At 68.2% G+C, this 222,944-nt stretch carries 218 protein-coding genes, 2 rRNA genes, 1 pseudogene and 1 riboswitch (2 of these 222 running past the window's edge); of the genes and pseudogenes, 92 read left to right on the top strand and 129 right to left on the bottom strand.

Annotation, left to right across the window (positions count from 1 at the left end; all coding sequences use genetic code 11):
* Both BC358_RS16785 and BC358_RS16780 read left to right on the top strand, forming a co-directional pair.
* Nucleotides 1-1,162, top strand: partial view of an ABC transporter ATP-binding protein/permease gene (locus BC358_RS16785; protein WP_079366726.1) — the 3' portion only. The gene continues 599 nt to the left of window position 1, outside the view; the window shows 1,162 of its 1,761 coding nt (coding positions 600-1,761); the start codon falls outside the window, past its left edge; it ends in the stop codon at nt 1,160-1,162.
* 90 nt (nt 1,163-1,252) lie between these two features.
* Nucleotides 1,253-1,918, top strand: coding sequence for a class I SAM-dependent methyltransferase (locus tag BC358_RS16780; RefSeq protein ID WP_079366725.1), 666 nt, complete (start codon nt 1,253-1,255; stop codon nt 1,916-1,918).
* Nucleotides 1,919-1,945: 27 nt separating this feature from the next.
* On the opposite strand, the gene BC358_RS16775 is transcribed toward BC358_RS16780, so the two are convergent.
* The 17 genes from BC358_RS16775 to flgB form a co-directional block, all read right to left on the bottom strand.
* The gene (locus BC358_RS16775; protein WP_066152625.1) at nt 1,946-2,344 is read right to left on the bottom strand and encodes a VOC family protein; all 399 of its coding nucleotides are present in this window, start codon (nt 2,342-2,344) and stop codon (nt 1,946-1,948) included.
* A gap of 26 nt (nt 2,345-2,370) precedes the next feature.
* Nucleotides 2,371-3,003 (bottom strand): LysE family translocator, encoded by a 633-nt coding sequence (locus tag BC358_RS16770; RefSeq protein WP_079366724.1) that lies wholly within the window; start codon nt 3,001-3,003, stop codon nt 2,371-2,373.
* Nucleotides 3,004-3,025: 22 nt separating this feature from the next.
* A complete protein-coding gene (locus BC358_RS16765) occupies nt 3,026-3,583 on the bottom strand; it encodes an isochorismatase family protein (RefSeq protein ID WP_143434340.1) in 558 nt (185 codons plus the stop codon).
* A gap of 65 nt (nt 3,584-3,648) precedes the next feature.
* Nucleotides 3,649-5,169, bottom strand: coding sequence for a heme peroxidase family protein (locus BC358_RS16760; RefSeq protein ID WP_066152614.1), 1,521 nt, complete (start codon nt 5,167-5,169; stop codon nt 3,649-3,651).
* Between the two features lie 357 nt (nt 5,170-5,526).
* The gene (gene queC, locus BC358_RS16755) at nt 5,527-6,270 is read right to left on the bottom strand and encodes a 7-cyano-7-deazaguanine synthase QueC (protein WP_079366721.1); all 744 of its coding nucleotides are present in this window, start codon (nt 6,268-6,270) and stop codon (nt 5,527-5,529) included.
* A 24-nt stretch (nt 6,271-6,294) separates the two neighbouring features.
* Nucleotides 6,295-7,551: an HDOD domain-containing protein gene (locus tag BC358_RS16750; protein ID WP_143434339.1), complete on the bottom strand. Its 1,257-nt coding sequence runs from the start codon at nt 7,549-7,551 to the stop codon at nt 6,295-6,297.
* A gap of 19 nt (nt 7,552-7,570) precedes the next feature.
* Nucleotides 7,571-8,791: a flagellar hook-associated protein FlgL gene (gene flgL, locus BC358_RS16745; RefSeq protein ID WP_079366719.1), complete on the bottom strand. Its 1,221-nt coding sequence runs from the start codon at nt 8,789-8,791 to the stop codon at nt 7,571-7,573.
* Between the two features lie 17 nt (nt 8,792-8,808).
* Nucleotides 8,809-10,719, bottom strand: a complete 1,911-nt coding sequence (gene flgK / locus BC358_RS16740) for a flagellar hook-associated protein FlgK (protein WP_079366718.1) — start codon at nt 10,717-10,719, stop codon at nt 8,809-8,811.
* A 16-nt stretch (nt 10,720-10,735) separates the two neighbouring features.
* Complete coding sequence (gene flgJ / locus BC358_RS16735; RefSeq protein WP_079366717.1) at nt 10,736-11,776, bottom strand: flagellar assembly peptidoglycan hydrolase FlgJ; 1,041 nt, start codon at nt 11,774-11,776, stop codon at nt 10,736-10,738.
* 4 nt (nt 11,777-11,780) lie between these two features.
* Nucleotides 11,781-12,935 (bottom strand): flagellar basal body P-ring protein FlgI, encoded by a 1,155-nt coding sequence (locus BC358_RS16730; RefSeq protein ID WP_079366716.1) that lies wholly within the window; start codon nt 12,933-12,935, stop codon nt 11,781-11,783.
* Between the two features lie 20 nt (nt 12,936-12,955).
* A complete protein-coding gene (locus BC358_RS16725) occupies nt 12,956-13,618 on the bottom strand; it encodes a flagellar basal body L-ring protein FlgH (RefSeq protein ID WP_256861555.1) in 663 nt (220 codons plus the stop codon).
* A gap of 8 nt (nt 13,619-13,626) precedes the next feature.
* Complete coding sequence (flgG, locus tag BC358_RS16720; protein ID WP_079366714.1) at nt 13,627-14,409, bottom strand: flagellar basal-body rod protein FlgG; 783 nt, start codon at nt 14,407-14,409, stop codon at nt 13,627-13,629.
* A gap of 12 nt (nt 14,410-14,421) precedes the next feature.
* Nucleotides 14,422-15,162, bottom strand: coding sequence for a flagellar basal-body rod protein FlgF (gene flgF / locus BC358_RS16715; RefSeq protein WP_079366713.1), 741 nt, complete (start codon nt 15,160-15,162; stop codon nt 14,422-14,424).
* Between the two features lie 31 nt (nt 15,163-15,193).
* Nucleotides 15,194-16,408 (bottom strand): flagellar hook protein FlgE, encoded by a 1,215-nt coding sequence (gene flgE / locus BC358_RS16710; RefSeq protein WP_066154796.1) that lies wholly within the window; start codon nt 16,406-16,408, stop codon nt 15,194-15,196.
* Nucleotides 16,409-16,451: 43 nt separating this feature from the next.
* Nucleotides 16,452-17,108 carry a flagellar hook assembly protein FlgD gene (locus BC358_RS16705; protein WP_133157662.1) on the bottom strand — a complete coding sequence of 219 codons (657 nt, stop codon included), beginning with the start codon at nt 17,106-17,108 and terminating at the stop codon, nt 16,452-16,454.
* 25 nt (nt 17,109-17,133) lie between these two features.
* Nucleotides 17,134-17,538 carry a flagellar basal body rod protein FlgC gene (gene flgC / locus BC358_RS16700; RefSeq protein ID WP_066154802.1) on the bottom strand — a complete coding sequence of 135 codons (405 nt, stop codon included), beginning with the start codon at nt 17,536-17,538 and terminating at the stop codon, nt 17,134-17,136.
* Nucleotides 17,539-17,548: 10 nt separating this feature from the next.
* A complete protein-coding gene (gene flgB / locus BC358_RS16695; RefSeq protein WP_079366712.1) occupies nt 17,549-17,950 on the bottom strand; it encodes a flagellar basal body rod protein FlgB in 402 nt (133 codons plus the stop codon).
* Between the two features lie 162 nt (nt 17,951-18,112).
* On the opposite strand from flgB, the gene flgA reads away from it, so the two are divergent.
* From flgA to BC358_RS16680, 3 genes are all read left to right on the top strand, one after another.
* Nucleotides 18,113-18,856 carry a flagellar basal body P-ring formation chaperone FlgA gene (gene flgA, locus BC358_RS16690; protein WP_066154809.1) on the top strand — a complete coding sequence of 248 codons (744 nt, stop codon included), beginning with the start codon at nt 18,113-18,115 and terminating at the stop codon, nt 18,854-18,856.
* 124 nt (nt 18,857-18,980) lie between these two features.
* Entirely contained in the window at nt 18,981-19,328 is a 348-nt protein-coding gene (gene flgM, locus BC358_RS16685; RefSeq protein WP_143434338.1) for a flagellar biosynthesis anti-sigma factor FlgM, read from the top strand.
* A gap of 23 nt (nt 19,329-19,351) precedes the next feature.
* Nucleotides 19,352-19,717 (top strand): hypothetical protein, encoded by a 366-nt coding sequence (locus tag BC358_RS16680; RefSeq protein ID WP_079366710.1) that lies wholly within the window; start codon nt 19,352-19,354, stop codon nt 19,715-19,717.
* Between the two features lie 91 nt (nt 19,718-19,808).
* Here the strand turns inward: BC358_RS16680 and BC358_RS16675 are convergent, their stop codons facing one another.
* From BC358_RS16675 to flhD, 14 genes are all read right to left on the bottom strand, one after another.
* Nucleotides 19,809-20,591, bottom strand: a complete 783-nt coding sequence (locus BC358_RS16675) for a bifunctional 2-polyprenyl-6-hydroxyphenol methylase/3-demethylubiquinol 3-O-methyltransferase UbiG (protein WP_079366709.1) — start codon at nt 20,589-20,591, stop codon at nt 19,809-19,811.
* A 36-nt stretch (nt 20,592-20,627) separates the two neighbouring features.
* The gene (locus BC358_RS16670; protein ID WP_079366708.1) at nt 20,628-21,965 is read right to left on the bottom strand and encodes a bifunctional cytidylyltransferase/SDR family oxidoreductase; all 1,338 of its coding nucleotides are present in this window, start codon (nt 21,963-21,965) and stop codon (nt 20,628-20,630) included.
* Entirely contained in the window at nt 21,965-23,578 is a 1,614-nt protein-coding gene (locus tag BC358_RS16665; protein WP_079366707.1) for a hypothetical protein, read from the bottom strand. Before BC358_RS16665 ends, BC358_RS16670 begins: the two co-directional genes overlap by 1 nt.
* Nucleotides 23,579-23,609: 31 nt before the next feature.
* Complete coding sequence (locus BC358_RS16660; RefSeq protein ID WP_079366706.1) at nt 23,610-24,326, bottom strand: RNA polymerase sigma factor FliA; 717 nt, start codon at nt 24,324-24,326, stop codon at nt 23,610-23,612.
* Between the two features lie 5 nt (nt 24,327-24,331).
* Nucleotides 24,332-25,132, bottom strand: coding sequence for a hypothetical protein (locus BC358_RS16655; RefSeq protein WP_079366705.1), 801 nt, complete (start codon nt 25,130-25,132; stop codon nt 24,332-24,334).
* Nucleotides 25,125-26,639, bottom strand: coding sequence for a flagellar biosynthesis protein FlhF (gene flhF / locus BC358_RS16650; RefSeq protein WP_066154832.1), 1,515 nt, complete (start codon nt 26,637-26,639; stop codon nt 25,125-25,127). The genes BC358_RS16655 and flhF overlap by 8 nt, the downstream gene beginning before the upstream one ends.
* The gene (flhA, locus tag BC358_RS16645; RefSeq protein ID WP_373270145.1) at nt 26,636-28,708 is read right to left on the bottom strand and encodes a flagellar biosynthesis protein FlhA; all 2,073 of its coding nucleotides are present in this window, start codon (nt 28,706-28,708) and stop codon (nt 26,636-26,638) included. The genes flhF and flhA overlap by 4 nt, the downstream gene beginning before the upstream one ends.
* 8 nt (nt 28,709-28,716) lie before the next feature.
* On the bottom strand, nt 28,717-29,874 hold the full coding sequence (locus tag BC358_RS16640; RefSeq protein ID WP_079366703.1) for a flagellar biosynthesis protein FlhB: 1,158 nt from the start codon (nt 29,872-29,874) through the stop codon (nt 28,717-28,719).
* Nucleotides 29,875-29,984: 110 nt separating this feature from the next.
* Nucleotides 29,985-30,599 (bottom strand): protein phosphatase CheZ, encoded by a 615-nt coding sequence (locus BC358_RS16635; RefSeq protein WP_079366702.1) that lies wholly within the window; start codon nt 30,597-30,599, stop codon nt 29,985-29,987.
* Nucleotides 30,600-30,616: 17 nt separating this feature from the next.
* Nucleotides 30,617-31,003: a chemotaxis response regulator CheY gene (gene cheY / locus BC358_RS16630; protein ID WP_066154845.1), complete on the bottom strand. Its 387-nt coding sequence runs from the start codon at nt 31,001-31,003 to the stop codon at nt 30,617-30,619.
* A 31-nt stretch (nt 31,004-31,034) separates the two neighbouring features.
* Nucleotides 31,035-32,117: a flagellar motor protein MotB gene (motB, locus tag BC358_RS16625; RefSeq protein ID WP_079366701.1), complete on the bottom strand. Its 1,083-nt coding sequence runs from the start codon at nt 32,115-32,117 to the stop codon at nt 31,035-31,037.
* The gene (gene motA, locus BC358_RS16620) at nt 32,117-32,977 is read right to left on the bottom strand and encodes a flagellar motor stator protein MotA (RefSeq protein ID WP_066154848.1); all 861 of its coding nucleotides are present in this window, start codon (nt 32,975-32,977) and stop codon (nt 32,117-32,119) included. Before motA ends, motB begins: the two co-directional genes overlap by 1 nt.
* A 152-nt stretch (nt 32,978-33,129) precedes the next feature.
* The gene (gene flhC, locus BC358_RS16615) at nt 33,130-33,669 is read right to left on the bottom strand and encodes a flagellar transcriptional regulator FlhC (RefSeq protein ID WP_066154851.1); all 540 of its coding nucleotides are present in this window, start codon (nt 33,667-33,669) and stop codon (nt 33,130-33,132) included.
* Nucleotides 33,670-33,692: 23 nt separating this feature from the next.
* Nucleotides 33,693-34,034: a flagellar transcriptional regulator FlhD gene (gene flhD, locus BC358_RS16610; RefSeq protein WP_079366700.1), complete on the bottom strand. Its 342-nt coding sequence runs from the start codon at nt 34,032-34,034 to the stop codon at nt 33,693-33,695.
* A 492-nt stretch (nt 34,035-34,526) separates the two neighbouring features.
* On the opposite strand from flhD, the gene BC358_RS16605 reads away from it, so the two are divergent.
* From BC358_RS16605 to BC358_RS16590, 4 genes are all read left to right on the top strand, one after another.
* Nucleotides 34,527-35,351 (top strand): flagellin, encoded by an 825-nt coding sequence (locus BC358_RS16605; RefSeq protein ID WP_066154859.1) that lies wholly within the window; start codon nt 34,527-34,529, stop codon nt 35,349-35,351.
* Nucleotides 35,352-35,502: 151 nt separating this feature from the next.
* Nucleotides 35,503-36,918, top strand: a complete 1,416-nt coding sequence (gene fliD, locus BC358_RS16600; RefSeq protein WP_079366699.1) for a flagellar filament capping protein FliD — start codon at nt 35,503-35,505, stop codon at nt 36,916-36,918.
* Nucleotides 36,919-36,998: 80 nt separating this feature from the next.
* The gene (fliS, locus tag BC358_RS16595; RefSeq protein WP_066154864.1) at nt 36,999-37,433 is read left to right on the top strand and encodes a flagellar export chaperone FliS; all 435 of its coding nucleotides are present in this window, start codon (nt 36,999-37,001) and stop codon (nt 37,431-37,433) included.
* 2 nt (nt 37,434-37,435) lie between these two features.
* Nucleotides 37,436-37,729, top strand: a complete 294-nt coding sequence (locus BC358_RS16590) for a flagellar protein FliT (RefSeq protein WP_066154869.1) — start codon at nt 37,436-37,438, stop codon at nt 37,727-37,729.
* A 25-nt stretch (nt 37,730-37,754) separates the two neighbouring features.
* Here the strand turns inward: BC358_RS16590 and fliE are convergent, their stop codons facing one another.
* Complete coding sequence (gene fliE / locus BC358_RS16585; protein ID WP_066154872.1) at nt 37,755-38,078, bottom strand: flagellar hook-basal body complex protein FliE; 324 nt, start codon at nt 38,076-38,078, stop codon at nt 37,755-37,757.
* Between the two features lie 183 nt (nt 38,079-38,261).
* Here fliE and fliF point away from each other — a divergent pair, with 183 nt between their 5' ends.
* From fliF to fliR, 13 genes are all read left to right on the top strand, one after another.
* Nucleotides 38,262-39,932: a flagellar basal-body MS-ring/collar protein FliF gene (fliF, locus tag BC358_RS16580; RefSeq protein WP_079366833.1), complete on the top strand. Its 1,671-nt coding sequence runs from the start codon at nt 38,262-38,264 to the stop codon at nt 39,930-39,932.
* Nucleotides 39,933-40,063: 131 nt separating this feature from the next.
* The gene (gene fliG / locus BC358_RS16575) at nt 40,064-41,059 is read left to right on the top strand and encodes a flagellar motor switch protein FliG (RefSeq protein WP_079366698.1); all 996 of its coding nucleotides are present in this window, start codon (nt 40,064-40,066) and stop codon (nt 41,057-41,059) included.
* The gene (locus BC358_RS16570; RefSeq protein WP_066154878.1) at nt 41,043-41,753 is read left to right on the top strand and encodes a FliH/SctL family protein; all 711 of its coding nucleotides are present in this window, start codon (nt 41,043-41,045) and stop codon (nt 41,751-41,753) included. Before fliG ends, BC358_RS16570 begins: the two co-directional genes overlap by 17 nt.
* On the top strand, nt 41,746-43,215 hold the full coding sequence (gene fliI / locus BC358_RS16565) for a flagellar protein export ATPase FliI (RefSeq protein ID WP_079366697.1): 1,470 nt from the start codon (nt 41,746-41,748) through the stop codon (nt 43,213-43,215). The genes BC358_RS16570 and fliI overlap by 8 nt, the downstream gene beginning before the upstream one ends.
* Nucleotides 43,212-43,682, top strand: a complete 471-nt coding sequence (gene fliJ / locus BC358_RS16560; RefSeq protein ID WP_079366696.1) for a flagellar export protein FliJ — start codon at nt 43,212-43,214, stop codon at nt 43,680-43,682. Before fliI ends, fliJ begins: the two co-directional genes overlap by 4 nt.
* The gene (locus BC358_RS16555; RefSeq protein ID WP_079366695.1) at nt 43,679-44,980 is read left to right on the top strand and encodes a flagellar hook-length control protein FliK; all 1,302 of its coding nucleotides are present in this window, start codon (nt 43,679-43,681) and stop codon (nt 44,978-44,980) included. The genes fliJ and BC358_RS16555 overlap by 4 nt, the downstream gene beginning before the upstream one ends.
* A 157-nt stretch (nt 44,981-45,137) precedes the next feature.
* Nucleotides 45,138-45,728: a flagellar basal body-associated protein FliL gene (gene fliL / locus BC358_RS16550; RefSeq protein WP_143434337.1), complete on the top strand. Its 591-nt coding sequence runs from the start codon at nt 45,138-45,140 to the stop codon at nt 45,726-45,728.
* An 18-nt stretch (nt 45,729-45,746) separates the two neighbouring features.
* Complete coding sequence (fliM, locus tag BC358_RS16545; RefSeq protein ID WP_066154888.1) at nt 45,747-46,754, top strand: flagellar motor switch protein FliM; 1,008 nt, start codon at nt 45,747-45,749, stop codon at nt 46,752-46,754.
* Nucleotides 46,744-47,172, top strand: a complete 429-nt coding sequence (fliN, locus tag BC358_RS16540; protein ID WP_079366693.1) for a flagellar motor switch protein FliN — start codon at nt 46,744-46,746, stop codon at nt 47,170-47,172. Before fliM ends, fliN begins: the two co-directional genes overlap by 11 nt.
* A 9-nt stretch (nt 47,173-47,181) precedes the next feature.
* Nucleotides 47,182-47,544, top strand: a complete 363-nt coding sequence (locus BC358_RS16535; RefSeq protein WP_079366692.1) for a flagellar biosynthetic protein FliO — start codon at nt 47,182-47,184, stop codon at nt 47,542-47,544.
* On the top strand, nt 47,531-48,298 hold the full coding sequence (gene fliP / locus BC358_RS16530; RefSeq protein WP_079366691.1) for a flagellar type III secretion system pore protein FliP: 768 nt from the start codon (nt 47,531-47,533) through the stop codon (nt 48,296-48,298). The genes BC358_RS16535 and fliP overlap by 14 nt, the downstream gene beginning before the upstream one ends.
* 13 nt (nt 48,299-48,311) lie before the next feature.
* Nucleotides 48,312-48,581, top strand: coding sequence for a flagellar biosynthesis protein FliQ (gene fliQ / locus BC358_RS16525; protein WP_066154898.1), 270 nt, complete (start codon nt 48,312-48,314; stop codon nt 48,579-48,581).
* Nucleotides 48,582-48,601: 20 nt separating this feature from the next.
* Nucleotides 48,602-49,369, top strand: coding sequence for a flagellar biosynthetic protein FliR (fliR, locus tag BC358_RS16520; RefSeq protein ID WP_079366690.1), 768 nt, complete (start codon nt 48,602-48,604; stop codon nt 49,367-49,369).
* Between the two features lie 9 nt (nt 49,370-49,378).
* On the opposite strand, the gene BC358_RS16515 is transcribed toward fliR, so the two are convergent.
* From BC358_RS16515 to BC358_RS16505, 4 genes are read right to left on the bottom strand one after another with little or no spacing between them, the layout of a single operon-like run.
* A complete protein-coding gene (locus tag BC358_RS16515) occupies nt 49,379-49,813 on the bottom strand; it encodes a hypothetical protein (RefSeq protein WP_079366832.1) in 435 nt (144 codons plus the stop codon).
* A gap of 28 nt (nt 49,814-49,841) precedes the next feature.
* On the bottom strand, nt 49,842-50,561 hold the full coding sequence (locus tag BC358_RS21950; RefSeq protein ID WP_143434336.1) for a hypothetical protein: 720 nt from the start codon (nt 50,559-50,561) through the stop codon (nt 49,842-49,844).
* Between the two features lie 49 nt (nt 50,562-50,610).
* On the bottom strand, nt 50,611-51,240 hold the full coding sequence (locus BC358_RS16510) for a response regulator transcription factor (RefSeq protein WP_066154911.1): 630 nt from the start codon (nt 51,238-51,240) through the stop codon (nt 50,611-50,613).
* Nucleotides 51,237-52,352 carry a response regulator gene (locus BC358_RS16505; RefSeq protein WP_079366689.1) on the bottom strand — a complete coding sequence of 372 codons (1,116 nt, stop codon included), beginning with the start codon at nt 52,350-52,352 and terminating at the stop codon, nt 51,237-51,239. Before BC358_RS16505 ends, BC358_RS16510 begins: the two co-directional genes overlap by 4 nt.
* A gap of 143 nt (nt 52,353-52,495) precedes the next feature.
* Between BC358_RS16505 and BC358_RS16500 the strand changes: the two genes are divergently transcribed.
* The 8 genes from BC358_RS16500 to BC358_RS16465 are packed head-to-tail and all read left to right on the top strand — an operon-like array spanning nt 52,496 to nt 61,017.
* On the top strand, nt 52,496-52,927 hold the full coding sequence (locus BC358_RS16500) for a hypothetical protein (RefSeq protein WP_079366688.1): 432 nt from the start codon (nt 52,496-52,498) through the stop codon (nt 52,925-52,927).
* Nucleotides 52,928-52,975: 48 nt separating this feature from the next.
* The gene (locus tag BC358_RS16495; RefSeq protein WP_066154921.1) at nt 52,976-53,338 is read left to right on the top strand and encodes a response regulator; all 363 of its coding nucleotides are present in this window, start codon (nt 52,976-52,978) and stop codon (nt 53,336-53,338) included.
* A 10-nt stretch (nt 53,339-53,348) separates the two neighbouring features.
* Nucleotides 53,349-55,418, top strand: a complete 2,070-nt coding sequence (locus BC358_RS16490; RefSeq protein WP_079366687.1) for a chemotaxis protein CheA — start codon at nt 53,349-53,351, stop codon at nt 55,416-55,418.
* Complete coding sequence (locus BC358_RS16485; RefSeq protein WP_079366686.1) at nt 55,418-56,350, top strand: CheR family methyltransferase; 933 nt, start codon at nt 55,418-55,420, stop codon at nt 56,348-56,350. The genes BC358_RS16490 and BC358_RS16485 overlap by 1 nt, the downstream gene beginning before the upstream one ends.
* Complete coding sequence (gene cheD, locus BC358_RS16480; protein ID WP_079366685.1) at nt 56,337-57,065, top strand: chemoreceptor glutamine deamidase CheD; 729 nt, start codon at nt 56,337-56,339, stop codon at nt 57,063-57,065. Before BC358_RS16485 ends, cheD begins: the two co-directional genes overlap by 14 nt.
* Nucleotides 57,066-57,083: 18 nt before the next feature.
* Entirely contained in the window at nt 57,084-58,184 is a 1,101-nt protein-coding gene (locus BC358_RS16475; protein ID WP_066154926.1) for a chemotaxis response regulator protein-glutamate methylesterase, read from the top strand.
* Between the two features lie 41 nt (nt 58,185-58,225).
* Nucleotides 58,226-58,732, top strand: a complete 507-nt coding sequence (locus BC358_RS22390; RefSeq protein ID WP_079366684.1) for a hypothetical protein — start codon at nt 58,226-58,228, stop codon at nt 58,730-58,732.
* Nucleotides 58,729-61,017, top strand: a complete 2,289-nt coding sequence (locus BC358_RS16465) for an ATP-binding protein (RefSeq protein ID WP_143434335.1) — start codon at nt 58,729-58,731, stop codon at nt 61,015-61,017. The genes BC358_RS22390 and BC358_RS16465 overlap by 4 nt, the downstream gene beginning before the upstream one ends.
* 15 nt (nt 61,018-61,032) lie before the next feature.
* On the opposite strand, the gene BC358_RS16460 is transcribed toward BC358_RS16465, so the two are convergent.
* From BC358_RS16460 to BC358_RS16440, 5 genes are all read right to left on the bottom strand, one after another.
* Nucleotides 61,033-61,680: a hypothetical protein gene (locus BC358_RS16460; RefSeq protein WP_079366682.1), complete on the bottom strand. Its 648-nt coding sequence runs from the start codon at nt 61,678-61,680 to the stop codon at nt 61,033-61,035.
* Nucleotides 61,681-61,783: 103 nt separating this feature from the next.
* Nucleotides 61,784-62,323: a VOC family protein gene (locus tag BC358_RS16455; protein ID WP_079366681.1), complete on the bottom strand. Its 540-nt coding sequence runs from the start codon at nt 62,321-62,323 to the stop codon at nt 61,784-61,786.
* A gap of 38 nt (nt 62,324-62,361) precedes the next feature.
* Nucleotides 62,362-62,586 carry a DUF2783 domain-containing protein gene (locus BC358_RS16450; RefSeq protein ID WP_066154945.1) on the bottom strand — a complete coding sequence of 75 codons (225 nt, stop codon included), beginning with the start codon at nt 62,584-62,586 and terminating at the stop codon, nt 62,362-62,364.
* Between the two features lie 17 nt (nt 62,587-62,603).
* Complete coding sequence (locus BC358_RS16445; RefSeq protein ID WP_079366680.1) at nt 62,604-64,316, bottom strand: FAD-dependent oxidoreductase; 1,713 nt, start codon at nt 64,314-64,316, stop codon at nt 62,604-62,606.
* A 388-nt stretch (nt 64,317-64,704) separates the two neighbouring features.
* Nucleotides 64,705-65,160, bottom strand: a complete 456-nt coding sequence (locus BC358_RS16440) for a universal stress protein (RefSeq protein ID WP_079366679.1) — start codon at nt 65,158-65,160, stop codon at nt 64,705-64,707.
* 244 nt (nt 65,161-65,404) lie between these two features.
* Here BC358_RS16440 and BC358_RS22385 point away from each other — a divergent pair, with 244 nt between their 5' ends.
* From BC358_RS22385 to BC358_RS16425, 4 genes are all read left to right on the top strand, one after another.
* Complete coding sequence (locus tag BC358_RS22385) at nt 65,405-65,752, top strand: hypothetical protein (RefSeq protein WP_143434334.1); 348 nt, start codon at nt 65,405-65,407, stop codon at nt 65,750-65,752.
* Between the two features lie 64 nt (nt 65,753-65,816).
* Complete coding sequence (locus tag BC358_RS22380) at nt 65,817-66,278, top strand: MarR family winged helix-turn-helix transcriptional regulator (RefSeq protein WP_143434333.1); 462 nt, start codon at nt 65,817-65,819, stop codon at nt 66,276-66,278.
* Between the two features lie 97 nt (nt 66,279-66,375).
* Complete coding sequence (locus BC358_RS16430; protein WP_143434332.1) at nt 66,376-67,410, top strand: aromatic ring-hydroxylating dioxygenase subunit alpha; 1,035 nt, start codon at nt 66,376-66,378, stop codon at nt 67,408-67,410.
* Nucleotides 67,407-68,369, top strand: coding sequence for a PDR/VanB family oxidoreductase (locus BC358_RS16425; RefSeq protein WP_079366677.1), 963 nt, complete (start codon nt 67,407-67,409; stop codon nt 68,367-68,369). The genes BC358_RS16430 and BC358_RS16425 overlap by 4 nt, the downstream gene beginning before the upstream one ends.
* Here BC358_RS16425 and BC358_RS16420 read toward each other — a convergent pair whose 3' ends face one another.
* The 4 genes from BC358_RS16420 to glmS all read right to left on the bottom strand — a co-directional run bounded on the left by BC358_RS16420 (nt 68,370) and on the right by glmS (nt 75,581).
* Nucleotides 68,370-68,807, bottom strand: a complete 438-nt coding sequence (locus BC358_RS16420) for a response regulator (RefSeq protein WP_079366676.1) — start codon at nt 68,805-68,807, stop codon at nt 68,370-68,372.
* The gene (locus BC358_RS16415; RefSeq protein ID WP_079366675.1) at nt 68,804-72,589 is read right to left on the bottom strand and encodes a PAS domain-containing protein; all 3,786 of its coding nucleotides are present in this window, start codon (nt 72,587-72,589) and stop codon (nt 68,804-68,806) included. The genes BC358_RS16420 and BC358_RS16415 overlap by 4 nt, the downstream gene beginning before the upstream one ends.
* Nucleotides 72,589-73,617 carry an ABC transporter substrate-binding protein gene (locus tag BC358_RS16410; protein WP_079366674.1) on the bottom strand — a complete coding sequence of 343 codons (1,029 nt, stop codon included), beginning with the start codon at nt 73,615-73,617 and terminating at the stop codon, nt 72,589-72,591. The genes BC358_RS16415 and BC358_RS16410 overlap by 1 nt, the downstream gene beginning before the upstream one ends.
* A gap of 101 nt (nt 73,618-73,718) precedes the next feature.
* Entirely contained in the window at nt 73,719-75,581 is a 1,863-nt protein-coding gene (gene glmS, locus BC358_RS16405) for a glutamine--fructose-6-phosphate transaminase (isomerizing) (protein ID WP_079366673.1), read from the bottom strand.
* A 138-nt stretch (nt 75,582-75,719) separates the two neighbouring features.
* Here glmS and BC358_RS16400 point away from each other — a divergent pair, with 138 nt between their 5' ends.
* Together BC358_RS16400 and BC358_RS16395 are read left to right on the top strand one after the other, a co-directional pair.
* Nucleotides 75,720-76,229, top strand: a complete 510-nt coding sequence (locus BC358_RS16400; protein WP_079366672.1) for an Lrp/AsnC family transcriptional regulator — start codon at nt 75,720-75,722, stop codon at nt 76,227-76,229.
* Between the two features lie 92 nt (nt 76,230-76,321).
* Nucleotides 76,322-77,032 carry a DUF2726 domain-containing protein gene (locus BC358_RS16395; protein ID WP_066154980.1) on the top strand — a complete coding sequence of 237 codons (711 nt, stop codon included), beginning with the start codon at nt 76,322-76,324 and terminating at the stop codon, nt 77,030-77,032.
* A gap of 14 nt (nt 77,033-77,046) precedes the next feature.
* Here BC358_RS16395 and glmU read toward each other — a convergent pair whose 3' ends face one another.
* A complete protein-coding gene (gene glmU, locus BC358_RS16390; protein WP_079366671.1) occupies nt 77,047-78,456 on the bottom strand; it encodes a bifunctional UDP-N-acetylglucosamine diphosphorylase/glucosamine-1-phosphate N-acetyltransferase GlmU in 1,410 nt (469 codons plus the stop codon).
* On the opposite strand from glmU, the gene BC358_RS16385 reads away from it, so the two are divergent.
* Nucleotides 78,455-79,363 carry a DUF6279 family lipoprotein gene (locus BC358_RS16385; protein ID WP_079366670.1) on the top strand — a complete coding sequence of 303 codons (909 nt, stop codon included), beginning with the start codon at nt 78,455-78,457 and terminating at the stop codon, nt 79,361-79,363. The two genes, glmU and BC358_RS16385, sit on opposite strands and share 2 nt — an antisense overlap.
* 3 nt (nt 79,364-79,366) lie before the next feature.
* On the opposite strand, the gene BC358_RS16380 is transcribed toward BC358_RS16385, so the two are convergent.
* On the bottom strand, nt 79,367-80,629 hold the full coding sequence (locus BC358_RS16380) for an SLC13 family permease (protein ID WP_079366669.1): 1,263 nt from the start codon (nt 80,627-80,629) through the stop codon (nt 79,367-79,369).
* 100 nt (nt 80,630-80,729) lie between these two features.
* Between BC358_RS16380 and BC358_RS16375 the strand changes: the two genes are divergently transcribed.
* Nucleotides 80,730-81,152: a PKD domain-containing protein gene (locus BC358_RS16375; protein WP_079366668.1), complete on the top strand. Its 423-nt coding sequence runs from the start codon at nt 80,730-80,732 to the stop codon at nt 81,150-81,152.
* A gap of 66 nt (nt 81,153-81,218) precedes the next feature.
* Here BC358_RS16375 and BC358_RS16370 read toward each other — a convergent pair whose 3' ends face one another.
* Nucleotides 81,219-82,208 carry an MBL fold metallo-hydrolase gene (locus BC358_RS16370; RefSeq protein WP_066154996.1) on the bottom strand — a complete coding sequence of 330 codons (990 nt, stop codon included), beginning with the start codon at nt 82,206-82,208 and terminating at the stop codon, nt 81,219-81,221.
* A 116-nt stretch (nt 82,209-82,324) separates the two neighbouring features.
* On the bottom strand, nt 82,325-82,924 hold the full coding sequence (locus tag BC358_RS16365) for a TetR/AcrR family transcriptional regulator (protein ID WP_079366667.1): 600 nt from the start codon (nt 82,922-82,924) through the stop codon (nt 82,325-82,327).
* Nucleotides 82,925-82,966: 42 nt separating this feature from the next.
* On the opposite strand from BC358_RS16365, the gene BC358_RS16360 reads away from it, so the two are divergent.
* The gene (locus BC358_RS16360) at nt 82,967-83,335 is read left to right on the top strand and encodes a TfoX/Sxy family protein (protein ID WP_079366830.1); all 369 of its coding nucleotides are present in this window, start codon (nt 82,967-82,969) and stop codon (nt 83,333-83,335) included.
* 22 nt (nt 83,336-83,357) lie between these two features.
* Here the strand turns inward: BC358_RS16360 and BC358_RS16355 are convergent, their stop codons facing one another.
* The gene (locus BC358_RS16355; RefSeq protein ID WP_179130093.1) at nt 83,358-83,831 is read right to left on the bottom strand and encodes a DUF2917 domain-containing protein; all 474 of its coding nucleotides are present in this window, start codon (nt 83,829-83,831) and stop codon (nt 83,358-83,360) included.
* Nucleotides 83,832-83,952: 121 nt separating this feature from the next.
* On the opposite strand from BC358_RS16355, the gene BC358_RS16350 reads away from it, so the two are divergent.
* Nucleotides 83,953-84,975 carry a LysR substrate-binding domain-containing protein gene (locus BC358_RS16350; protein WP_079366665.1) on the top strand — a complete coding sequence of 341 codons (1,023 nt, stop codon included), beginning with the start codon at nt 83,953-83,955 and terminating at the stop codon, nt 84,973-84,975.
* 63 nt (nt 84,976-85,038) lie between these two features.
* Complete coding sequence (locus tag BC358_RS16345; RefSeq protein WP_079366829.1) at nt 85,039-85,956, top strand: DMT family transporter; 918 nt, start codon at nt 85,039-85,041, stop codon at nt 85,954-85,956.
* A gap of 22 nt (nt 85,957-85,978) precedes the next feature.
* On the opposite strand, the gene BC358_RS16340 is transcribed toward BC358_RS16345, so the two are convergent.
* Together BC358_RS16340 and BC358_RS16335 are read right to left on the bottom strand one after the other, a co-directional pair.
* Nucleotides 85,979-87,163: an alpha/beta hydrolase gene (locus tag BC358_RS16340; RefSeq protein WP_256861546.1), complete on the bottom strand. Its 1,185-nt coding sequence runs from the start codon at nt 87,161-87,163 to the stop codon at nt 85,979-85,981.
* Nucleotides 87,145-87,777, bottom strand: coding sequence for a 5-formyltetrahydrofolate cyclo-ligase (locus BC358_RS16335; protein ID WP_079366664.1), 633 nt, complete (start codon nt 87,775-87,777; stop codon nt 87,145-87,147). Before BC358_RS16335 ends, BC358_RS16340 begins: the two co-directional genes overlap by 19 nt.
* Nucleotides 87,778-87,786: 9 nt before the next feature.
* Between BC358_RS16335 and BC358_RS16330 the strand changes: the two genes are divergently transcribed.
* Together BC358_RS16330 and BC358_RS16325 are read left to right on the top strand one after the other, a co-directional pair.
* The gene (locus BC358_RS16330) at nt 87,787-89,775 is read left to right on the top strand and encodes a lytic transglycosylase domain-containing protein (protein ID WP_079366663.1); all 1,989 of its coding nucleotides are present in this window, start codon (nt 87,787-87,789) and stop codon (nt 89,773-89,775) included.
* The gene (locus tag BC358_RS16325) at nt 89,772-90,719 is read left to right on the top strand and encodes a complex I NDUFA9 subunit family protein (protein WP_079366662.1); all 948 of its coding nucleotides are present in this window, start codon (nt 89,772-89,774) and stop codon (nt 90,717-90,719) included. Before BC358_RS16330 ends, BC358_RS16325 begins: the two co-directional genes overlap by 4 nt.
* 14 nt (nt 90,720-90,733) lie before the next feature.
* On the opposite strand, the gene BC358_RS16320 is transcribed toward BC358_RS16325, so the two are convergent.
* Together BC358_RS16320 and BC358_RS16315 are read right to left on the bottom strand one after the other, a co-directional pair.
* Nucleotides 90,734-91,963, bottom strand: a complete 1,230-nt coding sequence (locus BC358_RS16320) for an OmpP1/FadL family transporter (RefSeq protein ID WP_206610772.1) — start codon at nt 91,961-91,963, stop codon at nt 90,734-90,736.
* 52 nt (nt 91,964-92,015) lie between these two features.
* On the bottom strand, nt 92,016-92,594 hold the full coding sequence (locus tag BC358_RS16315) for a DUF302 domain-containing protein (protein WP_079366661.1): 579 nt from the start codon (nt 92,592-92,594) through the stop codon (nt 92,016-92,018).
* A 231-nt stretch (nt 92,595-92,825) separates the two neighbouring features.
* Here BC358_RS16315 and BC358_RS16310 point away from each other — a divergent pair, with 231 nt between their 5' ends.
* The 7 genes from BC358_RS16310 (at nt 92,826) to BC358_RS16280 (ending at nt 98,723) form a co-directional block, all read left to right on the top strand.
* A complete protein-coding gene (locus BC358_RS16310) occupies nt 92,826-93,149 on the top strand; it encodes a metal-sensitive transcriptional regulator (protein ID WP_066155024.1) in 324 nt (107 codons plus the stop codon).
* A 98-nt stretch (nt 93,150-93,247) separates the two neighbouring features.
* Nucleotides 93,248-93,934 (top strand): glutathione S-transferase family protein, encoded by a 687-nt coding sequence (locus BC358_RS16305; protein WP_079366660.1) that lies wholly within the window; start codon nt 93,248-93,250, stop codon nt 93,932-93,934.
* A 31-nt stretch (nt 93,935-93,965) separates the two neighbouring features.
* Nucleotides 93,966-94,844: a PhzF family phenazine biosynthesis protein gene (locus tag BC358_RS16300; protein ID WP_079366659.1), complete on the top strand. Its 879-nt coding sequence runs from the start codon at nt 93,966-93,968 to the stop codon at nt 94,842-94,844.
* Nucleotides 94,845-94,887: 43 nt separating this feature from the next.
* Nucleotides 94,888-96,201 carry a multifunctional CCA addition/repair protein gene (locus BC358_RS16295; RefSeq protein WP_079366658.1) on the top strand — a complete coding sequence of 438 codons (1,314 nt, stop codon included), beginning with the start codon at nt 94,888-94,890 and terminating at the stop codon, nt 96,199-96,201.
* A gap of 9 nt (nt 96,202-96,210) precedes the next feature.
* The gene (locus BC358_RS16290) at nt 96,211-96,621 is read left to right on the top strand and encodes a hypothetical protein (protein WP_066155037.1); all 411 of its coding nucleotides are present in this window, start codon (nt 96,211-96,213) and stop codon (nt 96,619-96,621) included.
* 24 nt (nt 96,622-96,645) lie between these two features.
* On the top strand, nt 96,646-97,353 hold the full coding sequence (locus tag BC358_RS16285; RefSeq protein WP_066155040.1) for a response regulator transcription factor: 708 nt from the start codon (nt 96,646-96,648) through the stop codon (nt 97,351-97,353).
* Complete coding sequence (locus tag BC358_RS16280; RefSeq protein ID WP_079366657.1) at nt 97,350-98,723, top strand: sensor histidine kinase; 1,374 nt, start codon at nt 97,350-97,352, stop codon at nt 98,721-98,723. Before BC358_RS16285 ends, BC358_RS16280 begins: the two co-directional genes overlap by 4 nt.
* A gap of 117 nt (nt 98,724-98,840) precedes the next feature.
* Here the strand turns inward: BC358_RS16280 and BC358_RS16275 are convergent, their stop codons facing one another.
* The 9 genes from BC358_RS16275 to BC358_RS16235 all read right to left on the bottom strand — a co-directional run bounded on the left by BC358_RS16275 (nt 98,841) and on the right by BC358_RS16235 (nt 107,424).
* Nucleotides 98,841-99,941 (bottom strand): ABC transporter ATP-binding protein, encoded by a 1,101-nt coding sequence (locus BC358_RS16275; protein WP_079366656.1) that lies wholly within the window; start codon nt 99,939-99,941, stop codon nt 98,841-98,843.
* 5 nt (nt 99,942-99,946) lie between these two features.
* On the bottom strand, nt 99,947-100,807 hold the full coding sequence (locus BC358_RS16270; RefSeq protein WP_066155049.1) for a carbohydrate ABC transporter permease: 861 nt from the start codon (nt 100,805-100,807) through the stop codon (nt 99,947-99,949).
* On the bottom strand, nt 100,797-101,675 hold the full coding sequence (locus tag BC358_RS16265; protein WP_079366655.1) for a carbohydrate ABC transporter permease: 879 nt from the start codon (nt 101,673-101,675) through the stop codon (nt 100,797-100,799). Before BC358_RS16265 ends, BC358_RS16270 begins: the two co-directional genes overlap by 11 nt.
* On the bottom strand, nt 101,672-102,955 hold the full coding sequence (locus BC358_RS16260; RefSeq protein ID WP_079366654.1) for an ABC transporter substrate-binding protein: 1,284 nt from the start codon (nt 102,953-102,955) through the stop codon (nt 101,672-101,674). Before BC358_RS16260 ends, BC358_RS16265 begins: the two co-directional genes overlap by 4 nt.
* Before the next feature lie 108 nt (nt 102,956-103,063).
* Entirely contained in the window at nt 103,064-104,314 is a 1,251-nt protein-coding gene (locus BC358_RS16255) for an ABC transporter substrate-binding protein (protein WP_079366826.1), read from the bottom strand.
* A gap of 166 nt (nt 104,315-104,480) precedes the next feature.
* Nucleotides 104,481-105,461: a glucokinase gene (gene glk, locus BC358_RS16250; protein WP_079366653.1), complete on the bottom strand. Its 981-nt coding sequence runs from the start codon at nt 105,459-105,461 to the stop codon at nt 104,481-104,483.
* 79 nt (nt 105,462-105,540) lie between these two features.
* Nucleotides 105,541-105,987, bottom strand: coding sequence for a thioredoxin TrxC (gene trxC, locus BC358_RS16245; RefSeq protein ID WP_079366652.1), 447 nt, complete (start codon nt 105,985-105,987; stop codon nt 105,541-105,543).
* An 82-nt stretch (nt 105,988-106,069) separates the two neighbouring features.
* Nucleotides 106,070-106,264: a DUF2905 domain-containing protein gene (locus BC358_RS16240; RefSeq protein ID WP_066155069.1), complete on the bottom strand. Its 195-nt coding sequence runs from the start codon at nt 106,262-106,264 to the stop codon at nt 106,070-106,072.
* An 8-nt stretch (nt 106,265-106,272) separates the two neighbouring features.
* Nucleotides 106,273-107,424, bottom strand: a complete 1,152-nt coding sequence (locus BC358_RS16235; protein WP_256861544.1) for a class I SAM-dependent methyltransferase — start codon at nt 107,422-107,424, stop codon at nt 106,273-106,275.
* A gap of 30 nt (nt 107,425-107,454) precedes the next feature.
* Between BC358_RS16235 and BC358_RS16230 the strand changes: the two genes are divergently transcribed.
* Together BC358_RS16230 and BC358_RS16225 are read left to right on the top strand one after the other, a co-directional pair.
* Nucleotides 107,455-108,246, top strand: a complete 792-nt coding sequence (locus tag BC358_RS16230) for an SDR family oxidoreductase (protein ID WP_079366651.1) — start codon at nt 107,455-107,457, stop codon at nt 108,244-108,246.
* Between the two features lie 11 nt (nt 108,247-108,257).
* The gene (locus tag BC358_RS16225; protein WP_066155421.1) at nt 108,258-108,635 is read left to right on the top strand and encodes a dihydroneopterin aldolase; all 378 of its coding nucleotides are present in this window, start codon (nt 108,258-108,260) and stop codon (nt 108,633-108,635) included.
* 92 nt (nt 108,636-108,727) lie between these two features.
* Here BC358_RS16225 and BC358_RS16220 read toward each other — a convergent pair whose 3' ends face one another.
* Nucleotides 108,728-109,783: an outer membrane protein gene (locus BC358_RS16220; RefSeq protein WP_079366650.1), complete on the bottom strand. Its 1,056-nt coding sequence runs from the start codon at nt 109,781-109,783 to the stop codon at nt 108,728-108,730.
* Nucleotides 109,784-110,018: 235 nt separating this feature from the next.
* Between BC358_RS16220 and ttcA the strand changes: the two genes are divergently transcribed.
* Both ttcA and BC358_RS16210 read left to right on the top strand, forming a co-directional pair.
* Nucleotides 110,019-110,945 (top strand): tRNA 2-thiocytidine(32) synthetase TtcA, encoded by a 927-nt coding sequence (ttcA, locus tag BC358_RS16215; RefSeq protein ID WP_066155092.1) that lies wholly within the window; start codon nt 110,019-110,021, stop codon nt 110,943-110,945.
* Nucleotides 110,946-110,985: 40 nt separating this feature from the next.
* Nucleotides 110,986-111,621 (top strand): DUF4136 domain-containing protein, encoded by a 636-nt coding sequence (locus BC358_RS16210; RefSeq protein ID WP_179130092.1) that lies wholly within the window; start codon nt 110,986-110,988, stop codon nt 111,619-111,621.
* Between the two features lie 16 nt (nt 111,622-111,637).
* Here BC358_RS16210 and BC358_RS16205 read toward each other — a convergent pair whose 3' ends face one another.
* Entirely contained in the window at nt 111,638-113,605 is a 1,968-nt protein-coding gene (locus tag BC358_RS16205) for a PAS domain S-box protein (RefSeq protein ID WP_179130091.1), read from the bottom strand.
* A 106-nt stretch (nt 113,606-113,711) separates the two neighbouring features.
* On the opposite strand from BC358_RS16205, the gene BC358_RS16200 reads away from it, so the two are divergent.
* Together BC358_RS16200 and BC358_RS16195 are read left to right on the top strand one after the other, a co-directional pair.
* Complete coding sequence (locus BC358_RS16200; protein WP_079366824.1) at nt 113,712-114,353, top strand: histidine phosphatase family protein; 642 nt, start codon at nt 113,712-113,714, stop codon at nt 114,351-114,353.
* Nucleotides 114,354-114,369: 16 nt separating this feature from the next.
* On the top strand, nt 114,370-116,097 hold the full coding sequence (locus BC358_RS16195) for a lysoplasmalogenase family protein (protein ID WP_079366647.1): 1,728 nt from the start codon (nt 114,370-114,372) through the stop codon (nt 116,095-116,097).
* Here BC358_RS16195 and BC358_RS16190 read toward each other — a convergent pair.
* Both BC358_RS16190 and ruvB read right to left on the bottom strand, forming a co-directional pair.
* A complete protein-coding gene (locus tag BC358_RS16190) occupies nt 116,085-117,053 on the bottom strand; it encodes an SPOR domain-containing protein (RefSeq protein ID WP_079366646.1) in 969 nt (322 codons plus the stop codon). The genes BC358_RS16195 and BC358_RS16190 overlap by 13 nt on opposite strands.
* A gap of 1 nt (nt 117,054) precedes the next feature.
* Nucleotides 117,055-118,113 carry a Holliday junction branch migration DNA helicase RuvB gene (gene ruvB / locus BC358_RS16185; protein WP_079366645.1) on the bottom strand — a complete coding sequence of 353 codons (1,059 nt, stop codon included), beginning with the start codon at nt 118,111-118,113 and terminating at the stop codon, nt 117,055-117,057.
* Nucleotides 118,114-118,211: 98 nt separating this feature from the next.
* Between ruvB and BC358_RS16180 the strand changes: the two genes are divergently transcribed.
* The gene (locus BC358_RS16180; RefSeq protein WP_079366644.1) at nt 118,212-119,309 is read left to right on the top strand and encodes a carbonic anhydrase; all 1,098 of its coding nucleotides are present in this window, start codon (nt 118,212-118,214) and stop codon (nt 119,307-119,309) included.
* Between the two features lie 112 nt (nt 119,310-119,421).
* Here the strand turns inward: BC358_RS16180 and ruvA are convergent, their stop codons facing one another.
* A complete protein-coding gene (gene ruvA / locus BC358_RS16175) occupies nt 119,422-120,000 on the bottom strand; it encodes a Holliday junction branch migration protein RuvA (RefSeq protein WP_066155117.1) in 579 nt (192 codons plus the stop codon).
* 37 nt (nt 120,001-120,037) lie between these two features.
* Here ruvA and BC358_RS16170 point away from each other — a divergent pair, with 37 nt between their 5' ends.
* Complete coding sequence (locus BC358_RS16170; protein WP_079366643.1) at nt 120,038-121,012, top strand: PhoH family protein; 975 nt, start codon at nt 120,038-120,040, stop codon at nt 121,010-121,012.
* 22 nt (nt 121,013-121,034) lie between these two features.
* Nucleotides 121,035-121,487, top strand: a complete 453-nt coding sequence (gene ybeY / locus BC358_RS16165; RefSeq protein WP_079366642.1) for an rRNA maturation RNase YbeY — start codon at nt 121,035-121,037, stop codon at nt 121,485-121,487.
* Here the strand turns inward: ybeY and BC358_RS16160 are convergent, their stop codons facing one another.
* From BC358_RS16160 to BC358_RS16150, 3 genes are read right to left on the bottom strand one after another with little or no spacing between them, the layout of a single operon-like run.
* On the bottom strand, nt 121,488-122,477 hold the full coding sequence (locus BC358_RS16160; protein WP_079366641.1) for a hypothetical protein: 990 nt from the start codon (nt 122,475-122,477) through the stop codon (nt 121,488-121,490). It abuts the gene before it with no gap.
* A 34-nt stretch (nt 122,478-122,511) separates the two neighbouring features.
* Complete coding sequence (dtd, locus tag BC358_RS16155; RefSeq protein WP_079366640.1) at nt 122,512-122,952, bottom strand: D-aminoacyl-tRNA deacylase; 441 nt, start codon at nt 122,950-122,952, stop codon at nt 122,512-122,514.
* On the bottom strand, nt 122,949-123,878 hold the full coding sequence (locus tag BC358_RS16150; RefSeq protein WP_066155135.1) for a cation diffusion facilitator family transporter: 930 nt from the start codon (nt 123,876-123,878) through the stop codon (nt 122,949-122,951). The genes dtd and BC358_RS16150 overlap by 4 nt, the downstream gene beginning before the upstream one ends.
* A 109-nt stretch (nt 123,879-123,987) precedes the next feature.
* On the opposite strand from BC358_RS16150, the gene glgB reads away from it, so the two are divergent.
* The 10 genes from glgB to BC358_RS16100 all read left to right on the top strand — a co-directional run bounded on the left by glgB (nt 123,988) and on the right by BC358_RS16100 (nt 138,369).
* Nucleotides 123,988-125,883, top strand: a complete 1,896-nt coding sequence (gene glgB / locus BC358_RS16145; protein ID WP_079366639.1) for a 1,4-alpha-glucan branching protein GlgB — start codon at nt 123,988-123,990, stop codon at nt 125,881-125,883.
* Entirely contained in the window at nt 125,880-128,066 is a 2,187-nt protein-coding gene (glgX, locus tag BC358_RS16140; protein ID WP_079366638.1) for a glycogen debranching protein GlgX, read from the top strand. The genes glgB and glgX overlap by 4 nt, the downstream gene beginning before the upstream one ends.
* A complete protein-coding gene (gene malQ, locus BC358_RS16135; RefSeq protein WP_079366637.1) occupies nt 128,063-129,574 on the top strand; it encodes a 4-alpha-glucanotransferase in 1,512 nt (503 codons plus the stop codon). Before glgX ends, malQ begins: the two co-directional genes overlap by 4 nt.
* 36 nt (nt 129,575-129,610) lie before the next feature.
* Entirely contained in the window at nt 129,611-130,870 is a 1,260-nt protein-coding gene (glgC, locus tag BC358_RS16130) for a glucose-1-phosphate adenylyltransferase (RefSeq protein WP_079366636.1), read from the top strand.
* A 2-nt stretch (nt 130,871-130,872) separates the two neighbouring features.
* On the top strand, nt 130,873-132,396 hold the full coding sequence (gene glgA, locus BC358_RS16125; RefSeq protein ID WP_143434350.1) for a glycogen synthase GlgA: 1,524 nt from the start codon (nt 130,873-130,875) through the stop codon (nt 132,394-132,396).
* Between the two features lie 32 nt (nt 132,397-132,428).
* Nucleotides 132,429-134,909 (top strand): glycogen/starch/alpha-glucan phosphorylase, encoded by a 2,481-nt coding sequence (locus BC358_RS16120; RefSeq protein WP_079366634.1) that lies wholly within the window; start codon nt 132,429-132,431, stop codon nt 134,907-134,909.
* Between the two features lie 33 nt (nt 134,910-134,942).
* Nucleotides 134,943-136,436 carry a sensor histidine kinase gene (locus tag BC358_RS16115; RefSeq protein ID WP_079366633.1) on the top strand — a complete coding sequence of 498 codons (1,494 nt, stop codon included), beginning with the start codon at nt 134,943-134,945 and terminating at the stop codon, nt 136,434-136,436.
* Nucleotides 136,433-137,059: a response regulator transcription factor gene (locus tag BC358_RS16110; RefSeq protein ID WP_079366632.1), complete on the top strand. Its 627-nt coding sequence runs from the start codon at nt 136,433-136,435 to the stop codon at nt 137,057-137,059. The genes BC358_RS16115 and BC358_RS16110 overlap by 4 nt, the downstream gene beginning before the upstream one ends.
* A gap of 132 nt (nt 137,060-137,191) precedes the next feature.
* Nucleotides 137,192-137,683 (top strand): heme-binding protein, encoded by a 492-nt coding sequence (locus BC358_RS16105; protein ID WP_079366631.1) that lies wholly within the window; start codon nt 137,192-137,194, stop codon nt 137,681-137,683.
* Nucleotides 137,680-138,369 carry an ankyrin repeat domain-containing protein gene (locus BC358_RS16100; RefSeq protein WP_079366630.1) on the top strand — a complete coding sequence of 230 codons (690 nt, stop codon included), beginning with the start codon at nt 137,680-137,682 and terminating at the stop codon, nt 138,367-138,369. Before BC358_RS16105 ends, BC358_RS16100 begins: the two co-directional genes overlap by 4 nt.
* Nucleotides 138,370-138,664: 295 nt before the next feature.
* On the opposite strand, the gene tyrS is transcribed toward BC358_RS16100, so the two are convergent.
* Nucleotides 138,665-139,897 carry a tyrosine--tRNA ligase gene (tyrS, locus tag BC358_RS16095; protein WP_066155427.1) on the bottom strand — a complete coding sequence of 411 codons (1,233 nt, stop codon included), beginning with the start codon at nt 139,895-139,897 and terminating at the stop codon, nt 138,665-138,667.
* Nucleotides 139,898-140,094: 197 nt separating this feature from the next.
* On the opposite strand from tyrS, the gene BC358_RS16090 reads away from it, so the two are divergent.
* Nucleotides 140,095-141,459 (top strand): peptidoglycan DD-metalloendopeptidase family protein, encoded by a 1,365-nt coding sequence (locus BC358_RS16090; protein ID WP_373270144.1) that lies wholly within the window; start codon nt 140,095-140,097, stop codon nt 141,457-141,459.
* Nucleotides 141,460-141,534: 75 nt separating this feature from the next.
* On the opposite strand, the gene erpA is transcribed toward BC358_RS16090, so the two are convergent.
* The 5 genes from erpA to rplM form a co-directional block, all read right to left on the bottom strand.
* Nucleotides 141,535-141,900, bottom strand: coding sequence for an iron-sulfur cluster insertion protein ErpA (gene erpA, locus BC358_RS16085; RefSeq protein WP_066155176.1), 366 nt, complete (start codon nt 141,898-141,900; stop codon nt 141,535-141,537).
* An 89-nt stretch (nt 141,901-141,989) separates the two neighbouring features.
* A complete protein-coding gene (locus BC358_RS16080; protein WP_066155179.1) occupies nt 141,990-142,388 on the bottom strand; it encodes a polymer-forming cytoskeletal protein in 399 nt (132 codons plus the stop codon).
* A gap of 22 nt (nt 142,389-142,410) precedes the next feature.
* The gene (locus BC358_RS16075; RefSeq protein WP_066155182.1) at nt 142,411-143,118 is read right to left on the bottom strand and encodes a DUF6776 family protein; all 708 of its coding nucleotides are present in this window, start codon (nt 143,116-143,118) and stop codon (nt 142,411-142,413) included.
* Between the two features lie 93 nt (nt 143,119-143,211).
* The gene (gene rpsI, locus BC358_RS16070; protein WP_066155186.1) at nt 143,212-143,604 is read right to left on the bottom strand and encodes a 30S ribosomal protein S9; all 393 of its coding nucleotides are present in this window, start codon (nt 143,602-143,604) and stop codon (nt 143,212-143,214) included.
* Between the two features lie 10 nt (nt 143,605-143,614).
* Complete coding sequence (gene rplM, locus BC358_RS16065; protein WP_066155189.1) at nt 143,615-144,046, bottom strand: 50S ribosomal protein L13; 432 nt, start codon at nt 144,044-144,046, stop codon at nt 143,615-143,617.
* 193 nt (nt 144,047-144,239) lie between these two features.
* Between rplM and BC358_RS16060 the strand changes: the two genes are divergently transcribed.
* The 6 genes from BC358_RS16060 to BC358_RS16035 all read left to right on the top strand — a co-directional run bounded on the left by BC358_RS16060 (nt 144,240) and on the right by BC358_RS16035 (nt 149,073).
* Nucleotides 144,240-145,154: a 23S rRNA (adenine(2030)-N(6))-methyltransferase RlmJ gene (locus tag BC358_RS16060; RefSeq protein WP_066155192.1), complete on the top strand. Its 915-nt coding sequence runs from the start codon at nt 144,240-144,242 to the stop codon at nt 145,152-145,154.
* Nucleotides 145,155-145,272: 118 nt separating this feature from the next.
* Complete coding sequence (paaA, locus tag BC358_RS16055) at nt 145,273-146,295, top strand: 1,2-phenylacetyl-CoA epoxidase subunit PaaA (protein ID WP_079366627.1); 1,023 nt, start codon at nt 145,273-145,275, stop codon at nt 146,293-146,295.
* Nucleotides 146,292-146,588, top strand: coding sequence for a 1,2-phenylacetyl-CoA epoxidase subunit PaaB (gene paaB / locus BC358_RS16050; protein WP_079366626.1), 297 nt, complete (start codon nt 146,292-146,294; stop codon nt 146,586-146,588). Before paaA ends, paaB begins: the two co-directional genes overlap by 4 nt.
* Nucleotides 146,588-147,430, top strand: coding sequence for a 1,2-phenylacetyl-CoA epoxidase subunit PaaC (paaC, locus tag BC358_RS16045; RefSeq protein WP_079366625.1), 843 nt, complete (start codon nt 146,588-146,590; stop codon nt 147,428-147,430). The genes paaB and paaC overlap by 1 nt, the downstream gene beginning before the upstream one ends.
* A gap of 5 nt (nt 147,431-147,435) precedes the next feature.
* Nucleotides 147,436-147,960 (top strand): 1,2-phenylacetyl-CoA epoxidase subunit PaaD, encoded by a 525-nt coding sequence (gene paaD / locus BC358_RS16040; protein WP_079366823.1) that lies wholly within the window; start codon nt 147,436-147,438, stop codon nt 147,958-147,960.
* Between the two features lie 3 nt (nt 147,961-147,963).
* Nucleotides 147,964-149,073 (top strand): 2Fe-2S iron-sulfur cluster-binding protein, encoded by a 1,110-nt coding sequence (locus BC358_RS16035; RefSeq protein ID WP_079366624.1) that lies wholly within the window; start codon nt 147,964-147,966, stop codon nt 149,071-149,073.
* A 45-nt stretch (nt 149,074-149,118) separates the two neighbouring features.
* Here BC358_RS16035 and BC358_RS16030 read toward each other — a convergent pair whose 3' ends face one another.
* The 7 genes from BC358_RS16030 to ahcY all read right to left on the bottom strand — a co-directional run bounded on the left by BC358_RS16030 (nt 149,119) and on the right by ahcY (nt 157,730).
* On the bottom strand, nt 149,119-150,819 hold the full coding sequence (locus tag BC358_RS16030; protein WP_079366623.1) for an AMP-binding protein: 1,701 nt from the start codon (nt 150,817-150,819) through the stop codon (nt 149,119-149,121).
* 162 nt (nt 150,820-150,981) lie between these two features.
* Nucleotides 150,982-152,259 carry an O-acetylhomoserine aminocarboxypropyltransferase/cysteine synthase family protein gene (locus BC358_RS16025; protein ID WP_066155212.1) on the bottom strand — a complete coding sequence of 426 codons (1,278 nt, stop codon included), beginning with the start codon at nt 152,257-152,259 and terminating at the stop codon, nt 150,982-150,984.
* A 34-nt stretch (nt 152,260-152,293) separates the two neighbouring features.
* Nucleotides 152,294-152,827, bottom strand: coding sequence for a septal ring lytic transglycosylase RlpA family protein (locus BC358_RS22455; RefSeq protein WP_306292803.1), 534 nt, complete (start codon nt 152,825-152,827; stop codon nt 152,294-152,296).
* Nucleotides 152,824-154,398, bottom strand: a complete 1,575-nt coding sequence (locus BC358_RS16015; RefSeq protein ID WP_179130090.1) for an autotransporter domain-containing protein — start codon at nt 154,396-154,398, stop codon at nt 152,824-152,826. The genes BC358_RS22455 and BC358_RS16015 overlap by 4 nt, the downstream gene beginning before the upstream one ends.
* A gap of 303 nt (nt 154,399-154,701) precedes the next feature.
* Nucleotides 154,702-155,544 (bottom strand): methylenetetrahydrofolate reductase [NAD(P)H], encoded by an 843-nt coding sequence (gene metF / locus BC358_RS16005; protein ID WP_079366619.1) that lies wholly within the window; start codon nt 155,542-155,544, stop codon nt 154,702-154,704.
* Nucleotides 155,529-156,290: a TlyA family RNA methyltransferase gene (locus tag BC358_RS16000; RefSeq protein ID WP_079366618.1), complete on the bottom strand. Its 762-nt coding sequence runs from the start codon at nt 156,288-156,290 to the stop codon at nt 155,529-155,531. The genes metF and BC358_RS16000 overlap by 16 nt, the downstream gene beginning before the upstream one ends.
* Before the next feature lie 6 nt (nt 156,291-156,296).
* A complete protein-coding gene (gene ahcY, locus BC358_RS15995) occupies nt 156,297-157,730 on the bottom strand; it encodes an adenosylhomocysteinase (RefSeq protein WP_079366617.1) in 1,434 nt (477 codons plus the stop codon).
* A gap of 74 nt (nt 157,731-157,804) precedes the next feature.
* A riboswitch (S-adenosyl-L-homocysteine riboswitch) is annotated at nt 157,805-157,893 on the bottom strand.
* A 55-nt stretch (nt 157,894-157,948) separates the two neighbouring features.
* On the opposite strand from ahcY, the gene BC358_RS15990 reads away from it, so the two are divergent.
* Nucleotides 157,949-158,761: an HAD-IIB family hydrolase gene (locus BC358_RS15990; RefSeq protein ID WP_079366616.1), complete on the top strand. Its 813-nt coding sequence runs from the start codon at nt 157,949-157,951 to the stop codon at nt 158,759-158,761.
* The gene (locus tag BC358_RS15985) at nt 158,758-160,011 is read left to right on the top strand and encodes an MFS transporter (protein ID WP_079366615.1); all 1,254 of its coding nucleotides are present in this window, start codon (nt 158,758-158,760) and stop codon (nt 160,009-160,011) included. The genes BC358_RS15990 and BC358_RS15985 overlap by 4 nt, the downstream gene beginning before the upstream one ends.
* On the opposite strand, the gene BC358_RS15980 is transcribed toward BC358_RS15985, so the two are convergent.
* Nucleotides 159,988-161,082, bottom strand: a complete 1,095-nt coding sequence (locus BC358_RS15980; protein WP_079366614.1) for a YeeE/YedE family protein — start codon at nt 161,080-161,082, stop codon at nt 159,988-159,990. The genes BC358_RS15985 and BC358_RS15980 overlap by 24 nt on opposite strands.
* Nucleotides 161,083-161,217: 135 nt before the next feature.
* Here BC358_RS15980 and BC358_RS15975 point away from each other — a divergent pair, with 135 nt between their 5' ends.
* Nucleotides 161,218-161,625, top strand: a complete 408-nt coding sequence (locus tag BC358_RS15975; protein ID WP_079366613.1) for a hypothetical protein — start codon at nt 161,218-161,220, stop codon at nt 161,623-161,625.
* Here the strand turns inward: BC358_RS15975 and BC358_RS15970 are convergent.
* Nucleotides 161,612-162,343, bottom strand: a complete 732-nt coding sequence (locus BC358_RS15970) for a trans-aconitate 2-methyltransferase (RefSeq protein WP_079366612.1) — start codon at nt 162,341-162,343, stop codon at nt 161,612-161,614. The two genes, BC358_RS15975 and BC358_RS15970, sit on opposite strands and share 14 nt — an antisense overlap.
* 122 nt (nt 162,344-162,465) lie before the next feature.
* Between BC358_RS15970 and BC358_RS15965 the strand changes: the two genes are divergently transcribed.
* Nucleotides 162,466-163,368, top strand: a complete 903-nt coding sequence (locus BC358_RS15965) for an SMP-30/gluconolactonase/LRE family protein (protein ID WP_079366611.1) — start codon at nt 162,466-162,468, stop codon at nt 163,366-163,368.
* A gap of 26 nt (nt 163,369-163,394) precedes the next feature.
* On the opposite strand, the pseudogene uvrA reads toward BC358_RS15965, so the two are convergent.
* Nucleotides 163,395-169,396: pseudogene (gene uvrA / locus BC358_RS15960) on the bottom strand (excinuclease ABC subunit UvrA).
* Nucleotides 169,397-169,525: 129 nt separating this feature from the next.
* Between uvrA and BC358_RS15955 the strand changes: the two are divergent.
* Nucleotides 169,526-170,656 (top strand): ABC transporter substrate-binding protein, encoded by a 1,131-nt coding sequence (locus BC358_RS15955; protein WP_079366610.1) that lies wholly within the window; start codon nt 169,526-169,528, stop codon nt 170,654-170,656.
* A gap of 7 nt (nt 170,657-170,663) precedes the next feature.
* Here the strand turns inward: BC358_RS15955 and BC358_RS15950 are convergent, their stop codons facing one another.
* The 13 genes from BC358_RS15950 to BC358_RS15890 form a co-directional block, all read right to left on the bottom strand.
* On the bottom strand, nt 170,664-171,101 hold the full coding sequence (locus BC358_RS15950) for a universal stress protein (RefSeq protein ID WP_066155259.1): 438 nt from the start codon (nt 171,099-171,101) through the stop codon (nt 170,664-170,666).
* A 122-nt stretch (nt 171,102-171,223) separates the two neighbouring features.
* Nucleotides 171,224-171,925 carry a 2-hydroxychromene-2-carboxylate isomerase gene (locus tag BC358_RS15945; RefSeq protein ID WP_256861543.1) on the bottom strand — a complete coding sequence of 234 codons (702 nt, stop codon included), beginning with the start codon at nt 171,923-171,925 and terminating at the stop codon, nt 171,224-171,226.
* A complete protein-coding gene (locus tag BC358_RS15940) occupies nt 171,925-172,197 on the bottom strand; it encodes a DUF1289 domain-containing protein (RefSeq protein WP_079366608.1) in 273 nt (90 codons plus the stop codon). Before BC358_RS15940 ends, BC358_RS15945 begins: the two co-directional genes overlap by 1 nt.
* Before the next feature lie 10 nt (nt 172,198-172,207).
* The gene (locus tag BC358_RS15935) at nt 172,208-172,723 is read right to left on the bottom strand and encodes a YbaK/EbsC family protein (protein ID WP_079366607.1); all 516 of its coding nucleotides are present in this window, start codon (nt 172,721-172,723) and stop codon (nt 172,208-172,210) included.
* 20 nt (nt 172,724-172,743) lie between these two features.
* Nucleotides 172,744-173,388 carry a LysE family transporter gene (locus tag BC358_RS15930; RefSeq protein WP_079366821.1) on the bottom strand — a complete coding sequence of 215 codons (645 nt, stop codon included), beginning with the start codon at nt 173,386-173,388 and terminating at the stop codon, nt 172,744-172,746.
* A 5-nt stretch (nt 173,389-173,393) separates the two neighbouring features.
* A complete protein-coding gene (locus BC358_RS15925; protein WP_079366606.1) occupies nt 173,394-174,302 on the bottom strand; it encodes a hydroxymethylglutaryl-CoA lyase in 909 nt (302 codons plus the stop codon).
* Nucleotides 174,303-174,316: 14 nt separating this feature from the next.
* The gene (locus BC358_RS15920; RefSeq protein ID WP_079366605.1) at nt 174,317-175,237 is read right to left on the bottom strand and encodes a glyoxylate/hydroxypyruvate reductase A; all 921 of its coding nucleotides are present in this window, start codon (nt 175,235-175,237) and stop codon (nt 174,317-174,319) included.
* 119 nt (nt 175,238-175,356) lie between these two features.
* On the bottom strand, nt 175,357-177,381 hold the full coding sequence (locus tag BC358_RS15915) for an acetyl/propionyl/methylcrotonyl-CoA carboxylase subunit alpha (RefSeq protein WP_079366604.1): 2,025 nt from the start codon (nt 177,379-177,381) through the stop codon (nt 175,357-175,359).
* Between the two features lie 10 nt (nt 177,382-177,391).
* Nucleotides 177,392-178,132, bottom strand: coding sequence for a DUF4126 domain-containing protein (locus tag BC358_RS15910; RefSeq protein ID WP_079366603.1), 741 nt, complete (start codon nt 178,130-178,132; stop codon nt 177,392-177,394).
* A gap of 30 nt (nt 178,133-178,162) precedes the next feature.
* A complete protein-coding gene (locus BC358_RS15905) occupies nt 178,163-178,960 on the bottom strand; it encodes an enoyl-CoA hydratase/isomerase family protein (protein ID WP_241559612.1) in 798 nt (265 codons plus the stop codon).
* Nucleotides 178,957-179,466, bottom strand: coding sequence for a DinB family protein (locus BC358_RS15900; RefSeq protein ID WP_079366602.1), 510 nt, complete (start codon nt 179,464-179,466; stop codon nt 178,957-178,959). The genes BC358_RS15905 and BC358_RS15900 overlap by 4 nt, the downstream gene beginning before the upstream one ends.
* 7 nt (nt 179,467-179,473) lie before the next feature.
* Nucleotides 179,474-181,096, bottom strand: coding sequence for a carboxyl transferase domain-containing protein (locus BC358_RS15895; RefSeq protein WP_079366601.1), 1,623 nt, complete (start codon nt 181,094-181,096; stop codon nt 179,474-179,476).
* 13 nt (nt 181,097-181,109) lie between these two features.
* Nucleotides 181,110-182,813: an AMP-binding protein gene (locus tag BC358_RS15890; protein WP_079366600.1), complete on the bottom strand. Its 1,704-nt coding sequence runs from the start codon at nt 182,811-182,813 to the stop codon at nt 181,110-181,112.
* Nucleotides 182,814-182,928: 115 nt separating this feature from the next.
* Here BC358_RS15890 and BC358_RS15885 point away from each other — a divergent pair, with 115 nt between their 5' ends.
* On the top strand, nt 182,929-183,972 hold the full coding sequence (locus BC358_RS15885) for an AraC family transcriptional regulator (RefSeq protein WP_256861542.1): 1,044 nt from the start codon (nt 182,929-182,931) through the stop codon (nt 183,970-183,972).
* Between the two features lie 66 nt (nt 183,973-184,038).
* On the opposite strand, the gene BC358_RS15880 is transcribed toward BC358_RS15885, so the two are convergent.
* On the bottom strand, nt 184,039-184,950 hold the full coding sequence (locus BC358_RS15880; RefSeq protein WP_066155443.1) for a bifunctional GNAT family N-acetyltransferase/nucleoside diphosphate kinase regulator: 912 nt from the start codon (nt 184,948-184,950) through the stop codon (nt 184,039-184,041).
* 715 nt (nt 184,951-185,665) lie between these two features.
* Between BC358_RS15880 and BC358_RS15875 the strand changes: the two genes are divergently transcribed.
* The gene (locus BC358_RS15875; RefSeq protein WP_079366598.1) at nt 185,666-186,160 is read left to right on the top strand and encodes a DUF1499 domain-containing protein; all 495 of its coding nucleotides are present in this window, start codon (nt 185,666-185,668) and stop codon (nt 186,158-186,160) included.
* A 191-nt stretch (nt 186,161-186,351) separates the two neighbouring features.
* Nucleotides 186,352-186,816, top strand: a complete 465-nt coding sequence (locus BC358_RS15870; protein ID WP_066155301.1) for a DUF2846 domain-containing protein — start codon at nt 186,352-186,354, stop codon at nt 186,814-186,816.
* 46 nt (nt 186,817-186,862) lie between these two features.
* On the opposite strand, the gene BC358_RS22145 is transcribed toward BC358_RS15870, so the two are convergent.
* From BC358_RS22145 to BC358_RS15850, 4 genes are read right to left on the bottom strand one after another with little or no spacing between them, the layout of a single operon-like run.
* Nucleotides 186,863-187,753, bottom strand: a complete 891-nt coding sequence (locus BC358_RS22145; RefSeq protein ID WP_079366597.1) for a hypothetical protein — start codon at nt 187,751-187,753, stop codon at nt 186,863-186,865.
* A gap of 9 nt (nt 187,754-187,762) precedes the next feature.
* Nucleotides 187,763-188,425, bottom strand: a complete 663-nt coding sequence (locus BC358_RS15860) for an HAD family phosphatase (protein ID WP_066155306.1) — start codon at nt 188,423-188,425, stop codon at nt 187,763-187,765.
* Nucleotides 188,425-188,823 carry a YchJ family protein gene (locus tag BC358_RS15855; RefSeq protein WP_066155308.1) on the bottom strand — a complete coding sequence of 133 codons (399 nt, stop codon included), beginning with the start codon at nt 188,821-188,823 and terminating at the stop codon, nt 188,425-188,427. Before BC358_RS15855 ends, BC358_RS15860 begins: the two co-directional genes overlap by 1 nt.
* On the bottom strand, nt 188,820-189,251 hold the full coding sequence (locus BC358_RS15850; protein WP_066155311.1) for a rhodanese-like domain-containing protein: 432 nt from the start codon (nt 189,249-189,251) through the stop codon (nt 188,820-188,822). The genes BC358_RS15855 and BC358_RS15850 overlap by 4 nt, the downstream gene beginning before the upstream one ends.
* A 101-nt stretch (nt 189,252-189,352) precedes the next feature.
* Here BC358_RS15850 and BC358_RS15845 point away from each other — a divergent pair, with 101 nt between their 5' ends.
* The gene (locus BC358_RS15845) at nt 189,353-190,060 is read left to right on the top strand and encodes a glutathione S-transferase N-terminal domain-containing protein (protein WP_079366596.1); all 708 of its coding nucleotides are present in this window, start codon (nt 189,353-189,355) and stop codon (nt 190,058-190,060) included.
* A gap of 31 nt (nt 190,061-190,091) precedes the next feature.
* Here BC358_RS15845 and BC358_RS15840 read toward each other — a convergent pair whose 3' ends face one another.
* The 10 genes from BC358_RS15840 to BC358_RS15795 form a co-directional block, all read right to left on the bottom strand.
* A complete protein-coding gene (locus BC358_RS15840; RefSeq protein WP_079366595.1) occupies nt 190,092-191,552 on the bottom strand; it encodes a TrkH family potassium uptake protein in 1,461 nt (486 codons plus the stop codon).
* 4 nt (nt 191,553-191,556) lie between these two features.
* Entirely contained in the window at nt 191,557-192,948 is a 1,392-nt protein-coding gene (gene trkA / locus BC358_RS15835) for a Trk system potassium transporter TrkA (protein ID WP_079366594.1), read from the bottom strand.
* 39 nt (nt 192,949-192,987) lie between these two features.
* Complete coding sequence (locus BC358_RS15830; protein ID WP_079366593.1) at nt 192,988-194,115, bottom strand: acyl-CoA dehydrogenase family protein; 1,128 nt, start codon at nt 194,113-194,115, stop codon at nt 192,988-192,990.
* Nucleotides 194,116-194,140: 25 nt separating this feature from the next.
* Nucleotides 194,141-194,809 carry an SDR family oxidoreductase gene (locus BC358_RS15825; protein ID WP_079366592.1) on the bottom strand — a complete coding sequence of 223 codons (669 nt, stop codon included), beginning with the start codon at nt 194,807-194,809 and terminating at the stop codon, nt 194,141-194,143.
* On the bottom strand, nt 194,809-195,999 hold the full coding sequence (locus tag BC358_RS15820; RefSeq protein WP_079366591.1) for an acetyl-CoA C-acyltransferase: 1,191 nt from the start codon (nt 195,997-195,999) through the stop codon (nt 194,809-194,811). Before BC358_RS15820 ends, BC358_RS15825 begins: the two co-directional genes overlap by 1 nt.
* Before the next feature lie 21 nt (nt 196,000-196,020).
* On the bottom strand, nt 196,021-197,856 hold the full coding sequence (gene aceK, locus BC358_RS15815) for a bifunctional isocitrate dehydrogenase kinase/phosphatase (RefSeq protein WP_079366590.1): 1,836 nt from the start codon (nt 197,854-197,856) through the stop codon (nt 196,021-196,023).
* A gap of 14 nt (nt 197,857-197,870) precedes the next feature.
* A complete protein-coding gene (gene can / locus BC358_RS15810; RefSeq protein WP_066155334.1) occupies nt 197,871-198,527 on the bottom strand; it encodes a carbonate dehydratase in 657 nt (218 codons plus the stop codon).
* A 51-nt stretch (nt 198,528-198,578) separates the two neighbouring features.
* Nucleotides 198,579-199,760, bottom strand: coding sequence for an isovaleryl-CoA dehydrogenase (locus BC358_RS15805; protein ID WP_066155337.1), 1,182 nt, complete (start codon nt 199,758-199,760; stop codon nt 198,579-198,581).
* Between the two features lie 35 nt (nt 199,761-199,795).
* Nucleotides 199,796-200,242, bottom strand: coding sequence for a PaaI family thioesterase (locus tag BC358_RS15800; RefSeq protein ID WP_066155340.1), 447 nt, complete (start codon nt 200,240-200,242; stop codon nt 199,796-199,798).
* 106 nt (nt 200,243-200,348) lie between these two features.
* Nucleotides 200,349-200,945: a TetR/AcrR family transcriptional regulator gene (locus BC358_RS15795; protein ID WP_079366589.1), complete on the bottom strand. Its 597-nt coding sequence runs from the start codon at nt 200,943-200,945 to the stop codon at nt 200,349-200,351.
* A gap of 65 nt (nt 200,946-201,010) precedes the next feature.
* Between BC358_RS15795 and BC358_RS15790 the strand changes: the two genes are divergently transcribed.
* A complete protein-coding gene (locus BC358_RS15790; protein WP_079366588.1) occupies nt 201,011-201,463 on the top strand; it encodes a VOC family protein in 453 nt (150 codons plus the stop codon).
* Here the strand turns inward: BC358_RS15790 and BC358_RS15785 are convergent.
* Both BC358_RS15785 and BC358_RS15780 read right to left on the bottom strand, forming a co-directional pair.
* Nucleotides 201,453-201,812, bottom strand: a complete 360-nt coding sequence (locus BC358_RS15785) for a DUF1304 domain-containing protein (protein WP_079366587.1) — start codon at nt 201,810-201,812, stop codon at nt 201,453-201,455. The two genes, BC358_RS15790 and BC358_RS15785, sit on opposite strands and share 11 nt — an antisense overlap.
* 34 nt (nt 201,813-201,846) lie before the next feature.
* Nucleotides 201,847-202,254, bottom strand: a complete 408-nt coding sequence (locus BC358_RS15780) for a MerR family DNA-binding transcriptional regulator (RefSeq protein ID WP_079366586.1) — start codon at nt 202,252-202,254, stop codon at nt 201,847-201,849.
* Between the two features lie 118 nt (nt 202,255-202,372).
* On the opposite strand from BC358_RS15780, the gene BC358_RS15775 reads away from it, so the two are divergent.
* Together BC358_RS15775 and BC358_RS15770 are read left to right on the top strand one after the other, a co-directional pair.
* Nucleotides 202,373-203,461 (top strand): MBL fold metallo-hydrolase, encoded by a 1,089-nt coding sequence (locus BC358_RS15775; RefSeq protein ID WP_079366585.1) that lies wholly within the window; start codon nt 202,373-202,375, stop codon nt 203,459-203,461.
* Nucleotides 203,462-203,527: 66 nt separating this feature from the next.
* Nucleotides 203,528-204,643, top strand: a complete 1,116-nt coding sequence (locus tag BC358_RS15770; protein WP_373270143.1) for an HPP family protein — start codon at nt 203,528-203,530, stop codon at nt 204,641-204,643.
* Between the two features lie 9 nt (nt 204,644-204,652).
* On the opposite strand, the gene BC358_RS15765 is transcribed toward BC358_RS15770, so the two are convergent.
* The 9 genes from BC358_RS15765 to BC358_RS15725 all read right to left on the bottom strand — a co-directional run bounded on the left by BC358_RS15765 (nt 204,653) and on the right by BC358_RS15725 (nt 214,106).
* Nucleotides 204,653-205,546, bottom strand: a complete 894-nt coding sequence (locus BC358_RS15765) for a M48 family metallopeptidase (RefSeq protein ID WP_066155359.1) — start codon at nt 205,544-205,546, stop codon at nt 204,653-204,655.
* Nucleotides 205,547-205,554: 8 nt separating this feature from the next.
* Entirely contained in the window at nt 205,555-206,295 is a 741-nt protein-coding gene (locus BC358_RS15760) for a 1-acyl-sn-glycerol-3-phosphate acyltransferase (RefSeq protein WP_079366819.1), read from the bottom strand.
* A gap of 22 nt (nt 206,296-206,317) precedes the next feature.
* Nucleotides 206,318-206,896, bottom strand: a complete 579-nt coding sequence (gene gmhB / locus BC358_RS15755; protein ID WP_066155362.1) for a D-glycero-beta-D-manno-heptose 1,7-bisphosphate 7-phosphatase — start codon at nt 206,894-206,896, stop codon at nt 206,318-206,320.
* Between the two features lie 42 nt (nt 206,897-206,938).
* Nucleotides 206,939-209,059 (bottom strand): glycine--tRNA ligase subunit beta, encoded by a 2,121-nt coding sequence (gene glyS / locus BC358_RS15750; RefSeq protein WP_079366583.1) that lies wholly within the window; start codon nt 209,057-209,059, stop codon nt 206,939-206,941.
* Nucleotides 209,060-209,074: 15 nt separating this feature from the next.
* Entirely contained in the window at nt 209,075-209,980 is a 906-nt protein-coding gene (glyQ, locus tag BC358_RS15745; RefSeq protein WP_079366582.1) for a glycine--tRNA ligase subunit alpha, read from the bottom strand.
* Nucleotides 209,981-210,071: 91 nt separating this feature from the next.
* The gene (gene lnt / locus BC358_RS15740) at nt 210,072-211,910 is read right to left on the bottom strand and encodes an apolipoprotein N-acyltransferase (protein WP_079366581.1); all 1,839 of its coding nucleotides are present in this window, start codon (nt 211,908-211,910) and stop codon (nt 210,072-210,074) included.
* A 16-nt stretch (nt 211,911-211,926) separates the two neighbouring features.
* Entirely contained in the window at nt 211,927-212,793 is an 867-nt protein-coding gene (locus tag BC358_RS15735; protein WP_079366580.1) for an HlyC/CorC family transporter, read from the bottom strand.
* A gap of 86 nt (nt 212,794-212,879) precedes the next feature.
* On the bottom strand, nt 212,880-213,557 hold the full coding sequence (locus BC358_RS15730) for a GNAT family N-acetyltransferase (protein WP_079366579.1): 678 nt from the start codon (nt 213,555-213,557) through the stop codon (nt 212,880-212,882).
* A gap of 75 nt (nt 213,558-213,632) precedes the next feature.
* Nucleotides 213,633-214,106 (bottom strand): Lrp/AsnC family transcriptional regulator, encoded by a 474-nt coding sequence (locus BC358_RS15725; RefSeq protein ID WP_066155377.1) that lies wholly within the window; start codon nt 214,104-214,106, stop codon nt 213,633-213,635.
* Between the two features lie 118 nt (nt 214,107-214,224).
* On the opposite strand from BC358_RS15725, the gene hppD reads away from it, so the two are divergent.
* Nucleotides 214,225-215,346 (top strand): 4-hydroxyphenylpyruvate dioxygenase, encoded by a 1,122-nt coding sequence (hppD, locus tag BC358_RS15720; protein WP_079366578.1) that lies wholly within the window; start codon nt 214,225-214,227, stop codon nt 215,344-215,346.
* Here hppD and BC358_RS15715 read toward each other — a convergent pair.
* Complete coding sequence (locus BC358_RS15715) at nt 215,336-216,310, bottom strand: triacylglycerol lipase (protein WP_256861541.1); 975 nt, start codon at nt 216,308-216,310, stop codon at nt 215,336-215,338. The genes hppD and BC358_RS15715 overlap by 11 nt on opposite strands.
* A 98-nt stretch (nt 216,311-216,408) precedes the next feature.
* Between BC358_RS15715 and BC358_RS15710 the strand changes: the two genes are divergently transcribed.
* Genes BC358_RS15710 through BC358_RS15700 form a run of 3 tightly spaced genes read left to right on the top strand, consistent with a single transcriptional unit; the run spans nt 216,409 to nt 219,855 of the window.
* Nucleotides 216,409-217,146, top strand: coding sequence for a hypothetical protein (locus BC358_RS15710; RefSeq protein ID WP_079366577.1), 738 nt, complete (start codon nt 216,409-216,411; stop codon nt 217,144-217,146).
* A gap of 46 nt (nt 217,147-217,192) precedes the next feature.
* On the top strand, nt 217,193-218,905 hold the full coding sequence (locus tag BC358_RS15705; protein WP_079366576.1) for an AMP-binding protein: 1,713 nt from the start codon (nt 217,193-217,195) through the stop codon (nt 218,903-218,905).
* A 17-nt stretch (nt 218,906-218,922) separates the two neighbouring features.
* On the top strand, nt 218,923-219,855 hold the full coding sequence (locus BC358_RS15700) for an MBL fold metallo-hydrolase (RefSeq protein WP_079366575.1): 933 nt from the start codon (nt 218,923-218,925) through the stop codon (nt 219,853-219,855).
* A gap of 76 nt (nt 219,856-219,931) precedes the next feature.
* Here the strand turns inward: BC358_RS15700 and rrf are convergent.
* Nucleotides 219,932-220,044 (bottom strand): 5S ribosomal RNA (gene rrf, locus BC358_RS15695).
* A gap of 160 nt (nt 220,045-220,204) precedes the next feature.
* Nucleotides 220,205-222,944 (bottom strand): 23S ribosomal RNA (locus BC358_RS15690); it runs 137 nt beyond the window's last position.

Genomic DNA, 222,944 nt, shown 5'->3' with positions numbered 1-222,944 from the left:
GGCGGTGCTGTACTGCGCGGTCGGCAGCGTGCTGGCGCACTACATCGGCCGGCCGCAGATCAAGCTCAACTTCCAGCAGCAGCGGGTGGAGGCCGACTTCCGGGTGCACCTGGTGCGCGTGCGCGAATACAGCGAATCGATCGCGCTGGACCGCGGCGAACCGGTGGAGCGCCAGCACCTGGGCGAGCGCTTCGGCGCGGTGCTGGACAACTACTGGAAGCTCATCAAGGCGCAGAAGCGCCTGATCTGGTTCACCAACGGCTTCGGTCAGGCCGCCGTGGTGTTTCCCTTCATCGTGGCCGCGCCGCGCTTCTTCAGCGGCGCAATCCAGCTGGGCGAGCTGATGCAGATTTCCTCAGCCTTCGGCCGGGTGCAGGACTCGCTGTCCTGGTTCGTCGACAACTACGACGCGCTGGCCGCCTGGCGCGCCACCACCGACCGGATCACCAGCTTCGAGGAAAGCTTCCAGGCCCTGCAGGCGGCGCCGCTGCAATCAGCACCGGCCACCGAGGCCGACACGCTACAGATCGACTCACTGGATCTGGCGCTGCCGGGCGGCGTCGCGCTGGTGTCGGCCGGCGGGCTGAGCCTGAAGGCGGGCGACAGCCTGCTGGTCAAGGGGCCCTCGGGCAGCGGCAAGTCGACCCTGTTCCGGGCCCTGGCTGGCATCTGGCCCTGGGCGAAAGGCCAGCTGCAAAAGCCGGCCGACTTCGAACAGCGCGTGATGTTCCTGCCGCAGCGGCCCTACTTCCCCGTGGGCAGCCTGCGCAAGGCGCTGGCCTACCCCGAACCGGCCGACCGCTACGGCGATGAACAGCTGCGGCAGGCGCTGGTCGACGCCCTGCTGCCGCATCTGGCCGACCGGCTGGACGAAGAAGACAGCTGGGGCCAGAAGCTCTCGGGCGGCGAACAGCAGCGGCTGGCGGTGGCGCGCGCCCTGCTCAAGCAGCCGCGCTGGCTGTTTATCGACGAAGCGACCAGCGCGCTGGACGAGGCGGCCGAACACGCGGTCTACGAAAAGCTGCAGGCGCTGGTCCGGTCGCAGAACGGTGCCCTGGTGTCCATCGCCCACCGGCCCACGGTGGCTGCCTTCCATGCCCGGCGCTGGGAGCTGGAACCCGGCGCCGCGGATGGGGCCCGTTTCGCCCTGGCGGCGCGCTGAGCGACGCCTCGTAACACACTGGGCCCACAAGGCCTTGCGCAGCAGGTCGCGCCGCCGTAGGCTGGGTGTTTTCCGTGTTGGAGACAAGCCGTGGGCACACGTCCGCCGTCTGCGGCCAGGCGCGCGTCGCCGGCCCGTCACCAGGCCCTGGAACAGTACAAGGCCCGGGCCGACCGGTACGACAGCGAACTGGAACCGTTCGAACCCCTGCGCCGGGAGGCGATACAGCACCTGGCGCTGCGGCCCGGTGAAACCGTGCTCGACGTGGGCTGTGGCACCGGCCTGAGCTTCGGGCCGCTGCTCGACCAACTCGGCCCCCGCGGCCACATCGTCGGCATTGAACAATGCCCTGAGATGATGGCCCAGGCTCGCCTGCGCTTTTCCGACCTGCGCGCACAACAGCTGCGGCTGGTGCAGGCACCTGTGGAAGAGGCGCAGTGGCCGGGCCTGGCCCACGCCGCCCTGTTCCACTTCACGCACGACATCCTGCGCAGCCCGCGCGCACTCGACAACGTGCTGGCGCACCTCGCGCCCGGCGCGCGCGTGGTCGCCACCGGACTTCAGTGGGCCGCGCCCTGGGTCTGGCCGGTCAACCTCTTCGTGCTCGGCGCGGCGCTGTATTCGGTGAGTTCGCTGGACGGCCTGGCGCAGCCCTGGAGCGAACTGGCACCAAGGCTCGAAGGCTTTGAGGTGCACCCCACCTGGATGGGCGGCATCTTCATGGCCACCGGTGTCTGGCCGGGCCGGGCGCCCTGAACCCGGGGCGCTGGGCCAGAGGCGGGCTCAGGGCACCTCCGCTGCGTGGCAGGCCACGCAGAGCTTGTTGCCCTCGGTGTCGCGGAAGTAGGCCCCGTAGTAGTTCGAGTGGTATTCGGGCCGCAGGCCCGGCGGCCCTTCGCAGCGACCGCCATGGGCCAGTGCGGCCGCGTGGGCGAGGTCGACCATGGCGCGGCTACTGGCCATGAAGGCCGTCATCGCCCCGTTGCCCGGCGTGTGCGGCTGGCCATCGAAGGGGGTGCCGATCAGCAGCAGCGGGCGCGGGTCGGGCGACGACTGCCAGCCGGCCCAAGGGCGCCCGGGTTCGCAGAAGCGCTCCTGCACACCGAGCACCGGCATCAAGGCGCGGTAGAACGCCAGTGCCCGCGGGAAGTCCGACACGCCGATGAAGATGTGGGAAAACATGCGATGCGCCCTCCTTGGAACAGGCTTCAGACCCGTGTCCGCAGTTCCTGCATCGTCGTCACGAGCAGGCGCAGCCCGAAGGCGCCGACCAGGCCGGCCGCCCCGCGGTTGAACACCGTGCGCCCGCGCTGGTAGGCGGACTGGACGCGGCCGTGCGAGAACGCGAGCGCGAGAAACACGTGCCAGACCACCGCGTTGAACCAGCACAGCAGCACCGCGCCGGCCAGCACCGCAGGCCCCGGCGAGGGCGGCAGCGCGGTGGCGAACACGCTGCCGAAGAACAGCGCCGTCTTGGGGTTGAAGACGTTGGTGACGAAGCCCATGCGGAACGCCGCCGCGCGGCTCGTCGTCACGGCCTTCACCTCGGTGGCGACCGCCGCTGGCGACTGCCACAGTTTCCACGCGACGTAGCACAGGTAGGCGCCCCCGGCGATCTGGAACGCCTGGCGCAGCGCCGGGTGGGCGGAAAACGCCGCCCCCATGCCCAGGATCGCGAGCAGGGCCCAGAGAAAGGTCACGGTGGTGATGCCCGCCGCCGCCGACAGCGACACGCTGCGCGGACTGCCCGCCGCCAGTTGCAGGATCAGCACGAAGTTCACGCCCGGCGTGACCAGGGCGACCCAGTGCAGCACGGCGATGGTGAGGAAGGTGGTGAGCATGGCAGGTCGGTTCTTGAATGCCTCAATGGAAGCTGATTTCCCGGGCACAGACCACCCGGTTCCTGCGCCCCGGGTACGACAGCCAGGGCAGCACCGCGTTGAACTCGCGCACGATGGCATCGGCTTCGACCACGGTGCCCTCGCCGGTGTCGAGGCGTTTGGCGATATGGCCGTCGCCGATCAGCGTGAGGTCATAGCCGCGTTCCAGTGCGGCGTAGGCGGTGGCGCGGATGCACCAGCCGGTGACGGCCCCGCACAGCACGATGTGAGCGACCCCGCGCGCCGCCAGTTCGGCCTCCAGCGTGGTCTGTTCGAACGAGGAGTTGTGCTGCTTGTAGACGCGGATGTCGTCCACCTGCGGCGCCAGCGCCGGCACCCACTGCCATTCGGCGCTGCCCCGGGGCAACTCCTCGTCGTCGTGCTGCACCCAGATGATGGGCACACCCGCATCGCGGGCCTTGCGCACCGCGAGCTTGATGTGGTCGAGCTGTCGGGATATGTCGCCCGCGGCGGCGACGACGCCAACCTGCACGTCGACGATGAGCAATGCGGACCGGTTGCCCGTTCGAATGGTGGCCATGCGCTGGATCTCCCAAAAGTGGGCCACAGTCTAAAGGCGGCACCGGCCCGCGGACCGTCCGCGCCTCACCCCAGCGGGTTGATCACCCCGGCGGCCGGTATGTTGCCCTGCCCCTTCATGCTCTCGACGAACTTGAACAGGTCGGTCATGGTGAAGTGGGTTCCCGCCTTCGGCAGGTCGCGTGGTGTGCCGGCGTTGAGCACGCTTTCCGGATCGTCCTTGATCAGGCCCACGATCACTTCGGCCACGATGGCACCGCCGATCGGCCCCAGGTGCTGACCGCCTTCCAGCACCTCGGCCTCCTTGAGGATGTAGAACCACAGCGGCGTCTGGTGGGTCAGGTGGTGCTTCTTGACCACGGCCCCGGCGGTGCCGGATTGCAGCTGCGCCGCCGTCAGCGGCGCGATGCCCATGCGCGCGGCCACCGCCTGGCCTGGCGGCAGCTTGTAGTGTTTCGCGCCGCGCAGCAGGTTCAGCTGCGCCAGGAACGGCGAGTCGGGGGCGTTGCCGATGCGCAGCCGGTCGGTGAGCGCGGCGTCGATGGCGAAGGCCCGCTGCGCCGTGGCGCCCAGGCCGTCGAACATCTGCCGCCAGTCGAGCAGCCAGTTGGTGGGGTAGCGCGTGCCGCCGAGAAACCCCCCGTCGCCGGTGAAGGTGAAGGCCAGCCGGAAGTCCGCGAGCTGGGGCCCCGCGGCGAAGTTGAACACCTTGTTGAAGTGGTAGGCCGGGCGGACCATGCTGTGGCCGAAACGGTAGGCCGCGCCTGAGAACTCCAGCGGCATGTAGGGCGAGCTGGCGAGATAGCCCGGGCCGATCAGGTAGTACTTGAGCTCCTTGAGCGCGTTCTTCACCGCCTTGGCGCCCGCCACCGCCGGCAGGTACTCGTGCAGCACGATCTGCTGGTAGTGGTGGGTCACCACCTTGCGCACATCGGCGAACGAGAGTTCGGGAAAGCGCAGGCTGACCGCGTTGTGGAAGTGCAGCATGGTGCGGTGCAGCTGCGCCACGATGAGGTTCTCGTCGTTGCGCTTGTCGCCCAGAACCGCCGTGCGCTCGGGCAGGCCGTCGGCCACCCGCGGCAGGTCGTAGAGCGCACCGTCCAGCGCCTGCACCTGCGCGTCGCCCCCTCCTGGCGCGGCCGCGGGCACCCTCTGCGCCGGCCCCACCAGCATCTGTGCCGAGGCGGTGGTGGTGTTGCGCTGGTACAGATAGGGCTGGTCGCGCGGGCCGGAGCCGTACACGCTGTCCAGGTCGAGCGCGGGGGTGCGGAAGTTGACCAGGTCGTCCACGTCCACCGCGTTCTCGCCCAGACTGGTGGGGTCGAAGGTCATGTCGTGGTCGACGAACTGGCCGAAGTAGGTGAAGCCGGCGGGAATGACGCCGTCCTTGCGTTCGGCCACGTGCATGGCCTCGCCCAGTTCGCGCAGGATGACCTCGTCCCGGGCGGGATCGCCGGTGGTCCAGGGCACGGCGGCGAGTTCGGGGAAGAGCAGGCCGAAGCGGCCCGGCTTCTGGAGGTTGCTGCGGGTGGGGTTGGCGTTGTCGGTGCTGTACCCGTGGCTGCGGGCGTGGGGTTTCTGATCCATCGTGACACTCCTGAAAGGCGCGGACATGGTCCGCTCAGACATGGATGACAGATTCACGTGGGCGAAGGCTGCTCCCCAGAGCTTGTACTTCTGCAGCGCTGCTCTCGATGATCCGCCGCGGTGCCGGACGGGCGCCATCGTGCGGCGCGGTTCCAGCGGCGGCGATGCTATGCCCGCCCCCCCGCGGACGAATCCACCACCCGAGGGATCACCAGGAACGGGTTGTTTCAGGCGCGTAACAGCGTGACATGGCCTTGTGCCGCGACGCCCGCGCATCGGCGGTCAGCACCGTTTGGGTGCCGATACAAACACACACAAAAAAGCCGGCTCGCGGGGCTGCGGAACCGACCGTGGCCATCACACCGCGCGGTACCTCGCCCATCCCCGCGCCCGCAGCTCGCAGGCCGGGCATTGGCCGCAGCCGTAGCCCCAGTCGTGCCGGTGTTCGCGGTCGCCGAGGTAGCAGGTGTGGGTGTGCTCGACGATCAGGTCGACCAGCGCGTTGCCGCCGTCGGCCACGCCCGTGCCATCGCCCAGATCGTGCGCGAGCTGCCAGGTCTGGGCCTTGTCGATCCACATCAGCGGCGTGTCGATGAGGAAGCGGTGGTCCATGCCCAGGGACAGCGCCACCTGCAGCGCCTTCATGGTGTCGTCGCGGCAGTCGGGGTAGCCGCTGTAGTCGGTCTCGCACACGCCGGTCACGATGACCTGGATGTCGCGCCGGTAGGCCAGCGCCGCGGCCAGGGTGAGGAAGAGCAGGTTGCGGCCGGGCACGAAGGTGTTGGGCAGGCCGCTGGCCTCCATCTTGAAGGCCATGTCGCGGGTGAGCGAGGTCTCGCTGACCTTGCCCAGCACGGCCAGGTCCAGCAGGTGGTCTTCGCCCAGGCGCCCGGCCCAGGCCGGGAACTGTTCACGGATTTTCTGCAGCACCACGGTGCGCGCCTGCAGCTCGACGCTGTGGCGCTGGCCGTAGTCGAAGCCGAGGGTTTCGACGCGCGGATAGCGCGCCAGGGCATGGGCCAGGCAGGTGGTGGAGTCCTGTCCGCCGGAGAACAGGACGAGGGCGCTGGTGTGGTGGGCGGTGCGGGTCTGCGCGTTCATCCGCGCATGGTAGCGGTCACGGGTTCAGACGCCCCTCAGGGGTGCCTTGGGTTCGGGCGCCAGCCCGTGGTCCCGGCTGGTGGCCAGCATGCGCAGCAGCCCGCGGTTGGCGTGTTCGAGCGAGACCTCGTGTTGCCCGCAGATGCCCGGCAGCCGGTCGATGCGGTCGGCGTCGCCCTGCGCGCGCGCGATGTCCAGCAGCGGGTAGTACGGCCCGGTACGGCTGAGCAGGGCGTCGGACACGCGCGGCGACAGCGGCAGATGCCCGATCAGCTGGGCCAGCGGCTCGCGCAGCAGCCGGTCGAGCTGGCCGAAGATGGCGGTGGTGTAGACCTCGGCGCGCAGCGCCTCGTCGGACCCGGGGTCGAGCAGGTGCTGGGCCAGCCGCGCCTGCATCACATGGCCGTAGCGCACCGGGTGCAGGGCCATGTCCTCGTCGGCACCGGCCTGCTGCTCGACCAGCCAGCGGTCCAGCGCCGAGAAGCCCAGCATCATGATGGCGTGGCGCAGCGCGCCGATCTCGTGCCGGCCGCCGTACAGCGCCGAGTTGACGCGCAGCAGCAGGCGGTAGGCCAGCACCGGGTCCTGGCGGATGTAGCGCTCCACCCGTTCGATGGAGGCGTCCTTTTCCAGCGCCTGGCGGATCAGGGCGATGGCCACCGGGTCGCAGCCGGGGGCGCGGTGGCGGGTGGTGTGCAGCACGTCGTCGTCGGGCCAGCCCAGCACGCCCCAGGCGCCCGCCTCGTCGAGGCAGTGTTCCGCCAGCGCGCGGTTGCAGACGTTGCGGTAGATCTGTCCTGGCCGGATCGGGCTGGGCCGGGGGGGCACGGGCACGGCCTCGGTGGGCCGGCTCTGCAGGGCCTCCAGGGCGTCGGTCGCGTCCAGGTGCAGCAGGCTGCGCACGTCCAGCGGCACACCGTATTCGTGGCGCACCTCGGCGAAGTCCGCGCGCCGGATGAGCTGGTGGCCATGGTGCACGGCCTGCGACAGCTGGGCCAGGCTTTCCGGACGGCCGAACAGCGCCGCCGGCACTTCGAGGCAGGTGTTGGGCACCGGCGCGCAGCGCAGGGCCTGGTGCATCAGCGAGGGCGATTCCAGCGCGAGGATGAGCATGGGCGCTGCCACCGGCCAGTCGTCGCCCAGCACCTGCATCAGGTGGGCGGCGTCGACCGAGGCGGGATCGGTCGGCAGCACCGTCAGGCGCACCGCCGCAAGCAGCCGGTGCCGGTTCCAGACCGGCTGGTAGGCCATCGCGACGCTGTCAAGGACGGTGTGGCTCATGCGGCGGGTCCGGTGTCGGCTACAGGTACTGGAACAGCGAGAGCTTCTGGATCGAGGCGTAGGACTGGAGCGCCGCCTGGGCGCCCACTTCCATGGTCTTGAATTCCGAATAGGCCTTGACCAGGTCGATGTCAACCAGCCGGGAGTTCTCGATGGTGTGGTCGGCTTCCCGGTCGCCCAGCAGGTTGTCCATCGATTCGGCGCGGTTGAGCCACTCACCGGCCTGCGCGCGGGCCATCAGCATGCGCTCGTGTCCGGCGTCGAGTTCGCCCAGGGCGCGGCCAAGGTTGTGGGTGCGCAGGGCGGCGTCGCCGCTGCCGCCGTTGTCCAGGCGCAGGGTGTCGATGGCGTCCTGCATCACGCGGAACATGTCGGTCGGCGCGTTGGACGGCGTGATGTCCAGCTGGTCGCCGGCCCGCGGCTCGCCGTTGAGCCGGAAGGACATGCCGTCGAATTCGATCTGCGATCCGCTGCTGTAGGGCAGACCGGTCTGGCCGGGCACGGGTGTGCCGGTGGTCACGTCGACCACGCTGTACTGCATGGCGCCGGCGGTGCCGCTGAAGTCGATGCGGTAGTCGTGGCCGGTGAGCGCCGAGGGATCGCTCACCTGGCCGGTGTCGGCGCGCAGGCTGCCGGTGTTGCCGGCGGCCAGGTCGATGGAGAAGGTGCCGTTGCCGGCCGGAATGCGCATCCAGATGGCCTCGCCGTCCATGGCGTTGGGCAACTGGTTGTCGCCGGCGGCCTTCTGGCCGCGCTGGCCGTCGAAGCGCACCTCGTTGCTGCCGCTGCCGAACTCCTGCACGAAGGGCGTGGGCGAGCCACCCAGCCCGCCGAAAAGGCTCTGCCCGCTGCTGTTCTGGCGGTTCACCACCGCGAACAGCTGATCGCGCAGTCCCTCGATTTCCTTGGCCAGCGCCTGGCGTTCGGTGGGGCCGTAGCCGGCGTTGCCGCCGGCAATGACCAGCTCGCGCACGCGCTGCACCAGGTCGCCGGCTTCGCCCAGCGCGCTCTCGGCCTGCTGGATGCTGGTGCGCGAGGACTCCAGCGCGCGCTGGTCGGTCTGCACGCGCGAGAGCCGGGTCTGCACCGCTTCGGACAGGGCGGCGGCCACCGGGTCGTCGCTGGCGCGCAGGACCTGCTTGCCGCTGGCGATGCGCTCCTGCTGTGCGGCCATCTCCGCCTGACGCTTGGTGAGCTGGGCGATGGTGGTGTCGTAGGTGTGGGCGGTGGCGACTCTCATGTCGGGGCTCCGGTGGATCAGCGCATGGTCTGCAGCAGCGTGTCGAACGTGCCCTGGGCGATCTGCATGAACTTGGCGGCGGCCTGGTAGGCCTGCTGGTACTGCAGCAGGCGCGCGGCCTCCTCGTCCAGGTTCACGCCCGAGACCGCGGCGCGCGCGGCTTCGTTGCTGGCGGCCACCTGGCCGGAGTAGCTGGCGGCGAACTGCGCACCCTTCACCCGCGTGCCGATGTCGGAGAGCACCGCGCTGTAGCCGTTGGAGAGCGAGACGCCGTCGAAGGTGGCGAGGTCGCGCAGCGCGAGCATGCCGCCGGCGTTGCCGCCGTTCTGCCCGTAGTTGGTGGTGGGCGCGGCGGTGATGGCGAAGCTGTCGCCGGCGGACGGGTTGCCGCGCAGCGTGAGGCTCCAGCCGTTGAACTGCAGCGGCTGCCCGGGCGTGTAGTTGTAGCTCGGCGGCGGGCCCGCGTTGTCCGGCGGCGGGTTGCCCGGGCCCAGGCCGGTGGCGGTGAAGCTGCCGTCGGCCAGGAAGGTCAGGGTCACCGGGTCGGTGAGGTTGGCCGAGGGCTCCACGGGATACAGGCTGACGATGCCCATGCCGCTGGTGTTGCCGCTGCCCGGCGTGACCATCACCGGGCTGGCCGCGGCCAGGCGGTCGGCAGCGCTGACGGCCATCTGCATGTTGCGGGCAACCGCCGCGAACGGCCGCACGAGGAAGCCGTCGCCTGTGGCGGCGGCGCCGCTGTCGATCTGGAAGCTCAGGCCGTCGAGCTCGGCGGGCAGACCGGCGAAGGAACTGATCTGGCCGTCGGAGAGGCGCACGATGTCGACGCCGGTGGCCGTGAAGTTGACCTGGTAGTCCGAGGGCTTGAGGGCCGTGGGGTCGCTGACCTCGGCGTGCATCGCCGCGTTGCCCGTGTTGGTGGGCACGGGCAGGCCGGCCACATCGGCCGGGGGCACGAAGAAGGGCTCACCGGTACCGCCTTGCAGGTTCACGCCGAGCGCGTGCTGGGTGTTCACCGTCGTGGCCAGCGCCAGCGCCATGCGCCCGATCTGGTTGGTGACGTCCTTCAGGTCTTCGTCGATGAACTGCACGACGCCGCCCAGCTTGCCGCCCAGTGCGCTGCCGCTGAGCTCCATCGTGGAGCTGCCCTGCTGGAACTGGATGCGCTGCTGCGAACCGTCGATGCTGTCGGGCACCACGGCCAGGCGGGCAGCGCCGCTGCCCAGCACCAGCGGCTGGCTGCCGGCGACGAACACGTTGATGCGGCCGTCGTCGGCGTTCACGGTGCTCACCTGCACCAGCTTGCTGAGCTCGCCGATGAGCTGGTCGCGCTGGTCCAGCAGGTCGTTGGGTTCGCCGGCGTTGCCCTGGTTCTCCAGGATCGTCTGGTTGATCTTGGCAATGTCCGCGGCCAGCCGGTTGATGTTGTTCACCGTGTCGCCCACCTGCTGGCGGGCGCTGGTGGTGAGGATGTCCAGCTGGCCGGCGGTGTCGCGCAGGCGCGAAGCGATCTCCTCGCCACGCCCGATCACCACCGAGCGCGCGGCCATGTTGGTGGGCGACGAGGCCACGTCGGACCAGGCGTTGAGCAGGTCGTTCATCGCCGCGCCCAGGCCGCTCTCCCCGGTCGGGAAGATGTTTTCCAGCTGCGCCAGCCGCGCCATGCGTTCGCTGTCGGCAGAGGCCATCGAGCTGGAGAGCTGGGCCTCGCGCGTGAGGTAGGCGTCGTGCATGCGGGCCACGGTCCCCAGCTCGACCCCTCGGCCGAGGTAGAAGCCGCCCATCGACTGGTAGCCTGCGCTGCGCATCTCCACCGTCTGGCGCGAATAGCCGGCGGTGTTGACGTTGGCGATGTTGTGCCCGATGACCTGCAGGGCCGACAGGTTGGCATTGAGGGCCAGGCTGCCGATGTTGAGTGCGGATGACATGGTGGTGTTCCTGCGCTCAGTTCTGCGCCGAGATCTGGGCGCGTTGCAGGCTGAGCGTCATGTTGATCGCCCGGCTGAGCTTGGCCGCGTACTGCGGGTCGGTGGCGTAGCCGGCGCGCTGCAGGCTGCTGGCGAAGCCGTTCACCGAGCCGATCTGGTCCATGGCCTTGTCGTAGCGCGGGCTGCGCGTGATCAGGCGTGCGTAGTCGCGGAAGGAGTCGGCGTAGGAGTCGTAGGCTCGGAAGCGCGCGGTGGTCTTGCGCGGCACGCCGTTGATGTATTCGGTGGTCGTCACCTCGGCCACCTTCCCCTTCCACGAGGACGTGGCCTTGATGCCGAACAGGTTGTGGGACGGCGTGCCGTCGCGCATGCGGATCTCGCTCTTGCCCCAGCCGGTTTCGTGGCCGGCCTGGCCGATCATGTAGCCGGCCGGAATGCCCGATTCGCGCGCCACGGTGGCGGCGGACTGGTGGTGCTGCTGCACGAAGGCGGCGTGGCGCTGGCTGGGCGAGAGAGCGCGCCGCGCGGCGGCCGAGGTCTGGTCGGTGGCGGCGGATGCCTGGGCGCCGGTCGCGGGGGCGGCCGGTGCGTACTTGAGCAGGTTGCGCAGGTCCGAGCGCTTGAGCGGTTTGAACTCCGGCGCACTGCCTGCGCTGGCCGTGCTGGCCGTGTTGGCGGACGAGGCGTCGGCCGCGGCATTGCCCGAGCCGTCGGCGGCCGTGCCGGCCTTGGCCTGCGCCGCGTTCATCTGGCGGCTGAGCTGGCGCTCGATGGATTCGCTCAAGCCCCCGGGCAGGCCCGAGAGCTGCACCGCCAGCTGCTGGTCGAGCAGGTCGGTGCCCAGGTCGCTGCCCTGGCCTTCGAGCAGGCCGGACTTCTGGGTCGCGTCGCGCATGCTCTTGATGAGCTCGCGCATGAACAGGGACTCGAACTGCTTGGCCGCTTCCTTGAGCGCGCCCTTGCCACCGTCGCCCTCGCGCGCCGCACCATATTTCAGTGCGTTGAGCGCGCCCGGGTCGGCGGCCAGGCCTTGGGTGGTGGGCTGCAGCGAAGACATGGCGTCAGATCACTTCGAGTTCGGCGTTCATGGCGCCGGCGGCCTTGATCGCCTGCAGGATCGCTAGCAGGTCCTGCGGCGTGGCGCCCAGGCCGTTGAGCATGCGCACCAGGTCGGCCAGCTGCGGCGCGGCGTCCATCTTGATGAGCGCGCCGCTGTCCTGGCTGATGCGGATGTCGGTCTTCTCGGCCACCACGGTCTGTCCCGGCGACAGCGGGTTGGGCTGGCTCACCACCGGCGTCGCGCTGATGCTGACCGAGAGGTTGCCGTGCGCCACCGCAACGGGGCCGAGCGTGACGGCCTGGTTCATGACGATGGAGCCGGTGCGGGTGTTGATGATCACCTTGGCCACCGGCACCGTGGCCTCCAGCGGGATCTCCTCGATCTCGGCCATGAAGCTCACGCGCGCGTCGGGGTTGGCCGGCGCGCGCAGGCGCACCAGGCGGCCGTCCAGCGCGCTGGCCACACCGGCGCCCAGGCGCTCGTTGATCGCCTGCGCCACGCGGCGCGCGGTCTGGAAGTCGGCCGAGTTCAGGCCCAGGTCGATGGTGTCGCCAAAGGCGAAGGACGTGGGCACGGCGCGTTCGACCTGCGCCCCGGCCGGGATGCGGCCGGCGCTCAGGTGGTTGATCTGCACCTTGCTGCCACCGCCCGAGGCGCCGGCGCCACCGACCAGCAGGTTGCCCTGGGCCAGCGCATAGATCTCGCCGTCCGCACCCTTGAGCGGCGTGGTGATGAGGGTGCCGCCGCGCAGCGACTTGGCGTTGCCCATGGACGAGACGGTCACGTCGATCATCTGCCCCGGCTGGGCAAACGGCGGCAGCTGCGCGGTCACCATCACGGCCGCCACGTTCTTCATCTGCACCTTGGCGTCGGCCGGCAGGGTCAGGCCCAGCTGCTGCAGGTAGTTGTTCATGCCCTGCGAGGTGTAGGGCATCTGGGTGGTCTGGTCGCCCGTGCCGTCCAGGCCCACCACCAGGCCGAAGCCGGTGAGCTGGTTGGTGCGCACCCCCTGCACCGCAGCGATCTCCTTGATGCGTATGGCGTTGGCCGGCAGCGGCCAGCCCGTGCCGACCAGCAGGCCGATGGCCAGCGCGGTCCAGGCCAGCAGGCGGCGCAGGCCGGCGTCGAGGGAAAGGGTGCGGTGCTGCGGGTTCATGAGGGCAATGCTAGGCAGGCTCAGAACGGGAAAACATTCAAAAAGAACCGTCCCAACCAGCCTATTGAGAGCGCTTCGTCCACGGCGCCTCGTCCTCGCGACTCGATGCGCGCATTGGCGACCTGGGTCGAGGCGATGGTGTTGCCCGGGCGGATGTGGCGCGGATCGATGGTGCCGGAGAACTTGAGCACGTCGACGTTGCTGTTGATGCCGATCTGCTTCTCGCCGGCCACCAGCAGGTGGCCGTTGGGCAGCACCTCCTGCACGGTGACGGTGATGACGCCCGAGAAGTCGTTCTTGTTCGCGTTGTCGCCCTGGCCGGCGAACTCGTTGCCCGACTCGCCGCCGAGGTTGAAGTTGCGGTCGCGCGTGAGCTCCTTTGCGACGATGCCGGGGATGGCGGAGATCGAGCCCGAGGCGCTGCCGGTGCGGTTGATGTTGGCCGAGGACGACTGGCTGGCGTTGACCTTCTCGGTGATCTGGATGGTCAGCGTGTCGCCGGGCATGCGGGCGCGCGGGTCCTCGAACGCGGGCCGGTAGCGCGCCGCCGAGAACAGGCTGCCGCCGGTCTGAGCCGGCGCAGTGGTCTGCACATAGTTGATGGGCCGCACCGGCACCACGTCGACCGGCTTGGTCATGCAGCCGCTGAGCGCGACCGCGGCGAGCAGCAGGAGGTGTTTCATGGTCATGCTCACAGCTGACCCAGGCGCTGCAACATCTGGTCGGACGTCTGGATCGCCTTGGAATTCATCTCGTAGGCGCGCTGGGTCTGGATCATGGTCACCAGCTCCTGCACCACGTTGACGTTGGAAGTCTCGACATAGCCCTGCATCAGCGTGCCCATGCCGGCGGTACCGGGCGCGCCGGTCACCGGGTTGCCCGAGGCCACGGTCTCGGTGTAGAGGTTCTGGCCCCGGGGCTCCAGGCCGGCCGGGTTGATGAAGGTGGCCAGCTCGATGTTGCCCAGCTGCTGGGGCTGGGCGTTGCCCGGCACCTTGGCGGTGACCACGCCGTCGCTGCCGATGGTCACGCTCTGCGCTTCGGCCGGCACCGTGATGTCGCCCGCGATCGCCAGGCCGCTGGAGGTCACCAGCCGGCCCTGCGAATCGACCTGCAGGCTGCCGTCGCGGGTGTAGCCGGTGGTGCCGTCGGGCAGCGCCACCTGCAGGAAGCCCTGGCCGTTGACGGCGATGTCCAGCTGGTTGCCCGACTGCTGCAGGCTGCCCTGGCTGAACTGGCGCGAGGTGGCCACGGTGCGCACGCCCAGGCCGACCTGCAGGCCGGTGGGCAGGTTGTTCTGCTCGGTGTCGGCCGCGCCGACCTGGCGCAGGTTCTGGTACATCAGGTCCTCGAACACGGCGCTGGCGCGCTTGAAGCCGTTCGTGGACACGTTGGCCATGTTGTTCGAGATCACGTCCAGCTGCGTCTGCTGGGCCTGCATGCCGGTCTTGGAAATCCAGAGGGAATTGATCATGGTGTGCTCCTATCAGCCGTTCATGTTGAGCAGCCGCGACGCGGTCTGGTCGTTCTTTTCACCGTTCTGCAGCATGCGCATCTGCGTCTCGAACTGGCGCGAGACCGCGATCATTCCGACCATGGCCTCGATGGGGTTGACGTTGCTGCCTTCCAGCGCCCCACCCTGCACGCGGGCGTTGGCGTCGGCGTCCAGCGCCTCGCCCACCGCGGGGCGGAACAGGCCGTCCTCGCTGCGGCGCAGGCGGTTGTCGTCGTTCGGCGTGACCAGCTTGAGCTTGGCCACGCGCTGCGGCGCCTGGTCGCCGACGCGCGCGGTCAGCGTGCCGTCGGCACCGAAGGTGAGCTGGGCGTTGGCCGGCACGCTGATGGGCGAGCCGCCGTCGTCGAGCACGGGCAGGCCGTGGGCGTTGACCAGGGCGCCGTCGGCACTGACTTCAAACGCACCACCGCGGGTGTAGGCCTCGGTGCCGTCCAGGCCCTGCACCGCGAACCAGGCGTTGCCGCGCGCGGCCACGTCCAGGCTGCGGCCGGTCGGGTTGATCGGGCCGGACACTTCGGAGTGGCCGGCGCTGGCTTCGAGCGCGAACACGCGCGAACTGGTGCCGTCGCCACGCACCGGCACCGCGCGGAAGGTCGCCAGCTCGGCGCGGAAGCCCGGCGTGGACGCATTGGCCAGGTTGTTCGCCAGCAGCTGCTGCCGGTGGGCGGCGGCGTTGGCGCCGGTCATGGCGGTGTAGATCATGCGGTCCATGCAGGGCTCCTAGAGAGGTCGTGGCCGACGATCAGCGCATGTTCAGCAGGGTCGACAGGACCTGGTCCTGCGTCTTGATGGTCTGCGCGTTGGCCTGGTAGGCGCGCTGCGCGGTCATCATGTTCACCAGCTCGGCCGTGAGGTCGACGTTGGAGTCTTCCACCGCGCCGGAGCGCAGCAGACCCATGTTGCCTTCGCCCGGTGCGCCGCGCACCGGCTCGCCCGAGGCGAAGGTCTGCGTCCAGTTGCCGCCGCCGTTGGGTTGCAGGCCCTGCACATTGCGGAAGTTGACCAGCGCGATCTGGCCGGCCGCCTGCGACTGGCCGTTGGAGTACTTGGCCATGATCACGCCGTCGTCGCTGATGTTCAGGCTGGTGAGTTCACCGGGGCGGTAGCCGTCCTGCGTGAGGTTGTTGACCGCGAAGTCGACACCGAACTGGGTGGTGTCGCCGAAGTCGAGGTCGACCATGAAGGTCTGCGCCGGGTCGTTGGGCGAAGCCAGCTGCAGCTGCGGAATCACCGTGGCCGGGTCCAGGCTGCCGTCGGGCAGGAAGTTCAGCGCAAACGGCACCGAGGCCGCCGGGTCGGCGCCGTTGACGCCGGTGTAGACGTTCCACTGGTTGTTGGCCGTCTTTTCAAACACCAGGCTGACCGGAATCTCCAGGCCCTGCTGGTCGTAGGCAATGATGGAGGTGCCATAGGTGCCGAACGGCGTGGGGGGCACGGCGGCCGCGGCGATGGGCGCGCGCGCATCCAGGTTCACCTCGGCCCCCATCGCCGTGGTCGCTCTCGCCGGGATCGGGCCACCCGTGGGCAGCGTCAGCGGCACCGACTCGAAACCCTGGCGCACGCCGGCGGCATCGGTGGGATACCCCATGAGCTGGCCACCGAGGTTGTTCACGATCTCGCCGTCGCGGTTGAGCTTGAACATGCCGGCGCGCGAGTAGGCCAGCGAGCCGTCGGGCATGGTGAGCTCGAAGAAGCCGTTGCCGTTGATGGCCACGTCCAGCGAGTTGCCGGTGACGGAGATGTTGCCCTGCGTGAACTGCTGCGCCACGGCGGACACCTGCACGCCGATGCCGGCGTTGGTGCTGCCGGCGGCGTTGATGGAGCTGGCATAGATCTCGCCGAATTCGGCGCGGGAGGCCTTCATGCCGACGGTGTTGGCGTTGGCGATGTTGTGGCCGATCACGTCCAGGTTGCGGCTGGCGGAATTCAGGCCGGAGAGTCCTTGCTGGAATGCCATGGTGGTGTCCTTCGGGGGGGTGGGAATCGGATGCGGGTGTGGCTTACATGAAGCCGCGCACCTGGTCGTACGCCAGGGTGCGGCCGTTGCTCAGCTGGATGCTCATGGCGCCGTTGGACAGGCCCACGGAGGCGATGCGCACGCGCTGCAGTTCGGTGTCGGTGACGGGGGTGCCGCCGTTGCTGGCGCGCACGGTGAACTTGGCCACCTGGTTCGGGTCGATCGCGCCGGCGGGCCACTCGAAGCCGTGCTGGCCGGCTTCGCGCGCGCCCAGGTCGAGGGTCTGCAGGGTCTCGCCGTTCTTGCCGATGATGTCGACCTTGACGCTGGTGGCGGCGCCGTCGAGCGTGAAGGCGCCTTTGCCGGTGCTGCCGTCGAAGGCCAGGGCGTCGCCCTCGACCAGCGCGTCCTTGCCGATCAGCGTGGTGCCCTGCATCGCCTGCGACGAGGCCATCTGGTCGGCCATGCCCTTAAGCGTCTGGTTGAGCTGCTGGATGCCGCTGACCGTGTTGATCTGCGCCATCTGCGTGGTCATCTGGGCGTTGTCCATCGGGTTGAGCGGGTCCTGGTTGTTGATCTGCGCGACCAGCAACTTCAGGAAACGGTCCTGCATGGCCTGCGGATCGTTGGTTGTGTTGCCACCGGCACCCGTGGTGCTGCCCACGGTGGTGCCGAGGTTGGAGAGGTCCAGGGGAGACATCAGGCTCATGGTGGGTGCTCTCTGTTTACTGGCCCATCTGCAGCGTCTTGAGCAGCAGCGACTTGGCCGTGTTCATGACCTCGACGTTGTTCTGGTAGGCGCGCGAGGCCGAGATCATGTTGACCATCTCCTCCACCGGGTTCACGTTGGAGTGGGTCACGTAGCCCTCGGCGTCGGCGCTGGGGTGGTGCGGGTTGTGCACGCGGCGGCCCGGGGCCTCGCTTTCGGTGATGTTCTGCACCTTGACGCCGGCCGTGGCCTGGTCGCCCATGGGCACGGTCTGGAACACCACCTGGCGCGCCTTGTAGCTCTGGCCGTCGGGACCGGCCACGGCGTCGGCGTTGGCCAGGTTGCTGGCCACCACGTTGAGGCGCTGGGCCTGCGAGCTGATCGCACTGCCGGAGACGCCGAAGATCGAGAACATGGACATGAGGCTCTCCTTACTGGCCGGTGATGGCGGACAGCATGGTCTTCACGTTGGAGTTGATGAAGCGCAGCGTCGACTCGTAGCGGATGGTGTTGTCGACGAAGTTGGCGCGCTCGCGGTCGAGGTCGACCGAGTTGCCGTCCTGGCTGGGCTGGGTCTGCACGGCGTAGCCCATCTTGGGGTCGCCCGGCTGCGGACCCGACAGGCGCATGTGGCCGGCCGCGGTCTGGGCCAGGCCCTGGCGGTTCGTGCCCCCGCTGGCGTCCTTGAGCGCGGCGGCGAAATCGAAGTCGCGCGCAACGTAGCCCGGGGTGTCGGCGTTGGCGATGTTGCTGGCGATCACCTGCTGGCGGTGCGAACGCAGCACCAGCGACTGGCCATAGGCGTCGAGCCGGGCGGTCATCTGTTCGAGCATGTCGTTCTCCTGCAGGGTGGACGGAAGGCGGCGCCACGGGGAAAGGCACCGGGTTGCGGACAAGTGTGCGAAAACTTGAGGGGCGGCAGCGCCGAAAGAAAGCGCAGGTTTGACCCGCATTTCGATCCTTTGCGAGCCCTGCCCCCGACCTACAGTGGCCCTATGCGAAATTGCCTTCACTCCCTTTCACGCGCCCTGGGCTGGCTGCTGGCCGGTCTGATGGTCACCGGCCTGGCGCGCGCGCAGGTGGTGGCCTCGCAGAGCGAATTTGCGCAGTTCGAACAGATGGCACGCGACTGGGTGCAGCCCGCGCTGGCCTCGGTCACCGGGCCGGACGGCGGCGGCGCGCTGCGCCCCGAGATCCTGTTCGGCTCGCTGGACTCGCGCCTGAAGCTCACGCCCTGCACCCACATCGAGCCCTACCTGCCGCCCGGCACCCGCCTGTGGGGCCGCAGCCGGATCGGCCTGCGCTGCCTGGACGGCCCGGTGCGCTGGAACGTCTTCTTGCCGGTCACCGTCAAGGCCTGGGGCCCGGGCTGGGTGCTCAAGCGCCCGGTGCCGGCCGGCACGGTGCTGGTTCAGGACGACGCGGAGATGGCCGATATGGACTGGGCGGAGCAGCCCTACGCGGTGCTGGCCAACCCGGAGCGCTGGGTCGGCCAGCAGGCGGCCTACGCGTTGCAGCCTGGCCAGGCCATCCGCCAGAATATGGTGCGGCCGGTGCCCGCCTTCGGGCCGGGCGCCCAGGTGCGGGTCAGCAGCGTCGGTCCCGGCTTCCAGGTCGTCGTCAGTGGCGAGGCCCTGACCGCAGGCATTCCGGGTCAGAGCGTGCGGGTGCGGCTGAACGGTGGCCGCATCGTGACGGGTACCGTGCGCGACGGCCAGACGGTCGACGTGCGTTTGTGAAACCTTTTTTATCCAGATTCGGCGGGACTTTTGTGATGCATTCCACAAAAAAGGGCTCAAGTCCCCCCGCTTTTGAGCCGATAGTCATTCCACAACGCCCCAAATGCGGGGCCTGGAGAGTGAAATGAAAGTCGAATCTTCTGCACCGGACTCCTATATCGGCTCCGTGGCAGGCGGCCCCCAGAAGGCCGCCGAGAAGCCGAACGCAGGCGCCGAAGCCGCTGCGGCCGGCGGCCTGGCAGCCGCGACCGCCCAGCCCCAGGCCGGCGTGACCGTGACCCTGTCGTCGTCCGCCTCGCAGGCCCTGTCCAGCGGCGGCGGCAACGATGTGTTCAACGCCGAGAAGGTGGAGGCCATGAAACAGGCCATCGCCGACGGCAGCTTCAAGGTCAACGCCGAGGCCATCGCCGACAAGATGTTGTCCAACGCCGCCGAAATGCTCAGCGCCAACACCGGCGCACAGCGCGGCTGATCTTTCTCCCCCAGGAGCACGCCATGACCCAGCGCACCTCGCCCCACCCCTGGATCGCCGCCCTGCAGGTCGGCCTGGACGGGCTGGAGCAGGCGCTGCTGCAAGGCGATGCCCCGGCCGTCGAACGCGCCAGCCAGCACGTGCAGGCGGTGCTGAAAAAGGCCCCGCGCACCGCCGATTTCGGCGTGCCCGGCAGCCGCCTGCGCGACGACATGCAGCAGGCCGCCCACAGCTTCGGTCTGCTGCGCCAGGCCGTGCTGCGCGCCCAGGCCCAGAGCCAGCGCGCGGTGCAGAGCCTGCTGCCCCAGCAGGCCACCGGCACCTACGGCCGCCTCGCCGGCCAGAACTCCTCCACCGGCGGCGCAGGCCACGGCTACCTGTCGGCCTGAGCGCAGACCCCGTTTCCTTTCACGCTCCCCAACAAAAAACCGGCCGAGGCCGGTTTTTTGTTGGGCACCCCGCGCCGGCGGGCGGCAGGGCTCACGCCTTCTCGGACGGCGCGTGCATGTGCGTGCCGAAGTAGTTGCTCATGCGGAACAAGGTCTCGGTGCGCTTGTAGAAGATGATGTACTTCTTGCGCGGGCCGCCGCGCGTGAGGCCGATTTCGGGCGTGCGGAAATCGACGAAACAGCCGTGGTCGGCCGCCACCTTGATCAGCGACAGCGGCGTCCAGTAGGCCACGTGACCGGGCACGAAGGGGTACTGGTGCAGGGCGATGTTGCTGCCGTCGTAGATGTTGGAGCTGCAGATCAGGACGCCGTCGTCCTTGAGCAGGCGCAGCAACGACTCGAAGTGCGCCACCGGCTCGGTGAAGTGCTCGATCACCTCGGAGGCGATGACCACGTCCGACGGCGTGGCCTCGGCGATGGTCTCGAAGTTCTCGGCCTCCTGCATGTTCTCCAGGTCGACCAGCTTGGTCTGCACCTCGGGGTAGGCGCGCTTGAGCCAGAGGTGGTCGGTGTTCAGGCCCGAGCCGAAGAAGCTGACGCTGGCGTTGTGCTTGCTCACGATCTCCATGCCCATCTCGGCCATGTAGAACTCACGGCCCGGGCGCTCGTCGTTGGCGTTGCGCAGTTCGCGCAGCTCAGCCTCGGACGACTGACGGGCAATGATCTTGACGTAGTTGCCCAGGTTCTCGGGGTAGCGGATCAGGCCGCAGGAGCGGCACTGGTGGCCGCGCATGGTCTTGCCCTGGTACGGCTTGACGCGGCAGGTGTGGGCGACGATGTCTTCTTCACCGCCACAGACGGGGCATTGGCTCATGGGGTTCTCCACGGTACGGAATGAATGGTTGCGGTGTCAGACGCGGGCGATCACGCCCGTGTCGCTGGAGCTGAGCAGCTTGGCCGAGGCCAGCGCCACTTCGTAGGGGCTGAGCAGGGTGCGCTGGTCTTCGCCGGCGAAGTTGCTGCGGCGCATGCCGGTGTCGGTGCGGCCGGGCACGATGCAGTTGACGCGGATGCCGTCGTCCTTCCATTCGTCCGACAGCGCCTGCGTCAGGTTGACGATGGCCGCCTTGCAGGCCGAGTAGGCCGAGTAGTCGGCGCGGCCGCGGGTGAACGAGGACGAGGAGAACTGCAGCAGCATGCCCTGCGACTCCTTCAGCGGCGCGTGCGCGCACTGCGCGACGTTGAGCGAGCCGAGCAGGTTCACCGACACCTGCTGCGCCACGTCGGCGGGCGACTGCTGCTCCAGCGGGCTCTTGATCAGCAGGCCCGCGGCGTTGACCACGTGGTCGATGCGGCCCCACTCCTTCATCAGGCGCTCGAAGGTGTCCTCGACCTGGTCGTGGTCGGCGATGTCGCAGCCGGTGCGGCGCGAGACGCTGTGCACCGTGCTGCCGGCTTCTTCGAGGATCTGCACGATGGCCTTGCCGATGCCGGCGCTGCCGCCGAACACCACCGAATGTTTGCCCTTGAGGTCCAGGCCGTTGAGGTTGGGCGCGAGCTGCTGCTGGCGGATGCGAAACAGCTCGTCGGCCAGCACCAGGTCCACCGAGTCGGTGATCTTGATGTTCTCGGAACTGCCCTTGACGATGCGCACCTGGCCCATGGGGTGGCAGGCCATGTAGATGCCGCAGTCGTCGGTGAACTCGCCCATCTTCTCGGGGCCGATCTCTTCGTAGCTCTTCACCAGGGCGCCGTAGCGGAAGCCCTGCGGCGTCTGGCCACGGTAGATGTGGTCGCGCTTGGGAATGTTCTGGATGAAGCCGTCGCGCTCGACAATGATGGTGTCGCTGGTCTTGATGGCCACATCCACCGCCTCGTGCGATTCGAGCGCGTCGACCACGTCGTGGATGATCTGGTGGCTCAGGAAGGGCCGCGCCGAGTCGTGCAGGATGACGTTCTTCGGCGGATCGGCGCGCAGGTACTTCAGCGCCGCCCAGGCCGAGGCCTGGCGCGATGAACCACCGACGATGACCTCGGCCCTGGTGCCGCTGAACAGCTTGCGCGCCATCTCCAGCGCGTCGGCCGGCACTGTGATCACGATGCGCGCCTCGGGCGCGTAGCTGTGCAGGGCCTCGAAGCTGTGCTCCACGATGGTCTTGCCGGCCACGCGGATGAACTGCTTGGGAATCGGGGAATCGAGCCGGGTGCCGCTGCCACCGGCGAGCAGGACAAAAGCGAAATCGTTCATCACGCCACCTCTGCAACGGTTCGTTGGTCGTAGGCCGTCTGGAGCAGTTCCAGGGTGTGCGCCGACATGCCGCCGGGGCGGTCCTGGTGCTCGGTCATGATCTGGATCACGCGCGAGAGCTTCTCGAGCTTGCCCTCGTTGATCGCCTCCAGCGCGCGGATGCGGCCGACGATCTGGAACACCTTGCCACCGACATCGACGGTCGAGGGCGACTGCAGGTGCGAGATGTAGTCGGGGTCCGACTGGCGCCAGTTGCCGAAGTTCTCGGCCAGGTTGCGCTCGATGTCGTCGGGCACGTAGAACTCGATGCCCAGGAAGCCGGTCTTGTGCAGACCGAAGGGCGTGAAGGCGAATTTCTGCAGGTAGCCGAAGTCGGACTGGACACCCGTCACCAGCTTCCCGCCCTCCTCGTGGTAGACGAAGATGTCGATGCACACCCCGGTCCCGATGTGGCGCACCGGAATGTGGTAGGTCTTGCGGCCGTGCAGGCGCCGCAGGTCCATGCCGAACTGGCCGCTCTGCAGCAGCGCGTTGACCACCTCGTACTGGTCTTCCCAGCCGATGATGCCGACGTCGATGTCCTTGTCGTGCGCCAGCAGACCGCCTTCGCGGTGAAACCCCAACAGCGTGCCCGACACCAGAAAGGCCTTCTTGCCGACGGGTTCCAGCGCATTCTGCAAGGCCACCAGTGCCCTGGAGGCCTGCTGCGGATCGAAGGTTCGCGTCCTTTTGGCCGATGGGGATGCTTTACCGGTGCGGATCGGGTGTTCCGGCTGGGAGGTCTGGGCCGGACCCTGCGGTGCACAGATCAGCTCAACCACCCGGTCCAGCCAGACCAGTGCCTGGTCCAGGTCACCCAGGAAGCAGTGCGAGCGCGAGATGTCGAAGGCGGCGTGGATGCGCTGTTTCTCCGCCGTCACGAGTTGGGCCGCCTCGATGGCAGCGGAGTAGTTGCCCGCCTTGAAGTGGCACTGGCTGACGTACAGCGCCAGACGGCTGCGCACCTTGTCGACCGCGGGCTGGCGAGCGATCAGGTGGTCGCGGATGCAGCTGTAGGCGCGGCCCAGGGCGCCGGTGTCGGCGGTCTGGGGAATGTGGTTGTGCCTTGCGATGAGCACCTGGGTGAAGCGCAGCCAGTCCTGCACGCCGGGCTTGCGGCGCACCAGTTCGCGCACGATCTGCTCCACCAGGTCCAGGCGCAGCTGGTCGATGGCCAGTTCGGCGGCGTGGCACCAGTCGTCCAGGGGCCCGTGGCCTTTTTTCAGCGCGGCGGCATCGAGCGCGGTCTTGCGGACCACCGCCTCGGTGATCAGGCGCAGCGGATGGCGACCGGGCAGCGTGCCGAGTTCGGCGGTGGGCTCACCCCGCACGATGGACTGGTACACCGCCAGCCAGGCCTGGAAGCGGAAGGGTTTGGGCAGGTTCTCGACCGCCAGCGAGGCCAGGAAGACGACGGTGGCGTTCTGGCGCAGCACGCGGGCGGCGTCCAGCGTCGGCTCGCTCAGCAGGCCTTTGGGCATCTCTTCGATGACCAGAGTCTCCAGGGCGGCGTGGTCGCCGCTCTGGAGCAGCTGCTCGATGCGGTTCAGGCGGGGGAATTCGGCGTCGAACATGGGGGGTCCTTGGCGGTGGCGACCGGTCGGCTCAGTGCTCGCGCAGCTTGGTGCGCAGGCGGGCGATGGACTGGCTGTGCAGCTGGCAGATGCGCGACTCGGTGACCCCCAGCACGGCCGCGATCTCCTTGAGGTTCATGTCGTGCTCGTAGTACATGGACATGATGTGCTGCTCGCGTTCGGGCAGGTTCTTGATCGCCTCCACCAGGGCCATGCGCATGCGCTGGTCCTGCAGCAGGCTCGACGGGTCGGCCTCATCGTCGCCCATGTGGCGGTCCAGGAAGCCTTCTTCGTCGTCGTCCCGGCCGCTGATGTCTTCCAGGTAGACCAGCTGGGTGCCGCGCACCTTGGCCAGCATGTGCTGGTAGTCGGCCAGGCTCATGCCCAGCTCCGCGGCGATCTCGCTCTCCATCGGCGCGCGGTGCAGCTTCTGCTGCAGGCGGTGCACGGCGTGCTCGATGTCCTTCTGGCTCTTGCGCGAGCCGCGGCTCATCCAGTCGCCCTCGCGCAGCTCGTCGAGCATGGCGCCGCGGATGCGCTGGCTGGCAAAGGTCTCGAACTGCACGCCCTGCGAGGGCTCGAAGCGCGCGATGGCTTCGGTCAGACCGATCATGCCGACCTGGATCAGGTCGTCGACCTCCACGCTCGGCGGCAGCTTGGCGATCATGTGATGGGCCAGGCGGCGCACCAGCGGGCTGTACTTGCGCAACTGGTCGTCCCGGTTGAGGGTGCCTTTGGCGGTGTACATGTCGTTCAACTCCAGAGTGAGGGCATCGCGCCCACAGGGGACGGCCCGGTGGCGGCAAACCGGTTGTCGCGCAGACCGTGGAAGGTGTCCAGCCGCTGGGGCCGGGTCAGGGCGTGTTCCTGCGCGCAGGCGGCCCACACGGGCTCGCTCCAGCGCTCCAGGTCCAGGCCGAGGTGCCGGTCCGCGCAGTCGCAGACCGTGGCCAGCAAGGTGTCCGGCGCCTGACCGGGGTCGGCGCTGGCCATGGGCGCGAGCACCGGGCGGGCACCGGCCATGTGCAGCAGCTTGACCGCGCCGTAGGCGTCGATGGCCGCCTGGGGATGGGGCAGCACCGGCACCACCACACGCGCCTGCAGGTCGCTGCACAGCGGCGAGAGCTCGTGGGCGGGGGCGAAGAACAGCAGCAGGGTGCCGCTGGTGAAGGGGGCCAGCAGGCGCGAGAGCGCCACGGTGCCGCCGGCGGTCAGCGCGGTGCGCTGCAGCGCCCGCAGGCCCTGGGCGGCGGGCATCACCAGCCACTCATGGCCGTCGGCCGGATGACCCAGCCCGGAGATCGCGGGGTCGTTCAGCGCGTGCAGCAGGCCCAGGTGGCTGCCGTCGCCGCTGCGGCGTTCGGCGGTTTCGGTGGCGGTGCCGTCCAGGATCACCGGCAGGCGGCCCTGTGCCCTGAGCTGCGCCGAGAGGTGGCACAGCAGTTCGTAGGCGAGGGCGGGCTGGGCCGGGCTGGCCACCGCCAGCAGGGCCGGGCCCTGGCGCAGCGTGTGGGCGCGCAGGCCGGCCGCCTGGTCGAGGCCGGCTTCAAACATGGCCAGCCCCCAGCTGGATGCCGCGCGAGGAGGCCTGGGAGAAGTAGAAGCCCATGTCGGTGGCGACCGGGTCGTAGGCCGATTTGCCCTCGGTGCCCATGGCCACCCGCACCAGGGTGGCGGCGTCGGGGTTCTGCCAGTCCTCGGGCACGCGCTGACCGTTGGCCACGCCGCGCAGCACCACCTGGTGGCGGACCAGGGCGTCGATGGCCGGGCCGAGCTTGACAGCCTCGTCGACCTTGGAGAGCACCACGCCGTGCAGACCGCTGGACTTGAACGAGGTCAGCACATCGTCCAGCGTGTCGCCGTGGGAGCCGGCGTTGAGCACCAGCACCTTCTTGACCGAGGGCATGTCCAGCACGTCCAGCATTTCCTGGATGCGCTGGTCGCGCTGGCCCAGGCCGGCGGTGTCGATGATGACCATGCGCTTGTTCGACAGCAGGTCCAGCAGGTCCTTGAGCGCGGCGCGGTCGTGCGCCAGGTGGGCGACGACGCCCAGCATGCGGCCGTAGGCGCGCAGTTGCTCGTAGCCCGAGACGCGGTAGGTGTCCAGGGTGATCAGGCCGACGCTGGCGGCGCCGTGCTGGCGCACGCACTGGGCGGCGAGCTTGGCGGCGGTGGTGGTCTTGCCGACGCCGGTGGCGCCGATCAGGGCGACCACGCCGCCCTCGTCGCACAGGCCGCTGCCCGGGGTGGCGGTGCGCAGGTTGCGGGTCAGGGTGTCCATCACCCAGCGCACGGCCTGGCTGGCACCGGTGTCGGCCGGCATGCGTTCGAGCACGGCGCGGGCGATCGCGGGCGAGTAGCCGGCGCGGATGAGCTTGAGCATCATCGTGGACTGGATCGGGTTCTGCTTGGACGAACCGAGCCAGGCCAGGGTGTTGAAGCGCTCCTCGATCATGTCCTTGAGCGCCGAAAGTTCCACCGCCATGCGGCCTTCGCTGGCCGACGCGGCGCGCTGCTGCAGGTCCTCGCTGTCGGACCAGGCCGGGGCCGGTGCGGCGGGACGGGTGCGGATCGGGGCCGGCTCGGGCGTGGCCATCGGGGCCTGCGGCATGGCCAGGCGGACCGGCGCGGGGCGCTCGGCCGGGGCCTGCACACGGGCGGCGGGGGCGCGGGGCGCGGCGCTCTCGCGGGCGGCCGGTGCGCTGTCCCCGGCACCCTCGCCGTCCATGGCGGCGCGGCGCTTGCGCAGCATGCGCTCGCGCACGTACTCCTGGAACGAGAGCGTGCTCATGGCCATCTGCTCGGTGTCTTCCTGCACCGAGTCGCGGAAGGCGGGCGGATCGGCGCGGCGGGTGCGGATGGCCGGCATGCGCTCCTCGGCGCGGCTGGCCAACGAACCGGGCTGGGCCACGGGCGCCAGGCTTTCCTCGGCGGCGGCCATCACTTCAAACCCCCCGTCGGTGGCGCGGCTGGAGAGGATGACGGCGCTGTCGCCAAAGGCCTGGCGGGCCTTGGCCATGGCTTCGCGCGAGGTCGGGGCGGTGAATCGCTGGATGTTCATGCTGCAAGCTCCCCAAGAATCGGGCCGATACGGATAAGGTGGGTTTCAGGAATCTCGCTGTGGGCGAGCACCTGCAGGCGCGGCGCGGCGCGGCGCAGCAGGCGGGCCATCGCGGTGCGGATGGCGTCGGGCACCAGCAGGCAGGCGGGCACGCCCCGCTCTTCCTGCCGGTTGGCGATTTCGGCGGCGGACTTGCTCAGCGTCTCGGCCACACCGGGGTCCAGCGCGCCGGCGCCGTTGCCGGTCAGGGCCTGCATCAGCAGGCGCTCCAGGCCGGGTTCGATCGCGATGACCTCAAGTTCCTTGACCGAACCGCCGTAAATCTGCTGGACGATGGCCGGCGACAGCGCGGTGCGCACACGGCGGGCCAGCTCGACGGGGTCGGAGGTGCTGCCGGCGTGTTCGGCCAGGGATTCGATGATGGTGCGGATGTCGCGCACGTGCACCGACTCTTCCAGCAGCAGCTGCAGCACTTTCTGGAAGGTGGCGACGGGGACCATTTTCGGCACGACCTCTTCGATCAGTTTCGGGGCCAGGCGGGTCACGTGTTCGACCAGGTCCTGGGTCTCCGTCCGGCTCAGCAACTTGGCGGCCTGGACTTGCATCAAGTGTGAAAGATGGGTCGCCAGCACGGTCTCGGAATCAACCACCGTAAAACCGGCCATTTGCGCGTTCTCTTTCTGCTTCTCGTCGATCCAGTGCGCGGGCAGGCCAAAAGCGGGGTCCTTGGTGGGGGTGCCGATCAGCGGCGTGCCCACGCCGCCCGGGTCGATGGCCAGGAACATGCCGGGGAAGACCTCGCCCTCGCCCACCACCACGCCGCGCAGGGTGATGCGGTAGCCGCTGGGGCGCAGTTCGAGGTTGTCGCGCACGTGCACGGCCGGCGGCAGGAAGCCCACCTCCTGCGCGAACTTCTTGCGCACGCCCTTGATGCGGGTGAGCAGGTCGCCCTGGCGGTTCTTGTCGACCATGGCGATCAGGCGGTAGCCCAGCTCCAGGCCCAGCAGGTCGACCGGCTGCAGGTCGTCCCAGGTGGCCTCGCCGTCGCTCGGCGGGGCGGCCGGCTGCTCGGTGGGCTTGGGCCGGCGCTCTTCCTGCAGCCGCCACCAGGCCAGGGCGCCGATGGCCGCGGCGAAGGCCAGGAACACGAGGTGCGGCATGCCGGGAACGACGCCCAGCAGGAACAGCACGCCCGCGGTGATGCCCATCACGCGCGAGGACATGAACATCTGCTCGACCATCTGCACGCCCAGGTCCTGTTCCTTGCCCACGCGCGAGACCACCATGGCGGCGGCCACCGAGATCAGCAGGCCAGGAATTTGCGCCACCAGCGCGTCACCGACGGCCAGCAGGATGTAGCTGTCGGCCGCCTCGCCGGCCGACAGGCCGTGCTGGACCATGCCGATGATCAGGCCGCCGATGATGTTGATGAACAGGATCAGGATGCCGGCGATGGCGTCGCCGCGCACGAACTTGGAGGCACCGTCCATGGAGCCGAAGAACTCGGCCTCCTCGCCCACCTCGGCGCGGCGGCGCTTGGCCTCCTGCTCGTTGATCAGGCCCGCTCCCAGGTCGGCGTCGATGGCCATCTGCTTGCCGGGCATGGCGTCCAGGGTGAAGCGGGCCGAGACCTCGGCGATGCGCTCGGAGCCCTTGGTGATCACCACGAAGTTGATCACCACCAGGATGGCGAACACGATGAAACCGACGGCGAAGTTGCCGCCGATCAGGAAGTGGCCGAAGGCCTCGATCACCGCGCCGGCGGCGCCGGGGCCGGTGTGGCCCTCCATCAGCACCACGCGGGTGGAGGCGACGTTCAGCGACAGGCGCAGCAGCGTGGTCAGCAGCAGCACGGTGGGGAAGACCGAGAAGTCCAGCGGCGCGCGCATGTAGGCCGCCACCATCATCACCACCAGCGCGATCGCGATGTTCAGCGTGAAGAAGGTGTCCAGCACCCAGGGTGCCAGGGGCAGCACCATCATGGCCAGCACCAGCACCACCAGCATCGGGGCGGCCAGGCCCTGGGCCAGCGCGGCGTGGCGGCCGAACCACTGTTGCAGGAATTTCATTTGGGCGTTCATTCAGCGGCTCCCCGGGTCGGCGGTTGCTTCCAGTGCGGATCGAGTTCGGGTGGCACCTGCGGATCGGGCGCGGCGCCGGGCATGGCGCCACGGCCGGCGAGCGCGGCCTTGAGCTGGTACACGTAGGCCAGCACCTGGGCCACCGCGGTGTAGAGGGCGGAAGGGATTTCCTGGTCGAGTTCGGCGTGGGCGTAGAGCGCGCGCGCCAGCATGGGCGACTGCAGCACCGGCACCTTGTGGTCCTTGGCCACATCGCGGATGCGCAGGGCCAGCAGGTCGGCGCCCTTGGCGATCACGCGCGGCGCGCTCATGGTGGCGTCGTCGTACTGGATCGCCACCGCGTAGTGGGTCGGGTTCATCACCACCAGGTCGGCCTTGGGCACGGCGCCGATGCTCATGCGGTGCGCCAGCTCGCGCTGGCGGCGGCGGCGCTGGCCCTTGACGTGCGGGTCGCCTTCGTTCTGCTTGTGTTCCTGCTTGACCTCTTCGCGCGACATGCGCAGGCGCTGGGCGTGCAGGAACTTCTGCATCGGGAAGTCGATGAGCGCGAACAGCGTCACCACCCCCAGCAGGATGCCCACGCCGGTGCGCATCCACTGCGCCAGCTGGCCCAGACCGCCCTCCAGCGGCTGCAGCAGCAGGCTGGCGAAACCGGCGATGTGCGAAGAGAGGAACTTCCAGCCCACAAAGCCGACGATGACGGTCATCACCGCCAGCTTGACGGTCTCGAACAGCTGCTGCTTGGAGAACAGGCGCCCCAGCCCGGCGAGGGGGCTGAGCCGGGTCAGGTCCGGGGCCATGGTGTGGGTGGTCAGCGTCCAGCTGCCTGAGGCGAAAGCGGCGAACACCGCCAGCGCCAGGGTGGCCACGCCCAGCGGCAGGAACACCACCAGGCCCAGGCCCAGGCTGTCGTGCAGGCGCTCGACCAGCAGCTGGGGCTGCAGCAGGGCACCGTGGTCAAAGCGCAGCTGCGAGGCCAGTGCCACCTGCAGACGGGAAAAGCCCATCGGCAGCAGCAGCATCAGCAGCACCGCGCCCCCGCCCAGCACCGCGAGGTTGGACAGCTCCTTCGAACGCGGCAGCTGGCCCTCCTCGCGCGCCTTCTTCAGGCGGTGCGCGGTGGCCGGCAGGTTCTTGTCTTGGGAGGAGGACATCGGTCTGACTCAGGAAAACTTGAGTCAGATTGTGGAAGTCGGCCCCCGAAATGAATGCGTGAAAAGGCGGTGAAGCACCGCCCTATTCCCCCAGCGCGAAAACTGAAAACTCAGAATCCGAGGGAAGCCAGCAGATCGTCGACGTCCTTCTGGTCGGCCACCACGTCGGTGCGGCCTTCGGCGTCGACCACCGGCCCTTCCAGGGCGTTCATGTCGTAGGCCTTGTCCTGGCCCGGGGCGCCGGCGGGCGCCGACTGCAGCAGCAGGGCCAGCAGCTGTTCCTCGATGGTGGCGGCCAGCTGCACCACCCGGTTGATCACCTGGCCGGTGAGGTCGTGGAAGTCCTGCGCCATCATGATCTCGGTCAGGCGCGCGTCGCTCTTCTCGCTGAGCTCGACCACGTCCCTGGACCAGCTCAGCAGCTCGGGCATGGCCCTGGCCAGACCCGGCACTGCGGAAATGGTGGAGGTCAGCTGGCGCCCGCGTTCGGCGATGGCCTCCTGCTCGGACTTGGCGCCGTCCACATGGTTGAGCACCTTCTCGGCCGCCTCGCCGGTGAGGCGGGCGATGTAGGAGAGCCGGCTCTGGGCGTCGGGCAGCTGATCGACGGTGCCCTTGAGCTTGTCGGCATACCCCAGTTCCTTCAGGGCGTCGTGCAACTGGCGCGTGATGGAGCCCAGTTGCTGGAACATTTCCGGATTGCCCGGGCTGTTGCTGGTGGACATGGGAACTCCCGCTGGGCTCAGAGGCCGAGTTTCTTGAAGATGTTGGCGAGCTTGTCTTCCAGCGTGGCCTTGGTGAACGGCTTGACGATGTAGCCCGCCGCGCCGCCCTGTGCGGCCATCACGATGTCTTCCTTGCGCGCCTCGGCCGTCACCATCAGGACCGGCAGGTGCTTGAGCGCCTCGTCCTTCTTGATCTCGGCCAGCAGCTGGAAGCCGTTCATGTTGGGCATGTTGATGTCGCTGACGACAAAGTTGAAGGACCCGTTCCTCAGCTTGTTGAGCGCGATCACCCCGTCTTCCGCCTCGTCGGCGTCGGCGTGACCGATCTCCTTGAGCAGGTTGCGCACGATGCGGCGCATGGTGGAGAAGTCGTCAACGATCAGGAATTTCATCGGGGTGGACATGGTGGGGTCTCCTGTCAGGAAACAGTGGCGGTTAGCGGGGCTTGACTGGCCCAGCCTCTTCCCGGGGTTTCGGCACTTCTGCCAGTTTCTGAAGATCGGGCAGCCCCAGCGGCAGTTGGCGCACCGGCGCGACGAGCGGTTCGGCCTGGGGAACGACCGTTTCTGCACCGGCCGGTGGCGCCGGCACGGCCCCTGCGGCAGGCCCGGCGGGCGCCTCGGTGGCGGGCGGGCGCAGCGCGGTGCCGTCGCCGATGGGCGCCATGCGCTCCTCGGCCTCGCGGGTCATGACCAGGATGCTGATGCGCCGGTTCATCGGTGCGTCGGGCTGATTGACGTCCAGCAGCCGGCTGGAGGCCAGGCCCTCGACACGGGCGAGCTTGTTGTCGGGCAGGCCGCCGGCCACCAGCTCGCGGCGCGAGGCGTTGGCGCGGTCGGCCGACAGCTCCCAGTTGCTGTAGCCGCGGTCGCCGCTGCCGTAGGGCGTGGCGTCGGTGTGGCCCGAGAGGGCGAGCCGGTTGTCGATGTCGCCGATGGCCCCGCCGATCTCGCGCAGGATCTGGCGCATATAGGGTTTGACCATGGCGCTGCCGACGTCGAACATGGGGCGGTTCTGGTCGTCGACGATCTGGATCTGCAGCCCGTCGGCGGTCTTCTCCATGCGGATCTGCGACTTGAACTCGGACAGCGCGGGGTTGTTCTCGACCAACTCGTTGAGCTTGGTCTGCAGGGCGTCGAGGCGCAGGGCGTCCCTGCGGGCGAGTTCGGCCCGAGCCATCTGCGCGCCCATGAGCTTGGCCGCGCGTTCGGCGTCGCCGGTGTCGACCTGGCCTTGCCGGCGCGAGAGGTCCTGGCCACCGCCGGGCAGCACGGAGTCGCTGTTGCCGGTGCCGCTGCCGCCCAGCAGCGTGACCTTGACCGGGTTGGAGAAATAGTCGGCGATGCCCTTGAGGTCGCCGGAGGAGGTGGACCCCAGCAGCCACATCAGCAGGAAGAAGGCCATCATGGCTGTCACGAAGTCGGCGTAGGCGATCTTCCACGCACCGCCGTGCGCAGCGTGCGCGCCTTTCTTGACGCGCTTGACGATGATGGGCTGAAGCTTCTTGCCGTCGGCCATCACTTCTTCCCTTTGACGTGGTTCTCGAGCTCAGAGAACGAAGGGCGCACATCGGAGAACAGCACCTTGCGGCCGAACTCGATCGCCGTCGAGGGCGCATAGCCCTGCATCGAGGCCAGCAGCGTGGTCTTGACGCAGGCGAATTCCTTGGAGGCCTCTTCGGTCTTCTGCTCCAGCAGGCCGCCCAGCGGTTCGAACACACCGTAGGCCAGCAGGATGCCCAGGAAGGTGCCGACCAGGGCCGAGCCGATCATGCCGCCCAGCACCGCCGGCGGCTGGCCCACCGAACCCATGGTGTTCACCACACCCAGCACCGCGGCCACGATGCCGAAGGCCGGCAGCGCACCGGCCAGGCGGGCGATGGCCGCCACCGGGGCGTGCGCCTCCTGGTGGTGGGTCTCGATCTCGGCGTCCATCAGCGACTCGATCTCGTGGGCGTTCAGGTTGCCCGAGACCATCATGCGCAGGTAGTCGGTGATGAACTCGACCAGGTGGTGGTCGGCCGAGATCACGGGGTACTTCTTGAACAGCGGCGACTGCTCGGGGTTGTCCACGTCCTGCTCGATGGCCATCAGGCCTTCCTTGCGCGCCTTCTGCAGGATGTCGAACTGCAGCGCCAGCAGCTCCATGTAGCGCGCCTTGGTGAAACGGCTGCCCTTGAAGCACTGGCCGAAGCCCTTGAACGTGGCCTTGACCACCTTCATCTGGTTGTTGATGAGGAAGGCGCCGGTGGCGGCGCCGAAGATGGTGATCAGCTCGAACGGCAGCGCCGTGAGCACGACGCCGATGTTGCCCCCGTGCATGATGAACACGCCGAAGATGCAGACCATCGAGATCACGAAGCCGATGATGACGAACATGGACCGAACCCTGAGTTGAAGCGGAACCTGGAGCAGACGGCCCCAACGACTGTCTTTCCTATCGGTCCAACTCTATGGGCGATTGAGGTCCGCCAGAAACGCAAAAAGGACCCGCAGACGGGTCCTTTTCAGGGTTTGAACGGAGCGCCCGTTCAGTGCAGGCGCAAACCGCCCGAGGCACTGCCCTTGCCGGCGCGGGCCGGCGGCTCGCACAGGCCGCAGACGAAGCTCTTGGCGTTCTCGTAGGGCTCGGTCACGAAGTGGCCGCCGCAGCAGGAGCACTTGGTCAGGGTCAGCATGCCACTGTCGACGAACTTCACCAGGCGCCAGGCGCGGGTGACGGACAGCAGGGGCTCGATGGCGCTGGCCTGCATCTGCTCGCTGTAGAGGCGGAAGGCCTTGATCACGGTGTCGATCTCCTCCAGCTCGCTGGTCTTGGAGAGGTACTCGTGGATGTTCAGGAACAGCGAGGCGTGGATGTTGGGCTGCCAGGTCAGGAACCAGTCGGTCGAGAAGGGCAGCTGGCCCTTGGACGGGCTCTTGCCGGCCACTTCCTTGTACAGGCGCAGCAGGCGCTCGTACGACAGGCTGGTTTCGTACTCCAGCACCTGCAGGCGGGCACCGAGCTGGATCAGGGCCACGGCACGGGCGATGTCGCGCGACTCGTTGAGGATGCTTTTTGCGGTGGCCATGGTGCGTGCTCCGTCCGGTGGGATCAGTGGGCCGACGTGGCCATCGACTCGGCGAACTTGCCGGCCATCAGGATCGAGGCGTGCAGCTGGGTCGTGGTGGCGTTGTCGACCTTCTTCACGTTGTGGCTGGTCAGCAGGTTCCACACCAGGTCGTCGTCCACGCGGAAGCGGCACAGCAGCATGTTGGTGGAGGCGATCTTGAGCAACTGGGCGGTCGAGAGCATGCCCAGCAGGTCGGCGGCCTCTTCGGTCAGACCCAGGCGGTACAGCGCTTCGGCGCGGTCCTTGCGGATCAGGTTCTGGGCCAGCATCAGGTAGGTCAGATTGGCTTCGCGGATTTCGGCCAAGAGTTGTTCGCTGTCCATGTGTTTCTCCTAGAGATCGGTCGGCGGTGCTGGCGGGCTGCTACATCTGCTGACTTGATGTGAGTAATTGTGTCCATCGGTAAAAAAACTTGAATCAGGAAACGGCTGTTCGCACTGTCGGCGCACACCCGACACCGTGTCGGATTTCTTCCTACATCCCAAGTACTCATTTTGGTGTCGGGCGAGCACCCGCCAGCGCGCACCTCTGCGGCCGGGGCAGCGGCACTAAGGCCGGAACAGGGACGTGCATCCCATGCTTATTTCACCGATCCGGTATAGGGCGGGGCTAAAGAATATGTCAGGGCCACCGAAAAGCATCTCAACGAACTTCTAAAAGGTTCGTCGTCCGGCAAGCAACGCGGCGAGACGGTCAGCGGCCCGAGGGCCAACCGGCTGGCAGCGACGAGCACCGGTCATGGCGGCCCGTCGAAAGACGGGCGTTGAGATTGGCAGCGATGCCGGATTACCTTAGTCCAACTTTAGGAGTTAACGATGAGCACCATCAACACCAACGTGCAGTCCCTGAACGCACAACGCAACCTGGCCCAGTCCACCGGTTCGCTGTCCACCTCGATGCAACGCCTGTCTTCCGGCCTGCGTGTGAACACCGCCAAGGACGATGCCGCTGGTCTGGCCATTGCCGAGCGCATGAACGCGCAGGTCAAGGGCATGAACGTGGCGATCCGCAACGCCAACGACGGCATCTCCCTGGCGCAGACCGCTGAAGGCGCGCTGGGCAAGATCGGCGACGCGCTGCAGCGCATGCGCGAACTGGCCGTGCAGTCGGCCAACGGTTCGAACTCCGACGACGACCGCGCCAACCTCGACGAGGAATACCAGGAACTGGCCGCGGAAGTGACCCGAGTGCTCACAGGCACCAAGTTCAACGGCACCAACCTGCTGAACACCTCGGCCTCCCTGACCTTCCAGGTCGGCGCCGACAACGTGACCACCGACCAGATCGACATCGACACGACCGACCTGACCGCCGGTTCGGGCGTGACGGCCGTCGTGGGCGGCGCCATCGCCACCAGCTCCGGCGCGCTGGCCGCCATGGACGACCTGGACAACGCCATCGACGAAATCACGACCGCCCGCGCCACCTTCGGTGCCAAGCAGAACCGCTTCGACTCGGTGATCGCCAGCCTGCAGATCTCGTCCGAGAACCTCGCGGCCTCCCGCGGCCGCATCATGGACGCGAACTTCGCGGTGGAAACCTCGAACCTCTCGCGTGGCCAGATCCTGCAACAGGCCGGCACCGCCATGGTCGCCCAGGCCAACCAGCTGCCCCAGGGCGTGCTGTCCCTGCTGCGCTGATTCACGACACCGTTTCGCCACACCTGCGGGTGTGGCGACCGGCGACGGCGGCACCCCGGTGCCCCCGTCGCGTCGTCTTTCGGGGCATGCACCGATCGCATGCAGACCGCGTGCGATGGGTACATCCCGTCGGGGATGACAAGGAGCGTCCATGGCCACCATCTCGTCACCAGGCATCGGCAGCGGCCTGGACATCCAGAGCATCGTCTCGCAACTCGTCGCCCTGGAGAAGGCGCCCCTGACCCAGCTGAAGACGCAGGCCACGTCCCTGCAGACCAAGCTCTCGACCATGGGCACCATCAAGTCCCAGGTGTCGGCGCTGGGCGATGCCGCGGCCAAGCTGTCCAAGGCCTCGGGCTGGGACCCGGTCAAGGCCACCTCGTCCAACTCGTCCGCCATCGGCGTGACGGTCAAGGCCGGCGCGCCCGCCACCTCGATCACCATGGAGGTGCAGAACCTGGCCAAGGCCCAGTCCACCGCTTCGGCCGCCGTGACCGCGGGCACCGCCATGGGCACCGGCAGCATGACCATCGAACTCGGCCAGTGGAGTGGCAGCAGCTTCACCGCCGGCAGCGGCACGCCGGTCACCATCGACATCGACGCCGGCAAGGACTCGCTGTCCAGCATCGCGTCCAAGATCAACGACTCCGACGCCGGCGTGAGCGCCACCGTGCTGCGCGACGCCTCGGGCGAACGCCTGCTGGTGCGCTCCAAGGCCACCGGTGAGGAGAACGCCTTCCGCATCACGGTCGCCGACGACGACGGCGACGACACGGACGCCGCCGGCCTCTCGCGCCTGGCCTTCAGCGTCGGCAATGCCAACGGCATGTCGCGCTCGCAGAACGCCGAGAACGCGCAGGCCACGATCAACGGCGTGCCCGTCACCTCGGCCAGCAACACGCTCAGCGGCACCCTCACCGGGATGACGATCCAGCTCAGCCAGGAGACCACCGCGCCGGTGACCATCGATGTCACCAACGACACCGAGGCCATCCGCAGCAACGTCAAGGCCTTCGTCGATGCGTACAACACGCTCAACTCCACGCTGACCAGCGCCCTGCGCTACGACGAGGCCACCAAGACCGCCGGCCCGCTGCAGGGCGACGCCACCACGGTGGGCCTGCAGAACGCCCTGCGCGGCATGATGCGATCGGTGTCGGCCAGCACGCCCTACAGCCGACTCTCGGACGTCGGCATCGAGCTCAAATCCGGCGGCAAGCTGGAGATCAACGCGACCAAGATGGACGCCGCGCTGGACAACCTGGACGACCTCAAGGCCCTGTTCACGTCCACCAGCAGCGACCCCACGGCGACCGGCTTCGGCTGGAAGATCAAGAACTTCGCAGAGGGCCTGATCGACGCCGACGGCACGGTCTCCAACAAGACCGATGCCCTGAAGGCCTCGATCAAGCGCAACTCCCTGGACCAGGACCGCGTCAACGACAAGGCTGCGCGCACCGAGAAGCGCCTGCTGGCCCAGTACAACGCCATGGACGCCGCCGTGGGCTCGCTCAATGGCCTGAGCGCCTTCGTCAGCCAGCAGATCATTTTGTGGAACAAGAGCTGACGCAAATGAACACTTCCGTGACTACAGTCCCGGTTGCCGATGCCGATAAAAAAAGGCATCAGCAACAAGGAACCGACACCATGTTCACTTCTGCCACCCACCGCGCCGCCTCTGCCTACAAACGCGTTGCCGTCGAAACCAGCGTACAGGGCGCCGACCCCCACACCCTGGTGGGTCTGCTGTTCGACGCGCTGCTGCAGTCGATCGCCGAAGCCCGCGGCGCCATGGTGCGCGGCGACGCCGCCGTCAAGGGGGCCGCGCTCGGCAAGGCGGTGCGCATTCTGGAAGAGGGCCTCAAGGCCGGCCTGAACCTGCGCGAAGGGGGCGAGATCGCCGCCAACCTGCGCGATCTCTACGGCTACAGCACGCTGCGGCTGACCCAGGCCAACCTGCGCAACGACCCCGCGGCGCTGGAAGAAGTGAGCAAGCTCATCGAGCCCGTGGCGCAGTCGTGGAAACTCATCGGGGGCCCCGGCCCCGCCTACCTGCAGCCCGTTGCGGGCCGTGGAGCCTGATCATGGAGCACAGCTTGCTGGACTACTACAAAGCCATCGAATCCGCCAGCCAGCGCATGCTGGAGGCCGCCCGGGTGGAAGACTGGGACCAGATCGTGCATCTGGAGGGCACCTGCGCGGTGCTGATCGCCCAGCTGCGCCACAAGTCGCGCAACCTGCGGCTGGCACCCGACGAGCGCAAGGAAAAGGCCCGGATCATGCAGCGCATCCTGCGCGCCGACGCCGAGATCCGCTGCCTGGCCGAACCCTGGCTGGGCGACCTCGAACAGCTGATGGATGCAAAACAGGTGCACTGAACAAAGCCCGCCACGCGGGCTTTGTTCAAACCGACATGTTCATGATGTCGGTGTAGGCCTGGACCATGCGGTTTCTGACGTGCATGGTGGCCTGAAAGCCGATCTGGGCCTTCTGCATCGCGAGCATGGTTTCTTCCAGGCTCACGTTGGGATTTCCCTTCTGCACTTCGTTCTGCAGCTGGGAGGCCTCGTTCTGGGCCTTGCTCACCGATTGAAGGGCGGTCTTGAAGTTGTCGGCAAAGCCGCTGCCGACACCGCCCACGCCGGCCGGCGCGCCGCCGCGCGCAGCCGCAGGGCGGCCGATGCCGTTGACGGCCTGGCTGTTCAGGGCATTGATTCGCAGGTCCATGGCGGTGTCCTTTCACTCTGACGGGTGCAGGACTGGATGCTAGTGAGCGGGCCCCTTCCGCGCGCCGGGAATAGGGGGTCAAAGGCAGCCTTTTTCATGGCTATGCCGGGGTGAGCGGGACCGGATACTCGGTCGCAACAGGGGAGATTCCCCCATTTGCCGACCCACTTCGAAGCCCCCGCCATGAGCACTGCCGTCGCCGAAATGGACCTTGCGCCAGAGAACCGCAACGCGCTGAGCGCCGGACTCTCACGTCTGGACCGCGCGCAGAAGATCAAGATGGGCCTGGGCGCCTTCGGCCTGCTGGCGATCGCCCTCGCCCTGTTCTTCATGGGCCGCCAGCCCGACTGGAAGGTGCTCTACAACAACCTGGGCGACAAGGACGGCGGAGCCATCATCGCGCAGCTGACGACGATGAACGTGCCCTACAAGTACACCGAGGGTGGCGGCGCCATCATGGTGCCGGCCGACAAGGTGCACGACACCCGCCTGCGCCTGGCCTCGCAGGGCCTGCCCAAGGGCACGGTCAGCGGTTTCGAGCTGATGGAGGCCAACCGCTTCGGCATGACGCAGTTCCAGGAGCGCCTGACCTTCCAGCGCGGACTCGAGGGCGAGCTCACCCGCTCGATCCAGTCGCTTTCCTCGGTGCAGGCCGCGCGCGTGCACCTGGCCCTGCCGAACCAGAACGGCTTTTTCCGCGAGCAGCAGAAGCCCAGCGCCTCGGTGCTGCTGACCCTGCACCCCGGCCGCACCCTGGACAAGGCGCAGATCGCCGGGATCGTGCATCTGGTCGCCTCCAGCGTGCCCGAGATGAACCCCAAGGCCGTCAGCGTCGTGGACGACGCCGGGACCCTGCTCTCGGCCACGCCCGACGGCATGGCCCAGGGCGCCGACACCCAGAAGCTGCAGTACACCCAGCAGGTTGAACAGCTCTACACCCGCCGCATCCTGGACATGATCGAGCCCCTGGTGGGCGCCGGCAACGTCAGGGCCCAGGTCAGCGCCGACATCGATTTCTCGCTGGCCGAGTCCACCTCCGAGCAGCACCGGCCCAACCAGGGCGGCGAGCCCGGCGCGGTGCGCAGCCAGCAGATCGTCGAGGACGGCACCCCCGCCCAGGCCCAGCCCGCGGGCGTGCCCGGCGCCACCACCAACCAGCCGCCGGCCACCGGCACCGCCCCCATCAACGGCGCCGCCGCGCCGCTGGGTGTGGCCAGCAACGCCGACAAGGCCGGCACACAGCGCCGCGAATCGGTCATCAACTACGAGATCGACAAGACCGTGCGCACCGTGCGCGAGGCCAGCGGCACCGTCAAGCGCCTGACCGCCGCCGTGGTGGTGAACCACCGCAGCGTCACCGACAAGACGGGCAAGCTCATCACCACCGCCATCCCGCCCGAGCAGCTGGAGCAGATGGCCGCCCTGGTGCGCGAGACCATCGGCTTCAAACAGGAACGGGGCGACTCGGTCAACGTGGTCAACGCCGTGTTCAACGTTCCCCAGCCGGTCGAGGACGTGGCGGTGGCCTGGTGGAAGCAGCCCGAGAACATGGAACTGGCCCGCAGCCTGGCCTGGCCCGTTGGCGCCCTGGGCGTGGCGCTGCTGATCCTCATGGGCATGGTGCGCCCGGGCATGAAGATGATGCGCGCCCCGGCGGCACCACGCATCGAGGACAAGGCCAAGGCCAAGGCGCCCCAGCTCGACGCGGTGCTCGACGAGACGCCCGAGCGCCCGGGCCTGCCCATGCCGGTCGAGAACCAGCGCCTGGTCGACGCGAAGCGGCTGGCGCTGGAGAACCCGATGGCGGTGGCGAACATCGTCAAGAGCTGGGTCAACGGCGAAGCGCCGGCGTGAACATGGAACACCCCCGCCTCGCTTCGCTCGACCCCCTCCAGGGGGCGGCACTGGCGGCCCGGCAGAGCCGGTTCCGCGGTGCCCCGGGATTGGGTCCCGTCGCCCCGACGCATCGCTAAGGAAACAAGATCATGGAAGAACAGGGAATCCAGGACGCCGCGATCTTCCTCATGACACTGGGCGAGGAAGAAGCCGCAGAGGTGTTCAAGCACCTGAGCCCCAAGGAAGTGCAGAAGCTGGGCGAGGCCATCGCCAAGACCCGCGCCGTGTCCCACGAGCGGGTCGACCAGGTGATGCAGAAGTTCACTTCCGTGGCCTCCTCGCAGAGCCTGCTGGTGTCCGACACCGACAACTACGTGCGCGCGGTGCTGCGGCGTGCCCTGGGCGATGACAAGGCCTCGCTGCTGATCGACCGCATCCTGCAGGGCGGCGATGTCTCCGGCATCGAGAGCCTGAAGTGGATGGACCCGCTGTCCATCGCCGAGCTGCTGCGCAACGAGCACCCTCAGATCGTCGCGGCCATCCTGGTGCACCTCGAAGCGGACCAGACCGCCGACGTGCTGAAGAACTTCACCGAGCGCACGCGCAACGAGGTGATGCTGCGCATCGCCACGCTCGAAGGCATCCAGCCCACCGCGCTCAAGGACCTCAACGAGGTGCTCTACAAGGTGCTGGCCGGCGGCGACAAGATCCGCAAGACCTCGATGGGCGGCATCAAGACCGCGGCCGAGATCATCAACATGATGGGCAACCAGATCGAGACCTCGGTCATCGAGGCGATCCGCAACTTCGACGCCGACCTGGCGCAGAAGATCATGGACAAGATGTTCACCTTCGAGGACCTGATCAAGCTCGACGGCAAGTCGATCCAGCTGGTGCTCAAGGAGGTGGCCTCCGAGTCGCTGGTGATCGCGCTCAAGGGCGCGTCTTCGGAACTGCGCGAACTGGTCTTCGCCAACATGTCCTCGCGCGCCGCCGAGGGCCTGCGCGACGACCTCGAATCGCGCGGACCGGTCCGGCTGTCCGAGGTGGAGAACCAGCAGAAAGACATCCTGAAGATAGTCCGGCGCCTGTCCGAAGAGGGCCAGATCGCGATCGGCGGAGGCGACGATGAAGGCTTCGTCTAAGCCCAGCACGCACACCCGCTTCATCCCGCGGGAAGAAATCGACGGCGTGTCGGCCTGGCACTTTTCGTCGATGGACGGCAGCGACACGCTCCCGGTCGCGGCGGCGGTGGAGGCCGAGCCCGAACCCGACAAGGCCCTGGAGGAAGCGCTGCAAGAGGCCCGCCAGCAGGCCTACGCCGACGGCTTCGCCCACGGGCACGACACCGGCAGCAAGGAGGTTCGCGACGCGCTCGAAGCCGCCATGCGCCGCACCATCGAGGAAACCGGGGTGCGCATGGGCCAGATGCTGCACGGCATGGCCGAACAGCTGATCGCGGCCGAGCAGAAGATCGGCCGCCAGATCCTGGACCTGGCCTGCGACATCGCGCGCCAGGTGGTGCGGCAGGAGCTGCAGAGCAACACCGTCCACCTGCGCGCCGTGATCGGCGAGGCGCTGGAGCAGATCGTCGAGGACGGCCTGCCCGCCACCGTGCGCATGCACCCCGACGACCTCGCACTGATGCGCGGTGCGCTGATGGAGACCCTGGGCGAGAACGCCCCCGACTTCGTGGCGGACGTCACCATCACCCCGGGAGGCTGCCTGCTGCAGACCCCCGGCGCCACGGTCGACGCCACCATCGAAAAGCGCTGGACACGGGCCTTGGGCAACCTCGGCATGGACGCACCCTGGAACCCGGAGGCGGGCGATGTCTGAACCCGACGGCCGCTGGGCCCAGTACATGGACGACCTGCGCATCGGCGCCAACGTGCACACGCCGCTGGAGACGCGCGGCACGCTGACCCGCCTGGCCGGCCTGGTGCTCGAAGCCGTGGGCCTGCGCGTGCCGGTCGGTTCGCAGTGCCTGATCGCCAACGGCAAGCGCGAGCCGGTGCTGGCCGAGGTGGTGGGCTTTGCCGGCAACCGCGCCTTCCTGATGCCCGCGGGCGACACCCGCGGCCTGGCCAGCGGCGCCAGCGTGACGCCGCTGGCGCCCTACCGCCCGGTGCCGCGCATGGGCCAGGTCAACAAGCCGCCATCGGCCGGCGACCGCGGTCTGCTGCGCCTGCCGCTGGGCCGGGGTCTGCTGGGCCGCGTGGTCGACTCGCACGGCCACCCCATGGACCACATGGGGCCGATCACCGAGGTCGACATCGAGCCCATGAACCAGGCGCCGCTGAACGCGATGGACCGCGACCCGGTGCGCGAACCGCTGGACACCGGCGTGCGCGCCATCAACGCCCTGCTCACGGTCGGCCGCGGCCAGCGCCTGGGCCTGTTCGCCGGCTCCGGCGTCGGCAAGTCGGTGCTGCTGGGCATGATGGCCCGCTACACCAAGGCCGACGTGATCGTGGTCGGCCTGATCGGCGAACGCGGCCGCGAAGTCAAGGAGTTCATCGAGGACATCCTGGGCGAGGACGGCCGCAAGCGCTCCGTCGTGGTGGCCGCGCCGGCCGACGCGCCGCCGCTGGTGCGCATGCAGGGAGCCGCCTACGCCACCGCCATTGCCGAACGCTTCCGCGACGATGGCCTGCACGTGCTGCTGCTGATGGACTCGCTCACGCGCTACGCCATGGCGCAGCGCGAGATCGCCCTGGCCATCGGCGAGCCGCCGGCCACCAAGGGCTACCCGCCGTCGTGTTTTGCCAAGCTGCCGCAGCTGGTGGAGCGCAGCGGCAACGGCCTCAACGGCCGCGGCTCGATCACCGCCTTCTACACCGTGCTCTCCGAAGGCGACGACCAGCAGGACCCGATCGCCGACGCGGCGCGTGCCATCCTGGACGGTCACATCGTGCTCTCGCGCGCGCTGGCCGAATCGGGCCACTACCCCGCCATCGACGTCGAGGCCTCGGCCTCGCGCGTGATGCACAACGTGGCCACGCCGCAGCACCTGGAGCTGGCGCGCAAGTTCCGCAACTACTACTCGCGCTACATGAAGAGCCGCGACCTGATCCAGCTGGGCGCCTACGCCGCCGGCAGCGACCCGGAGACCGACCGCGCGATCGTGCTCTACCCCGGCCTGCAGCGTTTCCTGATGCAGGACATGCGCGAGGCCGCGACCATGGAACACAGCCTGCAGCAGCTGGCCGTGGCGCTGCAGGAAGACAAGCCCGCACGCGACGGCCGCGGTGCGCGCGGGCACGCCAACCACAACCTGTATGAAGGAACCCACGCATGAGCAACCTGCAGACCCTGCACAAGGTGGTGGACCTGGCCACCCGGCGCCGCGACGACGCGCTCACCGCGCTCGGCCAGGCCCAGCGTGAACTGCAGGCGGCGCAGGCCCAGATGAACCAGCTGCGCAACTACGCCGACGAGGCGCTGCAGCGCTGGGCGCAGCGCAGCACCACGGGCGGCGTGGACGCCAACCTGCTGCACCACCACCGCCTGTTCATGGAGAAGATCACCCACGCCATCGAGTTCCAGCAGGCGGTGCAGCGCGGCCGGGAAGAGGTGGTCGAACGCGCCCAGGCCCAGGTCTACGCCGCCGAGCGCGACGTCGCCGGCCTGCGCAAGTACGCCGAGCGCAAGCAGCAGGCGATCGAACACCGCGCCATGCGCCAGGAACAGAAAGCCACCGACGAGATGGCGCTGACCATCCACCTGCGACAGACCCTGTCGGCCGCCCACGGAGCCCGTTCATGAGCAGCACCGCCCCCTCTGCCTCGCACCACTCGTCCAACGGCCCGACCCAGGCGGCACAGGCCGCCGGTCGCCACGGCGCCCAGGGCACCCGCAAACCCGGCGGCCAGGAAACCGGCGCCGACCCGTTCGCCAACCTGCTGTTGCTGCTGAGCGCCAGCGACCAGCTGCCCGCAGACGGAGGCGTGGCCGCCGAGCTGGTGCAGGACACGGCCGAGACCCCTGCGGAGGAGTCCGGCGAAGCCCAGCTGGAAGCCATGATGGCCTGGGCCACCCTGCCCTCCGCTGGCGCACCCGCCGCCCCCGGCGCCCGCGGTCTGGCAGGCACCACCCCGGACGCCGGAGCCCCCGCGCAGGCAGCGACAGCCGACGGCGCGCCCGCAGACACGCTGCAGGGCATGCAGGTGCTGGACCAGCCCGAGGCGCTGGACGAACAGACCCAGGCCCAGCTCTCGGCGGCCAACGCCGGCCCACCGGCCGCGGGCAACAGCGCCCCGGCGTCGAACGCCCGGCCCGGCGCCTGGCGCAGCACCGCCCAGATGGCGGGCACCAGCGCGCTCCAGCAGTGGCACCACACCCAGGCCCAGGCGGCCCCCGCCGCCGAGCGCGCCGCGGTGCGGATCGATGTCGGGCCGGCGCTGCCGCTGCACAGCACGGTCGCGCTCGACCAGCGCTTTGCGCAGGCCGTCAGCGATGACGCCTCGCTCGACACCCCGCTGGCGGCCGCAAGCCTGCAGGGCGCGGTGCCCATGGCCGGCGGCGCCGACCACACCGGCCAGCCCGGCACCGGCGGCGAGGCGGGCACCGAGGGCGGCGACCGCTCCGACACCCGCGACGAGCTGCGCAGCGACGCACGGGACGAGACCTACGACGAGGCGCTGGCGCAAGCCGATGCCGAGGCCGAAGAGCGGCTCGACAGCTTCGCCTCGCCGCACCTGCGCCAGGCCAGCCTGCGCATCGGCGAAGACGGCGAGAACGCCATCGACGTGCGGCTCTCGCTCACCGGCCAGGAACTGGACCTGAGCTTCCGGACCGACAGCGCCGAGGCGCGCGCCGAGCTGCGCCAGAGCGCCGAGGGCACGCTGGCCGACCTGCTGCAGCGCGGTGGCATCCAGCTGGGCGACGTGAGCGTCAGCGACCAGCGCGGCCAGCAAGGGCAGGACGGCCCGACCGCGCCACCCGGCCGCCCAGGCACGCCATCGGCCCGCGCCGACACTGCGGCGGCACCGGCCGGCAACGCCGTGCCGGCCACGCCACGGCCCCGCAGCGACGGCAGCCGCCCGCTGGACCTGTTCGTCTGAGAACGCCAAGCCGGCCGTGCGGAGCCGGCGAATAGCGGGGTTTTCCGGCGCTATTCAGGGCTACGCCCGGGGGGGGTGGCTCCAATAATTCCTCCACAGCCCGCCGGTCTTTTCGGCGGGCACCGCCCCCCACGGGGCGCTCTTCCGGAGGATGTCCATGTCTGCTGTCGCCGCTGCTGCCGCCCCCGCCAATGGCGAGGCCCCAGCCAAACCCAAGAGCAGGAAGCTGCTGTTCATCATCATCGGCGTGGTGATGCTGGCGCTGATCGGCGCGGGCACGGCGCTCTTCCTGCTGAAGAAGGCGCAGAGCGAAGACGAGGAAGACGGCACCGAACTCACGGCCGAGGAGGAGCACGCCGCACCGCTGCGCGACCCCAAGACCCCGCCGACCTTCCTGCCGCTGGACAGCATGGTGGTCAACCTGGCCGACCCGGGCGGCAACCGCTTCGCCCAGCTGGGCATCACGCTGCAGCTGGCCGACGCCAAGACCGGCGAGGAGATGAAGACCTACATGCCCAGCATCCGCAACGGCATCCTGATCCTGGTCTCGCAGCGCACCGCCGAACAGATGCTGCGGACCGACGGCAAGCAGGCCCTGATCCAGGACATCATGGCCGAGATCTCCAACGTCATGGGCTACGACTACGAGCGCCCGGGCGCCGAACCCGTCGCCCAGGGCAAGAAGAAGAAAAAGGCCGCTCCCAACCCGCTTGAGGGCGTGCTCTTCTCCAGTTTCATCGTGCAGTGACCGGGGGGACCTGACGCCATGGCCGATTCGTTTCTTTCCCAGGAAGAAGTCGACGCCCTTCTGGAAGGGGTCACCGGCGAGAGCCAGAAGCTCGAGAAAGAGGACACGCCCACCGACGGCGTCCGCACCTACAACCTCTCCAGCCAGGAACGCATCGTCCGTGGGCGCATGCCCACGATGGAGATCGTCAACGAACGCTTCTCGCGCAACCTGCGCCTGGGGCTCTTCAACTTCATCCGGCGCAGCCCGGAGATCTCGGTCGGCGGTGTGCAGGTGCAGAAGTACAGCGCCTTCCTGCGCGAGCTGGCGGTGCCCACCAACTTCAACATCATGGCCGTGCGTCCGCTGCGCGGTAACGGCCTGGTGGTGTGCGAACCCAACCTGCTGTTCGGCGTGATCGACAGCCTCTACGGCGGCAACGGCAAGTTCCACACCCGCATCGAGGGGCGCGACTTCTCGCCCACCGAGCAGCGCGTCATCGACCGCCTGGTCGAGGTGGTGGCCGAGGAATACAAGAAGGCCTGGCGCGGCGTGTACCCGATCGAGCTGGCCTACCAGCGCTCGGAAATGCAGCCCCAGTTCGCCACCATCGCCACCCCCAGCGAGATCGTGGTGTCCACCAGCTTCACGCTGGAAATCGGCGACATCACCGGCTCGCTGCACATCTGCATTCCCTACGCCACGCTAGAGCCCATCCGCGACGTGCTGTATTCCAGCGTGCAGGGCGACGCCATCGAGGTCGACCGCCGCTGGGTCAAGCTGCTGGGCCAGGAGATCCAGGCCGCCGAGGTCACGATGGTGGCCGAGCTGGCCCAGACCGACGCCACCGTCGAGCAGCTGCTGGCGATGCAGGTCGGCGACTTCATCGAGCTGGACCGCAACCCGGCCATCAAGGCCCACGTCGACGGTGTGCCGCTGTTCGAGTGCCAGTACGGCACGCACAAAGGCAAGTACGCGCTGCGCATCGACCGCAAGCTGAGCAGCAGCACCGACAAGACCTGGCAAGGAGATCCCTATGTCCACTGAGAGCCCCGACACCATGAACGATTCCGTCGCCGACGACTGGGCCCAGGCCCTCGAAGAACAGGCCGTGGCCAGCGCCGGCGGCGGCGCCCACGACGGCGCACCCGCCTTCGACGACCACCCCTCGACGCCTGCCACCGCCGCGGGCAACGTCATGCAGGACATCCAGATGGTGCTGGACATCCCGGTGCAGCTGACGGTGGAGCTGGGCCGGGTGAAGGTGCCGATCAAGTACATCCTGCAGCTGGCCCAGGGCTCCATCGTCGAGCTCGACGCGCTGGCCGGCGAGCCCATGGACGTGCTGGTCAACGGCTACCTCATCGCCCAGGGCGAGGTGGTGGTGGTGAACGACAAGTTCGGCATCCGCCTGACCGACATCGTCACGCCGTCCGAGCGCATGCGCCGCCTCTCCAAAGGCTGAAGGGTTCCCATGCTCCAGAACGCCGCCCCGGCCATCGTGCTGCTCATCGTCATGGTGGGCATCGCCTGGCTGCTGCAACGCTACCGCCGCCACCTGCCGGGCGCGGCGCACCGCGCCGGCCCGCATCTGCAGGTGCTGGGCGGCGTCGCGCTCGGCCCGCAGCAGCGCGTGGTCACGCTGCAGGTCGGCCAGGGCGAACAGGCGGTCTGCCTGGTGCTCGGCGTCTCGCCGGGCAGCGTCACCGCGCTGCACCAGATGCCGCTGCCGCCCGAGGCCAGCGAAGCGCCCGCCGCCCCGGGCCACACCCCCGCCCCCGCCGGTTTCGCCGCGCGGCTGGCCCTGTTCCGCAAGGACGGTGATGCGAACCGCTGAACACCCGCGCCGCGCCCGCCTGCTGGGCCTGGCCTTCCTGCTGCTGGCCGCCGCGCCCGCCTGGGCGCAGCAGACCGGCAACGCCGCGCTGCCCATCGTGGTCGGCCAGGGCGCGGGCGGCACCAGCTACTCGGTGCCGATCCAGACCCTGCTGTTCTTCACCGCGCTGAGCTTCCTGCCCGCGGTGCTGCTGCTGATGACGGGCTTCACCCGCATCGTCATCGTGCTCTCGCTGCTGCGCCAGGCCCTGGGCACGCAGTCCGCACCGCCCAACCAGGTGATCATCGGCCTCTCGCTGTTCCTCACCCTGTTCGTCATGGGGCCGACGCTGGACAAGGTCTACAACGAGGCCTACCAGCCCTACACCAGCAACCAGATCCCGTTCGACCAGGCGCTGGACCGCGCGCAGGGACCGATGCGCGAGTTCATGCTCAAGCAGACCCGCCAGAGCGACTTCGAACTCTTCGCCCGCCTGGCCAAGCTGCCCGAAGACGTGAAGGCCGAGACCGCGCCCTTCCGCGTCATCGTGCCGGCCTTCGTCACCAGCGAGCTCAAGACCGCGTTCCAGATCGGCTTCATGATCTTCATCCCCTTCCTGGTGATCGACATGGTGGTCGCCAGCGTGCTGATGTCGCTGGGGATGATGATGCTCTCGCCGGTGCTGGTCGCCCTGCCCTTCAAGCTGATGCTGTTCGTGCTGGCCGACGGCTGGAACCTGCTGCTCGGCTCGCTCGCCGCATCCTTTGCCACCTAGACAGGACCCAACCATGGACCCCCAAGCCGCCCTCACGATGGGCCAGAACGCCCTCTTCATGGTGCTCATGGTGGCCGCGCCCGTGCTGGCCGTGGTGCTCGGCGTGGGCCTGCTGGTCAGCCTGTTCCAGGCCATCACGCAGATCCACGAAGCCACCCTCTCCTTCGTGCCCAAGCTGATCGCCGCCATCGCCGTGTTCGCGATCGCCGGGCCGTGGATGATGACCACCCTGGTCGAGTTCATCCGCAACACCATCCTCGCGATTCCCAACCACGCGATCTGAACGCTCGCGCGGCCGGCGCCATGTTCTCGTTCACTGAAGCCGACATCATGTCGCTGGTGGCGCCGGTGTTCTGGCCCTTCCTGCGCATCCTCGCGGTGTTCTCCAGCGCGCCCATCTTCTCGGCGCGCTCGGTGCCCATGCGCGCCCGCGTCGCGCTGGCCATGCTGGTGGCCATCTGCGCCCAGGCCGCGCTGGCCGACCAGCCCGTGGTCGGCCTGACCGACCCGCAGGCCATGGGCGTGGTGCTGCAGCAGGTGGTGATCGGCCTGGCGATCGGCCTGGCGGTGCGCATCGTGTTCGCCGCGGTGGAGCTGGCGGGCGAAATCATCGGCCTGCAGATGGGCCTGAACTTCGCTGGCTTCTTCGACCCCACCACCAACCAGCAGACCAGCGCCGTCGGCCGCTTCTACGGCAACAGCACCATGCTGCTGTTCGTGGTGCTCAACGGCCACCTCATGGTGCTGCAGGCCGTGGTGGCCAGCTTCGAGACCTTTCCGATCGGCACCGGCGCGTTCGAGGCCATCGAACGCATGCGCCTGCACGAACTCGGCTCGGTCGTGTTCCGCTACGGCCTGTGGATCGCACTGCCCATGATCGGCATGCTGCTGTTCGTCAACATCGTGCTGGGCTTCATCTCGCGCGTGGCGCCACAGATGAACGCCTTCGCCATCGGCTTCCCGCTCACCCTCACCACCGGCCTGCTGGGCATCGCCGTGACGCTGCCGATGCTGGAAGGCCCGGTGGTGGCGCTGATGAAACTCGCCACCGGCATGTTCACCGGAAGCTGAGCCCGCGGCTCACTCCCAGCGCAGGTCGCGCAGCTTCCAGTCCGAACCGTCCAGCGCCCACTGCAGCTGCACCGAATAGGGCGAGGCGCGTTCGGGAATCAGGCCCTGCGCGCCGGTCACCAGCACCTGCGCCTCGGTGATGCCGATGCTGGAACCCGGCGGGTCGATGCGGCTGCTGCGCGTGACCGCAATCACCTTCACATTGGCATAGCGCAGGAACATCAGCGCCATGGTCTTGCGCGCCCACTCGGCGTCGTACTCGTCCTGCGCGCGAAAGCGCGTGTCCAGCATCGCCAGCACGGCCTTGCCGTCCCGGGCTTCGAGGTGGTCCTGCAGCTGCTGGACTGCGGCTTCCAGCGCGGTCTGCGGGTCGGGTTTGCTGCAGGCGGTGAGCAGCGCAAAGATCACGAGCAACAGAACGCCCAGAATGAAACGAAACCTCATGTTCAAAGCAATCACATGAAGCCCCTGCTTAGTCTTGCGGACAGATCTTCGCCCCTTCTATCAGTAGTTCAGCGAGCATTCCCGTGAGCCAAGCGCAGAGCGCGTCGAAATCATCTAAATCGCCTTCGATTTTTTGCGTGCTCGACGTCGGGGCAAAGTGCAGCGCCCTAGCTGGTGGTGGCAGGCGCCCCATTGCCCCCACAGTAACCATAGGCAGGTTTGATCGGTGGCTCATACGATTTCGAAGATCGACCCATCTTTGCCATTCGACAGACTCACAAAGAACTGCCAGCCGTTGAGTCAATGCCTTCGCTCCCAGACGACCATTGAGCCAATTTAGCAACGTTTTTGGACTGCAACACCGCTGCTGCTCGGGCCCAAAGGAGAGCCCAAATACGGTGGGATGGCTCGACAAGGCCGCCAACGCATAGACGGTACTTTCGACACATGAAACACCCGAAGAGAACATACCGAAGAGCGCGCGGTCTCGACGAAACTGCTCTTCGTGACTGGCCGCCGCACCGACCGAGAGCCACGAATCTCGGTACCAGTGCCAGTCTTCCACCATGGCTCGATACCGCCACGCGATGAGGTTGGACGCGCCGCCAAATTCAAGCCACTCTTTACCCGCAAATGGTTGCGTCAAAAGCCGGCGAGCGGTGACCCTAAACGCTGCTGCCTCCCGGATTGGAAAACTGCTTGGAACTTCAATGCAGTACTCGTCGCTGTAAAGAAGCTTAATGGCCACACACATCCCCGACACAAATCACAGAAGCAACCGAAGCAAACACTGAGTACTACACCAGACTGTTCCGAATCGCATACACCGTCAGCTCCGCGTTGTTCGACAGGTGCAGCTTCTCCAGCACCCGCGCGCGGTAGACGCTCACGGTCTTGGGGCTGAGCATCAGCTCTTCGGCGATCTCCGAGAGCTTCTTGCCCGAGGCGATCTTCTGCAGGGTCTGCAGCTCGCGCTCGGACAGGCTGGCGTGCAGCTCTTCGGTCTCGGGGGCGTTCAGGTTGTCCACCAGCATCTGCGCCACCTCGGGCGTGACGTACTTGCGGCCCTGGTTCACCGTGCGGATGGCGGCGATCATCTCGGCCGGTTCGCCCGCCTTGTTGAGGTAGCCGCGCGCGCCGGCGCGCAGGCAGCGGATGGCGTACTGGTCTTCGGGGTACATCGAGACCACCAGGGTCTTGACGGGTGAACCTTCCTCGCGCAGCGCGGCCAGCACCTCCAGCCCGCCGCGGCCGGGCATGTTGAGGTCCAGCACCAGCACGTCGCACTCGGTCTTGCGCATCTGCTCGCGCAGCTCGGGGTAGCTGCCGGCTTCGCCGACGACCTGGATGTCGACCGCTTCCGAGATGGTGTCGCGGATGCCGCGCCGGACGACCGCATGGTCGTCGCACAAGATGACCTTGATCATTGTTCTTCGTCCCTGTGGTGATGGTTCCCGTCATCGTCATCGAGCGGCACCGAGAGGATCACGGAGGTGCCCCGCGGTGAGCTGCTGATGTCCAGCCAGCCGCCGACCTTGGCGGCGCGTTCCTTGAGCCCGAGCAGTCCGAAGGACTTGGCCTTGCGCAGCGCCTCGGCGCTCAGGCCCTGCCCGTTGTCGCTGACTTCGAGGGTGAGCACGCCCTCGCGGTCGCTCAGGTCGATGTCCACCGCGCTGGCCCGGGCGTGTTTGGCCACGTTGGTCAGCGCCTCCTGCGCGGTGCGGTAGGCCACGAGCTGCACCGCGTGCGGCACATCGATGTGATCGGACGAACGGCGCACGGTGACACGGGTGCCGTTGCGTTTCTCGAAGCCGGTGGCCATCCACTGCACCGCCGCCACCAGCCCCTGGTCGAGGATGGGCGGGCGCAGGTTCATCATGATGCGCTGGCTGGCGCCCAGGGCGTGCTGCAGCATCTCCAGCGCGGTGTCCATGTGCTGGCGCACCTCGGGGTCGAGCACCGGGCGGCGGGCGATCCAGGCCAGGTCGAGTTTGACGGCGGCCAGCGAACCGCCGATGTCGTCGTGGATTTCGCGCGCGATGTCGGCGCGCTCCTGCTCGATGCTGGTCTGCAGGTGTTCGGCCAGTTCGGCCAGACGGCGCTGGGAGTCGGCCAGTTCGGCGTCGGCCCGTGCCTTGGCACGGCGGGTTTCGGACACCTCGATGGCGCGCTGGATGACGTGGGCCACCCGGTTCATGCTGTCCTTGAGCAGGTAGTCGCTCACGCCGCGGTGCATGGCCTCGACCGCCGCGGCCTCGCCGATGGCGCCCGAGAGGATGACGAACGGCAGGTCCAGCCCGATCTCCCGCAGCCGGTCCCAGGCGTCCAGCCCGGAGAAGCCGGGCAGGTGGTAGTCGGCCAGCACGATGTCGTAGCGGTTCTCGCGCAGCTCGCGCTCGAAGTCGTCGAGGGTGTCGACCAGCAGGATGTCGTGGTTCAGGCCGCTTTTCTGCAGCGCGAACTTGACCAGGGCGTGGTCGACGCGGGAGTCCTCCAGGTGGAGGATGCGGACCGGACGGGATGCGGTGGTATCGGGCATGCGGCTCGCAGTGGTCGAAATGGCGCTGAATTCGGGCCGTTTTCTGCCGATACAGCCTGTCACAGTTCCCGAAAATTGTACTGCCCCAACTCCCTGGAGCGGCCTCGAGAACAACCCTCAAGCCCGACCACAAGGACCCGCCGATGACGCCCCAGACCTTGCCATCCGTCACTCTGCCAGTGAACCTGGTCGCCGATCTCCAGGACTCCCTGCTCATGGCGATGACCGACCTCAAGCGTCTGGAGGGTCTGCTGGACCACGCCACCGACAACCTGATGGAGCGGTTTTCCACCGCCAACCACGCCCTGGCCCACCTGGACGGCAACGAGAACGACGACCTGCTGAGCATCCGCCGCAGCCTGCACCAGGCCGTGACCGAACTCCAGTTCCACGACATGGCCACGCAGCTGATCGTGCACACCGGCAAGGTGCTGCAGGGCTGCGCCTGGAAGCTGGCCGAGGAGGCCATGGAGCCGGAAGAGGACGAACTGCCGATCTGCGTGGACCCGACCCCCGATCGCCCCAGTCCGGTCACCCAGAACGAGATGGACGCCGGTTCCATCGACCTGTTCTAAAGACACGCACCTGTTTGCCGATATCCGAACGAACCACGGAGAACCCCCATGCAATCCATTCTTGCCGTCGACGACTCGGCCTCCATGCGAAAGATGGTGTCTTTCACCCTCACTGGCGCAGGCTTTCATGTCGTGGAGGCAGTCGATGGACAGGATGCGCTTGAAAAGGCGCAGTCCCACCACATCGATCTGGTGCTGACCGACCAGAACATGCCCCGTCTGGACGGTCTGGGCCTGACCAAGAAGCTGCGCGAGAGCGCCAAGTTCAAGGCCACACCGATCCTGATCCTGACCACCGAGTCCAGCGACCAGATGAAGCAGGCCGGCCGCGCCGCGGGCGCGACGGGCTGGCTGGTCAAACCCTTCGATCCGGGCCGCCTGATCGAGGTCATCCAGAAAGTGATCCGCTGAGGAGCGCCCCATGGCAGAAGCAACCCACGAAAACTCCTCCGCCGGTGGCAACATCGACCTGAGCCAGTTCTATCAGATCTTCTTCGAGGAAGCCGGCGAAAACCTGGACCAGATGGAGCAGATGCTGCTCGCGCTGGACCTGGAACACGCCGACGACGAGGAGCTCAACGCCATCTTCCGCTGCGCGCACTCGATCAAGGGCGGCGCCGCCACCTTCGGTTTTGCCGACGTGGCCGAGCTGACCCACCAGATGGAGTCGCTGCTGGACAAGCTGCGCCGCCACGAGCTGCAGCCCACGCCGCCCATGGTGGACGTGCTGCTGGAATCGTCCGACGCGCTCAAGCTGCTGCTGGCCCGCCACCAGGGCCAGGGCGTGGAGCCGCCGCCCACGGGCGAGCTGGTGGCGCGCATCAGTGCGCTGGCCCATGGCACCGCGGTGGCCGTCCCGGCGCCGGCGCCGGTCGCCGCCGCTGCAGCCCCGGTGCAGGCACCGACCCCTGCGCCCGCCGCGGCACTGGCCGAAGGCGAGCGCAAGCTGACCATCCGCATCGGCCCGCTGGACCAGCTGGCCCAGGCCGACGGCATCGGTGAGCTGTTCCGCGACATCGCCGGTCTGGGACGCATCGAATCGACGCGCGACGACGGCCAGTTCCGTTCGCTCGAGGTGTTCACCCGCTCCAGCGACAGCGACCTGCTGGACCTGTTCACCTTCCACGTGAGCAAGGAGCAGATCCAGATTTCCGAAGCCGGCGCGCCAACGACCGGTGAAGGCAGGGACTTCGGCTTTTTCGACGACGCGCCGGGCACGCCTGCGGCCCCCGCAGCGGTCGCGCCGGCCGTGCCGGTGGCACAAGCCGCTCCGGCGGCCAAGCCTGCGCCGCGCGCCGAGGCCCGTCCGGCCGCCGCCGGTGGTCTGGAGTCGAGCACGCTGCGCGTGTCCGTGAGCAAGGTCGACCAGCTGATCAATCTGGTGGGCGAGCTCGTCATCACCCAGGCCATGCTGGCGCAGAAGAGCCGCGAGCTCGACAGCACCGCCAACCAGCAGTTGCTGGCCGGCCTGGTCGACCTGGACCGCAACACCCGCGACCTGCAGGAAGCGGTGATGTCGATCCGCATGATCCCGATGTCGGTGGTGTTCAACCGCTTCCCGCGCATGCTGCGCGACCTGGCCAGCAAGCTGGGCAAGAAGGTCGAGCTGATCACCCACGGTGAAGCCACCGAGCTGGACAAGGGCCTGATCGAGAAGATCACCGACCCGCTGACCCACCTGATCCGCAACAGCTGCGACCACGGCATCGAGATGCCGGAGGAGCGCCTGGCCCGGGGCAAGCCCGATCACGGCACCATCACGCTCTCGGCCTCGCACCAGGGCGGCAGCATCCTGATCGAGGTGCGCGACGACGGCAAGGGCCTCTCGCGCGAGAAGCTGCTCAGGAAGGCCCGCGAAAAGGGCATGGATGCGCCCGATACGATGACCGACACCGAGGTGTGGAACCTGATCATGGCGCCGGGCTTCTCCACCGCCGAGGTGGTGACCGACGTGTCCGGCCGCGGGGTCGGCATGGACGTGGTCAAGAAGAACATCCTCTCGCTGGGTGGCACGGTGGAGATCGACTCCGCCGAGGGCTACGGCATGAGCGTCAAGGTGCGCCTGCCGCTGACGCTGGCCATCATGGACGGCATGAGCGTGCGCGTCAGCGACGAGGTCTACATCCTGCCGCTGTCCTCGGTGATCGAGTCCTTCCAGATCAACCCCGGCGACATCAACACCGTGGCGCAGGGTGCGCAGCTGGTGAAGGTGCGCGAGGAGTACATGCCGGTGATCGAGCTGGAGAAGATCTTCAGCGTGCCGCGCTTCGAGTTCCACGGCGGCAGCCCGATCATGGTGGTGGTGGAGGCCGAGGGATCGCGCGTGGCCCTGATGGTGGACGAGCTGCTGGGGCAGCAGCAGGTGGTGATCAAGAACCTGGAGTCCAACTACCGCAAGGTTCCCAACGTCTCGGGCGCCACCATCCTGGGCGACGGCAAGGTCGCCCTGATCCTGGACACCTCGGGCCTGGTGCGCCGCTCGAGGCACTGATGAGTACCCCCGCCGCGCTCCGCACGCCCCCCTCCAGGGGGCAGCACCTGCAGCCCGGCAGAGCCGGTTCTGCGGTGCTTCCCGTCACGGCCCCACCCTTTGCATTGGACGAAGACGGTCCGCTGGCCCAGGGGCGCGAGTTCGTCTGGTCCGATGCCGACTTCTCGCGCATCAAGGCGCTGATCTACAAGAAGGCCGGCATCAGCCTGCACGACGGCAAGCACGCGATGGTGTACAGCCGCGTCTCGCGCCGCCTGCGCGAGACCGGCCACACCAGCTTCAAGACCTACCTGGACGCGCTGGAACAGCACGACGGGCCGGAGTGGCAGGAGTTCATCAACGCCCTGACCACCAACCTGACCGCCTTTTTCCGTGAGCAGCACCACTTCGGCGTGCTGCAGGAATTGCTGGTGGCCAATCGCTCGCACAACTGGAAGATCTGGTGCTCGGCCGCGTCCACCGGCGAGGAGCCCTATTCGATCGCAATGACCGCGGCGGAGACGCTGGGCGCCTCGGGCAGCTTCCACATCGTCAACAGCGACATCGACACCAAGGTGCTGGCCACCGCGGCGCGCGGCGTCTACAAGGCCGATGGCGTCAAGGGTCTGAGCCACGAGCGCCTGCAGCGCCACTTCATGCGCGGCAAGGGTGCGAACGCCGGTCTGATGCGCGTCAAGCCCGAACTCCAGAAGCACATGGAGTTCATGACCGTCAACCTGATCCACGATCTGCCGTTCCGCGAGCCCTTCGACATCGTGTTCTGCCGCAACGTGATGATCTACTTCGATGCAGCGACCCAGCGCCAGGTGCTCGAACGCATCCACCGGGTGATGAAGCCCGGCGGCATGCTGTTCGTCGGTCACGCCGAAAACTTCAGCGACGCGCGCAGCCTCTTCACGCTGCGGGGAAAGACCGTCTATGAAAGGCTTTGAAAGCCCCACTGCGGCGCTTCGCGCCTTCCCCCTAGGGGGATTTCAGGCCGCAGGCAGTTCGGGCCAGCGGCCAGTCCTTCCGCCAGCCGCCACACCGCCCAGGTCCACACTGGATGCGCTGAAGACCCGGGCGCCCAGGCCGGGCGAGGCCTCCTTCTTCTACCGCGACCACCACTTCAACATCGACACCGTCAAGGTGCTGCCGGGTGAGTACTACGTGACCACCGACGACATGATGGTCATGACGGTGCTGGGCTCGTGCATCGCCGCCTGCATCTGGGACCCCAAGGTCCGCGTCGGGGGCATGAACCACTTCATGCTGCCCGAAGGCGCGGGCGACACCTCGGGCCGCTACGGCTCGTTTGCGATGGAACTGCTGATCAACGAGATGATCAAGCTCGGCGCCCGGCGCGAGAGCATGCAGGCCAAGGTGTTCGGCGGCGGCCAGGTGATGCACAGCTTCACCACCATGAACGTGGGCGAGCGCAACACCGCCTTCGTGCTCGATTACCTGCAGACCGAACGCATCGCCGTGATCTCCAAGGACGTCCTGGACATCCATCCGCGCAAGGTCTGCTACTTCCCGGCGACGGGCAAGGCCATGGTCAAGCGCCTGGCCCACTCGCATCCGGAGACGCTGGAAACACAGGAACGCAAGGGCAATGCTGCGGTGGTCGCCAAGACCAACGCCGGCGGCTCGGTGGACCTGTTCTGAACCGCAGAAAGAACAGCCATGGCCAAGATCAGAGTGGTGGTGGTCGACGACTCGGCGCTGGTGCGCAGCCTGCTCACCGAAATCATCAACCGGCAGCCCGACATGCAGTGCGTGGGTGCCGCGAGCGACCCGCTGGTGGCGCGCGAGATGATCCGCGAGCTCAACCCGGACGTCATCACGCTGGACGTCGAGATGCCGCGCATGGACGGTCTGGAATTCCTCTCGCGCCTGATGCGGCTGCGTCCGATGCCGGTGGTGATGGTGTCCACGCTGACCGAACAGGGTGCCGACATCACGCTGCGTGCGCTGGAGATGGGCGCGGTCGACTATGTGGCCAAGCCCCGCATCGGCATCACCAGCGGACTCAACGAGCTGGCCGGTGACATCGTCGACAAGATTCGCATCGCCGCGGCCGCGCATGTCCGGCGCCTGGCCCCGGCGCCTTCCGCGACCGGCACCATCACCCAGGCCACCCCTGCCACGGCCGAGGCGCCGCGGGCGCCGCTGCCGCGCCTGTCGACCACCGAAAAGATCATCTGCATCGGCGCCTCCACCGGCGGCACCGAAGCCATCCGCGAGGTGCTGACGCCACTGCCGGCCGACTCGCCCGCGATCGTGATCACCCAGCACATGCCCCCTGGCTTCACCACCAGCTTCGCTGCCCGGCTGGACTCGCTGTGCAAGATCCGTGTCGCCGAAGCCCGCGACGGCCAACGCATCCTGCCCGGCCACGCCTACATCGCACCCGGCGGGCGTCACCTGCGCATCGACCGCAGCGGCTCGAACTACGTGGCCGTGGTCGAGGACACCGAACCGGTCAACCGCCACCGCCCCTCGGTGGAGGTGCTGTTCAAGTCGGCCGCGCGCGTGCTCGGCCCCAACGCGCTGGGCATCATGCTCACCGGCATGGGGGCCGACGGCGCCCTGGCCATGCGCGAGATGAAGGACGCCGGCAGCTACAACTACGTGCAGGACGAAGCCAGCTGCGTGGTCTTCGGCATGCCCCGCATGGCCATCCAGGCCGGCGCCGCCCACGAGGTCCTGCCCCTCAAGCAGATCGCCCCGGCCCTGCTCAACCGCCTGGCCAGCAACCCCGCCCTGGTGCGGCACCGCATCTGAGCCCCTACCCACACACCCGCGCCGATCCGCGGAGTCCTTCCATGAAAAACCGCCGCCTCTTCACGGTCAGCGCCCTGCTCGGCGCGCTGACCCTCTCCAGCGCCGCCCTGGCACTGGACGCCCCCAAGGAACGCCCCATCCTCGTCATCAGCGGCAAGATCACCACGAAGAACGCCGGCGAGGTGGCGCGCTTCGACATGAAGATGATCGAGGCCCTGCCCCAGCACAGCTTCACCACCAGCACCCCCTGGTTCGACAGGCCGGTGAAGTTCACCGGCCCGCTGCTGGCCGACGTGCTGGCCGCCGTCAAGGCCAGCGGCAGCAACGTGAGCGCGGTGGCCATCAACGACTACAGGATCACCATTCCCGCGGCCGACGCCGCGAAGTTCCAGGTGATCGTCGCCCGCCTGATCGACGACAAGCCGATCCCGGTGCGCGAGAAGGGCCCGCTGTTTGTGGTGTATCCGTTCGACAGCAGCGCCGAGCTGCGCACCTCGACCTACTACGAGCGCTCCATCTGGCAACTCAAGGCCCTGGACATCCAATGACATTCGCGTTGCCGAATCTGGCCCGCTGGCAAGGTCGGCAATGGGCCATGGCCATCTCGCTGATGCTGGCCGTCACCCTGACGCCGCTGGGCTGGATCCAGTGGCGCCAGTACCGCATGCTCGATGACGTGTCGACCAACCAGGTCGACTCGATCATGTGGCAGGCCTACCAGCTCGAACGCGAGCTGGGCCGGCTCGAACACTCGATCATGGACGCCCTCCAGGCGCCCGGCACGATCGACGGCAACCAGCTCCTTGAGCGCTACGAGGTCTACCTCAGCCGCATCGACCTGCTGACCAGGATACCGCGCCGCGACCTGCTCGAAGCCTCCTTCGAATACACCGCAACCATGGCCAGGGTCAAGGACTTCAACAAGATCGCCGACCCGCTGTTCGCCGATCCGCAGGCGCTGGCGGCCAGCCCCAGGAAGCTGGCCCTGCTGGACCGCGCCATCGAGGACCTCAAGCCGCTGATGGGCGAACTCACGCGCGAGGCCAACCGCGCCGTGGCCCGTTTCGTCGACGAACGCAACGCCCAGCTGCGCCACCAGGGCCTGCTGGTGATCGGCCTGGCGGCGGCGCAGATCGCGGTGATGCTGATCTTCGTCGGCCTGCTGGTGCAGCACATCCGCAAGCAACAGCGCCAGTACGCCAGGCTGCAGAAGCTCAGTGACGAACTGGCCGAGGCCCGCGACCAGGCCGAGGCCGCCAACCACGGCAAGAGCATCTTCCTGGCCAACATGAGCCACGAGATCCGCACCCCGTTCCAGGGCCTGCTGGGCATGCTCAACCTGCTGGACGACGCCTCGCTGACCAACCAGCAGCGCGACTACCTGGGCACCGCGCGCGATTCCGCGATGCACCTGCTGGGCGTGCTCAACGACATCCTGGACGTCTCGACCATGGAGTCGGGCACGCTCAAGCTCTCGGTGGTGCCGATCCACCTGCCCAGCGTGGTGCACGAGGTCGACGGCCTGATGCAGGTGGCCGCCCGCGACAAGGGGCTGGAGCTGAACATCTACGCTGCGGCCGACCTGCCCGGCTGGGTGGAGGCCGACGCCACGCGCCTGCGCCAGATCATGTTCAACCTGATCAACAACGCCATCAAGTTCACCAGCGAAGGCAGCGTGATCGCCGAGCTGACCCGTGCGCCCGCGGGCAAGACCGGTGTGGTGTTCACCGTGCGCGACACTGGCATGGGCATGGACGAGGAAACGGTCTCCCGGCTGTTCACCCGGTTCTACCAGGCCGACAACTCGCTGCGCCGCCGCATCGGCGGCACCGGGCTGGGACTGGAGATCTCGCGCAACCTGGCCCGCATGATGGGCGGTGACATCGAGGTCAGCAGCCAGCTGGGTGTGGGCTCGGTGTTCACCGTCCACCTGGACCTGCCCGAGACCAAGGCCCCGGTCGAGGAAGAGCCGATCTCGGTGATCGGTAGCATCCAGCGCAAGCTCAGGGTGCTGGTGGCCGAGGACCACCCGATCAACCTCAAGTACATGAGCATCCTGCTGGAGAAGATGGGCCACGAGGCCACCTTCTGCGAGAACGGGCAGGAGGCGCTGCAGCTGCTGGCGCACGACCTCTTCGACGTGGTGCTGCTGGACTACCACATGCCGGTGCTGGACGGCCTGGCCACCACCGAGGCGATCCGCCGGCTCGACGGCCCGGTGTCGGAGATCAAGGTGATCCTGGTGACCGCCGATGTCGTCAACGACACGCGCAAACGGGCGCTGGAAGTCGGCGTGAACGAATTCACCAGCAAGCCGCTGCAGGCCGAAGACCTCAAGCGGGCGCTGCGCCGCTGCGGCCTGCTGGACGACCCCGGCATGACGGTGGAAGAACTGGGCCCGACCGAGCTGCGAGCCTCCAGCCCCTTCCCGCTGTCGTCCTACGAAATGCCTGTGCGCCTGCCCGACCGGAGCCACGCAGCGGTGCGTCTGGTCGACACCGACTCCTACCGGGAGATCCAGGACATGATGCCGCAGGAGTCGCTGGAGGAACTGCTCAAGACCCTGTTCGAATCACCCGAGGGCACGGTGCATGTGCTGGGGCAGGCCCTGCGCGCCGGCGACCGCCAGGCCATCGGCTACAACGCCCACAAGCTCAAAGGCTCGGCCATGCTGATGGGCTTCCGCGCCCTGGTGAGGACATCGGCCCAGATCGAGCACATCACCACCCAGACCGACGACCCGGTACCGGCCGAACTGGGTCGGCAGCTGTTGCGCGAAGCCAACCTCACCCGTCAGGCCCTGCGCGACTTCGAGCCGGTGCAGGCGGCCTGAGCCCTGTTGCCGGGCTCAGACCCGGCGGCTGAGCAGGCTGCCGGTTTCCAGGGACTGCCAGGTGCTGGCGCCCTGCTCGGTGTAGGCCACCGGCGCCTGTTCCCGGCGCAGCGCGGCAGGAACGGCCTCGATGCCCGGCAGATCCACCTGGGCATCGTTGGCGACGGGTCGCTGGTTCGCGGCCCCGCTGTCCCGCGCCCCGCTGGCTGCGGCGGCATCGACCGCGTCCGCCGCCTGCTCTCGGCCCAGCACCACCTCGACCACGGCGGCGCTGGCCTTCCACACGGAGGCCAGCACCTCTTGCAACTGGGGCTTCTGCTCCGCCTGCTCACGGGCCTTTTGTTCTTCTTCCTGGCGCTGCTCGGCACGCAGCCTGGCATCGGCCAGGTTGTCGGCGGGCGAGGTTCGTTCGCTGCCCTTGGGACCGTTGGGCAGGATGGGCGCCGGCTGGGCCGTGGACACACCAGCACCCGGCTCCTGGTCGCCGCGGACCGGTGACGGAACACCGCCGCGCGCACCTTGGCCACCGCGGCCCGAATCGGCCTGCGGATCGCGGGCGGACGGCTGCGCAGCCCCGACCGAGGCCACGGCAGGCACCGGCGCCACGGTCACGGGCGCCGCGGTCGGCCAGCTCACGGGCTGGCTGGTACTGATGTTCAGCATGGAAAACCCCCTTTTCAACGGGTCAGCGGCCATGACAATTCCGCTGGTCTTCCGGGTTTTCGACCACCTAAACCGGAACTTGAGGGGTTTTCACCCCCCAATTTCAGCTGGCGGCCAGTTCTTTTTCGTGCATCCAGGCGGCGTGCTTGGGCGCGCGCTTGGTCTGGGACCATTCATTGAGCATGTCCCACTTCACGTCGTCGAGCTTCTTCATCATCTCGGGCGTGGCGGTGTTGGCGGCCAGCTCCAGGCGGTGGCCGTTGGGGTCGAAGAAGTAGATCGACTTGAAGATGGTGTGGTCGGTCAGGCCCACCACCGGGATGCCGGCAGCTTCCAGCTTCGCCTTGGTGGCTTCGAGTTCGGCCACGGTGTCGACCTCCAGCGCGATGTGCTGGACCCAGTCGGGCGTGTTGGGGTCCTTGCCCATCTCGGGCGAGTTCGGCAGTTCGAAGAAGGCCAGGATGTTGCCGCCACCCGCGTCCATGAACAGGTGCATGTAGGGGTCTGGCGCGTGGGTGGACGGCACCTGGTCTTCGGCGATGGCCAGCACGAAGTTCATGCCCAGGTGCTTCTGGTACCACTCGACGGTTTCCTTGGCGTCCTTGCAGCGGTAGGCGACGTGGTGGATCTTGCGGATGTTCATGGGGTTCTCCTGTGGGTGTTCCGTTGTCGGGTGCGGGTTCAGACGCCTTCACGGGCGATGGCCAGGGCTTGTTTCAGGGCCGAGATGTCGCCGACCTGGTTCGCCAGCAACAGGATCAGCTTGGCATTCAACATCTGGCTCTGTTCGTCGCTGAGGTCTCGGTGGGTCTCGATCAGGGCTTCGTAGAAATCGTCGCCGGGCGTGAAGTCGCGGAAGTAGCGCTGGCCGGGTTCGGCGAGGTTGGGTTGCAGTTGCAGGCTCATGAATGTCTCCTCGGGGTTCAGGCGGCGACGGCTTCGGGCTGGGCGGCCGCGGCGGTCAGGCCCTGTCCGGTGGCGCGGGCCAGGGCGGCGCGCACGGCGGCCAGGTCGGAGCGGCGCCAGCGGGCGGTCACGTGCTGGTCGGGGCGGACCAGGTAGGTCGTGCCCGGGCGGGCGTCGTAGCGCTGGGCGAACAGGCCGTCGCGGTCCTGCAGCACGGTGAAACCGACGGCGTTACCGCCATGCGGCGTCACCAGCACCGTCTCCACCGGCACCGGGCCGGCGGCCAGCGCCGTGGCCTGGGCGCGCAGCGACGGCTCCAGCTGGCCCGGGTCGTCCACGAAGGCCAGCAGCACGAAGCGGTTGCCCAGCTGGTCGAGCAGCCAGGCGTCGTAGCCGGCCACGCGCACCGGCGCGTCGTCCATCGGCGCGCCAGGGACCATGTTGCCCTCGAAGGTGTCGGCGTCGGGCGTGTTCAGCGCCGACTGCACCAGGAAGGCAGGCACCGACAGGCGGCCCGAGTTGACCAGCTTGCGGGCGAAGGGCTGCGTGCGCGCCAGTTCCAGTGCGGCGTTGCGGAACAGCTTGCTGACCGCGCTCTTGGGCGTGATGAAGTCGGTGGAGCGGGTGGAGTTGCGGATGTTCTCGTCGGCCGCGTAGGTGCGGTCGGCGTCGTAGCTGTCCAGCAGTGCCTCGGGCGCCTGCCCCTTCATCACCAGCGCCAGCTTCCACAACAGGTCGTCGGTGTCCTGGAAACCGGAGTTGGCGCCGCGCGCACCGAAGGGCGAGACCTGGTGCGCCGCGTCGCCCACAAACAGCAGGCGGCCGTGGCGGAAGTTCTTCATGCGCCGGCACTGGAAGGTGTAGATGCTGGCCCACTCCAGTTCGAACTCGCGGTCGTCGCCCAGCATGGCCTTGACGCGCGGGATGATCTTCTCGGGCTTCTTCTCTTCCTCGGGGTCGGCGTCCCAGCCGAGCTGGAAGTCGATGCGCCAGACGTTGTCGCTCTGCTTGTGCAGCAGCACGCTCTGGTTGGGATGGAAGGGCGGGTCGAACCAGAACCAGCGCTCGGCCGGGAAGTCGGCCTTCATCACCACGTCGGCGATCAGGAAGCGGTCCTTGAAGACATGGCCCTCGATGTCCAGGCCCAGCTGGCGCCGCACGTTGGAGCGCGCGCCGTCGGCCACGATCAGCCAGTCGGTGTCGATCTCGAAGGCGCCGTCGGGCGTCTCGACGCTGACGCGGGCGCCGTCGCTTCCGTTGTCACCCAGGGGCTGCACGCCCACCACCTTGTATTTCCAGCGCAGGTCGGCGCCCAGTTCGGTGGCGCGGTGCACCAGCGCCTCTTCGAGGTGGTACTGCTGCAGGTTGATCATGCCGGGGCGCTTGTGGCCGGCGTCGGGCACGAGGTTGAAGCGGTAGACCTCTTCCTCGCGCAGGAAGGTGCGACCGACGTTCCAGCTCACGCCCTTGTCGACGATGGCGTCACCCACGCCCAGGCGGTCGAGGATTTCGAGCGCGCGCTTGGCGTAGCAGACGGCGCGCGAGCCGAAGGAGACGCTGTCTTCTTCGTCGAACAGCAGCACGTCCAGGCCGTGCAGCCGGGCGTCGATGGCGGCGGCGAGGCCGACCGGGCCGGCGCCGATGACGATCAGGGGTTTGCGCTGGGGGGCGCCGGCCATGAGGTCGGCGGGGGCGCGGTACGGGAAGGTGGGGTAGGTGTAGGTGCCCATCGAGGTCTGTCTCCTGCGGGGTGTGCACCGGCGTGTTCTGGTCTGCCGGCCGGGTGGTTTGGTCCGGGGCGTACTGTAGCTCAGAATTTCATATTGGTAAATACGTTTCTCTAAACGTAATTTCTTTCCAGCCACAGGAATGGTTCTCGCAGTGTTTCTCGGAAGCACCTTCACAGGCCCGAAAGCGGTGCTGGCGCACCCACGGTGGTTCGGCAGCATTTGTTCGAGCGCCAACGGCGCGGGGTGATCACGCAGCGAAGTAAAGGAGGAGGACCGGCGCAGCCGGTCCGGAGGACATGAGCGGAGTGGTCACCCCGCGCCGTTGGCGCAAAGAGGGGGAGTCCTCAACAACGCAACGTACGAAGGCAGGCCGCCGGAGAACAACAGCTCACTCGTCTTCTTCGGAAGGCGCGACCGGCTCCCGCACCACCGTCACCGGCACCGGCGAGTGGTCCACCAGGTGCTGCGTCACCGAACCCAGCAGGGCTGCCCGCAAGCCCCCGCCGGTGCCAGCGGTCATGATCACCGCCTGACAGCCATACCGCTCGATGATGTCGATCAAGGTGTTCGCCGGATCACCGCTGGCCACTTCCTTCTCGACCTTCTGCCCCGCCGCCTCCAGCAGCGCCACCGCCGGCCGCATCAGGTCCAGCCCCGCGCCCTCGCTCACCTTTTCCAGCACCTCGGGATCGTGCGCCACCACCATCTCGTACAGCGTCGCGCTCTCCTGCACGTTCGCCACCACGAAGCGCGCCCGCAGCCCCGAATGCACCAGCCGCACCGCGTGGTGCACCGCCAGCAGCGCGTGGGAGGAACCGTCGACCGGGATCAGGATGTTCAGCATGGCGCTCGCCTCCAGCGAATGGCCCCGCCCCTTGCAGGACCTCCGGACCATGATGCCACGCGCGTGACGCGATGACCATGCCGAGTCCCGTGGCAGCCACAGGGTTGCACCGTGTGCGGAAAGTCTCGCGCTTCCGCCGGCATCCGCAACAACCTGTCAGTGCTGACAGTGATTCATGCTGGCACACCGGGCAAGATGGCGACAGCAACCGCTCCCGAACCGTCAGACCACCGTCCACCACGCCATGCGCCCCCAGACCCGAGAGCTGTTCACCGAGTCCGCCTACGGCGCCCTGCCCCAGCCGGACCCGAGGCTGGCCGCCGCACAGGCCGCCCAGCCCACCGTCGAACCGCCGACCTTCGTCGAAACCCTGGGCTTTCCCAAGGGCACGCCAGCGCTGCCCCTGGCCCTGGTGCTCGAAGACATCCGCGCCACCGCCCCCGGCACCCGCGTCAACCGCCTGCTGGCGCCCGGCACCCTCAGCCGCCTGTTCAGCCAGGAGGCCGCCGCGGCCTCCTACGCGCTTGCCATCCTGTCCATCGTCGAATCCCCCGACTTCGAGTCGACGCTGGCGCGCCTGCGCGCGTGCTGAGTTTCTGCACCTCGCTGCGGGTGCGCGCTTAAGATCTCGGCATCCAACAGCCGCCGAGCCTCACGTGAACACGGACCCGCCGACCAACCTGACGCTGCAGGCCGAACCCGGCCACCTGATCCGCCGCGCGCACCAGCTCGCGGTGTGGACCTTTCATGAAACCCACGGCCGGCAGGTCACGCCGGTGCAGTACGCCGTGCTGCGCGCGCTCAAGGCCGAGCCCGGCATCGACCAGGTGACGCTGGCCGACCGGGTGGCGCTGGACACATCCACCACCGCCGACATCGCCACCCGGCTCGATGCCAAGGGCTGGATCGTGCGCGAACTGCTGCCAAGGCGCCAGCGCGCCCTGCGCCTGACCGCCGACGGCGAGTCGGTGCTGGCCGACATGCTGCCGCGCGTGCACCCGATGTACTCGCGCCTGCTGGAGCCGCTGGAGCCCCACGAACGGGACGAGTTCCTGCGCCTGCTGCGCAAGTTCGTGCACCTCAACGAACAGTCTGCCGCCCCTTCCGATCAGGGTTAACCCGGACTTGCGGGGTCTTTTTTTCCTCGCGCCCTGTTCGTACAATGCACTTCATTCAGCATACTGAATGAAGAAACCACCCACGAAGGAGACCTGCATGTTCCCCGTCAACACCTGGTACGTGGCCTGCTCGGCCGACGAGATCGACGAAAAACCCCTGGGCCGCACCATCTGCAACCAGGCCATCGTGTTCTACCGGGCCCACGAGGGCAAGGTGGCGGCGGTGGAGGACTTCTGCCCGCACCGCGGCGCACCGCTGTCGCTGGGTTATGTGTGCGAAGGAAAACTGGTCTGCGGCTACCACGGGCTGGAGATGGGCTGCGACGGCAAGACGATCGCCATGCCGGGCCAGCGCGTCGGCGGCTTTCCGGCCATCCGCAGCTTCCCGGTGGAAGAGCGCTACGGCTTCGTCTGGGTCTGGCCGGGCGAGAAGGACAAGGCCGACCCGGCGCTGATCCCGCACATGGAATGGCACGACAACCCCGAGTGGGCCTACGGCGGCGGGCTCTACCACGTCAAGGCCGACTACCGGCTGATGATCGACAACCTGATGGACCTGACGCACGAGACCTACGTGCACGCCACCAGCATCGGCCAGCCGGAGATCGACGAGACGCCCTGCAAGACCACCGTCAACGGCGACGAGGTGGTGACCAGCCGCTTCATGAGCGACATCCCCGCGCCGCCGTTCTGGAAGGCCGCACTGCGCGCCAAGGGACTGGCCGACGACGTGCCGGTGGACCGCTGGCAGATCTGCCGCTTCACGCCGCCCAGCCACGTGATCATCGAGGTGGGTGTGGCCCACGCCGGCCACGGCGGCTACGACGCGCCGGCCGAACACAAGGTCTACAGCCAGGTGATCGACTTCATCACGCCCGAGACCAACACCTCGATGCACTACTTCTGGGGCATGGCGCGCAAGTTCAACCCGGGTGACAAGGCGCTGACCGCGCAAATCCGCGAGGGCCAGGGCAAGATTTTCTCGGAGGACCTGGAGATGCTGGAGCGCCAGCAGCGCAACCTCAGCGCTTTCCCGGACCGCGCCCTGCTCAAGCTCAACATCGACACCGGCGGCGTGCAGTCGCGCAAGGTGATCGAGCGCGTGATCGCCGCAGAACGGGGTGCGGCATGACCGCCCTGCTGCGCGTGCGCGTGGCGGTCCGCCGGGACGAGGCGCTGGACATCTGCAGCCTCGACCTGGTGCCGGTGGACGGCAGCGCCCTGCCCGGCTTCAGCGCCGGTGCCCACATCGACGTGCACCTGCCCGGCGGCCTGGTGCGCCAGTACTCCCTGTGCAATCCGCCCGGCGAAACGCAACGCTACCGCATCGCCGTGCTGCGCGACGCTGCCTCGCGCGGCGGCTCGGCCACGGTGCACGACCAGCTGCAGGTGGGCACGGTGCTGGACATCGGCACGCCGCGCAACCTGTTCGAACTTGCCCCTTCGGCGCCGCACCACCTGCTGCTGGCCGGCGGCATCGGCATCACGCCGCTGCTGGCCATGGCCGAGCAGCTGGCAGCACAAGGCGGCGGCTTCACGCTGCACCACGCCACGCGCTCGCGCGAGCGCACACCCTTCGTGGCGCAGCTGGCGAGCGCCCCCTACGCGGACCGAGTGCACCACCACTTCGACGACGGTCCGGCGATGCAGAAGCTGGACCTCGCCGCCACGCTGCGCAGCGCGCCGGCCGGCAGCCATCTCTACGTCTGCGGCCCCACCGGCTTCATGGAGGCGGTGCTGGCCGAAGGCCGCGCCCAGGGCTGGGACGAGGCCCGCCTGCACCGCGAGTACTTCGCGGCCGCGCCCACCGGCACGGCGGGCGACGGCGGCTTCGAGCTGGAGCTGGCGAGCAGCGGCCGCGTGATCCCGGTGGCGGCCGACCAGACCGCGCTGGCCGCGCTGCTGGCGGCCGGCCTGGACATTCCGATGTCCTGCGAGCAGGGCGTCTGCGGCACCTGCCTGACGGGGGTGAAAAGCGGCGTGCCGGACCACCGCGACCAGTACCTCACGCCCGAGGAGCGCGCGGCGAACAACCAGTTCCTGCCGTGCTGCTCGCGCGCCAGCAGCGCGCGTCTGGTGCTGGACCTCTGATCAGGCCCGGCCGGGCCGCTCGTTGAGCACGCACCAGTAGAGCTCGATCTGCTCGGCCACTTCCATGAACTTGCTGAAGCTCACCGGCTTCTCGATGTACGAGTTCACGCCCAGGTCGTAGGCGGCGGTGAGGTCGCGGTCTTCGCGCGAGGAGGTGAGGATCACCACCGGGATGCGGCGGAAACGCTCGTGCGCCTTGAGCTGGCGCAGCACTTCCAGCCCGTTGACCTTGGGCAGGTTGATGTCCAGCAGGATCACCGCCGGCAGCTGTTCTCCCGCGTCCCAGCGCGCCATGAAAGCCAGCGCCTCCTCGCCATCGCGCGCCACCTGAACATGGTTGGTGAGCCGCTTCTTCGTGAACGCCCGGAGCGTCAGGTCCAGGTCCATCGGGTTGTCCTCGACCAGCAGGATCGGGGGCGGCTGCAGGGCAGTGTTCATAGCGGGAACTCCAGATAGAAGGTGGCGCCGGCGCCCGGGGCACTTTCGGCCCACACACGTCCGCCCATGCGCTGCACAGCCTTGGCCACCAGCGCCAGACCGACGCCCGTGCCCGGAAACTCTTCCGCCCGGTTCAGGCGCTGGAAGATGCCGAACATGCGATCGTGGTATTTCATGTCAAAACCCACCCCGTTGTCACGCACCCAGAGGACACGGCACCCGTTTTTCAGGCAGCTGCCGATCTCGACCACGGGCGGGCTGCTGTCCCGGCTGAACTTCAGCGCGTTGCCGATCAGGTTGCGCAGCACCACCGAAATGCCCTCGCGGTCCAGTGCCAGCGTGAAATCCTCCAGCCCGGTCCGCACCTGTGCGCCCTGGCGCTCGATGTCGGCATGGAAACTCTCCAGGATCGATTCGACCAGCGGCCGGATCGCCACCGGCCCGGCGGCCATGTCGCGCCGTTCCATGCGCGAGTACTCCAGCAGGTCGGAAATCAGTGCGCCCATCTGCTGCACCCCGTGGCGGATGCGGCGCACGAAGTGCCGGCCCTCTTCGTCGAGCTTGTCCCCGTACTCTTCCACCAGCAGCTGGCTGTAGCCGTCGATGCCGCGCAGCGGCGCCTTGAGGTCGTGCGACACGGTGTAGGAAAACGCCTCCAGCTCCTGGTTCGCCTGGCTCAGCTGCGCGGTGCGCTCGGCCACCCGCTGCTCCAGCGCCTGGTTGATGTGCCGCAGCTGCTCCTCGGCATGCACCGACTCGGTGATGTCCAGCAAGGTGCCGATGTACCGCGGTTGCAGCTTCTCGGCGCTCCGGTCGATGCGGCGCGCGGTCCGGCGCATCCAGCGCACAGGGCCGTGGGCGGGGTTGGTGCGGAACACAAAGTCCTTGGGCGGGCCACCGGCGCGGATGGTCCGCATGTCGTCCATCACCATGGGACGGTCGTCGGGGTGGATGCGGTCCAGGTACTGCGCATCCGTCGGCGGCCGGGCCGCCGGCTCCAGCCCCAGGTTGCGGAACAGCTGGGCCGAGACATTGAGCCGCTGCGTTCCCGCATCGCCGGCCCAGCTGCCCAGCAGCGACACCGTTTCGGCCTGCTCCAGCATGTCCTTGAGGTCGGTCACCACTTGCGAAGCCAGCACCCGCTCGGTGACGTCCATCGTGGTGCCGAACAGGCGCATCGGCTTCCCCTGACCGTCGCAGGACAGGCGCGCCCGTGTCTCCAGGTACCGGACCCCTGCCGGCGTCACCACGCGGTGGTCGACCACACGGGTGTCGCCGTCCTTGCCAGCGAGGTGCTCCCGCATGGTCTGCTGCATTCGCGGACGGTCGTCCGGGTGCATGCTGGCCATGAAGTTCTCCATCGAGGCCTGGTCGGCGTCCGGGTCAAAGCCCAGCAGCGGAAACAGGCCTCTCGACCAGGACACCTGACGCGACGGCAGGTCGATGCGCCAGTTGCCCATGCGCGAGAGTTCCTGCGCCTCGGCCAGCACCCGGCCCTGCTCGCGCAGCGCGGCCTCGGCCACCTTGCGCTCGGAGATGTCGCGCAGGATGGTCGACAGGTACATCAGCTGCCCGTCGGCTCCGTGGTGCGAGAGAATCATCTGCGACATCGGGATCTCGCGGCCATCCGCGCCGTACACCGCCGTCTCTCCCAGCCAGCGGCCCTGTGCGATCGCCACCGGTATGCCCTGCTCCTTCACGATCCGCACCGCCCATTCGGGGTGCACGCGACCGATCGCGTCTGCCAGCGGTGCGTCCTCAGGCAACCCGAGCACCTCGTAACCGGCGCGGTTGTAATAGAACACCTCCCCCCGAGGATTGGCCATGCTCACGATGTCCGGGGTCGCCTCCAGCACCGAGACCAGGCGGTCCCGGTCACGCTGCGCCTCGACCAGGTCGGTCTCGTCGACCACCATGCCGACGCAGCGCACGAACTGCCCGTCCTCGGGTTCGAACTCGGCCCGCACATGCAGGTGGCGCACACCGCGCACCGGGTTCAGGACGCGGCAGCGCAGGTCGCTGGGCTCACCGGTGCTGGCACCGCGCTGGACGGCCTCCCGCACCAGCGCCCGGTCTTCCGGCACCACCAGGGCATCGGCTTCCTCCAGCGTCATTTCCGGACGTCCGGGGTCGGTGCCATAGATCACCAGCGCCTGCGGCGACGCCACGAAGGTGCGCCTGCGCAGGTCCATGGTCCAGCTTCCCATGTTGCCGATGCGCTGCGCCTTGAGCATCTGGTCCTGCATCTGCTGCAGCGTCTGTTCGTACCGATGGCGTTCGGTCACGTCCTGGATGGTGGCGAACAGCTGCCGGACCTGTCCGCGCTCGTCACGGACCGCGCGCACGTCGATTTCGGCGTGCACCATGCGCCCGTCCTTGCGCACGAAGCGCTTGGACATGCGGTAGCCGCTGCGCTGCCCGGCGATCAGCTCGTCGAACAGCGCCACGTTGCGCTCCAGGTCGCCCGGCGGCGTCATCTCGGCCCAGTTCTTGCGCAGGAGCTCCTCGCGCGGGTAACCGAGGATCTCGCACAGCTGGTCGTTGACCTGCATCCAGCGCTTGTCGGTCGGCGACGAGATCGCCATGCCCAGGAAGGGCAGTTCGTAGAACATGCGCAGCAACTCGGCCTGCTCCCGCTGGGCCTGCTGGGCCTCCTTCTGTGCGCTGATGTCCAGCAGGATGCCGCTGATCCGCACCACCTGGCCGAGTTCGTTGCGCTCGTGGCGGGTGTGGTCGTGCACCCAGGCGGTGGCACCGTCGGCCCGGAGGATCCGGTATTCCTGGTGGTACTCGTCCGGCCCGTGCTCCAGGAAGCGGTCCACCTCGGCCCCGACCCACCCCGCATCGTCCGGGTGCAGCAGCGAGACAAACGGCACGCCCCCCGCCACCAGCGCGTGCGGGTCGTAGCCCCACTGGCGGATGTTGTCGTTGACATAGTGCACGGGCCAGCCAGGCGCCAGACGCCACTCGATCACCACCAGCGGCGAACGGTTGACCAGCTCGCTCAGGTGCAAGGCCACGGCCCGGTCGGTCTCCAGCTGGCCGGCCATGTGGTCGGTGGCGCGTCCGATCAGCGCAAGTTCATCCTCCCCGGTCAGCCCCGCGCGCGCCGAGAGGTCGCCTGCGCCCATGTGTTCCAGGGCCGTGACCAGCTTCTGGGCCCGCCGGAACCAGATCAGGTGCAGCAGCAGCGCCAGCAGGGTCGCCACACCCAGCGCGGCCAGCGCCTCGACGGCCAGTTCCCGCTGCGCCTGCTGCCGGCGCTGCGCCAGAGGGACGGAGATGTCCACGAGCACTCCCAGACGGTGTCCGTCCAGCAAAGTCACCCAGCCGGTCAGCAACGAGGCCTCCCGAACCACCGAGATGTCGATCCCGGTGCGCACCGGCCCGTTGAAAAGCGCCCGCAGGCGCTCGCGCTCGTCGACCTGCGCGAGCGCCTCGTCCAGCGTCCGCCCGATGTCGGCCCGCGACAGCGAGGCCAGCACCACGTTCTGGGGACTGACGAGATAGGCGTGCTCCATGCCATCGTGCAGGCCCAGTGCGCCCACGATCCGGCGCAGCATCAGCGGGTCGGACATGCCCATGCGCACGTCGAGACGGTTCTGGTCAATGCCCAGGCGGTCCCGCAGCCGCTGGGCTTCGATCGCTTCCACTTCGGCCGTCATGCGCCCCATCTGGTGCTGGTACCGGATGCCGATCGCCAGCAGGGCCACCAGAAAGATCAGCAGGGGCACCAGCCGGCGGCCGGACATGCCCAGCAGACCATGGCGCAGCGCCGACATCACGGCTGTGCGCTTTCCAGGGCCTGCAGGCGGTCGGCCCAGCCCTCGTCCAGCAGCCGCGCCCAGTCTGGCGGTGTCCTGATCAGGCCCATCAGGCCCAGGGTGGTGGCCAGACTTTCCGACTGCCGCCCCAGTGCGCGCGGCCGGCCCGACATGAGCGCCTGGCCCTCCTGATCGGTATAGAACTTCAGCCCCTTCAGCGTGGTGAGGTAGTCGGCGGGCGTGAGGTCGACACCCACCGCCAGCAGCTCGGCACTCGCCTGCGGATCGCTCTCCAGGGCACTGAGCCCGCGGCGCCAGCCGAGCACGGCCGCCTCGACCTGCGGCTGGCGCCGCGACAGCGTCTCTGCCCGGACCACCAGCACGTCCACGATGTCGCCCGGCATCTGGCGGCTGTCGAACACCGGCCGCAGTCCTTCGGCCTGCAAGGTCCCGGCCAGGGGCTCGTACGTCACAGCCGCATCGACCAGCCCGTTGCGCAGCGCGGCCAGGTGCTGCGAGGCCTCCAGGTTGCGAACCTGCACCTCGTGCGGCTGCAGGCCACCGACCTGCAGCAGGCGCTGCAGCATCAGGGCGCCCACCGTGGTCCGCTCGACGGCAATCGAGCGGCCACGCAGCCCGGCCGGGCTGCGGATGTCCGGACGCGCCATCACCACATCGGCACCGGCCGAGGTCGACAGCAGGAGCACGATGCGCAGGTCGACGCCCTCGTCGGCCAGACGCAGGGTCTCGTCCAGGGTCAGTGCGGCGCCGTCGAGCAAGCCGTTGCGCAGGTAGCGCATGGTTTCAGAGCTGGAAGCGAGCTCCACCACCTTGACCTGCGTCGCGTCCATCAGGCCCCTGTCGCGCGCCAGCACCATCGGGTCGTAGCCGACCCAGGGGTTCAAGCCCAGTTTCAGTGGCGCCTGGGGCGGCGGCTGGCAGGCGGTCAGCGCCGCCGCACCCAAAGCCAGACAGGTCAGCAGGGCCCTGCGGCTCAGGGTCCTCCCGGTTTCGCTGTCTGCGCCTGTCTGTGGTTCCTGTGGCATGCAATGGGCCGCTGGCTTCTGGTGTGGAACATTCTGTCACCGAAGCTGACAGGCCGGAACCAAGCGTGGTCAACGAAACCCGCCGGTTCCCCAAGAAAGCCTCACTCCACCGTCACGCTCTTGGCGAGGTTGCGTGGCTTGTCGACGTCGGTGCCCCGGGCCAGCGCCGTGTGGTAGGCCAGCAGTTGCAGCGGCACCACATGCAGGATGGGTGAGAGCGCGCCGTAGTGTTCGGGCATGCGGATGACGTGGATGCCTTCCCCGCTGCCGATGCGGGTGTCGGCATCGGCCAGCACGTAGAGCACGCCGCCGCGGGCCCGCACCTCCTGCATGTTGCTCTTGAGTTTCTCCAGCAGCGCGTCGTTCGGCGCCACGGTGACCACCGGCATGGCGCTGGTCACCAGGGCCAGCGGGCCGTGCTTGAGCTCGCCGGCCGGGTAGGCCTCGGCGTGGATGTAGCTGATTTCCTTGAGCTTGAGCGCGCCTTCGAGCGCGATCGGGTAGTGCAGGCCCCGGCCCAGGAACAGCGCGTTGTCCATGCGCGCGAAGTCCTCGGCCCAGCTGATGACCTGGGGCTCGAGCGCCAGCACCGCCTGCAGGGCCACCGGCAGGTGGCGCATGGCCTTGAGGTGCGCCGCCTCCTGCTCGTCCGACAGGCGCCCGCGCACCTGGGCCAGCGCCAGCGTCAACAGGAACAGGCCCGCCAGCTGGGTGGTGAAGGCCTTGGTGGAGGCCACGCCGATCTCCACGCCGGCCCGCGTGATGTAGGCCAGGCGGCACTCACGCACCATGGCGCTGGTGGCGACGTTGCAGATGGTCAGCGTGTGCGCCATGCCCAGGCCCTGCGCATGGCGCAGCGCGGCCAGGGTGTCGGCGGTCTCGCCGCTCTGGCTGATGGTGACCACCAGCGTCTTCGGGTCGGGCACGCTGGTGCGGTAGCGGTACTCGCTGGCCACCTCCACCTGGGTCGGGATCTGCGCGATCTCCTCCAGCCAGTACTTGGCGGCACAACCGCTGTAGTAGCTGGTGCCGCAGGCCAGGATCAGCACGCGGTCGATCTGCTTGAAGATGCCGTAGGCGCCGTCGCCGAACAGCTCGGGGGTGACACCGTTCACGCCTTCGAGCGTGTCGCCAATCGCACGCGGCTGCTCGAAGATCTCCTTCTGCATGTAGTGCCGATAGGGGCCAAGTTCGGCGGCGCCGCTGTGCGCCTGCACCGTCTTCACCGGGCGCTGAGCGGCGTCGAAGCTGCGCCCCTGGCCGTCGGTCACCCAGTAGCGGCCCAGCTGCAGGTCCACCAGGTCGCCCTCTTCCAGGTAGACGATCTGGTCGGTCACGCCGGCCAGGGCCATGGCGTCGCTGGCCAGGAAGTGCTCCTTGCCCCCGTCGCCCACCCCCAGGATCAGCGGCGAACCGGCGCGCGCGCCCACCACGCGGTGCGGCTCGTCCTTGTGGAACACCGCCAGCGCGTAGGCGCCGTGCAGTTGCGCCACCGCCGCCTGCAGCGCCGCGAACACGTCGCCTTCGTAGAGCGAATCGATCAAGTGCGCGATGACCTCGGTGTCGGTCTGGCTCTCGAACACATAACCCTTGGCCTGCAGGACTGCGCGCAGTTCGTCGTGGTTTTCGATGATGCCGTTGTGCACCAGGGCGACCCGGCCGGCCGCACCGCTGGCACTGGTGTGCGCCGGGCCATGGCTGAAATGGGGGTGGGCGTTGTGCACCGCCGGCGCGCCGTGCGTGGCCCAGCGCGTGTGGGCAATGCCGGTGCCGCTGGCGATGTGCTCGGCCTTCACCTGCTCGACCAGTTCGGCCACCCGGGCCGTGCTGCGCGCCCGGCGCAGCCCCTCGCTGTGCACCGCCACGCCACAGGAGTCGTAGCCGCGGTACTCCAGCCGCTGCAAGCCCTGGACCAGAACGGGCACCACATCACGCCCCGAAACCCCTGCCACGATGCCGCACATATTGGTTCACTCCATTGGTTGGTATGGGGGCATGGTAGGCACGACAAAAAGAAATAGGCATTCACATATATGCCATCCAGTGCTTGATAATTTCTTCATTTGCTGTGCTTTTGTTTATATTTCACACACTACACATTTATGGAATCGGAATTCCTTGACGCCACCGATCTGAGGCTGCTGGAGCTGCTGCAGACCGACGCCAGCCGACACAACCAGGCCCTGGCCGCCCTGGCCCACGTGTCCCCGCCCACCAGCCTGCGGCGCATCAAGCGCCTGCGGGAAAGCGGGGTCATTGAGCGCGAGGTGGCGCTGCTGCACCCCGACCGCCTGGCACCGCTGATCGGCCATGGCCTGACCACGCTGGTGGAGGTGACACTGGAACGCCAGGGCGCCGAACACCTGAACGCCTTCGAGGCCCATGTGCTGCCCGACCCCGCCGTGCAGCAGTGCTACCGGGTCAGCCCGGGCCCCGATTTCATGCTGGTGGTGCACACCCGTGACATGCCCGCCTACCTCGCGCTGGCACAGCGGCTGTTCACCTCCAGCGCCAACGTGCGCAACGTCAAGGCCTTTTTCAGTGTGAAGCGCGCCAAGTTCGATCCCAGGATCCCGCTGTCCGGCGGCCTCCAGCCCGGCCTGGCCGATTAGTAACAAGGGGTTATTTGCGCCCAGACCACGTAACACCCCACCTAGAATCCCTGCACCAAAAAGTTGCCATTTGCCAACAGTCAGGAGGTTGCATGTTTCCGTTGTGGACCGCGTTCTTGGTCGCCATCGCCCTGGTGGCGGGGGGTGTCTGGGTCTATCGCCGCTACTTCCGCAAGGTCTCCGGGCGCGAGGACCGCTACACCCCCGAGCGCATCCTGACGCCCGAACAGGTGGCCATGCTGGACTATCTGCGCGACACCTTCCCCGACCAGGTGGTGCTGCCCAATGTCCCGCTCCAGAACATGCTGTCTGTGCGGCGCTCGGCCGACATCCAGCGCGCCAAGGAACGGCTGAAGACCCAGAAGGTCGACTTTGTGGTCTGTGACGCCGACGGGCGTGCGGTGTTCGCGTTCGATGTCGAGCAATACCATCTCAGCGACGCCAAGGCCAAGGCCCACCAGGTCAAGATCAAGAACCGCATCCTCAAGACCGCCGGCGTGCGCTTCCTGTTCCTCAAGAACAGCATCCACCGCATGCCCACGCCCAACGACTTCCGCCGCCAGCTCGATCTGGCCGCCCTGCCCCGGCCCAAGGCCCAGGACGGCGAAAGCAACAACGGCGAAAGCGTCCGCCAGCAATTGGAGTCGAAGTTCTCGGAGTTCGACACCCTGGTCTATCCCAGCACCGGCTTCAAGGAGTCCGAGGTGATGGGCCTGAGCGGCCTGATGGAGCTCGGGGAGGCCCGGACAGACCGCAAGTCCCAACACGAGCGGCAGATCGAGGCGGTACGCCGCCGCGCCTGATCCGCCGCGAACGGTCAGCTCTTTTTCTTCGCGGGCCGCTGCCAGTTCGGAATCACCGCCTGGCGCCCGCGCGCCACGCTCAGCGCGCCCGGCGGCGTGTCGCGGGTGATGGTCGAGCCGCCCCCCACCGTCCCTCCAGCGCCGATCGTGACCGGTGCCACCAGCACGCAGTTGCTGCCCACATGCACGTCGGCTTCGATCACCGTGCGGTGCTTGTTGGCGCCGTCGTAGTTGGCAGTGATGCTGCCGGCGCCGTAGTTCACCCGTTCGCCCACGCTCGCATCGCCCAGGTAGGCCAGGTGGTTGGCCTTGGCGCCGTCGGCCAGCGTGGAGTTCTTGACCTCGACAAAGTTGCCGATGTGCACCTCGCGCCCCAGCCGGGCGCCCGGCCGCAGGCGGGCAAACGGGCCGATCAGTGCGCCTTCGCCGACCGACACGCCGGCTTTCTCGCCTTCAATGTGGGTGAACGGATGGATCACCGCACCGGCACCGATCACCGCGTTGGCGATCACGCAATTCGCACCGATGCGCACCCCGGCGCCCAGTTCCACGCGGCCTTCAAACACGCAGTTGACGTCGATTTCCACGTCCTGTCCGCAGACCAGTGCGCCGCGCACGTCCAGCCGCGCCGGGTCGGCCAGGCGCACGCCCTGCTCCATCAGCGCCTCGGCCACGCGCCGCTGGTGCGCGCGCTCCAGCTCGGCCAGCTGCGCCGGGCTGTTGACGCCCGCCACCTGCAGTGCGTCGGTGATGCGGTGCGCCTGCACGGCCACACCGTCGGCCACCGCGAACTTCACCACGTCGGTCAGGTAGTACTCGCCCTGGGCGTTCCGGTTGTCCAGGCGCGCCAGCCAGCCGCGCAGCAGCTGCGTGGGCACGGCCATGATGCCGCTGTAGATCTCGGTGATCGCGCGCTGCGCCTCGCTGGCGTCCTTGTGCTCGACGATCGCGGTCACCGAACCGTCGGTTGCGCGCTCGATGCGTCCGTAACCCGTGGGGTCGGGCATGTCGAGCGTCAGCAGCGCCAGCCGCTGCCCGCCGCTGAGGTTCAGCAGCGCCTGCAGGGTTTCGGGCCGGGTCAGCGGCACGTCGCCCGAGAGCACCAGGGTCACACCGTCGTCGGGCAGCACCGGCACCGCCTGCTGCACCGCATGACCGGTGCCCAGCTGCGGCTCCTGCCGCACAAACTGCAACTTCAGCGCTTCACCCGACTCCAATGCCGGAGCGACCAGGCCGGCTTCCACCTGTGCGGCGCCGTGACCGGTGATCACCACCACCGAACGCGCCGATACCCGGGCGGCCGTGTCGATCACATGCTGGGCCAGTGCACGACCGCCCAGACGATGCAACACTTTGGGCCTGCTGCTCTTCATGCGCGTGCCTTTGCCGGCCGCCATCACCACCACATCCACAGGGAACGACATGAACACCTTTCCTGAGGCCGACAAGGGCACCTCTTCGATGGCGCGGATTATCGCGCGCGCCCTGGTGCTGGGCCTGCTCTCGCTCGTGCTCGTGGGCTGCAGCGCGCTGCGCCTGGCCTACAACCAGGCGCCCAGCCTGGGCTACTGGTGGATCGACGGCTATGCCGACCTGAACGAGGCACAGACGGGCCAGCTGCGGCGCGACATCGATGCCTTCTTTGCCTGGCACCGCACCACGGAACTGCCGGGCTACATCCAGCGCCTGCAGCAGTGGCAGCAGATGGCCCAGACCGACAGCAGCGCCGACCTCGCCTGCACCCAGTTCGATGCCCTGCGCGGCGCCTACCTGCGCATGGTCGACCGCAGCCTGGAGCCCATGGCCCGGCTGGCCCTCACCCTGACCCCTGCCCAGCTGCAGCATCTGCAGAAGAAGTACGACAAGAACAACCGGGAGTTCGAGCAGAAGTACATCCGCGTCAGCGACGAGGAGCGGCTGGACAACCTGATGGACCGTGCCCTGGACCGCTACGAACCCCTGTACGGCGACCTGAGCAATGCCCAGCTGGCCCTGCTGCGCGAGCGCATCCGCAGTTCGCCGTTCGACGCCCAGCGGGTGAACACCGAGCGCCTGCGCCGCCAGACCGATCTGATCCGCACCCTGCGCGAACTGCAAACCGAGCGCGGCGCCACCGTGGCCACCGCCACCACTGCGCTGCGCCGCTGGCACGACCGCGTGATGCACTCGCCCCTGCCCGGCTTCGCCGCCTACAGCGACAACCTGGTGCGCAATGCCTGCGAGCAGTTCGCCGCCGTGCACAACACCACCACGGCGGAACAGCGGCAGCACGCCGTGCGCGTGCTCAAGGACTACGAGCTTGATCTGCGTTCGCTCACCGCGCAGCACTGAAACTCAGGCCAGCAGCCAGACCACCGCCAGCGACATCAGGGTCACGGGCAGGCCGGTGACCACGTGCCGCTTCCAGTCCAGCACGATGCCCTCCCGGGCCGCGAGGTCGGCCACGATCAGATTGGCGATCGAACCCACCAGCAGCAGGTTGCCCGCAAAGGTGCTCACCAGCGCCAGCTGGGCGCCGGCCTGCTGGGGGTCGGCCCCCAGGTGCGGCAGCAGCAGCATCACCGCCGGCACGTTGGACACCAGGTTGGACAGCACCGTGCCCAGCACCAGCAGGGTGCCCGGGTCGGTCAGGTGCACACCCTGGGTGGCCAGCCAGGCGACCGCCTCGGCCGCCAGCCCGGTCTGCTCGAACGCTTGGTTGACGATGAACAGCCCGATGAAGAGCAGCAGCAGCTGCCAGTCGACCGAGCCCATCACATCCGCGGAATGGAAACGGCGGCTGAGCAGCAGCACGGCCGCCCCCACCAGCGCGGCCACGTCGCGGTGCCAGCCGGTGGCCAGGAACACCACCATCAGCACCAGCGCCACGGTCAGCCCCTTGGCCGTCTGCCAGCGGTCGAACGGCGGTTCGTCTTCGGCCCGCCCCGTGCCGCTGGCCGGCCGAACCGCCGCCGCAGCCCCCACACGCGCCCCGGGACCGTAGGCCAGCCAGAGCCAGAGCAGCGCCAGGCTGATGCCCACGGGCAGCAGGGCCTGCCGCATGTAGCCGTCGAACGGCAGGCGCAGCACGGAACCGATCAGCATGTTCTGCGGGTTGCCGATCAGCGTGGCGGCCGACCCGATGTTGGCGGCGCAGGCCAGACCGATCAGGAACGGCACCGGGTTGAGGCCGCGCTGCAGGCACAGGCGCGCGACCACCGGCGTCATGGCCAGGCAGACGATGTCGTTGGAAAACACCGCCGACAGCCCGCCAGCGACCACGATCAGCGCGGCCAGCAGGCCGGCCCGCGACAGCGGCAGCGCCCCCACCCGACGCGTGACCTCGGTGTAGAAGCCGCCCAGCCGCATCTGGGCCGACACCACCATGAAGGCGAACAGCAGCACGATGGTCGGTAGGTCCACCGACCGGGCCGCGTCCTCCACCGCCATGCCGGAAATCGCGATCACGGCGATGGCGCCCAGCAGCGCCACGCCGGACCGGTCCAGTTTCAGGCGCGGCAGACCGCCGAGAAACATGCCCAGATAGACGGTGGCGAAGACCAGAACCACCCCCCATTCCGAGGGCGACGAGACAAAGGAAGACAGCGCAGGCGACATGAGGAGGCTACAGATCGATACACGATTGTCGGCCCTTGTGCGGTAGCTCCCGGACCCCGAATGGGATTACCATCGTTGGCCACCGATCCGGGAGCCACACATGACAACGTTCAGAAACCTGACCTTCTCGAAATTCCTGCTGGCGAGCTTCACGGCGCTGGCACTCACCGGCTGTCTGCCGGTGCCGATTTACGACGTCACCCCCAGCACCGCGCGGGCCGGTACCGAGCTGACCTTCGACGCGTCCGGATCGGTGGTGTCCAACATGCCCGAGGGCAATGTGGCCGTGGGCTGGTCGTGGAGCTTTGGCGACGGCAGCACCGCCAAGGGCGAAACCGTGACCCACACCTACGACAAGGCCGGCATCTACACCATCAAGCTCACCGTGACCGACAGCGCGGGCCGCGAGGCCTCCGTCGAGGACCAGCTGGAGGTGAAGGAGGCGCTGGTGATCGTGGATACGACCAGCGACGACGAGGACACCAGCTCGCCCCCCCCCATCACCAGCACAACGACGCAGTAGCCCTCTTGCGCCAGCCAACAAAAAAGCCGCTGTATTCACAGCGGCTTTTTTGTTGCCGGAGCGACCTCAGGCCTGCAGCGACTTCCACATCTCCATGTCGCGCTCGGCCGTCCAGATGCGCGGGTTCTTGATGCCGCTGGCCTCGTCGTAGGCGCGGCTGACGTCGAACGGCAGGCAGTGCTCGTAGATGAACACGTGGCCGAACACCGGGTCCATGCTCTGGCGGGTGTGGGCCATGGCGGCCTTGAGGTCCATCCTGGCGGCCACGGCTTCCTTGCCGGCCTGGAATAGGGTCGTGACCCAGCGCTTGGTGTAGTCCAGCGCCTTGTTCACGTTGGCGTTGCCCTTCATGGCCTCGCCGCGGCCGGGCACGATGAACTCGGCGTTCAGCGCGCGCAGCGCTTCGAGCGTGGCAGGCCACTCTTCCAGCTGGGCGTCGCCGGTGTAGACGCCGGCTTCGTACTCGACCAGGTCGCCGCTGAACAGCACCTTCTCGTCTTCCACCCAGGCGATGGTGTCGCCGCGCGTGTGGCCGTGGCCCGGACTCCAGATCTGCACCACCACGCCACCCAGGTTGATCGACAGCTTGCCAGGCTTTTCGCCCTGGGTCGGGTCGCCGCCGCCGATCACCATGGTCGGCCAGGTCAGGCCCGGCACCGAGTCGGCACCGCGGAACAGGCGCGGGAAGCGCTCCATCTCGCTCTTCATGTCCTGTTCGCCACGCTCCTGGATCAGCTCCAGCGTGCCCTGACTGGCGATGATCTCGGTCGCACCTTCGGCGAAGTAGGCGCTGGCACCCAGCACGCGCACCGCGTGGTAGTGGGTCAACAGCACGTACTTGATCGGCTTGTCGGAGACGGTGCGGATCTGCCGAATCAGGTCCTTGGCCATGGCCGGGGTGGCGGTGGCGTCGCTGACCATGATGAATTCGTCGCCAATGATGACGCCCGAGTTCGGATCGCCCTCGGCGGTGTAGGCCCAGCAGTGCGGGCTCAGCTGTTCGAACGTGGTCTTTTTGTCCTGCAGATCGGCCTGGGAGGCGAAGGCTTTGCTCATGGGGAGGTCTCCTGTGGGAATGGTCGACATCGGGCGCCGGAGCGCGAACCGAAGAATTTTACCTAATCGAAATTAATTACGGATGGGTAAATCACTAACCCCATGCATCCACAGGGTCAGCCACCCAGGCCCTGCTCCAGCACCGCCACCACCTCGTCGGCGAAGGCGGCGTAGCTCATGGGCCCGCCGGGGCGCAGCCAGGTAAAGGTCCAGTTGATCATGCCGAACAGCATCATGGTCAGCGCGGTCTGGTTGGCCGGCGTCACGCGACCGGGGTAGGCGCGCTTGATGAAGCGGGTGAAGGCCGCCACCACGTCGCGCTGGCGGTTGAGGATCAGCTCGCGCTGGGTGTCGCCCAGGAACTTGGTGTCGGACACCAGGGCCACATGGCGCGTGGCCGAGCTTTCGTATTCCGCCAGAAAGGCCCGCACCAGCGCGTGCAGGGCCTCACGCTCGCTGAGGTTCTGGCGCTGGGCATGGGCCTCGGCCTCGCCGATCAGCGCCAGCAGGCGCTGGGTGTAGCGGTCCAGCAGGTCGAACAGGATCGCTTCCTTGCTCTCGTAGTAGTGGTAGAGCCGCGCCTTGCTGGTGCCGCAGGCGGTGGCGATGTCGTTCATGCTCGCGGCCGGGAAGCTCTGGCGCGCAAAGCACTGGGCAGCGACATCGAGGATTTCCTCGCGTTTGAGATCGTGGGTAGCGGACTTGGGGCGGGCCATGTGGAGATTGTCCACCCCCTCGGGCTTGTCTACGATGCGCCCATGGCGACGAAACCCATCACCGACCCGTTTGTCCTCCACGCCTGCGAGCTGCTCTTGTGTCTGGGCCCTGTGAAGGCGACGCGCATGTTCGGGGGCTACGGCCTGGCGGTGGACGGCATGAACGTGGCCATCATTGCCTGGGACACGCTGTTCCTCAAGACCAACGCCGAGACCGCGCCGCGTTTCCTGGCCGAGGGCGCCCGGGCGTTCGAGTACGAGGCCCGGGGCAAGACCATGAGCCTGCACTACCACACGCCGCCCGAGGAAGCCCTCGAATCGCCGGCGCTGATGGCGCCCTGGGCGCGGCTGGCGCTGCAGGCGGCGGTGGCGGCGCGCCAGCCGGCGCCCCGCCGGGCCAGGCGCCCGTGAGCGCCGTCCGAACGGTGTGCCGTCAGCGCATGCACTCCAGCGGCGACAGCACCCGCCCGCGACCGGCCACCAGGAACTCGCTGTAGCCCAGCAGGCCACGCGCCACCCGGACGAGGGCCCAGACCGCCTGGCCGAAGGCCGCGACCGCCTCGTGCAGCGGCGCCCGCACCTCGCGACCGAAGCGGCTGTCCTGCGCCTGCGCGGCGCCCGACCAGTCGAAGCAGACCGGCCCGTCCGACTCGCGCCGCGACAGCGGCTCCATCACCAGCCGGGCGCCGGCGGGCACCACCATCGATTCGCCGTCCATCAGGAAGCGGTCGCCCGAGTCCTGCGGCGACGGGGCGCCCGGCTCGCCCAGGGTCACCCACACCGGGCCGCGGTGGATGCGCAGCACGGAGGTTTCCTGCGGGCGCAGGCTCATGGCGTGGCCGGGGTGCAGGCGCCAGCCGCCGGCCGGACGGAACGAGGACACAGTGGAAGCAGCAGATGAGGACATGATGGACTCCGGTGACGACAGCATGGGTGCCATCTTCTGTGTTGCAGCGCCGCAAGTCCAATGAAATGGGGCTAAGCTATTGATTCGACAACCGCATCAATCCAGTCCGACCCGTCCGCCCATGTCCCAGGCCCTCACCCCCAGCCATCCGCGCACCCGGCCGATCTCGGCCGGCCACCTGCGCGCCTTCGAGGCGGTGGCCCGCCACCTCAACTTCCGCGCCGCGGCCGAGGAGCTTTCCCTCACGCAGAGCGCGGTCAGCCGGCAGATCCAGTCGCTGGAGGACGAGGTCGGCAGCGCCCTGTTCCTGCGCCACACACGCTCGGTCGAACTCACCGGCGCCGGCACCATCCTGCTGCGCGCGGCGGGTTCGGCGCTGGAGCGGATTGATGCGGCGGTGCGACAGATCCGGCAGAGCGCCGGGCGCCGCAGCGTGGCCATCACCACCTGGGCCTCGTTCGCCTCGATGTGGCTGATTCCGCGCCTGGAGGCCTTCCAGCGCGAGCACCCGGACATCGACATCCGCATCGACGCCACCGACGCCGCGGTCGACCTGGCCACCGCCGACGTCGACCTGGCGCTGCGCTACGCCGTGCCCGACACCATCGCCGCCGGCGCGATCCGGCTGTTCGGCGAACAGCTCACGCCGGTGGCCAGTCCCTGGCTGCTGCGCGAACACCGCATCGCCACGCTGGACGACCTGGCCAAGGTCACGCTGATCGAGGCCGGCGACGCTCACCGCACGCGCCACCTCGAATACCTCACCTGGCAGCGCTGGCTGGACCACTACGCCCCGACGCCCACCGGCAACGCGCGTGCGCGCAGCAAGGCGCGCCTGAGCCCGCAGCGCTGGCTGTACTTCAACTACGCCAGCCAGATCGTGCAGGCCGCCCTCACCGGCCAGGGCGTGGCCCTGGCGCGCATGCCCCTGGTGGCCGAGAGCCTGGCCAGCGGCGACCTGGTCGAGCCGCTGCCGGCCATGCGGCTGGATTCGCCCCTGGTCTACTGGCTGGTGCTGGCACCGCGCAGCAAGACGCGGCCGGAGGTCAAGGCCTTCTGCGACTGGCTGTTGCGCGAGGCCGAGCGGACCAGGGCCGCGATTGGCGACATCCCCGACCCCGACACGGTGGACCACATCGACTGACCCCCAGTGGCGCCCGCGGCCGTCCGCGGCTGGTGCACACTGCGCCGCTTTGCCTCTTCGTTCATGAACTCCGCCGCCCAGCACGCCCAAGGCAATCTCCGCAGCATCGTCAACATGATGCTGGCGGTGATGTTCTTTTCGCTCATGGACGCGGTGCTCAAGACCCTGTCGGCCCACTACCCGCCGCTGCAGATGGCCTGTCTGCGCGGGCTGACCGCGCTGCCGCTGGTGCTGGCCTGGATTCAGTGGCGCCGAGGCTGGGGCCGGCTGCGCAAGCTGCGCTGGTCGCTGCACATCCTGCGCGGCTGCCTGGGCATCACCATGCTCGCGCTGTTCACGCGCGGTGTGAGCGAACTGCCGCTGTCGGCCACCTACACCATCTTCTTCATCGCGCCGCTGCTGATCACCGCGCTGTCGGTGCCGGTGCTCAAGGAGCGTGTGCCCAAGGCGCACTGGTGGGCCATCGGCGTCGGCTTCATCGGCGTGCTGCTGGCGATCCGGCCCAGCGGCGGCGACCTGCAGGCCGGCTTTGCCACGCCCGGCGGTCTGGCCGTGATGACGGCGGCCCTGTGCTACGCCGTGGCCGCTGTCGCGGGTCGTCTGCTCAGCCGCACCGACAGCACCGAGTCGCTGATCCTGACCATGATGATCTTCATGAGCGTCGGCGGCGGCCTGCTGGCCTGGTCCCAGTGGAAGCCGGTGCAGATGGACCACGCCGCGCTGCTGCTGGCGCTGGCGGTCACCGGCTTTCTGGGCCAGCTCACCATCAACGAGGCCTTCCGCAGCGGGCAGGCCAGCGCCGTGGCGCCGTTCGAATACACCGCCCTGGCCTGGGGCGTGGCGCTGGACTGGCTGATCTGGCAGACCCTGCCCGAGGCCCACACCTGGTTCGGCGCCGCCATCATCATCGGCAGCGGGCTCTACCTCGTGCGGCGCGAGAAGCGCATCAGCGAGGTGCACGCCAACGCAGAACACCCCTGAGCCGGGAGCCTGGCGCGGGGCCTCAGCCGAAACGTTCGCGGGTCCAGCCGCTGACCAGCGCCACACCCTGCTGCAGCTGCTCCGGCTGGCCCTGGAAGTAGTGGTTGGCGCCTGCGATCACCCGCATCTGCTTGTCGGCGCTGCCGGCGGCCGCGAACATGATCCCTATGTCGGGCTGGGGCACGGCGTCGTCGGCGCCGTGTTCGATGGCCAGCAAGGGCACCGTGACCCGCCGCGCACAGGCCTCACCATCGGCACGCGAGTCGTCGATGGACCACTGCGACAGCCAGGCGCGCAGCGTCGAGAAACGCGCCATGCCCACCGGCCCGGTGTTCACCGTCTCGGGCACCCCGAGGTAACAACGCCCCACCGGGCGCCCGTTGGGGTCGATGGCCCCGTCCAGAAAGCGCGGATCGGCCAGCGTGCGGTGGGTGACGAAGCCACGCTCCAGTTCGGCGCCGCCGCGGCGCTTCAATTCCGCCAGCGTCTCTTTCACGCGCTGGGTGATGCGCCTCATGCGCGCCAGCTGCGCCGCGCGGTACGCCGCCAGCCAGTCGGCCGGGTACGGCGGCTTCACCGGCAGGTCGGGCGAATAGAGGTCCAGCGCCGGATCGCGCCGGTCCGGGTCGGCCTCATCCAACACGGACGGGTCGATCCAGTCGCGCAGGCACTGGGCGCGCGAGCGGTGAGCCGCCTCCAGCACCACCGCGTCGGCCGGGATCAGCCCGGCGCCCACCAGGTCGACCGGGTCGCCCGCGGGCGTGTGCGTGATCGTCGGCTGCTCGGCCTGCGACTGGTAGAACAGCGCCAGAGAGCCGCCGCCCGACCAGCCCATCAGCACCACGCGACGGAAGCCCAGCACCTCTTTCGCATGGCGCACGCAGGCGCCCATGTCCAGCAGCACCTTCTCCATGATCAGCGCGGTGTCGTTCTTCGCGTAGCGGCTGCCCATGCACAGCACCGGGTGGCCGGCCGCGGCCAGCGCGGGCGGCAGCGGCAGCAGCTGCAGCGTCGAGCTGGGGTGCATCATCAGGAACACCACCTCGCGCGAAGCGCCGGGTCCGCTGATCAGCAGCCCTTCAAGGTTGACCGCCCCCTGGCTGCCCGAAAAACCGTAGGTCTCGGTGAAGGCGCTGGTCTCGCGGTAGGCGATGTGCACCCACTGGTGCTGCAGGTCGCCCACGGCCCTCAGCCCTTGAGCGGCCACATCACGCCAGTGTCCGCCAGGATCGCGTCCAGCGGCACGTCGTGGGTCTCGGGCTCCAGGTCCGGCAGATAGGCGAAGTCGTAGCCCAGGCCGACGGTGAAGGGCTTGGGCCGCAGCGAGGCCAGGGTGCGGTCGTAGAAGCCGCCGCCATAGCCCAGCCGGTAGCCGCCCGGCCCGAACCCCACGCAGGGCACGAAAATCAGCGTCGGTTCGATGATCTCGGTGTCCTTGGGCTTGGGAATGCCGAAGGCGTCTTCCTCCATCGGGCAGCCGGGGTACCAGCTGTAGAAGGTGAGGGTCTTGTCGACCTTGTTGACCACCGGCAGGCCGATGCGGCGGTGCCGCGCGGCGCTCTGCGCGTCCTCCTCCAGCCCGGCCTCCTGCCAGCGGAACAGCGCCGGCAGCGGGTCGAATTCACCCTTGATCGGCCAGTAGGCGCCGATCACGGTGTCGGGGCGGTGGATCAGCCAGACCCGCATCACGCGCTGCAGCAGGTCGTTGCGCCAGGCGCGATCCGCGAGACTCTGCCGCTTGTCGATCAGCTGCTTGCGCCAGGCGGTTTTGGGGCCTTGCGAGGCCGGGTCTTTCGCGGAGCTGGAGGGCTTGTTGTCCATAATCGACGCATGAGATTGATGCGCGTGAAACAGGGGCTGTTGCCCATTATGGCCGCGCTGCTGATGCAGGGACCGGTCCTGGCCCAGACCAGCGCGGACGCTGCCCTGCTGGAGATGCGCGACGCCTTCCGGCGCAATGCCACCCCCACCCTGACCGCCCTGCTGTGGCGGGTGCAAGGCCACGTGCTCGAACCGGTGGCGGTGTATTGGGAGGCCAGGGCCCGCCTGGAATCGGCACCGGCCGCGGAGATCCGCGCCGCCATGGACCGCATGGCCGGCAGCTACTGGGAAGACCGGCTGCGCAACGACTGGCTGCTTCAACTGGGCAAACAACGCGACTGGGCCACCTTCGAGGCCGAGCTGCCGCGTTACCGCATGAACGACGACCGCCAGGTGCAGTGCTACGCGCTGATGCTGGACGCCGCGGCCCGCCGCAAGCCGTCGGAAGAGGCCGCGCAGGAGGTGGCCCGCCTCTGGCATGCGCAGCGCGAGGCCGACGACGCCTGCGCCACCGCGGCCAAGGCCTTCCTGGACAGCGGCCACCTGCGGCCCGAGGCCGCCTGGCAGCGGGCACGCCTGGCCATGGAAGCCGGCCGCACGGCGGCCGCGGTGCAGGCGGTGAACCTGCTCAACCCCGACTGGGTGCCGATGGTGCATGCCATCGCCAACGACCCCGCGCGTTACCTCGACGAAAAATTCACCGCCATCCGGCCGCGCACCAAGGAACTGGTGACGCTGGCCCTCATCCGGCTGGCCAGCCAGGACGTGGCTGCCGCCGCGCGCGAGATGGACCTCACCCGCTGGAAGGCGCAGCTCACCACCGAGGAGCGCAGCTGGGTCTGGGGCGTGATCGGCAAGCGCATGGCCCAGTCGCTGCAGGGCGATGCGCTGGCGGCGTTTGCCAACGGGAACGACCGCCATATGGCGCCCGACCACCTGGCCTGGAAAGCCCGCGCCGGGCTGCGCGCGGGCACCTGGGGCCATGTGCGGGACGCCATCGCCGCCATGGACGAGGCGCAGCGCCAGGAGCCGGTCTGGGTCTACTGGCGCGCCCGCGCGATGCAGGCCCTGCGCGAGCCCGATGCGCTGACGGCCCAGATCGTCGCCAGCGGCCTCTACCGCTCGATCGCCTCGCACCAGGGCTTCTACGAGCTGCTCGCACTGGAAGAACTGGGCCACAGCGTGACCACGCCGCCACCGCCTGCACCGCCCACCCCGCAGGAGATGGCGTCCATCCAGACCCACCCGGGGCTGCAGCGTGCGCTGGCCGCCATCCGGCTGGGCCTGCGCAGCGAAGGCGTGCGCGAGTGGAACTACACCACCAACCTGCACACGCGCGGCGGCATGGGCGACCGCGAGCTGCTGGCCGCCGCCGCACTGGCCTGCCAGCACGAGCTCTGGGACCGCTGCATCAACACCAGCGAGCGCACCCGCAGCCTGCAGGACCAGGCCCAGCGCTTCCCGATGCCGTTCCGCACGCAGGTGCTGCGGCGCACGGCCGAGATCGGGCTGGACCCGGCCTATGTCTACGGCCTGATCCGCCAGGAGAGCCGCTTCGTCACGGACGCACGCTCGGGCGTGGGCGCCTCGGGCCTGATGCAGGTGATGCCGGCCACGGCCCGCTGGACCGCCCGCAAGATCGGCCTGACCGACTTCCAGTCGCACCAGATCACCGACCGCGACACCAACATCCTGATCGGCACCGCCTACCTCAAGCTGGCGCTGGACGACCTGGACGGCTCGATGCCGCTGGCCGCAGCCGCCTACAACGCAGGGCCGGCCCGCGCCCGCGCCTGGCGCCAGGGTCCGGTGCTGGCCGGAGAGGTCTGGGCCGAGAACATCCCGTTTGAAGAAACCCGCGACTACGTGAAGAAGGTGCTGGCCAACACCACGCACTACGCGAGCCTGATCACCGGGCAGCCGCAGTCGCTGCGCGCCCGGCTCGGGGTCGTCGGCCCCCCCGCCCGCCCGGACGGCTACAACCGGGAGCTGCCATGAAGCGGGTGCTGGTTCTGGGCGGCACCGGGTTCGTCGGGCGCCACTTGTGCGAGAAGCTGCAGCGCGCGGGCTGGCAGACCACCGTGCCGACCCGCCGCGCGGCCAACGCATCGGCCGTGCAGCACCTGCCGCGGCTGACAGTGGTCGAGGCGTCGGTGCATGACGAGGCCACGCTGACCCGGCTGCTGGCGGGCCACGACGCGGTGGTCAACCTCGTGGCCATCCTGCACGGCAACGAGGCCGCCTTCGAGCGGGCGCATGTGCAGCTGCCCGCCACCCTGGCCCGCGCCTGCGAGGCCAGCGGTGTGCGCCGGCTGGTGCATGTGAGCGCGCTGGGCGCCCAGCTGGACGGGCCCTCGATGTACCAGCGCAGCAAGGCCCGCGGCGAAGAGGTGCTGCGGTCCGCCGGACTGGCGCTGAGCATCCTGCGGCCCAGCGTGATCTTTGGTGATGGCGACCGTTTTCTGAACCTGTTCGCGCGGCTGCAGTCGGTGTTCCCGGTGATGCCGCTGGCCGGCGCCGGCACGCGCTTCCAGCCGGTCTGGGTGGAGGACGTGGCCGACGCGGTGCTCGCCTGCCTGCGCGACACCGGCCTGCCCCGCAGCAGCATCGGCCAGACCTTCGAATGCGCCGGACCCGAGGTGCTCACGCTCGGCGAACTGGTGCGGCTGGCGGGACGGCTGGGCAGCCGCGAGCGCCCGGTGCTGCCGCTGCCCACCGCCATCGGGCGCCTGCAGGCCCTGGCGATGGAGTGTCTGCCGGGCGAGCCGCTGATGAGCCGCGACAACCTCGATGCGATGGCGGTCGACAACGTCGCCACCAGCCAGTGGCCCGGCCTGTCCTCGCTGGGCATCGTGCCGCAGTCGGTGCACACGGTGGCGCCGCTGTACCTCGGCCCGCAGGCTGGTCGCGGCCACCTGACCAGCTACCGGAAGCCCCGGTAGCCCGTCGCGGCGCCTCAGTAACGTCGGCTGTACTGCAGGCCGAAGCCGTTCTGGCTCATGCCGATGGAGGTCGGGGCCGGCGCTGAACCGCTCACGGTGTTCTTGCGGCCGTGCCAGGCGGCGAAGGTCAGCTCGTCCTTGTCCGACAGGCTGTAGGTCGCCCCCAGAGTGATGTGCGACTTGATGACGCCCGGCGCCAGCGTGTTGAGGAACACATCGGGCGAAGTCACGGGGTTGGTGCCCTGGTTGTAGCCGGCGCGCAGCGTCCACTGCGGGTTCAGCTGCCACTGCACACCCAGCTTCACCACCTCCACATCCCTCCAGCCGAAGCCCGGGCCATTGCTGGCGCCGAAGCCGTTGCCGAAGTTCGCCAGACTGGCGTTGCCGATGGCCTTCACGCCGCTGTAGTTGATGCGCGAGTAGTCCAGCGCCACCTGCACCGCGGGACTGACCTGGAACGCCACACCCAGCGCGTAGTTCTCGGGAATGTCGAAGTCGCCGCGCTCGGCGAACAGGCGCTCGTACTTCTTGAACCGGCCCATGGCGATCTTGGGTGAGTAGGACGCGCCGATGGTGACCGCGTCGCCGAGTTTGCCCATGTAGCCCAGGCGCAGGCCGACGCCGGTGCTGTCGTCGGTGCCGGGGTTGTTGATGCCGAAGGCCTGCAGGCCCTGGGCCTTGAAGCGCTGGTACACCAGCAGCGGCGACACACCCAGTGCGTGACCGGGGGCCACTTCGTACGACACCGTGGGCGCCACGATCAGCTGCATCAGGTCCACGCCCAGCTTGCCGGTGCCGCAGGTGGTCGGGCTGCTGCACATGAAGTTGCTGTTGCCCGGGAACACCGCCGGGTATTCGGTGTTCATGCCGCCGTTGCCATAGACCGTCAGACCCGCCGACAACTTGCCCGAGAGCCGGGTGGTGAACCCCAGTTCCGGGATCAGGAAGCTGTCCTTGCCACTCTTGACCTCCATCGCCCCCATCGGGGTGCTCACGGTGGCGCTGCGCCTGGGCATGAACACCTCGGCCCCGAGGTCCCAGCGGTTGCCCGCATAGGACACCGAGGCCGGGTTGTTCACGCCGCCGAAGGCGTCGTGCGACTGGGCCACGGCGGTGCCGCCCATGCCCTTGGCCTTGAGGCCGAAACCATGGGGGAAGTAGCCGTTGGTGGCCTGGGCGGGTGGCAGGGCGGTGCCCAGCGCGAGCAGGGTGGCGCCTCGCAAGACGTGCATGCGAACGTTCATGGGTTGTCTCCGTTGTGGTCGTGGGGGGATGGGAACGCGGCGGGGCAGGCGCTCAGAACTCGCCCTTGGAGGCGCGTTCCATCATCTGCCAGATGGTCTCGCGCACCGCCCAGGCTTCTTCCTTGAGCGGCGAGGGCAGCTTGCGGCCCATCTTGACCATCATGTCCATGTTGAGCGTGTACAGCCACAGGCTGCCGTCGTCGTGCTCCACCACGCTGATGCGGCAGGGCAGGTAGGCCGCCATGTGCGGGCTGAAGTCCACCATCTTGCGGGCGGTGGCCGGGCTGCAGTAGGAGTACACGGTCAGCAGCTTCTCTTTCTTGCCCGAGCGGGCTTCGAGTTCCTTGGACAGCGGCAGCACGCCGACGTCGCGCATGTTGCGCTCCACCGCCACCAGCTTGAGGATTTCTTCGACGTCCTTGGCCGTCACCCCCGGTTTGACTTTGCGCTCCCAGGTGGTGGCGACGGCAATGTCCCCGTTGCCCTCGATCCAGCGGTCCCACATGCGAGAGGCCTCGCCACCGGCGCCGTCCTCGAGCTTGCCGATGGTCGAGACCGTGCCGCAGCCGGTGGTCAGAAGCGCGGTGGCCAGCAAGGCCGATGCAACAGAGATTCGTGTCCAGATGCGCATGGAAATGTCCTCGAAGGGCGAATGGATGAGAGGTGTGGACGGGGCGCCGACCTGACATTTGTCAAAGCCACCGACGAACCACACCGTATCCGTGCATTCGAATATCGCCATCGGCGATTACCCTAGGGGGTAGGGTAATCATGACGCCCTCCTCATGGCATCGCGCCGGTCAGCTCCCGTGCCCGGGGTTTTTTGGCACACTCCCCCGGTCCCATCCAACAGAGACACACCATGGCCAGCACCCCCGTCAAAACCAAGCCGATGCCGTCCACCGACGCCGCAGCCGCCGCCTTCCGTTCGGAACACCAGCGCGACGTGGTCAACCGTCTCAAGCGCATTGAAGGCCAGGTGCGCGGGCTGATCGACATGGTCGAAAGCGGCCGCTCCTGCGAAGACGTGGCCCAGCAGATGTCGGCCGCACGCAAGGCCATGGACAAGGCCTTCTACCGCATGATGGCCTGCTCGGTGATGGAGGCCGTCGCGGTGTCGGACTCGGAAGAGCAGACGATCCGCGAGGTCGAGCGCTCAACCCGCATCCTCGAAAAATACGCCTGAACCGCACACCTGCAGGCGGCGAATCAATCGGCCGCCTCTTTGTCATCAATGGCCCGCGGCCAGAGCCCTACCATGCGGGCTCTCAACCGGAGGAACCCATGGCATTGCAGCTCTACATCGGCAACAAGAACTACTCGTCCTGGTCCATGCGCCCCTGGGTGCTGCTGACCGGAGCCGGCATTCCCTTTGAGGAAAAGATGGTGCGCTTCGACTCGTTCGATGCGCAATCGGCCTTCAAGTCGGTGGTCGCGGCCATCAACCCGGTGGGCAAGGTGCCGGTGCTGGTGGACGATGGTTTCGCGGTCTGGGACACGCTGGCCATCGCCGAGTACCTGGCCGAGCGTTTCCCCGACAAGCAGCTCTGGCCAGCCGATGCCAGGGCGCGCGCCCGGGCCCGCAGTGTCTGCGCCGAGATGCACAGCGGCTTCACCGCCCTGCGCAGCCACTGCTCGATGAACATCGAGGCCTCGCTGCCCGAGGTGGGGCGCATCCTCTGGCGCGACCAGGCCGGCGTGCGCGCCGACATCGCGCGGCTCGAAGCCATGTGGACCGGATTGCTGGCCGAACACGGCGGGCCGATGCTGTTCGGCGCCTTCGGCATCGCCGACGCCTACTTCGCCCCGGTGTGCTCGCGCATTCGCACCTACGCCCTGCCCGTCAGCCCGACGGTGGCGGCGTATGTGGACCGCGTGCACCAGCTGCCGGCGGTGCAGGCCTGGGTCCAGCAGGCCCTGGCCGAACACGACTTCATCGATTTCGACGAGCCCTACCGCAGCCGGCCCTGATGCCGGCCGCCGCGACCACAGGACGGACCCCATGCAGGTCGCCGTTCACATCGTCAACGCCTTCCCCGACGCCCCCGGCGGCGGCAACCCCGCCGGCGTGGTGCTGGATGCCGACGCGCTGACCCCGGCCCAGAAGCTGTCGATTGCCCGGCAGGTGGGCCTGTCCGAGACCGCGTTCGTCTCGGCGTCGCAGAAGGCCACCCTCCGGCTGGAGTTCTTCACGCCGGCGCGCCAGATCGCCCACTGCGGGCACGCGACCATCGCCACCTTCTCCCTCCTGAGGCAACAGGGTGTGCTCGGGAACGGCCGCTTCTCGAAGGAGACCGTGGACGGCCCCCGCGACATCCTGCTGGACGGCGACATGGCCTTCATGGAGCAGACCGCACCAGCCTACAGACGCATCGACCCCGCATCGGACCTCGGCGCCCGGATTGCGTCGTCCATGGGCCTTCCGCCAGGACGTCTGGCCGCCGAGGTGGACCCGCATGTGGTCAGCACGGGCAACGCCTTTCTGCTGATCGCCCTGCCGGACGCGCAGGCCCTGGCCGAGCTCCGCCCCCGACAGGACCTGGTGCACGCGATCAGCGAGGAGCTGGACGTGATCGGGGTCTACGCGTTCACCACGAAGACGCAGCGCCCCGGCCGCCATGCCGGCGCCCGCATGTTTGCGCCCCGGTTCGGCATTCCCGAGGAGTCGGGCACGGGCATGGCGGCGGGTCCGCTGGCCTGCCTGCTGCACGACGTGCTGGGTGTGCAGGACCGGGAGCTGCTCATTGAGCAGGGCTGGCTGATGCAGTCCCCGTCGCCAAGCCTGATCCGGGTGGTCCTGGAACTGGAAGACGGGCGCATCACCCGCCTGATGGCCGGTGGCACCGGCCACATCAGCCGGTCGATGGTGCTGGAGGCCTGACCGCACACGTGGCAGGGTGCAGGCCCCGGCCTACACTCGCCGGATGGACATCTACCTGGTGGGCGGCGCGGTGCGCGACGCCCTGCTCGCCCGTGACACCACCGCCGCCGCCCACGTGGACCGCGACTGGGTGGTCGTCGGGGCCACACCCGAGGCCATGGCCGACAGCGGCTTCCTGCCGGTGGGCAAGGACTTCCCGGTCTTCCTGCACCCGCAGACGCGCGAGGAGTACGCGCTGGCCCGCACCGAGCGCAAGACCGCGCCGGGCTACCACGGCTTCGCCTTCCACACCGACCCCGGCGTGACGCTGGAAGAGGACCTGGCGCGGCGCGACCTGACGATCAACGCCATGGCGGTGGCCCAGGCCGAGGCCGACGACCCGGCCCGCGCCGCGCTGATCGACCCCTACGGCGGCCGGAGCGACCTGGAGAACCGGGTGCTGAGGCATGTCACCAGCGCCTTCGCCGAAGACCCGGTGCGCATCCTGCGGCTGGCGCGTTTCGCCGCCCGCTTCCCCGACTTCACGGTCGCGCCCGACACCCAGGCGCTGATGGCGCACATGGTCGGGCACGGCGAGGTCGACCACCTGGTGCCCGAGCGCGTCTGGCAGGAGCTCTCGCGCGGCCTGATGGAGCAGCGGCCCAGCCGCATGTTCGAGGTGCTGCGCAGCTGCGGTGCGCTGGCCCGGCTGCTGCCCGAGGTGGACCGGCTCTGGGGCGTGCCGCAGCGCGCGGAATACCACCCCGAGGTGGACACCGGTGTGCACCTGATGATGGTGCTGGACATGAGCGCGCGCCTGGGCGCCAGCCTGCCGGTGCGCTTCGCCTGCCTGTGCCACGACCTGGGCAAGGGCACCACGCCGGCCGATGTGCTGCCGCGGCACATCGGCCATGAAGAGCGCAGCGCACGCCTGCTCAAGAGGGTGTGCGAGCGCTGGCGCGTACCGCGCGAATGCCGCGAGCTGGCCGACGTGGTGGCCCGGGAGCACGGCAACATCCACCGCAGCGAGGGCCTGGGCGCGGCGGCGCTGCTGCGGCTGCTGGAGCGCTGCGACGCGATCCGCCGCCCGGAGCGCTTCGACGAGGTGCTGCTGGCCTGCGAGTGCGACGCCCGGGGGCGCCTGGGCTTCGGGGAACAGGCCTATCCCCAGCGCGAACGGCTGCTCGGCGCGCTGCGCGCGGCGCAGACAGTCGACAGCGGGGTCATTGCGCGCCAGGTGATGCAGCAGATCGGGCGATCGCGCGAGAATGCCTCCGAACCGCCCGCGGCCGATGCCGGCCCGCGCATCGCCCAGGCCCTGCATGCCGCCCGCGCGGCCGCCGTGGCCCTGGCGCTGAAAGCGGAGAGCCCGACCTAGGAGACGGCCATGGCCCAGCACAACCCGTTCAACCCCACCCTGGCCGACGGCATCCGCCGCCACGGGTTCCGCAAGTGGTATGAACGGGAGCTGCTCTCCAGCCACGCCCACATGGCGCTGGCGCTGCTGGCCTCGGTGGCCCTGATCGCCAGTTTCGAGGCCTTCCAGGGCGGCAGCTGGAACGAGAAGCTGCTCAACACGGGCTTCGTGCTGGCCTGTGCGGTGATCGCGCTGTGGGCGCTGCGCCGCTACCTCTACCTGCTGATGCACGCCGAAGAAATGGCCAACCAGGCCAACTGCGGTCAGTGCAAGGCCTACGGCCTGCTGCTGGTGCCCGACGACGCCCGCAACGATGCGCGGCGGCTGGTGCCGGTGTGCTGCAAACGCTGCGGCTTCCGCTGGGACATGCAGGACGGCTGAGCCGCTCGCCGGATAATCGGATGCATGGCCCATTTGCTGATTGTTGAAGACGACGAACTGCTGCGCGACGGCCTGAGCGCCCAGCTCATGCAGGCCGGCCACCGCATCGACACCGCGGTCGATGGCGAACAGGCGCTCAGCCGCCTGGACACCGAGGCCTACGAAGGCGTGGTGCTCGACCTGGGCCTGCCCAGGGTCGACGGCCTGACCGTGCTGCGCCGCCTGCGCCAGCGCCTGCCCGCGCTGCCGGTGCTGATCCTGACGGCGCGCGACGGCATCGAGGACCGGGTCGAGGGCCTGAACGCCGGCGCCGACGACTACCTCACCAAGCCCTTCAACCGCGACGAGCTGCTGGCGCGCCTGCAGTCCATGCTGCGCCGCGCCAGCCTGCCGGCCTTCGGCCCCAGCCCGCAGGTGCCGGCCCCGCCGCCCGCGCCGGGCACACTGCGGCTGGACCCCGTGCTGCCGCGCGCCTGGCTGGGCAACGAGGTGATCGACCTGACCCAGCGCGAGTGGTCGCTGCTGGACCTGCTGGTGCGCCACAGTGGCCAGGTGGTGAGCCGCGAGGACGTGCTGGCCGCCTGGCAGTCCGACCCGGGCGAAGGCGGCGTCGCCTCCAACGCGCTGGAGGTCTACGTGCACCGCCTGCGCCGCAAGCTCGCCGGCTCGACGCTGAACATCCGCAACATCCGCGGCCTCGGGTACCTGCTGGAAAACACCGGCGCGCCATGACGGGCGCGACCACCACCCGGCTCTCGCTGCGGCGCCAGCTGCTGCTGTGGCTGCTGTTGCCGCAGCTGGTGCTCTGGGCCGGCGGTGGTCTGCTGGCCTACCGCATCGCACTGTCCTACGCCGAAAAGGCCATCGACCAGTCGCTGACCCAGTCGGTGCGGGCACTGGCGCGCCAGGTCAAGCCCATCGGCTCGGGCCTGCTGATCGACTTTCCGCGCGCGGCGCAGGACGTGCTGGAACAGGACCCCAAGGACCGCATCAGCTACATGGTGTCCTCGCCACCGGGCCAGTTCCTGCTGGGCAACCAGACCCTGCCGCAGCCGGAAGAGGGCATGGTGGGCACCGAAGGTCCCCTGCTCTACGCCGCCGAAATCGACGGCAAGCCGCTGCGCATCGTGGCGCTGGACGTGAACTACGGCGAGGTCAATGCGCCGCAGACCCTGCGCGTGCAGGTGGGCAAAAGCCTGGCGGTGCAGCAGCGCATCGCGCGCGAGCTGATCGCCGACATGCTGGCGCCCCTGCTGGCGGCTGGCGTGCTGCTGAGCCTGGCGGTGTACGGCGGCATCCAGCGCGGCCTGGCGCCGCTGACGCGGCTGACGGCCCAGCTGGAGAACCGCTCGGTCAACGCGCTCTCGCCCATCGGCATGACGCAGGCGCCCAACGAGGTGCATGCGCTGGTGCAAGCCATCAACGGCCTGCTGGACGAGGTGGCGCGCAACGTGAACCAGGAGAAGCGCTTCATCAACGACGCCGCGCACCAGCTGCGCACACCGCTGGCCGGGCTGATCAGCCAGGTCGAGCTGGCGCAGCGCGAGAACAGCGACCCGGTGCTGGGTGCGCGCCTGACCAAGGTGCGCACCGGCGCCGAGCGCAGTGCCCACCTGGTGCACCAGCTGCTGACCCTGGCGCGCACCGAGACCACCGCGCGGCGCGAGCCGCTGGACCTGGCGGCCCTGGCGCGCGACGTGGCGCGCGAATGGACGCCGCGCGCGGTGGCCGCCGGCGTCGACCTGGGCTTCGAAGGCGAGGAGCACCGCATGGTGCAGGGCGACGCGCTGCAGCTGCGCGAGGCCATGGCCAACCTGATCGACAACGCCCTGCGCTACACGCCGCGCGGCAGCGCGGTGACGCTCAAGGTCGAGGCCGATGGCGAGCGCACACGCCTGCTGGTGGAAGACAACGGGCCCGGCCTGTCCGAGGCCGACATGGCCCATGTGTTCCAGCGCTTCTGGCGCGCCAGCGAGCTGCCGGGCGGCTGCGGCCTGGGCCTGGCCATCGTCAGCGAGATCGCGCGCCGCCATGGTGGCGAGGCGACGGCGGAAAACATGCAGCCCCATGGGCTGCGGATCACGTTGAACTTGACGGCCTGACGATCCGGCGCCGGGCCGTCCCAAGCCGGATCAGCCCCACGACCCGGTAATGACCTGGTCCCTTCCCGGTCATGGGGCAGCGACCCGCGCAGCGGCGAAGCGTGGGGGTCTGTGCGTTCAGCCGACGAACAGCGAGGTCGAATCCATCGCCGTGATGCGCGCGCCGCTGGCCTTGTCGAACCAGTTGTTGTGGCGCCCGCTCACCGTCATGCCCACGTTGTCGCCCACCGCCACCTTGGTGTTGGCCGCCTCGCGCACGGTGATCAGCCCCACGGCCGTCTTCACCACGATGTAGGTGTCGGCACCGGTCGGCTCCACCAGCACCACCTCGCCGCGCCAGGCCGCATCGGCGCCCAGGTGGATGTGCTCGGGCCGCTGGCCCAGCGTCGCCTCCGGGCCGTCCGGGCAGGGGATGTCCAGCGCACCGCCCTCGAACACGAAGCGGCCACCTTCGCCGGCCTTCTCGACGCGGCCGTTGATGAAGTTCATGGTCGGCGAGCCGATGAAGCCGCCCACATAGGTGTTGGCCGGGCGGCGGTAGATCTCGTCGGGCGTGCCGATCTGCTGCAGGATGCCGTCCTTCATCACCGCGATGCGGCTGCCCAGGGTCATGGCCTCGATCTGGTCGTGCGTCACGTAGACCGTGGTGATGCCGCTGTGCTGGTGCAGGCGTTTGATCTCGGCGCGCATTTCCACGCGCAGCTTGGCGTCCAGGTTGGACAGCGGCTCGTCGAACAGGAACAGCTGCGGGTCGCGCGCCAGGGCACGGCCCATGGCCACGCGCTGGCGCTGGCCACCCGAGAGCTGGGCCGGCCGGCGGTCCAGCAGGTGCTGGATCTGCAGGATGGCCGCCACTTCCTGGATGCGCTTTTCGCGCTCGGCCTTGGGCACCTTGCGCATTTCCAGCGCGAAGCCGATGTTGTCGGCCACGCTCATGGTCGGGTAGAGCGCGTAGCTCTGGAACACCATGGCGATGTCGCGCTGCGCCGGCGGCATGCCGATCACGTTCTTGCCGCCGATGTGCAGCTCGCCTTCGGTGGGCTCTTCGAGGCCGGCAATGATGTTGAGCAGCGTGGACTTGCCGCAGCCCGAGGGGCCGACCAGGATGAGGAACTCGCCCGGTGCGACGTCGATGTCGATGCGCTTGAGCACCTCGACCGCCTTGTCGCCCTTGCCGAAAGCCTTGCGAATGCCCTTGATGTGGAGTGGAGAAGCCATGTGATTCAACCTTTGACGGCGCCGGCCGTCAGACCCTTGACGAAGTACTGGCCCGCGAGGACGTAGACCAGCATGGTGGGCAGGCCGGCGATGATCGCCGCGGCCATGTCCACGTTGTAGTTCTTGACGCTGCTGGTGGTGTTGGCCATGTTGTTCAGGCCCACGGTCACCGGCTTGCTGTCGGCGCCGCTGAAGGCCACGCCGAACAGGAAGTCGTTCCAGATGTTGGTGAACTGCCAGATCAGCGTCACCATCATGATGGGCGTGGACATCGGCAGCACGATGCGCCAGAAGATGCGCCAGAAGCCCGCGCCGTCGATGCGCGCGGCGTTCACCAGTTCGCGCGGCACCGCCGTGTAGTAGTTGCGGAAGAACAGCGTGGTGCCGGCCATGCCGGCCAGGCAGTGCACCAGCACCAGCCCGCCGATCGAGCTGGACAGGCCCAGCCAGCCCAGCACCTGGCTCATGGGCAACAGCACCACCTGGAAGGGCATGAACACGCCGAACAGCAGGAAGCCGAACAGCACTTCCGAGCCGCGGAACTTCCACATGGAGAGCACGTAGCCGTTGAGTGCGCCCCAGGCGGTGGAAATCAGCACCGCGGGCACCGCCATGAACACCGAGTTCATGAAATAGGGCTTGAGACCACGGCAGTCGACACCCGTGCAGGCGGTGTTCCAGGCCAGGTGCCAGGCGTCCAGGTTGAGCGAGGTCGGCAGGCTCAGCAGGTTGCCGGCGCGCAGCTGGTCGGCGTCCTTGAACGAGGTGACGATCATCACGTACAGCGGCGCCAGGAAGAACAGCGCCGCCACCAGCAGCAGGCCGTAGGTGAACACCCGGCCGAAGGTCAGGGATTTAGCGGTCATGGGGCTTGCTCCGCAGTTCGCTGTAGAGGTAGGGCACCACGATGGCCGCCACAGTGGCCAGCATCATGGTGGCGCTGGCCGCGCCCAGGCCGATCTGGCCGCGCGTGAAGCTCATGGTGTACATGAAGGTGGCGGGCACGTCGGTCGCGTAACCGGGGCCGCCGGCCGTCAGGGCCATCACCAGGTCGAAGCTCTTGATCGACAGGTGCGACAGCACCAGGATGGTGGAGAACACCACCGGGCGCAGGATGGGGAGAATGATGCGCCAGTAGATCAGCGGCAGCGAGGCGCCGTCGATCTGCGCGGCCTTGATGATGCTATCGTCGATGCCGCGCAGACCCGCCAGGAACAGCGCCATCGCAAAGCCCGCCGACTGCCAGACGCCTGCGATCACCACGCAGTAGATGGCGTAGTCGGACTGCACCAGCCAGTCGAAGTTGAAGCTGGTCCAGCCCAGGTCGTGCATCAGCTTCTGCAGGCCGTCGCTGGGGTTGAGAATCCACTTCCAGGCCGTGCCGGTCACGATGAAGGACAGCGCCATGGGGTAGAGGTAGATGGTGCGCAGCCAGCCTTCGGCGCGGATCTTCTGGTCCAGGAAGATCGCCAGCACCATGCCGACCAGCATCGAGCCGCCGACGTAGAGCACGCTGAAGATGCCGAGGTTCTTGAGCGCGACGTACCAGCGGTCCATGGTCCAGAGTTGCGCGTACTGCTCCAGGCCCACGAAGTTCTCGTAGTTGGGCAGCATGCGCGAGCCGGTCATGGACAGCACGCCGTTCCAGATCATCAGCCCGTAGATGAAGGCAAAGCCGAGCACGAAGCCCGGTGCGATCACCAGCTTGGGCAGCAGGTTTTCAAAGGATTTCATTGCGGGGACTTCTGTGGGCCGGCCGCCAGGGCCAGCAGTTGCTTCTGTGCGTCATTCACCGACATCTGCGGGTTGTTCCAGAAATCCGAGACCAGCCGGCGCATCTGCGCCTGCTGCCCCGGGGCGAGTGCCATGCCGTGGGCCACCGAGGGCACCAGGGTGCCGGCCTTGGCGGTCTTGCCAAAGTCCTGGGCGGAGACTTTGGCGCATTCGTCGAATTTGTCCATGGCCACGTTCTGCCGCACCGGGATCGAGCCCTTGCGCAGGTTGAAGCGCTCCTGGAAGTCCTTCCCCATCAGCAGATAGGCGAGGTAGCCTTGGGCCTTCTGCGCCTCCCAGGCCTTGAGCTGGAACATGGCGAAGGAATCGACGTTGTAGGTGAAGGCGTCGGCCGTGCCCGGCGCCGGGAAGCAGCGGAAGTCCTTGCCCGGCTGCTGGCCCGCGGCGAGGAACTCGCCCTTGGCCCAGTCGCCCATGAACTGGAAGCCGGCCTTGCCCTTGATGACCAAGTCGGTGCTGGCGTTCCAGTCGCGCCCCGGCGAAGCCGCATCGACATAGCCGCGCAGGCGGCGGAAGGTCTCCAGAGAACGGCGCATGGTGTCGCCGCCCAGGGCCTGTGCATCCAGCTTCACCAGGGCCGCGTCGTAGAACTTCGCACCACCCACGCCCAGCACCACCGACTCGAAAGTGGTGAAGTCCTGCCAGTCCTGGCCGCCGTGGGCCAGGGCGATCAGGCCCGCCGCGCGCACCTTGTCGGCGGCCTTGAAGAATTCGTCGAAATTGCGCGGCGCCTCGTTCACGCCGGCCTGGCGCAGCACCTCGGCATTGGCCCACAGCCAGTTCACCCGGTGCACGTTGACAGGGACCGCCACGAAGCGGCCCTTGTGCTTCATCTGGTCGGCCACCACCTTGGGCAGCACCTCGTCCCAGCGGTCGAAGGAGGCCATGGCGTCGAGGTTGGTCAGCGCGCCCAGCGCCGCCCACTCCTGGATCGCCGGGCCCTTGATGTTGGCCGCCGCCGGCGGGTTGCCCGCCAGCACACGCGCCTTGAGCACGTCCATGGCGTTCTGCCCGCCGCCGCCCACCACCGCGAAGTCCTTCCAGCTGTGGCCGCGCTGGGCCATCATGCCCTTGAGCTCGGCCAGCGACTTGGCCTCGCCACCCGAGGTCCAGTAGTGCAGCACCTCGACCTCACCCGCCCGGGCACCGGGGCCGGTGGCCAGCAGCAGCGACGCCAGCAGCGGCGCGCACACGCGACGAAAACCTGGGTGGTGGAGCATGGTGGAGCGGGAGAAAGGAACGGCGGGCGGGCGTCCGGTCGGCAACACCCGTCCCCACCCACCCCGGTGGCGGGGCGGGTGAAGGCCGGGCGAGGCCCCGGACAGGACTTACTTGGTGGTCGCGGCCTTGGCGATGTTCTTCACACCGTCGGCGACCGAGATCTTGTCGTCGTTCCAGAACTGGCTGACGGCGTCCTTGATGGCGCCTTCGGCCGCAGGGCTGACGGCCATGCCGTGGGCGATCGAGGGCACCAGGCCACCGCTCTTGGCGGTGTCGACGAAGTCCTTGCTGGAGAGCTTGGCGCAGTCGTCGAACTTGTCCATCTTCATGCCCAGGCGGACCGGGATGGAGCCCTTGTTCAGGTTGAAGACTTCCTGGAACTCGGTGCCCATGATGGACGCGGCCAGGTCACCCTGGGCCTTCTGGGCGGCGGCGTCCTTGAGCTTGAACATCGCGAACGAGTCGACGTTGAAGGTGTAGGCGTTGCCCGTGCCCGGGGCGGCGGCGCAGATGTAGTCCTTGCCCGGCACCTTGCCGGCGGCGGTGAACTCGCCCTTGGCCCAGTCACCCATGAACTGGAAGGCGGCCTTCTCCTGGATCACCATGGCGGTGGCCAGGTTCCAGTCGCGGCCCGGGGCGGCGGGGTCGGTGTAGGACTTGATCTTGCGGAAGGTTTCCAGCGACTTGGTCATGGTCGGGCTGGTCAGGGCCTTCTGGTCCAGCTTGACCAGGGCGTCCTGGTAGAACTTGGCGCCACCGACGCCCAGCACCACCGATTCAAACGTGGTGAAGTCCTGCCAGTTCTGGCCACCGTGGGCCACGGCGATCAGACCGGCCTTCTTGACCTTGTCGGCGGCGGCGAAGAACTCGTCCCAGGTCTTGGGCGCGCTGGCCACACCGGCCTTCTTCAGCACATTGGCGTTGGCCCACATCCAGTTGACGCGGTGCACGTTCACCGGTGCGGCGACGTAGTTGCCCTTGTACTTCATGACGTCGGCGACCACGCCGGGCAGCAGGCTGTCCCACTTCTCGGCCTTGGCGACGGCGTCCAGGTTGGCCAGCACGCCTTCGTTCGCCCATTCCTGGATGCCCGGGCCCTTGATCTGGGCGGCGGCGGGCGGGTTGCCGGCCACGACGCGGCTCTTCAGGACGGTCATGGCGGCATCGCCACCGCCGCCGGCCACGGCGAAGTCCTTCCAGGTGTGGCCCTTACCCTGCATGATCTTCTTGAGTTCGCCGACCGACTTGGCCTCGCCGCCCGAGGTCCACCAGTGCAGGACTTCCACCTCGCCGGCAATGGCGGCGGAGCCGGCCATCACGAAGGCGGCGGCGGCGGCGAGTTTCGACAGTTTCATCATCATGTCTCCAGTAAAGAAGGGACGCCGCACGCGAGGGCGTGCACGGCGCGGAACCATCCAGAGCGGCACCATGCCGCCGGATGTCTGTAATTTATCTTTAATTAAAGAATTATTACATCCGCAGAAACCCGAAGTCCCTGCCCTCCCTTGCGCTGGTGACAAAGTTTCAGCGGTGGCGGTCCAGCGCGCGGGCGGCACCCAGCAGCGCGGGCGACTGGGCCGAGGTGATGACCCAGACCGGCATGCCTTGCAGCAGGCGGGTGAAGCGGCCCTTGTTGTCGAAGCGCTCGCGGAACGGCGATGTATCGAACCAGGCGCCCAGGCGAGGCACGATGCCGCCGCCCACGTACACGCCGCCGCGCGCGCCCAGCGTCAGCGCCAGGTTGCCGGCCACCGAGCCGAGCATGGCGCAGAAGATGTTCAGAGTCTCCAGCGCCTGCGGGTGGCCGGCCTTGAGCGCGGCCTCGCTGACCGCGCTGGCGGAATCGAGCCCCTGCACCGTCACGCCGTCGGCCTCGCAGAGGATGGCGCAGGTGTCGACCAGCCCCTGGCCGCAGCACACGCGCTCGGCCGAGGCGTGGCCGTAGCGGCGGATCAGGCCGTCCATGACGGTGCGCTCGCGCGCGGTGGTCGCCGGCAGCGTGACGTGGCCGCCCTCGCCTTCGAGGGGCACCCAGCCGCCGTGGCCGTCGGGCAGCAGGCCGGAGACGCCCAGCCCGGTGCCGGCGCCGACCAGGCCCATGGCCACGCCGGGCACCGCTTCGCCGCCACCGACCTGGCGCAGCTCGGCCGCCGGCAGGTCCGGCAGGGCCAGGGCCAGGGCGGTGAAGTCGTTGAGCATGCGCAGCGTGCGCAGGCCGAACTCGGCCTTGACCGCGGACTGGGAGAAAGCCCAGTCGTGGTTGGTCATGCGGACCATGTCGCCGGTGATCGGGTTGGCAATCGCGATGGCCACCGCCGCGGGCGCGCCGCGGCCCAGCCCGTCGAGGTAGGCGTGCATGGCGGCCTGCAGCGTGGGGTAGTGCGCGCCGGGCAGCACCTGCACGTCGGTGATGGGCGCGCCGGGCGCGGCCTGCCAGGCGAAACGGGCGTTGGTGCCGCCGATGTCGGCCAGCAGCCGGGCGGTGTCGGATGGGGTCTGGGGCATGGCGTCGGTTCCGGAAAAGGTCCCGGAATTATGCCGGAGCTGTAACCAAATTACAGCCGCCCTGCCCCCTGCGGGGGCTTCAGCCCAGGTGCGAGCGGGTCCAGCGCACGATGTCGGCCGCGCCCATGGCGCCCGGCTGGCGCGCCACCTCGCGGCCGTTCACGTACAGCGCCAGCGTCGGAATGCTGCGGATGTTGAGCCGCGCGCCCAGCGCCTGCGCCTCTTCGGTGTTGACCTTGGCCAGGCGCACATGGGGCTCCAGCTGCTTCGCCGCGGCCTCGAACTGCGGCGCCATCATGCGGCAGGGGCCGCACCAGGGCGCCCAGAAATCCACCAGCACCGGCAGTCGCGAGCGCGCGATGTGCTTCTCGAACGCCGCCTCGTCCAGCGCGACCGGGTGGCCATCGAACAGTGGGCGGTGGCACTTGCCGCAATCGGGCGTGGCCGACAGATCGGCCGGCGCCACGCGGTTGGTGGTGTGGCAGTGCGGGCAGACGACGTGCAGGGATTCGGTGGCAACGGTCATGGGCGGGCTCCAAGGGTTTCGGGGCAGATGGGGACCGCCGGCACCACTTCAAGAGACACCCCACCGGGTATGCAACGGGCGCTCAGATCAGCTGGCCGATCAGGCTGGCGACGAAGCTCAGCAGGATGGTGGTGGTCAGCGGGATGAACCACTCGCGGCCGAAGGCCTTGAAGCGCAGGTCGCCCGGCAGCTTGCCGAAACCCAGCTTGTGCAGCAGCGGCGTGAACCAGCTGATCAGCAGCAGGGCCAGGAAGATGACGATCATCCAGCGGATCACGGCGGCTCCTACAGGCGGTGGGTGCGGTCGCCGGTGGCAAAGCCCATCGGGTTCCAGCCTTCGGCGCTGGGCAACGGCGCCAGACCGATCACCTTGAACAGCTCGCCCATCTCGTGCTCGTTGACCAGCTTGGAGAGCATGGCGTTCTCGCGCGAGCCGGCGTCCTTCGCCACTTCCAGCAGGCCGCAGTTGATCAGGAAGCGCCCCTGCGAGGTGTAGCCCAGCACCGCCATGCCGGCGTCCTGCGCGGCCAGCGCGATGCCGGTGAAGTTCACGTGCGCGGTGATGTCCTTGAGGCCGAGGTCGGTCAGCGGGTCGTCGTCGCTGCGGTGGGCGCGGTGGCAGATCAGCGTGCCCATGTGGCGCTGCGGGTGGTAGTACTCGGCCTCGGGGAAGCCGTAGTCAATGAAGAAGGCCGCGCCGCGCACCAGGCGCTCGGCCAGCGTGCGGACGAAGGCCTCGCCCTGCGGGTGGATTTCGGTGAGGTAGTCGTGCGGGCCTTCGACCGCCAGCGGTGGCCGCAGCGCCGTCGGCCGGTCGGCCCAGGCCAGGCGGCCATCATGGGCCAGCGCCACACCGCGCTCGTGCCAGGTGCCCTCATCCTGCCCGCCCACGCGGCGCAGCAGCTGCACCGGCATCGCGTCCAGCACCTCGTTGCCGATCACCACGCCGTCGAACACCGCGGGCAGGCGGTCGGCCCAGACCACGCGGTCCGCATGCCGCGCCAGCGTGGCCCGCTGGCGCTCTCGCAGGCTGCCCGAGAGGTCGACGATGGTGTAGCGGCGCGGCGCCTGGCCCAGCGCCGTGAGCGCATCCAGCAGCTGCAGCGCGAGCGCGCCGGTGCCGGCGCCGAACTCCCAGACCTCGTCGGTTTGGGTGGACGCCAGCGCCTGCGCCACCTGGCGCGCCAGGGTGTGGCCGAACAGCGGCGAGAGCTCGGGCGCGGTCACGAAGTCGCTGCCCTGGCCGGCCACGCCCTCGGGCATCTGGCCGAACTTCGGCGTGGCGTTGGTGTAGTAGCCCAGCCCCGGCTCGTACAGGGCGATGGCCATGAAGCGGTCGAAGGGCAGCCAGCCGCCGGCCTCGCGGATGGCCTCGGCCACGCGCTCAAGCAGGGCGCTCGTTACACTGCCGGGCTGGTTCACTGTGTCGGTGTTCACACGCCGATTGTCCAGGATCGACTGCCCACCATGTCCGGTACTGCCCCCCCGCCCCCGAACCCCGTCCGCACCGCGCTGGTCACCGGTGCCGGCAAGCGCCTGGGCCGAGAGATCGCGCTCACGCTGGCCCGCGCCGGCTGGAACGTCGCGGTGCACTTCCGGCAGTCGGCTGCCGAAGCCGGGCAGACCGCGCGCGACTGCGACTCGCGGACCGGACGCCCGGGCAGCGCCGCCACCTTCGGCGCCGATCTCGCCGACGAGGCCGCGGTGCGCGCCCTGCTGCCGGCCGTGGTGGCGCACTTCGGCGCGGTCGACGCGGTCGTCAACAGCGCCTCGCTGTTCGAACACGACGACGCGACCAGCTTCGGTTTTGCCACCATGGAAACCCACCTGCGCAGCAACACCGGCGCGCCCATCCTGCTGGCCCAGGCGCTGCACGCGCACCTGGCCACGCGCGATGCGGAGGGCGCGGTGGTCAACCTGCTGGACCAGAAGCTCTGGAACCTCAACCCCGACTTCCTGAGCTACACCCTGTCCAAGGCGGCGCTCGAAGCGGCCACCGGCATGCTGGCGCTGGCGCTGGCGCCGCGCGTGCGCGTGGTGGGCGTGGCGCCGGGCCTGACGCTCACCAGCCACCTGCTGAGCGATGAGAAATTCCAGACCCTGCACCGCCAGTCGCCGCTGGGCCGCTCGTCCACCCCGGAGGACGTGGCCGCCACCGTGGCCTTTGCGTTGGGCAACCGCTCGGTCACCGGCACCACGCTGCTGGTTGACGGCGGCCAGCACCTGATGCGCTTCGAGCGCGACTTTTCGATGATGTGAGGCGGATGCCCATGAACTCCACGAACCACGCCGGCACCCAGATCCTCACCCTCACCGGGCTGCGCTTCGACGCCAACCTGGGCATCCTGGAGCACGAGAAGACCAGCCCGCAGCCGATCCAGGTGGATGCCGAGCTCAACCAGGGCACCCAGCCTCTGCTGCCGCACGACGACGACATCAGCCACGTGCTGGACTACCGCAAGGTGCGCCAGATCATCATCGACGAGTGCACCGCCGAACACGTGAACCTGCTGGAGAGCCTGATCGGCAAGCTCACGCGGCGCCTGATGCAGCTGCCTGGCGTGATCGGCGTGCGGGTCAAGATCGCCAAGCTGGAGATCTTCGACGACTGCGAGGTCGCGATCCGCATGGAAAGCGGGCAGTGGTGAGGCGCACGCCGTCCCGGTTCTGAAAAAAGAAAAGGCCCCTCGCGAGGCCCTTTTGATGTGCAGGCTGGTGCTTCAGGCCACCAGCGACGGCATCACTTGAAGTTGTACTGGACGCCGACGCCCAGGTACATCAGCTCTTTCCACGAACGCGCTTCGTCCGAGCTCTTCTTCAGGAACACATCGAAGTCGCTGCGCAGGGACAGGTTCTTGGTGAAGGCGTGGGTCAGGCCCAGGCCCAGGGTCGGGCGGGTCTGCGTGCCTTCGACGGCGTCGGTGTGCTTCACACGGGCCACGCCGGCCTTGCCGAACAGGCGAGTGGCTTCACCCAGGTCGGTGCCAACGGTGCCGCGCAGGCCCAGGGCGTTGACCTTGGACTCCAGGCCGTTCTCGAAGTTGTGGCTGCTGCCGAACTGTGCAAAGGCTTCCGCACCCCAGAGCTTGTTGAACTGGTAGCCGGCGCCCAGTTGCAGGGCGGGCTTGGTGTCGTGGTCGTTGTGCTGGGCGATGCCGTCGATCGGGCCGTTGCCGATCAGGTCGCGCTGGGCGCCCAGGGTGCCGAAGACGTACGGGAAGGCCACGACTTCAGCGGCCTTGGGCACCACCGGTGCAGGTGCGGGCACCGGAGCGGGCGCAGGCGCGGCCGCCACCGGGGCGGGCGCGGGGACCACGGCGGGAGCCGGGGCCGGAGCGGCCACCGGGGTCGGGCGCGGCAGCAGGTCGGAGAAGTGGTTGTCGCACTGGCGCATGGTCACGCGCACGATCTTGCCGCTGGCGTCCTTGTACGCGTTGACTTCCATGGTCGGGCTGAACGGGATCCACTTGCCCTGCAGCGCCTTGCTCACGCCGCCGCGGCCGCGGGCCGTGGCCACACCCTTGTCGCAGGCACCCTTGGCGTAGCTGGGGCTCAGGTCCTTGAGCAGCATCGGCGACACCGAGGCCTCACCGGCGCGCAGCTTGGGCTTCTGCTTGGTCTGGGGCTTGTAGAACTTGGCCGTGCCGCCCTGGATGGCGGCGTCGCAGGCCTCGGGCGTGGCGTAGCCGGTGTTGCCGTCGCGGTCGGTGGTCATGCCGGCGGTCTGGGCCATGGCGACGGAGGCGATGGAAACCAGCATGGACGCCAGGGCGACCCGATGAATAGCAAAGGACATAAAGGACTCCAAATAAAATTGATGTTTTTCCCAGGTTGTGCCGCAGCATGGACACAACAGGATGGCGCGGCGCAACAAGGCCGCTCTCACGGGGAGAAAGTGTAGCTTTCGACCTAAATCCGCCTGTAACAAGCCGCAATCTTGCGGGTTTTGACCACCGACTTGTGCATTGCAGCATACCGCAATGCGAACCTGTTGCGTTTGACGCACACCGCCCCGGCCCGAGGCCCGACCGATGACCCCAGAAAAACTCGCCTTCGAAAACAAGAAACTCGAAAAACGCCTGTGCCGCGAGGTCGGCCGCGCCATCGTGGACTACAACATGATCGAGGAAGGCGACCGCGTGATGGTCTGCCTTTCCGGCGGCAAGGACAGCTACGGCCTGCTCGACATCCTGATGAAGCTGCAGAAGCGCGCGCCGGTGAACTTCGAGCTGATCGCGGTCAACCTCGACCAGAAGCAGCCCGGTTTCCCCGACCACATCCTGCCCGAGTACCTGTCCAAGCTGGGCATCCAGTACCACATCGAAACCCAGGACACCTACTCCATCGTCAAGGAAAAGATCGAGCCGGGCAAAACCATGTGCAGCCTGTGCAGCCGGCTGCGCCGCGGCATCCTCTACCGCGTGGCGCGCGAGCTGGGCGCGACCAAGATCGCGCTGGGCCACCACCGCGACGACATGCTGCAGACCCTGTTCCTGAACATGTTCTTCGGCGGCAAGCTCAAGGGCATGCCGGCCAAGCTGGTCAGCGACAACGGCGAGTTCATGGTGATCCGCCCGCTGGCCTACGTGCCCGAGAAGGACCTGATCCGCTGGGCCGAACACCGGCAGTTCCCCATCATCCCCTGCACACTCTGCGGCAGCCAGGAGAACCTGCAGCGCAAGCAGGTGGGCAACCTGCTGCGCGACTGGGACAAGCAGTTCCCCGGCCGGCTGGAGAACATGCTGCACGCGCTGCAGAACGTGGTGCCCAGCCACCTGATGGACCGCTCGCTCTACCCCTTCCAGACCCTGCAGACCACTGGTGCGCCGGTGGAGGACGGCGACCTGGCCTTCGACGAGGAGCCGCTGGTGGCACCCGCGCCCGCCGCCGACGCGGACGCTGTGGAAGTGAACGTCCGGCCCCGTGCGACGGTCATACCGATTGCCGCCACCACCTGATATGGGTGCTGAGCCAGGCGTCCAACCCGCCGGAGGAACCATGACCCGCCTTGCCCTCGCCCTGCTGACCACCCTCGCCCTGGCCGGCTGCGCCGGCACCTACCGTGTGGACAACGCGGTGCAGAGCTACGCGCACTGGTCGGCCGACATCCCCACCGGCGCCCAGGCCCCGGCCGCCGTGCCCCAGGCGCCGCAGACCTACCGCTTCGAGCGCCTGCCCTCGCAGCGGGAGGGAGGGTCCGCCGAAGACCAGAACCGGCTGGAAGCCTGGACCCGGACCGTGCTGGAAACGCACGGCTGGACCGTCGCCGAGGCGCCGGCCAACGCCCCCTGGCGGGTGCAGGTCACGGCCACCACCGTGCGCAACGCCCGCAGCCCTTGGGACGACCCATGGCCCAGCTGGCGCTTCCGGGGGCAGGTCGTGGCCGGCAATGGCTATTTCTACTGGTCTCCCATGTTCGTGATGCCGATGGACATGCCCTGGTACGAGCGCAAGGTGACCGTGGTGGTCCGCGATGCAGCATCGGGCCGTGTGGTCTACGAAACCCAGGCCGGCCACGACGGCCGCTGGAACAGCACTCCGGCGCTGTGGCAGGCCATGCTGCAGGCGGCGCTGAACGGCTTCCCGGTACCGCCTTCCGGACCCCGGCAGGTCGACATCGACCTGCCGCGCTGAGCCCCGGCCGGCGCCTTCAGCGCGGCGGCGCCTCCATCAACGCGCGCACCGCATCGGCCAGCGCATCCATGCTGTCCTGCTTGCCCAACACATCGGACACCCCGGCCGCGGCCGCGGCATCTAGCAGCGCCTCGTTCACATGCCCCGAGACGATGGCGATGCGCAACCCGGGCCGCAGCGCATGCACCGCCTGCGCCAGTTCCACACCGCTCATGCCCGGCATGTTGTGGTCGGTCACGCACAGGTCCACCGGTTCCCGGCTGACGCGGAACCAGGCCAGGGCCTCCTCGCCCGACAGGAAGGTGCTGACCCGGTACCCCTGCTTGCGCAGCAGCCGGCCGGCCAGGAACACCAGCGCTTCGTAATCGTCCACGTAGACGATGTGCCGCCCCGGCGGCGCGGGAACGGCCGGTGGCGGTGCGGCGGGTGCAGGTGCCTCGGCGTCCGCGGCACCCGAGGCCAGCGGCAGGTAGACATCGAACCGGGTGCCTTCGCCCGGCGTGCTGTGCAGCGTGATCGCCCCCTGGTGCGCCTTGACGATGCCGTGCACCACTGACAGCCCCAGACCGGTACCACTGCCCGGCGCCTTGGTGGTGAAGAAAGGCTCGAACACGCGCTGCTGCGTCGCCTCGTCCATGCCCGGGCCGTTGTCGGCCACGCTCAGCAAGGCATAGGCGCCGGGCGGCAGATGGCCCAGCCGCAGGGCCTGCGCCGCGTCCAGTTCCACCTCGTCCAGACTCACGGTGATGTCGCCAGATCGCTGATCCAGCGCCTGCCAGGCGTTGGTGCACAGGTTCATCAGCACCTGCTGCACCTGCGTCGCGTCGGCCAGCACCGGCAGCGGCGACGAGGCCAGGCGGGTGCTCAGCCGCACGCCCGCGGGCAGCAGCGAGCGCATCAGCCGCAGCGCCTCGTCCACCAGCGGCTTCAGTGGCTGGCGCTGCAGCTCCTGCGTCTGGCGCCGGCTGAAGGCCAGGATCTGCTGCACCAGCTGGCGCGCGCGGATCGCCGCGCGGTGGATCTCGGCCAGGCTCTCCTGGGCGGCGTGGTCCGGCCCCACGTCTTCGCGCGCCAGGGCCAGGTTGCCCAGGATGGCGGCCAGCAGGTTGTTGAAGTCGTGCGCCACGCCGCCGGCCAGGGTGCCGATGGCCTCCATCTTCTGCGACTCGCGCAGCTGCGTCTCCAGCGCCCGCTGCTGCGCCTCGGCCTGCTTAAGTTCGGTGATGTCCGTGTGCGTGCCCACCATGCGCAGCGGCTGGCCGTCGGCGTCGCGTGCGATCACCATGCCGCGCGAGAGCACCCATTTCCAAGACCCATCCTTGCAGCGGATGCGGTGTTCGTTGCGGTAGAGGGCGGTGCGTCCCTCGAAGTGCGCCTGGCGGTCGGCCTGCATCTGGGCCACGTCGTCCGGGTGGGTCCGCCCGTCCAGCTCCTGCGCACGCGGCGCCAGCTCGTCGGCGGTATAGCCGTACATGGCCTTGATGCGCGGCGACACGTATTCCTCGCCGGTCACCAGGTTCCAGTCCCACACGCCGTCCCCGGCGCTGTCCAGCGCCAGCTTCCAGAGCGCCTCGTTCTGCCGCAGCGCCAGCTCGGCCTGCATGCGCTCGCTGATGTCCTCGACCGTGCCTTCGTAGTAGAGCAGCCGCCCCTGCGGGTCGTACACCCCGTGGGCGTTCTCGTTCACCCAGCGGCGTTGCCGGTCGCAGTGGCGCACCACTTCAGAGACGAAGCCGCGCACGAAGCCGTCGCGCACCAGCTGCGCCTGGAACTCGGCCCGGCGGCCGGGCTGCACATACCAGTCGCTGCTGGCCCGGTTCACGTCGTCCAGCATGGCCTGCTCGTCGCTGTAGCCGTTGAGCTGCACCAGCGCCGGGTTGGCGCGCAGCATCACACCGTCCCTGGAACTCCGGTAGGCACCGATCGGCAGGAACTGGAACAGCGACGAGAAGTCCGCCACGCGGGCGTCGTGGTGTTCGGGCATCGCCGTATTGTGTCGCGTCGTCCTCCGGACCGGCCCATCGACCATCCGGTGGTCAGACCGTCCGTCCGGCGCTACAGTGACCGTTTTCTCACCCCGGGGCTTCTTCTTGCACGTCACCCGCATCATCGCCGTGCGCCACGGCGAAACCGCCTGGAACCGCGACACCCGCATCCAGGGCCACACCGACATCGCCCTGTCCGACAAGGGCCGCTGGCAGGCCGAGCGCCTCGCCCTGGCCCTGCGCGACGAACCCATCGCCGCGTTCTACGCCAGCGACCTCTCGCGCGCCTTCGACACCGCCAGCACCACGGCCCGTGCCCACGGCAAACCGGTGCAGACCCACAAGGGCCTGCGCGAGCGCGCCTTCGGCCGATTCGAGGGCCTGACCTGGGCCGAGATCGAGGCCCACCACCCGGAGGACGCACTGGCCTGGCGCAAGCGCGTGCCCGACTTCGCGCCACCGGGCGGCGAGTCGCTGCTGCAGCTGCGCGAACGCGTGGTCGCCGCCGTCGACGAGATCGCCGCGCGCCACCCCGGCGAACAACTGATGCTGGTGGCACACGGCGGCGTGCTGGACATCCTCTACCGCGCGGCCACGCGGCTGGAACTGCAGGCGCCGCGCACCTGGGACCTGAGCAACACCGCGGTCAACCGCCTGCTCTGGACACCCGAAGGCCTGGGCCTGGTGGGCTGGGCCGACACCGGCCACCTGCAGGACGACGGGGCGCTGGACGAGAGCACCGCCTGAGCCACCGACGCCTGCCATGACACCGAACCAGGTCATCGTGCTCGCCACGCCGGTGTTCCTGCTGCTCATCGCCATCGAGTTCTGGGTCGGGCGACGGCGCAGGCGCAACACCTACGCGCTGGCCGACACATTCAGCAGCATCGGCCTGGGCATGCTCAGCCGCATCGCCGACGTGTTCACACTCGCGCTGCGCCTGGGCATCTACGTCTGGGTGCAGGACCACGCCGCGCTGTGGCAGGGCGACGCCTTCTGGACCTCGCCCGCGGGCTGGCTGCTGGCCCTGGTGTTCTACGACTTCCTCTACTACTGGAACCACCGCCTGGGCCACGAGGTGGGCTTGCTCTGGGCCGCGCACGTGGTGCACCACCAGAGCCAGCACTACAACCTCTCCACCGCGCTGCGCCAGCCCGCCAGCTACGCGCTGCTGGGCTGGGTGTTCTACCTGCCGATGGCGCTGGCCGGCGTGCCGCCACTGGTGTTCGCCGTGGTCGGGCTGGTGGACCTGCTCTACCAGTTCTGGATCCACACCGAGCAGGTCGGATCGCTCGGCCGCTTTGACCGCTGGTTCGCCTCACCCTCGAACCACCGCGTGCACCACGCGGTCAACGACCGCTACCTGGACAAGAACTACGGCGGCATCCTGATGCTGTGGGACCACCTGTTCGGCAGCTTCGAACCCGAGGACCCGGAAGAACCCTGCGTCTACGGCACGCGCAAGCCGCTGCAGAGCTGGGACCCGGTCTGGGCCAACGCCGAGGTCTACGCGGGGCTGGCCCGCGACAGCGCGCGCACCGGCCGCTGGGGCGACCGGCTGCGCACCTGGATCAAGCCCCCCGGCTGGCGCGCGCCCGATGTGGCGGCGCGCTGGCCGACCCCGGCCTTCGACCTCGGCGCCGTGCAGCGCTTCGACCCGCCCGCCTCGCGCGGCGCGCAGGCGCTGGCGGCACTGGTGTTCGTGCTGCTGCTCGGCGGCGTCGCCTTCTTCCTCTGGACCGCCGACGCGCGCGCCCTGCCGGGCAACCTGGCCTGGACCGCCGCCCTGCTGGCCGGGCTCTGGGCGCAGGGCGCGCTGCTGCAGGGCCGCATAGGCCCGGGAATGGTGCTGATGGTGCTCAGCGCCGCGTTGGCCACACTCGCCGCCGCGGAAGGCTGGACCGAACTGCACCGGGTGTTCAAGCCGCTGACCATGCTGGTCGTCATCGGTCTGGTGCTGCGCGCGGACGTCCGCCACAAGGGCTGGCTGCTGGCCGCGCTCGCAGGCTCGCTGGCCGGCGACGCCTTCCTGATGTTCGAGGGCTTCTTCATCGCCGGCCTGGCGTCGTTCCTGCTCGCGCACCTGGCCTACATCGCCCGCCTGCGGTCCGACGCGCCCTGGTTCGCTGACCGGCGGGCGCTGGGAGCGGTGGGCGCTGTGGGTCTGGTGATGTACGCGCTGCTCTGGAGCGGAGGGCCGTGGAGCGGCGGTCTGCCGCCGGGCCTGCGGGCGCCAGTGGCGGCCTATGTGCTGGTCATCGCACTGATGGTGTCGCAGGCGCTGGGGCGGGCCCGCGTGCACGCCGATCCGGCGGCCTGGCGCGTGGCCGCGGGCGCCCTGTGCTTCATGCTCAGCGACACCCTGCTGGCGACCGACCGCTTCCTTGTGCCGCTGCCGGCGCGCGACCTGCTGGTGCTCTCGACCTACTACGCGGCGCAGGGCCTGATGGTGGCCGGCCTGCTGCCAGCGGCGCCGCGTCAGGGCGCGTAGACCCGGGCTTCGAGCCCCAGGGCCCGCACCTTCGCCGCGGCCTGCTCGGCCTCTTCGCGCCGCTCGAAGGGCCCCACCCGCACGCGGGTGAGCGGCCCCCGCGCCGACTCGATCGGGTCGTCCAGCACCGGCAGGCCGGCTTCGACCAGCCGCGCCTTGGCGCGCTCGGCGTTGGCCTCTCTGGCGAACATCCCCACGTTGACGCCGAAACCGCGCGGCCGGGGCCGAAGCACCGGCTCGGGCGCCGCCGGGGTGGGTGCAGCCGCCACGGGTTCGACAGGGGCTTGAACCGGCAGCACGGCGGGCGTTGCCGGCGGTGCCTCGGTGGGCGATGCCACGGGGGGCGACGGCAGGAGCCGTGGCGCTCGCTGCGGCGGTGCGGGCGACTGAACCTGCGCCGCACCCACAGCCGCCGGGCGCCACTGCTGCCCGACCACCCCGGCCAGCAAGGCCACCACCACCAGGACCGCAGCCGCGGCCACCAGACCCGCCACGCGCCAGCCGTACTCGGAACGCTCCAGCCGCTCCACCGCCTCCTGGAAACTGTCGGCCTGCTCGACAGCGGCGGCCACGCGCTCGCGCAGGCCCCGGTGCAGCCAGGCCATGCCCCAGAGCCCGGGCAGCGCGCACCACAACACCAGGGCCGACGCCGTCAGCCCGATCCGGATGCCCGTGGGCACGCCCTCGGCACGCATCCACAGCCAGCCCAGGGCCGCGGCGGCGGCGAGCGCCAGCCCGGCCTGCGCGAGCGCGGCGCCCCACAGCCGCCAGTACACCAGCCAGGCCAGCTGGCCCAGCGCCGCGCGCGTGTTCCACACCATGGCCGAGCGCCCACGCTCCTCGAAGCGCGCGATGACCGGGAGATAGGCGCTGGCGCCGGCCGGACCCAGCGCCGCGCGGTACAGCGCCGCCGCGCTGGCGGGCAGCCCGGTCGGGTCGTCCTGCCCCGTGTCCACGTCAGCCGGCGTCCTGGAACAGCTGGTCGCCCGACTGCGGCGGCGCCACGCCCAGGTGCCGATAGGCCGCCAGCGTGGCGGTGCGCCCGCGCGGCGTGCGCTGCAGGTAGCCCTGCTGGATCAGGTAGGGCTCGATCACGTCCTCGATGGTGTCGCGCTCTTCGCCGATGGACGCCGCGATGTTGTCCAGCCCCACCGGGCCGCCGTCGAAGCGGTGGATCACGGCTTCAAGCAGCTTGCGGTCCATCAGGTCGAAGCCCTGGGGATCGACGTCGAGCATGGTCAGCGCGCGGCCGGCGATGTCGGCCGTGATCCGACCGTCGCCCTTCACATCCGCGAAGTCGCGCACGCGGCGCAGCAGGCGGTTGGCGATGCGGGGCGTGCCGCGCGAGCGGCGCGCAATTTCAAACGAGCCGGCGGCGTCGATGGGTGCGTTCAGCAGGCCGGCGCTGCGCGTGACGATGCGCGAGAGCTCCTCGGCGGTGTAGAACTCCAGCCGCGCCACGATGCCGAAACGGTCGCGCAACGGGTTGGTCAGCATGCCCGCACGCGTGGTGGCGCCGACCAGGGTGAAGGGCTGCAGGTCCAGCTTGATGCTGCGCGCCGCCGGGCCCTCGCCGATCATGATGTCGATCTGGTAGTCCTCCAGCGCGGGGTAGAGGATCTCTTCAACGACGGGCGAGAGCCGGTGGATCTCGTCGATGAACAGCACGTCGTTGGGTTCGAGGTTGGTCAGCAGCGCCGCCAGGTCCTTGGGTTTTTCCAGCACCGGGCCGCTGGTCTGGCGCAGGTTCACGCCCAGCTCCTGCGCAATGATGTGGCTCAGCGTGGTCTTGCCGAGGCCGGGCGGGCCGAACAGCAGCACATGGTCCAGCGCCTCAGCGCGCTTCCTGGCGGCGCCGATGAAGATCTCCAGTTGCTCGCGCACCTTCATCTGGCCCACGTATTCGTCCAGCAGCTTGGGGCGCAGGGCGCGCTCGATCGCTTCTTCCTTGGGCGAAAAAGTGGTGGCGGAAACGACCCGCGGAGCGGGGGCGAAATCGTCGGTCTGGATGCTCACGGAGCCGACTATACAGGCCCGTTTCCGGGGCGTTGCTCAAGTCGGGAGCGCCGCCTGCCGATACCCGAAAGACCCCCGTTTTTCGCCGCCACCCGACCATGAACCGCACCGCCGCCCACCGCCCAGCGACCCCGACGCTGATCCGGACCGCCCTCGCTTCGGCACTGGTCATGGCAGCGGCCTGGTGCCTGACGGCACCGGGCACGGCCCGGGCCTCCGATGCTCCCAGCCACTCCGCGCCGCCGCCGGCTCCCATCGCGATGCCGGTGGGCACGGCCAAACCCGGCGCCCAGCCCCGGAACGCCGCGGCGACCCCGGCCGGCGCAACGGCCGCCGAGTCCCGCTCCGACCCGCAGGCGGTCGCCGCCAAGATCAAGGCGGTGCTGGACAAGCACCGCGGCACCGAGGTCGCACCGCCCGCCAACCACCAGACCGCCGACCGGGTGGCCAAGGCCATCCGCAACGGCCACGCCGCGCCCGAGGCCCACGGCAGCCCCGCGTCCAAGGGGCACGACCCGCACTGGTCCTACGAGGGCGCCTACGGCCCCGAGCACTGGGCCCGCGTGAAACCCGAGTTCAACGTCTGCGCCATCGGCAAGCGACAGTCGCCCGTGCATATCCAGGAGACCACGACGCTGCAGGGCCCGGCCGAGCCGCTGCAGTTCGACTACCGACCCACTGGCGGCAGCGTGGTGAACAACGGCCACACCATCCAGGTCGACCTGGAGCCGGGCAACACCCTGAGCGTGCGCGGCGCCACCTACGAGCTGCTGCAGTTCCACTTCCACCACCCGTCGGAAGAGCGGGTCAACCACCGCAGCTTCGCCATGGTCGCGCACCTGGTGCACAAGAACCACGAAGGCCAGCTGGCGGTGGTGGCGGTGCTGATCGACCCGGGCGCGGCCAACGGGCTGATCAACAAGGTGTGGACCCACATGCCGCTGGACAGCGGCGACCGGGTGCGCCTGCCCGCCGGGCTGATCGACCTGCGCGAACTGCTGCCCGCCGACCAGCGCTACTACCAGTTCATGGGCTCGCTCACCACGCCGCCCTGCACCGAGGGCGTGCTGTGGAATGTGCTCAAGACCCCGGTGACCGTGAGCCGGGAACAGCTCAAGCTGTTTTCACAGATCTTCCCGAACAACGCCCGCCCGGTGCAGGCGCTCAACGGGCGGATCGTGCGCGAGGGGATGTAGCCCCCACGCTCCGCCGCTGACGCGGGTCGCTGCCCCCCGAGGGGGCGCGAATTCAGCTTGGGGCGGCCCGGCGCTGAATCCCGTCGCCTCACGCTCCGCCGCTGTACGGGCCTTATTTCGCCAGCGACTTCAGCGCCAGCTTGATGCCCTCGCTCACGCCTACGCCGGCCGGCAGCGCCTTGAGCGCCGCTGCGGCGTCCTTCTCGTTGTAGCCCAGGGCCATCAGCGCCTGCTGGATGTCGCTGGCCGCGTCGCCCACGGCGGCGGCTGCGCCCGGCAGCGGCAGGTCGGCGCCCAGCTTCCCCTTGAGTTCGAGCAGCAGGCGCTCGGCGGTCTTCTTGCCGATGCCCGGCACCTTGACGATGCGACCTGCCTCCTGCGCCGTCACCGCCTGTGCCAGCTCGGCGACGGACAGGCCCGAGAGCACCGAGAGTGCGGTGCGCGGACCGATACCGCTGATCTTGATGAGCTGGCGGAAGGCCTCGCGCTCGGCCGCGCTGCCGAAGCCGTAGAGGATCTGCGCGTCCTCGCGCACCACGAAGTGGGTCAGCAGCGACACCTTCTCGCCCGCCGCCGGCAGGTTGTAGAAGGTGCTCATGGGCACGTCGACCTCGTAACCGACCCCGTGGCAGTCGATCAGGATCTGGGGCGGATTCTTTTCCAGCAACGTGCCGGTCAGCTTGCCTATCATTGAGGTCCTTTCACCAATCAGCCCGGGATTATCTGTTTTGATCCTCCGCCACACCTTCTCGCCGCCCGACAACACCCGCATGGCCCACCTGTGCGGCCCGATGGACAGCCACATCCGCAGCATCGAGGCGGCGCTGCAGGTCAAGGTCGCGCACCGCTTCGAACAGTTTCGGATCGAAGGCCCCAAGGCCAAGGCCAACCAGGCGCTGGAGGTGCTGCAGGCGCTGTACGAGATGGCGAAAAAGCCCATCCCCGAAGAAAAGGTGCAACTCATGCTGGCCGGCGACACGGCGCTGCCGCCCGGCGGCGACGAGGCCACCGCAATGCAGACGCGCCGCGGCGAGGTGCGCGGGCGCACGCCCAACCAGGCGCGCTACCTGGACAACATGGCCACGCACGACATCACCTTCGGCATCGGCCCGGCCGGCACCGGCAAGACCTACCTGGCGGTGGCCTGCGCGGTGGATGCGCTGGAGCGCAGCGCGGTGCAGAAGATCGTGCTGACGCGCCCGGCCGTCGAGGCCGGCGAGAAGCTGGGCTTCCTGCCCGGTGACCTGGGCCAGAAGGTCGACCCCTACCTGCGCCCGCTGTACGACGCGCTGTACGACCTGATGGGTTTCGACAAGGTGCAGAAAGCCTTCGAGCGCCAGCAGATCGAGATCGCGCCGCTGGCTTTCATGCGCGGGCGCACGCTCAACCACGCGTTCGTGATCCTCGACGAGGCGCAGAACACGACCGTGGAACAGATGAAGATGTTCCTCACCCGCATCGGCTTCGGCAGCAAGGCCGTGGTCACCGGCGACGTGAGCCAGATCGACCTGCCGGTGACGCAGCTCTCGGGCCTGATCGACGCCGAGCGCGTGCTCAAGCGCGTGACCGGCATCGCCTTCAACCGCCTGACCAGCGCCGACGTGGTGCGCCACCCGCTGGTCGCCCGCATCGTCGACGCCTACGAGGCGCGCAGCCCCGGCGTGGCAGAAGCCCCGCGCGGCGGCCGCCGCAAATCCAGCTGACCGACTGCCCGACGCACCGACCATGGCCCTGCCTTCGCTTTCGCTTTCCCTGCAGTTCGGCGACCTGAAAGACGCCGCCCGCCACCGCGCCGCGCTGCCGCGCCACACCGTGATCCGCTGCATCCGCCATGCTCTCGAAGCCGACGCCGAGATCACCGTGCGCATCGTCGACGCCGACGAGGGCCAGGCGCTCAACCGCGAGTACCGCGGCAAGGACTACGCGACCAACGTGCTGACATTCGACTACGCCATCGAGCCGGTGGTGATGGCCGACCTGGTGCTGTGCGCGCCGGTGGTGGCGCGCGAGGCGAAGGAACAGAAGAAGACCCTGGCCGCGCACTACGCGCACCTGCTGGTGCACGGCACCCTGCACGCCCAGGGCTGGGACCACGAGACCGGCGAAGCAGACGCCGAGGCGATGGAAGCGCGCGAGATTGAAATCCTCGCCGGACTGGGCATCAAGAACCCGTACTGATCAGCGGACGCACTGTCCTTCGATCTCGACCAGCAGATCGCTGCGGCAGACATCGGCCAGCACATAGGTCACCGGCGCGTCACCCAGGCGCTGCGCGACCACCTCGCGCACGGTGGCCAGGTCGGCCGGGTGGCGCACATAGGCCCGGTAGCCCAGGTCGCCCAGCGCGAACGCGCCGCTGCGGGAGTTCAGTGACGCCTGCGCCAGCACCGCCGCGATGTTGTCCAGGCTCTCGGCCGTCTGCGCCCGCACGTCGCCCCGGTGCACGGTCTCGTGCCCGACGATGCTGGCGGTGCCCGAGACGAACAGGATTTCCTGCCCCGGCGGGTGCACCAGCGCGGCGCGCGAAAAGGTCGGGCTGCGCGGGCCGTAGCGGTCCGGATAGAGGAAGGCGCTGACCTGGCGCGGGTTCTCGACCGGCACGATGGGCGTCGGCCCGGCCAGGAAGGCCACCGTCAGCGGACCGGACGCCACTCCCAGCGCGCAGGCCGCCGGCACCCGCCCCACCACGCTGCGCGCGCCGGCCTCGAAAGCGTCGCCGCGGCCGATGTTGAACTGACGGTAGCGCTCCAGCCCGTCGGCTTCACCGTTGATGTCGGCCATGTAGTTCCACAGCCGCCAGAGGTGCGGCAGCCCCTGGGCATCGAGCAGCCGGAAGATGCGCGCGTAGATGTCGAAAGCCGCCTGCTGCAGGGCGCTGCGGCCGGCCTCGGGAACCACACCGGCCTCCGGCACATCGATCACCCCGAACAGCAGGTCGCCGCTGCGGCGCCACACCACCCCCTCATGCTCGCCGGTCAACACCGGCGCACCGTCTGGCAGCAGCCAGCACTCCCGCAGCGCCTCGCCACCGTCCAGCACCGGGGTCGGCAGGTGCTGCAGCGGCCAGGCCACCGCGGGCGGCGACGCGGCGCCGACGTGAAAGCCACCCAGCACCTGCCCGGGCGGCAACGACGAAAAGGAAGAGGGGCTCAGGAGCGACAGGCTCATGCGGTCAACAGCGAAAAAAACAGGAAGAGCGCGCTCAGTGCATGCGCATCGGGATGGTGACCGGGCCGTCGTTGACCAGGTGCACCTGCATGTCGGCGCCGAAACGCCCGGTGGCGACCTGCGCGTGTTGCGCACGCGCCAGCGCGACGAAGCGGTCGTACAGCGCCTCGCCCAGGGCCGGTGGCGCTGCGCCGGTGAAGCCCGGCCGGTTGCCGCCGCTGGTGTCGGCCGCCAGGGTGAACTGGCTGACGATCAGCAGGCCGCCGCCCTCGTCCTGCACGCTGCGGTTCATCTTGCCGGCCTCGTCGGCAAAGATGCGCAGCTTCAGGATCTTGGCCAGCAGTTTCTGCGCCACGGCCTCGGTGTCGTCGGCTTCGGCACAGACCAGCACCAGCAGGCCGGCGCCGATCTGCCCGACCGTGTCGCCAGCGATGTCGACGCGGGCCTGGCTCACCCGTTGCAGCAGCGCGATCATTTCAGGTCCGCCTCATCGTAGAAATGCGCCTCCACGTCCGAGGGCAGCAGCTGGATGCTGGCGCGCAGCCCCGGCACCGCGCTCATCAGCGCCTGTTCCACGCTGGTGCGCACCGCGGCGGCGCGCCCCAGGGTCCAGGCCGCGGGCATGTGCATGTGCAGGTCCACGAAGCGCCGCTGGCCCGCCTTGCGGGTGCTGACGTGGTCGAAGCGGATGATCTGCGTGTCCCCGCGCGTGTGGGCAAAGCCGGCCAGGGTCTGTTCGATGGTGGCCAGCACCTCGGGCTCGACCGCCTCGTCCATCAGGCCCTGGGTCGAGCGCCAGATCAGGTGGAAGCCCTCCTTGAGGATGTTCAGCGCCACGCCGATGGCCACCACCGGGTCCAGCCACATCCAGCCCGTGAGCTGCACCAGCGCGATGCCCGCCACCACGCCGGCCGAGGTCCAGACGTCGGTCACCAGGTGTTTGCCGTCGGCCTCCAGCGCAATCGAGCGGTGCTCCTTCGCCGCGCGGAACATCACCCAGGCCAGCAGGCCGTTGAGCGCCGAACTGGCCACCGACAGCGCCAGCCCCCAGCCCACCTGCTCCAGCGGCTGCGGGTCGAGCAGGCGCTGACCGGCGGTCCAGACAATGCCCAGCGCCGCGACGATGATCAGGATGCCCTCGAAGCCCGAGGAGAAGTACTCGGCCTTGTGGTGGCCGTACGGGTGGTCGTCGTCGGCCGGACGCGCGGCGATGGTGACCATGACCAGGCCGAACACCGCGCTGGCCAGGTTCACCAGCGACTCCATGGCGTCCGACAGCAGGCCGACCGAGTCGGTGACCCACCAGGCCAGGGTTTTGAGGGTGATGGTGATGACGGCCACCACCACCGACGCCATGAGCAGGCGGCGGGGTGTGAGCCAGGATGAAACAGAAGGACTCATGGTCCGATTGTCGCCCGGCGATCTGGTGAAACTTTGGCGCCTGAAGCGTGTAATTTTGTAACCACCCGGTATCCATTCGGTGCCAGAATGACCCGGGAGCGAGACAAGCATGAACCACCCCACCCCCGCTGACGACACGTTCTGGATCGGTCCCACCGACGCCTGGCTGCTGGCCGAGGGCAGGCACCTGCGGCCCTGGCAGAAGCTGGGCGCCCACCCCACCACACTGGGGGGCCAGAGCGGTGTGGCTTTCGCGGTGTGGGCACCGGCCGCGCGCTGGGTCGGGCTCAGCGGCGACTTCAACGGCTGGCAGCCGCAGGGCATGCGCCACCGGCCCGAGTGCGGTGTGTGGGAACTGTTCGTGCCCGGCGCCGGTGTGGGGGCCTGGTACAAGTTCCAGGTCGAGGGGGCCGACGGCCGCACCTTGATGAAGACCGACCCCTATGCGCGCGAGACCGAGCTGCCGCCCGGCAACGCGGCCCGGGTCTGCGAGCCGCTGCGCAGCGCCCCCGCCCCGTCCGGCCCGCACCAGAGGCCGCCCGTGCCGATGGCGATCTACGAGGTGCACGCCGGCTCCTGGAAGCGCCCCGGCGGCCGGGACGTGATGCCCACCTGGGACGACCTGGCGCAGCACCTCGTGCCCTACGCCACCAGCCTGGGCTTCACCCACCTGGAGCTGCTGCCGGTCAGCGAACACCCCTTCTACGCCTCCTGGGGCTACCAGCCCACCGGCCTGTACGCACCCACCGCGCGCTATGGCCGGCCCGACGGCTTCCGGCGCTTCGTCGACGCGGCCCACGCCGCCGGCCTGAAGATCATCCTGGACTGGGTGCCGGCGCACTTCCCGGCCGACGAACACGCGCTGGCCCGCTTCGACGGCACCGCGCTGTACGAACACGCCGACCCGCGCGAGGGCTTCCACCGCGACTGGAACACCCTGATCTACAACTTCGGCCGCCACGAGGTGAAGAACTTCCTGGTCGGCAATGCGCTGTACTGGATCGAGCAGTACGGCATCGACGGGCTGCGCGTGGACGCGGTCGCCTCCATGCTCTACCGCGACTACAGCCGTCCTGCGGGCGAGTGGGTGCCCAACAAGGACGGCGGGCGCGAGAACTACGAGGCCATCGCCTTCCTGCGCGAGGTGCACGAGGTGCTGCAGCGCGAGGCGCCGCAGGCCATGACCGTGGCCGAGGAGTCGACCGCCTTCCCGCAGGTCACCGGCGCGGTGCAGCAAGGCGGCCTGGGCTTCGACCACAAGTGGAACATGGGCTGGATGCACGACACCCTGGCCTACATGTCGCAGGACCCGGTGCACCGGCGCTGGCACCACCACAAGATGAGCTTCGCGATGATGTACGCCTACAGCGAAGACTACGTGCTGCCGCTCTCGCACGACGAGGTGGTGCACGGCAAGGGCTCGCTGCTGGGCAAGATGAGCGGCGACCCCTGGCAGAAGCTGGCCAACCTGCGCGCCCTGTACGCCTGGATGTACGCGCACCCGGGCAAGAAGCTGCTGTTCATGGGCGCCGAGCTGGCCCAGCCCACCGAGTGGAACCACGACGCCGAGCTGCCTTGGCACCTGCTGGAGCAGCCGGCCCACGCCGGCGTGCAGAACCTGGTGCACGACCTCAACAGGCTCTACCGCCAGGAGCCGGCGCTGCACGCGCGCGACACCGACCCCGACAGCTTCCGCTGGCTGGTGGTGGACGACGCCGACCAGTCGGTGCTGGCCTTCGTGCGCTTCGGGCGCGCGCTGGAGGACACCCTGGTCGCGGTGGCCAACTTCACACCCGTGGTGCGGCACGACTACCGCGTCGGCCTGCCGCACGACGGCGCCTGGACCGAGCGCCTGAACACGGATTCGAGCCACTACGGCGGCGGCAACGTGGGCAACCACGGGCGGGTGCAGGCGCAGCACCAGCCGCTGCATGGCCAGGGCTGGTCGGCGCCGCTGACCCTGCCTCCTTTGGGCGTCCTCTGGCTGCAACCCGAGAAAACATGACACACACGGCCGCACCGGCGCTCGGCGCACATCTGGTCTGCGAACACGGCCAGGACGGTGTGCGTTTTGACGTCTGGGCGCCCGAGGCCACGGCGGTGGAGGTGCAGCTGTTCGGACCGGACCGCACGCCCACCGGCGTGCTGCCGCTGGACGCGGCGGGCGATGGCCTCTGGTCGCGCTTCGTGCCCGGCCTCGGCGCCGGCCAGCCCTACGGCCTGCGCGCCCACGGCCCCTGGAACCCCGAGGCCGGGCAGCGCTTCAACCCGGCCCGACTGCTGATGGACCCCTGGGCGCCCGGCTTCGTGGGCGACACCGCCCGGCTGGCGCTGCAGACCGGCCACGCGGTGGCCAACCCGCTGCAGCCGGTGGAGTCCTGGGCGCAGCACCGGCCCGAACCGGCGGACAACGCTTCGTCCATGCCCCGCTGCCTGGTGGTCGACAGCGCGGCCGAACTGGCGGCGGGTGCCGCGATCACCCCCGGCCCCGGCACCGCACCCGACCGCGTCGTGCTCTACGAGGCGCACGTGAAGGCGCTGACCCGGCTGCACCCCGAGATCCCGCCCGCGCAGCGCGGCACCTACGCCGGCCTGGCCCACCCCGCCATGCGCGAACACCTGCGCCGCCTGGGCGTGACCACGGTCTGCCTGCTGCCGGTGCACGCCTTCACCAGCGAGCGCCACCTGCTGGCGCGCGGCCTCACCAACCACTGGGGCTACAACACGCTCAACGCCTTCACACCGCACGCCGGCTACGCGGCCTGCACGGCGGGGCGCGACCCGGTGGACGCCGTCGAGGCGCAGGCGGTGCGCGACGAGTTCCGTGCCATGGTCGACGCCCTGCACCGCGACGGCATCGAGGTGGTGCTGGACGTGGTGTTCAACCACACGGCCGAAAGCGATCTCGACGGCCCCACGCTCTCGTGGCGCGGCCTGGGCCAGAACCACTGGTACGCCATGGGCGAGCGCGGCGTGCCGCACAACTTCAGCGGCACCGGCAACAGCCTGAACGTGAGCGAACCGCGCGTGCTGCAGTGGGTGATGGACAGCCTGCGCTGGTGGGTCGCGGCCTACGGTGTCGACGGCTTCCGCTTCGACCTCGCGGTCTCGCTCGGCCGCGACGCCTCGCAGGGCCACCGCTTCCAGCGCCACCACGCGCTGCTGGCCGCGATGCGGCAGGACCCGCTGCTGCGCGGCGTGCGCCTGATCGCCGAACCCTGGGACATCGGCCCCGACGGCCACCACACCGGCGGTTTCGCGCCCGGCTGGCTGGAATGGAACGACGCCTTCCGCGACGGCGTGCGCGCCTTCTGGCTCGGCCACCCGGCCTCGCGCGGCGAGCTCGCCACCCGCGTCTGCGGCAGCAGCGACAAGTTCCGCCACGGCGCCCGCACACCGCTGGCCAGCGTGAACCTGCTGACCGCCCACGACGGTTTCAACCTGGCCGACCTCACCGCCTATGCGCGCAAGCACAACCGGGCCAACGGCGAAGACAACCGCGATGGTCATGGCCACAACCTCTCGGCCAACGGCGGCACCGAAGGCCCCACCGACCAACCGGCCGTGCTGCGGCGGCGCGGTCTCTGGCGCCGCGCGCTGCTGGCCACGCTGTTCTGCGCCCAGGGCACACCGCAGCTGCTGGCCGGCGACGAGATCGGCCACAGCCAGCGCGGCAACAACAACGCCTACTGCCAGGACAACGCCCTGACCTGGCTGGACTGGCCGCACGCCGACCCGGCGCTCGCCGCCTTCGTGGCCGGCCTCACCGCCCTGCGCCGCGCCCACCCGGGCCTGCGGCAGGCGCGCTGGTTCGACGGCAGGCCGCCCGCGGATGGCGCCACACCCGACATCGCCTGGTTCGACACCGACGGCGCGCCGCTGAGCGCCCCCGCCTGGCGCAGCCAGGAGCACCGCACGCTGGCCGCCATCATCACGGTCGGCGAGGGCGGCCAACCCGCGCAGGAATCCCTGCTGGTGGTCTGGCATGCGGGCGAAGCCGCCGAGTTGCAGTTGCCACCAGGGCTCTGGGGGCTGCGGCTGGACAGCGCCCGGGCGCTGGTGGTCGCGGGTCCCGACGCCCCAGATGGCCCCAGTATCGAAGGCCGGCTGCTGCTGAGCGAGCCGACGGTGTGCGTGCTGGTCCGGGCCTTGCATGGCCCGTCGAACCCCACCGACCCCGTTTCATGAACGCCACCATCCACCCCCTGCTCGCGCGCCGCACCAGTGGCGTGCTGCTGCACATCACCAGCCTGCCCGGCCCCCACGGCTGCGGCGACCTTGGCCCCGCCGCGCGCCACTTCGTCGACTGGCTGTCCGCCGCCGGCCAGTCGCTGTGGCAGGTGCTGCCGCTCTCACCCGCCGGCCCCGGCAACTCGCCCTACCAGAGCGTTTCGGCCTTCGCCGGCAACCCACTGATGGTCGACCTCGACGACCTGGTGCGCCAGGGCTGGCTGCCCTGGACACCGCGCCAGGGCTTCGACCACCACCGCTGCGACTTCGAGCGCGTCGCCCCCTGGCGCATGGCCTGCCTGCGCAAGGCCTGGAACGGTTTTTCCGAGCGCGCCAGCGACGAGTGCCGCGCCGCCCTGGCCGACTTCTGCGCCGAACACGCGCACTGGCTGGACGACTACGCACTGTTCATGGTGCTGGACGAGCGCTACGGCGGCCCCTGGTCGCGCTGGCCCGCGCCGCTGGCCCGGCGTGAGGCCGCCGCGCTGGACGAGGTGCGCGCGCAATCGGCCCACGCCCTGGGCTTCTGGCGCTTCGTGCAGTGGCGCTTCTGGGTCCAGTGGCAGGGCCTGCGCGACTATGCGCGCTCGCAAGGTGTGCACATGGTCGGCGACGCCCCGATCTTCGTCGCCCACCACAGCGCCGACGTCTGGGGCCACGCCGAGCAGTTCCTGCTGGACGAGCGGCTGGAGCCGCACGTGGTGGCCGGCGTGCCGCCCGACTACTTCAGCCCCACCGGCCAGCGCTGGGGCAACCCGCTCTACAACTGGGACACCATGGCGCACCACGGCTACCGCTGGTGGAAGGACCGGCTGGCGCACCAGTTCCGGCAGGTCGACATCGTGCGGCTGGACCATTTCCGCGGCTTCGAGTCGCACTGGGAAATTCCCGCCAGCGAACCGACCGCGGTGGCCGGCCAGTGGCAGCCGGGGCCGGGCCTGCGCTTCTTCGACGCCATCACCGACGAGCTCGGTCCGCTGCCCATCATCGCGGAGGACCTGGGCCTGATCACCCCCGAGGTCACTGCGCTGCGCGAGGCCTGCGGCTTCCCGGGCATGCGCATCCTGCAGTTCGCCTTCGGCAGCGGGCCGAAGAACCCCTACCTGCCGCACAACCTGGAACGCCACGCCGTGGCCTACACCGGCACCCACGACAACGAGACCACGGTGGGCTGGTGGAACAGTGCACCCGCGGGTGAGCGCCACGCGGCGCTGGACTACCTGGGCCCCTGCATCGCCACCGAGCCGCACTGGACCCTGGTGCGCGCGGCCTCGCAGTCGGTGGTCAACACCGTGGTGGTGCCGTTCCAGGACGTGCTCGGCCTGGACACCCGCCACCGCATGAACACCCCCGGCATGGCCACCGGCTGCTGGGAGTGGCGCTTCGAATGGAATCAGGTCAACCACGAGCCGGCCGAACGCCTGGCCGCTATGACCCGTGCCCATGGGCGATGGCAAGCACCCTGAACACCCCCTTCACCACAACAACCACCGGAGACACCCATGGACAAAACCTCTCCCCAGCAACTGGCGCGTCGCACCATCGGTCTGGTGCTCGCCGGCGGCCGCGGTTCGCGGCTGAAGGCGCTGACCGACCGGCGCACCAAGCCGGCCGTGTACTTCGGTGGCAAGTTCCGCATCATCGATTTCGCGCTCTCCAACTGCCTGAACTCCGGCGTGCGCCGCATCGGCGTGCTCACCCAGTACAAGTCGCACTCGCTGCTGCGCCACCTGCAGCGCGGCTGGAGCTTCCTGCGCAACGAGTTCAACGAGTTCATCGACCTGCTGCCCGCCCAGCAGCGCATCGACGAGGACAGCTGGTACCTGGGCACGGCCGACGCGGTCTACCAGAACCTGGACATCCTGCGCGCCCACAACCCCGAGTACATCCTGATCCTGGCCGGCGACCACATCTACAAGATGGACTACGCCGAGCTGATCGCCGACCACGTGGCGCAGGGCAAGAAGTGCACCGTGGCCTGCATCGAGGTGCCGATCGCCGAGGCCAGCGCCTTTGGCGTGATGGCCATAGACCCCATGCGCCAGATCGTCGAGTTCGTCGAGAAGCCCGCCAACCCGCCGGCCATGCCCGGCAAGCCGGAGGTGTCGCTGGCCAGCATGGGCATCTACGTGTTCGACGCCCAGGCGCTGTTCGCCGCGCTGGAGAAGGACGCCGCCACCCCCGGCTCCAGCCGCGACTTCGGCAAGGACGTGATCCCCGCCATGGTGGCCGAGGGCCAGGCTGTGGCGCACCCCTTCGGCATGTCCTGCGTCAAGAGCTCGCCCGAGGCGCCCGCCTACTGGCGCGACGTCGGAACCGTGGAGGCCTACTGGGCCGCCAACCTGGACCTGACCAACACCATTCCCGAGCTGGACATGTACGACCGCGACTGGCCGATCTGGACCTACCAGGAGCAGCTGCCGCCGGCCAAGTTCGTGTTCAACGACGACGGTCGACGCGGCATGGCAGTGGATTCGCTGGTCTCGGGGGGTTGCATCATCTCGGGCGGCTCGGTGAACCGCTCGGTGCTGTTCTCCAAGGTCCACATCCACTCCTACGCCGAGGTCGACGAGGCGGTGCTGCTGCCCGAGGTCGACGTCGGCCGCGGCTGCAAGCTGCGCAAGGTGGTGATCGACAACGGCTGCGTGATCCCGCCGGGCATGCAGATCGGCTACGACGCCGCCGAGGACGCGAAACGCTTCTACCGCTCGGAAGGCGGCGTGGTGCTGGTGACGCGCGCGATGCTTGAGGCCCTGAAGTGAGCCTGCGCGTCCTCTACGCCTGCTCCGAGGTCTTTCCGCTGCTCAAGACCGGCGGTCTGGCCGACGTGAGCGCGGGCCTGCCGCCAGCCCTGGCAGCGCAGGGCGCCGACGTGCGCCTGCTGCTGCCGGCCTTTCCGTCCATCGTGGCGGGTGTCGTGCCCGAGGGGCCGAGCCTGCTGGTGCCTGGCGGCGACACCGTGGGTCTGCCGCATGGCCTCGGCCCGCGGCCCGGCACCGTGAACGGCCCCACGCCCTGGCTGCGGCGCGGGCACATCGAGGCGTCGGGCCTGCCGGTGTGGCTGCTGCACGCGCCCGGCCTGTACGACCGGCCCGGCAACCCCTACCAGGACGCCAGTGGCAAGCCCTGGCCCGACGCGGCCGAACAGTTCGCCTGGCTGGGCTGGGCCGCCGCTCTGCTGGGCACCGGTCTGGACAGCGGCTGGGTGCCCGACGTGGTGCACGGCCACGACTGGCACACCGGCCTGGCCTTCGCCTACCTCCACCGGCTGGTGGCGGCTGGCCACCGCCGCCCGGCCGGCGTGTTCACCGTGCACAACCTGGCCTACCAGGGCGTGTTCGGCCCGCAGGTGCGCGAGCGCCTCGGCCTGCCCGACGAGCTGTTCCACCTGCACGGCCTGGAATTCCACGGCCAGGTCTCGTTCATGAAAGCCGGCCTGCAGTTCGCCGACGCCATCACCACCGTCAGCCCGACCTACGCGCGCGAGATCACCGGCGCCGAACAGGGCTGTGGCCTGGACGGCGTGCTGCGCGAGCGGCGCGACCGCCTGCACGGCATCCTCAACGGCGTCGACGATGCGGTCTGGGACCCGGCGAGCGATGCCCTCGTGCAACCCGGCTTCAGCGCCGACGACCTGCGCGGCAAGGCCGCCGCGAAGGCGCGGTTGCAGCAGCGCCTGGGCCTGGAGACCCGGCCGGATGCGCTGCTGTTCTGTGTCGTCAGCCGCCTGACCGAACAGAAAGGCCTGCACCTGCTGCCCGGCGTGGTCGACGAACTGGTGCGCCGCGGCGGCCAGCTCGCCGTGCTGGGCGCGGGCGACCCGCTGATCGAACAGGCGCTGCAGCATGCGGCGCAGCGGCATCCGGGTGCGGTGGGTCTGCACATCGGCTACGACGAAGCGCTCGCACACACCGTCATCGCCGGCAGCGACGTGATCCTCGTGCCCTCGCGCTTCGAACCCTGCGGCCTGACCCAGCTCTACGGCCTGCGCTACGGCACGCTGCCCTTGGTGCGCGCCGTCGGCGGCCTGGTCGACACCGTCACCGACAGCAGCCTGGAAAACATCGATGACGGCCGCGCCAGCGGCTTCGTGTTCCACGAGTTGACTGAAGACGACCTGCTCGCGGCACTGCGCCGCGCCTTCGCCCTGCGGCGCCGCGAGGCCGACTGGCGCGCGGTCCAGCGCCACGCCATGTCGCTGCGCTTCGACTGGGCGCGCGCCGCCACCGACACCCTCAAGGTCTACGCACTGGCCCGTGCCGACGCCACTGGCACGGCATCTGCTTGATCCGACCACCTCCTGCCCTGTACTGCACCGCCATGCCCAACACCCTCCTGACGCCCGCCACGGGCACCGCCACCGCCCCGTTCGAGTACGAACAGCTGGAGAACAGCGTTGCGGCATTGCGCGTGTCCATCGCCAACCGGCTGGTCTACGCCGTCGGCAAGGACCTGCGCTCGGCCACCCGCCGCGACTGGCTGTTCGCCCTGTTCCACGCGGTGCGCGACCGCATGATGCACAAGTGGCGCGAGACCCTGGCGGTCTCGCAGGACAGCGACGCCAAGCGCGTCTACTACCTCTCGATGGAGTTCCTGACCGGCCGGGCGCTCACCAACGCCCTGCTCTCGGTCGGCATCTACGACGACGCCAGGGAGGCCTGCACCCAGCTGGGCGCCGACTTCGACGCCCTGATCGACCTGGAGACCGACGCCGGCCTGGGCAACGGCGGCCTGGGTCGGCTGGCCGCCTGTTTCCTCGACTCCATGGCCACGGTCGGCCTGCCCGGCATGGGCTACGGCATCCGCTACGACTTCGGCATGTTCGCGCAGAAGATCGTCGACGGCCGACAGGTCGAGGAACCGGACTACTGGATGGTCAACGGCAACCCCTGGGAATTCATGCGCCCCGAGTTCAGCTACGAGGTGCAGTTCGGCGGCCGTCTGGTGCAGGAGGGGGACCACGTACGTTGGGTCGACACCGACGACGTGATCGCCACCGCCTACGACACCGGCGTGCCCGGCCACGAACTCACCAGCGTCTCCACGCTGCGCCTGTGGACCGCGCGCGCCACCAGCGGCATCAACCTCGACGCCTTCAACAAGGGCGACTACATGCGCGCGGTGGAGGCCAAGAACGAATCGGAGAACGTCTCGCGCGTGCTCTACCCCGACGACTCCACCGAGCACGGCAAGGAGCTGCGCCTGCGCCAGGAGTATTTCTTCGTCAGCGCCTCGCTGCAGGACATCCTGCGCCGCTACCTCAAGAGCCACGGCAGCTTCGAGCAACTGGCCGACAAGGTCGCGATCCACCTCAACGACACCCACCCCGCGCTGGCCGTGCCCGAGCTGATGCGCCTGCTGGTGGACGAGTACCAGGTGGAATGGGACGCCGCCTGGGCCCTGTGCCAGCGCATCTTCAGCTACACCAACCACACGCTGATGAGCGAGGCGCTGGAGACCTGGCCGGTGGACCTGATGGGCCGGCTGCTGCCGCGCCACCTGCGCATCATCTACGACCTCAACGCCCGCTTCCTGGCCGAGGTGCATGACCGCTTTCCCAACGAGAACGACCTGCTGCGCCGCGTCTCCCTGATCGACGAACACGGCCAGCGCCGCGTGCGCATGGCCTACCTCTCGGTGCTGGCCAGCCACAAGATCAACGGCGTCTCGGCCCTGCACAGCGACCTGATGGTCAAGACCATCTTCGCCGACTTCGCGCGCCTGTGGCCCGATCGTTTCAACAACAAGACCAACGGCATCACACCGCGGCGCTGGCTCTCGCAGGCCAACCGCCCGCTGTCGGCGCTGATCGACGCTCGCATCGGCACCACCTGGCGCCGCAACCTCGACGAGCTGAAGCAGCTGCGGCCGCTGGCCGACGATGTGGAGTTCCAGAGCGCCTTCCGCCTGGCCAAGACCCAGAACAAGAAGCGGCTGGCCGAGCGCATCGCGCAGGAGACTGGCATCGTCGTCAGCACCGACAGCCTGTTCGACGTGCAGATCAAGCGCATGCACGAGTACAAGCGCCAGCTGCTCAACCTGCTGCACGTGGTCACGCGCTACCAGCAGATCCTGGCCCACCCCAACCACAACTGGGTGCCGCGCACGGTGATCTTCGGTGGCAAGGCGGCCTCGGCCTACTACATGGCCAAGCTGGTGATCAAGCTGATCAACGACGTGGCGCGCGTGGTCAACCACGACAAGCGCGTGGGCGACAAGCTCAAGGTGGTGTTCATGCCGAACTACCGCGTCTCGCTGGCCGAGGTGATCATCCCCGCCGCCGACCTGTCGGAGCAGATCTCCACCGCCGGCACCGAGGCCTCGGGCACCGGCAACATGAAGTTCGCGCTCAACGGCGCACTGACCATCGGCACCTGGGACGGCGCCAACATCGAGATCGCCGAGAACGTGGGGCTGGAGAACATCTTCATCTTCGGCCACCGCACCGAGCAGGTCGCGGCCCTGCGCGCCAGCGGCTACAACCCGCGCCGCTACTACGACCACAACTACGACCTCAAGACCACCATCGACCGCATCGCCGAAGGCGCCTTCAGCCCGGAAGAGCCCAACCGCTTCCACGACATCACGCGCACCCTGCTGGAGTCGGACTACTACCTGCTGCTGGCCGACTACGCCGACTACATCGCGACCCAGCAGAAGGTCGACGAGCTCTACCGCCGCCCGAACGAATGGGCGCGGCAGGCGATCCTCAACGTCGCCGGCATGGGCATGTTCTCGTCCGACCGCACGATCCGCGAGTACGCCGACGACATCTGGAAGGTCAAGCCGCTGTTCCAGTGACGCGGGCGCAGCCCGCGTGACAGAATCCGCCGCATGCGAACGGACGGCGGATCGGTGTGGTGGTGGGTCGGCGGAACCGTGGTTTCGCTGGCCGGCGCGACGCTGCTGGCCCGCCAGTCCATCGACGAACAGCGCGCGCTGTTCGAGACCGATGCCCGCATCGTGCACCGGCTGCTGAGCCAGCAGGTGGTGCAGCACGACGCCATCCTCGACACCCTGGCCCTGCTGCAACCCGCGCCCGGCGCGCCCGTCAGCGCCGCGCCCGAACAGCGGCTGCCATCCCTCTATCCCCACATCCTGTCGGTGCAGCGGCGCGAGCGCGGCGCGGCCTGGTCCGACCCCGATCTGGCCGCGGCGGAGCAGCGTTCGGCGCAGGACCGCCGGCCGGCGCTGGCCCGCCCGGATCTGGCCTCGGGCCGCTACCGCCTGGTGCTCGCCGCCCAGCCCACCGCCTACGCGCTGACCATCGACCTGCGCGGCATGGTGCCGTGGTCCGAATGGCCGATGACGCCCGAAACCAGTCCGGTGCGCGTGGTGCTGGAGCACGAAGGCCAGCGCGTGGAACTGCAGTCCGGCGATGCGGCGGCTCTGGCCCGCTCGGGCGGCTGGCGCTTCGAGTTCCACAAACACCTGGCCGCCGCCAGCCAGCCCTTCGACGTGGTGGCCGAGCGGCGGCTGGGCTGGTCGCAACTGCCCTGGGGCCAGATGCTGGCGTGGACCGCCCTGGTCGCCACCGCGCTGATGCTGGGCGCGCAGGGCCAGCGCCAGCGCACCGCGCGCCGGCGCGCCGAGGAACTGCTGCGCCTGGGCCAGGTGGCACGCCTGAACACCCTGGGCGAACTGGCGGCCGGCATGGCGCACGAGCTCAACCAGCCGCTGACCGCGGTGCTGGCCAACACCCAGGCCGCGCAGCGCCTGCTGGCCGAGGACCCGCCCGAGCTGGACACCGTGCGCCAGGCCATGGCGCAGGCGGTGGACCAGTCGCGTCGCGCGGCCGAGGTGGTGGGCCGCCTGCGGCGCACGGTGGAACGGCCCGGCACGCCAGACGGTGCGACGACCGCCGCCGTGCTGTCGCTGGATCTGGCCGAGGCGGCGCGGCGGGCGGTGCACCTGCTCGAACCCGAGTGCCTGCGGCGCAGCGTCGCGCCGCAGGTGCAGGCCGACGCCGCGGTGATGGTCGACGCAGACCCGGTGGCGGTCGACCAGATCGTGCACAACCTGCTGATGAACGCCCTGCAGGCGATGGACGCCGTGCCCGTGGCGCAGCGCGCGCTGCAGCTGACCTTGCGCCGCGAAGGGGACGTGGGCGAGCTCGCCGTGGCCGACCGCGGCCCGGGCATCGCCCCCGAGGCCTTGCCGCACCTGTTCGAGCCGTTTTTCTCCACCCGCGACGGTGGTCTGGGTCTCGGCCTGTCGCTGTGCGAGACGCTGGCCCAGGGCATGGGCGGCTCGCTGGCCGCCGCCAATCAGCCCGGCGGCGGCGCGGTGTTCACGCTGCGCCTGCCACTGTCCAGGGGCACCGCATGACCAGCCTCTCGCCCACCATCCACCTGATCGACGACGACGCCGCGGTGCGCGAAAGCCTGGCGCTGCTGATCGGCACCGTGGGCCTGCGCGTGACGACCTGGGCCGACCCGCAAGCCTTCCTGGACGGTTTCGACCGCGAGGCGATCGGCGCCATCGTGCTGGACGTGCGCATGCCTGGCATCAGCGGCCTGACCGTGCTCGACACCCTGGTCGCGCAGGGCGTGGACCAACCGGTGATCATGCTCACCGGCCACGGCACGGTGGAGATGTGCCGCCGCGCGTTCAAGGCAGGCGCAGTCGAGTTCCTGGAGAAGCCGGTCAACGACGAGCTGCTGATCGAGGCGCTGCAGCACGCGGTGCGCCAGCACGTGCGCACCCGCGAGCGCCACCAGGCCGACCGTGCGGCGCGCGAGCGCTATGCGCAGCTGTCCGAGCGGGAGCGCGAGGTGCTGGGCCTGATCGTCGCCGGCCTGACCAACAAAGAAATCGGCCGTGCGCTCGACCTCTCGCCGCGCACCGTCGAGACGCACCGTGCCAACCTGTTCGCCAAGCTGCAGGCCGAGTCGCTGGCGCAGCTGATCCGGCACTACGCAGCGCTGGTGGACGAGGCGTCCGCCGGCTGACGACCCGGCCCTCGATGCCACTCCGTAGTTCTACGGAGCCCGGCGCGTAGCCGTCCGAATGTTGCGAACGGGCGCGAATTTCTACAGTTCTCCCACGGTTGATTGAACCGCACCCACCCGAAGGAGAACCCCATGAAAGCCATCGTTTCTGCCACCGCCCTCGCCCTCTCCCTGATCTCTTCCGCCGCCAGCGCCCAGGCCGTGCGCACCGAGAAGAACATGTCGCTCGAACTCGCCAACCAGATCGCCGCCGCCACCGTGGCCGCGTGCGCGGCGAACAACTACAACGTCACCGCCGCCGTGGTCGACCGCGCCGGCGTGCTGCGCGCGCTGCAGCGCGCCGACAACGCCGGCCCGCACACCCTGGGCGCCGCGCAAGGCAAGGCCTACACCTCGGCCTCCGCCCGCAACACCACGGCCGCGATGCTGGAGAACGTGCAGAAGAACCCGGGCGCGCAGACGTTGGTGGACATCCCCGGTTTCCTGGTGCTCGGCGGCGGCGTGCCGGTCAAGGTCGGCAACGAGGTGATCGGCGCGGTGGGCGTGGGCGGTGCGCCTGGTGGCCATCTCGACGAACAGTGCGCGAACGCCGGCATCGCCAAAGTGGCCGAGTTGCTGAAATGAAGACGCTGCGGGTCTTGTCGCTGAGCCTGTCGCTGGCCTTCGGCTGCGTCGGCGCGATGGCCCAGGTCGCGCCCAGCGTGGCCGAGGCCGCCGCCTACACGGGTCTGCACGCGGCGGCGCACAAGGGCGACGTGGCCAAGGTCCAGCGCCTGGTCGCCTCGGGCGCGGCGCTGAACGCGACGGATGCCTACGGTCGCTCACCGCTGCACGTGGCCGCGTTCGCCCGGCAGCGGGAGGTGATCCGCGCGCTGGCCAAGGCCGGCGCCGACCTCAACAAGCTGGAAAACGATCGCTACGATGCCGTCACCATCGCCTCGGTGGCGGACGACGAGGCGACGCTGAAGGTGCTGCTGGAGCTGGGCGCGAGCGCGAAGCTGGTGACCAGCCGCTACGACGGCACGGCGCTGATCGCTGCGGCGCACCTGGGGCACGACGGTGTGGTGCGGCAGCTGATCGCGGCCGGTGCGCCGCTGGACCATGTGAACAACCTGCACTGGACGGCGGTGATCGAGTCCATCGTGCTGGGCGACGGCGGGGCGCGGCACCAGGCGACGCTGAAGGCGCTGATCGACGCGGGGGCCAACCTGCAACTGGCGGACCGCAGTGGTCAGACGCCACTGGTGCTGGCGAAGGCCCGTGGGTACTCAACCATGGTTTCTATGCTCGAGAAGGCTGGGGCGCGTTGAGCCCCTGGCTCTCCCGTATCGCTTCATGGGACGAGCGCCAGCGGTGGCCGGCTCCGCTCATGTCCCCCGGCTTGGGCTGCGCCCAAGCCTCCTCCTTTACTTCGCTGCGCCGGTCACCGCTGTCACTCGTTCCGCAAACGCGCGGGCGTACCCACGGCTGCACACCCACATCACCTCGGATCGGGGCGACAGTGCGTTCTGTGCAGTGAGGTAAAGGAGGAGGACCGGCGCAGCCGGTCCGGGGGACACGAACGGAATAGAGCGCGCTGGCGCCCCGATCCCGCGAGGTACTGGTTTACGTCAGCGTGACGCGAGCGAACTTCCGCTTGCCCACCTGCACCACGTACACACCTGCGCCCAGCTTCAGCCCCTTGTCGCTGACCACCGACGAGTCGATGCGCACACCGCCGCCGTCTATCAACCGGTTGCCTTCGCCATTCGACGCCACCAGACCAGCGGCATTCAGCAACGCCGCCACGCCCATCGGCGCGCCCGACAAAGTCACTTCAGGAATCTGATCCGGCACCCCGCCCTTGCTGCGATTGATGAAATCCTGCTCGGCCGCCTCGGCCGCCGCCGCGCTGTGGAATCGCGCCGTGATCTCCTTGGCCAGCATCACCTTCGCATCCTTGGGGTTGCGCCCGCCTTCCACTTCCTTCTTCAGCGCTTCGATCTCGGCCATCGACTTGAACGACAGCAGCGTGTACCAGCGCCACATCAGCGTGTCCGAGATCGACAGCACCTTGGCGAACATGGTGTTGGGCTCTTCGGTGATGCCGATGTAGTTGTTCTTGGACTTGGACATCTTCTCGACGCCGTCCAGACCTTCGAGCAGCGGCATGGTCAGGATGCACTGCGGCTCCTGGCCGTACTCCTGCTGCAGGTGGCGGCCCATCAGCAGGTTGAACTTCTGGTCCGTGCCGCCCAGCTCCAAGTCGGCCTTGAGCGCCACCGAGTCATAGCCCTGCATCAGCGGGTACAGGAACTCGTGCACGCTGATCGGCGTGCCGGCGGTGAAGCGCTGGTGGAAGTCGTTGCGCTCCATCATGCGCGCCACCGTGTACTTGGCGGCCAGCTGGATCATGCCCATCGAACCCAACGGTAGCGACCACTCACTGTTGTAACGGATCTCGGTTTTTGCGGGGTCCAGTACCAGGCTGGCCTGCTTGTAATAGGTTTCGGCGTTGGCCTTGATCTGCTCGGGCGTGAGCGGCGGGCGGGTGCTGTTGCGGCCGGAAGGGTCGCCGATCAGGCTGGTGAAGTCGCCAATCAGGAAGATGACCTGGTGACCCAGGTCCTGCAGCTGGCGCATCTTGTTGAGCACCACCGTGTGACCGATGTGGATGTCCGGTGCCGTCGGGTCCAGTCCCAGCTTGATGCGCAGCGGCACGCCGGTCTGCTCCGACTTCGCCAGCTTTTTCACCCAGTCGTCCTGGGGAATCAGTTCGTCGCATCCCCTCAACGTCACCGCCAGCGCCTCGCGGACACCGTCCGTCGGCTGGAGGCCTCCGCCGACCGGCAAAGACACGCCTGAAACATCGGTATCGCTGTGATTCATAAGGGTTTTTTCAGATGCGGACACCCCTCTCGGGGCTACAATTGCAGGTTTGGCGAGCCCGGATTTTAGTGGGCCCGCGCCCTGGGTCTGCTCCATGGCAACCGAACAAGGGCAGGTTCTTCTGACGCCAGGCGGCTTCGTTCGCCGCTTTTTGCCGGACACCGATTTTGAAGCTCACGCACCACAACAACAGACTGCCCACCCTGGCGCGATCCACCAGCAATTCCTTGCTGTCCAGCCTTACAAGTCATCCCCGCCGCGTGATGGCGGGCATCGGTGTGCTGCTGCTGGGCACCGGCGTCACGGCGTTCGGCATTGCCCCGCTGGCTCCGGACGCGTCCCTTCTGCCCGTGCAGCAGGTGGTCGAAGAAATCCAGTCCCAACCGTTCGCCCCCCTCGAAGGCGCCTCGCTTGATGCCTGGTCGCTCTTTCGCAGCGACACCCTTCGGCGCGACGACACCCCTCAGAGCCTGCTGCAACGCCTCGGCGTGAGCGATGCTGCGGCGGCCGCCATGTTGCGCAGCGACAGCAACGCGCACCAACTGTTCTCTGGCCGGGCAGGCAAACTGGTCACGGTGGAAGCCAACAGCCGGCAGGAACTGATCCGTCTGACCGCGCGCTGGCTGCCGGACGACGGTCGCGTTTTCCAGCGCCTGGTAATCGAACGCCAGGGCGGCAGCTTCAGCTCCCGCGTTGAGAGTGGTGAGCTGAACGTCCAGTCGCGGCTGGCCAGCGGCGTGATCCGCAGCTCCCTCTTTGCAGCCACCGACGAGGCCGGTCTGCCGGACAGCGTGGCGGTGCAACTGGCGGAAATGTTCTCCGGCGACATCGACTTCCGCCGCGACCTGCGCGAGGGAGACCGCTTCTCCGTGGTGTACGAGAGCCTGGAAGCCGACGGTGAAGCACTTCGGGCCGGCCGCGTGCTGAGCGCCGAGTTCATCAACAACGGCCGCGAACACGAGGCCGTCTGGTTTGAAGAACCCGGACTACAGGGCGCCTATTACGGCTTTGACGGGCAAAGCTCGCGCAAGTCCTACCTGGCCTCGCCGCTGGAGTTCTCCCGCGTGAGCAGCGGCTACGGCATGCGCTTCCACCCGATCTCCGGCAAGCAGAAGGCCCACCTCGGCGTGGACTATGCCGCGCCCACGGGCACGCCGGTCCGCACCATCGCCGACGGCGTGGTGACCTTTGCCGGCTGGCAGCGTGGGTATGGCAACACCATCGAGGTGCGGCACCGCGACAACCAGACCACACTGTTTGGCCACCTCAGCCGCATCGACGTCCGGGCGGGCCAGAAAGTCGCGCAGGGCGAGTTCATCGGTGCCGTCGGCTCCACCGGGCTTTCCACGGGCCCGCACCTGCATTTCGAGTTCCGTGACAACGGCGTTCACCAGGATCCGCTGGCCATCGCCCGCCGTAGCGAGAACATCCCCGTGAGTCCGGCGGCCCGCGACCGTTTCGACGCCGTGGCCCAGTCGATGCGCATGCAGCTTGATGCCGCGGCCACCGTTCAACAGGCCAGCGCCGAGTAAGTGTCGCGTCCGCCAACCAACAAAAAAGGGAGCCATTGGCTCCCTTTTTTGTTGTGCCGATCCTGACAGCAGGTATCAGGCGCTGAAACTGGACCCGCAGCCGCAGGTGGTGGTGGCATTCGGGTTGCGGATCACGAACTGGGCGCCTTCGAGATCTTCCTTGTAGTCGATCTCGGCACCCACCAGGTATTGATAGCTCATCGCGTCGATCAGCAGGGACACGCCGTTCTTGGTCATCTGCGTGTCATCTTCGTTGACCACTTCGTCGAAGGTGAACCCGTACTGGAAGCCGGAGCAGCCACCGCCCTGCACGAACACGCGCAGCTTGAGGTCCGGATTGCCCTCTTCAGCCACCAGATCGGCCACTTTGGCGGCGGCACTGTCGGTGAAGATCAGCGGGGCGGGCATTTCGGTCTGGGTGGTTTCGGCGACGGCGCTCATGGTGTTCCTCGGTACGGTGGGGCGATGGCGTGCAAGCCGGGCTCACACGTTCAAGCTCGAATGGTAGGGCAAATCACTCGGAATTGTGCTCAGGCGTTGTTTGCCGCCAGTTTCAGTGTGGGTTTGTCCTCGAGGTCGCCGGTCATGGGCTTGAGCTGGCCCGCAATGGTGGCGCCCTGGTGCATCTCCAGCGACTTGTAGGACACATCGCCCTCGATGCGGGCCTTGGGTTGCAGCTCCAACAGTTCCAGTGCGAACACCGGTCCTTTGACCGTGCCGTTGATGATCACGTGATCGGCGTGGATCTGGCCCGTCACGCTGGCCAACTCGCTGATCACCAGGATGCTGGGCTGCTCGTCGCTGGCACGGATGTCGCCCACGACATCACCATCCACGCGAAGGCCATCGTGAAACAGCACGTTGCCCTCGATCCGGGTGCCCTGCGCGATCAGGCTTTTGATGGGAGGCTGTTTCTTCTTGTTGAACATGTCGTGCTCCGGTGTGGCGGAATCAGAGTTTGATGGTGTGAAGGGCCTTGACGGCTCCACCCTGGAGGATTCTGGCGGTCACGGTTTTTACCACGGCCCGCGAAGGAACGTCCACGAGCCCTTCCTGCCGCAGATAGCCCTTGATCAGGACCGCCTGCGGCGTCGCTGCATGCTGCGCCGACCACGGGTTGCCATCCAGCGTGCCAGCGAAACTGATCTCCATCTGCCCTTTGAAGTCAGGGGCATTCTTTTCGGCCTGGATCATCAGGACCTGCCATTTGAGCTGGGTTTCTGCGACCCGTTCGATCTGGAGGCCCCGGATGCTCGGCGCACCCGACCCGGTGCCTGGGATCAGGCGCTCGAAAAAGCCCAGATCGCTGCGCAGCGCCAGGTTGTCGGCCTGCAACTGCCGGATCTGCAGCAGCAGTTGCTCTTGCGCAGTCTTCTCGGTGGTCAGCAAGCTCTCAGAGGTGTTGGCCACCGATTGCGCCTTGCCCAGCGCCTCCCGCAGTTGGCTCACTTCCGTGCGCAACTGCTCCAGCTCCTGTTTGGCGTTGCGGTCCAGCCCCGCAATTTCCTTGCCGAACTCGAAAGCCCAGAGCGCCAGCGCCCCGGAGAACCCCAGCACGACCGCGGCCAGCAACCAACGCAGCGGCCAGGGCATGGTGCTGCGGATGGCCATGCGCGGTGCACTGACCGTCAACCGTCTGCGCAGCAGGCGCAATCTCATGGGACTGGTCCTTTCAGGAAACGGGTGGTCACAAAAAACAAAAACCGCCCCAAGACGAGCTTGAAGGCGGTTGTTGTGGCAGTGAGCGGCGTGTTAACGCTTGCTGAACTGCTTGGCGCGGCGCGCAGAACGCAGACCGACCTTCTTACGCTCGACCTCACGGGCATCGCGGGTCACGAAGCCGGCGTTGGACAGCTCGGACTTCAGTGCGGTGTCGTAGTCGATCAGGGCGCGGGTGATGCCATGGCGGACCGCGCCGGCCTGGCCGGATTCGCCACCACCGTGCACGTTCACCTGGATGTCGAACGTCTCGGCGTTGTTTGTCAGCAGCAGAGGCTGCTTGGCAATCATGATCGAGGTCTGGCGGCCGAAGTACTGTTCGATGTCCTTGCCGTTGACCGTGATCTTGCCGGTGCCTTTTTTCAGAAACACACGGGCGACGCTGGATTTGCGACGGCCGGTGCCATTGTTCCATTCACCAATCATCGTCGGCTCCTCAGATGTCCAGCACTTGCGGCTGTTGGGCGGTGTGCGGGTGCTCGGCGCCGCCGTACACCTTGAGCTTCTTGATCATGGCGTAGCCCAGAGGACCCTTGGGCAGCATGCCCTTGACGGCCTTCTCGAGCGCGCGGCCGGGGTGCTTGGCCTGCATGTCGCGGAAGCTGGTGGCGTAGATACCGCCCGGGAAGCCCGAGTGACGGTAGTACATCTTGTCGGTGTTCTTGGTACCGGTCACACGCAGCTTGGCTGCGTTGATGATGACGATGAAGTCACCGGTGTCGACGTGAGGCGTGTAGATGGCCTTGTGCTTGCCGCGCAGACGGAGGGCCACTTCACTGGCGACCCGTCCGAGAACCTTGTCGGTTGCGTCAATCACAAACCACTCGTGCTTCACGTCAGCGGGCTTGGCGCTGAACGTTTTGGTCATGAGTTTTCTCTTGCGAGTTGGTTTGGCGGACCCTTTTCCACGGTCGGTCGTTCTCTGACGGAACGCTCTTAGGTGGTGTTGATGGCTTCGTCGCGGGGCCACGAAATCGCTGCGAAGCCGAGCATTGTACGATTTTTCACCACCGGCTGGCAAATAGGGCCCGTAACAGGCCGGCCGGCGCTACCATCGCCCGATGTTCAGTTACCGCCACGCCTTCCACGCCGGCAACCATGCCGACGTGCTCAAACACATCACTCTGATGGCCACCCTGCGCCATCTGATGAAGAAGGAGGCGGGCATCACCCTGGTCGACACCCACGCCGGCGCCGGCTTGTACCGGCTGGACGGCGACTACGCCGAAAAAGGCGGGGAAGCCGCAGACGGCATCGTGAAGCTGATGGCGGCGATGCGGCCCGCCACCGGCACGCCGCCCGCGTCCACCGCGGCGCTTGATGACTACCTCGACCTGATCGCAGGCTTCAACCCGGACGGCCAGTTGCGCGTCTACCCGGGCTCGCCATTCGTGATGCAGGCTCTGATGCGCACCGAGGCACGCGACCGCCTCAAGCTGTTCGAACTGCACCCGACCGACAGCCGCACGCTGAACGCCAACATCGCCCAGCTCGAAGCCGGGCGCCAGATCGCGGTCGCGATGCAAGACGGATTCGAGGGCCTCAAACCCCTGCTGCCCCCGCCGCCATCGGTGTCGGGCTCCAAACGCGCGCTGGTGCTGATCGATCCGAGCTACGAGATCAAGAGCGACTACGCCAAAGTGAGTGCCTGCATACAGGAATGCCTCAAGCGCTTTCCAACCGGCACCTACCTGGTGTGGTACCCGATCATTCCCCGGGCCGAGGCGCACGACCTGCCGCGCAAGCTCAAGACCCTGTGCAACCACGCCAAACGCCCCTGGTTACATGCCACGCTGAACATCAGCCACGGCCCGCTGGCCCTCGGCGAGCGGCCGGGACTGACCGCCAGCGGCATGTTCGTGATCAACCCGCCGCACACGCTGAAGGCCGAACTGCAAGCCACGCTGCCGCTGCTGGTGACGCTGTTGGGACGTGGCCGCGGCCAAGCGCAGTCCGTGGAAGCGGGCGGCGCCTGAAGCCGGGAAACGGGCCACGGGTAATTCCCGATCCGCGCCCTGCGAATTAACCAACCGATCGGTCGGCTAATTCCATATACTGCGCATCCACCCCGCTTGGCGGGTGCAGGAGACGCGCATGTACACCCAATCCTTTTCCGTCGCTGATGGCGACGCCAAGGGCGCACCGAAGGCGGCGGCCACGCCGATCCGCGCCGAGGACGCCGCGCTGCAGGCGCATTTCGACACCGTGATCGACGCCGACGGCAAGATCGAGCCGCGCGACTGGATGCCCGAGGCCTATCGCAAGACCCTGGTGCGCCAGATCAGCCAGCACGCGCACAGCGAGATCGTCGGCATGCTGCCCGAGGGCAACTGGATCAGCCGCGCGCCCAGCCTCAAGCGCAAGGCCATCCTGATCGCCAAGGTGCAGGACGAAGGTGGCCATGGTCTCTATCTGTATTCGGCGGCAGAGACCCTGGGCACCAGCCGCGACCAGATGCTCGACGCCCTGCACACCGGCAAAGCCAAGTACAGCTCGATTTTCAACTACCCCACGCTGAACTGGGCCGACGTCGGCGTGATCGGCTGGCTGGTCGACGGCGCGGCGATCATGAACCAGATCCCGCTGTGCCGATGCAGCTACGGCCCTTATGCCCGCGCCATGATCCGCGTCTGCAAGGAAGAGAGCTTCCACCAGCGCCAGGGCTACGAAGCCTTGCTGGTGATGATGCAGGGCACGGCCGAGCAGAAGGCCATGGTCCAGGACGCCGTCAACCGCTACTGGTGGAAGTGCCTGGCCATGTTCGGCCCGCCGGATGACAACAGCCCCAACAGCGTGCAGGGCATGCGCTGGGGCATCAAGCGCATCAGCAACGACGACCTGCGCCAGAAGTTCGTGGACGCCACCGTGCCGCAGGCCGAGGTGCTGGGTGTGACCCTGCCCGACCCCGACCTGAAGTGGAACGAGGCGCGCGGCCACTGGGACTACGGACAGATCGACTGGGACGAGTTCTGGGCCACGGTCAATGGCCACGGTCCGATGAACAAGGAACGCCTGGCCACCCGGGTCAAGGCGCACGAGCAAGGGGCTTGGGTGCGCGCAGCCGCGCTCGCCCACGCCGCCAAGCAACAGCAACGTCAGCAGAAGGAGGTCGCATGAACGCGCCCGCATTGAAGGAATGGCCCCTGTGGGAAGTCTTCGTCCGCAGCAAGCAGGGCCTGGAGCACAAGCACTGCGGCAGCCTGCACGCCAGCGATGCGCGCCACGCGCTGCAGATGGCGCGCGACGTCTACACCCGCCGCCAGGAAGGCGTGAGCATCTGGGTCGTGCCCTCGACCGCCATTACCGCCAGCGAGCCCGACAGCAAAGACAGCTTCTTCGACCCGGCGGCCGACAAGGTCTACCGCCACCCGACCTTCTACGAGATCCCGGACAAAGTGGGGCATATGTGATGAAGGCGCCGGTCGACTACATCCTGCACCTGGCCGACAACGCCTTGGTGCTGGGCCAGCGCAACGCCGAGTGGTGCGGTCACGGCCCCATCCTCGAAGAGGACCTGGCCCTGGCCAACAACAGCCTGGACCTGATCGGGCAGGCGCGACTGCTTTACCAGCACGCGGCCGACCGGATCAACGGCGACGGCGCACTGGCGCAGCGATTCGCCCACCTGCAGGGCGCGCGGCAGGACGGCCGTGTGACCGAGGACACCCTGGCCTACTTCCGCGACACCGCCGAGTTCCGCAACCACACGATCATGGAACTGCCGCACCACGGCCCGCTGGTCGGCTACGCCGTGGCTGAGCGCGACTACGCGACCACCATCGCGCGCAACTTCCTGGTCAGCGCGCTGATGGTGCTGGTGTGGGACCGCTTGCAGTCGTCGAAGGATGCGCAACTGGCCGGCATTGCCGCCAAGTCGCTCAAGGAGGTGCGCTACCACCTGCAGCACGCCAGCGACTGGCTGGTGCGTTTGGGCGACGGCACCGACGAATCGCACCGCCGCGCGCAGGACGCCATCGACCACCTGCTGCCTTTCTGCGAAGCCTTCTGGCAACCCGGCCCGACCGAGCAGGCAGCGGCGCAGGACGGCACGGGTGTGGACATCAACACCCTGCGCGAGCCCTGGAATCTGCTGGTCAACGAGACGCTGAGCGAGGCCACGCTGACCCGCCACGACCAGCCCCACCAAGGCTATGTGGCGCAGGGCCACGTGGGTGTGCATTCGGAGCACCTGGGCTTTCTCCTGGCCGAGATGCAAAGCCTGGCCCGCGCCCACCCGACCGCGGTCTGGTGAACACCATGGGCGCAACCACCGAGTCGTCGCTGCAGGCCCTCGAGCGGGCGCTGGCGCACCTGGCCGACCCCGAGATCCCGGTGGTCAGCCTGAGCGAGCTGGGCATCCTGCGTGAGGTGCGCGAGGGCAGCGACGGTGTGCCTGAGGTGGTCATCACCCCCACCTACAGCGGCTGCCCGGCCATGGGCCAGATCGAGGACGATATCGTCACCGTGCTGCGCGAGGCCGGCTTGCCCGGCCGCGTGGTGACCCAGCTCTCGCCGGCTTGGACCACCGACTGGATGAGCGATGCCGCCAAAGAGAAGCTGCGTGCCTACGGCATCGCGCCGCCGCAATGCGGCAGCAGCCGAGCAGCGCCATCGGGCGTGCTCCAGTTCAGCCGCCATGCAGCGCGACCCGTGGACGTGCCCTGCCCTCGATGCGGATCGCACAACACGACGCAGACCGCCCCCTTTGGCTCCACGGCCTGCAAGGCGCTGTACCGCTGCCTGGACTGCCTGGAACCCTTCGACTACTTCAAGCCGTACTGAACCATGAGCACCGCCGCCGCCCGCTTCCACGACCTCACCGTCTCGCGCATCGACCCCGAGGCCGCCGGCGCCGTCGCCGTCTCTCTGGCCATCCCCGAAGCCTTACGCGACACCTTTGCCTTCGAGCCCGGCCAGTTCCTCACCCTGCGCGCAACCATCGGAGGCCAGGACGTGCGGCGCAGCTACTCGATCAGCAGCCCGCGCAGCCGGCTGGCGACACACGGCGAAGTGACGCTGGGCATCCGGCCGGTGGAAGGCGGCGTGTTCTCCAACTGGGCGGCCACACAGCTGCGGTCAGGGGATACGCTGCGCGTGATGCCCCCCGACGGCCGCTTCACCATCCACAAGCCGCGCGCCCTCCACCGCGTGGGCTTTGCGGCGGGCTCGGGCATCACGCCCATCCTGTCCATCATGGCCAGCACGCTGGAGGAGTCGCCCGACGCCAAGTTCACCCTGGTCTACGGCAACCGCCGCATGGCCAGCGTGATGTTCAACGAGGCGCTGCAGGACCTCAAGGACAGCCACCCTGACCGCCTGACCCTGATCCACGTGCTCTCGCGCCAGGCGCAGGAAGTGCCCCTGCTCGAAGGCCGCATCGACGGTGACAAGGTGCGCGAGATCATCGGCGCACTGCTGCCGGTGGGCAGCATGGACGAGGTGTTTGTGTGTGGCCCCGAGGCCATGATCGAAGCCACCGAGAAAGCGCTGCTGGACGCTGGCGTGCGACCCGACCGCATACACACCGAACGCTTCACGTCACCGACGCTGGAGGCGCTCCCGGCTGCGCAACGCCAGGCCGCCGTGCTCGGTCATCCGGCCGTGCGCACCGACGGCGAGGTGGCGCTGACCGTGGTGCTCGACGGCAAGCCGCACCAACTGCGCATGGGCAAGGACGAGCACGTGCTGGACGTGGCGCTGAACGCCGGGCTGGACCTGCCCTGGTCGTGCCGGGGCGGTGTGTGCTGCACATGCCGCGCCAAGGTGATGGAGGGGGCGGTGACCATGGACAAAAACTTCACGCTCGAACCCTGGGAGACGGAAAAAGGCTTCGTGCTCAGCTGCCAGGCCCGGCCGACCACCGACACGTTGGTGGTGAGCTACGACGAGCGCTGAGCGCGGCGCCTGGCGCAAGGCTCGGCCACCCGACGCCAGCGGGCGTCAAGCGTTTGCGGGCGGGTCCGACGGGACCGTTGCAGCCCCGACGTCGCGCAGTTCTCGGCGCAGGATCTTGCCGATGTTGGTCTTGGGCAGCGGCTCGCTTCGAAACGCCACCACGCGCGGCATCTTGTAGCCGGTCAGGTGCTGCTTGCAGTGCGCGAGCACGTCGGCTTCGGTCAGGTCCGGGTCGCTGCGCACGACCACCACCTTGACCGCTTCGCCCGAACGCTCGTCGCGCACGCCGACCGCCGCGGCCTCCTGCACACCGGGGTGCAGGGTCAGCACGTCCTCGATCTCGTTGGGGAACACCTTGAACCCCGAGACCACGATCATGTCTTTCTTGCGGTCGGTGATGCGGATGCTGCCGCGCTCGTCCATCACCCCCATGTCGCCGGTGCGCAGCCAGCCATCGGCGGTGAACGCCTTGGCCGTCTCTTCGGGGTGGTTCCAGTAGCCCTGCATCACCTGCGGGCCGCGCAGGCAGATTTCACCGACCTCGCCCATGCCCAGATGCGCGCCATCGTCGTCGAGGATGGCCGCCTCCGTGCTCGGCAGTGGCACGCCGATCTGCCCGCTCCACTCCGGGATGGTGACCGGGTTGGCGATCGCCACCGGCGCGCTTTCGGTGAGGCCGTAGCCTTCCACCAGCGGCACGCCGGCCCGCGCTTTCCAGCGGTGGGCCACCACCTGCTGCACCGCCATGCCGCCAGCCACCGCCAGCTTCAGCGGGCGCAGGTCCACCTGGGCAAAACCGGGTGCATCGAGCAGGGCACGAAAGAGGGTGTTGACACCGATGATCGCGGTGAAGCGGGTCTCCCGCAGCACCTGCAGAAACGCCGGCAGATCGCGCGGATTGGGAATCAGCACCGCCTGCGCACCCTTGCTGAAAAAGGACAGCGCACCGGTCAGCGCGAACACGTGGTACAGCGGCAGCGGCAGGATCAGCGTCTCCTCGCCATCGTTCAGGTTGGGCGACATCCAGGCCCCCACCTGGAGCACGTTGGCCACCATGTTGCCGTGGCTGAGCATGGCCCCTTTGGCCACGCCGGTGGTGCCACCGGTGTACTGCAGGAAGGCGAGATCACCGTGCTGGAGCGGCACATCGTCCTGCGTCTGTGCACGGCCGGCGGCCAGTGCCCGTCGAAAGTCCACCGCACCCTTCAGCCGCCAGGGCGGCACCAGCTTCTTCACATGCTTGACCACGGCGTTCGTCAGCAGCCGCTTCACCGCAGGCAGCAAGTCCCCCACCTGCGTCGTCACCACCGTGCGCACGGGGGTCGATGCGATCACCTGTTCCAGCGTGTGCGCAAAGTTCTCCAGCACCACGATGGCCCGGACATCTGCGTCTTTCAACTGGTGCTCCAGCTCGCGCGGCGTGTAGAGCGGGTTGACATTCACCACCACCATGCCCGCGCGCAACACACCGAACAGCACCACCGGGTACTGCAACAGGTTGGGCATCATGAGGGCGACGCGGTCGCCACGCTGCAGACCCGCCACCTTCTGCAGCCAGGCCGCGAACGCGCGGCTGGCGTCGTCGAGCTGGCGAAAACTGATCGTCGCGCCCATTGAGCGGTAAGCCGGCCGGTCGGCAAAGCGCTCGCAACTCGATGCCAGCATGTCCTTGAGCGACGCAAACCGGTGAACGTCGATCTCTGCCGGTACCCCGGCCGGGTATTGACTGAGCCAGGGTCTGTCCATGTGTCCACCTCGTTCTTGCGACAAGCCGCCGCGCCACCGCGACCAGCAAGGGCCAATATGCCACGCGCACGCCGCTGGCGGCTGCGCGAGATCAAGGCCGGTGCAGCCCGGAGACAGAAAAAAACCCGCCAAAGCGGGTTTCACGGGCACGCGGGCGGTGGCTCACACCTTCGCCAGCGCCTGCTCCAGATCGGCCATCAGGTCGTCGATGTGCTCGATGCCGATGGACAGGCGAACCATGTCTGCGCTCACGCCGGCCTTCTTCATTTCGTCCGGGTTGAGCTGACGGTGCGTGGTCGAGGCCGGGTGGCAGGCCAGCGACTTGGCGTCGCCGATGTTGACCAGACGAGTGAAGAGTTGCAGCGCGTCCTGGAAACGCGTGCCGGCAGCGATGGCGTCATCCGATTTCAGGCCGAAGCTGATGATGCCGGAGGCTCGGCCGCCCATGTACTGCTGCACCAGCGCGTGGTCTTTGTGGCCGGGCAGGCCGGCGTAGTTGACCCAGGCCACCTTGGGGTGGTCCTGCAGGTGGTTGGCGATCCTGACGGCGTTGTCGCAGATGCGGTCCATGCGCAGCGCCAGGGTCTCAATGCCCTGCAGGATCTGGAAGGCGTTCATGGGCGAGAGCGCCGCGCCCATGTTGCGCAGTGGCACCACGCGGGCGCGGGCGATGTAGGCGGCCGGGCCCAGGGCCTCGGTGTAGACCACGCCGTGGTAGCTCACGTCGGGTTCGTTCAGGCGCTTGAAGCGCGCCTTGTGCTCGGCCCAGGGGAACTTGCCGCTGTCAACGATCGCACCACCGATGCTGGTGCCGTGGCCGCCCAGGTACTTGGTCAGCGAGTGCACCACGATGTCGGCGCCGTGCTCGAACGGGCGGCACAGGTAAGGGCTGGTCACGGTGTTGTCCACGATCAGCGGCACGCCGGCCGCGTGCGCCACCTTCGCAAGCGCGCCAATGTCGGTCACGTTGCCCAGCGGGTTGCCCACCGATTCGCAGTAGATGGCCTTGGTGCGCTCGTCGATCAGCGCGGCGAACGCGGCCGGATCACGCGGGTCGGCGAAACGCACCGTGATGCCCTGCTGCGGGAAGGTGTGCGCGAACAGGTTGTAGGTGCCGCCGTAGAGCGTCGAGGCCGAGACGATGTTGTCGCCCGCTTCGGCGATGGTCTGGATGGCGTAGGTGATGGCCGCCATGCCCGAGGCCACGGCCAGCGCACCGATGCCGCCTTCCAGCGCCGCGAGGCGTGCCTCCAGCACCCCGTTGGTGGGGTTCATGATGCGGCTGTAGATGTTGCCCGCGACCTTGAGGTCGAACAGGTCGGCACCGTGCTGGGTGTTGTCGAAGGCGTACGCGACGGTCTGGTAGATCGGCACGGCGACGGCCTTGGTGGTGGGATCGGGCGTGTAGCCGCCGTGCACGGCGATGGTTTCGATTTTCATGCGGGTCTCCTTGGGGTGCTGGATGAACAACCGGTCATTCTGGCAGCAACTCGACCTGGGTCACGCCTCGGCCCTGCAGCCCCAGCGCGTTGAACGCGGCCTGGCTGAGGTCGATCACGCGCGAGCGCTTGAAGGGGCCACGGTCGTTGATGCGGACCACCACCTCCTTGCCGGTGACCACGCTGCGCACCCGCACGCGTGTGCCAAACGGCAGCGTCCGGTGCGCGGCGGTCATGGCGTGCCGGTCGTAGCGCTCACCGCTGGCGGTGCGACGGCCGTGGAACTTGCTGCCATACCAGGACGCCAGCCCCTTTTCGAGAACGCCTGCGGAGTCGCGGGACCCGTCCGGGCTGCGAGCCCCGTCAGCGGACCGTTCGGCGGCTGCGGACCCGGTGGGATCTGCCAGGGTGTCGCCGTTGCGGGTCGGGGGAATGGCGGGGCCGTGGGGCACCACCGGCAGCGGGTCGGTGGCGGCCCCGGCTGGAACCGGGCCGGCGAGCGGCGTGGCACAGCCCGCCAGCACCGCCATCAGCAAAGACGGCGCGAAGAACCGCGCGCAGCGTTTCAAAAGCGCCAGTCCAGACGCAGGCTGACGCTCTGATCGGTCATTTTCCCGCGCAGGCTCAGGTCGTAGTGCACGCGCATTTCCATGGCATCGCCGACCTTGTGGGCCACACCCAGCCCCAGCTCGGCCAGGGTGCGCCGCTGCTCCGATCCGGGGGTTGAAAACACCGGACCACCCCCGACGAACTGGGCCGAGGTGCTGTCGCGACCGCCGGACAGGTCGTACCCGACAGCGGCCTGCGCCAGCAGATGGCTCTGCGCACCCAGCGGATGGCGTGCCTCCACGCCCAGCTTGGCGACCAGTTCCTCGGCCTTCTGGGCGGCGACCCGCAGATCCAGCGCCCCGGCACCTGTTTCGGTGTACGCGTTGTTGCGCGCGCGGCGCCAGTCGAGACCCACCGAGGGCGTGACCGAGGTGGTGGCCAGGGTCATGGGGCGCCCCATGCTCAGCCCCAGATGCGAGGCGTGCCCGCGGTAGCTGGCCTTTGCCAAGCGCCCGATGAATCCCAGGTTGCGCTCGGACTTGACCGAACTGCGCGTGGCGTCGGCCTGCCATTGCAGGCGCCATGCCGAGAGGTCGTAGGAACCATAGCCCAGCACCTGGACACTTTCCAGATCGCTGCGGTGCCCCAGCGCGAAGTCACGACCGTCCACACGGCCATCCAGGTAAGCCAGTCCGAAGCCCAGGGTGCTGCCGGACACCATGGACGCCTGGTAACCACCCGCCAGACCTTGTGTGCGCACCCGGTAACCGCTGGCTTGGCGGTAGCGGTCCTGATCCACCCGGTGGTTCAGCGGCTGGACCCAGAGTCCCGTGCCGGGTTTCGCGTCGGCGCCGTCCGGACCACCCACGGCCTGCTGCCCGACCACGGCCGAACCGGTGCTCGAGACATGTGCCAGCAGGGCCTGGGCCGCGTTGCCATGCATCGAGGGCATGGCCTGCCCGACGGCCCTCGCCACCGACGCGTCGTCGGGCAGACGCCCCAGGGCCGTCACCACGGTATCCCAGTCGGTGCCTGTGCGCCCGCCGCGGATGTAGCCATCCAGCACCTGGGCGGTCGGCACACCGTTGATCAATCCCGCCTGGATGGTCGCCGGCACGATGCCCTGCCCGGGGACGGGCTCCGGAGCGGGCTCTGGCGCGGCGCCACCGCCGTGGCCGCCACCTCCCGGAGAGGGCGCAGGCGCAGGTGCTGGAGCCGGGGGAGGAGCAGGAGCAGGGGGAGGAGCAGGAGGCGGGGGCGTACCTGCGGCATCGACCAGCAGGTTCACCTGGCTGCCACTGGTCTGCGACCGGAAGTTGAACAAGGCGCTGTTGTCGGACACATTCGTGGCCGGCGCGGCATTGGTCAGGGTGCCCCCTCCCGTGGCGGTCACCAAGCCCGCCAGCGTGTCGCCCGCGGCCAGGCTGGTGCCGCTGACGTCCACCACAAACGTGGCGCTCGGCTGCAGATCCACGTCGCCGGACACCGTCAGGCGTCCGAAGCTGGAAGAGCTGCTGGCCCCCAGGCGCAAGGCTCCGGACTGCGTGTAGTTGCACGTGATCTGGGCAGTGATGCCCTCAGGAACATGCAAGGTATCCTGGTTGTGAAAGGCGTCTTGCGCCGTGGAAGTGACCGTGATTCCGTGGGAGGTAGCCCGCGACCAAGACGGACGCCGTGGCCAGCCCGGTGGCGGCTTGCCGAAACTCGCGGCGCCGCACGGGTGCGCTGTCAGATCGGAATGTGTGTGCTGGTTGCTTGGACATGGGTCACCCTCAAGGAATTCGGCGCAGAGGGTGTCTGCCTGTCCGACCCTCAAGCAATGGATATTATCTTCTTACACCTCCGACCGACTTTTCCCCTGGTCCAGGGGCCACACGAAAGGTCCCGGCGGGTGTCAGTGGTGCGGCTGCTGTCCCGCCAGCCGCCGCACGATCTCCAGCGTCGCCACGCTCTGGTTCATGGTGTAGAAGTGCAGCGCGGGCGCACCGGCACTGCGCAGCCGATCACACAGATCGGTCACCACATCCAGCCCGAAAGCCTTGATGGACTCGGTGTCGTCGCCGAAGGCCTGCAGGCGCAGCCGGATCCAGCGCGGGATCTCGGCGCCGCAGGCGTCCGAGAACCGCAGCAGCTGCGAGGAACTGGTGATCGGCATGATCCCGGGCACCACCGGCACATCGGCCCCGTGCCGGCGTGCCTCGTCCACGAAACGGAAGTAGGCGTCGGCGCTGTAGAAATACTGCGTGATGGCCGAGTCGGCGCCCGCCTTCACCTTGGTCACATAGGCCTGCAGGTCCGCCTCGGGTGATTTGGCCTGCGGGTGGATCTCCGGGTAGGCGGCCACCTCGATGTGGAAGTCGCGTCCGGTCTCCTCGCGGATGAAGGTCACCAGATCACTCGCATGCTGGAACTCGCCGCCCAGGCCGTAGCCACTGGGCAGGTCGCCGCGCAGCGCCACCAGGCGCCGCACGCCCATTGCCTTGAGCGTGGCCAGCTGCTCGCGCACGCCGGCCTTGGTGGCGCCGATGCACGAGAAGTGCGAGGCCGCGTCCACGCCTTCGGCGAGGATCGCCTGCACGGTGTCGAAGGTGCCCTTCTGGGTGGAGCCACCGGCGCCATAGGTCACCGAGCAGAACTCGGGCTTCAGGGCATACAGCTTCTGGCGCACCACGCGCAGCTTCTCGGCACCCTCGGGCGTCTTGGGCGGAAAGAATTCAAAACTCAGGGGCAGGCCCATACGAAGAACTCCCGGTTGCCATCACCGCCGGTGATGGCGCTTTCAAAATAGTCCCGCAGTCGCAGGCCGTTGTCGTCGCAGGCCTGTGCGATGCGTTGTTGCACGAGCGCGTGGCTCGCGGTGTCTTTCACCAGCCCGCCTTTGCCGATGTGTTCGGGCTGCAGTTCGAACTGCGGTTTGACCAGCATCAGCAAGCTGGCGCCCGGCTTGAGCAGCGGCACGAGGGCCGGCCACACCAGGGTCTGCGAGATGAAGGACAGATCGCCCACCACCAGGTCGAAGGGCGCGGCCGCCGTGTCTCCACCCAGCGCCGCCAGTTGCGCCGCCTTCAGCTCGCGCGCGTTGCACTTCTCGATGCAGACCACGCGCTTGTCGGCGCGCAGCTTCGGATGCAGCTGGCCTTGGCCAACGTCCACGCCCACCACCTGCGCCGCGCCGCGCTGCAGCAGGCAGTCGGTGAAGCCGCCGCTGCTCTGTCCCACGTCGAGGCAGCGCAGGCCGGTCACGTCGATCCCGCAGTGCGCCAGTGCGCCGTCGAGCTTGAGCCCGCCGCGCGAGACGAAGCGCGACTCCGCCGTGTCCAGCAGTTGCAGTTCCGCCGTCTCGCGCAGCTCCTCGCCGTTCTTGGTGACCGGTTTCCAGTCACCGCCTGACAGCCGCCAGCGCACGCCCGCGGCGATCAGCCGCTGGGCCTGTGAGCGCGACGCGGCCAGCCCTCGCTCGACGAGCAACTGGTCAGCGCGCATCGGCGATCAGTAGCGGTAGCTGTCAGGCTTGTACGGACCCTGCTTCGGCACGCCGATGTAGGCGGCCTGCTCGTCGCTCAGCTCGGTCAGCATCGCACCGACCTTCTTCAGGTGAAGGCGCGCGACCTTCTCGTCCAGGTGCTTGGGCAGCACGTAAACCTTGCCCACGTCGTAGCCCTCGGGGTGGGTGAACAGCTCGATCTGCGCGATGGTCTGGTTGGCGAAGGAGTTGGACATCACGAAGCTGGGGTGACCCGTGCCGCAGCCCAGGTTCACCAGACGGCCCTTGGCCAGCAGGATGATGCGCTTGCCGTCCGGGAAGATCACGTGGTCCACCTGGGGCTTGATCTCTTCCCACTGGCACTTCTCTTCCAGCTTGGCGACCTGGATCTCGTTGTCGAAGTGGCCGATGTTGCAGACGATGGACTGGTCCTTCATCGCCGCCATGTGCTCGTAGGTGATCACGTCGCGGTTGCCGGTGGTGGTCACGAAGATGTCGGCCTTGTCGGCGGCCCACTCCATGGTCACGACCTTGAAGCCTTCCATCGCGGCCTGCAGGGCGTTGATGGGGTCGATCTCGGTCACCCACACCTGGGCGCTGAGGGCGCGCAGGGCCTGGGCCGAGCCCTTGCCCACGTCACCGTAACCGGCGACCACGGCGACCTTGCCGGCGATCATCACGTCGGTGGCGCGCTTGATGCCGTCCACCAGCGATTCGCGGCAACCGTACAGGTTGTCGAACTTGGACTTGGTCACCGAGTCGTTGACGTTGATGGCGCGGAACATCAGCGTGCCCTTGGCCGACATTTCCTTGAGGCGGTGCACGCCGGTGGTGGTCTCTTCGGTCACGCCGATGATCTGGGCGCTCTTGCGGCTGTACCAGGTGCTGTCTTCGGCCAGCTTGGCCTTGATGGCGGCGAACAGGATGCGCTCTTCCTCGCTGCCCGGGTTGGCCAGCACGGAAGCGTCCTTTTCAGCACGCTTGCCCAGGTGCATCAGCAGCGTGGCGTCGCCGCCGTCGTCCAGGATCATGTTGGGTCCTTCGCCTTCGCTGCCCTTGGGGCCGAAGTCGAAGATGCGGTGGGTGTAGTCCCAGTAGTCGACCAGGGTCTCGCCCTTGACGGCGAACACCGGCGTGCCGGCGGCGGCGATGGCGGCGGCGGCGTGGTCCTGGGTGGAGAAGATGTTGCACGAGGCCCAGCGCACGTCGGCGCCCAGGGCCTTGAGGGTCTCGATCAGCACCGCCGTCTGGATGGTCATGTGCAGCGAGCCGGTGATGCGCGCGCCCTTCAGGGGCTGCTTGGCCGCGAATTCCTCGCGGATGGCCATCAGGCCGGGCATCTCGGTCTCGGCGATCTTGATTTCTTTGCGGCCCCAGTCGGCCAGGCCGATGTCGGCGATGACGCAGTCGGTGGCGACGGCGGGAATGCGTGCGTTCATGGTTCGCTCCATTGAAGGTTGATGAACCACTTCACGGGCGAGAGGGGGACAAAAAAAAGCCCATCGCACAGAGAAGTGGATGAGCGTCGTTGCATGGATGTCCGAGCCTCACGAACCGCGCCGACCGGGGGGTCGGGGGTGCGCTGCAACGCTCCTCGGATGGCCGCGATTCTACCGCAGGCGCCGATTCTGGGCATCTGCGAAACTGGCGGGCCTTTATGACCCATTCCCTGCTTTCCGACTGGCCGCTGGCCGAGCGCGCGCGCATCCACGGCGTGCTCACCGACATCGACGACACCCTGACCACCGACGGCGCCATCACGCCCGACGCGCTGGCGGCGCTGCACGCCTTGCGCGCCGCGGGCCTGCCGGTGTTCGCCATCACCGGCCGACCCGCGGGCTGGAGCGAGCCGTTTGCGCTGGCCTGGCCGGTGGACGCCATCGTGGCGGAGAACGGCGCGGTGGCGCTCTGGCGCGGCACCGACGGTTCGCTGCAGAAGGACTGGCTGCAGGACGAAGCCACCCGCAGCGCCAACTTCGCCCGCCTGCAGGCGGTGGCGCAGCGGGTGCTGGCCGAGCTGCCGCACACCCGCCTGTCGCAGGACAGCCCGGGGCGCGAGACCGACATCGCCATCGACCACAGCGAGTTCGCCCACCTGCACGAGGCCGATATCCAGCGCGTGGTGGCGCTGATGCGCGAAGGCGGGCTCAACGCCACCGTCAGCTCCATCCACATCAACGGCTGGATCGGCGAGCACCACAAGCTCGAAGGCGCTCGCTGGATCGTGCGCCAGCGGCTGGGCCGTGACCTTGATGCAGAGCGGGGCCGCTGGGTCTACGTGGGTGACTCAACCAACGACGCGCTCATGTTCGGTCACTTCCCGCACAGCGTGGGCGTGGCCAACATCGCCCGCTTCTGGAACCAGCTGGCGCAGCGTCCGCGCTACGTGACTCGGGGAGAACGTGGCGCCGGGTTTGCCGAGGTGGCGCAGGCGGTGCTGGCCGCGCGCCCGGCCGGAGCCGGCGCATGAGCGGCCCCCTGCTGCCTCCGCCGTCCACCTCCGCCCCGGCGGCGGCGCCTGCGCTGGCCCGCCGGGGCCTGTGGGCCATCTTCATCGCCACCTTCTGCGAGCTGGTCGGCTACTTCATGCTCATGCCCTGGCTGCTGCTGCAGCTCAAGGACGGTGGCGAGTCCACCGCGCTGGCGGGGCTGTTCGCGGCCAGCGGCTGGGTCGGCGTGTTCTTCATGACGCCCTTCGCCTCGGCCATCACCCAGCGCCTGGGCCGACGGCCCACGCTGTGGCTGTCGGCGCTCATCCCCGTGGTCTCCACCACCGGCTTCCTGCTCACCGACGCCCTGCCCGTCTGGTTCGCCTGCGAGTTCATCGCCGGCGCCGCCTCCGGCCTGCGCTGGGTGCTGGCCGAGGCGGTGGTGGCCGAGTTCGCGCCGCCCCACCAGCGCGGGCGCATGGTGGGCCTGTTCGAAACCATGGTCGGCACCACCTTCGTGATCGGCCCGGCCCTGCTGGCGCTGGTGGGCCCCACCAGCCCGGTGGCGCTGTGGATCGTGCTGGGCTTTCTGGTGCTGGGCCTGCTGGGCAGCCTGTGGATTCCGCGCCTGCCGGCCGCCGCCGACGCGCACGAGGCGCGCGTGGGCCTGCACGGCGTCTGGCACGCGCTGCGCGCGCACCCGCTGATCATGATGGTCGGCTTCGTCGGCGGCTTCTTTGAAAGCGGCCTGACCTCCATCCTGCCGCTCTACGGTCTGGCGCTGGGCATGGGGGCAGCGGCCGCGGCGCTGCTGGTGTCGGCCAGCGGCCTGGGCAGCGCGCTGATGATGCTGCCCGCCGGCATGGCGGCGGACCGGCCCTCGCTGCAGCAGCGCCACGGCGGCGAACACGGCGCCCGGGTGCTGATCCTGCACGCCTGCGCCCTGATCACCCTGCTGGCGACGGTGCTGATTCCCTTCGTGGCCGGCGCCCCCTGGCTGGCGGCGGCGGTGGCCTTCGTCTGGGGCGGCGCGGGCGGCAGTCTGTACACGCTCGCCATGATCGACATCGGCTCGCGGGAGGAAGGCATCACCCTGGTCAACAGCACGGCGGTGCTGGTGCTCTCGTACACGCTGGGCGGCGTGCTGGCGCCGGCGCTGGGCGCCGCCATGCTGGACTGGGCGCCGGTGAGCGGCTTTCCGGCGCTGCTGCTGGCCGTGGCCGGGCCGGGCTGGTGGCTGTTGCGGCGCGAATACCGCGCCCTGCGCTCAGGGCGCCGCGGCCGCGCCTGATGCCGCACCGGCCGGTGCGGCCGGCCGGGGACGGTCCAGCACCCGGTCGGCCAGGCCGCCGCCGACCCACATGCCCGCCAGCGTGAGCCAGGCGGTGACGGCGAAGATGGCGCCGCCGGTCATGCCGGCACCCACCGCGCAGCCGCCGGCCAGCATGGAGCCGAAGCCCATGAGGATGGCGCCGATGATGTAGCGCGGCATGGTGTAGCCGCCGCCGAAACCTTCGAGCTTCCAGTCGCCGCCCACCAGCGCGCCGATGAGCGAACCCAGGAACACGCCCGGCATCAGGCCGAGGTCGAAGTTCCAGGGCTCATCGGGGTTGCTCAGCACGCGCATCAGCCACTCGGCCGAGGGTCCGCTGAAGGTCATGCCCTGCACCTGGACCGGCTCGAAGGAGTGCGCCAGCACCTGGTAGGTGAACAGCCAGGCCAGGGCCACCGCCAGGCCGGTGCCGATGCCGCCCAGCCATTTCCAGACGCCCCAGCCGCTGTAGTAGGCGAAGAAGCCCGCGGTCACCATCCACACCGCGCCGAAGGCCAGACCGTCGTTCGGACCCACGCCGACCAGGGCCAGCAGGCTGCGCGCCGGTCCACCGTCCACCACCCACAGCCCGGCGATGGCCTCGCGCCAGGGTGCCAGCACGCCGGCCAGCGAGGCCTGCGCCGTGACCGCGAAGATCAGCCCCGAGAGCAGCGCGCGCAGGTTGCCGTTGGCCGAGAGCACCAGCAGGCGACTGGCGCAGCCGCGCGTCATGACCATGCCGACGCCGAAGATCAGACCACCGATCAGCGCGCCCGACAGACTGCCTTTGGAAGCGAGCTGCCGCGCCGTGCTGACGTCCAGCAGGCCGGACACCACGAACAGCTGCACCGCCACCACCGCGGTGGAGAACGCCAGCAGCCACACCGCGAGCTTTTCACCGAACCGGCCGTGCCAGAACTCGATGACCGCGGCGCGCAGGCAGAACTTCGAGCGCTGCGCAAAAAAGCCGAACAGCAGCCCGCTGAGCAGGCCGCCCACCAGCAGCACCCGGGGCTCTCCGTAGTGTTCGATCCAGGCGGTCCAGTCCATGCGATCCTCATTTATCAAAACATGCGAATTTACGGATGTTATGCCTGTTATCGCCCATTTCTCTTGACGCGGCGCAACATGTGACGGGACGCTAAGCTCCCGGGCGGGCAGTGCCCCCCACATGAAAGGACTCCCATGCCCATCCCCTGGCTGACCGCGCTGAAGGTGATTCCCTGGGGCGACGTGATCGAACACGCGCCCAAAGTGCTCAAGGGCGCGCGCGACCTGCTGAACCAGCAGCGCCAGCGGCGCCGCGAGACCGCCGAGCCCGCCCCCGCCCCGGACGCCGCCGTCATCGAGGCGCCCGGCCCCACGCCGCCCGAGCTGCGCGAACTCCAGCAACAGCTGGCCACGGCGCGCGAGGACCTCACCCGGCTGCAGCAGACGCAGGACCAGATCACCCAGACCGTGGCCGAACTGGCCGAACAGAACACCCGGCTGGTGGCCGCGGTGGAGCTGCTGCGCACGCGCACGCGGCTGCTGATGGGGGCGGTGGTGGTGCTGGCGGTGGTGCTGGCCGCCTGGTATTTCAGCGCCGCTTGAAGGGCACCTGGTAGAGCCAGACCGGCTTGCCCTGGACGGTTTCGAGCCGGGCTTTCGGTGTGAAACCGGCGGCCTCGAACTCCAGGCTGGCCAGCCAGGCGCCCGGCGCCAGCTCGGCGGCGGCCTTCTCCATCGCGCGCGGCATGCTCTCGGGCCGCTGGAACAGGTAGACCATGCGGTAGCCCGACCAGTCCTGTGCCCAGATGTCGGCACGGCGCACCGTTGCAAAGCGGCAGCGCAGCCGGCACAGCAGGGCCAGCGGCCAGCTCCATTCCAGGCCGTGGATCTGCGCCTTCGGATACTGGCGGCGCAGCGCGATCAGGCCGGCACCAAGCCCGCAGCCCGCGTCCACCACCGCCGCGCCATCAGGCAGCGGCGCCCTCTGCGCCAGCCCGTCCAGTGCGTTCTCGGGCGTGGGGAACAGCGGCGCGTCGCCCCAGCTGCCCAGCGGGTACAGGGCCAGCAGCAGGGCCAGCGGCAGCAGCCAGACCCAGCCCGGCACCGCAACCGCCGCACCGCTGGCCAGCAGCGAGAGCGGGAAGCCGGCCAGCATGAACAGGCGTCGCCAGGGCGTGCGGCCGGTCCAGGCGGCCAGGCTGGCGGCCAGCAGGGCGAACACAAAGGCCGCCACCGGTCCCAGACCCGCCGACTGGAGGCCCATGAACAAGCCCCAGGCCAGTGCCCAGGTCAGCAGCGCGGGGAGCGGCCAGATCAGCATGCGGGCATTGTCATCGCTCGCGGCGCGGCCGCCGGCGTCGCCAAGGCGATGGTGGCGGCTTGCCTCGGCGGCACGGCGTGTCTATGGTGCGTCTTCCACCACAACATTCAGGAGACACCCCCATGGCCCTCGACCCCCGCTTTTCCGTGCTCGTCTCAGGCTACACCTTCTTCGAAAGCCCGCGCTGGCGCGACGACCACCTGTGGCTGTCGGACTTCTACACCCACCAGATCATCCGCGTCGACGGGCAGGGCCGGGTGGAAAAAATCGCCGACGTGCCGCAACAGCCCTCGGGCATGGGCTGGCTGCCCGACGGCCGCCTGCTGGTGGTCTCGATGCGCGACCGCAAGGTGTTGCGCCGCGAGGCCGACGGCCGCCTCGTCACGCACGCCGATCTGTCGTCCGTCGCGAACGGTCATGTCAACGACATGGTGGTGGACGCGCAAGGCCGTGCCTACGTGGGCAATTTCGGCTTCGACCTGATGGGCGGCGGCGCGCCACACACCGCCACACTGGCGCGCGTCGACCCCGACGGTTCGGTGCACGCGGCGGCCGAAGGCCTGTACTTCCCCAACGGCAGCATGATCACGCCCGACGGCCGGACCCTGATCGTCGCGGAGACGATGGGCAACCGCATCTCGGCCTTCGACATCCAGCCCGACGGCCAGCTGGGGCCGCGCCGCGACTGGGCCGCCTGGGGCCCGTTGCCGGCCATGACCGACGTGCCGAGCGTGCTGGGCGCGCTCAAGGCGGCACCCGACGGCGCCACGCTGGACGCCGAGGGCGCGGTGTGGTTCGCCGACGCCGTGGGCCACCGCGTGGTGCGCATGGCCCCGGGCGGCGAGATCCTGGAGAGCATTTCCACCGGGGACCAGGGCGCCTTCGCCTGCACGCTCGGCGGCCCCGATGGCCGCACCCTGTTCATCTGCGTGGCGCCGGACTTCCTGGAGCACGCGCGCCAGGCCGCGCGCGAGGCGGCCATCTGGACCACCACCGTGAACGTGCCGGGCGCCGGCCGGCCCTGAACGCAGCCGCCCGGCGGGCGGGCTGTTCAGCGCGCCAGCACCGGCGCCAGCACCTTGCCCGTGTGGGTGCCGAGCGCCACCACCTCCTCCGGCGCCGCCGCCGCCACGATGCGGCCGCCGCCCGAGCCGCCTTCCGGCCCGAGGTCGATGATCCAGTCGGCCTCGGCCATCACGTCCAGGTCGTGTTCGATCACGACCACGCTGTGGCCACCGTCCACCAGGCGGTGCAGCACGCGGATGAGTTTTTCCACGTCGGCCATGTGCAGGCCCACCGTGGGTTCGTCCAGCACGTACAGCGTGTGCGGCGCCTTCTGGCCGCGGCGGCCTACCTCGTCGCGCACCTTGCTGAGTTCGGTCACCAGCTTGATGCGCTGCGCCTCGCCGCCACTGAGCGTGGGTGACGGCTGACCCAGCGTGAGGTAGCCCAGGCCCACGTCCTTGAGCAATTGCAGCGGGTGGCTGATGGCGGGCATGCTGGCGAAGAACTCCACCGCCTCGTCCACCGCCATCTGCAGCACGTCGCCGATGTTCTTGCCCTTCCAGGTGACGGCCAGGGTCTCGGGGTTGAAGCGCGCGCCGTGGCAGACCTCGCAAGGCACCTTCACGTCGGGCAGGAAGCTCATCTCGATGGTGCGCATGCCCTGCCCTTCGCAGGCGGGGCAGCGGCCTTCGCCGGTGTTGAAGCTGAAGCGGCCCGGGCCGTAGCCGCGCGCCTTGGCTTCCAGCGTGTCGGCGAACAGCTTGCGCACCGTGTCCCAGAAGCCGATGTAGGTGGCCGGGCAGGAGCGCGGCGTCTTGCCGATCGGCGTCTGGTCGACCTCGAGCACGCGGTCCACGGTCTCGCTGCCCAGCAGCTTGCTGCAGCCGGTCCAGGCGGGGCGCACACCCTCGTTGTCCCAGGCCTGGCGGCCGGCGAAGGTGCTGCGCATCGACACCGCCTCGGCCACATTGGTGAGCAGCACGTCGCGCGCCAGCGTGGACTTGCCGGAACCGCTGACGCCGGTGACCACCACCAGGCGCTTGAGCGGCACGGCCACGTCCACCTGCTGCAGGTTGTGCATGGTGGCGCCGCGCAGTTCGAGCTGCTCACCGTCGGCGGTGACGGCGCGCCGCGGCTGCAGCGGGTGCTTCATCGCGTGCAGCAGGTAGCGGCCGGTCAGCGACTCTTCGCTGGCCGACAGGTCGGCCACCGTGCCCTGCGCCACCACGCGGCCGCCGCGTTTGCCGGCGCTGGGGCCAATGTCGATGATGTGGTCGGCACGGCGGATGGTGTCCTCGTCGTGCTCCACCACCACCAGGGTGTTGCCCATGTCGCCCAGCTTGTGCAGCGCGTCCAGCAGGATCTGGTTGTCGCGCGGGTGCAGGCCGATGGTCGGCTCGTCCAGCACGTAACACACGCCCTGCAGGTTGCTGCCGAGTTGGGCGGCCAGGCGGATGCGCTGCGCCTCGCCGCCGCTGAGCGTGGGGGCGCCGCGGTCCAGCGTCAGATAGGACAGCCCCACTTCTTCGAGGAAGGCCAGGCGGCTTTCGATTTCGGGCAGCAGGTCACGAGCAATGTCGGCTTCCCGACTGCTCAAGCCACCGTCGGCCATGAGCGCACGGACCTTCTGCCGCACCTCGCTCACCGACAGGCGCGCGATGTCGGTGATGCCCACACCGCCGAACTTCACAGCCCGCGCCTGCGCGTTCAGCCGCGTGCCTTCGCAGCTGGGGCAGGCCTCATCGGTCAGGTCGTCCACCTCGGGCTCGGCGAAGCTCTGCTCGCGGCCCTTCTGGTCGTCGTCGCGCACCGAATCGTCCAGCGCCTTGCGCTGCTCGCGCGAGAGCTTGACGCCCGTGCCCACACAGTCGGGGCACCAGCCGTGTTTGCTGTTGTAGGAGAACAGACGCGGGTCCAGTTCGGGGTAGCTTGTGCCGCAGGTCGGGCAGGCGCGCGTGGTGGAGAACACCTCCAGTTTGCCCAAGCCGGCGGTGGAACGCCCCTCGGCCAGCGCGGGCGCGAGGCCGTCAAGATCGGTCAGCAAGTGCAGCGTGCCCTTGCCGATTTCGAGCGCCTTGGTCAGCTGGGTGCGCAGCCAGGCTTCGTTCGCCGGGTCCACCACGCCGTCGGCCACCGGCAGTTCGATGGTGTGTTCCTTGAAACGGTCGATGCGCGGGAAACCGGTGGTGGGCAGGAACTCGCCGTCCACTCGCAGGTGCGTGTAGCCGCGCGGACGCGCCCAGTCGGCCAGCTCGGTGTAGACGCCCTTGCGGTTGACCACCAGCGGCGCCAGCAGGCCGATGTGGCGGCCGCGGTAGCGGGTGAGGATGGCGGCGGCGATGCTCTCGGGGCTTTGCGGCATCACGGCCGCGCCGTCGTGCACGCAGTGCTGCGTGCCCAGCTTCACGTAGAGCAGGCGCAGGAAGTGCCAGACCTCGGTGGTGGTACCCACGGTGGACTTGCGGCCGCCGCGGCTGAGGCGCTGCTCGATCGCCACCGTGGGCGGGATGCCGTAGACCGCGTCCACCTCGGGCCGGCCCGCGGGCTGCACGATGCTGCGTGCGTAGGCGTTGAGCGATTCGAGGTAGCGCCGCTGGCCTTCGTTGAACAGGATGTCGAAGGCCAGCGTGCTCTTGCCCGAACCGCTGACGCCGGAGATGACGTTGAACTTGCCGCGCGGGATGTCCACGCTCAGGTTCTTGAGGTTGTGTTCCTTGGCGTTGACGATGCGCACCGCGTTGCCGCCGGCCTGCGCGGGCCGTCGCTTCACGGCATAGCTCGCGATCACGTCGCTCACCGTGTGCACCTTGTCCATGGCGGCGGCGTAGTCGCGCAGGGCCTTGGCGGTGTGGCTGCTGCGGTGCTCGCGCACCTCCTCGGGCGGGCCTTCGGCCACCACCAGGCCACCGCCCGAACCGCCTTCGGGGCCGAGGTCGATCAGCCAGTCGGCGCTGCGGATCACGTCCAGGTTGTGTTCGATCACGATCAGCGAATGGCCGGCTTCGAGCAGCTTGCGCAGCGAGCGCATGAGCTTGGCGATGTCGTCGAAGTGCAGGCCGGTGGTCGGCTCGTCGAACAGGAACAGCGTGCCCTTGCGGGCCAGCGCCTGGCGGCTGGCCGCGCTGTTCTTGGCCGCCTCGGCCAGGAAGCCCGCGAGCTTGAGGCGCTGCGCCTCGCCGCCCGAGAGCGTGGGCACGGGCTGGCCCAGCTTCACGTATTCCAGCCCCACGTCGACGATGGGCTGCAGCACGCGGATGACCTCGCGGTCGGCCTTGAACAGGTCCGCGGCTTCGCTCACGGTGAGTTCCAGCACATCGGCCACGTTGAGCATCCGCCCGCCGCGTTCGATGCGCACCTCCAGCACCTCGGGCCGGTAACGCTTGCCATCGCAGTCCGGGCAGCGCAGGTAGACATCGCTCAGGAACTGCATTTCCACGTGCTCGAAGCCCGAGCCGCCGCAGGTCGGGCAGCGCCCGTCACCGCTGTTGAAGCTGAACTTGGCCGCGGTGTAGCTGCGCTGGCGCGCAAGCGGCGCGTCGGCGAACAGCGAGCGGATCGCGTCCCAGGCGCCGACGTAGCTGACCGGGTTGGAGCGCGCGGTCTTGCCGATGGGCGACTGGTCCACATAGACCACCTCGCTCAGGAAGTCGGCACCCAGCAGGCGGTCGTGCGCGCCCGGCGTTTCGGTGGCCTTGCCGAAATGTCGCAGCAGCGCGGGCGCGAGCACGTCCTGGATCAGCGTGGACTTGCCCGAGCCGGAGACGCCGGTGACCACGGTCAGGCGCTGCAGCGGGAACTCGACGTAGAGGTTCTGCAGGTTGTGCTCGCGCGCGCCTTCGAGGATCAGGCGCGGCGTGCTGTCGGTGACCATGCGCTTGAAGCCCATGCCCACGGTCTTGCGCGCGCCGAGGTAGGCGCCCGTGAGCGTGTCGGCGCTGCGGATGGCCTCGGGCGTGCCGTCGAACACGATCTGCCCACCGCGCTCGCCGGGGCCGGGGCCCATGTCGATCAGGCGGTCGGCGGCCAGCATCACGGCCGGGTCGTGCTCGACCACCACCAGGGTGTTGCCAGCGTCGCGCAGGCGCAGCATGGCGTCGTTGATGCGCGCCATGTCGCGCGGGTGCAGGCCGATGCTGGGCTCGTCGAGCACGAACAGCGTATTGACCAGCGAGGTGCCGAGCGCGGTGGTGAGGTTGATGCGCTGGACTTCGCCGCCGCTCAAGGTGCGGCTCTGGCGGTCCAGCGTGAGGTAGCCGATGCCGACCTCGCACAGGTAGCGCAAGCGGGTGTTGATCTCTTCGAAGAGCAGCTTCAGGGCCTGTTGTTCGCCGCTGCCCTTGATGCTCGCTGCATCGGCGCGGGNGCGCGGGGGGCAGGGGCTGCGTCGTCAGTCGCAGGCTCCGATTCCTCCTTCGCCCCCGCCCCCCGCGCCGATGCGGGCGCGGGCGTTCCGAGGTTCTTCGCCAGGTCGTCGAAGAAGCGCCGCAGATCGGTCAGCGGCATCAGCATCAGGTCGTGCAGGCACAGGCCGGGCAGGGCTTCAAGCTGCGCGCGCGACCACTTCACCCCGGTCGGCAGGTAGCGCCTGCCGGCCGGCAGCACCGCGTCGGCCTGCGCCTTCGTGCCGATGCGCCACAGCAGGCTGTCGGTCTTCAGGCGCGCGCCGCCACAGCTGGGGCATTCGGTGTAGCTGCGGTACTTGGACAGCAGCACCCGGATGTGCATCTTGTAGGCCTTGGTCTCCAGGTACTCGAAGAAGCGCGCCACGCCGTACCACTGCTTGCCCCACTGGCCGTCCTTGTAGCTGGGGGTGCCGCCGATGACCCACTGCTTCTGCTCGGACGTGAGCTTGTTCCAGGGCGTGTCGCGCGGAATGCCGGAGATTTCCGCGTGGCGCATCAGGTCGTCCTGGCACTCTTTCCACGCGGGGGTCTGGAACACCTTGACCGCACCGTTGCGCAGCGTGAGCTTCTGATCCGGGATCACCAGGCCGTAGTCGACCCCGATCACACGCCCGAAGCCGCGGCAGGCCTCGCAGGCGCCGACGGCGGAGTTGAAGGAAAAGGCGGAGGGCGTGGGCTCGGTGTAGCGGATGTCGCTTTCCGGGCAGTGCAGGCCAGTCGAAAACCTCCAGATGTCCGGCGTCATGGCCCCCACGCTCCCCGCTTCGCGTGGTTCGCTGCCCCCCGAGGGGGCTGACCCGACTTGGGGCGGCCCGGCGTCGGGTCGGCCCTCTTCCTTCAGCACATAGACCATCAGCTTGCCGGCGCCGCGCTTGAGGCCGGCTTCGATGGCCTCCATCACCCGCGCCGGTTCGGCGTTGCCCAGGCGGAAGCGGTCGGCCACCACGTCCAGCAGCTTGACCGCCTCGATCACCGGCTTGGCCTTCTTGCCCTTGGCGGGGGCCTCCTCCTTGGCCTCGCGCTGCACGGTGCGTTCGGCCTGCACGCGGGTGTAGCCGCTGGCAGAGAGCCACTGCTCGACTTCTTCGGGCGTGGTGGACGCCGGCAGCTCGACCGGGAAGGTCACGACCAGCCGGGGGTCACCTTGCTCGGCGGAACGCCTTTGCAGTTCCGCGTAAATGGACTCCGGCGAATCGTGCCGCACCGGCAGCGCGGTCTCGCGGTCGAACAGGTTCGCCCCGCGCGCGAACAGCAGCTTGAGGTGGTCGTTCAGCTCGGTCATGGTGCCGACCGTGGAGCGCGACGAGCGCACCGGGTTGGTCTGGTCGATGGCGATGGCCGGGGGCACGCCCTCGACCTTGTCCACCGCCGGCTTGTCCATGCGGTCCAGGAACTGGCGCGCGTAGGCGCTGAAGGTCTCGACGTAGCGCCGCTGGCCTTCGGCGAACAGGGTGTCGAACACCAGGCTGGACTTGCCCGACCCGCTGGGGCCGGTGACCACCGTGAGCTCGCCGGTGCGGATGTCCAGATCGAGGTTCTTGAGGTTGTGCTGGCGGGCACCGCGGATGCGGATCGTGCCGCCGCCGTCTGCGGGCGCCTCGACAGGGGACAGGGGTTCGTCGGCGGGGCGGAGATCGTCGGACATGCAGGCCTTCCTGAGAGGGAGCCGAACATTCTAGGAGCCGCACGTCGGGCTGTCCGGGGGCTACGTCATTCCCCCAATGCCGCGGTCCCCTCCGCTGCCTAGACTGGCGCTCCCAAAGGAGACAGACGAATGACAAACACAACAAGCGTGCGCCGGACCCTCGGCGCCATGGGGCTGGCCGCTGCGCTGGCCTGGCCCGCAGCCGCCTGGTCGCAGATCCGCATCGGCCAGACCGCCGGCTTCAGCGGCCCCGTGGCCGCCGGGGTGAAAGAAACCACCGACGGCGCCAGGCTGTACTTCGACGCCATCAACGCCAAAGGCGGGGTGAACGGAGAGAAGATCGACCTGGTGTCGCTGGACGACAAGTTCGACCCCAAGCTGGCGGCCGAAAACGCCCGGAAGCTGGCCGACGACAAGGAGGTGGTCGGCCTGTTCCTGAACCGCGGCACCCCGCACACGCAGGCCATCCTGCCGGTGCTGGCGGACGCCAAGCTGCCCCTGGTGGGCCCGTCCACCGGCGCCATGGTGCTGCACCGACCCGTCAACCCGTGGGTGTTCAACGTGCGCGCCACCTACCAGCGCGAGGCCGAGCGCGCGGTGCAGCACCTGAGCCTGATCGGTATGGACCGCATCGGCGTGCTGCATGTGGAGGACAGCTTCGGCGCCGACCTGCTCGAAGGCGCCCAGAAGGGCTTTTCGTCGGTGGGCAAGAGCCCGCTGTTCATCGAGAAGTTCGACCGCGCCCAATGGGACTTCAGCGCGATCGCCCCCCGCATCGCCAGCTCGGGCGCCCAGGCGGTGCTGTTCATCGGCTCGGGCGTGGCGGTGGCCGATGGCGTGGCCGCCATCCGCAAGGCCGGCTCGCGCGCCCAGATCATCACCAACTCCAACAACGCCTCCGGCGGCTTCGTGAAGTCCCTGGGCACCCACGCCTCGGGCACCATCGTCACCCAGGTCTTCCCGTACGAGCGCTCGCTCTCGGTGGCCATGGTGAAGGAGGCGATGGACCTGGCCAAGGCCAAGGGACTGGAGGGCGTGAGCCCGGCGATGCTGGAAGGCTTCGCGGCGGCCAAGGTGCTGGTGGCGGGCCTGCAGCGCGCCGGCGCCAACCCGACACGGGCCAAGCTGCGCGACGCGCTGGAAGGGCTGTCCAAACTGGACATCGGCGGCCTTGAGGTGGGCTTCGGGCCGAACGACCACACCGGTCTGGAGTTTGTCGACCTGTCCATCATCGACAGCGGCGGCAAGTTCCGCCGCTGAGCAGCGCTCAGTCCTTGACGATCAGCACCGGCAGGCGGGTGTGCGTGAGCACCTTCTGCGCCACGCTGCCCAGCACCAGCGCCTTGACGCCCTGGCGGCCGTGCGAGGCCATCACGATCAGGTCGCAGCCTTCGGCCTGCGCCGTCTCGATCACCCCTTCGTAGACCACGTTGCGCTCGATGGTGTCGCCGGCAAACGGCACGCCTTCGGCCGCGAAGACCTTGCCCAGCTCATCCAGCGCCTGCCCGGCCACGCTGCGCGATTCGGCCAGGTAGGCCTGCAGGCCGGCGGCCGATGCGTCCCCGATGCCGATGTAGGGGAACGGGTCGATGACGTAGACGCCGATCACCTGGGCGCCGTGCGCCTTGGCCAGCTGCACCGCGGTGGAGGCCGCACGCAGGGCCAGCGCGGAACCGTCGGTGGGGACGAGGATTTTCTTGAACATGTCGTATCTCCTTGTGGGTGAGCGCATTTCTCAGAGCGCCCGGGCGCCGGGACAGGCCCAGGACACAGTCATATTAGTGGCATCCTGAGCCAGCGGCTCTGCGCGAGATCAATGAGGCCGCTTCAGGCCTTGCGCTGCACGCCCACGGGCAGACGGTGCGCCGCCTCCCAGTCGCCGCACTGGAACCACGCCGCGCCGTCCAGGCTTTCGCGCAGCATCGGCAGCGCGTCCAGCCCCCAGAACACCCGCCCACCCGCGACCATGGACGGCACGCCGAACAGGCCCAGCGCCAGCGCCCGCTCGGTGTTGTCGCGCAGCCGCTGCTTCACCACCTCGCTGTCGGGTTCGTTCCAGGGTTTGTCGCGCTGCCGCATGTGGTCCTGCAGCTGCGATTGCAGGGCCAGCAGGCGCGCGGGGTCGAGCGGATCGGCGCCGCCGTGCCAGACGTGGTGGAACAGCTGCTCGGTCACATACCGGTTGGTCTGGCCGGGCGCGTCGTCGGTGGAGGCGCACAGCCCCAGACGCAGCAGCGGCAGCGGGTTGAAGGGGTGCATCGCCGGCAGGTCCAGCCGCACGCCGTGGCGCTGCGCCAGCCAGAGCACCTGGCGGTAGGTCCAGTCGCGCTTGGACGGGATCTCGGCTGGGCCGAGCTGTCCGTGCGCCTTGAGCAGCGCCGCGAACAGCACCGGGCGGTAGTGCACCAGCACGCTCAGCCCTTCGAGGGCCTGGGGCAGCCGCTCGAAGGCCAGGTGGGCATAGGGCGAGATCGGGTCGTAGAAGAAGTCGATCTCGTGCAGGGTGGCGGACATGGCGGCGGAGGGCATCAGGTGATGGAGCGCGGCACCTGGCGCGCCTCGATGCGCTCCCAGATCGCCAGCCGCTGGGTCTCGCCGGCCTGGCCCCAGCCGGCGATCTCGTCGACCGTGCGGTAGCAGCCGCTGCACAGGCCGGTGGCCGGGTTCATCTGGCAGACCGAGATGCAGGGCGAGGGCACCTCGGGGTCGAGGTGGCGCGCACGCGCGTCCTCCAGGTTGATCAGGGGTTTGGGGCGCGGCGGCGGTGATGCCTCGCGGCGGCCGAAGAGTTTCTTGAACATCTTGAAAGGTTCAGGAGGAAGGGGGCGCGGTCACGTCGTGCACAGGCGCGCCGGTGAGCCGCTTGAGGTCGTCGGGGCTCAGGCGGAACACGCCGTGCGGATGGCCGGCCGCGGCCCAGATCACGTCGAAGCGGAACAGCTGGTCGTCGATCAGCGTGACCGGCGGCTCGGCGTGCGCCAGCGGCGACACACCACCGATGGAGAAGCCGGTCTTGGCCTTGACGAAATCGGCATCGGCGCGACCGAGCTTGCCGCCCTCGGCGCAGACGATGGCCTGGACCTTCTTTTCGTCGACGCGCAGGTCGCCCGAGGTGATGACCAGCACGGCCGCATCGTCGCTCTTGCGGCGGAAGATGATGCTCTTGGCGATCTGGCCCAGGGCCACGCCCAGCACGTCGGCGGCCTGCTGCGCGGTCCGGGCCGCGTCGTCGAGCATCACCGGCGTATGCGGATGGCCCAGCGCGGCCAGCACCTCGGTCACGCGCAGCACGCCGGGTGGAAGGGGTACGGAAGCAGAGAGGTTCATGGCCCGCGATGGTAGCGGGCTCAGCCGCCCTTGCGCACCAGCAGCAGGCTCGCCCCCATGGCCATCAGCACGCCGCCGAACACGCGGTTCTGCGCGCGCCGCGCCTTCGCCGTGGCCAGCCAGCGCTGCGCGCGCGAGGCCAGGAAGGCGTAGCCGTGCATCACGATCAGGTCCACACCCACCGAGGTGGCGAGCAGGATCAGCAGCTGCAGCCACAGCGGCCGCTGCGGGTCGACGAACTGCGGCAGCACCGCCACCATGAACACGATGCCCTTGGGGTTGGTCACATTGGTCATGAAGCCGGTCAGCACCCGCTCGCGCACCGACGGCAGGCCGGCGTGCTTCACCAGCGCCTCGCCGGCGGCGGGGGCCTGCTGCGCGACCGGCGCGCGCCACTGCTTCACGCCTAGGTAGATCAGGTAGGCCGCGCCCACCAACTTGACCACGGTGAACGCGGCCGCCGAGGCCAGCAGCAGCGCGCCCACGCCCACCCCGGCGATCAGCAGGATCACCGCCAGTCCCAGCTGCAGGCCGGCGATCGTCGCGCTGGTCTGGCGCACGCCATAGGCCAGGCCATGGCTCATCGACAGCACCGCGCCGGAACCCGGCGAAATGGCGATCACCCAGGACGCCGCGAAGAACGCCAGCCAGACGCTGAACTCCATGGCGATCACCCTGCCCTCTTGGCCAGCAGCGCCCGCGCCACGCGCGAGCCGCTCGGGCGGCCCAGGTGATCGCTGATGAACTGGCCGGCGTCGACCAGCGCGTCGATGTCGATGCCCGTCTCGCTGCCCATGCCGTGCAGCAGGTAGACCACGTCTTCGGTGGCCACGTTGCCGGTGGCGCCCTTGGCGTAGGGGCAGCCGCCCAGCCCCGCCACGGACGACTGGAAGTTCCAGACGCCCAGTTCCAGCGCGGCCAGCGTGTTGGACAGCGCCTGGCCATAGGTGTCGTGGAAATGCCCGCTGATGTGGTCGATGGGGAAGTGCCGCTGCGTGGCCTCGATGGCCGCCTGCACCTTGCGCGGCGTGCCCACGCCGATGGTGTCGGCCACGTCCACGCGCTCGACGCCGATGCCCTTCATCAGCCCCGCGAGGTAAGCCACGCGCTCGGGCGCGATGTCGCCCTCGTAGGGGCAACCCACGGTGCAGCTCATGGCGCCGCGCACCGCGATGCCGGCGGCCTTCGCAGCAGCGACCACCGGCGCGAAGCGCTCGATGCTCTCGGCGATGGAGCAGTTGATGTTCTTCTGGCTGAAGGCCTCGCTGGCGGCGCCGAAGACGACGATCTCGTCGGGCTTGTCGAGCACCGCTGCCTCGTAGCCCTTGAGGTTGGGCGTAAGCACCGAGTAGCGCACGCCGCCCTGGCGCGTCATGCCGGCCATCACCTCGTGGTTGTCGGCCATCTGCGGCACCCACTTGGGCGACACATAGGACGTGACCTCGATCTCCTTCAGGCCCGCGGCCTGCAGACGCTGCACGAGTTCGATCTTGACCGCCGCCGGCACCGGCTGCTTCTCGTTCTGCAGGCCGTCGCGCGGGCCGACGTCGATGAGGCGGACTTTCGATGGGATGTTCATGGTGTGTCTCTTCTTCAATAGCCGCGGACCGGGTCCACGACACCGGCCACCGGCTGGCCGGCTTCGAGCGCGCGGATCTTGCCGGCGATCTGGGCAATGCTCTCGTCGCGCAGCGTGCGCGCCGACGTGTGGGGTGTGACGGTGATTTTCGGGTGCTGCCAGAAGGGGTGGCCGGCGGGCAGCGGCTCGGTGCGGAACACGTCCAGCGTGGCGCCGGCCATGTGGCCGCTGTCCAGCAGGGCCAGCAGGTCGTCTTCCACCAGGTGGGCGCCGCGCGCCACGTTGATCAGGTAGCCGCCCGGCTTGAGCCGGCCCAGCGACTTGCGGTTGAGGATGTCGCGTGTGTCCGGCGTGAGCGGCAGCAGGTTCACCAGCACCCGGCTGTTGCCGAGGAAGGTGTCCAAGCCGACCTCGCCGCTGTGGGTCACCACACCTTCGATGGCCTTGGGGCTGCGGCTCCAGCCGAAGACCGGAAACTCGAACACCCGCAGCGCCTTCGCCACGCGCTCACCGAGCACGCCCAGCCCCATCACGCCGACCGGGAAGTCCTTGCGCTCGCGCGGTTTGCGGTACGACCATTTGCCGGCCTTCACGTCGGCCTCGTAGCCGTCGAACTCGCGGAAGTGGCGGATCACGGCGTGGCACACGTACTCGGCCATCTGCACCGACATGCCCGCATCATCCAGACGCACGACCTTCACACCTGGCGGCAGACGCAGCTTCAGCAGCGCATCGACGCCGGCACCGATGTTGAACAGGCCCTTGAGCGCGGGCTGTTCGTCCAGAAACTGTTGGGGCGGCGCCCAGACCACGGCGTGGTCGGCCTGGGGCGCGCCGGCTTGCCAGACGGTGACGGTGGCGCCGGGCAGCGCCGCGCGCAGGCCCTCCAGCCAGGGCTCGGCCTTGGTGTCGGTGCAGCAGAATGTGATGTTCATGCGCCGAGCTTAGCGGGCCCGGAGCCGCCGGGCCGCCCCAAGGCGACGAGCGCCCCCTTGGGGGGGCAGCGTCGGACACGCAGTGCCGAGCGTGGGGGCACCCATTCTTACCCTTGGGCTCACGCGGTGGCGACCGCCAGCTTCAACAGTTCCGCGCCCTCGGCCACCTGGTCACCGGGTGCGAACAGCAGCTCGGCCACCGTGCCGTCGGCCGGCGCGGCGATGGTGTGCTCCATCTTCATGGCTTCCATCACCGCCAGGGGCTGGCCCTTGCGGACGGTGTCGCCGGCCTTGACGGCAAAGCTCACCACCTTGCCCGGCATGGGCGCGGTCAGGCGCCCGCCTTCGGCCGCGGTCTCGCCAGCGTGGGCCAGCGCGTCCAGCTCGGTGATCACGGTCGCGCCGCGGTCGCAGAACAGGTGCACGCTCTCGCCGAGCTGCCAGCACTGCACCGTCTGGCGCTGGCCGTTGTACTGCAGATCCACCACGGTGCCGCTGTCGGCCGGCTGGGCCTGGAAGTTGAGCACGGCGTCGGCATCACCCACCGCCAGTTGCAGCGCACCGCCGTGCCCGTAGGTCAGCTGCGCGGTCAGCGCGTCGCCCTGGTATTCGAAGTCGAAGCGGCGCTGGGTCAGACCGAACGGCCGCCAGCCGTCGGTGCGCGAGAACGGGTCGGCGCCCTCACCGGCCTTTTCGTGCACCAGGGTCTGGGCCACCGCAGCGGCCACGGCCAGGGTGCGGCCCACCGGGTCCTGGCTGAACAGCGCCTCGGCCTCGCGCGGGATCAGCGCCGTGTCGAGCCTGGCGGACGAGAAGGCGCCGCTGCGCACCACATGGCGCAGGAACTGCACATTGGTCGCCAGGCCCACGATGCGCGTGGCCGCCAGCGCCGCGTCCAGCTTGGCCAGCGCCTCGGCGCGCGTGGCGCCGTGCACGATCAGCTTGGCGACCATGGAGTCGTAGAACGGGCTGATCACATCGCCCTCGCGCACGCCGTCGTCGAAGCGCACCCCGCCGCGCTCGAACGCCACGTGCGCGGGCTTGCGGTACACGTCCAGACGACCGGTGGCGGGCAGGAAGTTGTTGTCCGGGTTCTCGGCGCAGATGCGCGCCTCGATGGCGTGGCCTTGGATGCGCAGCTCGTGCTGCTGCAGCGGCAGCTTCTCTCCCGACGCGACGCGCAGCTGCCACTCGACCAGATCGAGCCCGGTGATGGCCTCGGTCACCGGGTGCTCCACCTGCAGGCGCGTGTTCATCTCCATGAAATAGAAGCGCATCTGCTCGGGATGCTCGTAGCCGCCGGGCTGCTCGACGATGAACTCCACCGTGCCGGCGCCCACATAGTTCACCGCCTTGGCCGCGGCCACCGCCGCCTCGCCCATCTGCTGGCGCAGCGCGGGCGTCATGCCCGGCGCGGGCGCTTCTTCCAGCACCTTCTGGTGGCGCCGCTGCACCGAACAGTCGCGCTCGAACAGGTAGACGCAGTCACCGTGGGTGTCGCCGAAGACCTGGATTTCAATGTGGCGCGGGCGCTGCACGTACTTCTCGATCAGCACCGCGTCGCTGCCGAAGCTGTTGATGGCCTCGCGCTTGCAGGACGCCAGCGCCGCGGCGAAGTCCTCGGCCTTGTCCACCGCGCGCATGCCCTTGCCGCCGCCGCCCGCGCTGGCCTTGATCAGCACCGGGTAGCCGATGCGGTCGGCCTCGCGCTGCAGCAGCGCCGGGTCCTGGTCTTCGCCGTGGTAGCCCGGCACCAGCGGCACGCCGGCCTGCTCCATCAGGCGCTTGGACTCGGCCTTCAGGCCCATGGCCTGGATCGCCGACGAGGGCGGGCCGATGAAGACCAGACCCGCTTTCGCGCAGGCGTCGGCAAAGGCCTCGTTCTCGCTCAGGAAGCCGTAGCCGGGGTGGATGGCCTGCGCGCCCGTGGCCCGGGCGGCGTCGATGATGCGTTCCCACTGCAGGTAGCTCTGCTTGGGCGCGCTGCCGCCGATGTGCACCGACTCGTCGCAGGCGGCCACGTGCTTGGCGTTCGCATCGGCGTCGGAGTACACGGCCACGGTGCGCACGCCCAGGCGGCGGGCGGTGGCGGCGACACGGCAGGCGATTTCGCCGCGGTTGGCGATCAGGATCTTGGAGAACATGCGGCTTTTCCTATGCGGGAGCGGAGTCGGGGGAGAACAGGTTGCGCAGACGGCGGAACGCCGCACGCAGGAACTTGAACAGCATCCAGGTGACGATCCACATCAGCACCAGCGCGATCAGCAGCAGGATGCCGAAGACCACCGGGTGGCTGGTCGCGAGCCAGACGGCACCGATCACCAGGCCGTCCTCGACCAGGCTCATGGCGACGTTGGAGAAGGGCTCGGGCGAGGTGTTGATGGCCGCGCGCGTGCTGGTCTTGGCCGCCTGGCTGCTGGCGGCCAACGTGCCGCCCAGCAGCGCGGCCACCACGGCCATGGTGGCGTTGTCGGCGCCGAACACGCCGGCGGCCAGCGCGGCGCCGGCCGGCACACGGACCACGCTGTTGACGATGTCCCAGAGCGAGTCCAGGCCCGGGATCTTGTCGGCAAAAAACTCGACGAACAGCAGCGCGCCGCTGGCCGCGAGCACCGCCGGGTGCTGCAGCACCTGCAGACCCTCGGGCAGCGGCAGCCAGCCCACCAGCCCCATGGAACCGACGAGGAAGACCACCGCGTAGAGGCGGAAACCGCTGGCCCAGCCCAGTGCGGCAGCGAGCGCGAGCAGGCTGGTCATGTCCAGCTGGCTGGCGGCCGCGCCCACACCCTCGGCGACCTGGCCGCCGATCTGCGCGCCGGCCTCGGCCGCCTGCTGTCCGGCCTGGGCGCCGAAGCCCCTGAGCCATTCCACGAAGCTGTTCCAGATCGCGTTCATGCCGTGTCCTCCTGAAGGGAAAGGACCAGATTACCCCGCCAGCCAGGCGGGTTTGCGCTTCTGCAGAAAAGACGCCACACCTTCGCGGCCTTCGTCACTCGCGCGGATGTCGGCAATGCCTTCCACCGTCGCGGCAATAAGCGCGTCGTCGATGGTGCGTTCGGCCACGTCCTGCACCAGGCGCTTGCAGGCTCGCACGGCCGCCGGGCTGGCGCTCACCAGCGCCTGAGCCAGTTCGGCCACCTTGGTCTCCAGCGCATCGGCGTCCACGAGTTCGTGCACGAAGCCGATGCGGTGCGCCTCCTCGGCGGAGAAACGCTCGGCGGTGAGGAAGTAGCGGTGCGCGGCGCGCGCGCCCATGGCTCGGATCACGTAGGGGCTGATGGTGGCCGGGATCAGGCCCAGCTTCACCTCGGACAGGCAGTAGGTCGCGGTGCGCACGCTGACCGCCATGTCGCAGGCCGCGACCAGGCCCATGCCACCGGCGAACACGTCGCCCTGCACGGCGGCGATGGTCGGCTTGGGGCACTCGTAGATGGCCTTGAGCATGGCGGCGAGCTGGCCGGCGTCGGCGATGTTCTCGTCGCGCGTGTAGTCGGCCATGCGGCGCATCCAGTTCAGGTCGGCGCCGGCGCAGAAGGCCGGGCCCTCGGCCGCCAGCACCACGGCGCGCACGTCGTCGCGCGCACCCACGCTTTCAAACGCGGCCTTGAGCTGCTGGATCACTTCGTCGTTGAAGGCATTGCGCACTTCGGGGCGGGTGAGCGTGATGCGGGCGGTGCGGTCCTGCACCTTGACGGTCAGGGCCATGGTCGTGGGGGTCGTCATTTCGAGGCTTCCTCTTGCAGCAGGTACACCAGGTCCAGCTCCGGGCTGGCGTGACCCAGCGCGGTCAGCGCCGCTGTGATCTGGCCGCGGTGGTGCGTGCCGTGGTTGAACACGTGGGCCAGCGTAGGCGCAAAGGGCAGGCTCATCACCTGGCCGCGCATGTTGGTGTAGTTCAGGGCCCCGTCGAAGCGCTCGGCGGGCCAGCCCTCGATCAGAGGCAGCCAGTTGGCCGCGCCGCCCTTGAGCGCCTGGCCCAGCCGGTCGCGGTCGGGCTCGACCTCGGCGTTCAGCTCCACCTTGGGCGAGACGCCCCGGGCAAAACGCGGATACCACAGCATGTGCTCGCCCACCAGCAGGTGGTTCAGCGTGCCGTGGATGCTCTTGAAGAACAGGCCCACGTCCTTGCGGTAGTCGGCCTCGGACACATTCGCCACCGCGTCGAGCAGGCGGCGTGTGGCCCACACGTTGTAGCGGGCGAGCTGCAGGAAGTGGGCGCGGGCGTCCATGCCGACCTCACATGCGGAACAGGCCGAACTTGGTGTCCGGGATCGGCGCGTTCAGCGAGGCGGAGAGGCCCAGGGCCAGCACGCGGCGCGTGTCGGCCGGGTCGATCACGCCGTCGTCCCACAGGCGCGCGGTGGCGTAGTACGGGTGGCCCTGCACCTCGTACTGCTCCTTGATGGGAGCCTTGAAGGCCGCCTCTTCTTCAGCGCTCCAGCTGCCGCCCTTGGACTCGATGCCGTCGCGCTTGACGGTGGCCAGCACGCTCGCGGCCTGCTCACCACCCATCACGCTGATGCGCGCGTTCGGCCACATCCACAGGAAGCGCGGGCTGTAGGCCCGGCCGCACATGCCGTAGTTGCCGGCGCCGAAGCTGCCGCCGATGATGACGGTGAACTTGGGCACCGCAGCGGTGGCCACGGCCGTCACCATCTTGGCGCCGTTGCGCGCGATGCCTTCGTTCTCGTACTTGCGGCCGACCATGAAGCCGGTGATGTTCTGCAGGAAGACCAGCGGCGTCTTGCGCTGGCAGCACAGTTCGATGAAGTGCGCGCCCTTGAGCGCCGACTCGGAAAACAGGATGCCGTTGTTGGCGATGATGCCGACCGGCATGCCTTCGATGCGCGCGAAGCCGCAGACCAGGGTGGTGCCGAAGCGCGCCTTGAACTCGTCGAACTCCGAGCCGTCGACGATGCGGGCGATGATCTCGCGCACGTCAAACGGCTTGCGCGTGTCGGTCGGGATCACGCCGTACAGCTCCTCGGCCGGGTACAGCGGCGCGACCGGGTCGATGGTCGTGATCGGCGGGACCTTGCGGGCGTTGAGGTTCTTCACCGCCTGGCGCGCCAGGGCCAGCGCGTGCAGGTCGTTCTGCGCCAGGTGGTCGGCCACGCCGCTCAGGCGCGTGTGCACGTCGCCACCACCCAGGTCCTCGGCGCTCACCACCTCGCCGGTGGCGGCCTTCACCAGCGGCGGGCCTCCCAGGAAAATGGTGCCCTGGTTCTTGACGATGATGGTCTCGTCGCTCATGGCCGGCACGTAGGCGCCGCCGGCCGTGCACGAGCCCATGACCACCGCGATCTGCGCGATGCCCTGCGCGCTCATGTTGGCCTGGTTGAAGAAGATGCGGCCGAAGTGGTCGCGGTCGGGGAAGACCTCGTCCTGGTTCGGCAGGTTGGCGCCGCCCGAGTCCACCAGGTAGATGCAGGGCAGGTTGTTCTGCTGCGCCACTTCCTGCGCGCGCAGGTGCTTCTTCACGGTCAGCGGGTAGTAGGTGCCGCCCTTCACCGTCGCGTCGTTGCAGACAATCATGCAGTCCACGCCACTGACGCGGCCGATGCCGGCGATGACACCCGCGCAGGGCGCGCTGTCGCTGCCGTCGCGGTCCGGGTACATGCCCATCGCGGCCAGCGGGCTGAGCTCCAGAAACGGCGTGCCCGGGTCCAGCAGCATCTGCACCCGGTCGCGTGGCAGCAGCTTGCCGCGTGCGGTGTGTTTGGCGCGGGCGGCCTCGCCACCGCCGAGCGTGGCCTTCTGGATCTGCGCCTTCAGGTCGTCGACCACCGCGCGCATGGCGGCGGCGTTGGCCTGGAAGTCGGCGGAGCGGGCGTTGAGTTTGGTGTCGAGTGCGGGCATGGTGTGCTCTGGTTCAGGCGGTCTTGGCTTCGGCCAGCCCCAGCTGGTCCTTCATGGCGTCGCGGATCTTGAACTTCTGGATCTTGCCGGTCACCGTCATCGGGAAGGCGTCGACGAAGCGGATGTAGCGGGGCACCTTGTAGTGCGCGATCTGGCCCTTGCAGAAGGCGCGCACGGCGTCCTCGTCCAGGCTCTGGCCGGGCTTGACGATGACCCAGGCGCACAACTCTTCGCCGTACTTCTGGTCGGGCACGCCGACCACCTGCACGTCCTGCACCTGCGGCATGCGGTAGAGGAATTCTTCGATCTCGCGCGGGTAGATGTTTTCGCCACCGCGGATCACCATGTCCTTGATGCGGCCGACGATGTTGACGTAGCCCTCGCTGTCCATGGTGGCGAGGTCGCCGGTGTGCATCCAGCCGTCGGCGTCGATGGCTTCGCGCGTCTTGGCCGGGTCGCCCCAGTAGCCGTGCATCACCGAATAGCCCTTGGTGCAGAATTCGCCGCGCTCGCCGCGTGGCACGGTAGCACCGGTTTCGGGGTTGACGATCTTCACTTCCAGGTGCGGCTGCACCAGGCCCACGGTGGACACACGCTTGTCCAGCGGGGTGTCGGTGCTGCTCTGGCAGCTCACCGGGCTGGTCTCGGTCATGCCGTAGGCAATCGTCACCTCGCCCATGTGCATGTCGGCCTGCACCCGCTTCATCACTTCCACCGGGCAGGGCGAGCCGGCCATGATGCCGGTGCGCAGGGTGTGCAGGTCGAACTCCTTGAAGCGCGGGTGGTCCAGCTCGGCGATGAACATGGTCGGCACGCCGTGCAGGCCGGTGCACTTTTCGGCCTGCACCGTCTGCAGCACGGCCAGCGGGTCGAAGGCGTCGCTGGGGTAGACCACGGTGCTGCCGTGCGTGAAGCAGGCCAGGTTGCCCAGCACCATGCCGAAGCAGTGGTACAGCGGCACCGGGATGCACAGACGGTCGTCCGGCGTGAGCTTCATGCACTCGCCGATGAAGAAGCCGTTGTTCAGGATGTTGCGGTGGGTCAGCGTGGCGCCCTTGGGAAAGCCCGTGGTGCCGCTGGTGAACTGGATGTTGATCGGGTCGTTCGCTGTCAGGCCCGCGGCGGCCTGCGCCACGCGCGGGTCGCCCACCTGGCCGCTGGCCAGCAGCGCGGAGAAGCGTTGCATGCCCGGCTGCTCGGTGCCCTCGCCCGCCACGTCGATCCAGGCCACCGTGCGCAGCGCCGGCAGGCGCGCCGATTGCAGCGCGCCGGGCGCGCAGGTGGCCAGCTCGGGCGCCAGCTCGCGCAGCATGCCCAGGTAGTCGCTGGTCTTGAAGGTTGCCATCGACACCAGCGCCTTGCAGCCCACCTTGTTGAGCGCGTACTCCAGCTCGGCCGTGCGGTAGGCGGGGTTGATGTTCACCAGCACCAGGCCGACCTTGGCGGTCGCCAGCTGCATCAGCACCCATTCCACATTGTTGTGCGACCAGATGCCGATGCGGTCGCCCGGCTTCAGGCCCAGGCCCAGCAGCGCGCTGGCCAGCCGGTCCACCTCGGCCGCCAGCGCGGCGTAGGTGTAGCGCCGGCCCTGGTGCACGCTCACCAGCGCCTCGCGCTGCGGGTGGCGCGCGGCCATGGCGTCGAAGAAGGCGCCGATGGTCTGTTCGATCAGGGGCACATCGGTGCGGCCCGCGGCGTGGCTCAGCGTCAGGTCCATGGGGTTTGTCTCCTCTGGCGTACAGGCGAAATCCGGTCACCAGCATAGCGGCCTGCCCCGGTTTCGGGGCGGGCAAACAGGTTACAAATCGCGCCATACGTGGCAGACTCCGGCCATGCCCGCCCCGCGCCCGAACGCCCACGCTCGCAGCACTGTCGTCGCGGCCACCCCGATGGCCTTTGTGCAGGCGATTGCACGCGCCTATGCGCTGCGGCAGCTGGCGCCCGACGCCGCGCTCGCCGCCGCACAAATCGCGCCAGCCGATCTGGACCGGCCCGGCGCCCGCATCACCGCCCTGCAGATGGAGTGGCTGTCGGCCGCCGCCATGCAGGAGCTCGACGACGAAGGTCTGGGCTGGTTCGCCCGCCCCCTGCCCTGGGGCAGCTACGGGATGCTCGCCCGCGCCTCGCTGTCGGCGCCGACGCTGGGCGTGGCGCTCAAGCGCTGGTGCCGCCACCACGGCCTGCTCACGCGCGACATCACGCTCGCCGTCCAGACCGAGGGCGACGAGGCCCGCATCGTGCTCGGCGAACACCGTCCGCCCGGCGGCGACGGTTCGCTGCGCGAGTTCTGCTTCGTCTCGGTGCTGCGCAATATCCACGGCCTGGCCTGCTGGTTCGTGGACTCGCGCATCCCGCTGCTGGGCGCCAGCTTCCCCTACTCCGCGCCGCCGCACGCCGAGACCTACCGCGTGCTGTTCGACGGTCCGACGCGCTTTGATGCGGAAGACACCTCGATCCGCTTCGATGCCCGCTACCTGGCCCTGCCGATCAAGCGCGACGAGGCCGCGATGAACCAGATGCTGCAGCGCGCGCTGCCCATCCAGGTCCGCCCCTACCGGCGCGACCGCCTGCTGGTGCAGCGGGTGCGGCAGGTGCTGCTGAGTCAGCCCCAGGACGCCCACAACGCCGACGACCTGGCCGCCCTGCTCCACACCTCGGCGCGCACCCTGCACCGGCAACTGAAGGAAGAAGGCGCCACGCTGCAGGCCCTGAAAGACGAGGTGCGGCGCGAGCGCGCGATGGCGCTGCTGCAGCGCACGAATCGCCCCATCAAGCAGATTGCCGCGGCGACCGGCTTCCTGAACGAAAAGAGCTTCATCCGCGCGTTCAAAACCTGGACCGGGATGGCTCCGGGCGAGTGGAGGGCCATGCGGTGAAGCGCGACCGTGGCAGGCGCCACAGCGGCTCAGACGCGATCCGCAGCGAATGCACTCCGTGCCGACCTACAGGTGGTAGTGGCCCGCAGCCTCCGGCTGATACAGCACCTTGCCAATGCGGATGTGGCAAGTCCGGTTCGGCATCCGCCAATTGAAGGCATCGCCTTCCTTGTAGCCCAGGATCGCGGTGCCGATACCGGAGAACACCGACAGCTTCCCTGCGTGATCGTCTGCATCTTCCGGGTATACCAGCACAACCTCCCGCTCTTCGTCATCCACCTTCAGCAAGGCCCTTGAGTTCATCGTGACAACGTCCTCCGCCACCTCCCTGGGATCGACGACGACGGCGCGCTCGATTTCGTGCTCCAGCTCGAAAATCTCCGACCCTGGCTCGAGGTCGACCAAGCTCCTGAGACGGGCCTTGTCGACCTCGGTGATGTGAATGTCGGCGACATGAACCGCAGGACTTTCCCGCAACAGTCTGAGATAGCGCGCCGATTCCATGACCAGCGACTTGATCGTTGGCGTTTCGCTGTGCAGCACGAAGCCACTTCGCAGGAAAGCGTTCAATGATCTAACGTTGTCCGGGTGGATGTTGGCGATGAGCCTCTCGGCCCGCATCTCGAAGAAGGCGAGCTTCATGCCTTCTCGGATCGCGCTCGCGCCAAGCTTGCGCCCCCAGTTGTCGCGGTTCCCAATGACCAGGACCATCTCGCAGTTCGACCCCGTCTTGACCAGACGCACAAAGCCCACCGGCACGTCGTGCTGGTCGCAGGCCATGAAGAACCGCCCGCCCTGGTTGAACAAATGGGTCAGGATGGGCAACTGAACCCGACCGAGAACCTGCTCGATCATTCGGGAGACGTTGCGCGAATCGCTCAAGTAGCGAGTGACCGCCTCATCCTCCAGCCAGTCCGTCAGCGTCAGCGCGTTGGAGCGCGTGATCTCGGGGCAAAGGGCAATGAAAGGTGTGTTCATCTCGACAGCGCCTGCGAGCACCCTGCTGTGGCAGTTGGCGTTGTCGGGCGGCGGCCAAAGACTGTGGTGGTGAACATTCATAAAACTCCTGTTTGACAAAGATGGTTCAGCACCGAACGTCAAGGAACGGGCATCAAGGAACCACGGAGGGGCGAGCAAGCGTCGTCACGTGCAAGAACACAACGTGCTGAGAAAGCACGTCTACGACGCGAAGAGGGAAAGCGCGAGATCTGAATGTGCGGGACCGCATGCGGTCGACCACTGTCTCGCTTCAGATGAGCCCGGCGATAGGGATGATGCGCTGCGAGTAACGCGTATCGCCGGGCTTAGGAGTCTGCGGCCGTCAAGCAGACTCTGGGCCGTTCCGGGTGGAACAGCGCTGCACCACCCCGCTTCGACGCCACACAGGGTGCGAATGTCATTGGAATGGAGTGCGACAACAACGCCATGGCTCGACTATAGGGCGATGCCAGGAAGCCTGTCAAACCCGGCCCGCCCCCGCTGCCGCCGAATGGGTTCAGCGGAGGGCTCCCGTTCAGATCATCAGCCGACGAGGTTGACACCCCGGGGCTACGCACACCCCCCGGCGCGGGGGATCCTGCGCAACACCGTGGATCGGTCACCGCTTCGGCCACCGAAAGACGAGCCTGTGCGCGTTGACATCACGTCCAATAGCCACGCGCCACAATAGGTGACGCCTCACCCGGAGACCCTGATGGCACTGCTCAAATGGACCTTGTGCGCCTTGCTGGTAGCGGTCACCACTCTTGTGCTGGCCGGACAGCTCGGGCTGCTCGGCGGTCGCATGCCCGACGACCTCGGTGTGAAAGACGGCCGGCTCAAACCACCCTCTGCCACTGAAAACAGCGTCAGCAGCCAGGCCGGTCTCTACCCCGACCACCCCATGCGCGCCTACGCCGAGATTGCGCCGCTGCCGCTCCAAGGCGACGGCCCCGCCACCCTGGCCCGCCTCCGGCAGCTGCTGCAGGACATGCCGGGCGTGACGATCGTTGAGGACGGAGGCGACGGCTACCTCTACGCCCAGTGCACCACGCGCTGGATGAAATTCGTCGACGACCTCGAACTCTGGGTCGACCCGGTCCAGCAGGTGGTGCAGGTGCGCTCGGCCTCGCGCGTGGGGCGCAAGGACTTCGGGGTGAACCGGGAGCGGGTGGAGACGTTGCGGACGGGGTTGGCCGCATTGAACTGAGAGCCCCGGCACCACCGGCTGCCGACCTTCAGAGTCTTTTCAAAGCGAATCGCAATTCAGCGCGGTCGACTTTCCCTCCCCTCGATCGGAAGCAACCGATTCCAGTTTTTTGACCGAATACACTGCACGCGCGCAACCAATCGAATGGGCGTGCACCTTCCCTATTTACAAGCCATCGCAACAAAAATTCAATGAAGATTACATCTATCGCTGTCATCGCCGCCGCCCTGCTCATGTCCGGATGCGCATCCGTGAACATGGCATCCAAGGAACAATCGGCGAAGGCCAAGGAGTTCAATCCGCCCAGCCCTGGGAATGCTGGCCTCTACATCTACAGAAACAGCTACATGGGCCGGGCACTCAAAAAAGACATCTGGGTGGACGACAAATGCATCGGAGAAAGCGCGCCAGACGTTTTCTTCTACACCGAGGTTGAGGGCGGTAAAACCCACCGAATCGACACGGAATCCGAGTTTTCTCCAAACAGCCTGGAACTCCTTTTTGAGTCAGGCAAGAACTACTTCATCAAGCAGTTCATCAAGATGGGCGCATTTGTTGGCGGAGCGGGGCTTGTGCAGGTTCAGGAAAGGCAAGGCATGACCGATGTGGTGGAACTGGACATGGCTCTTCCCGGAAACTGCAGCTCAACCAAATAGGTTGATCACCCACATCTGAACTCTAGGACATGGATTCCGCGCAGCGTCAGCGTCCCGCTGGCGCCCCATCCGCCGACGGCCCTGGAATCCCCCGCCCCTCCACCGCCGTCGGCGCCACCGGATGGGCGCTTGCCGACGGCCTGGCGGGCTGTACCGTCGGCGCCGCCGGAGCCGGAGCGGGTGGTGCGAGCGGCGAAGCCGTTGGCGCCGCAGCGGGTGCCGGCGCAGGCACCACCGCCTTGCCCAGCCCCAGCTGGCTCACCAGGCTCTGCAGCGCCGCGTCCACCTGCACTTTCAGCGATTCGCGCGCCGCAGCCGCCACATCTTCATTGAGCCGCGGGCCGGTCAGCAGGGCCGGTGCGGGCACTCGCTGGGCGGTGTTCACCGTGGCCTCACCGAGCACCGCGCCGAAGGTGCTGGGCACCAGCAGGTCGGCGCGCAGCGAGACGTGCGCGGCGGATTCGGTGTTCACCCGCACGATGCTGCGCTGGGCAATGCCCAGACCGTTGAACCCCTCCCGGGTGTCCCAGAGGCTGTCGCCCGAGGGTGCGGCCGAGAGCAGCAGCACGTGGTCGGTGGGGGTCTTGAGTTCCTTCAGCTCCTTGAGCGCTTCTTCGCGGCGGGTCGAGGTGATGGTGACGCGCTGCACGCTGGAGAAGCGCCCCGAGGCCTTGAGCAGTTCCACCGTGCTGTTCTCCAGCTGTTCCTTGAGGCCCCAGCCGGGCACGAAGGCCTCGCCGAATTCGTTGTTGAACGGCGTGGTGCCGCGCCAGGACAAGCGCAGCGTGGTGCCCACGGTGCTGATGACGGTGATGGAACGGCCCTGCAGCCGCGCCTGCACGCTGGGTTTGTCGACGGTGGCGCAACCCGCCAAGCCCAGGCTGGCCAGCGGCAGAGCGGAAGAACGGAGCAGGAGTTGTCGGCGGGTGATGGGCATGGCCTGTTTTTACCGCAGCGGGGCGAGGTGCTGCACCAGTTCGCCCATGTGCTGCATCACCCGAGCCACCGGCAGGCCGCCGAAGGCGCGGCCGTCGCCGTGCGGGCAGTAGCCCCAGACGGTGGCGCCCGCGGCGAGGCCCGCCTGCGCGCCGGTGGCGGTGTCTTCGATCACCAGGCAGCGCGCGGGGTCCACGCCCAGGTGCGCGGCCGCGGCGAGGTAGACGTCGGGGTGCGGCTTGGAGCGCGGCAGGTCGTGGCCGCTGAAGATGCGCTCCCCGAAGTACGGCGCCATGCCGGCCATGCCGATCTGCATCACCACCTTGGGCCGGTCGGCACCCGAAGCGCAGGCGATGCGGCCCGCCGTGTGGCCGTGCGCGGCGATGACCGCGTCCAGCGCGCCGGCGACGGCCTGCAACTCGGCCACCAGGCGCTCATTGCGGCGCGCGTAGAAGGCGCGCATCCACTCTTCGGTGAGCGGCTTTCCAGTCTCGGCTTCGATGAGCGCGCGCTGGTCGCGCACCGCGCGGCCGATGAAATGGTGTTCGCACTCGGCGGGTGTGAGCGCCCAGCCCGCCTCGTTGAGCATCTGGCGCAGCACGCCGTTGGTGATGGGCTCGCTGTCCACCAGCACGCCATCGCAGTCGAACAGGACCGCGTCAAACCGTTCCATCAATGCATGTCTCCGTCAACGTAGTACCAGCGCCCGCCCTCGCGCACGAAGCGGCTGGTTTCGTGCAGGCGCACGCCGCGCCCGCCCAGGCGCGAACGGGCGACGAACTCGACCTCGGCGTGCTCGGCATCGATCACGCGGTGCCGCTTCACCTCCAGCCCCAGCCATTTCTGCCCCGGCTCCAGCGTGAGCCCGGCGGGCCGGGTGCTGGCGTGCCAGCTGGCTTCCAGATAGCCCACCCGGCCGAGCACGAAGGCGCTGTAGCGCGAGCGCATCAGGCACTCGGCGTCGGGCGCAGGGGTGTCGTGGTCGAGGTAGCGGCCGCAGCATGCTTCGTAGGCCGTCGCGCGGCCGCGCGCATCGGTGCGGCCACAGGGGCATGCGGTGCCAACGCTCATCCGCGCGCCGCCTTGCTGGCCGCCTTGTGCGCTTCCAGTGTTTCCGTGGGCGCGCCCGCCTTCACCCAGGCGGTGAAGCCGCCGTCGATGTGCGCCACGTTGGTCATGCCCATGTCCTTGAGCGCCTTGGTGGCCAGCGCGCTGCGCCAGCCGGCGCCGCAGAACAGCACGAACTCCTTGCCCTCGTCGCCGAACACCGGCTTGAAATAGGGCGAGTCGGGGTCGACCCAGAACTCCAGCATGCCGCGCGGCGCGTGCACGCAGCCGGGCACCGTGCCTTCGCGCTCCAGCTCGCGCGGGTCGCGGATGTCGACGATCTGCAGCGTCGGGTCGCTGCCCATGCGGGCGCGCACCTGTTCGACGCTGTAGGTGGTGATCTGCGCGTTGGCTTCGTCGACGAGGGCGCGGAACCCCTTGGTGATCGGCATGGTGGTGTCTCCTGTCCGGTGGGTGGGCGAAAAGGCCATCGTAGCGTGCCCTGCAGGGCCGGCGCCAAGCTGCTAGGGTACGGGCCGCAAAGGAGATTGACATGACCGACCTGTCCGCTTTTCCCGTCACCCGCAAGTGGCCCGCAGAGCACCCCGACCGCCTGCAGCTCTACAGCCTGCCCACGCCCAACGGCGTGAAGGTCTCGATCATGCTGGAGGAATGTGGCCTGCCCTACGAGGTGCACCGCGTGAGCTTCGACACCAACGACCAGTTCACACCCGAGTTCCTGTCGCTCAACCCGAACAACAAGATCCCGGCGATCCTGGACCCGAACGGCCCCGGTGGCCAGCCGCTGGCGCTGTGGGAGTCGGGCGCGATCCTGGTCTACCTGGCCGAGAAGACAGGCAAGTTCCTGCCCGCCGACCCGGCGCGCCGCTACGAAACCCTGCAGTGGCTGATGTTCCAGATGGGCGGCGTCGGCCCGATGTTCGGCCAGGTGGGCTTCTTCACCGTCTTCGGTGGCAAGGACTACGAAGACAAGCGCCCGCGCGACCGCTACACCGGCGAATCGAAGCGCCTGCTGGGCGTGCTGAACCAGCGCCTGAAGGGCCGCAGCTGGATCATGGGCGACGAGTACACGGTTGCCGACATCGCCATCCTGCCCTGGGTGCGCAACCTGGTCGAGCGCTACAAGGCGGGCGACCTGGTGGGCTATAGCGAATTCACCGAGGTGCAGCGCGTGCTGGCTGCCTTCGTGGCCCGTCCCGCGGTGGAAAAAGGCCTGGCCATCCCCGCCGCACCGAACTGAGCGCCCTCGTTGAGGCCGGCTGCGCCCGGTTTCAACGCCTCCAGAACGCGCCTGTGAAGAGCACGAGGAACGACAGCAGCTCCAGCCGCCCGAGCACCATCGCAAAGCTCAGCATGTTCAGCTGCAGGTCGCCCAGCACGCCGAAGTTGCTGGCCGGGCCGACCTGGCCCAGCCCCGGACCGATGTTGTTGACCGTGGCCACCACCGCGCTGAACGCGGTGACGATGTCCAGCCCGGTGAACAGCATCAGGAAGGTCAGGCCCATGGTGGCGGCACCGTAGATCAGCATGTAGCCCAGCACGGACGTCATCACCGGCAGAGGCACCACCTGCCCGCCCAGCGTGACCGGGTTGACCACCCGCGGGTGGATGATGCGCACCAGCTCGCGCCGCGCCTGCTTGATCAGCAGGATCATGCGGACCATCTTGATGCCGCCGCCGGTGGAGCCGGCGCACGAGACGAAGGTGCCCAGGAAGATCAGCAGCACCGGCGCGAACACCGGCCACTGGGAAAAGTCGGTGGTGGCGTAGCCGGTGGTGGTGGCCATCGACACCACGTGGAAGGCGCTGTCGCGCAGCGCGTCCTCGAAACGGGTGTGCACGCCGTGCACCATCAGCAGCAGCGCCACCAGCAGGATGGCCACCAGCAGCACCGCCACGTAGGTGCGGATCTCGCGGTCGTGCGTCAGCGGGGTCAGCCTGCGGGTGCGCAGCACCACGAAGTAGCGCACGAAGCTGATGCCCGAGATGGCCATGAAGAAGGTCGCCACCAGCTCCACCCGCAGCGAGTCGAAGTGGCCCAGGCTCGCGTCGTAAGACGAAAACCCGCCCAGACCCATGGTGGTGCACATGTGCATGAAGGCGTCGGCCCAGCCCATACCGGCCCAGCGGTAGGCCAGCAGGCAGGCGCCCGAGAACAGGAAGTACACGCCCCAGAGGCCGCGCGCCGTTTCGGCGATGCGCGGGGTGAACTTGGTGTCCTTCATCGGGCCGGGCGTCTCCGCCTTGTAGAGCTGCATGCCGCCCAGGCCCAGCATGGGCAGCACCGCCACCACCAGCAGCATGATGCCCAGGCCGCCGATGAGCTGCAGGAAGCAGCGCCAGACATTGACCGACACCGGCAGCGCGTCCAGCCCCGACAACGCGGTGGCACCGGTGGCGGTCAGCGCGCTCATGGCTTCGAAGTAGGCCTTGCTCCAGCTGATGTCGGGCACGGTGAACATCAGCGGCACCGCCGAGAAAGCGGGCAGCAGCAGCCAGACCATGTTGACGAGCAGAAAGCCGTCGCGCGCCTGCAGTTCGCGCCGGTGGCTGCGCGTCAGGACCCAGAGCAGCCAGCCGCTGGCGGCGGCCAGCGCGAACGAACCCTCCCAGACGTAGCGGTACTGCTCGTGGTCCTCGCTCCAGGCCCAGGCCAGCGGCACCAGGAAGGCGAAGGCGAACGCCACCAGCACGCGCGAGAACACGTTGAGCGCGGGAAACAGCATGCGCATGGAATCAGCCGAAGAAGGTGGCGCCGACCTGGAACAGCTTCTCCACCTCGCGCACCAGGCGCTTGTGGGGAATGAAGATGATCACGTGGTCGCCGTCCTCGATGACGGTGTCGTGGTGCGGCATCAGCACCTCGGAGTCGCGGCCATCGCCGCGCACGATGGCGCCGAAACGGGCGCCCTGCGGCAACCGGATTTCGTCGATCCGGCGGCCCACCAGCTTCGAGGTCTTGATGTCGCCGCGCGCCACGCCTTCGAGCGCCTCGGCCGCACCGCGGCGCAGGCTGTGCACCGCCGCCACGTCGCCGCGCCGCAGGTGCGCCAGCAGCTCGCCGATCACCGTCTGCGAGGGCGAGATCGCGATGTCGATGGTGCTGCCCTGCATCATGTCGGCGTAGGCACGGCGGTTGATCAGCGACAGCACGCGGTTGGCGCCCAGCCGCTTGGCCAGCATGGCCGACATGATATTGTCCTCGTCGTCGCTGGTCAGGGCCAGGAACATGTCCATGTCGCCGACGTTTTCTTCCTCCAGCAGGTCCTCGTCGGCCGCATCGCCGTTGAGGACCAGCATGTTCGACGGCAACTGGCTGGCCAGGTACTCGCAGCGCTTGCGGTCGCTCTCGATGAGCTTGACCTCGCACTGCCCGACCAGGCTGCGCGCCAGCCGCAGCCCCACCTTGCCGCCGCCGGCGATCATCACGCGCTGCACCGGTTTGTCGATGTTGTGGATGGCGGCGAGCACCATCCGGATCTCGCGCACGTCGGCCAGCACGAAGACCTCGTCGCCCGGCAGGATGCGGGTCGAGGGCGTGGCCTCCATCTCGGTGTCCAGGCGGTAGAGCGCGACGATGCGCATCTCCACATGAGGAATGCGGTTGCGCATCTCGGCGATGGTGTGGCCCACCACCGCGCCACCGGCCGCCGCGCGCACCACCACCAGGGCTGCGCGGTTCTGCGAGAACTTGACCACCTGCAGCGCCTCGGGGTAACTGATGAGCAGGTGGATGTAGCGCATGACCGATTCTTCGGGGCAGATCACGTTGTCCACCGCGAAACCGCCCTTTCCCAGCAGCTCGTCGCCCTCGATGAATTCGGGCGAACGCAGGCGGGCGATGGTGGTGGGCACGTTGAACACGTCGTGCGCCACCTTGCAGACCACGAGGTTGGACTCGTCCGCCGCGGCGCAGGCGATCACCATGTCGGCATCGCGCGCGCCGGCCTCGGCCAGCACCGAAGGCTGGATGCCGTTGCCCACCACGCCGCGCAGGTCCAGCTTCTCTTCCAGCAGCCGCAACCGGGCGGGGTCCTGGTCGATGACGGTGATGTCGTTCTGTTCGGACACCAGGCTCTCGGCCACGCTTTCGCCAACCCGGCCGGCGCCCAAAATGATGATCTTCATAGGGCTGGATCGTACCCCCGGGCCGGGGGTAGCCAGCGCTTACAGCGCTCGCTGAATGATGATCTTCTGCACGTCGCTTGTGCCTTCGTAGATCTGGCAGACGCGCACGTCGCGCCAGATGCGCTCGACCGGGAAATCGTTCACATAGCCGTAGCCGCCCAGCGTCTGGATCGCCGCGGAACACACCTGTTCGGCGGTCTCGCTGGCGAACAGCTTGGCCATGGCGGCTTCCTTCAGGCAGGGCCGGCCGGCGTCGCGCAGGGCGGCGGCGTGCCAGATCAGCTGGCGCGCGGCTTCGAGCTTCGTGGCGCACTCGGCGAGCCGGAAACCCACGGCCTGGTGGTTGAAGATGGCCGTGCCGAAGCTCTGGCGCTCCTTGGCGTAGGCGATGGCCACGTCCAGCGCGCTGCGCGCCATGCCCACGCTCTGTGCCGCGATGCCGATGCGCCCGCCTTCGAGCGCGCTCAGGGCGATCTTGTAGCCCTCGCCTTCCTGGCCGATCAGGTTCTCGGCCGGAATGCGGCAGTGGTCGAAGTTGATCTGCGCGGTGTCGCTGCTGTGCTGGCCGACCTTGTCTTCCAGCCGCGCGACCTGCCAGCCGGGGTTGTCGGTGGGCACCATGAAGGCGCTCATGCCCTTCTTGCCCGCGCCCTTGTCGGTCACGGCAATCACCACCGCGGCCTGGCCGTTCTTGCCACTGGTGATGAACTGCTTGACGCCGTTGATGACGTACTCGTCGCCCTCGCGCACCGCCGTGGTCCGCAGGCCGGAGGCGTCGGAGCCCACGTGCGGCTCGGTCAGGCAGAAGGCGCCCAGGATGTCGCCGCGCGCCGCCGGCACCAGCCACTGCTGCTGCTGGTCGGGTGTGCCGTACTTCATCAGGATGGCGTTGTAGGGGCAGTTGGTCACGCTGATGGCGGTGCTGGTGCCGCCGTCGCCGGCCGCGATCTCTTCCAGCACCAGCGCGAGTGTCAGGTAGTCCAGCCCCGCGCCGCCCAGTTCCTCGGGCACACAGATGCCGTAGGCGCCGAGTTCGGCCAGGCCCTGGTGCACGTCTTTCGGGAAGTGGTGCTCCTTGTCCCACCGCGCGGCGTTGGGCCACAGCTCTTCCTGCGCGAAGCTGCGCACGGCGTCACGGATCATTTCCTGGTCTTGGGTCAGCAGCATGTCTTGTCTCTTTGTGTGTTTCGGTTCACCACGAGCTGGCGCGGCGGCCGTCGTGATGGATGAGTTGTCCGTTGTCGTCCGGCGTCAGGCTGGCCAGCACGGTGCGCAGGCCGCGCACGCTGGCCTCGGCGCTCAGCGGCGCCGCACCGCCGCCCATGTCGGTCTGCACCCAGCCCGGGTCCAGTGCCACCAGGGTCTCCTTGGGGTAGTCGAAACGCGCACTGCTCACAGCCATGTTCAGCGCCGCCTTGCTCACGCGGTAGAGCCAGGCGCCGCTGCCGCTCACCGGACCGATCTGCGCCATGCGGCTGGACAGCGCGCCGAACACGCCGCCCGCCGCCTCCACCATGGGCATGACCTGCGGCAGCACCTGCATCAGGCCCAGCACATTGGTGTGCATGAGGTGGTCGAAGGCCTGCTGCGTGGGCGGCGTGGTGGCGTTGCCGCGGTCGATGACGCCGGCCACATAGAGCGCGACATCGATCTCCTCGCCATCGAGCTGCCACGACAGGCCGCTGACGCTGGCAGGGTCGGCCACGTCCACGCGCAGCGGTTCGGCGCCCAGACCGCGCAGGCGCGCCAGGCCCTCATCGTCGCGCGCCGTGGCGATCACGCGGTCACCCGCCGCACGGTACTGCCGCACGAATTCCAGGCCGAGGCCGCGCGAGGCGCCGATGACGAGAACGGTGGCCATCAGATCAGTTCAACGGCCATGGCGGTGGCTTCACCGCCGCCGATGCACAGCGTGGCGACGCCCTTCTTCTTGCCCTGCGCCTGCAGGGCGTGCAGCAGCGTGACCAGGATGCGCGCGCCCGAGGCGCCGATGGGGTGGCCCAGCGCGCAGGCGCCGCCGTTGACGTTCACCTTGTCGTGCGGAATGCCGAGTTCGGTCATCAGCGCCATGGGCACCACGGCGAAGGCTTCGTTGATCTCCCAGAGGTCCACGTCGCCCACACCCCAGCCCGTCTTGGCCAGCAGCTTCTGCGTCGCGCCCACCGGCGCGGTGGCGAACCAGTTGGGTTCCTGCGCGTGGGTGGCGTGGGCCACGATGCGCGCCAGCGGCTTGAGGCCCTGGGCCTGGGCGGTGGACTGGCGCATCAGCACCAGCGCGGCGGCACCGTCGTTGATAGACGAACTGGACGCGGCGGTGATGGTGCCGTCCTTCTTGAACGCGGGCTTGAGGCCAGGGATCTTGTCGAGCTTGACCTTGCCCGGCCCCTCGTCCACCGAGACCACGCGCTCGCCGCTGCGGTCCTTGACCGTCACGGGCGCGATCTCTTTCGCGAAGGCCCCGCTCTCGGTCGCGGCCTTGGCGCGCGTCACCGAGGCGATGGCGAAGGCGTCCTGCTGCTCGCGCGTGAAGCTGTATTTGGCGGCGCAGTCCTCGCCGAAGGTGCCCATGCTGCGGCCGGGTTCGTAGGCGTCTTCCAAGCCGTCGAGCATCATGTGGTCGTAGATCTTGTCGTGGCCCATGCGGTAGCCGCCGCGGCCCTTGAGCATCAGGTAGGGCGCGTTGGTCATGCTCTCCATGCCGCCCGAGACCATCACGGTGGCGCTGCCGGCCAGCAGCATGTCGTGCGCCAGCATGGTGGCCTTCATGCCCGAGCCGCACATCTTGGACAGCGTCACCGCGCCTGCCGACAGCGGCAGCCCGCCCTTGAGCGCGGCCTGGCGCGCGGGCGCCTGGCCCTGGCCGGCCATCAGGCAGTTGCCGAACAGCACCTCGTCGACCAGCTCGGCCTTCACGCCGGCGCGCTCGACCGCAGCCTTGATGGCGACGCCGCCCAGGTCGTGCGCGGACAGGCTGGCGAAGTCGCTCTGGAACGAGCCCATGGGGGTGCGGGCGGCGCCGACGATGACGACGGGATCGGTGGTATTGCTCATGGGAATCTCCTTTGAAAAAAGTCAGTCCAGAAGTTCTTTGTGCGCCTGCGCGCGAAAGCGCCGGGCACGCTCATAAGGGAACACGTCGTACACGTGTCCGGCGGCGATGCGTTCCTTGTGCGCCTGCCAGAACGCCGCGTCCAGCAGATCGGCGTGGTGCTTCATGAAGTCTTCGCGCACCATCGGGTTGCCCAGCAGGAAGGGCTCGAATGTCTCGGGGAAGACATCGTGCGGGCCGACCGAGTACCAGACCTCGCCCGACATCTCGTCCTCTTCGTTGCGCGGTGGCGGCACGCGGCGGAAATTGCAGTCGGTGATGTATTCGATCTCGTCGTAGTCGTAGAACACCACCTTGCCGTGGCGCGTGATGCCGAAGTTCTTCCACAGCATGTCGCCGGGAAAGATGTTGGCGGCCACCAGGTCCTTGATGGCGTTGCCGTACTCGACCACGGCTTTGGTGATCTGTTCGCGCGCACGCCGCAGCGATGTGTCGTCCACATCGGGCGTCTGCAGGGTGTCGAAGGCCTCCTGCAGGTAGATGTTCAGCGGGATCATGCGCCGCTCGATGTAGCAGTGCTTCAGGATGACCTCGGTCGTGCCATCGCCGTCGCGGTCGCTGATTTCCAGCTGGCTGGGCGCGAATTTCTGGATCTCGGCGATCAGCTCGTCGGTGAAACGGTCGCGCGGAAAACCCACCTCGGAGAACTCCAGCGTGTCGGCCATGCGGCCCACGCGGTCGTGCTGTTTCACCAGCAGGTACTTGCCCCGGATCTGCTCGCGCGTGGTGTCCTTGGGCGCGGGGTAGAAGTCCTTGATGAGTTTGAACACGAAGGGGAAGCTCGGCAGGTCGAACACCAGCATCACCATGCCCTTGATGCCGGGCGCGATGCGGAACTTGTCCGTGCTGTGCCGCATGTGCGCCAGGAAGTCGCGGTAGAACAGGGTCTTGCCCTGCTTGGCCAGGCCGAGTGCGTTGTAGAACTCGGCGCGCGGCTTGCGTGGCATCAGGCTGCGCAGGAACTGCACGTAGGCGCTGGGCACCTCCATGTCGACCATGAAGTAGGCCCGCGCGAAGCTGAACAGCATCAGCAGGTCGTCCTCGCCGAACAGCGCGGCGTCGATCACCAGGCGGCCGTTCTCGTTGTGCAGGATGGGCAGTGCGAACGGCACTTCCTGGAAGCCGTTGATGATCTTGCCGACCACGTAGGCGCCCTTGTTCCGGTAGAACAGCCCGGACAGCGCCTGGATCTGGAAGTTGGCGCGCAGCTTGTGGTGATCGAAGCGCTGGCGCATGGCTTCGAGCACCAGTCCGGCGTCGCGCCCCAGGTCGTCAAAGGGCACGCGCAGGTCGAAGTCCTCGACCATGCGGCGCACCTCGGCGCGCATGGTCTCGTGCGTCGGGTAGTAGCTGCGGTAGGTCGGCAGCGCCCTGGGTTCGTCGTTCTCGATGTACTCGGTGGACACCGCCGGCCGCACGAAGATGAAGTCGTTCTGGAAGTAGGCCCGCTTGAGGATCTTGGTGGTGACCGAGTTGAAGAAGGTCTCTGCCAGCTCGGGCTGGTGGTGGTTCACCAGCAGCCCGATGTAATGCAGCTTGACCTGCTCCCACACCGCCATGGGCTGCTGGTCGGCCTTGAACTCCTTGACCAGGCGCTGCAGACACTCGCGCACGCGCAGGTCGTAGAACTCGATGCGCTCGCGCTGGGCGCGTTGCTGGGCCGGCCAGTCGCGCGATTCGAAGCGGTGCTTGGCGCGGGCGGATTCGGCGCGGAACAGGCGGTAGTGGCGATTGAACCCGTCCATCATCGCTTTCGCGATGTCATAGGCCACGGTCGAATCCAGCCGCTGGGGGAACATGGCCTGCGGGTGCCTCAGGTCTCGGCGCGCGGGTATCGCTTGAGCGCCGAGCGGAAGATGGGCATGACCTCGTCGCGGTGGCTCATGCTCACGCCCAGGTCCTTGACCAGCCCGTCCTTGAGGCCATAGCACCAGCCGTGCACCGACACGTTCTGGCCGCGCGCCCAGGCGTCCTGCAGCACGTTGGTCAGCGCCACGTTGCCGACCTGCTCGATCACGTTCATCTCGCACAGCACGTCTTCCTGCACCGCCATGGGCAGATGGTCCAGGCGCTTGCGGTGGCGCATCTTCACGTCGTGCACATGGCGCAGCCAGTTGTCGGCCAGGCCCACGCGTGCACCCTTGAGCGTGGCCAGCACGCCGCCGCAGCCGTAGTGGCCCACGACCAGGATGTGCTCGACCTTCAGGAACTCGACCGCGAACTGGATCACCGACAGCGCGTTCAGGTCCGAATGCACCACCACGTTGGCCACGTTGCGGTGCACGAAGACCTCGCCCGGCTCCAGACCCGTGATCTGGTTGGCCGGCACGCGGCTGTCGGAACAGCCGATCCACAGGTACTTGGGGTTTTGCTGCTGCGCCAGCTTCTGGAAATAGCCGGGGCGCTCCAGTTCGGTCTGGGCAGCCCAGCGGCGGTTGTTCTCGATCAGGGTCTGGATGGATGTGCTCATGCGGCGATGTTACCTAGGCGACACGCGCAGCGGCAAAGCGTGGGGCCACATTCACATGGTCTCGGCGAACAGCTCACGCCCGATCAGCATGCGGCGGATCTCCGACGTGCCGGCGCCGATCTCGTACAGCTTGGCGTCGCGCCACAGGCGACCCAGCGGGTACTCGTTGATGTAGCCGTTGCCGCCGTAGATCTGCACGCCCTCGCCGGCCATCCAGGTCGCCTTCTCGGCGGTCCAGAGGATGACCGAGGCGCAGTCCTTGCGCACCTGGCGCACGTGCTCGGTGCCCAGCAGGTCCAGGTTCTTGGCCACGGTGTAGGCGAAGCTGCGCGCCGCCTGCAGCACGGTGTACATGTCGGCCACCTTGCCCTGGATCAGCTGGAACTCGCCGATGCTCTGGCCGAACTGCTTGCGGTCGTGGATGTAGGGGATCACGTTGTCCATGACCGCCTGCATGATGCCCAGCGGCCCGCCGGTCAGCACGGCGCGCTCGTAGTCCAGGCCGCTCATCAGCACCTTGGCGCCCATGTTCAGGCCACCCAGGATGTTCTCGGCTGGCACCTCGACGTCCTGGAACACCAGCTCGCCGGTGTGGCTGCCGCGCATGCCCAGCTTGTCGAGCTTCTGCGCGATGGAAAAGCCCTTCATGCCCTTCTCGATCAGGAAGGCGGTCACACCGCGCGCGCCCATCTCGGGCTCGGTCTTGGCGTAGACCACCAGCGTGTCGGCGTCGGGGCCGTTGGTGATCCACATCTTGCTGCCGTTGAGCAGGTAGTAGCCGCCCTTGTCCTCGGCCTTGAGCTTCATGCTGATCACGTCCGAGCCGGCGCCCGGCTCGCTCATGGCCAGCGCACCCACGTGTTCGCCGCTGATCAGCTTGGGCAGGTACTTGGCCTTCTGCGCGTCGCTGCCGTTGCGGTTGATCTGGTTCACGCACAGGTTGCTGTGTGCGCCGTAGCTCAGGCCCACCGAGGCGCTGGCGCGGCTGATCTCCTCCATGGCGACCATGTGGGCCAGGTAGCCCATGTTGGCGCCGCCGTACTGCTCGGGCACGGTGATGCCGAGCACGCCCAGCTCACCCATCTTGCGCCAGCAGTCCATGGGGAACTGGTCGCTGCGGTCGATTTCGGCCGCGCGCGGAGCGATCTCGGCCTGCGCGAAGTCGCGCACCGCGTCGCGCAGGGCGTCGATGTCTTCACCGAGCTGGAAGTTGAGGCCGGGCAGGTTGGTCATGAGGGTCTCCGTGGGACGTTGAATGCGTTGAAGGGTCAGTAGGTCTTGGGCACCGGCACCAGGGTCTGCTGCATCACGGCGCAGTCGGTCCGCTGACCGTCGGGGGCCACGTGCACCACCTCGGCGGTGGTGACGATGATGCGTTTGCCGCCGCGCACGACGCGGCCGGTGGCCTGCAGCTCGCCGCCCTGGAAGGCCGCGAGGAAGTTGATCTTGTATTCGACGGTGGTGACCTCCATGCCCTCGGGCGCCACGGTCAGCGCGGCATAGCCACCGGCGATGTCGGCCAGCGCGCCCATGGCGCCGCCGTGGAAACCGCCCTGCTGCTGCGTCACGCGGTCGGAGTACGGCAGGGCCAGCGTCACCATGCCCGGCGCCACGGCCAGCAGCCGGACGCCCAGCTGCCGCATCATGCCCTGGCGGTCCAGACTGGTCTGCACGCGCTGGCGCAGGGCTTCGTGGTCGGGTGTTGTCTCGCTCATGGTTTTGATTTACGTTTACGTAAACGTCAATTATGACCGACACCACCGGAAGGCGGCAAGCCCGCAGGGTCCCGTGAGGGCGGGACAACCGTTTTTGGACCGTCGATCAGCCCCGGGCCAGGCCGGTGAAGAGCCGCCGGAATGCCTCGCGGTACGGGCCGGGGGCCTCACCCTGAGCCATGGCCAACGCCGCGCGGTCGAAGGCGGCGGAGAGCAGCACGGTCAGCTCGTGCAGCGGCACCGGTTCACGGGCCGGGCCGAGCAGGTGGGCCAGGCCCTCCTTCAGTGCCTGCGAGCCGGCCCGCTCGCTCAGCGCCATCACCTGCGCGGGTGTCAGCACCGAGGGCGCTTCCAGCAAGAGCAGCCGGGCGCGGCCCGGTTGACCCATCGAGGAGAAGTAGGCCTCCGCCCCCGCCAGCAGCGCGTCGACAGGGCGGTCGTGGTGGGCCGAGCCTCGGGCCACATCGTCGGCGACCTCCTGCGCCAGTTGCTCGGCGACCGCGAGGAACAGCGCCGTCTTGTCGGCAAAGTGGTGGTACAGCGCCCCCCGGGTGAGCCCGGCGGCGGCCACGATCTCCGGTGTGCCCGTGGCGGCGTAGCCGCGGCCCAGGAACAGCTCGCGCGCCGCCACCATCAGGGCCGCACGGGTGGTGTCGGTGCGCTCGGCCTGCGAGCGACGAACGGCGGCGGCGGTTTTTTGCATACATGCAGCCTGTATGTTAAATTGAAGATACATGCAGATTGTATGCATTCAACCGGAGCCCCGACATGAAGATCACCCAGTACTACCCCGTCCTCATGACCGATCGCGTCGAACCGACCGCACAGTTCTATGAACGGCATTTCCGTTTTGTGCGCCAGTTCAGCAGCGACTGGTACGTGCACCTGCAGTCGAAAGACGATCCTTCGGTGAACCTCGCCATCCTCGACGGCGACCACGACAGCATCCCGGCGAGCGCGCGGGGCGGCCGGGCCGGCGGGATGCTGCTGAACTTCGAGGTGGCCGATGTCGATGCCGAATACGCCCGCGTGCAGTCCGAAGGCCTGGACGTCCAGCTGGGCCTGCGGGACGAGGCCTTCGGGCAGCGCCACTTCATCGTGCGCGACCCCAACGGGGTGTTGATCGACGTGATCCAGCCCATACCGCCGAGCGCCGAGTTCCTGGCGCAGTACGCCGACGGCGCTGCGGCGGCCCCGCAGGTGTCCGCCCTCAGCGGCTGAACCAGAGCGCCAGCAGGCCCAGCGCCGCCGGCACGGCCTGGACGAACAGGATCTTGCGGCTGGAGGTGGCGGCGCCGTACAGGCCTGCCACCAGGATGCAGGCGAGGAAGAAGACCTTCACGCCGAAACCCTCGTCGCCCAGCCACAGCCCCCAGAACAGGCCGGCGGCCAGAAAGCCGTTGTACAGGCCCTGGTTGGCCGCCAGCACCTTGCTCGCGGCCGAGAACTCCGGCGTCAGGCCAAAGGCCTTGCGGCCCTTGGGCGTGTCCCAGAGGAACATCTCCAGCACCAGGATGTAGACGTGGATCAGCGCCAGCAGGGCGACGATGGTGGTGGCGACAAGGCTCATGGAGCGGCTCCGGCAGCAGAAGGAGCCGCCGAGTCTAGGCCTTGTCGGCCTTTTCCACCTTGGCCAGCAGCGCCCGCGCCTCCTTCTCGTGCACCTTGACCTCGTCGAGGTTGGCCATCAGATCGGCCAGCTGCTCTTCGAGCTGGCGCTTGTGGTCGGCCAGCACGGCGAGGAACTTGCGCAGCTGCGGCCCGGTGTCGCGCGGGCTGTCGTACATGTCGATGATGTCCTTCGCCTCGGTCAGGGACAGGCCCAGGCGCTTGGCGCGCAGCGTGAGCTTCAGCCGCGTGCGGTCGCGCGAGCTGTACACGCGGTTGCGCCCACCCGGCCCTTCGCGCTGCGGCTGGATCAATCCCATGTCCTCGTAAAAGCGGATGGCGCGCGTGGTCAGATCGAACTCGCGCGCGAGGTCGCTGATGGAATAGGTCGGGTTGGTCGCCATGGTGCTCACAGGGGGTGTCGGCTTTCGGACAGCGGCGACGGGGATCGCTCCCTAGAATGCGTCGCATCTTGACGTTTACGTCAACGTCAGTTTAACGGAAGCTTTTCAGGAAACACCCGTGACCCCACCCTCCAGGGACGCGCTCGAAGCCCGTCTGCACTACCCGCTGGGCGATGCCCTGCCCCCGTCCGGCGGCGCCATCGGCGTGGCGCCCGGCGTGAAGTGGGTCCGCATGACCCTGCCCTTTGCGCTGGACCACATCAACCTCTGGCTGCTGCGCGACCGGCTGGACGGCCGCGAGGGCTGGACGGTGGTGGACACCTGCATCGCCCGCGACGAGGCGAAGGCGCAGTGGGAGCAGGTCTTCGAGCACGAACTTGACGGCCTGCCGGTGCTGCGCGTGATCGTCACCCACATGCACCCGGACCACATCGGGCTGGCGCAGTGGCTGTGCGAGCGCTGGAGCACCGCCGAGCACGACTGCCGTTTGTGGATCAGCGGCATGGACTACCACATGGCCCGCATCGGCTCGCGCAGCACCACCGGCTTCGGCGGCGACGGCGCCGCCGCCTTCTTTCGCGCCAACGGCCTGCTCGACGCCGACGCCCTGGAAAAGATCCGCGCCCGGGCGGGCTACTACCCCGGCCTGGTGCCCGGCGTGCCCGACCAGTTCCGGCGCCTGATGGATGGGCAGGTGGTGGACATCGGCGGCCATGGCTGGCGCTGCATCACCGGCTACGGCCACGCGCCCGAACACATGGCGCTGCATTGCGAGGCGCTCGGCGTGCTGATCAGCGGCGACATGGTGCTGCCGCGCATCAGCACCAACGTGAGCGTCTACGACGTCGAACCCGAGAGCGACCCGCTGGCGCTGTTCCTCGACTCGCTGCAGCGCTACCTGCCCCTGCCCCACGACACGCTGGTGCTGCCCTCGCACGGCAAACCCTTCACCGGTCTGCACGAGCGCATCCGGCAGCTGCAGGAGCACCACGACGAGCGGCTGGCCGAGGTGATGGCCGCCTGCACCGAACGCCCGCACAGCGCCTGGGAGATGATCCCGGTGCTGTTCCCCCGGCCGCTGGACCTGCACCAGAGCACCTTTGCGCTGGGCGAATCGGTGGCCCACCTGCACCGGCTCTGGTTCCAGGGAGGGCTGCAACGCCGCACCGGCGACGACGGCGTACACCGCTTCCAGCCAAGGGATTGAACGGGGCATGCCCGCGGCGCCGGGCCCGGTTCCTACAATGACGCCCCCAGTCAAGAGAACCGTCCCGTGCACCCCATCCTGTCCCGGCTCCGATCCCTTGTCCCTGCTCCGCTGACTGTCGGCCGACGCGAGATGCTGCTGGGCTGCCTGGGGGCTGGCCTGGGCCTGTGCGTCACCGAATGGCTCAGCCTGCACACCCTGGGCACCACCGATCCCTGGTTTCTCGCCCCCATGGGGGCCTCGGCCGTGCTGCTGTTCGCGGTGCCCGCCAGCCCGCTGGCACAGCCCTGGTCCATCCTCGGCGGCAACACCGTCTCCGCTCTGGTGGGCGTGAGCTGCGCCCTGCTGCTGGGCCACACCGGGCTGGCCGCCAGCGCGGCGGGGGCGCTGGCCATCGCGGCCATGTTCGCGCTGCGCTGCCTGCACCCGCCGGGCGGCGCGGTGGCAGTGACGGCCGTGCTGGGCGGGCAGGCGGTGACGCACCTGGGCTACCAGTTCGCGCTTTCGCCGGTGGCACTCAACTCGGGCCTGCTGATGCTGGCGGCCCTGCTGTTCAACCACTTCACGCACCGGCGCCATCCCCACCCAGCCCCGGGCCCCTCCCACCACACCCGCGACCCGCTGCCCAGCCGCCGGCTGGGCTTCACCCACGACGACCTGACCCGCGCGCTGGCCAGCCAGGGCGAGCTGCTGGACATCCGGCCGGAGGACCTGGAAGACATCCTGGTGCAGGCCCAGCTGCTCGCAAGCCAGCGCCAGTGGGGCGAGGTGCGGTGCCGCGACATCATGTCCCGCGACGTGGTGCACATCGGCCCGCGCGACTCGGTGGACGAGGCCTGGGCCCGGCTGGCGTACCACAAGATCAAGGCACTGCCGGTGGTCGAGGCGGACGGCACGCTGTGCGGCATCGTCTCGCTGCACGACTTCTTCATCGGCCACAGCGCGCCCGACCCGCGCCGCCAGCCGGTCATGAGCACCGCCCGCTACGTCGAGGAGATCATGACCCGCGAGGTGCGATCGGCGCGGCCGGAACAGCCCATCGGCGACCTGGCCGGCCTGTTCTCCGACGGCGGCCTGCACCACATGCCGGTGGTCGATGACGCACAGCGGGTGATCGGCATGATCACGCAGTCCGACGTGGTGGCCGCGCTGTTCCGCAGCCGCCCCGGCGCCGCCACCTGATCGGCGTTCTCAGTCGCCCAGCGGCACCGCCACCCGCCTGAGCGCCTGGCGCCGGTCCAGGTGATCGGGCATCACGCTGGCGACCACGTCCCAGAACTGGGGGCTGTGGTCCATGTGGCGCAGGTGGCTCAGTTCGTGCACCACCACGTAGTCGATCATCTCGGGCTTGAGGTGGATCAGCCGCCAGTTCAGGCGGATGGTGCCGTCGGCGCTGGCGCTGCCCCAGCGGGTGCCGGCGCTGGACAGCCGCAGCTTGCTGTACGACACACCCAGTTGCGGCGCGAAGCGCTGCAGGCTTTCGCTGAACACCTGCTGCGCCTGCCGCATCAGCCAGGCCTGTGCGGCGTCCCGGATCTGGACTTCGGTCGCGGTGCGGGCCAGCCCCAGGCGCAGCACTGGCAGGGCGTCCCCGTCGCCCGGTTCCAGCGCCGCACCGGCGGAAGCGAACACATGGGCCGAGTCCAGCACCAGCCGCACGCGCTGCCCCAGGAAGTCGAACTCCGCGCCGTCGGACCAGACCGTCCGCGCGCGCTCCAGCGCCCCGGCGCGCTCGCGCGAGGCGCGCAGCTTGTCGAGCACCCAGCCCGATTTTTCCTGGATGAAGGCCTCGACCTCACCGACCGTGGTCCAGCGCGGCGCCCGCACGCTCAGCCCCTCCGGCCCGACCGACAGGCCGATGGTGCGGCGCTTGCCGCGCTTGAATTCGTAGCCCACCTCGCAACCGGCCAGCCGCACGCGGCGGTTGGCGCGCGGGTGCTGCCAGGTCCCGGGCTGGAACACCGACGACATGGGCTCGGCCGGCGACGCGTCGTCGCGCGGCGACGGTGCCATCGTTTGCGGCGGCGGGACCACCGGATCGGGTCCGGTCAGGAAATCAAGCGCCAGCTGGACGAAGCGCTGCATGTCCCGTATCAGCCCTTGGCGTAGGCTTCAGGGTCGAGACGGTGCATCTCCGCCTCGATCCAGTTTTCCACTTCCTGCATCAGCTCGTCGGCCTCGCGGCCCTGGCTGGGGATCGGCTTGCCGATCGAGAACTCCACGGTGCCCGGCTTCTTGATGAAGGCCTTGCGCGGCCAGCACTTGGCCGAGGTCACGGCGATCGGGATCACCGGCGCACCGGTGCGGATCGCCAGCCGCGTGCCGCCGGTCTTGTAGACGCCCTTCTCGCCCCGCGCGATGCGTGTGCCCTCGGGGAACATGATCACCCAGGTGCCCTGGTCGAGCAGGCGCTGCCCTTGCTGCACGACCTTCACAAAGGCGCGCGCACCGTCGGCGCGGTCGATGTGGATCATGTCCATGCGCGCCATGGCCCAGCCGAAGAAGGGCACCTTCAGCAGCTCCTTCTTGAACACGAAGGCCAGCGGGTGCGGCATCAGGGCCGCCATGCTGAAGGTCTCCCACAGCGACTGGTGCTTGACCAGCAGCACCGCCGGCGCCGTCGTGCCCACGGGCAGGTTTTCGTAGCCGATGACCTTGTTGCGGATGCCCAGGATCACCGTGCCCCCATCGACCGCCAGCTTGAGCCAGCGCGCGCACATCCAGTAGATCTGCGTGCTGTTGAGAAACGGGGCCGCGATGACCACCGCCAGCGCCCACGGCACCACGGTCACCACCATGAACAGCATGTGCAGCACCGAGCGCAGAAAATTGATCAGGATCATGTAGCAACCAAAGTCATGAAGTGGCCACCGGCTGCGCCAGCAGCCAGTCGGCAAAGGCACCCAGGTCGTCGTGCAGCAGGGTGCCGGAGGGCAGCCCCGGCACCAGCGCCGAGTCGGGCACACCGGCTTCCCGGCGCAGATGCCCCGACTGGCCGGTCATCAGCAAGTGGGTCGGACAGCCCGCCGCTGCCCCGGCTTGCACGTGGCGCAGCGCGTTGCCCGCCACCGGCACCTCGGCGGGTGGGATGCCGAAGCGCTCCGCCACCTGCTCGAACAGGCCGGGCTCGGGCTTGCGGCAGTGGCAGGCGTCTTCGGGCGCGTGGGGGCAGAAGAAGATCGCCTCGACCCGCGCCCCCACCGCGGCCAGCGCGCGGTGCATCTTGGCGTGGATGGCGTTGAGCGAGGCCATGTCGAACAGGCCGCGGCCAATGCCCGACTGGTTGGTCGCCAGCACGACGCGCCAGCCCCCCTGGTTCAGCCGCGCCACGGCTTCAAGCGCGCCAGGCAGCGCCTCCCACTCGTCGGGCGAGGCCACGTGGTCGTCGCGGCTGCGGTTGAGCGTGCCGTCGCGGTCGAGGATCAGCAGTTTCATGCGAGCTTCCTTCGGTGTTCCGGGACGGCCAGATCGTACGGGTTACGCGGCAAGTCGGGACAGATCGGCCACGCGGTTCATGGCCTCGTGCAGCGACTTCAGCAGCCCCAGGCGGTTGGCCTTGAGCGCTGCGTCGTCGGCGTTCACCATCACGCCGTCGAAGAAGGCGTCCACCGGCGTGCGCAGCGCGGCCAGCGCCTGCAGGCTGGCGGTGTAGTCGCCCGCCTCGAACTTCGCATTGGCGGCGGGCACGGAGGCCTGCATGGCGGCGAAAAGGTCTTTTTCAGCGGGCTCCACGAACAGCGCCGGGTTGACCGCCGAGCCCTCACCTTCGGACTTCTTGAGGATGTTGCCGATGCGCTTGTTGGCCGCGGCGAGCGCAGGGGCCTCGGGCAGCGCGGCGAAGGCGCGCACGGCCTGCAGGCGCTGGGCCACGTCGGCCAGGCGCTGCGGGCGCAGGGCCAGCACGGCGTCGACTTCCTGCGCGCTCGCGCCCTGCTCGCGCAGGCCACCGGCGAGGCGGTCGTAGATGAAGTCGGCCAGAGCCGGCGTCGCGTCGCCGATCTTGTCGCCGAAGGCGGGCACGGCAGCGGACAGCAGCTCGGTCAGGGCCAAAGGCAGGTCTTTCTCGACCAGCATGCGGATCACGCCCAGCGCATGGCGGCGCAACGCGAACGGGTCCTTGTCGCCGGTCGGCAGGTTGCCGATGCCGAACATGCCGACCAGGGTTTCCAGCTTGTCGGCCAGCGCCACCACCACGCCGGTCTGGTTGCGCGGCAGCTCGTCACCGGCGAAGCGTGGGCGGTAGTGGTCTTCGATGGCGAAGGCGATGTCGTCGCTCAGGCCATCGTGGCGCGCGTAGTAGCCACCCATGATGCCCTGCAGTTCGGGGAACTCGCCCACCATGTCGGTCACGAGGTCGGTCTTGGCCAGGCGCGCGGCCAACAGCGAGCGCGCCGCCAGTTCGGGGCCGCCCAGCTTCAGGCCGATGGTCTCGGCGATGGCGCAGACGCGCTCCATGCGCTCGCCCTGTGTGCCCAGCTTGTTGTGGTAGACCACCTTGGCCAGGGCCGGCACGCGGCTCTCCAGCGTCTTCTTGCGGTCCTGGTCGAAGAAGAACTTGGCGTCGGCCAGGCGCGGGCGCACCACGCGCTCGTTGCCGCCGATCACCGCGCTCGCGTCGTCGGGGCGGATGTTGCTGACCACGAGGAACCGGTTGGTCAGCTTGCCCTGCGCGTCCAGCAGCGGGAAGTACTTCTGGTTGGCCTTCATCGTGAGGATCAGGCACTCCTGCGGCACGTCGAGGAATTCGGTCTCGAACTGGCAGGTCAGCACATTCGGGCGCTCGACCAGCGCCGTCACTTCGTCCAGCAGCGCGTCGTCGTCGATCGGCTGGCATCCGCCGCCGACCTTGGCGGCCGCAGCGGCCAGCTGTTTCTTGATTTCGGCCTTGCGCTCGGCGAACGAGGCGATCACCGCGCCATCCCTGGCCAGCGTCGCGGCGTAGGCGTCGGCATCGGCCAGCGGCACCGGATCGATGGCTGCTTCAAAGCGGTGGCCGTGCGTGCTGTTGCCCGCCGTCAGGCCCAGGGCCTTGACCGGCACCACGTCGGCGCCGTGCAGCGCCACCAGACCGTGCGCCGGGCGCACGAAGTTCACGCTGGACCAGCCGGGCAGTTCGCAATCCGTTTCGAGCTGGTAGCTCATGACCTTGGGAATCGGCAGCTTGGCGATGGCCTCGTGGAGCGCCTTCTGCAGGCCCTCGGCGAGCTCGACGCCGGGCTGCACGCTGTCGAAGAACAGGGCTTCGGCCTTGCCATCGGGTGCGCGCTTGAGGCCGGCCACGGCGGAGGCATCAGCGCCCAGGCCGGCCAGGCGTTTGAGCAGCGCGGGCGTGGGCGCACCGCTGGCGTCCAGGCCGACGCTGACCGGCATCAGCTTCTGCGACACGGCCTTGTCGGCCGCTTTGGCGGCGACGCCGGTCACGTGCGCGGCCAGTCGGCGCGGCGAGGCGAACGGCGTGACCACCGCGTCGGCGGCGGTCAGGCCCTGGGCCTTGAGTTGGTCGGCCAGCACGCCGGCGAAAGCATCACCCAGCTTATTGAGCGCCTTGGGCGGCAGCTCTTCCACGAACAGTTCGACGAGGAGGTTCTTCGTTGTCATTCTTGTTGCTCCGGCTCAGGCGGCTTTCTTCTCGATCTGCGCCACCCACTCGCGCGGTGCCATGGGGAAGCCCAGGCGTTCGCGGCTCTCGTAGTAGCTCTGCGCCACGGCGCGGGCGAGGTTGCGGATGCGGCCGATGTAGGCCGCGCGCTCGGTCACGCTGATGGCGCCGCGCGCGTCCAGCAGGTTGAAGCTGTGCGCGCACTTGAGCACCTGTTCGTAGGCGGGCAGCGCCAGTTGCTGCTCCATCAGGTGCCTGGCCTGCTTCTCGTGCGCGTTGAAGGCGGTGAACAGGAAGTCGGCGTCGCTGTGCTCGAAGTTGTAGGCCGACTGCTCTTTCTCGTTCTGCAGGTAGACGTCGCCGTAGCTCATGGTCTCGGTCCACTTCAGGTTGTAGACGTTGTCCACACCTTGCAGGTACATGGCCAGGCGCTCCAGTCCGTAGGTGATTTCGCCGGTGGCGGGCTTGCAGTCGATGCCGCCGACCTGCTGGAAGTAGGTGAACTGGGTGACTTCCATGCCGTTGAGCCAGACCTCCCAGCCCAGGCCCCAGGCGCCCAGCGTGGGGTTCTCCCAGTCGTCCTCTACGAAACGAATGTCGTTCTTCTTCAGGTCGAAACCCAGCGCTTCGAGCGAGCCGAGGTACAGCTCCAGGATGTTGGCCGGCGCGGGCTTGAGCACCACCTGGTACTGGTAGTAGTGCTGCAGGCGGTTGGGGTTCTCGCCATAGCGGCCGTCCTTGGGGCGGCGGCTGGGCTGCACGTAGGCGGCCTTCCACGGCTCGGGGCCGATGGCGCGCAGGAAGGTGGCGGTGTGGCTGGTGCCGGCGCCGACCTCCATGTCGTAGGGCTGTAGCAGGGCGCAGCCCTGCTGGTCCCAGTAGGACTGCAGGGTCAGGATGATTTGCTGGAAAGTCAACATGGTCGGACGCCGACGACGGGCCGGTCGGCAAGGTGAAGCGGTGTGTGGCGCGGCGGCCGCCCCAACGGCGGGCCGCGCAAAACCTTGGATTTTACGGGCCGGCCTGCGCGTCGCCACCGCCCGCGCGCACCGGCCGGCGCGCGCCCACGCGGCGCACCAGCAGGGCGAGCGCCACCACCGCCAGGCACAGCCCCCAGACCGGCCCCTGCCCCCAGCGCGAGGCCCAGGCGGCGTAGGGCGTGAGGCCCGTGCGGCCCCGCACCGAGACCTCCAGCCGGTCGCGCACCAGGCGCGGCAGGCGCTCGGTCACCACGCCGCGGTGATCGATGGCAGCGGTGGCACCGGTGTTGGTGGCGCGCAGCATGGGGCGGCCCAGTTCCATGGCCCGCAGGCGCGAGATCTGCAGGTGCTGGTCGATCGCCACGGTGTCGCCGAACCAGCCGATGTTGCTCAGGTTGACCAGCACCGTGGGCGCCACGGCCGGATCGCGGAACGAGACCGCCAGCTCTTCGCCGAACAGGTCTTCGTAGCAGATGTTGGGCGCCACGCGCTGGCTCGCCCAGTCCCAGCCCGGCTGCGCCAGTTCGCCGCGCGCGAAGTCACCCAGCGGGATGTGCATGAGGTCGGTGAACCAGCGGAACAGCGGCGGGATGAACTCGCCGAAGGGCACGAGATGGTGCTTGCTGTAGCGGTAGAAGCGCTCACCCGGGAAGCCCCCGTCGCGCCCCTTGAGCATGTCCGCCGACAGCCCCCAGGCCGAGTTGGTGTAGCCCGACTCCATGGACCCCAGCGGAATGCCCACCATCACGCCCAGGCCCGGCGACCCCACGGGTGCCGACGACTCGATCACGCCGAACAGCGGCTCCCAGAACTCCGGCCCCAGCTGCTGCGGCAGCACCGGCACGGCCGTCTCGGGCGCCACCACCAGGTCCGGGCCAGCGCCGGTCAGCTTCGCGCGTGCGGCTTCGGCGATCTGCGCCGGGTACCAGGACAGCGCCGCGGCGACGCCGGTGCCGGTCTCGAACTTCTCGTTCTGCGGGATGTTGCCCTGCAGCAGCCAGACGCGCAGCGGCCCCGCGTCGCCCGTTCCGCGCAGGCCGGCGTCGCGCCAGTGCTCACCCAGCACCACGCTCAGCAACAAGGCCAGGGCGACGGCGCCCGCGCCCACCTGGCCCAGGGTCGCGGTCCAGTGGCGCACAGGGGCCTGCAGGCGCCCGCCGATCCGGCGCACCTGGGGGAGCAGCCGCCGCAGCAGCCCGCCCCACACGGCCGGCACCAAGAGCGCCAGCGCGTAGGCCAGCAGCGCCGCGATCAAGCCCATGCCGTAGACCCCGACCCAGGGCGCCCAGGCGGCCATCAGGTCCGCCTGCGCATAACCGCCGGCCCCCCAGGGCAGACCGGTGAGCCAGCGGCCACGCACCAGCTCGGCCAGGGTCCACAGGGCAGCAAACAGCAGCGCCTGCAGCCAGCGGGGCCGCGGCGCCCAGGCGCACAGCGCCCACGCCGCCAGCCCGTAGAACAGGGCCAGCGCGCCGGACAGCGCCGCCACGGCGAGCACCGCCATCCACGAGGCCAGGCCGCCGTAGGTGTGCATAGAGACATACAGCCACCAGAGGCTGCCGGCCAGCCAGACCCAGGCGAACACCCAGCCGCGCCAGAAGCCTTGCCCGTTGCGGTGGGCGTGGCGCAGCGCAAACACCAGCAGGGCCAGCGAGACGATCTGCAGCCAGCCCGAGGGCGCCCCGGCCACGACACCGGGCGGCGCCCAGGCCGGCCAGGGCCAGGCGAGCGAGGCGGCCTGCAGGGCACCACCCAGCACACAGACCAGGAACCAGAACACACCCGAGCCCCGCGCCGGGCGGCCGGGCGGCAGGCCCGTCAACGGGGACAGACTGGAGGGCGTGTGCAGGTTGCCGAACAGGCTGCGCATGGGCCGGAGGGCGTGTTCAGGCGCCGGCGGGCACCGGCATGACCTTGAACCACTTCACCGCACCGCCCTTGGTGTGCAGCACGACAAAGCGCAGGCTGTCGAGCTCGTGCATCTCGCCACGCTTGGGCACGTGGCCCATGGTGTGGGCGATCAGGCCGCCGATGGTGTCGAAGCCGTCATCGGCCAGCTTCAGGCCGAAGGACTCGTTGAGGCGCTCGATGGCGGTGTCGCCGCTGACGCGCCAGGTGCCGTCCGCCAGGGCGAAGATGTCGCCGTCATCTTCGGCCACATCAAACTCGTCCTCGATCTCGCCAACGATCTCCTCAAGCACGTCCTCGATGGTGATGAGTCCGGCCACGCGGCCGAACTCGTCGATGACGATGGCCAGGTGGTTGCGGTTGCCGCGGAATTCGCGCAGCAGGTCGTTGAGCCCCTTGCTCTCGGGCACGAATGTGGCCGGGCGCAGCAGGGCGCGGATGTTGAGCTCGGGCGCCCGCTGCAGCTTGAGCAGGTCCTTGGCCAGCAGGATGCCGATGATGTTCTCGCGCTCGCCCTCGTAGACCGGGAAGCGCGAGTGCGCGGTGCCGATGACCAGGTGCAGCAGCTCGTCGAACGGTGCGTCGATGTCGAGCACGTCCATGCGCGGTGCCGCCACCATCACGTCGCCCGCGCTCATGTCGGCGATGCGGATCACGCCTTCGAGCATGACGCGCGATTCGGCGTTGATGATGTCGTTGTCCTCGGCCTCGGCGAGCGTCTCGATCAGCTCGTCCTTGGAGTCGGGCCCGGGGTGGATGAATTCCGCGAGCTTCTGCAGGAATCCACGTTTGTCTTCATGCCGCAGGCTGCGCTGCGGCCCCGTACTGGGGGGGTTGTCGGCCACTGGGGAGAGGGGGTGGTTGAAACAGCGGCAAAGGATACCGCAAGGCCGTGACACCGGCCAGACGCCGCGTCAGCGGCGCAGAGGAGTCACTTCATCCGGTCGCGCGAATCGCGCACGCCCTGCCGGATTTCCTGCAGCAGCGCCAGCGCATCCCAGAAGTTCTTGGCCTGGGCCTTGAGCTGGTAGTTGGTCAGGGCCAGCTGCTCATCGATGAGCTCGGTGACGCGGGAGTCGAAATCGGCCGGCGGCAGGCGCAGGTGCGCCTCGGCCTCGGGACCTTCGCGCTCGATCGACGCGCCCGCCTTGCGGGCGATGCGCAGCATCGCGGTGTTTTCGGACAACGCGTGGATGAACAGCTGGCTCACGCCTTCATTGCGCGCATGCATCACAGCCCGCTCGAACAGGCGGCTGCCATAGCCCCGGCCGCGAGCCGACTTCGACACCGACACACCGAACTCCGCGCAGCTGGCGCAGCTCGGGTCGATCGAGTAGGCCAGGTGCGCCATGGCGATCAGTTCCAGCTTGCGGTTGAAGATGCCGAACAGTTCGTCGCGCCCGAAGTTGAGCTTGTCCACGTAACGGGCGATCTGCTCGTCGTTGGCGGCGTAGCCGAAGCGGAGGTAGCGGTCGTGGGGCGTCAGCGCCAGCAGGTGCGCCTGGATGCTCGCCGCGTGGGAGCGGCCAATAGAACGGATCGGCACCGCAGCGCTGGCGGCCGTGGGCGTGCGTTCCGGTGCGGGGGTGGCGGTGGCCTCGTTCGACATGGCGTGAATGTAAGGGTTTTCCCTATATCGACAAGGTCGTATGGCTCTAAATCCGGAAATGCCCGATGAACGGCGTCAGACCGGCAAGGCGGTGGTGCTCTTGACCCGGTCCATCACGAAACTGGTCTTGCAGTCCTGCACCGAGGGATGACGCAGCAGCACATCCATCATGAAGCGCGAGTAGGCGGCCATGTCGGCTACCACCAGGCGCAACAGGAAGTCCATCTCGCCGGTCAGCGCGGCGCATTCCACCACCTCGGGCCAGCCCATCACGCTGGCGCGGAACTCGTCCATGGGGTTGCGCTTGGCCGCCCCGCTGTGCTTTTCCAGCCGTACATTCACCCAGGCGGTCAGACCCAGGCCCACCGCCTCCGGTTTGACCAGCGCGACGTAACGGGCGATCACCCCGGTTTCTTCGAGCCGCCGCACGCGCCGCAGCACCGCGCTGGGCGAGAGCCCCACCGCCTCGGCGATCTGGTCGTAGGTGGCGCGCCCATCGGCCTGAAGGCTGCGCAGGATGTGGCGGTCGAGCTTGTCCAGTGCTTGCATACGCATCATTCTGCAGGAATCATGCAATCCGGACCAGTGGCGCGCCCCATTTCGCAGCGATCGTGCGACCCTGCGCTTCTACAGTGGCGCATTCAGCCCGATCACAAAGGAGACCACCATGAACGCCAGCCTGCCCGCTTCCGCAACGACCGCCCTGAGCACCTGGGACAACCCCATGGGCACCGACGGTTTTGAGTTCATCGAGTACGCCGCGCCGGACCCGGCGGCCATGGGTGCGCTGTTCGAGCGCATGGGCTTCAAGCCGATCGCGAAACACCGCCACAAGAACGTGACGCTGTACCGCCAGGGCGGCATCAACTTCATCATCAACGCCGAACCCGACAGCTTCGCGCAGCGCTTCGCGCGCCTGCACGGCCCCAGCGTCTGCGCCATTGCCTTCCGCGTGCAGGACGCCAAGGCCGCCTACGAGCGCGCCATCGGCCTGGGCGCCTGGGGCTACGCCAACGCCGCCGGCCCCGGCGAGCTGAACATCCCGGCCATCAAGGGCATCGGCGACTCGATCATCTATTTCATCGACCGCTGGCGCGGCAAGAACGGCGCCCAGGACGGAGACATCGGCAACATCGGCTTCTACGACGTGGATTTCTACCCCCTGCCCGGCGCCGAGCTGAATCCGGTCGGCCACGGCCTGACGGTCATCGACCACCTGACGCACAACGTGCACCGCGGCCGCATGGCCGAGTGGGCCGGCTTCTACGAGCGCCTGTTCAACTTCCGCGAGGTGCGCTACTTCGACCTGGAAGGCCAGCAGACCGGCATCAAGAGCAAGGCGATGACCAGCCCCTGCGGCAAGATCCGCATCCCCATCAACGAGGAAGGCAACGACAAGGCCGGCCAGATCCAGGAGTACCTGGACCGCTACCAGGGCGAGGGCATCCAGCACATCGCGCTGACCTCGACCAACCTCTACGACACGGTCGACGCGCTGCAGATGGAAGGTCTGAAGCTGCTGAACACCAGCGAGACCTACTACGAGCTGCTGCCCAAGCGCATCCCGAACCACGGCGAGGACATCGAGGCGCTCAAGGCCCGCAACATCCTGGTCGACGGCGCACCGGGCGAGCTGCTGCTGCAGATCTTCAGCGAAAACCAGCTCGGCCCCATCTTCTTCGAGTTCATCCAGCGCAAGGGCAACCAGGGCTTCGGCGAGGGCAACTTCAAGGCGCTGTTCGAGACCATGGAGCTCGACCAGATGCGCCGCGGCGTGCTCAAGGGCTGAGCCTTCCCTGGAGCGCCGGAAGGGACAGCGTCCCTTCCATCACCTCGTCCGCGAAGGCCATGGCGACATGCGGCTGGCCGTGGACGAAGCGGTTGTCGGCCCCGGGCAGTGTGGCCGTCGAGGCGGGGAACACGATGTTGTCGGCACTGGAGTACCAGCAGGTGAACGGCGCGTAGGTGCCCGTGGGCCAGCGCAGCTCCTCGTGCTGCCGCAGCGCCCGCAACCAGGGGCCGTCCTGCCGCATCTGCCGCCCGTTCGGCAAGTGGCTGAACTGCGCCAGCCAGGTGCCGTGGTGCGGCGAACCGATGGTGACGATGTGGCGCACCAAGTTGTCGGCATCGGGCGTCGCGGCGCGCCAGGCGCGCACCGCCAGCCCGCCCATGCTGTGGCACACCAGCACAGGCGCCACGCCGGTCAGCGCATGGGCGCGCCGCACGGCCTCATCGATCAGCGGGATGTAGTCGTCGATCGACCCAAAGACCGGCTCCAGGTTGACGCTGGTGTACCGCAGTCCGCGCGAGCGCAGCCTCTGCATCCACGGCAACCAGAAGCCACGGTTGCAGACGAAGCCGTGCACGAAGACCACGGCCGGCTGACCCGTTGCCCCGGCGGCGTGATCGTCCGGCAGACACCACCATCGAAACGGCTGGCGCCAGGAAAACACCCGCGGCGCCGCCTGCACTTCGCGCCACCAGGCTTTCACCAGGGTGCGGGCGGTCGCCTGGGGCGCAGGATCGTGGCGGTTCACATGGGCGACGGCGAAGAACTCCAGCCCCAGCACCAGCGCATAGCCGAACAGCAGCAGCACGCCTCCGACGGCCACAGCCCAGCCCGGTCGCCCCCAGCTCCAGGCCATCCACCCGGCGACCAGTCCCACGGTGGCGAACACGATGAGTTGCTGCAAACGGGCCAATGTCGAGCTTGAGGGCGTCGCCGCCATGCCGGAAGGGTGTGGGTGCTGCATGAGCAGCACTATGTCATGGCCGGCATCTGGACGGTCTCCGTCGCCCTAGAGACCAGTCACTAAGGCGCCGTGCATGGCGGCGATAGACTCCGACCACCATGCCGCAAGCTTCCGCCGCCGACCGCATCCGGGCCCATCTCGCCACCGTCGACGCGCTGCGCACGCAAGCCCGCAGCGACGGAATCAACGCCGCGGTGTCTGCGATCAAACGTCTCCAGGCTCAGCGTTTTCAAGGCACCTACGCCGATGTGCTCGCACACCGGGTGCAGGGCGCCGCGGCTCGCTTCTTCCTCGACGAGCTGTACGGCGACCACGACTTCTGCCAGCGCGATGCCCAGTTCGGGCGGATTGCCGGGGCCATCGAGCGCCTGTTCCCGGAAGCGGTGTCCGAGTTGTCCGTGGACCTGGCCGAGATGCACGCACTGACCGAGACCCTTGATCACACTATGGCGATGCACTGGCTGGCGCAGGATCCGAAGGAGTTCCCCGCGAAGCGTTACGTGCAAGCCTGGCGGGCGACCGGGCGGCGAGAGGCCCGTGAGCGGCAGCTGGGTGTTGTCGGGCACATGGGACTTGAACTGCAACGGCTGACGCGCAGCAAATCCTTGCTGATGTTGCTCAAGATGATGCGGCGCCCCGCTCAGGCAGCAGGACTGTCCGATCTGCAGCATTTTCTCGAAGCTGGCTTCGCCGCATTTGCCGAGTTGGGGGACGCCCGCCCCTTCCTCTCGATCATTGCAACGCGCGAACGGCGCTGGATCGATGCGCTGTTCAGCGATGACCTCACGGTTTGCGCTGCCGCGCTCGGCGCTGAGCTTTGTGCGACAGGGCCCTAGGGCTGGCCCTGAGGCTGGGCGGGAGCGGGACCATCAGAATCGCTGCATGGACCTCGCTACCCCGGAAACCCCCTCGCGCCCCTGGCTGGCCCACTATCCAGACGGTGTGCCGCGCGACATCGATCCCTCACAGTACCGGTCTCTGGCCGCACTGCTCGAAGAGTCTCTGAAGAAGAACGCCCGGCGACCAGTCAGTGTCTGCATGGAGCGCTGGCTGACGTACGGAGAGCTCGATGAGCACAGCGCTGCGCTGGGCGCATGGCTGCAGGCCCGAGGCCTTCCGGCCGATGCGCGCGTCGCGGTCATGTTGCCCAACATTCCGCAGTTCCTCGTCGCGATGACCGCCATCATCCGGGCAGGGTTCACGGTGGTGAACGTCAATCCGCTCTACACGGCGCGCGAACTGGAGCACCAGCTCCGGGACTCGGGCGCCGAGGCCATCGTGATCCTTGAGAACTTTGCAGCAACACTGGAAGAGGTGATCGAGCACACCCCCATTCGCCACGTGGTCGTTGCCAGCATGGGGGACATGCTGGGCTTCTGGTACGGGCGCTGGATCACCTTCGCCGTGCGGCACTTGTCGAAAATGGTCAAGCCATATCGGCTGGCACTGACCGGTGCGACCGGCCCACGCACCATCGTCAGCTTCCGCCAGGCCCTGGACGAGGGCAGCAGGCTGTCGTTTCGCGCGAGCCAAGCCTGCCACGACAACACCGCCTTCCTGCAATACACAGGCGGCACCACGGGGCTGTCCAAGGGAGCGGAGCTGACGCATCGCAATATCATCGCCGCCACTTTGCAAGCCGAAGCCTGGTTCCGTCCAGCGCTTGGACGAATCGGCGATGTGCGCAACATCAACGGCATTGCTGCCTTGCCGCTCTATCACATCTTCGCTCTGACCCTGTCACTTCTGGCGATCCGTTGGGGCGCCCACATGACCCTGGTTCCCAATCCGCGCGATGTGTCCAGGTTCGTCGAAACCCTGTCGAAGCGACCTTTTCATCTGCTGCCGGCGGTCAACACACTGTTCAATGCGCTGCTGCAGAACCCGCGCTTCAGGCAGCTGGATTTTTCTTCTCTGCTGATGTCGCAGGCAGGTGGGATGGCTGCCTCCGAAGGCACAGCTCGGCACTGGATGGCCGTCACTGGCTGCGCGATGGTTGAAGGCTGGGGCATGAGCGAGACCTGCGCCATTGGCACCAACAACCCGGTAACCAGCCGGCAGTTCAGCGGAACGATCGGCCTGCCCTTGCCCGGCATTGACATCGCAATCAAGGACGAGGCCGGTGCCAGCCTCCCTGTCGGCGAGTCCGGAGAGATCTGCATCCGGGGCCCCAACGTCATGCGCGGCTACTACCGACAACCTGAAGAAACCGAACGCGCGTTCACGGCAGATGGGTTCATGCGAACCGGCGACATCGGCGTGATGGACGAACGCGGTTACACCCGCATCGTCGATCGAAAGAAGGACATGATTCTGGTGTCAGGGTTCAATGTCTTTCCCAGCGAACTCGAGAATGTGATTTCGTTGTGCCCGGGCGTGCTTGAATGCGCCGCGGTTGGTGTCGAAGACGCCAAACAAGGCGAGGCGGTCAAGGTTTTCGTGGTTCGTAGCGACCCCACACTCCGGGAGGAGGATGTGGCCAGGTTCTGCCACGACAACCTCACCGGGTACAAGCGGCCCAAATACATCGAGTTTCGCGATGAGCTCCCCAAGAGCAATGTGGGCAAGATCCTCCGCCGCGCCCTGCGCACCTGACCTCAGGGCGTCCACTCGTGCTTTCTTCAACTGCCCGTGAGCGCCTCACCCGCATTGGTGCAACGCTGTTTGAACGTGGATGGCTTTCGTCCAACAACATCCTGATCACAGGTTCCAGCGGAGCCTCGGCGCTCATCGACTCCGGCTACTGCACCCACGCCGACCAGACCGTGGACCTAGTGGAAAAAGGGCTTGGAGGAAGGCGCCTCGGTTTGCTCCTGAATACACATCTTCACAGCGATCACTGCGGAGGCAATGCCGCACTGCAGCGCCGTCACCCCGCTCTGCAAACGCTGATTCCTTCAGGGTCGGCAGAGGCGGTTCGGCTGTGGGACACCGAAGCGCTCAGCTATGCCAGCACGGGACAGCAGTGCCCCCACTTTACATTCAACGGCGTTATACGCCCGGGAGAGAAGCTGCGACTCGGGGACTGGACGTGGGAAGTCCACGGTGCCAAGGGCCACGATCCACACGCGATCGTTCTTTTTCAACCCGACAACAGTGTTCTTCTTTCTGCTGACGCGCTCTGGCAAAACGGCTTTGGCGTGGTGTTTCCGGAACTCGAAGGTCTATCCGCCTTTGACGAAGTCGGAGAGACCTTGGATTGCATCGAGTCGCTTTCGCCAGCAGTCATCATTCCGGGACATGGTGGTGCGTTCGACGACCTTCAATTGGCGCTGGAGCGAGCGAGAAGCCGCCTGCGGCGTTTCATGGAATTCCCTGAACAGCACCTGAGGCACGCACACAAGGTGCTTATCAAGTTCAAGCTGCTCGAATGCAAGAGCATCAACTTTCAGCACCTGCTTCGATGGGTTGAGCAGACCCCGTATCTCGCCAAGGCCGCATCGTCTAAAGAACCAGCACGCACACAATGGCTCGAAGAGCTGATTTTTGACCTAGGGCGCAGTCAAGCCATCAAGCGCGAAGGCGACTTGATTCTCGATCTCTAGAACACCAAGCTCTGTTTTTTATGCTCAAAAAGCAAAAGGCCCCAAGTATCTCTACTTGGGGCCTTTCTCAATAATAGCCTGACGATGACCTACTTTCACACGGGAACCCGCACTATCATCGGCGCAAAGTCGTTTCACTGTCCTGTTCGGGATGGGAAGGAGTGGGACCAACTCGCTATGGTCGTCAGGCATAACTTGTTGCCTGGCTGAACGGGCTGTTCAGCCAGACGAATTCATAGAGTTTCGAATCAGCTGTTTTTGATTGCTGCCAACGTCATGATATTAGTCATGAGGGCATAAGACATTTGCACGAACCGTCTTTTCAGACACGTGGTTTCGTCAAAGTTATAGGGTCAAGCCTCACGGGCAATTAGTATCGGTTAGCTTAACGCATTGCTGCGCTTCCACACCCGACCTATCAACGTCGTGGTCTTCAACGACCCTTTAGGGGGCTCAAGGCCCCGGCAGATCTAATCTTGGAACGAGTTTCCCGCTTAGATGCTTTCAGCGGTTATCTCTTCCGCACTTAGCTACCCGGCAATGCCACTGGCGTGACAACCGGTACACCAGAGGTGCGTCCACTCCGGTCCTCTCGTACTAGGAGCAGGCTTCCTCAAATCTGCAGCGCCCACGGAAGATAGGGACCAAACTGTCTCACGACGTTTTAAACCCAGCTCACGTACCTCTTTAAATGGCGAACAGCCATACCCTTGGGACCGGCTACAGCCCCAGGATGAGATGAGCCGACATCGAGGTGCCAAACACCGCCGTCGATATGAACTCTTGGGCGGTATCAGCCTGTTATCCCCAGAGTACCTTTTATCCGTTGAGCGATGGCCCTTCCATACAGAACCACCGGATCACTATGTCCTGCTTTCGCATCTGCTCGACTTGTCAGTCTCGCAGTTAAGCACGCTTATGCCATTGCACTATTAGCACGATGTCCGACCGTACCTAGCGTACCTTCGAACTCCTCCGTTACACTTTGGGAGGAGACCGCCCCAGTCAAACTGCCTACCATGCACTGTCCCCGATCCAGATAATGGACCTAGGTTAGAACCTCAAACACACCAGGGTGGTATTTCAACGTTGGCTCCACAAGATCTAGCGACCCTGCTTCAAAGCCTCCCACCTATCCTACACAGATCTGTTCAAAATTCAATACAAAGCTACAGTAAAGGTTCATGGGGTCTTTCCGTCTTTCCGCGGGGAGATTGCATCATCACAAACATTTCAACTTCGCTGAGTCTCAGGAGGAGACAGTGTGGCCATCGTTACGCCATTCGTGCAGGTCGGAACTTACCCGACAAGGAATTTCGCTACCTTAGGACCGTTATAGTTACGGCCGCCGTTTACTGGGACTTCGATCAAGAGCTTGCACCCCATCAATTAATCTTCCAGCACCGGGCAGGCGTCACACCCTATACGTCCACTTTCGTGTTTGCAGAGTGCTGTGTTTTTAATAAACAGTCGCAGCCACCTATTTTTTGCAACCCATTCGTGCTCAGATGTTCTCATCACACTACTAGGGCACACCTTCTTCCGAAGTTACGGTGTCAATTTGCCGAGTTCCTTCTCCTGAGTTCTCTCAAGCGCCTTAGAATACTCATCTCGCGCACCAGTGTCGGTTTGCGGTACGGTCAATTACAAGCTGAAGCTTAGTGGCTTTTCCTGGGACCTCGTTCAGTTACTTCGCGAGCAAGCTCGCTCGATCGGCAGCCTCGGTATATGACGGGCGGATTTGCCTACCCATCGCCTACATCTGCCTAAACCGGGACATCCAACACCCGGATAACCTATTAAGATCCGTCCCCACATCGCACTTGTAATCGGTACAGGAATATTGACCTGTTTCCCATCAGCTACGCATCTCTGCCTCGCCTTAGGGGCCGACTCACCCTACGCCGATGAACGTTGCGTAGGAAACCTTGCGCTTACGGCGAGGGGGCTTTTCACCCCCTTTAACGCTACTCATGTCAGCATTCGCACTTCTGATACCTCCAGCAGCCTTTACAAGCCACCTTCACAGGCTTACAGAACGCTCTCCTACCACTTGCAATAAATTGCAAATCCGCAGCTTCGGTAACTGGCTTAGCCCCGTTACATCTTCCGCGCAGGACGACTCGATCAGTGAGCTATTACGCTTTCTTTAAATGATGGCTGCTTCTAAGCCAACATCCTGACTGTTTTAGCCTTCCCACTTCGTTTCCCACTTAGCCAATTTTAGGGACCTTAGCTGGCGGTCTGGGTTGTTTCCCTCTTGAGTCCGGACGTTAGCACCCGGTGCTCTGTCTCCCAAGCTGTACTCTGCGGTATTCGGAGTTTGCCTTGGTTTGGTAAGTCGCCATGACCCCCTAGCCAAAACAGTGCTCTACCCCCGCAGGTAATACTTGAGGCACTACCTAAATAGTTTTCGGAGAGAACCAGCTATTTCCAAGTTTGTTTAGCCTTTCACCCCTATCCACAGCTCATCCGCTGGTTTTGCAACACCAGTCGGTTCGGACCTCCAGTACCTGTTACGGCACCTTCATCCTGGCCATGGATAGATCACTTGGTTTCGGGTCTACACCCAGCGACTGAATCGCCCTATTCGGACTCGGTTTCCCTACGCCTTCCCTACTCGGTTAAGCTTGCCACTGAATGTAAGTCGCTGACCCATTATACAAAAGGTACGCAGTCACCCTTTCGGGCTCCTACTTTTTGTAAGCATGCGGTTTCAGGATCTATTTCACTCCCCTCCCGGGGTTCTTTTCGCCTTTCCCTCACGGTACTTGTTCACTATCGGTCGATGATGAGTATTTAGCCTTGGAGGATGGTCCCCCCATATTCAGACAGGATTACACGTGTCCCGCCCTACTTTTCGTCAGCTCAGTACCACACAGGTCTTTTCACGTACGGGGCTATCACCCGCTATGGCCGCCCTTTCCAGAGCGTTCCGTTAAGTCTTGTGCTATCACTAACAGGCTCTTCCGATTTCGCTCGCCACTACTTTCGGAATCTCGGTTGATGTCTTTTCCTCGAGCTACTGAGATGTTTCAGTTCACCCGGTTCGCCTCGCATGACTATGTATTCATCATGCGATACCTACT

Source organism: Hydrogenophaga sp. H7 (assembly GCF_002025745.1).
GTDB classification, from domain to species: domain Bacteria; phylum Pseudomonadota; class Gammaproteobacteria; order Burkholderiales; family Burkholderiaceae_C; genus Hydrogenophaga; species Hydrogenophaga pseudoflava.
This window is presented reverse-complemented; position numbering and strand designations above follow the sequence as displayed.

Bases quoted from the DNA above. Each gene is read 5' to 3' on its own strand.
- BC358_RS16775 (WP_066152625.1), bottom strand. From the start codon at position 2,344: ATGTTTTCCCACATCTTCATCGGCGTGTCGGACTTCCCGCGGGCACTG.
- BC358_RS16770 (WP_079366724.1), bottom strand. From the start codon at position 3,003: ATGCTCACCACCTTCCTCACCATCGCCGTGCTGCACTGGGTCGCCCTG.
- BC358_RS16765 (WP_143434340.1), bottom strand. From the start codon at position 3,583: ATGGCCACCATTCGAACGGGCAACCGGTCCGCATTGCTCATCGTCGAC.
- BC358_RS16760 (WP_066152614.1), bottom strand. From the start codon at position 5,169: ATGGATCAGAAACCCCACGCCCGCAGCCACGGGTACAGCACCGACAAC.
- queC (WP_079366721.1), bottom strand. From the start codon at position 6,270: ATGAACGCGCAGACCCGCACCGCCCACCACACCAGCGCCCTCGTCCTG.
- BC358_RS16750 (WP_143434339.1), bottom strand. From the start codon at position 7,551: ATGAGCCACACCGTCCTTGACAGCGTCGCGATGGCCTACCAGCCGGTC.
- flgL (WP_079366719.1), bottom strand. From the start codon at position 8,791: ATGAGAGTCGCCACCGCCCACACCTACGACACCACCATCGCCCAGCTC.
- flgK (WP_079366718.1), bottom strand. From the start codon at position 10,719: ATGTCATCCGCACTCAACATCGGCAGCCTGGCCCTCAATGCCAACCTG.
- flgJ (WP_079366717.1), bottom strand. From the start codon at position 11,776: ATGTCTTCGCTGCAGCCCACCACCCAAGGCCTGGCCGCCGACCCGGGC.
- BC358_RS16730 (WP_079366716.1), bottom strand. From the start codon at position 12,935: ATGAACCCGCAGCACCGCACCCTTTCCCTCGACGCCGGCCTGCGCCGC.
- BC358_RS16725 (WP_256861555.1), bottom strand. From the start codon at position 13,618: ATGAAACACCTCCTGCTGCTCGCCGCGGTCGCGCTCAGCGGCTGCATG.
- flgG (WP_079366714.1), bottom strand. From the start codon at position 14,409: ATGATCAATTCCCTCTGGATTTCCAAGACCGGCATGCAGGCCCAGCAG.
- flgF (WP_079366713.1), bottom strand. From the start codon at position 15,162: ATGGACCGCATGATCTACACCGCCATGACCGGCGCCAACGCCGCCGCC.
- flgE (WP_066154796.1), bottom strand. From the start codon at position 16,408: ATGGCATTCCAGCAAGGACTCTCCGGCCTGAATTCCGCCAGCCGCAAC.
- BC358_RS16705 (WP_133157662.1), bottom strand. From the start codon at position 17,108: ATGTCTCCCCTGGACCTCTCCAACCTCGGCACCACCGTGGGCAGCACC.
- flgC (WP_066154802.1), bottom strand. From the start codon at position 17,538: ATGTCCATGTTCTCGATCTTCGGCGTCTCCGGCAGTGCGATCAGCTCG.
- flgB (WP_079366712.1), bottom strand. From the start codon at position 17,950: ATGCTCGAACAGATGACCGCCCGGCTCGACGCCTATGGCCAGTCGCTG.
- flgA (WP_066154809.1), top strand. From the start codon at position 18,113: ATGCGAAATTGCCTTCACTCCCTTTCACGCGCCCTGGGCTGGCTGCTG.
- flgM (WP_143434338.1), top strand. From the start codon at position 18,981: ATGAAAGTCGAATCTTCTGCACCGGACTCCTATATCGGCTCCGTGGCA.
- BC358_RS16680 (WP_079366710.1), top strand. From the start codon at position 19,352: ATGACCCAGCGCACCTCGCCCCACCCCTGGATCGCCGCCCTGCAGGTC.
- BC358_RS16675 (WP_079366709.1), bottom strand. From the start codon at position 20,591: ATGAGCCAATGCCCCGTCTGTGGCGGTGAAGAAGACATCGTCGCCCAC.
- BC358_RS16670 (WP_079366708.1), bottom strand. From the start codon at position 21,965: ATGAACGATTTCGCTTTTGTCCTGCTCGCCGGTGGCAGCGGCACCCGG.
- BC358_RS16665 (WP_079366707.1), bottom strand. From the start codon at position 23,578: ATGTTCGACGCCGAATTCCCCCGCCTGAACCGCATCGAGCAGCTGCTC.
- BC358_RS16660 (WP_079366706.1), bottom strand. From the start codon at position 24,326: ATGTACACCGCCAAAGGCACCCTCAACCGGGACGACCAGTTGCGCAAG.
- BC358_RS16655 (WP_079366705.1), bottom strand. From the start codon at position 25,132: ATGTTTGAAGCCGGCCTCGACCAGGCGGCCGGCCTGCGCGCCCACACG.
- flhF (WP_066154832.1), bottom strand. From the start codon at position 26,639: ATGAACATCCAGCGATTCACCGCCCCGACCTCGCGCGAAGCCATGGCC.
- flhA (WP_373270145.1), bottom strand. From the start codon at position 28,708: ATGAAATTCCTGCAACAGTGGTTCGGCCGCCACGCCGCGCTGGCCCAG.
- BC358_RS16640 (WP_079366703.1), bottom strand. From the start codon at position 29,874: ATGTCCTCCTCCCAAGACAAGAACCTGCCGGCCACCGCGCACCGCCTG.
- BC358_RS16635 (WP_079366702.1), bottom strand. From the start codon at position 30,599: ATGTCCACCAGCAACAGCCCGGGCAATCCGGAAATGTTCCAGCAACTG.
- cheY (WP_066154845.1), bottom strand. From the start codon at position 31,003: ATGTCCACCCCGATGAAATTCCTGATCGTTGACGACTTCTCCACCATG.
- motB (WP_079366701.1), bottom strand. From the start codon at position 32,117: ATGGCCGACGGCAAGAAGCTTCAGCCCATCATCGTCAAGCGCGTCAAG.
- motA (WP_066154848.1), bottom strand. From the start codon at position 32,977: ATGTTCGTCATCATCGGCTTCGTGATCTCGATGGTCTGCATCTTCGGC.
- flhC (WP_066154851.1), bottom strand. From the start codon at position 33,669: ATGGCCACCGCAAAAAGCATCCTCAACGAGTCGCGCGACATCGCCCGT.
- flhD (WP_079366700.1), bottom strand. From the start codon at position 34,034: ATGGACAGCGAACAACTCTTGGCCGAAATCCGCGAAGCCAATCTGACC.
- BC358_RS16605 (WP_066154859.1), top strand. From the start codon at position 34,527: ATGAGCACCATCAACACCAACGTGCAGTCCCTGAACGCACAACGCAAC.
- fliD (WP_079366699.1), top strand. From the start codon at position 35,503: ATGGCCACCATCTCGTCACCAGGCATCGGCAGCGGCCTGGACATCCAG.
- fliS (WP_066154864.1), top strand. From the start codon at position 36,999: ATGTTCACTTCTGCCACCCACCGCGCCGCCTCTGCCTACAAACGCGTT.
- BC358_RS16590 (WP_066154869.1), top strand. From the start codon at position 37,436: ATGGAGCACAGCTTGCTGGACTACTACAAAGCCATCGAATCCGCCAGC.
- fliE (WP_066154872.1), bottom strand. From the start codon at position 38,078: ATGGACCTGCGAATCAATGCCCTGAACAGCCAGGCCGTCAACGGCATC.
- fliF (WP_079366833.1), top strand. From the start codon at position 38,262: ATGAGCACTGCCGTCGCCGAAATGGACCTTGCGCCAGAGAACCGCAAC.
- fliG (WP_079366698.1), top strand. From the start codon at position 40,064: ATGGAAGAACAGGGAATCCAGGACGCCGCGATCTTCCTCATGACACTG.
- BC358_RS16570 (WP_066154878.1), top strand. From the start codon at position 41,043: ATGAAGGCTTCGTCTAAGCCCAGCACGCACACCCGCTTCATCCCGCGG.
- fliI (WP_079366697.1), top strand. From the start codon at position 41,746: ATGTCTGAACCCGACGGCCGCTGGGCCCAGTACATGGACGACCTGCGC.
- fliJ (WP_079366696.1), top strand. From the start codon at position 43,212: ATGAGCAACCTGCAGACCCTGCACAAGGTGGTGGACCTGGCCACCCGG.
- BC358_RS16555 (WP_079366695.1), top strand. From the start codon at position 43,679: ATGAGCAGCACCGCCCCCTCTGCCTCGCACCACTCGTCCAACGGCCCG.
- fliL (WP_143434337.1), top strand. From the start codon at position 45,138: ATGTCTGCTGTCGCCGCTGCTGCCGCCCCCGCCAATGGCGAGGCCCCA.
- fliM (WP_066154888.1), top strand. From the start codon at position 45,747: ATGGCCGATTCGTTTCTTTCCCAGGAAGAAGTCGACGCCCTTCTGGAA.
- fliN (WP_079366693.1), top strand. From the start codon at position 46,744: ATGTCCACTGAGAGCCCCGACACCATGAACGATTCCGTCGCCGACGAC.
- BC358_RS16535 (WP_079366692.1), top strand. From the start codon at position 47,182: ATGCTCCAGAACGCCGCCCCGGCCATCGTGCTGCTCATCGTCATGGTG.
- fliP (WP_079366691.1), top strand. From the start codon at position 47,531: ATGCGAACCGCTGAACACCCGCGCCGCGCCCGCCTGCTGGGCCTGGCC.
- fliQ (WP_066154898.1), top strand. From the start codon at position 48,312: ATGGACCCCCAAGCCGCCCTCACGATGGGCCAGAACGCCCTCTTCATG.
- fliR (WP_079366690.1), top strand. From the start codon at position 48,602: ATGTTCTCGTTCACTGAAGCCGACATCATGTCGCTGGTGGCGCCGGTG.
- BC358_RS16515 (WP_079366832.1), bottom strand. From the start codon at position 49,813: ATGAGGTTTCGTTTCATTCTGGGCGTTCTGTTGCTCGTGATCTTTGCG.
- BC358_RS16510 (WP_066154911.1), bottom strand. From the start codon at position 51,240: ATGATCAAGGTCATCTTGTGCGACGACCATGCGGTCGTCCGGCGCGGC.
- BC358_RS16505 (WP_079366689.1), bottom strand. From the start codon at position 52,352: ATGCCCGATACCACCGCATCCCGTCCGGTCCGCATCCTCCACCTGGAG.
- BC358_RS16500 (WP_079366688.1), top strand. From the start codon at position 52,496: ATGACGCCCCAGACCTTGCCATCCGTCACTCTGCCAGTGAACCTGGTC.
- BC358_RS16495 (WP_066154921.1), top strand. From the start codon at position 52,976: ATGCAATCCATTCTTGCCGTCGACGACTCGGCCTCCATGCGAAAGATG.
- BC358_RS16490 (WP_079366687.1), top strand. From the start codon at position 53,349: ATGGCAGAAGCAACCCACGAAAACTCCTCCGCCGGTGGCAACATCGAC.
- BC358_RS16485 (WP_079366686.1), top strand. From the start codon at position 55,418: ATGAGTACCCCCGCCGCGCTCCGCACGCCCCCCTCCAGGGGGCAGCAC.
- cheD (WP_079366685.1), top strand. From the start codon at position 56,337: ATGAAAGGCTTTGAAAGCCCCACTGCGGCGCTTCGCGCCTTCCCCCTA.
- BC358_RS16475 (WP_066154926.1), top strand. From the start codon at position 57,084: ATGGCCAAGATCAGAGTGGTGGTGGTCGACGACTCGGCGCTGGTGCGC.
- BC358_RS22390 (WP_079366684.1), top strand. From the start codon at position 58,226: ATGAAAAACCGCCGCCTCTTCACGGTCAGCGCCCTGCTCGGCGCGCTG.
- BC358_RS16465 (WP_143434335.1), top strand. From the start codon at position 58,729: ATGACATTCGCGTTGCCGAATCTGGCCCGCTGGCAAGGTCGGCAATGG.
- BC358_RS16460 (WP_079366682.1), bottom strand. From the start codon at position 61,680: ATGCTGAACATCAGTACCAGCCAGCCCGTGAGCTGGCCGACCGCGGCG.
- BC358_RS16455 (WP_079366681.1), bottom strand. From the start codon at position 62,323: ATGAACATCCGCAAGATCCACCACGTCGCCTACCGCTGCAAGGACGCC.
- BC358_RS16450 (WP_066154945.1), bottom strand. From the start codon at position 62,586: ATGAGCCTGCAACTGCAACCCAACCTCGCCGAACCCGGCCAGCGCTAC.
- BC358_RS16445 (WP_079366680.1), bottom strand. From the start codon at position 64,316: ATGGGCACCTACACCTACCCCACCTTCCCGTACCGCGCCCCCGCCGAC.
- BC358_RS16440 (WP_079366679.1), bottom strand. From the start codon at position 65,160: ATGCTGAACATCCTGATCCCGGTCGACGGTTCCTCCCACGCGCTGCTG.
- BC358_RS22385 (WP_143434334.1), top strand. From the start codon at position 65,405: ATGCGCCCCCAGACCCGAGAGCTGTTCACCGAGTCCGCCTACGGCGCC.
- BC358_RS16430 (WP_143434332.1), top strand. From the start codon at position 66,376: ATGTTCCCCGTCAACACCTGGTACGTGGCCTGCTCGGCCGACGAGATC.
- BC358_RS16425 (WP_079366677.1), top strand. From the start codon at position 67,407: ATGACCGCCCTGCTGCGCGTGCGCGTGGCGGTCCGCCGGGACGAGGCG.
- BC358_RS16420 (WP_079366676.1), bottom strand. From the start codon at position 68,807: ATGAACACTGCCCTGCAGCCGCCCCCGATCCTGCTGGTCGAGGACAAC.
- BC358_RS16415 (WP_079366675.1), bottom strand. From the start codon at position 72,589: ATGTCGGCGCTGCGCCATGGTCTGCTGGGCATGTCCGGCCGCCGGCTG.
- BC358_RS16410 (WP_079366674.1), bottom strand. From the start codon at position 73,617: ATGCCACAGGAACCACAGACAGGCGCAGACAGCGAAACCGGGAGGACC.
- glmS (WP_079366673.1), bottom strand. From the start codon at position 75,581: ATGTGCGGCATCGTGGCAGGGGTTTCGGGGCGTGATGTGGTGCCCGTT.
- BC358_RS16400 (WP_079366672.1), top strand. From the start codon at position 75,720: ATGGAATCGGAATTCCTTGACGCCACCGATCTGAGGCTGCTGGAGCTG.
- BC358_RS16395 (WP_066154980.1), top strand. From the start codon at position 76,322: ATGTTTCCGTTGTGGACCGCGTTCTTGGTCGCCATCGCCCTGGTGGCG.
- BC358_RS16385 (WP_079366670.1), top strand. From the start codon at position 78,455: ATGAACACCTTTCCTGAGGCCGACAAGGGCACCTCTTCGATGGCGCGG.
- glmU (WP_079366671.1), bottom strand. From the start codon at position 78,456: ATGTCGTTCCCTGTGGATGTGGTGGTGATGGCGGCCGGCAAAGGCACG.
- BC358_RS16380 (WP_079366669.1), bottom strand. From the start codon at position 80,629: ATGTCGCCTGCGCTGTCTTCCTTTGTCTCGTCGCCCTCGGAATGGGGG.
- BC358_RS16375 (WP_079366668.1), top strand. From the start codon at position 80,730: ATGACAACGTTCAGAAACCTGACCTTCTCGAAATTCCTGCTGGCGAGC.
- BC358_RS16370 (WP_066154996.1), bottom strand. From the start codon at position 82,208: ATGAGCAAAGCCTTCGCCTCCCAGGCCGATCTGCAGGACAAAAAGACC.
- BC358_RS16365 (WP_079366667.1), bottom strand. From the start codon at position 82,924: ATGGCCCGCCCCAAGTCCGCTACCCACGATCTCAAACGCGAGGAAATC.
- BC358_RS16360 (WP_079366830.1), top strand. From the start codon at position 82,967: ATGGCGACGAAACCCATCACCGACCCGTTTGTCCTCCACGCCTGCGAG.
- BC358_RS16355 (WP_179130093.1), bottom strand. From the start codon at position 83,831: ATGTCCTCATCTGCTGCTTCCACTGTGTCCTCGTTCCGTCCGGCCGGC.
- BC358_RS16350 (WP_079366665.1), top strand. From the start codon at position 83,953: ATGTCCCAGGCCCTCACCCCCAGCCATCCGCGCACCCGGCCGATCTCG.
- BC358_RS16345 (WP_079366829.1), top strand. From the start codon at position 85,039: ATGAACTCCGCCGCCCAGCACGCCCAAGGCAATCTCCGCAGCATCGTC.
- BC358_RS16335 (WP_079366664.1), bottom strand. From the start codon at position 87,777: ATGGACAACAAGCCCTCCAGCTCCGCGAAAGACCCGGCCTCGCAAGGC.
- BC358_RS16330 (WP_079366663.1), top strand. From the start codon at position 87,787: ATGAGATTGATGCGCGTGAAACAGGGGCTGTTGCCCATTATGGCCGCG.
- BC358_RS16325 (WP_079366662.1), top strand. From the start codon at position 89,772: ATGAAGCGGGTGCTGGTTCTGGGCGGCACCGGGTTCGTCGGGCGCCAC.
- BC358_RS16320 (WP_206610772.1), bottom strand. From the start codon at position 91,963: ATGAACGTTCGCATGCACGTCTTGCGAGGCGCCACCCTGCTCGCGCTG.
- BC358_RS16315 (WP_079366661.1), bottom strand. From the start codon at position 92,594: ATGCGCATCTGGACACGAATCTCTGTTGCATCGGCCTTGCTGGCCACC.
- BC358_RS16310 (WP_066155024.1), top strand. From the start codon at position 92,826: ATGGCCAGCACCCCCGTCAAAACCAAGCCGATGCCGTCCACCGACGCC.
- BC358_RS16305 (WP_079366660.1), top strand. From the start codon at position 93,248: ATGGCATTGCAGCTCTACATCGGCAACAAGAACTACTCGTCCTGGTCC.
- BC358_RS16300 (WP_079366659.1), top strand. From the start codon at position 93,966: ATGCAGGTCGCCGTTCACATCGTCAACGCCTTCCCCGACGCCCCCGGC.
- BC358_RS16295 (WP_079366658.1), top strand. From the start codon at position 94,888: ATGGACATCTACCTGGTGGGCGGCGCGGTGCGCGACGCCCTGCTCGCC.
- BC358_RS16290 (WP_066155037.1), top strand. From the start codon at position 96,211: ATGGCCCAGCACAACCCGTTCAACCCCACCCTGGCCGACGGCATCCGC.
- BC358_RS16285 (WP_066155040.1), top strand. From the start codon at position 96,646: ATGGCCCATTTGCTGATTGTTGAAGACGACGAACTGCTGCGCGACGGC.
- BC358_RS16280 (WP_079366657.1), top strand. From the start codon at position 97,350: ATGACGGGCGCGACCACCACCCGGCTCTCGCTGCGGCGCCAGCTGCTG.
- BC358_RS16275 (WP_079366656.1), bottom strand. From the start codon at position 99,941: ATGGCTTCTCCACTCCACATCAAGGGCATTCGCAAGGCTTTCGGCAAG.
- BC358_RS16270 (WP_066155049.1), bottom strand. From the start codon at position 100,807: ATGACCGCTAAATCCCTGACCTTCGGCCGGGTGTTCACCTACGGCCTG.
- BC358_RS16265 (WP_079366655.1), bottom strand. From the start codon at position 101,675: ATGAAATCCTTTGAAAACCTGCTGCCCAAGCTGGTGATCGCACCGGGC.
- BC358_RS16260 (WP_079366654.1), bottom strand. From the start codon at position 102,955: ATGCTCCACCACCCAGGTTTTCGTCGCGTGTGCGCGCCGCTGCTGGCG.
- BC358_RS16255 (WP_079366826.1), bottom strand. From the start codon at position 104,314: ATGATGAAACTGTCGAAACTCGCCGCCGCCGCCGCCTTCGTGATGGCC.
- glk (WP_079366653.1), bottom strand. From the start codon at position 105,461: ATGCCCCAGACCCCATCCGACACCGCCCGGCTGCTGGCCGACATCGGC.
- trxC (WP_079366652.1), bottom strand. From the start codon at position 105,987: ATGACCGTTGCCACCGAATCCCTGCACGTCGTCTGCCCGCACTGCCAC.
- BC358_RS16230 (WP_079366651.1), top strand. From the start codon at position 107,455: ATGTCCGGTACTGCCCCCCCGCCCCCGAACCCCGTCCGCACCGCGCTG.
- BC358_RS16225 (WP_066155421.1), top strand. From the start codon at position 108,258: ATGAACTCCACGAACCACGCCGGCACCCAGATCCTCACCCTCACCGGG.
- BC358_RS16220 (WP_079366650.1), bottom strand. From the start codon at position 109,783: ATGTCCTTTGCTATTCATCGGGTCGCCCTGGCGTCCATGCTGGTTTCC.
- ttcA (WP_066155092.1), top strand. From the start codon at position 110,019: ATGACCCCAGAAAAACTCGCCTTCGAAAACAAGAAACTCGAAAAACGC.
- BC358_RS16210 (WP_179130092.1), top strand. From the start codon at position 110,986: ATGACCCGCCTTGCCCTCGCCCTGCTGACCACCCTCGCCCTGGCCGGC.
- BC358_RS16205 (WP_179130091.1), bottom strand. From the start codon at position 113,605: ATGCCCGAACACCACGACGCCCGCGTGGCGGACTTCTCGTCGCTGTTC.
- BC358_RS16195 (WP_079366647.1), top strand. From the start codon at position 114,370: ATGACACCGAACCAGGTCATCGTGCTCGCCACGCCGGTGTTCCTGCTG.
- BC358_RS16180 (WP_079366644.1), top strand. From the start codon at position 118,212: ATGAACCGCACCGCCGCCCACCGCCCAGCGACCCCGACGCTGATCCGG.
- ruvA (WP_066155117.1), bottom strand. From the start codon at position 120,000: ATGATAGGCAAGCTGACCGGCACGTTGCTGGAAAAGAATCCGCCCCAG.
- ybeY (WP_079366642.1), top strand. From the start codon at position 121,035: ATGGCCCTGCCTTCGCTTTCGCTTTCCCTGCAGTTCGGCGACCTGAAA.
- BC358_RS16160 (WP_079366641.1), bottom strand. From the start codon at position 122,477: ATGAGCCTGTCGCTCCTGAGCCCCTCTTCCTTTTCGTCGTTGCCGCCC.
- dtd (WP_079366640.1), bottom strand. From the start codon at position 122,952: ATGATCGCGCTGCTGCAACGGGTGAGCCAGGCCCGCGTCGACATCGCT.
- BC358_RS16150 (WP_066155135.1), bottom strand. From the start codon at position 123,878: ATGAGTCCTTCTGTTTCATCCTGGCTCACACCCCGCCGCCTGCTCATG.
- glgB (WP_079366639.1), top strand. From the start codon at position 123,988: ATGAACCACCCCACCCCCGCTGACGACACGTTCTGGATCGGTCCCACC.
- glgX (WP_079366638.1), top strand. From the start codon at position 125,880: ATGACACACACGGCCGCACCGGCGCTCGGCGCACATCTGGTCTGCGAA.
- malQ (WP_079366637.1), top strand. From the start codon at position 128,063: ATGAACGCCACCATCCACCCCCTGCTCGCGCGCCGCACCAGTGGCGTG.
- glgC (WP_079366636.1), top strand. From the start codon at position 129,611: ATGGACAAAACCTCTCCCCAGCAACTGGCGCGTCGCACCATCGGTCTG.
- BC358_RS16120 (WP_079366634.1), top strand. From the start codon at position 132,429: ATGCCCAACACCCTCCTGACGCCCGCCACGGGCACCGCCACCGCCCCG.
- BC358_RS16115 (WP_079366633.1), top strand. From the start codon at position 134,943: ATGCGAACGGACGGCGGATCGGTGTGGTGGTGGGTCGGCGGAACCGTG.
- BC358_RS16110 (WP_079366632.1), top strand. From the start codon at position 136,433: ATGACCAGCCTCTCGCCCACCATCCACCTGATCGACGACGACGCCGCG.
- BC358_RS16105 (WP_079366631.1), top strand. From the start codon at position 137,192: ATGAAAGCCATCGTTTCTGCCACCGCCCTCGCCCTCTCCCTGATCTCT.
- BC358_RS16100 (WP_079366630.1), top strand. From the start codon at position 137,680: ATGAAGACGCTGCGGGTCTTGTCGCTGAGCCTGTCGCTGGCCTTCGGC.
- erpA (WP_066155176.1), bottom strand. From the start codon at position 141,900: ATGAGCGCCGTCGCCGAAACCACCCAGACCGAAATGCCCGCCCCGCTG.
- BC358_RS16080 (WP_066155179.1), bottom strand. From the start codon at position 142,388: ATGTTCAACAAGAAGAAACAGCCTCCCATCAAAAGCCTGATCGCGCAG.
- BC358_RS16075 (WP_066155182.1), bottom strand. From the start codon at position 143,118: ATGAGATTGCGCCTGCTGCGCAGACGGTTGACGGTCAGTGCACCGCGC.
- rpsI (WP_066155186.1), bottom strand. From the start codon at position 143,604: ATGATTGGTGAATGGAACAATGGCACCGGCCGTCGCAAATCCAGCGTC.
- rplM (WP_066155189.1), bottom strand. From the start codon at position 144,046: ATGACCAAAACGTTCAGCGCCAAGCCCGCTGACGTGAAGCACGAGTGG.
- BC358_RS16060 (WP_066155192.1), top strand. From the start codon at position 144,240: ATGTTCAGTTACCGCCACGCCTTCCACGCCGGCAACCATGCCGACGTG.
- paaA (WP_079366627.1), top strand. From the start codon at position 145,273: ATGTACACCCAATCCTTTTCCGTCGCTGATGGCGACGCCAAGGGCGCA.
- paaB (WP_079366626.1), top strand. From the start codon at position 146,292: ATGAACGCGCCCGCATTGAAGGAATGGCCCCTGTGGGAAGTCTTCGTC.
- paaC (WP_079366625.1), top strand. From the start codon at position 146,588: ATGAAGGCGCCGGTCGACTACATCCTGCACCTGGCCGACAACGCCTTG.
- paaD (WP_079366823.1), top strand. From the start codon at position 147,436: ATGGGCGCAACCACCGAGTCGTCGCTGCAGGCCCTCGAGCGGGCGCTG.
- BC358_RS16035 (WP_079366624.1), top strand. From the start codon at position 147,964: ATGAGCACCGCCGCCGCCCGCTTCCACGACCTCACCGTCTCGCGCATC.
- BC358_RS16030 (WP_079366623.1), bottom strand. From the start codon at position 150,819: ATGGACAGACCCTGGCTCAGTCAATACCCGGCCGGGGTACCGGCAGAG.
- BC358_RS16025 (WP_066155212.1), bottom strand. From the start codon at position 152,259: ATGAAAATCGAAACCATCGCCGTGCACGGCGGCTACACGCCCGATCCC.
- metF (WP_079366619.1), bottom strand. From the start codon at position 155,544: ATGGGCCTGCCCCTGAGTTTTGAATTCTTTCCGCCCAAGACGCCCGAG.
- BC358_RS16000 (WP_079366618.1), bottom strand. From the start codon at position 156,290: ATGCGCGCTGACCAGTTGCTCGTCGAGCGAGGGCTGGCCGCGTCGCGC.
- ahcY (WP_079366617.1), bottom strand. From the start codon at position 157,730: ATGAACGCACGCATTCCCGCCGTCGCCACCGACTGCGTCATCGCCGAC.
- BC358_RS15990 (WP_079366616.1), top strand. From the start codon at position 157,949: ATGACCCATTCCCTGCTTTCCGACTGGCCGCTGGCCGAGCGCGCGCGC.
- BC358_RS15985 (WP_079366615.1), top strand. From the start codon at position 158,758: ATGAGCGGCCCCCTGCTGCCTCCGCCGTCCACCTCCGCCCCGGCGGCG.
- BC358_RS15980 (WP_079366614.1), bottom strand. From the start codon at position 161,082: ATGGACTGGACCGCCTGGATCGAACACTACGGAGAGCCCCGGGTGCTG.
- BC358_RS15975 (WP_079366613.1), top strand. From the start codon at position 161,218: ATGCCCATCCCCTGGCTGACCGCGCTGAAGGTGATTCCCTGGGGCGAC.
- BC358_RS15970 (WP_079366612.1), bottom strand. From the start codon at position 162,343: ATGCTGATCTGGCCGCTCCCCGCGCTGCTGACCTGGGCACTGGCCTGG.
- BC358_RS15965 (WP_079366611.1), top strand. From the start codon at position 162,466: ATGGCCCTCGACCCCCGCTTTTCCGTGCTCGTCTCAGGCTACACCTTC.
- BC358_RS15955 (WP_079366610.1), top strand. From the start codon at position 169,526: ATGACAAACACAACAAGCGTGCGCCGGACCCTCGGCGCCATGGGGCTG.
- BC358_RS15950 (WP_066155259.1), bottom strand. From the start codon at position 171,101: ATGTTCAAGAAAATCCTCGTCCCCACCGACGGTTCCGCGCTGGCCCTG.
- BC358_RS15945 (WP_256861543.1), bottom strand. From the start codon at position 171,925: ATGCCCTCCGCCGCCATGTCCGCCACCCTGCACGAGATCGACTTCTTC.
- BC358_RS15940 (WP_079366608.1), bottom strand. From the start codon at position 172,197: ATGTTCAAGAAACTCTTCGGCCGCCGCGAGGCATCACCGCCGCCGCGC.
- BC358_RS15935 (WP_079366607.1), bottom strand. From the start codon at position 172,723: ATGAACCTCTCTGCTTCCGTACCCCTTCCACCCGGCGTGCTGCGCGTG.
- BC358_RS15930 (WP_079366821.1), bottom strand. From the start codon at position 173,388: ATGGAGTTCAGCGTCTGGCTGGCGTTCTTCGCGGCGTCCTGGGTGATC.
- BC358_RS15925 (WP_079366606.1), bottom strand. From the start codon at position 174,302: ATGAACATCCCATCGAAAGTCCGCCTCATCGACGTCGGCCCGCGCGAC.
- BC358_RS15920 (WP_079366605.1), bottom strand. From the start codon at position 175,237: ATGAACATCACATTCTGCTGCACCGACACCAAGGCCGAGCCCTGGCTG.
- BC358_RS15915 (WP_079366604.1), bottom strand. From the start codon at position 177,381: ATGTTCTCCAAGATCCTGATCGCCAACCGCGGCGAAATCGCCTGCCGT.
- BC358_RS15910 (WP_079366603.1), bottom strand. From the start codon at position 178,132: ATGAACGCGATCTGGAACAGCTTCGTGGAATGGCTCAGGGGCTTCGGC.
- BC358_RS15905 (WP_241559612.1), bottom strand. From the start codon at position 178,960: ATGACGACCCCCACGACCATGGCCCTGACCGTCAAGGTGCAGGACCGC.
- BC358_RS15900 (WP_079366602.1), bottom strand. From the start codon at position 179,466: ATGGACGCCCGCGCCCACTTCCTGCAGCTCGCCCGCTACAACGTGTGG.
- BC358_RS15895 (WP_079366601.1), bottom strand. From the start codon at position 181,096: ATGCCCGCACTCGACACCAAACTCAACGCCCGCTCCGCCGACTTCCAG.
- BC358_RS15890 (WP_079366600.1), bottom strand. From the start codon at position 182,813: ATGGACCTGACGCTGAGCCACGCCGCGGGCCGCACCGATGTGCCCCTG.
- BC358_RS15885 (WP_256861542.1), top strand. From the start codon at position 182,929: ATGCCCGCCCCGCGCCCGAACGCCCACGCTCGCAGCACTGTCGTCGCG.
- BC358_RS15880 (WP_066155443.1), bottom strand. From the start codon at position 184,950: ATGAACACACCTTTCATTGCCCTTTGCCCCGAGATCACGCGCTCCAAC.
- BC358_RS15875 (WP_079366598.1), top strand. From the start codon at position 185,666: ATGGCACTGCTCAAATGGACCTTGTGCGCCTTGCTGGTAGCGGTCACC.
- BC358_RS15870 (WP_066155301.1), top strand. From the start codon at position 186,352: ATGAAGATTACATCTATCGCTGTCATCGCCGCCGCCCTGCTCATGTCC.
- BC358_RS22145 (WP_079366597.1), bottom strand. From the start codon at position 187,753: ATGCCCATCACCCGCCGACAACTCCTGCTCCGTTCTTCCGCTCTGCCG.
- BC358_RS15860 (WP_066155306.1), bottom strand. From the start codon at position 188,425: ATGGAACGGTTTGACGCGGTCCTGTTCGACTGCGATGGCGTGCTGGTG.
- BC358_RS15855 (WP_066155308.1), bottom strand. From the start codon at position 188,823: ATGAGCGTTGGCACCGCATGCCCCTGTGGCCGCACCGATGCGCGCGGC.
- BC358_RS15850 (WP_066155311.1), bottom strand. From the start codon at position 189,251: ATGCCGATCACCAAGGGGTTCCGCGCCCTCGTCGACGAAGCCAACGCG.
- BC358_RS15845 (WP_079366596.1), top strand. From the start codon at position 189,353: ATGACCGACCTGTCCGCTTTTCCCGTCACCCGCAAGTGGCCCGCAGAG.
- BC358_RS15840 (WP_079366595.1), bottom strand. From the start codon at position 191,552: ATGCGCATGCTGTTTCCCGCGCTCAACGTGTTCTCGCGCGTGCTGGTG.
- trkA (WP_079366594.1), bottom strand. From the start codon at position 192,948: ATGAAGATCATCATTTTGGGCGCCGGCCGGGTTGGCGAAAGCGTGGCC.
- BC358_RS15830 (WP_079366593.1), bottom strand. From the start codon at position 194,115: ATGCTGCTGACCCAAGACCAGGAAATGATCCGTGACGCCGTGCGCAGC.
- BC358_RS15825 (WP_079366592.1), bottom strand. From the start codon at position 194,809: ATGGCCACCGTTCTCGTCATCGGCGCCTCGCGCGGCCTCGGCCTGGAA.
- BC358_RS15820 (WP_079366591.1), bottom strand. From the start codon at position 195,999: ATGAGCAATACCACCGATCCCGTCGTCATCGTCGGCGCCGCCCGCACC.
- aceK (WP_079366590.1), bottom strand. From the start codon at position 197,856: ATGTTCCCCCAGCGGCTGGATTCGACCGTGGCCTATGACATCGCGAAA.
- can (WP_066155334.1), bottom strand. From the start codon at position 198,527: ATGAGCACATCCATCCAGACCCTGATCGAGAACAACCGCCGCTGGGCT.
- BC358_RS15805 (WP_066155337.1), bottom strand. From the start codon at position 199,760: ATGACCAACCTGCCCGGCCTCAACTTCCAGCTCGGTGAAGACATCGAC.
- BC358_RS15800 (WP_066155340.1), bottom strand. From the start codon at position 200,242: ATGAGCGAGACAACACCCGACCACGAAGCCCTGCGCCAGCGCGTGCAG.
- BC358_RS15795 (WP_079366589.1), bottom strand. From the start codon at position 200,945: ATGCAAAAAACCGCCGCCGCCGTTCGTCGCTCGCAGGCCGAGCGCACC.
- BC358_RS15790 (WP_079366588.1), top strand. From the start codon at position 201,011: ATGAAGATCACCCAGTACTACCCCGTCCTCATGACCGATCGCGTCGAA.
- BC358_RS15785 (WP_079366587.1), bottom strand. From the start codon at position 201,812: ATGAGCCTTGTCGCCACCACCATCGTCGCCCTGCTGGCGCTGATCCAC.
- BC358_RS15780 (WP_079366586.1), bottom strand. From the start codon at position 202,254: ATGGCGACCAACCCGACCTATTCCATCAGCGACCTCGCGCGCGAGTTC.
- BC358_RS15765 (WP_066155359.1), bottom strand. From the start codon at position 205,546: ATGCAGCGCTTCGTCCAGCTGGCGCTTGATTTCCTGACCGGACCCGAT.
- gmhB (WP_066155362.1), bottom strand. From the start codon at position 206,896: ATGAAACTGCTGATCCTCGACCGCGACGGCACGCTCAACCGCAGCCGC.
- glyS (WP_079366583.1), bottom strand. From the start codon at position 209,059: ATGACAACGAAGAACCTCCTCGTCGAACTGTTCGTGGAAGAGCTGCCG.
- glyQ (WP_079366582.1), bottom strand. From the start codon at position 209,980: ATGTTGACTTTCCAGCAAATCATCCTGACCCTGCAGTCCTACTGGGAC.
- lnt (WP_079366581.1), bottom strand. From the start codon at position 211,910: ATGCGCAGCCTGTTCGGCAACCTGCACACGCCCTCCAGTCTGTCCCCG.
- BC358_RS15730 (WP_079366579.1), bottom strand. From the start codon at position 213,557: ATGTCGAACGAGGCCACCGCCACCCCCGCACCGGAACGCACGCCCACG.
- BC358_RS15725 (WP_066155377.1), bottom strand. From the start codon at position 214,106: ATGCAAGCACTGGACAAGCTCGACCGCCACATCCTGCGCAGCCTTCAG.
- hppD (WP_079366578.1), top strand. From the start codon at position 214,225: ATGAACGCCAGCCTGCCCGCTTCCGCAACGACCGCCCTGAGCACCTGG.
- BC358_RS15715 (WP_256861541.1), bottom strand. From the start codon at position 216,310: ATGCAGCACCCACACCCTTCCGGCATGGCGGCGACGCCCTCAAGCTCG.
- BC358_RS15710 (WP_079366577.1), top strand. From the start codon at position 216,409: ATGCCGCAAGCTTCCGCCGCCGACCGCATCCGGGCCCATCTCGCCACC.
- BC358_RS15705 (WP_079366576.1), top strand. From the start codon at position 217,193: ATGGACCTCGCTACCCCGGAAACCCCCTCGCGCCCCTGGCTGGCCCAC.